The sequence below is a fragment of the Vibrio sp. EJY3 genome (assembly GCF_000241385.1).
Taxonomy (GTDB): domain Bacteria; phylum Pseudomonadota; class Gammaproteobacteria; order Enterobacterales; family Vibrionaceae; genus Vibrio; species Vibrio natriegens.
In genome coordinates this window covers 634,386-865,071 of record NC_016613.1, presented here as the reverse complement: position 1 = coordinate 865,071, position 230,686 = coordinate 634,386, and the positions used below count along the sequence as shown (strand labels likewise).

208 protein-coding genes, 18 tRNA genes and 1 other RNA gene (1 of these 227 running past the window's edge) are annotated in these 230,686 nt (G+C 45.1%); 116 read left to right on the top strand and 111 right to left on the bottom strand.

Going from position 1 to position 230,686, the window contains the following annotated elements; translation table 11 throughout:
- The 3 genes in view from sdhA to sdhC are tightly spaced (each overlapping or abutting the next) and all read right to left on the bottom strand, a layout consistent with a single transcriptional unit that may run on beyond the window.
- Positions 1–628, bottom strand: the 5' portion of a protein-coding gene (sdhA, locus tag VEJY3_RS04005; RefSeq protein ID WP_014231148.1) for a succinate dehydrogenase flavoprotein subunit. 1,139 nt of this gene lie to the left of the window's left edge; the window shows 628 of its 1,767 coding nt (coding positions 1–628); it begins with the start codon at positions 626–628; the stop codon falls past the left edge of the window.
- Positions 629–973: a succinate dehydrogenase, hydrophobic membrane anchor protein gene (gene sdhD, locus VEJY3_RS04000; protein ID WP_014231147.1), complete on the bottom strand. Its 345-nt coding sequence runs from the start codon at positions 971–973 to the stop codon at positions 629–631.
- Positions 967–1,359 (bottom strand): succinate dehydrogenase cytochrome b556 subunit, encoded by a 393-nt coding sequence (gene sdhC, locus VEJY3_RS03995; RefSeq protein ID WP_014231146.1) that lies wholly within the window; start codon positions 1,357–1,359, stop codon positions 967–969. Before sdhC ends, sdhD begins: the two co-directional genes overlap by 7 nt.
- 394 nt (positions 1,360–1,753) lie before the next feature.
- Between sdhC and VEJY3_RS03990 the strand changes: the two genes are divergently transcribed.
- Positions 1,754–3,043 (top strand): citrate synthase, encoded by a 1,290-nt coding sequence (locus VEJY3_RS03990; protein WP_014231145.1) that lies wholly within the window; start codon positions 1,754–1,756, stop codon positions 3,041–3,043.
- 75 nt (positions 3,044–3,118) lie between these two features.
- Here VEJY3_RS03990 and VEJY3_RS03985 read toward each other — a convergent pair whose 3' ends face one another.
- Positions 3,119–3,877, bottom strand: a complete 759-nt coding sequence (locus VEJY3_RS03985) for a Nif3-like dinuclear metal center hexameric protein (protein WP_014231144.1) — start codon at positions 3,875–3,877, stop codon at positions 3,119–3,121.
- A 149-nt stretch (positions 3,878–4,026) separates the two neighbouring features.
- Here VEJY3_RS03985 and VEJY3_RS03980 point away from each other — a divergent pair, with 149 nt between their 5' ends.
- On the top strand, positions 4,027–4,779 hold the full coding sequence (locus VEJY3_RS03980; RefSeq protein WP_014231143.1) for a DUF1853 family protein: 753 nt from the start codon (positions 4,027–4,029) through the stop codon (positions 4,777–4,779).
- A 107-nt stretch (positions 4,780–4,886) separates the two neighbouring features.
- On the opposite strand, the gene pgm is transcribed toward VEJY3_RS03980, so the two are convergent.
- Complete coding sequence (gene pgm, locus VEJY3_RS03975; protein WP_014231142.1) at positions 4,887–6,533, bottom strand: phosphoglucomutase (alpha-D-glucose-1,6-bisphosphate-dependent); 1,647 nt, start codon at positions 6,531–6,533, stop codon at positions 4,887–4,889.
- Positions 6,534–6,622: 89 nt separating this feature from the next.
- The gene (gene seqA / locus VEJY3_RS03970) at positions 6,623–7,165 is read right to left on the bottom strand and encodes a replication initiation negative regulator SeqA (protein ID WP_014231141.1); all 543 of its coding nucleotides are present in this window, start codon (positions 7,163–7,165) and stop codon (positions 6,623–6,625) included.
- 152 nt (positions 7,166–7,317) lie between these two features.
- Between seqA and VEJY3_RS03965 the strand changes: the two genes are divergently transcribed.
- From VEJY3_RS03965 to fldA, 3 genes are all read left to right on the top strand, one after another.
- Positions 7,318–8,085, top strand: coding sequence for an alpha/beta fold hydrolase (locus VEJY3_RS03965; protein WP_014231140.1), 768 nt, complete (start codon positions 7,318–7,320; stop codon positions 8,083–8,085).
- A 111-nt stretch (positions 8,086–8,196) separates the two neighbouring features.
- A complete protein-coding gene (locus VEJY3_RS03960; RefSeq protein ID WP_005461613.1) occupies positions 8,197–8,418 on the top strand; it encodes a DUF2788 domain-containing protein in 222 nt (73 codons plus the stop codon).
- 48 nt (positions 8,419–8,466) lie between these two features.
- On the top strand, positions 8,467–9,000 hold the full coding sequence (gene fldA, locus VEJY3_RS03955; protein WP_014231139.1) for a flavodoxin FldA: 534 nt from the start codon (positions 8,467–8,469) through the stop codon (positions 8,998–9,000).
- Positions 9,001–9,053: 53 nt separating this feature from the next.
- Here the strand turns inward: fldA and VEJY3_RS03950 are convergent, their stop codons facing one another.
- Complete coding sequence (locus VEJY3_RS03950; RefSeq protein ID WP_014231138.1) at positions 9,054–9,557, bottom strand: DUF4442 domain-containing protein; 504 nt, start codon at positions 9,555–9,557, stop codon at positions 9,054–9,056.
- Between the two features lie 202 nt (positions 9,558–9,759).
- Between VEJY3_RS03950 and fcrX the strand changes: the two genes are divergently transcribed.
- The gene (gene fcrX / locus VEJY3_RS03945) at positions 9,760–10,209 is read left to right on the top strand and encodes a ferric iron uptake transcriptional regulator FcrX (RefSeq protein WP_014231137.1); all 450 of its coding nucleotides are present in this window, start codon (positions 9,760–9,762) and stop codon (positions 10,207–10,209) included.
- A gap of 110 nt (positions 10,210–10,319) precedes the next feature.
- Here the strand turns inward: fcrX and glnS are convergent, their stop codons facing one another.
- Together glnS and nagE are read right to left on the bottom strand one after the other, a co-directional pair.
- Positions 10,320–11,990 (bottom strand): glutamine--tRNA ligase, encoded by a 1,671-nt coding sequence (gene glnS, locus VEJY3_RS03940; RefSeq protein ID WP_014231136.1) that lies wholly within the window; start codon positions 11,988–11,990, stop codon positions 10,320–10,322.
- Positions 11,991–12,225: 235 nt separating this feature from the next.
- The gene (gene nagE / locus VEJY3_RS03935; protein ID WP_014231135.1) at positions 12,226–13,797 is read right to left on the bottom strand and encodes an N-acetylglucosamine-specific PTS transporter subunit IIBC; all 1,572 of its coding nucleotides are present in this window, start codon (positions 13,795–13,797) and stop codon (positions 12,226–12,228) included.
- 492 nt (positions 13,798–14,289) lie between these two features.
- Here nagE and nagA point away from each other — a divergent pair, with 492 nt between their 5' ends.
- From nagA to asnB, 4 genes are all read left to right on the top strand, one after another.
- Positions 14,290–15,426 (top strand): N-acetylglucosamine-6-phosphate deacetylase, encoded by a 1,137-nt coding sequence (gene nagA / locus VEJY3_RS03930; RefSeq protein WP_014231134.1) that lies wholly within the window; start codon positions 14,290–14,292, stop codon positions 15,424–15,426.
- A gap of 2 nt (positions 15,427–15,428) precedes the next feature.
- Positions 15,429–16,643: an ROK family protein gene (locus tag VEJY3_RS03925; protein ID WP_014231133.1), complete on the top strand. Its 1,215-nt coding sequence runs from the start codon at positions 15,429–15,431 to the stop codon at positions 16,641–16,643.
- A 163-nt stretch (positions 16,644–16,806) separates the two neighbouring features.
- Positions 16,807–18,396, top strand: a complete 1,590-nt coding sequence (locus VEJY3_RS03920) for a cation:proton antiporter family protein (protein WP_014231132.1) — start codon at positions 16,807–16,809, stop codon at positions 18,394–18,396.
- A 229-nt stretch (positions 18,397–18,625) separates the two neighbouring features.
- Positions 18,626–20,290, top strand: coding sequence for an asparagine synthase B (asnB, locus tag VEJY3_RS03915; RefSeq protein WP_014231131.1), 1,665 nt, complete (start codon positions 18,626–18,628; stop codon positions 20,288–20,290).
- A gap of 66 nt (positions 20,291–20,356) precedes the next feature.
- On the opposite strand, the gene rfaH is transcribed toward asnB, so the two are convergent.
- Complete coding sequence (rfaH, locus tag VEJY3_RS03910; protein WP_014231130.1) at positions 20,357–20,857, bottom strand: transcription/translation regulatory transformer protein RfaH; 501 nt, start codon at positions 20,855–20,857, stop codon at positions 20,357–20,359.
- Between the two features lie 327 nt (positions 20,858–21,184).
- Here rfaH and VEJY3_RS03905 point away from each other — a divergent pair, with 327 nt between their 5' ends.
- A complete protein-coding gene (locus VEJY3_RS03905) occupies positions 21,185–22,573 on the top strand; it encodes a peptide MFS transporter (RefSeq protein ID WP_014231129.1) in 1,389 nt (462 codons plus the stop codon).
- Positions 22,574–22,640: 67 nt separating this feature from the next.
- Here VEJY3_RS03905 and hemH read toward each other — a convergent pair whose 3' ends face one another.
- The 3 genes from hemH to htpG form a co-directional block, all read right to left on the bottom strand.
- Complete coding sequence (hemH, locus tag VEJY3_RS03900) at positions 22,641–23,603, bottom strand: ferrochelatase (protein WP_014231128.1); 963 nt, start codon at positions 23,601–23,603, stop codon at positions 22,641–22,643.
- A 163-nt stretch (positions 23,604–23,766) separates the two neighbouring features.
- Positions 23,767–24,411 (bottom strand): adenylate kinase, encoded by a 645-nt coding sequence (gene adk / locus VEJY3_RS03895; protein WP_014231127.1) that lies wholly within the window; start codon positions 24,409–24,411, stop codon positions 23,767–23,769.
- A 317-nt stretch (positions 24,412–24,728) separates the two neighbouring features.
- Entirely contained in the window at positions 24,729–26,633 is a 1,905-nt protein-coding gene (gene htpG / locus VEJY3_RS03890; protein ID WP_014231126.1) for a molecular chaperone HtpG, read from the bottom strand.
- Positions 26,634–26,906: 273 nt separating this feature from the next.
- On the opposite strand from htpG, the gene VEJY3_RS03885 reads away from it, so the two are divergent.
- The 4 genes from VEJY3_RS03885 to VEJY3_RS03870 are packed head-to-tail and all read left to right on the top strand — an operon-like array spanning position 26,907 to position 29,435.
- Positions 26,907–27,782, top strand: a complete 876-nt coding sequence (locus VEJY3_RS03885) for a transcriptional regulator (protein ID WP_014231125.1) — start codon at positions 26,907–26,909, stop codon at positions 27,780–27,782.
- Between the two features lie 12 nt (positions 27,783–27,794).
- Positions 27,795–28,310, top strand: a complete 516-nt coding sequence (locus VEJY3_RS03880) for a regulatory protein ToxS (protein ID WP_014231124.1) — start codon at positions 27,795–27,797, stop codon at positions 28,308–28,310.
- 42 nt (positions 28,311–28,352) lie between these two features.
- On the top strand, positions 28,353–29,108 hold the full coding sequence (locus tag VEJY3_RS03875) for a sulfite exporter TauE/SafE family protein (protein ID WP_014231123.1): 756 nt from the start codon (positions 28,353–28,355) through the stop codon (positions 29,106–29,108).
- Between the two features lie 48 nt (positions 29,109–29,156).
- A complete protein-coding gene (locus VEJY3_RS03870; protein WP_014231122.1) occupies positions 29,157–29,435 on the top strand; it encodes a SelT/SelW/SelH family protein in 279 nt (92 codons plus the stop codon).
- A gap of 61 nt (positions 29,436–29,496) precedes the next feature.
- Here VEJY3_RS03870 and yfcE read toward each other — a convergent pair whose 3' ends face one another.
- From yfcE to VEJY3_RS03840, 6 genes are all read right to left on the bottom strand, one after another.
- Entirely contained in the window at positions 29,497–30,042 is a 546-nt protein-coding gene (yfcE, locus tag VEJY3_RS03865; RefSeq protein WP_014231121.1) for a phosphodiesterase, read from the bottom strand.
- Positions 30,043–30,100: 58 nt separating this feature from the next.
- Positions 30,101–30,310, bottom strand: a complete 210-nt coding sequence (locus tag VEJY3_RS03860; RefSeq protein ID WP_014231120.1) for a hypothetical protein — start codon at positions 30,308–30,310, stop codon at positions 30,101–30,103.
- Between the two features lie 147 nt (positions 30,311–30,457).
- Positions 30,458–30,859 carry a CBS domain-containing protein gene (locus tag VEJY3_RS03855; RefSeq protein ID WP_014231119.1) on the bottom strand — a complete coding sequence of 134 codons (402 nt, stop codon included), beginning with the start codon at positions 30,857–30,859 and terminating at the stop codon, positions 30,458–30,460.
- Positions 30,856–31,206: a P-II family nitrogen regulator gene (locus VEJY3_RS03850; protein WP_014231118.1), complete on the bottom strand. Its 351-nt coding sequence runs from the start codon at positions 31,204–31,206 to the stop codon at positions 30,856–30,858. Before VEJY3_RS03850 ends, VEJY3_RS03855 begins: the two co-directional genes overlap by 4 nt.
- Entirely contained in the window at positions 31,196–31,987 is a 792-nt protein-coding gene (locus VEJY3_RS03845) for a DUF1538 domain-containing protein (protein ID WP_014231117.1), read from the bottom strand. The genes VEJY3_RS03850 and VEJY3_RS03845 overlap by 11 nt, the downstream gene beginning before the upstream one ends.
- On the bottom strand, positions 31,984–32,718 hold the full coding sequence (locus VEJY3_RS03840; RefSeq protein ID WP_014231116.1) for a DUF1538 domain-containing protein: 735 nt from the start codon (positions 32,716–32,718) through the stop codon (positions 31,984–31,986). The genes VEJY3_RS03845 and VEJY3_RS03840 overlap by 4 nt, the downstream gene beginning before the upstream one ends.
- Positions 32,719–32,995: 277 nt before the next feature.
- Here VEJY3_RS03840 and VEJY3_RS03835 point away from each other — a divergent pair, with 277 nt between their 5' ends.
- From VEJY3_RS03835 to VEJY3_RS25765, 6 genes are all read left to right on the top strand, one after another.
- Positions 32,996–33,913: a TIGR01777 family oxidoreductase gene (locus VEJY3_RS03835; RefSeq protein ID WP_014231115.1), complete on the top strand. Its 918-nt coding sequence runs from the start codon at positions 32,996–32,998 to the stop codon at positions 33,911–33,913.
- A 39-nt stretch (positions 33,914–33,952) separates the two neighbouring features.
- Entirely contained in the window at positions 33,953–34,780 is an 828-nt protein-coding gene (locus tag VEJY3_RS03830; protein ID WP_014231114.1) for an SDR family oxidoreductase, read from the top strand.
- A gap of 488 nt (positions 34,781–35,268) precedes the next feature.
- A complete protein-coding gene (locus tag VEJY3_RS03825; RefSeq protein WP_014231113.1) occupies positions 35,269–36,123 on the top strand; it encodes a co-chaperone YbbN in 855 nt (284 codons plus the stop codon).
- Positions 36,124–36,279: 156 nt separating this feature from the next.
- Positions 36,280–37,197 carry an SPFH domain-containing protein gene (locus VEJY3_RS03820; RefSeq protein WP_014231112.1) on the top strand — a complete coding sequence of 306 codons (918 nt, stop codon included), beginning with the start codon at positions 36,280–36,282 and terminating at the stop codon, positions 37,195–37,197.
- A gap of 9 nt (positions 37,198–37,206) precedes the next feature.
- Positions 37,207–37,668 carry an NfeD family protein gene (locus tag VEJY3_RS03815; protein WP_014231111.1) on the top strand — a complete coding sequence of 154 codons (462 nt, stop codon included), beginning with the start codon at positions 37,207–37,209 and terminating at the stop codon, positions 37,666–37,668.
- Positions 37,669–38,250: 582 nt separating this feature from the next.
- A complete protein-coding gene (locus VEJY3_RS25765; RefSeq protein ID WP_014231110.1) occupies positions 38,251–38,424 on the top strand; it encodes a hypothetical protein in 174 nt (57 codons plus the stop codon).
- A gap of 101 nt (positions 38,425–38,525) precedes the next feature.
- On the opposite strand, the gene VEJY3_RS03810 is transcribed toward VEJY3_RS25765, so the two are convergent.
- The 4 genes from VEJY3_RS03810 to zipA form a co-directional block, all read right to left on the bottom strand.
- Positions 38,526–38,888 carry a DUF2799 domain-containing protein gene (locus tag VEJY3_RS03810; protein ID WP_014231109.1) on the bottom strand — a complete coding sequence of 121 codons (363 nt, stop codon included), beginning with the start codon at positions 38,886–38,888 and terminating at the stop codon, positions 38,526–38,528.
- A 98-nt stretch (positions 38,889–38,986) separates the two neighbouring features.
- Positions 38,987–40,384, bottom strand: coding sequence for a multidrug transporter (locus tag VEJY3_RS03805; RefSeq protein ID WP_014231108.1), 1,398 nt, complete (start codon positions 40,382–40,384; stop codon positions 38,987–38,989).
- Between the two features lie 507 nt (positions 40,385–40,891).
- Complete coding sequence (gene ligA / locus VEJY3_RS03800; protein ID WP_014231107.1) at positions 40,892–42,904, bottom strand: NAD-dependent DNA ligase LigA; 2,013 nt, start codon at positions 42,902–42,904, stop codon at positions 40,892–40,894.
- 89 nt (positions 42,905–42,993) lie between these two features.
- A complete protein-coding gene (gene zipA / locus VEJY3_RS03795) occupies positions 42,994–43,935 on the bottom strand; it encodes a cell division protein ZipA (RefSeq protein WP_014231106.1) in 942 nt (313 codons plus the stop codon).
- Positions 43,936–44,185: 250 nt separating this feature from the next.
- Between zipA and cysZ the strand changes: the two genes are divergently transcribed.
- From cysZ to crr, 5 genes are all read left to right on the top strand, one after another.
- Positions 44,186–44,929, top strand: a complete 744-nt coding sequence (gene cysZ / locus VEJY3_RS03790; RefSeq protein WP_014231105.1) for a sulfate transporter CysZ — start codon at positions 44,186–44,188, stop codon at positions 44,927–44,929.
- A 164-nt stretch (positions 44,930–45,093) separates the two neighbouring features.
- Positions 45,094–46,062 (top strand): cysteine synthase A, encoded by a 969-nt coding sequence (cysK, locus tag VEJY3_RS03785; RefSeq protein WP_014231104.1) that lies wholly within the window; start codon positions 45,094–45,096, stop codon positions 46,060–46,062.
- Positions 46,063–46,359: 297 nt separating this feature from the next.
- On the top strand, positions 46,360–46,617 hold the full coding sequence (locus tag VEJY3_RS03780) for an HPr family phosphocarrier protein (protein ID WP_005382043.1): 258 nt from the start codon (positions 46,360–46,362) through the stop codon (positions 46,615–46,617).
- A gap of 141 nt (positions 46,618–46,758) precedes the next feature.
- A complete protein-coding gene (gene ptsI, locus VEJY3_RS03775) occupies positions 46,759–48,483 on the top strand; it encodes a phosphoenolpyruvate-protein phosphotransferase PtsI (RefSeq protein ID WP_014231103.1) in 1,725 nt (574 codons plus the stop codon).
- A 121-nt stretch (positions 48,484–48,604) separates the two neighbouring features.
- Complete coding sequence (gene crr, locus VEJY3_RS03770) at positions 48,605–49,114, top strand: PTS glucose transporter subunit IIA (protein WP_014231102.1); 510 nt, start codon at positions 48,605–48,607, stop codon at positions 49,112–49,114.
- A gap of 483 nt (positions 49,115–49,597) precedes the next feature.
- On the opposite strand, the gene VEJY3_RS03765 is transcribed toward crr, so the two are convergent.
- The 14 genes from VEJY3_RS03765 to VEJY3_RS03700 form a co-directional block, all read right to left on the bottom strand.
- Positions 49,598–50,752, bottom strand: a complete 1,155-nt coding sequence (locus VEJY3_RS03765) for a flagellin (RefSeq protein WP_014231101.1) — start codon at positions 50,750–50,752, stop codon at positions 49,598–49,600.
- A gap of 394 nt (positions 50,753–51,146) precedes the next feature.
- Complete coding sequence (gene flgL / locus VEJY3_RS03760) at positions 51,147–52,340, bottom strand: flagellar hook-associated protein FlgL (protein WP_014231100.1); 1,194 nt, start codon at positions 52,338–52,340, stop codon at positions 51,147–51,149.
- 13 nt (positions 52,341–52,353) lie between these two features.
- Positions 52,354–54,294: a flagellar hook-associated protein FlgK gene (gene flgK, locus VEJY3_RS03755; protein WP_014231099.1), complete on the bottom strand. Its 1,941-nt coding sequence runs from the start codon at positions 54,292–54,294 to the stop codon at positions 52,354–52,356.
- A gap of 153 nt (positions 54,295–54,447) precedes the next feature.
- Complete coding sequence (gene flgJ / locus VEJY3_RS03750) at positions 54,448–55,392, bottom strand: flagellar assembly peptidoglycan hydrolase FlgJ (RefSeq protein ID WP_014231098.1); 945 nt, start codon at positions 55,390–55,392, stop codon at positions 54,448–54,450.
- Positions 55,393–55,409: 17 nt separating this feature from the next.
- The gene (locus VEJY3_RS03745; protein WP_014231097.1) at positions 55,410–56,501 is read right to left on the bottom strand and encodes a flagellar basal body P-ring protein FlgI; all 1,092 of its coding nucleotides are present in this window, start codon (positions 56,499–56,501) and stop codon (positions 55,410–55,412) included.
- A gap of 42 nt (positions 56,502–56,543) precedes the next feature.
- Positions 56,544–57,320: a flagellar basal body L-ring protein FlgH gene (gene flgH, locus VEJY3_RS03740; protein WP_014231096.1), complete on the bottom strand. Its 777-nt coding sequence runs from the start codon at positions 57,318–57,320 to the stop codon at positions 56,544–56,546.
- Positions 57,321–57,350: 30 nt separating this feature from the next.
- A complete protein-coding gene (gene flgG / locus VEJY3_RS03735; protein ID WP_005382032.1) occupies positions 57,351–58,139 on the bottom strand; it encodes a flagellar basal-body rod protein FlgG in 789 nt (262 codons plus the stop codon).
- A gap of 18 nt (positions 58,140–58,157) precedes the next feature.
- Positions 58,158–58,907 (bottom strand): flagellar basal body rod protein FlgF, encoded by a 750-nt coding sequence (locus VEJY3_RS03730; RefSeq protein WP_014231095.1) that lies wholly within the window; start codon positions 58,905–58,907, stop codon positions 58,158–58,160.
- Positions 58,908–59,217: 310 nt separating this feature from the next.
- Positions 59,218–60,549, bottom strand: a complete 1,332-nt coding sequence (gene flgE, locus VEJY3_RS03725) for a flagellar hook protein FlgE (RefSeq protein WP_014231094.1) — start codon at positions 60,547–60,549, stop codon at positions 59,218–59,220.
- Between the two features lie 31 nt (positions 60,550–60,580).
- Entirely contained in the window at positions 60,581–61,288 is a 708-nt protein-coding gene (gene flgD / locus VEJY3_RS03720; RefSeq protein ID WP_014231093.1) for a flagellar hook assembly protein FlgD, read from the bottom strand.
- 17 nt (positions 61,289–61,305) lie between these two features.
- Entirely contained in the window at positions 61,306–61,719 is a 414-nt protein-coding gene (flgC, locus tag VEJY3_RS03715) for a flagellar basal body rod protein FlgC (RefSeq protein WP_014231092.1), read from the bottom strand.
- 5 nt (positions 61,720–61,724) lie between these two features.
- Positions 61,725–62,120 (bottom strand): flagellar basal body rod protein FlgB, encoded by a 396-nt coding sequence (gene flgB, locus VEJY3_RS03710; protein WP_014231091.1) that lies wholly within the window; start codon positions 62,118–62,120, stop codon positions 61,725–61,727.
- 261 nt (positions 62,121–62,381) lie between these two features.
- Positions 62,382–63,209 carry a protein-glutamate O-methyltransferase gene (locus VEJY3_RS03705; RefSeq protein WP_014231090.1) on the bottom strand — a complete coding sequence of 276 codons (828 nt, stop codon included), beginning with the start codon at positions 63,207–63,209 and terminating at the stop codon, positions 62,382–62,384.
- 10 nt (positions 63,210–63,219) lie between these two features.
- Positions 63,220–64,146: a chemotaxis protein gene (locus VEJY3_RS03700; RefSeq protein ID WP_014231089.1), complete on the bottom strand. Its 927-nt coding sequence runs from the start codon at positions 64,144–64,146 to the stop codon at positions 63,220–63,222.
- Positions 64,147–64,222: 76 nt separating this feature from the next.
- Here VEJY3_RS03700 and flgA point away from each other — a divergent pair, with 76 nt between their 5' ends.
- The 3 genes from flgA to VEJY3_RS03685 all read left to right on the top strand — a co-directional run bounded on the left by flgA (position 64,223) and on the right by VEJY3_RS03685 (position 65,862).
- Positions 64,223–64,969, top strand: coding sequence for a flagellar basal body P-ring formation chaperone FlgA (gene flgA, locus VEJY3_RS03695; protein ID WP_041170199.1), 747 nt, complete (start codon positions 64,223–64,225; stop codon positions 64,967–64,969).
- Positions 64,970–65,092: 123 nt separating this feature from the next.
- Positions 65,093–65,410 (top strand): flagellar biosynthesis anti-sigma factor FlgM, encoded by a 318-nt coding sequence (gene flgM, locus VEJY3_RS03690; protein WP_014231087.1) that lies wholly within the window; start codon positions 65,093–65,095, stop codon positions 65,408–65,410.
- Between the two features lie 26 nt (positions 65,411–65,436).
- The gene (locus VEJY3_RS03685) at positions 65,437–65,862 is read left to right on the top strand and encodes a flagella synthesis protein FlgN (RefSeq protein WP_014231086.1); all 426 of its coding nucleotides are present in this window, start codon (positions 65,437–65,439) and stop codon (positions 65,860–65,862) included.
- Between the two features lie 112 nt (positions 65,863–65,974).
- Here the strand turns inward: VEJY3_RS03685 and flgP are convergent, their stop codons facing one another.
- Both flgP and VEJY3_RS03675 read right to left on the bottom strand, forming a co-directional pair.
- Positions 65,975–66,406: a flagellar assembly lipoprotein FlgP gene (gene flgP, locus VEJY3_RS03680; RefSeq protein ID WP_014231085.1), complete on the bottom strand. Its 432-nt coding sequence runs from the start codon at positions 66,404–66,406 to the stop codon at positions 65,975–65,977.
- 9 nt (positions 66,407–66,415) lie between these two features.
- Complete coding sequence (locus VEJY3_RS03675) at positions 66,416–67,054, bottom strand: FlgO family outer membrane protein (RefSeq protein ID WP_014231084.1); 639 nt, start codon at positions 67,052–67,054, stop codon at positions 66,416–66,418.
- Between the two features lie 169 nt (positions 67,055–67,223).
- Between VEJY3_RS03675 and VEJY3_RS03670 the strand changes: the two genes are divergently transcribed.
- The 3 genes from VEJY3_RS03670 to VEJY3_RS03660 all read left to right on the top strand — a co-directional run bounded on the left by VEJY3_RS03670 (position 67,224) and on the right by VEJY3_RS03660 (position 69,263).
- Positions 67,224–68,357: a flagellar assembly protein FlgT gene (locus tag VEJY3_RS03670; protein ID WP_014231083.1), complete on the top strand. Its 1,134-nt coding sequence runs from the start codon at positions 67,224–67,226 to the stop codon at positions 68,355–68,357.
- 92 nt (positions 68,358–68,449) lie between these two features.
- Positions 68,450–68,526 (top strand) — tRNA-Arg (locus tag VEJY3_RS03665).
- Positions 68,527–68,756: 230 nt separating this feature from the next.
- The gene (locus tag VEJY3_RS03660; RefSeq protein ID WP_014231082.1) at positions 68,757–69,263 is read left to right on the top strand and encodes a hypothetical protein; all 507 of its coding nucleotides are present in this window, start codon (positions 68,757–68,759) and stop codon (positions 69,261–69,263) included.
- A 124-nt stretch (positions 69,264–69,387) separates the two neighbouring features.
- On the opposite strand, the gene VEJY3_RS03655 is transcribed toward VEJY3_RS03660, so the two are convergent.
- Positions 69,388–70,338: an OmpA family protein gene (locus VEJY3_RS03655; protein WP_014231081.1), complete on the bottom strand. Its 951-nt coding sequence runs from the start codon at positions 70,336–70,338 to the stop codon at positions 69,388–69,390.
- 620 nt (positions 70,339–70,958) lie between these two features.
- Positions 70,959–72,386: a glutamate--tRNA ligase gene (gene gltX / locus VEJY3_RS03650; protein ID WP_014231080.1), complete on the bottom strand. Its 1,428-nt coding sequence runs from the start codon at positions 72,384–72,386 to the stop codon at positions 70,959–70,961.
- Between the two features lie 230 nt (positions 72,387–72,616).
- On the opposite strand from gltX, the gene VEJY3_RS03645 reads away from it, so the two are divergent.
- Positions 72,617–75,340 carry a heavy metal translocating P-type ATPase gene (locus VEJY3_RS03645; protein ID WP_014231079.1) on the top strand — a complete coding sequence of 908 codons (2,724 nt, stop codon included), beginning with the start codon at positions 72,617–72,619 and terminating at the stop codon, positions 75,338–75,340.
- A 21-nt stretch (positions 75,341–75,361) separates the two neighbouring features.
- The gene (locus tag VEJY3_RS03640) at positions 75,362–75,811 is read left to right on the top strand and encodes a DUF411 domain-containing protein (protein ID WP_014231078.1); all 450 of its coding nucleotides are present in this window, start codon (positions 75,362–75,364) and stop codon (positions 75,809–75,811) included.
- 72 nt (positions 75,812–75,883) lie between these two features.
- On the opposite strand, the gene VEJY3_RS03635 is transcribed toward VEJY3_RS03640, so the two are convergent.
- Positions 75,884–76,576 (bottom strand): oligogalacturonate-specific porin KdgM family protein, encoded by a 693-nt coding sequence (locus VEJY3_RS03635; RefSeq protein ID WP_014231077.1) that lies wholly within the window; start codon positions 76,574–76,576, stop codon positions 75,884–75,886.
- Between the two features lie 585 nt (positions 76,577–77,161).
- Between VEJY3_RS03635 and VEJY3_RS03630 the strand changes: the two genes are divergently transcribed.
- Positions 77,162–78,043, top strand: coding sequence for a TraB/GumN family protein (locus VEJY3_RS03630; protein WP_041170304.1), 882 nt, complete (start codon positions 77,162–77,164; stop codon positions 78,041–78,043).
- 415 nt (positions 78,044–78,458) lie between these two features.
- On the opposite strand, the gene VEJY3_RS03625 is transcribed toward VEJY3_RS03630, so the two are convergent.
- Positions 78,459–78,535, bottom strand: a tRNA-Pro gene (locus VEJY3_RS03625).
- A 354-nt stretch (positions 78,536–78,889) separates the two neighbouring features.
- On the opposite strand from VEJY3_RS03625, the gene VEJY3_RS24565 reads away from it, so the two are divergent.
- From VEJY3_RS24565 to rluF, 3 genes are all read left to right on the top strand, one after another.
- Complete coding sequence (locus VEJY3_RS24565; protein WP_014231074.1) at positions 78,890–79,030, top strand: DUF3149 domain-containing protein; 141 nt, start codon at positions 78,890–78,892, stop codon at positions 79,028–79,030.
- Positions 79,031–79,161: 131 nt separating this feature from the next.
- Positions 79,162–79,743, top strand: a complete 582-nt coding sequence (gene smrA, locus VEJY3_RS03615; protein WP_014231073.1) for a DNA endonuclease SmrA — start codon at positions 79,162–79,164, stop codon at positions 79,741–79,743.
- A gap of 100 nt (positions 79,744–79,843) precedes the next feature.
- On the top strand, positions 79,844–80,920 hold the full coding sequence (rluF, locus tag VEJY3_RS03610) for a 23S rRNA pseudouridine(2604) synthase RluF (RefSeq protein ID WP_014231072.1): 1,077 nt from the start codon (positions 79,844–79,846) through the stop codon (positions 80,918–80,920).
- 73 nt (positions 80,921–80,993) lie between these two features.
- Here rluF and ybaK read toward each other — a convergent pair whose 3' ends face one another.
- From ybaK to hemA, 8 genes are all read right to left on the bottom strand, one after another.
- Positions 80,994–81,467 (bottom strand): Cys-tRNA(Pro) deacylase, encoded by a 474-nt coding sequence (ybaK, locus tag VEJY3_RS03605; protein WP_014231071.1) that lies wholly within the window; start codon positions 81,465–81,467, stop codon positions 80,994–80,996.
- Positions 81,468–81,575: 108 nt separating this feature from the next.
- Entirely contained in the window at positions 81,576–83,258 is a 1,683-nt protein-coding gene (ushA, locus tag VEJY3_RS03600; RefSeq protein WP_014231070.1) for a bifunctional UDP-sugar hydrolase/5'-nucleotidase UshA, read from the bottom strand.
- 232 nt (positions 83,259–83,490) lie between these two features.
- On the bottom strand, positions 83,491–84,342 hold the full coding sequence (kdsA, locus tag VEJY3_RS03595; RefSeq protein WP_005384095.1) for a 3-deoxy-8-phosphooctulonate synthase: 852 nt from the start codon (positions 84,340–84,342) through the stop codon (positions 83,491–83,493).
- 52 nt (positions 84,343–84,394) lie between these two features.
- The gene (locus VEJY3_RS03590) at positions 84,395–85,204 is read right to left on the bottom strand and encodes a SirB1 family protein (RefSeq protein WP_014231069.1); all 810 of its coding nucleotides are present in this window, start codon (positions 85,202–85,204) and stop codon (positions 84,395–84,397) included.
- Between the two features lie 5 nt (positions 85,205–85,209).
- Complete coding sequence (locus VEJY3_RS03585; protein WP_014231068.1) at positions 85,210–85,593, bottom strand: SirB2 family protein; 384 nt, start codon at positions 85,591–85,593, stop codon at positions 85,210–85,212.
- A gap of 36 nt (positions 85,594–85,629) precedes the next feature.
- Positions 85,630–86,490, bottom strand: a complete 861-nt coding sequence (prmC, locus tag VEJY3_RS03580) for a peptide chain release factor N(5)-glutamine methyltransferase (protein WP_014231067.1) — start codon at positions 86,488–86,490, stop codon at positions 85,630–85,632.
- Positions 86,491–86,493: 3 nt separating this feature from the next.
- Positions 86,494–87,582, bottom strand: coding sequence for a peptide chain release factor 1 (prfA, locus tag VEJY3_RS03575; protein ID WP_014231066.1), 1,089 nt, complete (start codon positions 87,580–87,582; stop codon positions 86,494–86,496).
- Between the two features lie 29 nt (positions 87,583–87,611).
- On the bottom strand, positions 87,612–88,868 hold the full coding sequence (gene hemA, locus VEJY3_RS03570) for a glutamyl-tRNA reductase (protein ID WP_014231065.1): 1,257 nt from the start codon (positions 88,866–88,868) through the stop codon (positions 87,612–87,614).
- A 134-nt stretch (positions 88,869–89,002) separates the two neighbouring features.
- On the opposite strand from hemA, the gene lolB reads away from it, so the two are divergent.
- The 22 genes from lolB (at position 89,003) to VEJY3_RS03455 (ending at position 95,975) form a co-directional block, all read left to right on the top strand.
- Positions 89,003–89,641: a lipoprotein insertase outer membrane protein LolB gene (lolB, locus tag VEJY3_RS03565; protein ID WP_014231064.1), complete on the top strand. Its 639-nt coding sequence runs from the start codon at positions 89,003–89,005 to the stop codon at positions 89,639–89,641.
- The gene (gene ispE, locus VEJY3_RS03560) at positions 89,638–90,510 is read left to right on the top strand and encodes a 4-(cytidine 5'-diphospho)-2-C-methyl-D-erythritol kinase (protein WP_041170198.1); all 873 of its coding nucleotides are present in this window, start codon (positions 89,638–89,640) and stop codon (positions 90,508–90,510) included. The genes lolB and ispE overlap by 4 nt, the downstream gene beginning before the upstream one ends.
- Before the next feature lie 28 nt (positions 90,511–90,538).
- Positions 90,539–91,483 carry a ribose-phosphate pyrophosphokinase gene (locus VEJY3_RS03555; protein ID WP_014231062.1) on the top strand — a complete coding sequence of 315 codons (945 nt, stop codon included), beginning with the start codon at positions 90,539–90,541 and terminating at the stop codon, positions 91,481–91,483.
- Between the two features lie 180 nt (positions 91,484–91,663).
- Entirely contained in the window at positions 91,664–92,254 is a 591-nt protein-coding gene (gene pth, locus VEJY3_RS03550; RefSeq protein ID WP_014231061.1) for an aminoacyl-tRNA hydrolase, read from the top strand.
- Positions 92,255–92,264: 10 nt separating this feature from the next.
- Positions 92,265–93,356 carry a redox-regulated ATPase YchF gene (ychF, locus tag VEJY3_RS03545; protein ID WP_014231060.1) on the top strand — a complete coding sequence of 364 codons (1,092 nt, stop codon included), beginning with the start codon at positions 92,265–92,267 and terminating at the stop codon, positions 93,354–93,356.
- Positions 93,357–93,640: 284 nt separating this feature from the next.
- Positions 93,641–93,717, top strand: a tRNA-Met gene (locus VEJY3_RS03540).
- Positions 93,718–93,755: 38 nt separating this feature from the next.
- Positions 93,756–93,840: transfer RNA gene (locus VEJY3_RS03535), tRNA-Leu, on the top strand.
- A gap of 31 nt (positions 93,841–93,871) precedes the next feature.
- Positions 93,872–93,946 (top strand) — tRNA-Gln (locus VEJY3_RS03530).
- 78 nt (positions 93,947–94,024) lie between these two features.
- A tRNA-Met gene (locus VEJY3_RS03525) sits at positions 94,025–94,101 on the top strand.
- Positions 94,102–94,190: 89 nt separating this feature from the next.
- Positions 94,191–94,275: transfer RNA gene (locus VEJY3_RS03520), tRNA-Leu, on the top strand.
- A 29-nt stretch (positions 94,276–94,304) separates the two neighbouring features.
- A tRNA-Leu gene (locus VEJY3_RS03515) sits at positions 94,305–94,389 on the top strand.
- A 31-nt stretch (positions 94,390–94,420) separates the two neighbouring features.
- A tRNA-Gln gene (locus tag VEJY3_RS03510) sits at positions 94,421–94,495 on the top strand.
- A gap of 113 nt (positions 94,496–94,608) precedes the next feature.
- Positions 94,609–94,767 carry a hypothetical protein gene (locus tag VEJY3_RS25700; RefSeq protein WP_158308253.1) on the top strand — a complete coding sequence of 53 codons (159 nt, stop codon included), beginning with the start codon at positions 94,609–94,611 and terminating at the stop codon, positions 94,765–94,767.
- A 107-nt stretch (positions 94,768–94,874) separates the two neighbouring features.
- Positions 94,875–94,959 (top strand) — tRNA-Leu (locus VEJY3_RS03495).
- A gap of 23 nt (positions 94,960–94,982) precedes the next feature.
- A tRNA-Met gene (locus VEJY3_RS03490) sits at positions 94,983–95,059 on the top strand.
- A 103-nt stretch (positions 95,060–95,162) separates the two neighbouring features.
- Positions 95,163–95,237 (top strand) — tRNA-Gln (locus VEJY3_RS03485).
- Positions 95,238–95,290: 53 nt separating this feature from the next.
- Positions 95,291–95,375, top strand: a tRNA-Leu gene (locus tag VEJY3_RS03480).
- Between the two features lie 23 nt (positions 95,376–95,398).
- Positions 95,399–95,475, top strand: a tRNA-Met gene (locus tag VEJY3_RS03475).
- A gap of 46 nt (positions 95,476–95,521) precedes the next feature.
- Positions 95,522–95,606: transfer RNA gene (locus VEJY3_RS03470), tRNA-Leu, on the top strand.
- Positions 95,607–95,635: 29 nt separating this feature from the next.
- A tRNA-Leu gene (locus VEJY3_RS03465) sits at positions 95,636–95,720 on the top strand.
- A gap of 42 nt (positions 95,721–95,762) precedes the next feature.
- A tRNA-Gln gene (locus VEJY3_RS03460) sits at positions 95,763–95,837 on the top strand.
- Between the two features lie 53 nt (positions 95,838–95,890).
- Positions 95,891–95,975, top strand: a tRNA-Leu gene (locus tag VEJY3_RS03455).
- 133 nt (positions 95,976–96,108) lie between these two features.
- Here the strand turns inward: VEJY3_RS03455 and VEJY3_RS03450 are convergent.
- Complete coding sequence (locus tag VEJY3_RS03450) at positions 96,109–97,284, bottom strand: 2-octaprenyl-3-methyl-6-methoxy-1,4-benzoquinol hydroxylase (RefSeq protein ID WP_041170303.1); 1,176 nt, start codon at positions 97,282–97,284, stop codon at positions 96,109–96,111.
- Positions 97,285–97,619: 335 nt separating this feature from the next.
- Here VEJY3_RS03450 and miaB point away from each other — a divergent pair, with 335 nt between their 5' ends.
- From miaB to lnt, 5 genes are all read left to right on the top strand, one after another.
- Positions 97,620–99,044 (top strand): tRNA (N6-isopentenyl adenosine(37)-C2)-methylthiotransferase MiaB, encoded by a 1,425-nt coding sequence (miaB, locus tag VEJY3_RS03445; RefSeq protein WP_014231058.1) that lies wholly within the window; start codon positions 97,620–97,622, stop codon positions 99,042–99,044.
- A 72-nt stretch (positions 99,045–99,116) separates the two neighbouring features.
- A complete protein-coding gene (locus tag VEJY3_RS03440; RefSeq protein WP_014231057.1) occupies positions 99,117–100,214 on the top strand; it encodes a PhoH family protein in 1,098 nt (365 codons plus the stop codon).
- A gap of 2 nt (positions 100,215–100,216) precedes the next feature.
- Positions 100,217–100,681: an rRNA maturation RNase YbeY gene (ybeY, locus tag VEJY3_RS03435; RefSeq protein ID WP_014231056.1), complete on the top strand. Its 465-nt coding sequence runs from the start codon at positions 100,217–100,219 to the stop codon at positions 100,679–100,681.
- Positions 100,682–100,785: 104 nt separating this feature from the next.
- Positions 100,786–101,685 carry a CNNM family magnesium/cobalt transport protein CorC gene (gene corC / locus VEJY3_RS03430; protein ID WP_014231055.1) on the top strand — a complete coding sequence of 300 codons (900 nt, stop codon included), beginning with the start codon at positions 100,786–100,788 and terminating at the stop codon, positions 101,683–101,685.
- 35 nt (positions 101,686–101,720) lie between these two features.
- A complete protein-coding gene (gene lnt, locus VEJY3_RS03425; RefSeq protein WP_014231054.1) occupies positions 101,721–103,238 on the top strand; it encodes an apolipoprotein N-acyltransferase in 1,518 nt (505 codons plus the stop codon).
- 41 nt (positions 103,239–103,279) lie between these two features.
- Here lnt and VEJY3_RS03420 read toward each other — a convergent pair whose 3' ends face one another.
- On the bottom strand, positions 103,280–103,750 hold the full coding sequence (locus tag VEJY3_RS03420) for a zinc ribbon-containing protein (protein ID WP_014231053.1): 471 nt from the start codon (positions 103,748–103,750) through the stop codon (positions 103,280–103,282).
- Positions 103,751–103,904: 154 nt separating this feature from the next.
- Here VEJY3_RS03420 and leuS point away from each other — a divergent pair, with 154 nt between their 5' ends.
- The 12 genes from leuS (at position 103,905) to lipA (ending at position 116,462) form a co-directional block, all read left to right on the top strand.
- Complete coding sequence (gene leuS / locus VEJY3_RS03415; RefSeq protein ID WP_014231052.1) at positions 103,905–106,481, top strand: leucine--tRNA ligase; 2,577 nt, start codon at positions 103,905–103,907, stop codon at positions 106,479–106,481.
- A gap of 157 nt (positions 106,482–106,638) precedes the next feature.
- Positions 106,639–107,181: an LPS assembly lipoprotein LptE gene (gene lptE / locus VEJY3_RS03410; RefSeq protein WP_014231051.1), complete on the top strand. Its 543-nt coding sequence runs from the start codon at positions 106,639–106,641 to the stop codon at positions 107,179–107,181.
- Positions 107,182–107,186: 5 nt separating this feature from the next.
- Positions 107,187–108,206 carry a DNA polymerase III subunit delta gene (gene holA / locus VEJY3_RS03405; protein ID WP_014231050.1) on the top strand — a complete coding sequence of 340 codons (1,020 nt, stop codon included), beginning with the start codon at positions 107,187–107,189 and terminating at the stop codon, positions 108,204–108,206.
- Positions 108,207–108,293: 87 nt separating this feature from the next.
- On the top strand, positions 108,294–108,611 hold the full coding sequence (gene rsfS / locus VEJY3_RS03400; RefSeq protein ID WP_020333722.1) for a ribosome silencing factor: 318 nt from the start codon (positions 108,294–108,296) through the stop codon (positions 108,609–108,611).
- Positions 108,612–108,615: 4 nt separating this feature from the next.
- Entirely contained in the window at positions 108,616–109,086 is a 471-nt protein-coding gene (rlmH, locus tag VEJY3_RS03395) for a 23S rRNA (pseudouridine(1915)-N(3))-methyltransferase RlmH (RefSeq protein WP_010446437.1), read from the top strand.
- A 29-nt stretch (positions 109,087–109,115) separates the two neighbouring features.
- Complete coding sequence (mrdA, locus tag VEJY3_RS03390; RefSeq protein ID WP_014231048.1) at positions 109,116–111,041, top strand: penicillin-binding protein 2; 1,926 nt, start codon at positions 109,116–109,118, stop codon at positions 111,039–111,041.
- Positions 111,041–112,162: a rod shape-determining protein RodA gene (gene rodA / locus VEJY3_RS03385; RefSeq protein ID WP_014231047.1), complete on the top strand. Its 1,122-nt coding sequence runs from the start codon at positions 111,041–111,043 to the stop codon at positions 112,160–112,162. The genes mrdA and rodA overlap by 1 nt, the downstream gene beginning before the upstream one ends.
- A 2-nt stretch (positions 112,163–112,164) precedes the next feature.
- The gene (locus VEJY3_RS03380; RefSeq protein ID WP_014231046.1) at positions 112,165–112,971 is read left to right on the top strand and encodes a septal ring lytic transglycosylase RlpA family protein; all 807 of its coding nucleotides are present in this window, start codon (positions 112,165–112,167) and stop codon (positions 112,969–112,971) included.
- Between the two features lie 93 nt (positions 112,972–113,064).
- Entirely contained in the window at positions 113,065–114,243 is a 1,179-nt protein-coding gene (locus VEJY3_RS03375) for a serine hydrolase (protein ID WP_014231045.1), read from the top strand.
- Between the two features lie 139 nt (positions 114,244–114,382).
- A complete protein-coding gene (gene ybeD, locus VEJY3_RS03370) occupies positions 114,383–114,661 on the top strand; it encodes a DUF493 family protein YbeD (protein WP_014231044.1) in 279 nt (92 codons plus the stop codon).
- 176 nt (positions 114,662–114,837) lie between these two features.
- Positions 114,838–115,500: a lipoyl(octanoyl) transferase LipB gene (lipB, locus tag VEJY3_RS03365; protein ID WP_014231043.1), complete on the top strand. Its 663-nt coding sequence runs from the start codon at positions 114,838–114,840 to the stop codon at positions 115,498–115,500.
- Positions 115,497–116,462 (top strand): lipoyl synthase, encoded by a 966-nt coding sequence (gene lipA / locus VEJY3_RS03360; RefSeq protein WP_014231042.1) that lies wholly within the window; start codon positions 115,497–115,499, stop codon positions 116,460–116,462. The genes lipB and lipA overlap by 4 nt, the downstream gene beginning before the upstream one ends.
- Positions 116,463–116,696: 234 nt before the next feature.
- Here lipA and glyA read toward each other — a convergent pair whose 3' ends face one another.
- Positions 116,697–117,947 (bottom strand): serine hydroxymethyltransferase, encoded by a 1,251-nt coding sequence (gene glyA / locus VEJY3_RS03355; RefSeq protein ID WP_014231041.1) that lies wholly within the window; start codon positions 117,945–117,947, stop codon positions 116,697–116,699.
- A 345-nt stretch (positions 117,948–118,292) separates the two neighbouring features.
- Here glyA and VEJY3_RS03350 point away from each other — a divergent pair, with 345 nt between their 5' ends.
- Positions 118,293–118,898 carry a YitT family protein gene (locus tag VEJY3_RS03350; protein WP_014231040.1) on the top strand — a complete coding sequence of 202 codons (606 nt, stop codon included), beginning with the start codon at positions 118,293–118,295 and terminating at the stop codon, positions 118,896–118,898.
- Positions 118,899–118,970: 72 nt separating this feature from the next.
- Here VEJY3_RS03350 and treC read toward each other — a convergent pair whose 3' ends face one another.
- From treC to gmhB, 4 genes are all read right to left on the bottom strand, one after another.
- On the bottom strand, positions 118,971–120,656 hold the full coding sequence (gene treC / locus VEJY3_RS03345; RefSeq protein WP_014231039.1) for an alpha,alpha-phosphotrehalase: 1,686 nt from the start codon (positions 120,654–120,656) through the stop codon (positions 118,971–118,973).
- Positions 120,657–120,818: 162 nt separating this feature from the next.
- Positions 120,819–122,243: a PTS trehalose transporter subunit IIBC gene (gene treB, locus VEJY3_RS03340; RefSeq protein WP_014231038.1), complete on the bottom strand. Its 1,425-nt coding sequence runs from the start codon at positions 122,241–122,243 to the stop codon at positions 120,819–120,821.
- Between the two features lie 191 nt (positions 122,244–122,434).
- Complete coding sequence (treR, locus tag VEJY3_RS03335; protein WP_014231037.1) at positions 122,435–123,388, bottom strand: trehalose operon repressor TreR; 954 nt, start codon at positions 123,386–123,388, stop codon at positions 122,435–122,437.
- A 102-nt stretch (positions 123,389–123,490) separates the two neighbouring features.
- The gene (gene gmhB / locus VEJY3_RS03330) at positions 123,491–124,042 is read right to left on the bottom strand and encodes a D-glycero-beta-D-manno-heptose 1,7-bisphosphate 7-phosphatase (protein WP_014231036.1); all 552 of its coding nucleotides are present in this window, start codon (positions 124,040–124,042) and stop codon (positions 123,491–123,493) included.
- Positions 124,043–124,384: 342 nt separating this feature from the next.
- Between gmhB and metN the strand changes: the two genes are divergently transcribed.
- From metN to VEJY3_RS03315, 3 genes are read left to right on the top strand one after another with little or no spacing between them, the layout of a single operon-like run.
- Positions 124,385–125,419 (top strand): methionine ABC transporter ATP-binding protein MetN, encoded by a 1,035-nt coding sequence (gene metN / locus VEJY3_RS03325; protein ID WP_014231035.1) that lies wholly within the window; start codon positions 124,385–124,387, stop codon positions 125,417–125,419.
- A complete protein-coding gene (locus VEJY3_RS03320; RefSeq protein WP_014231034.1) occupies positions 125,409–126,086 on the top strand; it encodes a methionine ABC transporter permease in 678 nt (225 codons plus the stop codon). Before metN ends, VEJY3_RS03320 begins: the two co-directional genes overlap by 11 nt.
- Positions 126,087–126,119: 33 nt before the next feature.
- Positions 126,120–126,929, top strand: a complete 810-nt coding sequence (locus VEJY3_RS03315; protein ID WP_014231033.1) for a MetQ/NlpA family lipoprotein — start codon at positions 126,120–126,122, stop codon at positions 126,927–126,929.
- Between the two features lie 103 nt (positions 126,930–127,032).
- On the opposite strand, the gene VEJY3_RS03310 is transcribed toward VEJY3_RS03315, so the two are convergent.
- Positions 127,033–127,809 (bottom strand): Zn-ribbon-containing protein, encoded by a 777-nt coding sequence (locus VEJY3_RS03310; protein WP_014231032.1) that lies wholly within the window; start codon positions 127,807–127,809, stop codon positions 127,033–127,035.
- A 2-nt stretch (positions 127,810–127,811) separates the two neighbouring features.
- Positions 127,812–128,357, bottom strand: a complete 546-nt coding sequence (syd, locus tag VEJY3_RS03305; RefSeq protein ID WP_014231031.1) for a SecY-interacting protein — start codon at positions 128,355–128,357, stop codon at positions 127,812–127,814.
- A 107-nt stretch (positions 128,358–128,464) separates the two neighbouring features.
- On the opposite strand from syd, the gene queF reads away from it, so the two are divergent.
- From queF to xni, 5 genes are all read left to right on the top strand, one after another.
- Positions 128,465–129,310: an NADPH-dependent 7-cyano-7-deazaguanine reductase QueF gene (gene queF, locus VEJY3_RS03300; RefSeq protein WP_014231030.1), complete on the top strand. Its 846-nt coding sequence runs from the start codon at positions 128,465–128,467 to the stop codon at positions 129,308–129,310.
- A 108-nt stretch (positions 129,311–129,418) separates the two neighbouring features.
- Positions 129,419–131,701, top strand: a complete 2,283-nt coding sequence (locus VEJY3_RS03295) for a tetratricopeptide repeat protein (protein ID WP_014231029.1) — start codon at positions 129,419–129,421, stop codon at positions 131,699–131,701.
- Between the two features lie 97 nt (positions 131,702–131,798).
- Positions 131,799–133,364 carry a GGDEF domain-containing protein gene (locus VEJY3_RS03290; RefSeq protein WP_014231028.1) on the top strand — a complete coding sequence of 522 codons (1,566 nt, stop codon included), beginning with the start codon at positions 131,799–131,801 and terminating at the stop codon, positions 133,362–133,364.
- Between the two features lie 205 nt (positions 133,365–133,569).
- On the top strand, positions 133,570–134,946 hold the full coding sequence (ppnN, locus tag VEJY3_RS03285) for a nucleotide 5'-monophosphate nucleosidase PpnN (RefSeq protein ID WP_014231027.1): 1,377 nt from the start codon (positions 133,570–133,572) through the stop codon (positions 134,944–134,946).
- Between the two features lie 58 nt (positions 134,947–135,004).
- Positions 135,005–135,787, top strand: coding sequence for a flap endonuclease Xni (gene xni / locus VEJY3_RS03280; RefSeq protein ID WP_014231026.1), 783 nt, complete (start codon positions 135,005–135,007; stop codon positions 135,785–135,787).
- A 68-nt stretch (positions 135,788–135,855) separates the two neighbouring features.
- On the opposite strand, the gene rlmM is transcribed toward xni, so the two are convergent.
- The 7 genes from rlmM to pomA all read right to left on the bottom strand — a co-directional run bounded on the left by rlmM (position 135,856) and on the right by pomA (position 143,197).
- Positions 135,856–136,947 (bottom strand): 23S rRNA (cytidine(2498)-2'-O)-methyltransferase RlmM, encoded by a 1,092-nt coding sequence (rlmM, locus tag VEJY3_RS03275; protein WP_014231025.1) that lies wholly within the window; start codon positions 136,945–136,947, stop codon positions 135,856–135,858.
- Positions 136,944–137,342 carry a DUF423 domain-containing protein gene (locus VEJY3_RS03270; RefSeq protein ID WP_014231024.1) on the bottom strand — a complete coding sequence of 133 codons (399 nt, stop codon included), beginning with the start codon at positions 137,340–137,342 and terminating at the stop codon, positions 136,944–136,946. The genes rlmM and VEJY3_RS03270 overlap by 4 nt, the downstream gene beginning before the upstream one ends.
- Positions 137,332–137,955, bottom strand: coding sequence for an alpha/beta fold hydrolase (locus VEJY3_RS03265; RefSeq protein ID WP_014231023.1), 624 nt, complete (start codon positions 137,953–137,955; stop codon positions 137,332–137,334). Before VEJY3_RS03265 ends, VEJY3_RS03270 begins: the two co-directional genes overlap by 11 nt.
- The gene (locus VEJY3_RS03260) at positions 137,936–138,856 is read right to left on the bottom strand and encodes a transcriptional regulator GcvA (protein ID WP_014231022.1); all 921 of its coding nucleotides are present in this window, start codon (positions 138,854–138,856) and stop codon (positions 137,936–137,938) included. Before VEJY3_RS03260 ends, VEJY3_RS03265 begins: the two co-directional genes overlap by 20 nt.
- Before the next feature lie 692 nt (positions 138,857–139,548).
- A complete protein-coding gene (thiI, locus tag VEJY3_RS03255) occupies positions 139,549–140,997 on the bottom strand; it encodes a tRNA uracil 4-sulfurtransferase ThiI (protein ID WP_014231021.1) in 1,449 nt (482 codons plus the stop codon).
- Positions 140,998–141,473: 476 nt separating this feature from the next.
- Positions 141,474–142,421, bottom strand: a complete 948-nt coding sequence (locus VEJY3_RS03250; protein WP_014231020.1) for a flagellar motor protein MotB — start codon at positions 142,419–142,421, stop codon at positions 141,474–141,476.
- A gap of 14 nt (positions 142,422–142,435) precedes the next feature.
- Positions 142,436–143,197 (bottom strand): flagellar motor protein PomA, encoded by a 762-nt coding sequence (gene pomA / locus VEJY3_RS03245; RefSeq protein WP_014231019.1) that lies wholly within the window; start codon positions 143,195–143,197, stop codon positions 142,436–142,438.
- Between the two features lie 259 nt (positions 143,198–143,456).
- Here pomA and xseB point away from each other — a divergent pair, with 259 nt between their 5' ends.
- Genes xseB through dxs form a run of 3 tightly spaced genes read left to right on the top strand, consistent with a single transcriptional unit; the run spans position 143,457 to position 146,491 of the window.
- Entirely contained in the window at positions 143,457–143,699 is a 243-nt protein-coding gene (gene xseB, locus VEJY3_RS03240) for an exodeoxyribonuclease VII small subunit (RefSeq protein WP_014231018.1), read from the top strand.
- Positions 143,700–143,720: 21 nt separating this feature from the next.
- Positions 143,721–144,605, top strand: coding sequence for a (2E,6E)-farnesyl diphosphate synthase (gene ispA, locus VEJY3_RS03235; RefSeq protein WP_014231017.1), 885 nt, complete (start codon positions 143,721–143,723; stop codon positions 144,603–144,605).
- A 20-nt stretch (positions 144,606–144,625) separates the two neighbouring features.
- A complete protein-coding gene (gene dxs, locus VEJY3_RS03230) occupies positions 144,626–146,491 on the top strand; it encodes a 1-deoxy-D-xylulose-5-phosphate synthase (protein WP_014231016.1) in 1,866 nt (621 codons plus the stop codon).
- Positions 146,492–146,577: 86 nt separating this feature from the next.
- Here dxs and pgpA read toward each other — a convergent pair whose 3' ends face one another.
- The 14 genes from pgpA to VEJY3_RS03160 all read right to left on the bottom strand — a co-directional run bounded on the left by pgpA (position 146,578) and on the right by VEJY3_RS03160 (position 159,268).
- Positions 146,578–147,084 (bottom strand): phosphatidylglycerophosphatase A, encoded by a 507-nt coding sequence (gene pgpA, locus VEJY3_RS03225; RefSeq protein WP_014231015.1) that lies wholly within the window; start codon positions 147,082–147,084, stop codon positions 146,578–146,580.
- A 40-nt stretch (positions 147,085–147,124) separates the two neighbouring features.
- Positions 147,125–148,090, bottom strand: coding sequence for a thiamine-phosphate kinase (gene thiL, locus VEJY3_RS03220; protein ID WP_014231014.1), 966 nt, complete (start codon positions 148,088–148,090; stop codon positions 147,125–147,127).
- A 78-nt stretch (positions 148,091–148,168) separates the two neighbouring features.
- Positions 148,169–148,636: a transcription antitermination factor NusB gene (gene nusB, locus VEJY3_RS03215; protein WP_020333700.1), complete on the bottom strand. Its 468-nt coding sequence runs from the start codon at positions 148,634–148,636 to the stop codon at positions 148,169–148,171.
- Positions 148,636–149,106 (bottom strand): 6,7-dimethyl-8-ribityllumazine synthase, encoded by a 471-nt coding sequence (ribE, locus tag VEJY3_RS03210; RefSeq protein ID WP_014231012.1) that lies wholly within the window; start codon positions 149,104–149,106, stop codon positions 148,636–148,638. Before ribE ends, nusB begins: the two co-directional genes overlap by 1 nt.
- 168 nt (positions 149,107–149,274) lie before the next feature.
- Positions 149,275–150,384 carry a bifunctional 3,4-dihydroxy-2-butanone-4-phosphate synthase/GTP cyclohydrolase II gene (ribBA, locus tag VEJY3_RS03205; protein WP_014231011.1) on the bottom strand — a complete coding sequence of 370 codons (1,110 nt, stop codon included), beginning with the start codon at positions 150,382–150,384 and terminating at the stop codon, positions 149,275–149,277.
- 135 nt (positions 150,385–150,519) lie between these two features.
- A complete protein-coding gene (locus VEJY3_RS03200) occupies positions 150,520–151,173 on the bottom strand; it encodes a riboflavin synthase (protein WP_014231010.1) in 654 nt (217 codons plus the stop codon).
- Positions 151,174–151,190: 17 nt separating this feature from the next.
- On the bottom strand, positions 151,191–152,309 hold the full coding sequence (gene ribD / locus VEJY3_RS03195) for a bifunctional diaminohydroxyphosphoribosylaminopyrimidine deaminase/5-amino-6-(5-phosphoribosylamino)uracil reductase RibD (protein WP_014231009.1): 1,119 nt from the start codon (positions 152,307–152,309) through the stop codon (positions 151,191–151,193).
- Between the two features lie 6 nt (positions 152,310–152,315).
- Complete coding sequence (gene nrdR, locus VEJY3_RS03190; protein WP_014231008.1) at positions 152,316–152,765, bottom strand: transcriptional regulator NrdR; 450 nt, start codon at positions 152,763–152,765, stop codon at positions 152,316–152,318.
- Positions 152,766–152,881: 116 nt separating this feature from the next.
- Entirely contained in the window at positions 152,882–154,132 is a 1,251-nt protein-coding gene (locus tag VEJY3_RS03185) for a glutamate-5-semialdehyde dehydrogenase (protein ID WP_014231007.1), read from the bottom strand.
- 17 nt (positions 154,133–154,149) lie between these two features.
- Entirely contained in the window at positions 154,150–155,289 is a 1,140-nt protein-coding gene (proB, locus tag VEJY3_RS03180; RefSeq protein ID WP_014231006.1) for a glutamate 5-kinase, read from the bottom strand.
- A gap of 119 nt (positions 155,290–155,408) precedes the next feature.
- On the bottom strand, positions 155,409–155,798 hold the full coding sequence (crl, locus tag VEJY3_RS03175; RefSeq protein ID WP_014231005.1) for a sigma factor-binding protein Crl: 390 nt from the start codon (positions 155,796–155,798) through the stop codon (positions 155,409–155,411).
- A 111-nt stretch (positions 155,799–155,909) separates the two neighbouring features.
- A complete protein-coding gene (gene frsA, locus VEJY3_RS03170; RefSeq protein ID WP_014231004.1) occupies positions 155,910–157,157 on the bottom strand; it encodes an esterase FrsA in 1,248 nt (415 codons plus the stop codon).
- A 91-nt stretch (positions 157,158–157,248) separates the two neighbouring features.
- A complete protein-coding gene (gene tet(34) / locus VEJY3_RS03165) occupies positions 157,249–157,713 on the bottom strand; it encodes an oxytetracycline resistance phosphoribosyltransferase domain-containing protein Tet(34) (protein ID WP_014231003.1) in 465 nt (154 codons plus the stop codon).
- Between the two features lie 265 nt (positions 157,714–157,978).
- Positions 157,979–159,268 carry an NCS2 family permease gene (locus VEJY3_RS03160; protein ID WP_014231002.1) on the bottom strand — a complete coding sequence of 430 codons (1,290 nt, stop codon included), beginning with the start codon at positions 159,266–159,268 and terminating at the stop codon, positions 157,979–157,981.
- A 1,009-nt stretch (positions 159,269–160,277) separates the two neighbouring features.
- Between VEJY3_RS03160 and VEJY3_RS03155 the strand changes: the two genes are divergently transcribed.
- Positions 160,278–161,750: an aminoacyl-histidine dipeptidase gene (locus VEJY3_RS03155; protein WP_014231001.1), complete on the top strand. Its 1,473-nt coding sequence runs from the start codon at positions 160,278–160,280 to the stop codon at positions 161,748–161,750.
- A gap of 79 nt (positions 161,751–161,829) precedes the next feature.
- On the opposite strand, the gene VEJY3_RS03150 is transcribed toward VEJY3_RS03155, so the two are convergent.
- Positions 161,830–162,369, bottom strand: a complete 540-nt coding sequence (locus VEJY3_RS03150; RefSeq protein WP_014231000.1) for a DUF3332 domain-containing protein — start codon at positions 162,367–162,369, stop codon at positions 161,830–161,832.
- Between the two features lie 327 nt (positions 162,370–162,696).
- Between VEJY3_RS03150 and VEJY3_RS03145 the strand changes: the two genes are divergently transcribed.
- Positions 162,697–163,764, top strand: a complete 1,068-nt coding sequence (locus tag VEJY3_RS03145; protein ID WP_014230999.1) for a succinylglutamate desuccinylase/aspartoacylase family protein — start codon at positions 162,697–162,699, stop codon at positions 163,762–163,764.
- Between the two features lie 218 nt (positions 163,765–163,982).
- On the top strand, positions 163,983–164,423 hold the full coding sequence (locus VEJY3_RS03140) for a hypothetical protein (RefSeq protein WP_014230998.1): 441 nt from the start codon (positions 163,983–163,985) through the stop codon (positions 164,421–164,423).
- 82 nt (positions 164,424–164,505) lie between these two features.
- Here VEJY3_RS03140 and VEJY3_RS03135 read toward each other — a convergent pair whose 3' ends face one another.
- Positions 164,506–164,814, bottom strand: coding sequence for a DUF3622 domain-containing protein (locus tag VEJY3_RS03135; RefSeq protein ID WP_014230997.1), 309 nt, complete (start codon positions 164,812–164,814; stop codon positions 164,506–164,508).
- 498 nt (positions 164,815–165,312) lie between these two features.
- Here VEJY3_RS03135 and VEJY3_RS03130 point away from each other — a divergent pair, with 498 nt between their 5' ends.
- A complete protein-coding gene (locus VEJY3_RS03130) occupies positions 165,313–166,773 on the top strand; it encodes a regulator of chromosome condensation (protein ID WP_014230996.1) in 1,461 nt (486 codons plus the stop codon).
- The gene (locus VEJY3_RS03125) at positions 166,773–168,086 is read left to right on the top strand and encodes a di-heme oxidoredictase family protein (protein ID WP_014230995.1); all 1,314 of its coding nucleotides are present in this window, start codon (positions 166,773–166,775) and stop codon (positions 168,084–168,086) included. Before VEJY3_RS03130 ends, VEJY3_RS03125 begins: the two co-directional genes overlap by 1 nt.
- A gap of 238 nt (positions 168,087–168,324) precedes the next feature.
- Here the strand turns inward: VEJY3_RS03125 and purL are convergent, their stop codons facing one another.
- Positions 168,325–172,218 (bottom strand): phosphoribosylformylglycinamidine synthase, encoded by a 3,894-nt coding sequence (gene purL, locus VEJY3_RS03120; RefSeq protein ID WP_014230994.1) that lies wholly within the window; start codon positions 172,216–172,218, stop codon positions 168,325–168,327.
- A gap of 298 nt (positions 172,219–172,516) precedes the next feature.
- Between purL and mltF the strand changes: the two genes are divergently transcribed.
- Positions 172,517–174,160: a membrane-bound lytic murein transglycosylase MltF gene (mltF, locus tag VEJY3_RS03115; protein WP_014230993.1), complete on the top strand. Its 1,644-nt coding sequence runs from the start codon at positions 172,517–172,519 to the stop codon at positions 174,158–174,160.
- A gap of 697 nt (positions 174,161–174,857) precedes the next feature.
- On the opposite strand, the gene tadA is transcribed toward mltF, so the two are convergent.
- The 6 genes from tadA to VEJY3_RS03085 all read right to left on the bottom strand — a co-directional run bounded on the left by tadA (position 174,858) and on the right by VEJY3_RS03085 (position 180,234).
- A complete protein-coding gene (tadA, locus tag VEJY3_RS03110; protein WP_014230992.1) occupies positions 174,858–175,391 on the bottom strand; it encodes a tRNA adenosine(34) deaminase TadA in 534 nt (177 codons plus the stop codon).
- A 165-nt stretch (positions 175,392–175,556) separates the two neighbouring features.
- A complete protein-coding gene (locus VEJY3_RS03105) occupies positions 175,557–177,116 on the bottom strand; it encodes an AbgT family transporter (protein WP_014230991.1) in 1,560 nt (519 codons plus the stop codon).
- A 300-nt stretch (positions 177,117–177,416) separates the two neighbouring features.
- Complete coding sequence (locus tag VEJY3_RS03100) at positions 177,417–177,827, bottom strand: prepilin-type N-terminal cleavage/methylation domain-containing protein (RefSeq protein ID WP_014230990.1); 411 nt, start codon at positions 177,825–177,827, stop codon at positions 177,417–177,419.
- Positions 177,817–179,130, bottom strand: a complete 1,314-nt coding sequence (locus VEJY3_RS03095; protein ID WP_014230989.1) for a hypothetical protein — start codon at positions 179,128–179,130, stop codon at positions 177,817–177,819. Before VEJY3_RS03095 ends, VEJY3_RS03100 begins: the two co-directional genes overlap by 11 nt.
- Complete coding sequence (locus VEJY3_RS03090; protein WP_014230988.1) at positions 179,127–179,744, bottom strand: PilW family protein; 618 nt, start codon at positions 179,742–179,744, stop codon at positions 179,127–179,129. Before VEJY3_RS03090 ends, VEJY3_RS03095 begins: the two co-directional genes overlap by 4 nt.
- On the bottom strand, positions 179,725–180,234 hold the full coding sequence (locus tag VEJY3_RS03085) for a GspH/FimT family pseudopilin (RefSeq protein ID WP_014230987.1): 510 nt from the start codon (positions 180,232–180,234) through the stop codon (positions 179,725–179,727). Before VEJY3_RS03085 ends, VEJY3_RS03090 begins: the two co-directional genes overlap by 20 nt.
- 103 nt (positions 180,235–180,337) lie before the next feature.
- On the opposite strand from VEJY3_RS03085, the gene VEJY3_RS03080 reads away from it, so the two are divergent.
- Complete coding sequence (locus tag VEJY3_RS03080; protein ID WP_041170197.1) at positions 180,338–180,772, top strand: type IV pilin protein; 435 nt, start codon at positions 180,338–180,340, stop codon at positions 180,770–180,772.
- Positions 180,773–180,838: 66 nt separating this feature from the next.
- On the opposite strand, the gene dnaJ is transcribed toward VEJY3_RS03080, so the two are convergent.
- The 4 genes from dnaJ to grpE form a co-directional block, all read right to left on the bottom strand.
- Positions 180,839–181,990: a molecular chaperone DnaJ gene (gene dnaJ / locus VEJY3_RS03075; RefSeq protein WP_014230985.1), complete on the bottom strand. Its 1,152-nt coding sequence runs from the start codon at positions 181,988–181,990 to the stop codon at positions 180,839–180,841.
- Positions 181,991–182,208: 218 nt separating this feature from the next.
- Entirely contained in the window at positions 182,209–184,119 is a 1,911-nt protein-coding gene (dnaK, locus tag VEJY3_RS03070; protein ID WP_014230984.1) for a molecular chaperone DnaK, read from the bottom strand.
- Positions 184,120–184,454: 335 nt separating this feature from the next.
- Complete coding sequence (locus VEJY3_RS03065) at positions 184,455–185,729, bottom strand: dicarboxylate/amino acid:cation symporter (RefSeq protein WP_014230983.1); 1,275 nt, start codon at positions 185,727–185,729, stop codon at positions 184,455–184,457.
- A gap of 410 nt (positions 185,730–186,139) precedes the next feature.
- Positions 186,140–186,736 (bottom strand): nucleotide exchange factor GrpE, encoded by a 597-nt coding sequence (grpE, locus tag VEJY3_RS03060; protein ID WP_014230982.1) that lies wholly within the window; start codon positions 186,734–186,736, stop codon positions 186,140–186,142.
- 145 nt (positions 186,737–186,881) lie between these two features.
- On the opposite strand from grpE, the gene nadK reads away from it, so the two are divergent.
- The 3 genes from nadK (at position 186,882) to bamE (ending at position 190,332) form a co-directional block, all read left to right on the top strand.
- Positions 186,882–187,766, top strand: coding sequence for an NAD(+) kinase (gene nadK / locus VEJY3_RS03055; RefSeq protein ID WP_014230981.1), 885 nt, complete (start codon positions 186,882–186,884; stop codon positions 187,764–187,766).
- A 296-nt stretch (positions 187,767–188,062) separates the two neighbouring features.
- Positions 188,063–189,727, top strand: a complete 1,665-nt coding sequence (gene recN / locus VEJY3_RS03050; protein ID WP_014230980.1) for a DNA repair protein RecN — start codon at positions 188,063–188,065, stop codon at positions 189,725–189,727.
- Between the two features lie 245 nt (positions 189,728–189,972).
- Positions 189,973–190,332, top strand: coding sequence for an outer membrane protein assembly factor BamE (gene bamE / locus VEJY3_RS03045; RefSeq protein ID WP_014230979.1), 360 nt, complete (start codon positions 189,973–189,975; stop codon positions 190,330–190,332).
- A 62-nt stretch (positions 190,333–190,394) separates the two neighbouring features.
- Here bamE and VEJY3_RS03040 read toward each other — a convergent pair whose 3' ends face one another.
- Together VEJY3_RS03040 and VEJY3_RS03035 are read right to left on the bottom strand one after the other, a co-directional pair.
- The gene (locus VEJY3_RS03040) at positions 190,395–190,748 is read right to left on the bottom strand and encodes an RnfH family protein (protein WP_014230978.1); all 354 of its coding nucleotides are present in this window, start codon (positions 190,746–190,748) and stop codon (positions 190,395–190,397) included.
- Positions 190,738–191,181, bottom strand: coding sequence for an SRPBCC family protein (locus VEJY3_RS03035; protein ID WP_014230977.1), 444 nt, complete (start codon positions 191,179–191,181; stop codon positions 190,738–190,740). The genes VEJY3_RS03040 and VEJY3_RS03035 overlap by 11 nt, the downstream gene beginning before the upstream one ends.
- A gap of 118 nt (positions 191,182–191,299) precedes the next feature.
- Between VEJY3_RS03035 and smpB the strand changes: the two genes are divergently transcribed.
- Positions 191,300–191,785, top strand: coding sequence for an SsrA-binding protein SmpB (gene smpB / locus VEJY3_RS03030; RefSeq protein ID WP_014230976.1), 486 nt, complete (start codon positions 191,300–191,302; stop codon positions 191,783–191,785).
- Between the two features lie 67 nt (positions 191,786–191,852).
- Positions 191,853–192,220: a transfer-messenger RNA gene (ssrA, locus tag VEJY3_RS24555) on the top strand.
- Positions 192,221–192,441: 221 nt separating this feature from the next.
- Here the strand turns inward: ssrA and VEJY3_RS03025 are convergent.
- Both VEJY3_RS03025 and VEJY3_RS03020 read right to left on the bottom strand, forming a co-directional pair.
- Positions 192,442–193,095, bottom strand: coding sequence for a response regulator transcription factor (locus VEJY3_RS03025; protein ID WP_014230975.1), 654 nt, complete (start codon positions 193,093–193,095; stop codon positions 192,442–192,444).
- A complete protein-coding gene (locus tag VEJY3_RS03020) occupies positions 193,085–193,765 on the bottom strand; it encodes a sensor histidine kinase (RefSeq protein WP_014230974.1) in 681 nt (226 codons plus the stop codon). Before VEJY3_RS03020 ends, VEJY3_RS03025 begins: the two co-directional genes overlap by 11 nt.
- A gap of 662 nt (positions 193,766–194,427) precedes the next feature.
- Here VEJY3_RS03020 and VEJY3_RS03015 point away from each other — a divergent pair.
- The 3 genes from VEJY3_RS03015 to VEJY3_RS03005 all read left to right on the top strand — a co-directional run bounded on the left by VEJY3_RS03015 (position 194,428) and on the right by VEJY3_RS03005 (position 199,506).
- Positions 194,428–195,048, top strand: coding sequence for a hypothetical protein (locus tag VEJY3_RS03015; protein WP_014230973.1), 621 nt, complete (start codon positions 194,428–194,430; stop codon positions 195,046–195,048).
- Entirely contained in the window at positions 195,048–197,501 is a 2,454-nt protein-coding gene (locus VEJY3_RS03010; RefSeq protein ID WP_014230972.1) for a hypothetical protein, read from the top strand. The genes VEJY3_RS03015 and VEJY3_RS03010 overlap by 1 nt, the downstream gene beginning before the upstream one ends.
- Positions 197,502–197,679: 178 nt before the next feature.
- On the top strand, positions 197,680–199,506 hold the full coding sequence (locus tag VEJY3_RS03005; RefSeq protein WP_193387276.1) for a S8 family serine peptidase: 1,827 nt from the start codon (positions 197,680–197,682) through the stop codon (positions 199,504–199,506).
- Between the two features lie 191 nt (positions 199,507–199,697).
- On the opposite strand, the gene VEJY3_RS03000 is transcribed toward VEJY3_RS03005, so the two are convergent.
- Complete coding sequence (locus VEJY3_RS03000; RefSeq protein WP_049794657.1) at positions 199,698–200,492, bottom strand: helix-turn-helix domain-containing protein; 795 nt, start codon at positions 200,490–200,492, stop codon at positions 199,698–199,700.
- 355 nt (positions 200,493–200,847) lie between these two features.
- Here VEJY3_RS03000 and VEJY3_RS02995 point away from each other — a divergent pair, with 355 nt between their 5' ends.
- The 9 genes from VEJY3_RS02995 to VEJY3_RS02955 all read left to right on the top strand — a co-directional run bounded on the left by VEJY3_RS02995 (position 200,848) and on the right by VEJY3_RS02955 (position 211,876).
- Positions 200,848–202,569 carry a cytosine permease gene (locus VEJY3_RS02995; RefSeq protein WP_014230969.1) on the top strand — a complete coding sequence of 574 codons (1,722 nt, stop codon included), beginning with the start codon at positions 200,848–200,850 and terminating at the stop codon, positions 202,567–202,569.
- A 12-nt stretch (positions 202,570–202,581) separates the two neighbouring features.
- Positions 202,582–202,905, top strand: coding sequence for an L-rhamnose mutarotase (gene rhaM, locus VEJY3_RS02990; RefSeq protein ID WP_014230968.1), 324 nt, complete (start codon positions 202,582–202,584; stop codon positions 202,903–202,905).
- Positions 202,906–203,217: 312 nt separating this feature from the next.
- A complete protein-coding gene (gene rhaB / locus VEJY3_RS02985; RefSeq protein WP_014230967.1) occupies positions 203,218–204,663 on the top strand; it encodes a rhamnulokinase in 1,446 nt (481 codons plus the stop codon).
- A gap of 11 nt (positions 204,664–204,674) precedes the next feature.
- Positions 204,675–205,934 carry an L-rhamnose isomerase gene (locus tag VEJY3_RS02980; protein ID WP_014230966.1) on the top strand — a complete coding sequence of 420 codons (1,260 nt, stop codon included), beginning with the start codon at positions 204,675–204,677 and terminating at the stop codon, positions 205,932–205,934.
- Positions 205,935–206,011: 77 nt separating this feature from the next.
- Positions 206,012–206,812, top strand: coding sequence for a rhamnulose-1-phosphate aldolase (gene rhaD / locus VEJY3_RS02975; protein ID WP_014230965.1), 801 nt, complete (start codon positions 206,012–206,014; stop codon positions 206,810–206,812).
- A 221-nt stretch (positions 206,813–207,033) separates the two neighbouring features.
- Positions 207,034–207,924, top strand: coding sequence for a LysR family transcriptional regulator (locus tag VEJY3_RS02970; protein WP_014230964.1), 891 nt, complete (start codon positions 207,034–207,036; stop codon positions 207,922–207,924).
- Between the two features lie 108 nt (positions 207,925–208,032).
- The gene (locus VEJY3_RS02965) at positions 208,033–209,571 is read left to right on the top strand and encodes a bifunctional GNAT family N-acetyltransferase/carbon-nitrogen hydrolase family protein (protein WP_014230963.1); all 1,539 of its coding nucleotides are present in this window, start codon (positions 208,033–208,035) and stop codon (positions 209,569–209,571) included.
- 181 nt (positions 209,572–209,752) lie between these two features.
- Positions 209,753–210,340 (top strand): DedA family protein, encoded by a 588-nt coding sequence (locus VEJY3_RS02960; protein ID WP_031779197.1) that lies wholly within the window; start codon positions 209,753–209,755, stop codon positions 210,338–210,340.
- 168 nt (positions 210,341–210,508) lie between these two features.
- Positions 210,509–211,876: a Na+/H+ antiporter NhaC family protein gene (locus VEJY3_RS02955; RefSeq protein WP_014230961.1), complete on the top strand. Its 1,368-nt coding sequence runs from the start codon at positions 210,509–210,511 to the stop codon at positions 211,874–211,876.
- 60 nt (positions 211,877–211,936) lie between these two features.
- Here VEJY3_RS02955 and VEJY3_RS02950 read toward each other — a convergent pair whose 3' ends face one another.
- The 4 genes from VEJY3_RS02950 to VEJY3_RS02935 all read right to left on the bottom strand — a co-directional run bounded on the left by VEJY3_RS02950 (position 211,937) and on the right by VEJY3_RS02935 (position 216,632).
- The gene (locus VEJY3_RS02950) at positions 211,937–212,779 is read right to left on the bottom strand and encodes a 3-keto-5-aminohexanoate cleavage protein (protein WP_014230960.1); all 843 of its coding nucleotides are present in this window, start codon (positions 212,777–212,779) and stop codon (positions 211,937–211,939) included.
- A complete protein-coding gene (locus VEJY3_RS02945; protein WP_014230959.1) occupies positions 212,770–214,101 on the bottom strand; it encodes an aspartate aminotransferase family protein in 1,332 nt (443 codons plus the stop codon). Before VEJY3_RS02945 ends, VEJY3_RS02950 begins: the two co-directional genes overlap by 10 nt.
- A gap of 210 nt (positions 214,102–214,311) precedes the next feature.
- Complete coding sequence (locus tag VEJY3_RS02940; RefSeq protein ID WP_014230958.1) at positions 214,312–215,580, bottom strand: O-acetylhomoserine aminocarboxypropyltransferase/cysteine synthase family protein; 1,269 nt, start codon at positions 215,578–215,580, stop codon at positions 214,312–214,314.
- 134 nt (positions 215,581–215,714) lie between these two features.
- On the bottom strand, positions 215,715–216,632 hold the full coding sequence (locus VEJY3_RS02935; RefSeq protein ID WP_014230957.1) for a LysR substrate-binding domain-containing protein: 918 nt from the start codon (positions 216,630–216,632) through the stop codon (positions 215,715–215,717).
- Positions 216,633–216,740: 108 nt separating this feature from the next.
- Between VEJY3_RS02935 and VEJY3_RS02930 the strand changes: the two genes are divergently transcribed.
- Both VEJY3_RS02930 and VEJY3_RS02925 read left to right on the top strand, forming a co-directional pair.
- Positions 216,741–217,997, top strand: a complete 1,257-nt coding sequence (locus tag VEJY3_RS02930; RefSeq protein ID WP_014230956.1) for a D-amino acid dehydrogenase — start codon at positions 216,741–216,743, stop codon at positions 217,995–217,997.
- Positions 217,998–218,290: 293 nt separating this feature from the next.
- Positions 218,291–219,844, top strand: a complete 1,554-nt coding sequence (locus tag VEJY3_RS02925; RefSeq protein WP_014230955.1) for a sodium:alanine symporter family protein — start codon at positions 218,291–218,293, stop codon at positions 219,842–219,844.
- 86 nt (positions 219,845–219,930) lie between these two features.
- On the opposite strand, the gene VEJY3_RS02920 is transcribed toward VEJY3_RS02925, so the two are convergent.
- From VEJY3_RS02920 to guaB, 7 genes are all read right to left on the bottom strand, one after another.
- Entirely contained in the window at positions 219,931–220,836 is a 906-nt protein-coding gene (locus VEJY3_RS02920; RefSeq protein ID WP_014230954.1) for a LysR family transcriptional regulator, read from the bottom strand.
- Positions 220,837–220,882: 46 nt separating this feature from the next.
- Positions 220,883–222,079, bottom strand: coding sequence for a M20 aminoacylase family protein (locus VEJY3_RS02915; protein WP_014230953.1), 1,197 nt, complete (start codon positions 222,077–222,079; stop codon positions 220,883–220,885).
- 42 nt (positions 222,080–222,121) lie between these two features.
- The gene (locus tag VEJY3_RS02910; RefSeq protein WP_014230952.1) at positions 222,122–223,435 is read right to left on the bottom strand and encodes an MFS transporter; all 1,314 of its coding nucleotides are present in this window, start codon (positions 223,433–223,435) and stop codon (positions 222,122–222,124) included.
- Between the two features lie 341 nt (positions 223,436–223,776).
- Entirely contained in the window at positions 223,777–224,757 is a 981-nt protein-coding gene (locus VEJY3_RS02905) for an HAD family phosphatase (protein WP_014230951.1), read from the bottom strand.
- 172 nt (positions 224,758–224,929) lie between these two features.
- On the bottom strand, positions 224,930–225,523 hold the full coding sequence (locus VEJY3_RS02900; RefSeq protein ID WP_014230950.1) for a GPR1/FUN34/YaaH family transporter: 594 nt from the start codon (positions 225,521–225,523) through the stop codon (positions 224,930–224,932).
- Positions 225,524–225,693: 170 nt separating this feature from the next.
- Complete coding sequence (gene guaA, locus VEJY3_RS02895) at positions 225,694–227,247, bottom strand: glutamine-hydrolyzing GMP synthase (protein WP_014230949.1); 1,554 nt, start codon at positions 227,245–227,247, stop codon at positions 225,694–225,696.
- Positions 227,248–227,345: 98 nt separating this feature from the next.
- Entirely contained in the window at positions 227,346–228,812 is a 1,467-nt protein-coding gene (gene guaB, locus VEJY3_RS02890) for an IMP dehydrogenase (RefSeq protein ID WP_014230948.1), read from the bottom strand.
- A gap of 233 nt (positions 228,813–229,045) precedes the next feature.
- Here guaB and xseA point away from each other — a divergent pair, with 233 nt between their 5' ends.
- Entirely contained in the window at positions 229,046–230,377 is a 1,332-nt protein-coding gene (gene xseA / locus VEJY3_RS02885; protein WP_014230947.1) for an exodeoxyribonuclease VII large subunit, read from the top strand.
- Between the two features lie 12 nt (positions 230,378–230,389).
- On the opposite strand, the gene VEJY3_RS02880 is transcribed toward xseA, so the two are convergent.
- Positions 230,390–230,614: a zinc ribbon domain-containing protein gene (locus VEJY3_RS02880; protein WP_014230946.1), complete on the bottom strand. Its 225-nt coding sequence runs from the start codon at positions 230,612–230,614 to the stop codon at positions 230,390–230,392.
- Between the last annotated feature and the right edge of the window lie 72 nt (positions 230,615–230,686).

Genomic DNA, 230,686 nt, shown 5'->3' with positions numbered 1-230,686 from the left:
CGTAGATACGACCTGCACCACCAGTAGCAAGAATGGTTGCTTTTGATTTGAAGTAACAGATTTCGCCTGTTTCCATACAAATCGCTGTACAACCCATGATCGCGCCATCTTGGTTTTTCACCAAGTCTAGTGCATACCACTCAGAAAAAATGGTTGTCTTGTGCTTAACGTTTTGTTGGTAAAGCGTATGAAGAAGCGCGTGACCTGTACGGTCTGCCGCTGCTGCTGTACGTGCAGCCTGCTCACCACCAAACTCTTTTGACTGACCGCCAAATGGACGCTGATAGATAGAACCGTTATCAAAACGAGAGAATGGAAGACCCATTTTTTCTAGTTCGATAACAGACTCAGGACCATTCTTACACATGTATTCGATAGCGTTTTGGTCACCAATGTAGTCAGAACCTTTTACGGTATCGTACATGTGCCACTGCCAATCATCCTTGTGCGAGTTACCTAGAGCAACGGTGATACCACCCTGCGCAGATACTGTATGAGAACGAGTTGGGAATACTTTAGATAGCAAAGCACATGAAAGGCCTTGCTCTGAAATTTGTAATGCAGCGCGCATACCTGCACCACCAGCGCCGATTACTACGGCGTCAAACTCACGAACTGGAATAGACACTTACGCACCCCACAAAATAAATAGACCAGAGAAGACATAACCGAATAGAACGGCAATAACACCAAGTTGTAATGCGCCACGAAGTTTCGCGCACTTAATATAGTCGGTGAACACTTGCCACATACCAACCCAAGCGTGAATCAGTACAGAAACAAGAGCCAACATGGTGAATACTTTGGTGAAAGTGCCACCAAAGAATTGGGTCCAAGATGCGTAAGAGATATCTGAGAATGCACAGAAGCTAACCAGATAAATCGTGTATAGAGTCATAATGATGGCAGTAGCACGAATCAGTAGGAAATCGTGCACACCGTTACGACCAAATGAAGAAACGTGTTTTACCATACCATTATCCCCGCCAATAGTGACAATACTGCAGTCGCACCAAAAGCAGCTTTCGCGCTCATCGTGCCTGAATCTAGCTCTTCAAAGTAGCCTAGATCCATCATCAGGTGACGGATACCACCAGCAATGTGGTATGCAAGTGCAGTTAAAATGCCCCATAGGATGAATTTTACGAAGAAGCTATCGACGATATCGGCGGCTTCCATAAAACCCATTGGGGATGACAGAGAAATGGACAGTAACCAAAGTAGTATACCTACCGCAACAAACGTGATTACCCCGGACACACGGTGCAGGATGGATGCGATTGCTGTGATAGGAAAGCGGATGGTCTGTAAATCTAAATTAACAGGTCTTGACTTTCTTTCTTTCACGGGCTTGCTCACTCAGCTCCATTGAGCATTTATTGTTATAACCAATTTCAGCGTCCAAATGTACAAAAGTTAACATTTATTTAACAGATACGACCGATAATCACCGAGAATATTGTAAACAAGTTGTTAACACCGGGAGCCATCACCAAACCTCACACTTTGTTATAGCCCCGAATTTATAAGGATTTAACTAAAATTTTCTTTGCCAATATACGGCGAGCAACATTCTAATACAATTGGTGTAACAAATTATGCTACATAGAACAGATTTTTAACGATTTTCAAAGAAAAAATCATAACAAGTGCACACAAAGATGTAGAAAAATTGACTTTACGCCTTAACAACAGTAAAAACATGGCACACAAACATCCTGGACGGATTAAATAATAAACAAAGGAGATTGTTATGGCGGATAAGAAAGCGACCCTTCATGTTGAAGGCAAAGCGCCAATCGAACTGCCAATTATGGAAGGTACTTTAGGTACTCCTGTAATTGATGTTCGTAAACTAGGAGCTAATGGTTACTTTACTTTTGACCCTGGTTTTCTTGCCACTGCATCTTGTGAATCATCAATCACATATATCGATGGCGGCAAAGGTATTCTTTTGCACCGCGGTTACCCGATTGATCAATTAGCCAATAACGCAGATTACCTAGAAGTATGTTACATCCTTCTTTATGGTGAAGCCCCTACCCGAGACCAATACGAGCAATTTAAGAAAACCGTTACTCGTCATACTATGGTACATGAGCAAATCGCAAGCTTCTTCCACGGCTTCCGACGTGATGCTCACCCAATGGCGGTAATGTGTGGCGTAGTCGGTGCATTAGCAGCCTTCTACCACGATTCGCTCGATATTAATAACGACGAACACCGCGAAATTGCGGCCTACCGTCTAATTTCGAAAATGCCTACGCTGGCAGCGATGTGTTACAAATACTCTATCGGTCAGCCATTTATCTACCCACGCAACGATTTAAGCTACGCGGAAAACTACCTACACATGATGTTTGCAAACCCATGTGAAGAGTATGAAGTGAACCCTGTCGTTGCACGTGCTATGGATAAAATCTTTACTCTACACGCGGATCACGAACAAAACGCGTCAACATCAACAGTACGTCTTGCTGGTTCTTCTGGCGCTAACCCATTTGCATGTATTGCCGCTGGCATTGCATCTCTTTGGGGCCCAGCGCACGGTGGTGCTAACGAAGCATGTCTGAAGATGCTGGAAGAAATCGGCAGCGTCGATAACATTCCAGAGTACGTAGAACGTGCGAAAGATAAAGATGACCCATTCCGTTTGATGGGCTTCGGTCACCGTGTTTACAAGAACTACGATCCACGTGCAACCGTAATGCGTGAAACGTGTCACGAAGTTCTAAAAGAGCTAAACATCCAAGATCCTCTACTAGACGTAGCGATGGAACTTGAGCGTATCGCTCTTTCTGATGAGTACTTCGTTTCTAAGAAACTGTACCCGAACGTAGATTTCTACTCAGGTATCATTCTTAAAGCGATCGGTATTCCAGTATCAATGTTTACGGTTATCTTCGCTCTATCTCGTACCGTTGGCTGGATTGCTCACTGGAACGAAATGCACAGCGATCCGCTAAACCGCATTGGTCGTCCTCGTCAGCTATACACTGGTGAGGCACAACGTGAATTTTCTCCGCTTCATGAGCGTGAATAATCACTGAGTGAAATGCTAAAAAAGGGTTGAGATGTGAGTCTCAACCCTTTTTTATTTTTTGCTTATTGTTCTGCGCTAAACCGGATTATCAATATCCACAAACTCGACTTGTAAGCCGTATTCATCAGCCAACCACTTACCAAGCGCCTTAATACCGTAACGCTCTGTTGCATGATGCCCCGCGGCGAAATAATGAATGTCCATTTCTCTCGCAGTGTACGTTGTGCGCTCAGATATTTCACCGGAGATAAAAGCATCTAACCCGTGCTGCACGGCCAATTCAATAAAGTCTTGCCCGCCACCGGTGCACCAGCCTACGGTCTCAATCATTTTATCTGCATTTTCTGGTGCAATATGCAGGGGTTCTCTCTCAAGTACTTGATTGATCTTGCTCGCAAAATCAGCACCTGACATCGGCTTTTTCAAACGTCCATACATCGCGACTGACTGCGGATGACCTTCTAGGCCGCCTTCAACGTCAATTTCCAACAATTTTGCCAGCTCAGCGTTGTTGCCAAGTTCAGGGTGAATATCAAGAGGAAGATGATAACCGTACAAATTAATATCATTTTTAATTAAACTGCGGATTCGCTTTCCTTTCATACCGCGAATTGGTTCAGGTTCACCTTTCCAGAAGTATCCATGATGGACAAGCAATGCGTCGGCATTAAGTTCAACCGCTTTATCAATCAAAGCCTGTGAAGCCGTAACACCGGTAACTATGCGGTTTACGGTTGGAATTCCTTCGACCTGCAGCCCATTCGGGGCGTAATCTTTGATTAACTGTGGTGATAGTTTGTCGTTAAGAATCTGTTCTAGCTTTAAGTTATTCATCATCACTTCCAATTTCTAATGCATGTTTAAAGTGTATATCGAACCTAGATACTGATGCCAGACATCGTGTCCCCATCGTTGGCAAATTTCGTTACAATAATACTGCTTCGTCACTTTATTGCTAAAGCTAAGGGTTAAAAGGAAACGGGATGAATCAATTGCAACGCTTTTATGACTGGATCGCAACATCACCACCACTTTTTCAATTGCGACCACCGTTTGCAACACTTGAAGATTTATCCGTAGCGCCGTTATGCGAATCTGAACAATATAGTGGTAATCCAAGACTGGGCTTTTTATATCAGCATTTGTGCACGGCTGTGCTTTCTCATTCCGAGCGATACCAAGTTGTCGCAGAGGAGATTCAACTCAATGACCACACTGGAAGAACGATTGGTGCAGTGGATTTAGTGTTGCAAAATACGCAGTCAGGTCAGTTGGAACATTGGGAAGTTGCCATTAAGTTTTACCTGCTTCATCAAGGCGTTTGGTACGGTCCCAATGCCCATGATCAATTACATAAAAAACTGGATAGAATGCTGACTCATCAATTAAAAATGAGCGAAAGGCCTGAATTCCAGCAAATTCTCCCACTAGATACTCCACCAGAAGAGCGATTGCTGATGCAAGGCCGTCTCTATATAAACCCGTTTTCTTCGGAGACAACGCCAACGGAGTGTTTGGGTTATGAGCTTAATGCCTCTCAGATAAGCGGGTATTGGTGCTACCAAAGTCAATGGAACTTGATTCCAAAGCCACTTTATCATCTGAGCAAACCTTGCTGGGCAACGGGTACCGATGACTTTTCCCACCCTATTGAGAAACCGTCGGGTCGATTTGAGCATGCACAAACTGAAGATGGTGAGTTCTGGTTTATTGTACCGGATCAGTGGCCAAACTAGCTTTGACGCGCTGAACGTTATCTTCTTTAATCTCGGCAAAACCAAAATAAAAAGGGTTGATGCTTTCACATCAACCCTTAACGTTTCCATTAAAAAAATTGTCTCGTTTACAGACCTGCGGCTGCAAATACCTGATTAACAATTTCTTGCGCTTCGGCTTCGATTTGTTTTAGGTGCTCTTCACCCTTGAAGCTTTCGCAGTAAATTTTGTAGATGTCTTCTGTACCAGATGGGCGAGCCGCAAACCAACCGTTTTCTGTGGTGACTTTTAGACCGCCGATCGCCGCACCGTTACCAGGAGCGTGAGTGAGGCGTGCCGTAATTGCATCACCAGCCAGTGTTTCTGCAGCAACCATTTCCGGAGACAGTTTTTTCAGTACGTCTTTTTGAGGACCGTTTGCTACTGCTTGAATTCGGTTGTACTTAGATTCACCATGCTTCGCCGCCAGCTCTTCGTAGTACTCTTGAGGGTTTTTACCCGTTACTGCTGTAATTTCTGCTGCTAGTAGACAAAGCAGGATGCCATCTTTATCGGTTGACCACGGTGTGCCATCTTTGCGTAGGAAAGAAGCACCCGCACTTTCTTCACCACCGAAGCCAAACTTACCCGTGTACAGGCCATCAACAAACCATTTAAAACCAACTGGTACTTCACATAACTCGCGACCAAGATCCGCCACAACACGGTCGATCAGTGCGCTCGAAACCAGTGTCTTACCAACCGCGACGTCTTTACCCCACGCATCACGATGGCGGTATAGGTAGTCGATACATACAGCCAGATAATGGTTTGGATTCATCAAACCTTTTGGTGTCACAATACCGTGGCGGTCATAGTCTGGGTCATTACCAAACGCCAAATCGTATTCATCTTTCAGCGCCAACAGACCTGCCATTGCGTATGGTGAAGAACAGTCCATACGAACAACGCCATCTTTATCCAGTGACATAAATTGGAATGATGGGTCAATCGCTTCACTAACCAGAGTCAGATCTAAGTTGTAAGCTTTGCCAATTTGACGCCAGTAGTCGATACCACTGCCACCTAATGGATCAACACCAATCTTTAGGTTCGCTTTTTGGATAGCTTCCATATCGATCACGTTAACCAGATCATCGATATAGGGTTTGACTAAATCGACTTCCACAAACAGGTCAGAAGATTTTGCTTCTTGTAGAGGCAGACGTTTCACGCCTTTTAGATCTTCTGCAATCAGTGCATTAGCGCGGTCTTCAATCGCTTGAGTCAATTCCGCTTCCGCAGGGCCGCCATGAGTCGGATTGTATTTGATACCGCCGTCTTGAGGTGGGTTGTGCGAAGGAGTGATCACAATGCCATCTGCTTTCTCATCGTGTTTGATGTTGTAAGTCAGAATTGCGTGTGAGATACCTGGAGTTGGTGTGTAGCCATTATCTTGCTGAACGATCACTTTTACACCGTTCGCAATCAAAACTTCGATAACACTAGAAAAAGCAGGCTCTGACAATGCGTGCGTATCTTTACCGACAAACAGTGGCCCTGTCGTGCCCTGCTCTGCACGGACTTCAGCAACCGCTTGTGCAATAGCCAATATATGATTTTCGTTAAAGGTATGCTTGTCTGCAGTACCACGGTGACCTGATGTACCGAATTGAACCTTGTGGTCTGGGTTGGTCGAATCAGGTTGAAGTAAGAAATAATTCGCAACTAACGCCGGAATATTATGAAGATCTTCCTGCTGCGCTTTTTGCCCAGCACGAGGGTGCATAGCCATGTCTGACATCCTTTCTATAAAAATAACAAACTAAAAAGCCTCATAATATCCGCTAAATGCTAAACATTATGAGGCTTCTATCAGGTTTCTTAGATTGAACCTGTTACTTTTTCTATCAAGTCCGGTTGGAATCCCATGTGCGCCATCACTTGTTCAACCATTTGTCTCTTGCGGCTGGGATTATTATTTGTGATAACCCAGAACGGTGTTTCTGGAATGGCCTTAGGTTTGGTTGTATTGCCGTTAGCCAGCAGGGTTTCTTCATTATCAGCAAAGTAAACGCGCTTGCGTCCCTTCACATTTGTCGCTTGTGCGAATCCTTCTGGATTTAATTTGTGTAATGTTGATAGAACCAACATGAAGCGATCAATCGCTTTCTTAAGATCAGCAAACTCATCAGATATTAGCAGTGAACGCATTTCTTTCACTGTATCTATTTGCTCTGTTTTACCTGCATCTTTACTTACTACAATCCCTTGTGGCTTCTCTACTACAGGCGCAACTTTTGCTTCCTGCAACTCACCATCAAGGTTTAAAAGGCGTCGCAAAATATCCGAGGCACTTTCGCCGATATGCTTAGTTTGACCAGCAATGTAACGGTATAGATCCTCATCAACCTCAATTGTTTTCATTCGCTTTTCACATTCTCAATGTTTAAACTCTGTGGAATTATACCCAAATAACTTCAAGAAGCTAGGTTCAGCGAGAATGACTTGGAGTCATTTGGCTATACAATGAGATCCTTGCGGATACTCCACGTTAAACCCATCACGAATAAGATAAAATGTCAGCATTACTCAACTATAAGCAGGAAGGCCAAGGCCAAACAGTTGTTTTGATTCATGGATTGTTTGGTAGTTTAAGTAATCTGGGCCTTTTGGCTCGTGATCTTGTCCAAGATTACTCGGTGATCAGTATTGATCTACGCAACCATGGCCTCTCTTTCCACTCGGATACCCACACGTACAGCGATATGGCACAAGACGTTGCCGAGTTGCTTCACCACTTAAACATTGATCCGGCCATCATTATTGGGCATTCGATGGGTGGTAAAGTTGCGATGAAACTTGTCGACATCGCCCCACAATTTGTCAAACAACTGGTTGTATTAGACATCGCTCCGGTCGCCTATACGACGAATCGTCACGACAACGTTTTTAACGGTCTTCAAGCGGTCATAGCCCAAGAACCAACGAGCCGTCAGCAAGCGATGGATGTGCTGGCGCAACACGTTGAGATAGATGGCGTGAGACAGTTTCTTTCGAAGTCGCTATATAAAGACGGAGATAAAATGGCATGGCGCTTTAACGTAGAAGGCCTGTTGAAAAATTACGCGGAAATTATTGGCTGGCAAGAGATAACACCAACCGAGATCCCAACCCTCTTTATTAAGGGTGGAGATTCAGATTATTTAATGCCAGAGCATCAGCCTGCCGTACAAAGACAATTTAAGCGTGCCAAAGCACATATCATCGCCAACACAGGGCATTGGTTACATGCAGAAAAGCCAGCCGAAGTCATGCGAGTGATCAGGAAACACATTTCGGCTTAACAAATTCACCAACAACCATTGATTATTGGAATAACCACTCTGGTATTGCATTAACTTTACTGGTTAACAGTGGTATAGTGCGCGCAATAATTTTCGGCATGAAGGACTACAATGCTCTACGACTACATGGATATGCTCGAATCTATCGGGCTCGATCTTCTTTTTGCTGCTATCTTCTTCTTCATCGGGATGGCAATAAAAGATGTGCTAAAGCAAGGCAATGTACCTGTTTTTGGTCGTCGTATTGTATGGTTAGTCCTTTTTCTAGGCTGCGCTGGTTTTATCGCAAAAGGGATAATTCAGCTAACGTGGGAAGGCTCTGGGTTAGGCTAAACCCTTAGTACCATCGCCAACAACAAACAATGTAAAGGTATAGACTCTATGGCAAGTGTAGGTATCTTCTTCGGTAGCGACACAGGTAATACTGAAGCCGTTGCAAAGATGATTCAAAAGCAACTAGGTAAGCAACTAGTTCACGTTCAAGACATCGCGAAAAGCAGCAAAGAAGACATTGATAACTTTGATCTTCTACTTCTAGGTATCCCGACTTGGTACTATGGTGAAGCTCAGTGTGATTGGGATGACTTTTTCCCAGAGCTTGAGCAAATTGACTTCTCTACGAAGTTAGTTGCTATCTTTGGTTGTGGTGACCAAGAAGACTACGCAGAGTACTTCTGTGATGCGATGGGCACCGTGCGTGACATCGTTGAGTCAAAAGGCGGCACTATCCTTGGCCATACATCAACTGAAGGCTATGAATTCGAAGCGTCTAAAGCGCTTGTTGAAGGCGACGATAGTCAATTCGTCGGTCTGTGTATCGATGAAGACCGTCAACCAGAGCTAACCGATGAACGTGTTGAGAACTGGGTAAAACAGATTTACGAAGAGATGTGTTTAGCTGAGCTTGAAGGCTAATCGCAAAATCTTATTTAAGACCTCCGCTCTGGAGGTCTTTTTGTATGTAACATTTATGAGGATTCCGTTACGACCTCCTCCTCTCGGTACTGAGGCTTTTTACGAACATAGAGCTTGCGTTTTACCTCAGACACCACGTTCCCATCCTTATCCTTGATATGAATAATGAACTCGGGAAACCATTTGTCTCCATTACGTGTCTTTTCAAATATATCTTCAATCATCCCTTCTGAGATTTCAAAATCTGCGTACAAGTCACTGTGTCCGGGCTTAATGAAGTTAATGCTGGCTTCTTTATCCCATACATAGTACTCCTCCCGCAGAATCCCAATCAGCATCATTGAGTAAATGGGATCTGTAAGAGAAAAAATACTTCCCCCATATTGAGTCCGATTGGCGTTCTTATTCCACCAGCTCAATTTCAAACGTACTTTCACCAAACGAAAGTCTTCAGAAATATGTAAGATTTTAATTCCAGCTCCCCAGAATGGGGGCCAAAGATTGAGCCCAAATTTTATGATTCCTGGTTTATAAATTTTGGCAATCCGCTTATCCATTGCAATCCCTGCTCTCTGCGCGATTTATGTTACTAAAATGTAACTGGTAAGAGCTCTAATATAATTGACCAATTTCTAATTTACAAAGAAAGAATATATTAACCCTTTGAAGTTCGTGGTTTAATGTTTTTGGCCATTCGCCTATAATGGTAGGAATATTGAATTCTGTTAAATCGCTGCAGATGATCCAACGGGAAAGTATATGTCAGATAATAATCAGGCGCTGAAGGATGCGGGTTTAAAAGTAACCCTTCCAAGGCTAAAAATTCTAGAAGTACTTCAGCAGCCAGACTGCCAGCACATCAGTGCTGAAGATTTGTACAAAAAGTTGATTGATCTAGGTGAAGAAATCGGTCTAGCAACCGTTTATCGAGTACTCAACCAATTCGACGATGCAGGTATCGTCACTCGTCACCACTTCGAAGGTGGTAAATCAGTTTTTGAACTGTCGACTCAACACCACCATGACCACCTAGTTTGTCTAGACTGTGGTGAAGTTATTGAGTTTTCAGACGATCTTATCGAAGAGCGTCAAAAAGAAATTGCGTCTAAATACAACGTAACTCTGACTAACCATAGCCTTTACCTATACGGTAAATGTGGTGATGGTAGCTGTAAAGACGATCCAAACGCACACAAGCCAAAGAAATAATCACTAAATATAAATAAAGCGCTCAATGAGCGCTTTTATTTTAACGGTTATCTCTTCACCAAATATAAAAAATGCCAGTCTCAGGACTGGCATTTTTATTTTTAGCTCAATTATTTAGCTTCAATTTTCGCCCAAGTATCGCGAAGACCAACTGTGCGGTTGAACACTAGATTATCTGCGCTTGAATCTTTCGAATCAGCACAGAAGTAGCCCATACGCTCAAATTGGTAGCCTTCCTCTGCTTGTGCAGACGCTAGACTTGGCTCAACGAAACCATTAATCACAACAAGTGAGTCAGGGTTAATCGTCGAAGCAAAATCTTCAGCAGCAGCAGGATTCGGAACCGTGAATAGACGGTCGTATAGACGAATTTCCGCTGGTAATGCTTTATCCGCTGATACCCAGTGGATTACACCTTTTACTTTACGGCCGTCAGCAGGGTTCTTACCCAGAGTATCAGCATCGTAAGTACAGAAAATTGTAGTGATGTTGCCTTCTGCGTCTTTTTCAACACGCTCAGCTTTGATCACGTAAGCACCACGCAGACGCACTTCTTTACCTAGCACCAAGCGCTTGTACTTCTTGTTCGCTTCTTCGCGGAAGTCTTCACGCTCAATCCAAACTTCACGAGTAAACGGTACTTCGCGCTCACCCATTTCTGGTTTATTCGGATGGTTAGCAAGAGATAAGCTTTCTACCGTACCCTCTTCAAAGTTTTCAATAACCACTTTTACAGGATCAAGTACAGCCATTGCACGCGGTGCATTTTCGTTCAGGTCATCACGAATACAAGATTCTAGTGAGCCAAACTCAATCATGTTGTCTTGTTTTGTAACACCAATACGTTTACAGAACTCACGAATAGATGCTGGCGTAAAGCCACGACGACGCAAACCAGAAACAGTTGGCATACGCGGGTCATCCCAGCCGTTTACTAACTTTTCAGTCACTAGTTGATTCAGCTTACGCTTAGACATTACTGTGTATTCTAGGTTTAGGCGGCTGAACTCGTACTGATGAGGGCGACAATCAATGGTGATGTTGTCTAGTACCCAGTCGTAAAGACGACGGTTATCCATGAACTCAAGCGTACAAATTGAGTGAGTGATGCCTTCTAACGCATCTGAGATACAGTGGGTAAAGTCGTACATTGGGTAAATGCACCACTTATCACCAGTTTGATGGTGAGTAGCAAAGCGAACACGGTATAGTACCGGATCACGCATGACCATGAATGAAGAACCCATGTCGATCTTAGCGCGAAGACAAGCTTTACCTTCTTCAAACTCACCCGCGCGCATTTTTTCAAACAACGCCAGGTTTTCTTCTACAGGGCGATCACGGTACGGGCTAGGCTTACCTGGCGCTTTTAGTGTGCCGCGGTATTCGCGAATCTGCTCTGGACTTAGCTCATCTACATACGCTAAGCCTTTATTAATCAATTCAATTGCATATTCGTAAAGCTTATCGAAGTAGTTTGATGAGTAACATACTTCACCACTCCACTCGAAGCCTAACCAGTTTACATCTTTCTTGATAGACTCAACGTATTCGATGTCTTCTTTTTCAGGGTTTGTATCATCAAAACGTAAGTTACATTGACCCTGGTAGTCCTGAGCAATACCGAAGTTCAAACAGATAGACTTAGCATGACCGATATGCAGGTAGCCATTCGGCTCCGGCGGGAATCGAGTATGCACGCTAGTGTGTTTACCATCCGCTAGATCCTTATCAATGATCTGGCGAATAAAGTTTGATGGACGAGCATCAGCTTCACTCATCTATAGCACCTCAAAATATTAGTATTGTCAGAGAAAACGGCACTCTGCATCCAAGTATGGAAATGCAGAGTGAATTACTTCTAATGATCCACAATTCTAAGCAATTAGACAACAAGAACTCGTGCTAAATCGGCAATATTTATCGAGTTAGCATGAAACCGCAGCAGAATAGAAGCCACAATATAAAAAAAGACCTCCCAAGGGAGGTCTTCTTCGATTCATTCGTACAATGTGATTATGGTAATTTCACATTCGAAAGGTCTTCGTTAGCACCGATTGCTTTCATTTCGCCAGCAACGATTTCTGCTAGAGGACCAAGGATAACTTGAAGGTTGTTCTCACCTAGTTTCACAACACCTTTAGCACCAAGTTTTTTCAGTACTGCTTCATCAGCTACAGAACGGTCTTTCAGAGTCAAACGTAGACGAGTGATACAAGCATCGATTGCCGTTAGGTTCTCGTGACCACCAAGAGCTTTTAGGTATTGGCGAGCCAAGTCACCGCTCTTCGCTTCACCAGATGGTGCAGCTGCTGTCTCTTCATCACCTTCACGACCAGGCGATTTCAGGTTGAAAGCGCGGATAGCGAATGTGAAAGTGAAGAAGTATAGAGCACCAAAGCCAAGACCAACTGCACCAAGTAGTAGAGGTTTAGTTGCTAGACCGAAGTTCAACACGTAGTCAATTAGACCAGCAGAGAATGTGAAGCCGTGTAGCGTACCAAGCATGTTAGCAACAACTAGCGACAGACCAGTGAACACTGCGTGAATCGCGTAAAGTGCGGGAGCTAGGAACATGAACATGAACTCTAGTGGCTCTGTGATACCAGTTAGGAATGCACAGAATGCTACTGAGAACAGTGCACCACCAACTTGGCCACGTTTTTCAGCAGGCGCTGCAAAGTACATAGCAAGTGCCGCACCAGGAAGACCGAACATCATGATTGGGAAGAAGCCGTTCATGAATGCGCCAGCACCTTTGTCGCCACCAAAGAAGCGATGTAGGTCACCAGATTTAATTGTCTCTGTCACTTCTTTCACTGTTGCTGTGATTTCAGGTGTTACTGAGTTAGCAAATTCAAATGTGTGAGTTTGACCAACAACAAGCGTCTTAGCTAGAGCTGGGTCTACACAAAGCTGCTGTACTGTAGGCAGAGCTTGACCTGCAGCAGAAGCACCCGCAATTAGGACTTCCTGACATGAACCCATACCGAACCAGAAGAACGAGTTTAGTACGTGGTGTAGACCGACAGGAATCAGCGCACGGTTAAGCGTACCGTATACAAACTGACCGATAGCACCAGATGTAGAGATAGCGTGAGCAAGTGCGTCCAGACCACCTTGGATCGTTGGCCATACAATACCACCAACGGCACCCGCGGCTAGAGCAAAAAGGCCCGCCATAATAGGCACTAGACGTTTACCAGAGAAGAATGCCAACCACTCAGGAAGACGGGTAGCATGAAAAGCATTGTAAGAGTGACCGGCAATGATACCTGCAATGATACCGCCGAAGAATGACATGTTAACTGAAGCATCAATTGTTGACGCTGTAGCAGTGAGTACGAAGTACGCAACCGCACCAGCAAGACCTGCAGCACCTTGGCCGTCTTTTGACAAACCGATAGCGATGCCGAGACCGAACAGTAATGGAAGGTTAGAGAAGATTGAACCGCCCGCTTGCGCCATAAACGCAATATCAAGTACATCAGGTTGGCCCAAACGCAATAACAAACCTGCGATTGGCAAGGTCGCGATAGGAAGCATAAGAGCTTTACCCAACTTCTGCGCGTATCCGAGAATATTCACCTTTAGTTCCCCCTATAGGATTAGATGTTATGTTGAATAACTTATTTTAGTCGTTCAATTTAGTCCTCTTCAGTTTATGACATTAATTTTGCTCCGCAAATTAAAAGCTCACTGTTTGTGATCCTAATCACCAGAATTCACCCTAAAAGGAGGTTTTTGCTAGCGGGATCATAAAACTTATTTTATCATACAAAAAAATGGCATTTGCAAGATAACATCCTCGCACTTTATGTAAGGAAGAATCAGTGTTATTTTAGTCTACAGCGAGTAACCACGGTAACTTCGCTCTGAAAAAGAATCAGTAAAAAAGTTCATTTATCATTTTTCAGTCCGTTATAGTTAGTTACTCCACCATGGTCGAAATAAACACAACTTGCCTTATGTAACTCGTTATCTAATTTCTTGGTAAATACTAAGTAACCACATGACTCAAATCGTCATCCTTTAGATAGCATTACAGACATGAATTCTCACTATAAGGACTAGCTGACTATGTACGCGCTAACTAACTGTAAAATCTATACCGGTAGTGATGTTCTACAAGAACATGCGGTCATCATCGAAAACGACCTAATTCAATCCGTTGTACCAGTTGCCGAACTACCGAAAGGCATCGAGGTGAAAGATCTAAATGGTGCGAACCTAAGTCCAGGATTCATTGACCTTCAACTAAACGGTTGTGGCGGCGTTATGTTGAATGACGACATCACACCAAAAACAATGCAAATCATGCATGAGGCAAACCTCAAGTCTGGTTGTACTAGTTACTTGCCGACACTGATTACCTCTTCAGACGAAGACATGCGTGCCGCGATCACGGCAGCTCGCGAATACCACGATAAATACCAAAATCAATCACTAGGTCTACACTTGGAAGGACCGTATCTTAACGTCGCGAAAAAAGGCATCCACAATGTCGACTTTATTCGCACCTCAGATGAAGACATGATTGATCTGATTTGTGCTAATAGTGACATCATCGCGAAGGTGACGCTTGCACCAGAGCAGAATGACCCTGAGCATATTCGACGCTTAAAAGCAGCTGGTGTGGTTGTTTCTATCGGACATACTAACGCTACGTATAAAGAAGCTCGTCAAGGCTTTGAAGCTGGTATTTCCTTTGCGACTCACCTGTTTAACGCGATGACACCGATGGTTGGACGCGAACCTGGAGTGGTTGGTGCAATTTACGACACGCCAGAAGTTTATGCTGGAATTATCGCCGATGGTTTCCACGTAGACTACGCAAACATCAGAATTGCTCATAAAATCAAAGGTGAGAAGCTTGTTTTGGTGACGGATGCCACAGCTCCAGCAGGTGCTAACATTGATCACTTTATTTTTGTCGGTAAGAAAGTATATTACCGAGATGGTAAGTGTGTTGATGAAAATGGCACACTAGGCGGCTCAGCCCTGACTATGATTGAAGCAGTTCAGAATACGGTTGAGCACGCAGGTATCGCTTTAGACGAAGCTCTACGTATGGCCACATTGTATCCAGCAACCGCTATTGGGGTTGAAGATAAACTTGGCCGAATTCGAACAGGCATGGTAGCAAACCTGACTGTTTTCGATCGTGACTTCAATGTAAAAGCGACGGTTGTTAACGGACAATACGAGCACAATTAAGCATGAATGGCGGACAAATTGGTAATGTAGATTTAGTAAAACAGCTTAACAGCGCTGCGGTATACAGGCTGATAGATCAGCAAGGTCCTATCTCCCGTATTCAAGTCGCGGACGTTAGCCAGCTGGCTCCAGCGAGTGTTACCAAAATAACCCGCCAACTTTTAGAGCGTGGCCTAATTAAAGAGGTCGCGCAGCAAGCTTCTACCGGTGGTCGCCGAGCTATCTCACTGACCACTGAAGTAAAACCTTTTCATTCAGTCGCCGTTCGTCTGGGACGTGACTACATTCAGTTCTGCTTGTACGACTTGGGCGGTACCGCACTTGCCGAAGATCAGCATGAACTGCACTACACCAATCAGGAAGACTTGATTGCTGGTTTAATCGATTTACTGAAAAGTTTCATGAGTCGCAACCAGGATAAAATCGAGCAATTGATTGCCATTGGTATTACCCTGCCAGGCTTAGTTAACCCATCTACCGGTGTGGTTGAGTACATGCCAAATACGGATGTTGATAACCTGGCCCTTGGTGAAATTGTTAGCGAGAAGTTTAATACCGCTTGTTTCGTTGGTAACGACGTTCGCGGAATGGCTCTAGCAGAGCACTACTTTGGCGCAAGCCAAGATTGTCAGGATTCAATTCTGGTCAGTGTCCACCGCGGCACGGGGGCAGGTATCATTGTTAATGGCCAGGTGTTTCTTGGCTTTAACCGTAACGTTGGTGAAATTGGTCATATCCAAATCGATCCATTGGGTGAACAGTGTCAATGCGGTAACTTTGGCTGTTTAGAAACAGTTGCTGCAAACCCAGCAATCATACACCGTGTAAAGCAGCTAATCGCGCAAGGTTACGAATCCAGCCTAACTGAGCTGGAAAATATCACCATTCAGGATGTGTGCGAACATGCAGTTAACGGTGATGAACTCGCCAAGCAAAGCTTAGTTCGTGTTGGTAACCAGCTAGGTAAAGCGATTGCTATCACCATCAACCTATTTAACCCACAGAAAATTGTTATCGCTGGTGATATTACCGCAGCGCAAGAAATTGTATTCCCGGCAATTAAACGTAACGTTGAAAATCAATCTCTAAAAACGTTCCATAACGCTCTTCCTATTGTTGCCTCACAAATCGACAAGCAGCCAACTATGGGTGCATTCGCCATGATCAAGCGTGCAATGTTAAACGGGGTTTTGTTACAAAAGTTATTGGAAGACTAAGTATATTCCAACAGTTGAGTTACAATCTCGGGCTGTGCTTGCACAGCCCGTTTTTGCATATCAGGAAACTCAACCCAATTACTGCAAATTAGCCTTGCTCTAAGCGATTTTTCCTGCGCAATTACCTGACAATAATTTACTGGCATAGGTATTACTTATCAGTATGGAAATAATTCTAATAACAACGGCATTTTTGGCTGGCTTCCTTGCGCTAAAGTGCTCACTCCCTCCACTCGTTGGCTTCTTACTCGCAGGATTCGGATTACACGCATTTGGCTACCAAAGTAATAAGCTGATCGTTGACCTAGCCGACCTCGGCGTTACCCTTTTATTGTTTACTATCGGCCTAAAACTCGATGTAAAAACACTGCTATCAAAAGAAATCTGGGGAGGTGCGACCGCACATAACATCCTCTCCACAGCGGTGTTCACCATTACACTTGGTGGTTTAAAACTACTCGGCATTACCTCTATGGCGGGTATGGATCTTGGGCAGATTCTTTTACTGGCGTTTGCTTTGTCATTTTCGAGTACCGTTTTTGCAGTTAAAACACTGCAAGAAAAAGGTGAGATGAGTGCCACTTACGGCACCATCGCGATCGGTATTCTGGTAATGCAAGACATCTTCGCAGTTGTATTTCTGACGGCTTCTACCGGTAAAATTCCTGAATGGTACGCCATAGCACTGTTCGGTCTTCCCCTCCTTCGACCAGTTTTTTACAAATTACTAGACAAAGTAGGCCACGGTGAGATGTTGGTCCTATTCGGTATATTCTTCGCGCTTGTCGTCGGAGCAGGTCTGTTTGAGCTAGTAGGCATGAAGCCAGATCTTGGTGCACTGATTTTAGGCATGTTACTGGCTGGTCACCGAAAAGCCTCTGAGCTCTCAAAATCCCTGTTTAACATGAAAGAGCTCTTCTTAGTTTGCTTCTTCTTGAATATTGGCTTATCGGCATCGCTGAGTTTTACTGGTATCGCACTCGCCATTTTATTCATTCTACTGCTGCCGATTAAAGGCTTGCTGTACTTTTTAACCATTAACTACTTTAACTTTCGGGTCCGCACTTCATTGCTCGCGTCACTATCCCTGTTTAACTACAGCGAATTTGGCCTGATAGTTGGTGGTCTCGCATATAAAATGGGCTGGATGCCAAGTGACATGCTCGCTGCCATTGCTGTTGCTGTGTCACTCTCATTTATTATCGCTGCGCCACTCAACCGTTTGAGCAATAAAATCTATCAACACTCAGGCAAGTGGCTACAAGAGACCGCCGCGGAGAAACTGAATCAACGTGATCAGTTGATCAATCCAGGTCATGCTCAGGTACTAATCCTTGGTATGGGCCGCATTGGCACGGGGGCTTACGATGAGTTATGCGCTCGTTACGGGAAGATATCGCTTGGTGTCGAAATTCGCGAGGATGGCGCCGTTAAGCACCGTGAAGAAGGTCGTAATGTCATTTCCGGTGACGCAACTGACCCAGATTTTTGGGAACGAATTCTCGATACAGGACACGTCCAACTGGTGCTACTGGCAATGCCTCACCATCAGGGTAATCAGACCGCACTGGAACAGCTGCAACGCCGTCACTATAAAGGCCAGATAGCCGCGATTGCAGAGTACCCAGACCAACTAGATGGCCTTCTGGAAAACGGCGTACATGCTGCATTCAATATCTATAATGAGGCTGGTAGTGGTTTCGCAAGACATGTTTGTCAGCAATTGCAGCCTAAATTCACACCAATAAAGTAAGCACTCATGTGAATAAGCAATAAAGCCTTCGTTCAAAAAGAAGGCTTTTTTTGTGTTCTTTTTATACCAAACCTTAATTTCATTCATCAAAATGGACGAATAATTAGAAATTATTCACCAGCAAGGGTCTTTTATAAATTTTTTCATCACAAAGCGTTGCTTTTTTTACTCAAACTGGCAAATTGAAGCCATACCGATTAGAAATTGTTTAGTTTAAAAAGGAAGTTGTATGTGTTCAGTATTTGGCATTTTAGACATTAAAAGTGACGCAGCAGCGTTACGCCCTATCGCATTAGAAATGTCGAAAAAGCTTCGTCACCGAGGCCCAGACTGGTCTGGTATCTACTCTTCAGATAGAGCGATTCTGGCTCATGAACGCTTGGCAATTGTTGGCCTAAATAGCGGAGCTCAGCCACTGTACAGCCCTGATAATAAGCTAATCCTTGCGGTAAACGGCGAAATCTACAACCACAAAGAGATCCGCGCACGCTACGAAGGCAAATATGAATTCCAAACGGATTCAGATTGTGAAGTTATTCTAGCGCTTTACCAAGACATGGGCGCAGATCTTCTTGAAGAACTGAACGGTATCTTCGCTTTCGTTCTGTACGATGAAGAGAAGGACGAGTATCTGGTTGGCCGTGACCATATCGGTATTATTCCTCTTTACCAAGGTCACGATGAGCACGGTAACTACTACGTGGCTTCTGAGATGAAAGCGCTAGTGCCTGTATGTAAAACAGTGAGCGAATTCCCTCCAGGCAGCCACTACAGCTCTAAAGACGCAGAGCCACAACGCTACTACGTTCGTGACTGGAACGAATACGCTGCAGTTCAAGGGAACAGCACAAGTAAAGAAGAGCTAACTGAAGCGCTTGAAGCAGCAGTTAAACGCCAGCTAATGACTGATGTACCATACGGTGTACTTTTGTCAGGTGGTTTAGACTCTTCTATCACTTCTGCGGTCGCTAAACGTTTTGCGGCGATGCGTATTGAAGATGACGAACAATCAGAAGCTTGGTGGCCACAACTGCACTCTTTTGCGGTCGGCCTTGAAGGCGCACCAGATTTGAAAGCTGCGCGTGAAGTTGCAGACCAAATCGGTACTGTACACCATGAAATGACTTACACAATTCAGGAAGGTCTTGATGCGATTCGTGATGTGATTTACCACATCGAAACGTATGACGTAACCACAATCCGTGCTTCAACGCCAATGTTCCTGATGGGACGTAAAATCAAAGCGATGGGTATCAAAATGGTACTTTCAGGCGAAGGCGCAGATGAGATCTTTGGTGGTTACCTATACTTCCACAAAGCACCAAACGCGCAAGAGTTCCACGAAGAAACCGTTCGTAAACTGCTTGCTCTAAACATGTTTGACTGCGCTCGTGCAAACAAATCACTTGCAGCATGGGGTGTTGAAGGCCGTGTACCTTTCCTAGATAAAGAGTTCATTGATGTTGCAATGCGTCTGAACCCAGCCGACAAAATGTGTGGCAACGGTAAAATGGAAAAACACATCCTACGTGAGTGTTTTGAACATTACTTACCAGAATCAATCGCTTGGCGCCAAAAAGAGCAGTTCTCTGACGGTGTAGGTTACAGCTGGATTGATACATTGAAAGAAGTAGCAGAACAGAAAGTAACGGAGCAACAAATGGAAACGGCTAAATTCCGCTTCCCTTACAACACGCCAACCACTAAAGAAGGTTATGTGTACCGTGAAATCTTTGAAGAACTATTCCCACTGCCATCAGCAGCAGAATGTGTTCCAGGCGGCCCATCTGTAGCTTGTTCTTCAGCAAAAGCGATTGAATGGGATGAGTCATTCCAAAACTGTGTAGACCCATCTGGTCGAGCAGTACAGGCCGTTCACAACGACGCTTACTAATTAAAAGACACGAATGAAAAGCAAAAGGGCTGGTTTAACCAGCCCTTTTATTTATATATCAACATGTTATTTTAAGTCTAAATCATTATTGTCAATACTGACTGGAACACGTTTGGTAATCATCTGCACGAGCATAATTGAACGCTTCTCCCCATCTTGCTCCTGGAAAATAGCATCAATGCCAGCAAACTGACCACTTTTGACCCGAATCTGATCACCGCGCTTGGGCATGCCTTCACAGGCCACTTTTTCATGAACGCACTTTTCTATTTTCTTCAGTTCAAAAACCAAATCGCCCTGAATTTCTTTTGGCTGAGCGCCAAAGCGGACAAAATCAATAACCCCGCGGGTGGAACGAACTGACGTAAAGTTCGGCCCTTCCTCGTAATCAAAACGAGCAAACATGTAGGAAGGGAACAGTGGTTCTTCGACTTTCTGTCTTTTACCACGTAATATTTTTTCGACTTCGACAGTCGGATAAAAGCACTCTACCCCTTGATTTTCAAGGTGTTGCTTCGCCCTAACCTGCTCTCCTCGTTTACAATAAAGTAGATACCAACGTTTCATTTTTTACTAGCCATTTATCTTTTTCATGCATCCTAGCATTAAGCCAAAGATGAGTCATGAGCAATTCATTCATCTATATAATTATAAATAAATATCGCTCGCATAAATCAGTTTCTCTTTGATAGTTGTATAAATATGGCACACAACCAAAAATGGAAAATTAGTTTTAACTACATGTCAATCCTTCAATTATTCCATAAATAAAATTAAAAACAGAGACTTATACAGGTGTAAATGCAATTGTATAAAATTTTTTGTTTGTTAATTGTTAAATTTAAAGGTATATATTTTCTCCGGAAAATGTAACAACTATTATTAAAAGATCCTATGACAAACCAACATCAATATTTTGGCCACCCTCGTGGCTTATTTTTACTGTTCGGCACAGAATTGTGGGAGCGTTTCTCTTACTACGCAATGCGTGCCATTCTCGTACTTTATCTCACAGATACCACAATGAATGGCGGTCTGGGCTGGTCGACTAAAGACGCACTAGACCTATACGGCATTTATACTGGCCTTGTTTACATCACACCTCTGATCGGTGGCTACCTGGCAGATAACTACTTAGGCCAACGCCGCTCCATTTTACTCGGTGGTGCATTAATGGCTATTGGTCAATTTACCTTGGCATTGCCAGCCGATGCACTGGGCCTTGGCTCTCTTCACACCTTTTATTTAGGTCTTGCGCTTCTGATCTCAGGTAACGGCTTGTTTAAGCCGAATATCTCAACGATGGTGGGTGACCTATACAACGAAGGTGACAACCGTCGTGATGGCGCATTTACCATCTTCTACATGGGTATCAACCTTGGCGCTCTGCTCGCTGGTGTCGTTTCTGGCTCGGTGACCAACTCATTCGGTTGGAAAGCTGGTTTCGTTGCTGCGGGCATCGGTATGCTTATGAGCCTTGTGATGCAAATAAGCTTCGCTCAATCCTGGCTAGGTGATATCGGCCGCGAACCAGCAGCGAAGCGCGCACTAGCAAATCAGAAATCAACCAAGAAGCAGCCACTTACTAAAGAAGAAGTGGACCGCATTAAAGTCATTCTGGTCATGAGTCTTTTCACTATCGTATTCTGGGCTGGCTTTGAGCAAGCAGGTGGCCTGATGAATATCTACACCCAGCAATACACTGACCGTATGATTGGCAGTTTCGAAGTCCCTGCGGCTTGGTTCCAGTCACTTAACCCGTTCTTTATTATCACGCTTGCACCTGTGCTTGCGGTGCTGTGGGTTAAGCTAGGCAAACGTGAGCCAAACTCACCAGTGAAGTTTGCAATGGCGATGTTCTTCCTAGCTCTGGGTTTCCTATGTATGGTTGGTGCGGTACTTGAGCAAGGCGGTGATACCACAGTGAAAACATCAATGCTGTGGTTAGTGGGTGCTTTCTTCTTCCATACACTGGGTGAACTTTGCCTGTCTCCAATCGGCTTGTCTCTGGTAACCAAGCTTGCGCCTCTGCGTTTGGCTTCATTAATGATGGGTGCATGGTTCGGCTGTAATGCGATTGCAAACTACGTAGCTGGCTACGTGGGATCCCATGTTGGTGAGCTAGGTGCGATGGCAATCTTTAGCGGCATCGCAGCGAGTGCGACGGTCAGTGGCCTGATTCTGCTGTTGTTCTCTAACACGCTCGTGCGCTGGATGCACGGTGCTGAAAGTTCAGCGAGCAACGCGGAACAAGTAGAAGAGCAACAAGTACAAGTTGCTTAATACATCATTCAAACTAAAAAGGGTCGCACTTGCGACCCTTTTTGTTAAGAACATTTCATGAGTATGATTAAAGCTTATTGCGAACCAACTCCGCCATCATCTCAATATGTCGATCATCATCGTTCAGGCAAGGAATGTAATTAAACTGCTCACCGCCTGCTTCTAAGAAAATGTGTTTGTTCTCTCCCGCGATTTCTTCTAGCGTTTCCAAACAATCCGAAGAAAATGCTGGTGTCATGATATCAATCTTTTTAATACCCTTGGCAGGCAAGGTTTCCAGAGTTTTATCAGTGTATGGCTGTAACCACTCTTCACGCCCAAAACGGGACTGATAAGCCATCCCTATCTGCGTTTCATTCAATCCAAGTGCTTCTCCCAGCAAGCGAGTCGTCGTTTCACAATGTTGAGGATAAATGTCACCGTTATCTGCAAAACGTTTCGGTATGCCGTGATAGGAACATAGCAGATATTCCCCTTGTCCATGTTCAGCCCAATACGCTCTTACGGATTGAGCCAAGGCATCAATGAACATTGGATGGTCGTGATAATCACGAATTAAGCTATATGCCGGTATGACGGGTAATTTCTTAAAAGCTTTGGTTATCCCATCAGACACCGCCGCTGTTGTTGTACCTGAATACTGAGGATACAAAGGCAATACGATGACCTCATCGACCCCTTGCGACAGTAAGGCTTCAAAACCCGCGTGTAAACTTGGATTACCATAAGTCATGCCAAGCTCTACGGGGATATCTAACTGCTTAGCCAGTTTCTTCGCTTGGCGCTTTGAGTACACCATCAGAGGGGAACCCTCTTCCATCCAAACGGACTCATAAAGCTTGGCAACTTTTGGCGCACGTATTGGCAAAATAACCCCGTGCAAAATTGGACACCAAAGCCATCGTGTCATGTCGACCACACGGTGATCATGAAGAAACTGGCTCAAGAAGCGCTTTACAGCAGGAGCAGTTGGTTCGTCAGGTGTACCCAAGTTAACCAGAAGCACACCTTGTTTTTTTATTTTTTGCATAGCGTCCCTTTGTTTCCAGCGTGTACCAATGCCAGCTATTTTAACCAGCAAGAATGATAAGATATGACTGGAATTGGTATTATAAAAATGTATAAAAAAAGCGACCTTACGGTCGCTTAACTATAACAAAATTCTTAAAAATTTTGATAATAGGTATTACCTATTATGCTAATGCCTTCTCGATATCAGCACTTACTTCTGAAACTTGCTTAGTACCATCGAATTTTAGGTACGTAGTTTTACCAGCTTCTGCTTCTTTACCGTAGTAGTTGATAAGTGGCGCAGTTTGCTCATGGTAAACACCTAGACGTGCACGTACTGTTTCTTCTTTGTCGTCATCACGAACAACAAGATCTTCACCAGTTACGTCATCTTTACCTTCCACTTTAGGCGGGTTGTAAACAACGTGGTAAGTACGACCTGAAGGAAGGTGAGCACGACGACCAGCCATACGCTCAACGATCACGTCATCAGCAACGTCGAATTCAATAACGTAATCAACGTCAACACCCATTTCTTTTAGGCCATCAGCCTGAGGGATAGTGCGAGGGAAACCGTCTAGTAGGAAGCCTTTTGCGCAATCGTCTTGAGCGATACGTTCTTTGATAAGGCCAAGGATGATTTCATCAGAAACTAGCTGACCAGCGTCGATAACAGCTTTCGCTTGTTTACCAAGCTCTGTACCTGCTTTGATCGCCGCACGAAGCATATCACCAGTAGAGATTTGTGGAATACCGTATTTATCCATGATGAAGTTTGCTTGTGTGCCTTTACCTGCACCTGGAGCACCTAGAAGAATGATGCGCATGATTTATCCTCTTTAATATTTAAGATTTATACCGAAGCTCACAATAGCCTGCCTACTCAAGTTTCAAACCTAAGAAGCAATCGCAACGATAAGTTTCGGTATAACGTTAGGCGGCAAAAATACACGCCTTGTGACTGACATTCAAGTCACAGATTCTACCACAGGTTATGTGAGCAAAGAGTGAATTAAGACTAAAGAATGTTAACAACCGCATCTTTATGCCGCTATTGACTATTAACTCAACATCTATAATGCAAATTTATGCGATAACAAACAAAAAGCTCGCAATACGCGAGCTTTTTAATGTGTATTGACTATTAAACCTTAGTCAAAAGCTGGTTGATCGCACCTAAGAATTGCGCAGGGTCTTCCATTGAACCGCGTTCAGCAAGCATCGCCTGCCCTAAAAGTACCTCAACCCAGCGGCCAAACGCTTCCTCGTCAGCTTCATCAGCCATGCGTTTAACCAGTTCATGCTCCGGGTTGATTTCGAAGATGTACTTCACTTCTGGCACTGCCTGACCTGCTGCCGCAAGAAGCTTCGCCATTTGAGTCCCCATCTCGTAATCATCCGTCACCACAACCGCCGGTGTTGAAGCCAATTTGAACGTTGTGCGAACTTCTTTTACGCGATCGCCTAAGTAAGACTTAGTGCGTTCCACAACTGACTTAAACTCTTCCTCAGTCTCTTTCTGCTTTTCTTTCTCGGCTTCATCTTCGAAGTTGCTCAGATCCAGACCCGCTTTAGTGATTGACTGGAACTGCTTACCGTCGAACTCAGTCAGGTAGTTCATTAACCACTCATCAATGCGGTCGTACATCAGGATAACTTCGATGCCTTTTGCTTTGAACTGCTCTAAGTGCGGGCTGTTTTTCGCTGCGGCGTAGCTGTCTGCTGTCAGGTAGTAGATCTTGTCCTGACCTTCTTTCATGCGCTCAACGTAGTCAGCCAGTGCGACAGTTTGCTCAGCAGAGTCAACTTCAGTAGACACGAAACGTAACAGACCAGCGATCTTCTCTTTGTTTGCGAAGTCTTCAGCCGGACCCTCTTTCAGTACAAGGCCAAACTCTTTCCAGAATGACTGGTATTTTTCTGAGTCATTCTTTGCCATGCGCTCTAGCATCGTCAATACGCGCTTGGTACAAGCATTGCGCAATGACTGAGTCACTTTGTTATCTTGCAGAATCTCACGCGATACGTTCAGTGGAAGATCGTTTGAATCTATCAGACCACGCACAAAACGCAGGTAAGACGGCATAAACTGCTCTGCGTCATCCATGATGAATACACGTTGAACATAGAGTTTCAGACCAGATTTATGGTCACGGTTCATCATGTCCCATGGTGCTTTAGACGGGATGTAAAGAAGACTCGTGTAGTCGTTTTTACCTTCAACGCGGTTATGACTCCAGGTCAGTGGGTCCGCAAAGTCATGCGAAACGTGCTTGTAAAACTCTTGATACTCTTCTTCTGAGATATCAGATTTATTGCGAGTCCATAGCGCTTGAGCCTTGTTAATTTGCTCCCACTTTTTCTCGCCAGTTTCATTGCCTTCGTCATCACGTACCGCTGTTTGGATAGAAACCGGGATACCGATATGGTCAGAATACTTACTGATCACTTCGCGCAGACGCCATTCACTCAGGAATTCTTTACCTTCTTCACGCATGTGCAGAATGATGTCGGTACCGCGAGCGTCTTTTACGATGTTTTCAATCGTGTATTCACCTTCACCCGCAGAGTGCCATTGCACGGCCTCTTCTGCTGAAACACCTGCAGCACGAGTGCGTACCGTAACTGCATCTGCCACGATAAACGCAGAATAGAAGCCGACACCAAACTGACCAATCAATTGTGAGTCTTTGCTTTGATCTTCCGACAGTTTTGAGAAGAAATCTGCCGTGCCAGATTTCGCAATAGTACCCAGATGCTCGATCACATCATCACGGCTCATGCCGATACCATTGTCAGAAATCGTTAAGGTATTTGCGCTCTCATCAAATGACAGTTTTACGCCAAGGTCAGCGTTACCCTGATACAAATCTGGGTTAGATAGCGCCTGAAATCGCAATTTGTCTGATGCATCTGATGCGTTAGAAATCAGCTCACGCAAAAAGATCTCTTTGTTGGAATAAAGAGAATGGATCATTAAATGCAGTAGTTGTTTTACTTCTGATTGAAAACCACGAGTTTCTTTATTTTGAGATACAGTTTCGCTCATGTTTGCTCCATAACATCTAATCTAACAAACCATCTCAGGGAGAAAAGTAAACACCTCAACTCCAAGAAATAGCGTTTCTAATATGTCATGTAACATGTGGCTGACAAATGTAAATTCAAGGTCAATCCAACTAAAAACAGTGTTTTTTTACAAAAATTTAATTATCCTACCCGGCTAAAAGCATCTAAAACGTCGTGCATATCCTACGCGCATAGCATGAATTTGTGATATAAATCACCATAATTTCAACATCATCCATCTAAGAAGAACTAAATGACTAGCATTGGCACCAAATTTCTACTTGCTCAAAGGTTTACTTTTGACCCAAATAGTAATTCGCTTGCTGACCAACAAAACGACAACGACGTTGTACGTTTAGGAAGCAACGAAAGTCGCATTCTCCTGATGTTGGCAGAAAGACCCAACGAAGTGTTAACCCGTAACGAACTCCACGAGTTTGTCTGGCGTGAGCAAGGCTTTGAGGTGGATGACTCAAGCCTTACTCAAGCGATCTCTACCCTGCGTAAGATGTTGAAGGACTCAACAAAATCTCCAGAGTATGTAAAAACCGTACCAAAGCGTGGCTACCAGTTAATCTGTTCTGTAGAACGATTGAATCCGCTTTCCTCTGTTGTTAACTCAGACTCTGAAGAGCTAGCTTCAGACGTTGAGCCAGACAAAGCAAAAAGCACGGATATTTCTGACGAGCCACCAGCAGAGCCGATCTCCGAAACAAAAGTAGAGCACGAGTTTCGTAGTGAACAAGCTCAGGTTCAGCCGCAAAAGAAACCAAATATGTGGTTGCCACGGCTGATTTTATTGGTAGCTATATTGTTTCCAGTTGGCGTACTGCTATTCACGAATCCCGCGGAGTCCCAATTCCGTCAGGTAGATATTTATCAAAATGTACCTGTGCTAACGCCTGTGAATCACCCGCAAATTAATGACTGGTTGCCGTCTATCAAGCAATGTGTGGAACGCTACGTTGACCATCACACAAAAGATTCATTGCCTGTGCAGGTCATCGCAACCGGTGGCCAGAACAACCAACTGGTGCTGAACTATATCCATGACATCGACCACTCTTATGAGAATGTCACTTTGCGTATAGTTTCTGGTCAAAGTGACCCAGCCGATATCTGTAAATAAGGGGAGGCCATTATGAAGATAAAATTTGCATCTGCGGTTTTGGCCGTATCCATGCTTTTCAGTGGCTGGTTATACTGGGGCAGCGACCTCAAAATTGAACAGGTTCTGACCGCAAACGAGTGGCAATCTGCCATGGTGACACTCATTACTGATAAGTTGCCGAATGACACGGTAGGTCCGCTGCGTAAGGTCAATGTCGAGTCCAACGTGAAATATTTGCCTAATGGCGAATACATCCGTGTAGCGAACATTAAGCTTTTTGCCCAAGGCTCTACGGCGGAATCAACCATCAATATCTCAGAGAAAGGTCGCTGGGAAGTGAGCGATAATTACCTGCTCGTTTCACCGTCTGAATTCAAAGACATTTCATCTTCTCAGTCGAGAGACTTCTCTGAAGAACAGCTTCGCTTGATCACTCAAATATTCAGGCTGGATGCCGAGCAAAGCCGCCGTATTGATGTGGTTAACGAGAAAACTCTGTTATTAACTAGCCTGAATCACGGTTCTACGGTACTGTTTAGAAACTGATTTTCTGATTAAAGGGGGCGAAATGTCCCCTTTGTTGTGCACATGGACTGGCTAGATACCCTCACGCTCTTTTTGGGCTCTCTTATCGCAAACACGTTAGCGTCACTTTCTGGTGGCGGCGCAGGTTTGTTGCAATTCCCCCTACTGATTTTTTTAGGTTTGCCTTTTTCTGTTGCTCTTGGCACTCATAAAGTCGCGTCCGTTGCCTTAGGTTTAGGCGCAGCCAGTACACATTTAAAAGCTGGCACAATAAAACTTCCCGTAGCGCTGTATTTAATATTGGTCGGCAGTATTGGGGTCATTATTGGTGCCAATATCATCGTTCATATTCCTGATGGTATTGCTGAGAAGATGTTGGGCTCCATGATCCTTGCCCTGGGCATTTACTCACGGCTTAAAAAGCAGTTAGGACAATCTGAGGTGATGATGCATCGCGATCAAGCCGGTTGGATCGTTGGTGGTTTTGGCATCATGCTGATTGGAATCATTAATGGTTCACTCACCGCTGGTTCTGGACTGCTGGTTACTCTATTTTTGGTTCGCTGGTTTGGGTTTGATTATAAACAGGCAGTCGCTTACACCATGATTTGCGTCGGGTTGTTTTGGAATGGCATTGGAGGCGTCGCTGTCGTTCAAGCCGGTGCCCCTATTCACTGGGCATGGTTACCCGTATTGCTGTTAAGTTCCTTTTTAGGCGGAAGCTTGGGTGCTTGGGCTGCCACCCGATATAGTAACCGAGTGATAAAAATTGCGTTTGAAATTCTCACCTTTGCCGTTGGGTTTAAGCTACTGGTTTAATGCCAGGCTTAAGAATTAACGGGCTATTCTAGTTAAAAGGAAAATAAAATGGAAAAAGCTGTGATTAACATCTACTACTGTCGTCAGTGCAATTGGATGTTACGCTCAACCTGGCTTTCGCAAGAGCTGCTACATACGTTCAGCGAAGAAATCGAATCTATTACCTTACATCCTGATACCGGTGGTCGATTCGAAATCTTCTGTAATGGACAGCAAATCTGGGAGCGTAAAAAAGATGGTGGTTTTCCGGAAGCAAAGGTATTGAAACAGAAAGTCAGAGACATTATTGCACCGGACAGAGATCTAGGACATTCGGATACAAAATAAGGGAGTGCTGTACTCCCCTAATCATGTAAACAAAACCATTCTCTCAGTCGGATCTCAAACACTATATCTCTGTCTGAGCCAACACTTCGCCCTCTGGCGTCTGTACTGTCAGTGTCTTCCCATTCATCAAGCCGTAGCTTCGAGGTAAGTCATTGCGCGGAAACGTCATAGAACCAGGGTTGAAGATAGTAACGCCATCTTGTAACTCTGCGACAGGTATGTGAGTGTGACCATGGGCGATCACATCCCCTTCTTTCAGCTCTGGGCGATGGCTACTGTTGTATATATGACCATGGGTTAAAAACAGACGCTGACCGGATTCAAGCAACACCCAAGCATAATCCATCATCATCGGAAAGGTTAATAGCATCTGATCCACTTCACTATCGCAGTTACCTCGAACCGCAATAATCTGCTTACTGTACCGATTTAAAAGCTCAGCCACTTGTGCTGGGTTATAACCTTCTGGAATCGGATTTCTTGGTCCGTGGTAGAGAATGTCTCCCAACAGAACCAAATGATCCGCTCCAGATTCAACAAACAAATCGATGGTTTCTCTCGTCGCAGGTAAAGAGCCATGCAAATCTGAGGCAAAAAATAGTTTCAAAGCATTATCTCCTCATAAAAACAGAGGCTATTCTACGCCATTCTTACTACAGCTCAACTTACTGGTTACGAACAAAATCGATCAACATTGGCAGTAAATAAACCCACGCAGCATAACCAGCGCCTACAAGTACCAACAACCAAAAAACCATTGAGATAAACTTCGACTTTGCTAAGTGATTCAGCGGATCCGGCTCCCCACACCCAGGACAGGTATGAGCTCGTTTAGAAATCTGTTTCTCACAGACCGGACAAGCAACTAAAGGCATGATAAAAATCCTCGACTATAAGCGTAAGGCACAAAGGATAAGTGCCAACGGACACATATGCAACATCACAAGTAATCAATGCAATATAGATGGATAACTGTCGCCGATCTGAGAGAAGTAAAGCTGAGCCTCGATTTACCTTTCGACTTAATCTCTTACCATGCCATTGATTACGATATTGTTGTAACTGACCATACCAATCACCTCGCCGTCTTCAATAACCGGAGCGCGACTAATGCCAAACCGTTCAAACAATCTGGCGCAATATTTCACGTTCATGTCCGGCCCAACACACAGAGCTGGCTTGGTCATAATCTCATAAATATTGGTTCGTTGAGGTGCACGGTTATTCGCCAGCACTTTTTTGGCAATATCATTCATTAATACTATGCCGAATTCATCATTGTCATCGCGCTTTTTAACCACCAGCGCTTTCACTTGATATTTTTTGGCTAGTGTAATCCCTTCGTACACCGTCATCAGCCCATCTACCATAACGTAAGTTGCAGCCATGACGTCTCGAACCCGTACTATCGCCTGATTACTCATAACTCGTCCTCTACAACCTTAGCCAATGTCTCTACCTGATGGGCGACGCCGACCGCATCTTCAATATCAATTTGAATCGCAATGCCCTGTCCGGATTCCTTGTCAAATTCACCGACATCGCTGATGGTTTCTAAAATGTGTCGAGAGAGATGCTCCTCGACCACAAACAGCAGAACATCTTTTTGTACTTCCAAGGTCAATCCAAAAAAAGTTCGCTTCTGGTTTAACCCTTGCCCTCGAGCATTATTAATTACCGTAGCACCCGTTGCTCCAGCATCCCGAGCAGCATCAAGCACCTTATCTGTTCTGGCATCCTCAACAAACGCAAGTATCAATTTAAAGCGCATTTTCTTCGTCCTCCGAGGTGTCTTTATTAAGCCATTGAGTAATTTGCGCATATCCCATGACGGATATCATCGGAAACAAACTGGCAAAGGCAATCAAACCAAAGCCATCTATCATAGGGTTTCTCCCGGGCACAGTAGACGCCAGGCCTAATCCCAGAGCGGTCACGAGCGGTACAGTAACAGTCGATGTCGTCACACCGCCAGAGTCATAAGCCAAAGGGACGATCATCTGAGGGGCATAAAAGGTCTGGGCGACGACTACGATGTAACCAGCCATGATGTAATAGTGAATAGGGTCCCCGACAACAATCCGGTAACTGCCCAATGCAATACCAATCGCCACACCTAATGCAACCGCGACACGCAGACCATTCACGCTAATACTGCCACCGGAAACTTGATTCGCCTTGATTGCTACCGCAATTAATGACGGCTCTGCAATTGTTGTACTGAAACCAATAAAAAATGCGAAGGTGTACACCCAATAATAGTCGATCCACTCCAGTTGCTGCCCTACTGATACTTTGAACTCTCTGACAAAATCCGGGGTAGTAAGTTGTACCGCCATGGTTTCGCCAAGCGGAAACAATGCCATTTCCAACCCGAGCAAGAACAGGGATAAACCCAAAATGACATAGGCAAAACCAAACAGCACTTTTCTCAGGTTATTCACCGGACGGCGAAGTACCGCGAGTTGAAAACCAAAAATGATGGCAGCAATTGGGATAACATCGCGAATAGTGGATAGAAGCGTGTCAAAAAAGTGCTCGAACGAAATCATGCCACGACCATCCCATAAACCATGACAAACATCATTGGCAGCAACGAGGCAAAAGCAATCAATCCAAATCCATCGACCATGGGGTTGCGTCCTTTAATTGCTGAAGCGAGACCGACCCCGAGCGCGGTCACCAATGGAACGGTGATGGTCGATGTCGTTACTCCTCCCGAGTCGTATGCCACGCCAATAATCGACTCAGGTGCAAACCAAGTTAACACTACGACGCCCACATACCCGCCTATGATCATGTAATGGATAGGCCAGCCTTTTAGAATACGAAGTACACCAACCACAATAGCGATGCCGACAGACAACGCCACAGTTACCCGAAGCCCAGTACCATACTCCTGGATCGCCAACTCCGAGTTGTTAATCATTCCTCCCTCGGCCGCCACCCGAGCCGCTTTATCTGCAACGGCAGTCAGTGCAGGCTCGGCAATTGTGGTGCCAAACCCTAAACAAAACGCAAAAACTAAAAGCCAAAAAACGCTGCCTTTTTTCGCAAACGCCTGGGCCATGCTCTCGCCTATCGGAAAAAGGCCAAGCTCTAATCCAAAAATAAAAAACGTCAATCCTAGTACGACGAGCAGTAAACCAAAAAGAATAGAGACTAGGTTAGGCAAAGGTTCCTGTAATACCACCAGTTGAAAAAAAGTGATGACAAGAACGATGGGCATCAGATCGCGCGCACTGTTAAGGAGAGCTCGAAAAAGAGCAATAAATGCTTCCATATCTTCTCCTTATTGAATGCTTTTGAATAATCTAGTGATAATTAACTGAAATGATTTAACCGACTCATATCAGTCTGACATAAAATTCTTGATGCAAATGTGAAGGAACCAATGTCACCAATAACAACTAGTTACAATTTTTCAATATGTGAAGTTGGTGCGGAGCAAAAGCTTTCAAATCGAATGGTGATTTACGGCGAATACACGGGAGAATATGATCATGCAGCAAACAAAGTGACTATAATGTTTTCATGTTTTTGTCATTCAATGAGACGCCATGAAGATATTATTAACAGGCGGAACAGGATTTATTGGCTCTGAGTTGCTCAAGCTACTCACCACTCATCACGTGGTGCTATTAACGCGTTCACCACAAAAATCGAAACAGCATCTTCAGCATGCTGATGTCGGTAATATTGAATATATAGACTCTCTTGACCAACTTGCCGATCTTAATCACATTGACGCAATCATCAATCTCGCGGGCGAACCAATCGCAGATAAGCGTTGGACTCAAAAGCAGAAAGACAAAATTTGTAAAAGTCGCTGGAAAATAACCGAACAAATTGTCGAACTTATCCATGCGAGCACAAAACCACCATCCGTGTTCATTAGTGGATCGGCTGTGGGCTATTATGGCGACCAACAAGAGCACCCTTTTGATGAATGCCTTCATGTTAACAGTGAAGCGTTTACGCACCTTGTTTGCGAAAAATGGGAGCAGATTGCTAAACGTGCAGAATCTGAGGATACAAGAGTGTGTTTATTGCGGACTGGCGTGGTTCTCGGCCCTAACGGTGGCGCTTTGGCAAAAATGTTACTCCCTTATAAGCTAGGATTAGGCGGACCACTTGGAAACGGCAACCAATACCTGCCCTGGATTCATATCCTGGACATGGTGCGTGCCATCATGTATTTACTGAATACCCCTCATGCCCATGGCGCGTTTAACATGTGTGCTCCGCATCCAGTAAGCAATCGCATTTTCAGTGCGACATTAGCAAAAACCCTGAAACGACCGCACATACTGTTCACACCTCAGTGGCTCATGGAGTTGGTGATGGGGGAATCAGCTTGTTTGTTGTTTGACAGCATCAGAGCAAAACCGAAAAAACTGACAGAATTGGATTTCCAGTTCAGCTATTCGAGAATTGAACCCGCACTTAAGCACTTGCTTCATGAGCGAAGCTGTTGAATGATAAACGTTAATATACGTTTATTCTGAGCTTAATTTATGAACAGGTCGATTCTTATCACTGGTTGCTCAACCGGTATTGGTTATGTGTGCGCTCATGCCCTGAAAGCACAAGGCTTTAATGTTATTGCCTCGTGCAGAAACCCTGACGATGTCCAGCGACTGCAGGCCGAGGGCTTAACCTGCATACAACTCGACCTCAATGACCCCATCAGCATCACGCAAGGCGCTGAGCAGGCGATAAGTTTAGCTCAGGGGAAACTGTACGCTTTGTTTAACAACGGCGCATACGGCCAGCCAGGAGCATTAGAAGACCTTCCAACCGAAGCGCTCAAAGCTCAATTCCAAACCAACTTTTTCGGCTGGCATCAACTGGTACAAGAGGTTCTTCCACACATGCGCTCCCATGGCGAAGGCCGCATCATTCAAAACAGCTCAGTACTTGGCTTTGCCGCTATGAAATATCGCGGGGCTTATAATGCGTCAAAGTTTGCTCTGGAAGGTTGGACAGATACCTTAAGACTTGAACTGGCCGACACCAATATCAAAGTTGCGCTTATAGAGCCGGGCCCAATCGAAACTCAATTTAGACAAAATGCGCTTGCCGCCTTTGAAAAGTGGATCAACACAGAATCCAGTCCACATCGCGTCGCCTATGAAGCTCAGAAACAGCGCCTGGATAATGACAAATCAAACAATAAGTTTGTGCTACCAGCAGAAGCATGTATTGACCCGGTACTACATGCACTCACTAGCGATTCACCCAAAATCCGTTACCGTATTACCACACCAACCAAGCTGTTCGCAGTGTTGAAGCGGGTGTTACCAACTCGACTGCTCGATAAAATTTTGCGACAAGCAGCATAAAATTCTTTTGTCGTAGTGTAATTTCATCGTAACAATGTGATGTCATTATGAACATGTAGGTTAAAAAAACCTCACCTGTTCGAATCAATATCTAGGCAAACCTCACGCCACAATGAATGCGTTTTGTGTACAGGTTTGATTAGATTTGGTATCGCCACCCGATCTGTTTTGTAGCAATACTTTGTTCCAATGCGAGACAATAATGACATTAAATCAGCTTAACTGGCTTAGTGTGGGTGTAGTGGTGACCTTGTTCATCCTATTCTGATACCACACCCTGCATAATAAAAACGATAATCACAGTGCAGGAATCGCCACTTTAATACGCTATTAGGACAGCGCTGCTTGGGCAGCGTTTTTCCTTTCTACGTAATCTAAATCTCACCAATTCATACATCTCGATGTTATTTAGCGATACTGCTTGATTTTCCACTAAATCAACTCCATATCTACAAGCAACGACAAGAAACAAAAGCAAGGATACTCTGATGCAATCCCCATTTATCGTTGAGATCACAGAACAGAACTTTCGCGAAACGCTTGAAGGATCAATGAACACGCCCGTTCTGATCCACTTTTGGGCTAATGCTCAGCCAGAAAGCGCACAAATACTCCCTGAGTTACAAACGCTTGCTCAACAGTACAATGGTGCTTTTACCCTTGCTCTACTTAACTGTGAAGACCAGCCAGCCTTAGCGTCTCAATTTGGCGTTCAGGTACTTCCGACGATTGCATTGTTTATTAATGGTCAAGCTGTCGATGGATTAGGTGGCCCTCAACCGATAGACGCCATCGCAGCCATGCTTCAAAAGCACCTACCAAGCCCAGATGAGCAACTACTTAAACAAGTTACTGAACTATTGCAACAAAGTCAGCACGCAGAGGCTCTGAGTATCATTCACACGCTTCCTGCTGAGCTGCAATCTCGTGGCGATGTCAAACTTGCTACGGCAGATTGCTTATTGGAAACGAAACAGTTTGATGTTGCTCAAGAGCTATTAGGATCTATTCCACTTGAGTATCAGGATAATTACTACAAGGGCTTAATCGCCAAGCTAGAATTGCATCTTCAAGCGGCAGACAGCCCAGAACTTCAGCGCTTAGAACAAGAGTACGCAGCAAATACAGACAATCTGGAACTGGCCTGTGAGTTAGCGGTTCAGTACAACCAAGTTGGTCGTGATGAAGAAGCATTAGAACTCCTTTGGAACATTCTTAAGGTGAACTTAGGTGCTCAGGATGGCGAAGTGAAGAAAACCTTTATGGATATTCTTAGCGCGTTAGGTCAAGGAAATGCTTTAGCGGGTAAGTACCGTCGTCAACTGTACTCGATTTTATACTAAGTTCGTCAAAATATAGATTTGAGATAAAGGCCGGACTATTTCGGCCTTTATTTTGCCTCACATCAAACTACTTTACCTGTTCTCACTTCTTAAATTGTCTAATCGTGATAAATGAGTAAAAATGAATCAGACTTTATGCATTTAAGGGAATATTCCATGCCAATTGATTCGTTGATTACTATCGGTATTTTTGTTGTCCTTGCCATTATTATTCTTTCATCCGCGATAAAAACCGTTCCTCAGGGGAGCAACTGGACCGTTGAGCGATTTGGGCGTTATACCCACACTCTCAAACCCGGGTTAAATTTAATCATCCCTTTCATCGATCGTGTTGGTCATAAAATAAGTATGATGGAGCGCGTATTAGATATCCCGGCACAAGAGGTCATTAGTAAAGATAACGCCAATGTCACTATTGATGCCGTCTGTTTCGTACAAGTCGTAGATGCAGCGAAAGCTGCCTATGAAGTTAATGACCTAGAGCATGCGATTAGAAACCTCACTCTCACTAATATTCGTACTGTATTAGGCTCAATGGAACTCGATGAGATGCTCAGCCAGCGCGATATGATCAACTCAAAGCTCCTGCTCATTGTTGACCAGGCTACCAACCCTTGGGGTGTAAAAGTGACGCGTATTGAAATAAAGGATGTACAGCCACCAGCTGATCTAACCGCCGCGATGAACGCCCAAATGAAAGCCGAGCGGAACAAACGCGCAGAAATCCTTGAAGCGGAGGGTGTGCGTCAAGCCGAGATCCTAAAAGCAGAAGGCCACAAGCAATCACAAATACTGAAAGCTGAAGGCGAAAAGCAGTCTGCTATTCTTCATGCAGAAGCTCGTGAACGCGCTGCTCAGGCAGAAGCCAAAGCGACCTACATGGTTTCTGAAGCAATAGCAAAAGGTGACATGCAAGCTGTGAATTACTTTATCGCTCAGGGCTACACAGACGCAATTAAGAGCATTGGACAGGCTGAAAACGGTAAGATCATCATGCTACCTCTGGAAGCAACGGGGCTAATGGGATCCGTTGCAGGTATTGCTGAAATGTTTAAACAACAAAACAAAGAATAAGACCTGCCTATGGATTTTATAAGCTTACTTGATGGGATCACCTTTTGGCATTGGCTCGCACTGGGGTTTGGTCTACTTGCTTTAGAATTACTCGGAACCGCGGGTTATTTTCTCTGGCTTGGTCTGTCTGCCCTGTTGGTTGGTATTTTATTGTCTCTGATGCCGATTAGCTGGCAGCTACAATGGTTGTCTTTTGCCACGTTCAGTCTTGTCACCACTTGGTTGTGGTGGCGACGTCAATGGAAAAACGACGAACAAGATGATCTCTCCAGAGATCTAAATCAGAAGTACAAGCAACTGATTGGACAAACTCTCACAATAGACGAAGACTTCTCGGTTGGAGTGAATAGAATCCATGTTGCAGATACCACCTGGTCTGCCCAAAGTGACCAAGCCCTTCCTGCAGGGACCAGAGTAAAAATCGTTGCTGTAAAGGGTATTATTTTAGTCATCGAACCGGTTGATGATTAATTTATGTCAAAATAATGGAGCTTACATGGCTCCATTATTATTTCCCCTCACTACTTCTTTTATTTCATCACCTTAATTTAATTCCCAATAAAAATTAAGTTAAAGGTTACTATTATTATCCTATCTATAAATTAAAAATTAATATTAGTCTATGTTATAAAATCAAATAGATATTAAAGAGTCTCGTAACTATATTTACTCTATTTTAAAATTAAAAAATTAACTAATCATGAATAATTTTTTGATCTTTATTGGTCTACATACATACTTAATGAATAAGCATTGTCATTTAGTGCTTATATTTTAGGTAAGTAAAAGATGTACTATGAAATATGATATTGTTTTAGCTTAACGATGTGTACCACTCGTCACCATAAGCATATACCAATAGCCGTGATAGAAACATCATCACACAAGCACTAGTTCAACCCCTTAATGCAATGGCATGCTTATAGTGGAATACGAATACTTAACATCCTAACGAAGCTATATTCAAGCTTAGTCTTCTTTTAAGAATTAATCTGGTTATAAATTAATAGTATAGAGACGACTCTATACTCATTAATAAGTATGAGGTTTACCATGAAACGAATTATTACTTTAATTTTTGCTTGCTTGGTATTTTCTTCTCCTATTTCGTTAGCTCAAAATGCCGGTCATGTATTTGGTGCAGGTGTAGACTGCACTTTTAGTGACGGCACGGTTAAGCAACTTCCTCGAGAATTGTGCAAGATGTATGGTGGAGTATTTAAATAAAGATGAATGTTAATTATACGAAGTTTATCTGAGAGCAACTAAGGCACTCAGATAAACTTCATCATCCTCGCCAAAAATGCCGCTTCATTGTTAGGAGTAAACTAGAGCTTGTAAAAGTCAGAGCCGATAAAAGCTTCCCAACCTCTCTGCCACTCAGCTTTAATCATGATTTCTTGAGGTTGACCGCTACACTGTCCATCATAGCGGATGCCTTGTCTACCCCTCTCAAAAGCTTTAAACGGGTCACAATACTCCGCTTTACCCGCTTTATAGCCATTTTTATATGACTGCTCATCAAAAGCCACCGACTCTTTGAGCGTCTCTAAAATTCCGTTGTCATACGAGTATCCGTTAGCTCCGAATCGCTCGCCTTGACCATACCAGTATTCTTCGGCTGTTTTAGGATTGCTGCTGCATGCTTGTAGAGTAAGAACTAAGACTGAAACTAAAAGAACTTTCTTCATAAAACCACCTAATTACATAATGAAGAGGTACAGTGAAAAACTGATGGCTAAGAACAAAAAAAGCTGGGCGATTGCCCAGCTTCTCCTTTATTCACTAATTATTTTACGCCGAATGGCATAGTTAGAATTAGTTTAAAGTCTGTCTCATCGTTAAATGCGTTTGAGTATGGACCCCAATCTGGCGCATCTGAATCATTGTAGAAGTTAGTGTAGTAGAAGCTTATGTTAGCATCTTTAAGCGCGCCACCTTGAATAGCGTAGTTTGCGAAGAAGCTGTATGCGTACTCTACCAACTCATCGTAACCTGAAGCTTTCGCTCCAGCGCCGTATGCACCGCTTAGACCCGCGCTAAACCCGTTACCACCGATGTCAGCAAAGTCACGAGAAGCAGATAGGAAGAAGGCGTACTCACCATCGTGGTTAAAGTCAGAACGATTGTTCCACCAAACGTCGTATGAACCGTTTGAACCACCGTATTGCTCAGTCAGACGGTAAGCCATGTTACCTACTTGACCACGCTTGTCATCAGAGTCTGCTGATGTGTATGTTGCGTCAGCACGGAAGCTGTATTGACCCATTGATTTAGACGTTAAAAGCGCTACCTGGAATGCAGTGCTGTCGTATTGGTTGTCATCATCAACTACGTACAATTGCGGAGACCAGTATAGACCACCGTCTGTTGTACCTTTCACTTTGAAATGGAAGTTCTTACGGTCGCCATCAGTCAGGGCACCGTAACCTGCGTCAAAAGAGATGCCGTTGTCTAGCGCGTAACGAGCACCGAATGAGTAAGCATCGCCTACGTCTTTACCTGCCCCCCCCCAGAACGTACCTTCGTTGAACTCGTAAGTTTCTTTGAACCATGGAGCCTTGTATTCATCTGCGTAAACAAAGCCTAAAGCAAGTTTGCCAAAGTTCGCGCCAATTTGACCACCACGGTATGTACCTGGAGCAAATGACCAGTTCACACCTAGCGTGCTAGGAACAGATGGTTGGAAATAACCTAATTTAGCGTTAAAGTTTTCACCGAACTTGAATTTCAGTGCCGCTGACGCGAAAGATACACCGTTGTCAGTTTTGTATGAATCACATGAATCACCAGCACCGTAAGGAGAATCACAGTCAAAGAAGTTCATTTCGTGTTCAAATGAACCACCTGTATCTTCACCAGCCCACATGTCGAATGTAGAGTAAATTACTGTATCGAAACCGATTGTGTCAGCCACGTAGCCAGAGTGGAAGCCGAGGTTGGCAAAAATTGAGCCGTGGTCTAGGTTTGTAACTTTAGAAGTATCATTTCCGTTTGCATCCATACCCGCGCGGTCACGTGCACGCATAAAGAAGTTAACGTTACCGCTGATAGTAGATTCAGAGAAAAACTCTGAAACTGATTCCGCGTAGGCTGGGCCGACTGGATCTTCAGCCATTGCAGGAGCTGCAACTACTGCCCCCATCATTGCCGCAGTTAGGGCAGATACCTTAAAAAATTTGTCCATGGATAAACTCCTAAAAATAGATATAGCTGTTTTTTTATCTCACCTTTAGTTGGCCGCCGAAGGAGAGAAGTAATTTCGTGGTAAAGCTTCGTTATTTCTAACTGGGCTTTTTTAGTTCCTGCATACACACCGTGTATAACACGTTATTAAGACTAACTTCGCGACTAAAAACATCCAAATGGAACTTATTTTTTTTCTAAAAAAATATGAGCCACAACAAAGTTCCATATAAGTTATTGATCCAGATCTTATTTTTACAACCCTTACATCAATAAAGAAAAATAACTTTATAAATCAATAATATAAATACAATCACAAGACTCAACATGAAGTGCCTCGCAGAGTATGAAACAAAACAATTTCAATCCGCAAAGGGGAGATCTTGATCACTGAAAAGATTAAATCATTCTAATAATAGAAATATTAGAACTTAATAAGAGGCATTAAAAAGCCCCAGAAGCTTAGCTACTGGGGCTTATTAGAAAGGTATTTAGGTTTTGGCTAAACTTAATTCATTAAGTCGAGTAAGTCTTGTTCGGTTTTAATTTCAATTCCCAAGTCTTGCGCTTTTGCTAATTTAGAACCCGCATTTTCACCTGCGAATAAAATATCCGTTTTCTTCGAAACACTGCCGGTAACTTTAGCACCCAGCGCCTGTAGTGCCTCTTTTGCTTCGGATCGCCCTAGTTGAGAAAGCGTACCAGTTAGTACAACCGTTTTGCCTTCTAACGGCAGTTCAACACCTTGTTCAGGAGCACTAATTTCTGGCCAGTGAATACCTTGCTCTAGTAAGTCTTTCACTACTGCTTGGTTTTGCTCTTCACCAAAGAAGGTGGTGATATGCTTAGCAACAATGACGCCGATGTCCTGAACTTCAATCAACTGTTCTTCTGTCGCAACCTGAATCGCTTCTAGCGTTTTGAAATGCTGCGCTAAGTTAGCGGCTGTCGCTTCGCCGACTTCTCGAATGCCTAGTGAGTATAAAAAGCGAGGTAATGTGGTTAACTTCGACTTGTCTAACGCATTCACAATATTCTGCGCTGATTTTGGCCCCATACGCTCTAAAACCGTCAAAATGCCTGCAGACAACTTAAACAGATCCGCTGGAGTTTCGACCATTTCTCGATCAACAAGCTGTTCTATCACTTTATCGCCAAGACCATCGACATCTAACGCTTTACGCGACACGAAATGCTTGAGCGCTTGTTTACGCTGCGCCTGGCAAACCAAACCACCCGTACAACGGGTCACAGCCTCTCCCTCAATTCGTTCGACATGCGAATCGCAAACAGGGCAGAGCGATGGAAACACAATCTCGCGCGCGTTTTCTGGACGACGCTCGCGGATCACTGAAACAACTTGGGGAATCACGTCACCAGCACGGCGGATCACAACTTGGTCACCGATTTTTACTTGAAGACGTTCAATTTCATCAGCGTTATGCAGAGTAGCATTACTTACCGTCACACCGCCGACAAAAACAGGTTCCAGTTTAGCGACTGGCGTAATCGCACCAGTACGCCCTACCTGAAATTCCACATCATTCAATGTGGTGATTTCTTCTTGCGCCGGGAACTTATAAGCAATAGCCCAGCGAGGAGCTCTAGCAACGAAGCCCAGTCTTTCTTGGATCGCAATATCGTCGATTTTTATAACGACACCATCAATCTCATATGGCAAAGCATCACGTCGCTGTAAAATATCTTGGTAGTACGCTTTGACATCCGCCAGGCTATCTACTCGCTTAGTCTCAGGACACATTGGCAGCCCCCATGACTTAATTTGCAGAAAGCGTTCATAGTGACTAGACGCTAATTCCGCTCCCTGAACAACACCCACACTGTAGGCATAGAAACTAAGCGGACGCGAAGCGGTAACACGTGAATCTAACTGACGTAAGCTACCAGCTGCGGCATTACGAGGGTTAACAAAAACTTTGTCTCCCTTTTGACGAGCCAGTTCGTTGAGTTTTTCAAAACCCGCCTTAGGCATAAAAACTTCACCACGAACTTCAAGACGCTCAGGCCAATCATTTCCTCTTAATTTGAGAGGAATGGCGTTGATGGTACGAACGTTTTCAGTAATGTTTTCACCGGTTGTACCGTCACCACGCGTCGCGGCCTGGACAAGAACACCGTTTTCGTACAATAGGCTTACTGCTAAGCCATCCAGTTTTGGCTCACAACAGTATTGTTTAACACTTTGATTGCCAACCCTGTCTTGTGCTCGTTTGTGGAAGCTATCCAGCTCGCTGTCGTCAAAAGCATTGTCTAATGACAACATCGGAACTTCATGCTTCACTTCGCTAAATTCAGATAAAGGTTTTCCACCAACACGCTGGCTAGGCGAATCTACTGTAACTAGGTCTGGGTGTTGAGCTTCAATATCCAGCAATTCACGCATGAGTCGATCATATTCAGCATCCGGAATCTCTGGGTTATCTTCCACGTAGTAACGAACGGCGTGGTAATGCAACGACTCTTTTAATTCTTCTAGTCGTTGAAGTACTGATTCAGACATATTAAAGCCCCGTGTGTTGTCAATCGATGAGGTTGGGAATCGAAGAAAAAGGGCTCCAATCGGAGCCCTTTTAAAAATTGGTGTTAAGATTATGCGTTCGCCGTCTTAAACTCAACTATTTGACGTCGATAAGCCGCTAATCGGTCAGGAGTCATCAAGTTTCTTTGGTCATCAAGAACATTACCTCCCATGTCGTCAGCAATCTGTTGTGCTGTACGAAGCATCAGGTTGAAGTTCTGTTCCGCTTCACCAAAACAAGGTAGCGTCATAAAGAATGAGATGCCTTTAGTCGTAAACTCCGCAGGGTCTCCATGCTCTAAGGTTCCCGGCTGCATCATATTAGCAACGCTGAACAACACTTTTCCGTTACCCGACAGATCAACGTGTCGATGGAAGATATCCATCTCGCCATAAATTAGGCCATTTTGCTTCATGCTATCAAATAGCTCAGTGCCAACGAATGGTTCTTCACCCGCACAATGCACATTGAGAACAATCACCTGCATTTCTGGCTCAGGTTTAGGCTCTTCTTGCGGCTCAGAAACTGCTGCAGGTTGCTCTGCGACATGCATTTCAGCCTGCGGTTCTTCAAACGCTGAAGGTACCGTTTCCTCAACTACTGGCTGAACTGGCTCTTGCATCACAGGTTCTTGAACTACGACGTCGTCATCATGACTCTTCTGCGCAACAAATGAAGGGATCTCTTCCGGCTCTTGCTTAAATGGCTTGTCTTCCGGGACACCGCCAAGCAAAGGATCCGCCTCAAACTTCGAATCAAACGCATTGTCCATACCGAAGTCTGGTTCTTTGCGGTCTTTACGAATAATTTCAAAATCGTCTTCAGGAGCAGAGGCGAAGCTTCGCTCTTGCTCTACTGAATCTGCATCCCCTTGGTCAACCTCTAATTTACCCAGAGGTTTGTTACCAAATTTCGCTTTGCCTTCCTTCTTACTGCTCCATAAACCATGAAACAGTAATGCCGCAATGGCTAAAACGCCAACAACAATGAGTACGAATCGCAATTCCTGCATTATTTACTCTCAATATACTTGTTTGTACTACTCGCAGTTCCTTGAGCAGCAACCCAAGTGTAATTATTCTGAATGATACGTTTACTTTACCAAAACTATATGGAGGTTTAGAACAACTTAATGCAAGAAGTTCACTTTTTTGTTGTGATTCTTGCCACGATTCCACTTTACGAGAGGCCTTTTGTTAAGGCATTGAAAGAAAAGTCGCGACAGGTACAATGAGTTTTCTTTCTCTCAACACGAAATGGATATGACGCTAAATAATCAGCCAAGAACCGGATTCGGTTATTTCCTGTATGGAATAAAGCTAGCACTATCTCCAAAGATCAGACGCTTTGTTGTATTACCACTATTAGCGAACGTTCTCCTTGTCGGTGGTGCCATTTTTTATCTGTTCTCTCACCTAAATGTATGGATTGAGAACTGGATTGGTCAATTGCCAGAGTTTCTATCCTGGCTAACTTATGTGCTTTGGCCTCTGCTCGCGCTAACCATACTTGCCACGTTCTCGTATTTCTTTAGTACTTTAGCAAACTTTATCGCTGCGCCGTTCAACGGACTGCTGGCTGAGAAAGTAGAAGAATACCTGACCGGACAAAAAATCAATGATGACGGCTTCACTGCTGTGATCAAAGATGTTCCTCGAGTCTTAGCTCGAGAGTGGCGTAAACTGCTTTATGTGCTGCCTAAAGCGATTGGTTTATTTTTGCTACTGTTGATACCCGCGCTCGGTCAAACGGTTGGTCCAATACTTTGGTTTATCTTTACAGCCTGGATGTTAGCTATCCAGTACTGTGATTACCCGTTTGATAACCACAAAATTCCATTCAACGATATGCGTTACAAATTGAAACAAAAACAAGGCAAAGCTTATGGGTTTGGCGTTCTTGTTTCTGTGTTCACCACCATCCCAATTTTGAACCTTATCGTCATGCCCGTTGCGATATGCGGTGCGACTGCAATGTGGGTCGTTGAGTTCAAGCACCAAAGATAAGCTATGCTTTCCCTGAAGCACGGGAAAGGCATCTGCTTTTCCCGGTTCCCTAGCTGAAATCTGGACAACCTAATAAGATATAACTTTTTAATCCTTTTCCCTTTTTTTTAGACCGAATATTCTTCTAACTATATTCACAAAACGTGTAATGAAGGAACATAACTATGAGCAAGATCTACGAAGATAACTCTCTTACTATTGGTAACACTCCCCTAGTTCGCTTAAACAAAGTGAGCAAAGGCAACGTTCTAGCAAAAATCGAAGCGCGTAACCCAAGCTTCAGTGTTAAGTGCCGTATCGGTGCGAACATGATTTGGGATGCAGAGAAGTCAGGTAAGCTTAAGCCAGGCGTAGAGCTAGTAGAACCAACCAGTGGTAACACAGGTATCGCATTAGCGTTCGTAGCAGCGGCTCCCGGTTACAAACTGACTTTGACAATGCCTGAATCTATGAGCCTAGAGCGTCGTAAGCTACTTAAAGCACTTGGGGCAAACCTAGAGCTGACTGAAGCGGCAAAAGGCATGAAAGGTGCGATTGCTAAAGCAGAAGAAATCGTTGCTAGCAACCCAGATAAGTACCTACTTCTTCAACAGTTCAACAACCCAGCGAACCCAGAGATTCACGAGAAGACGACTGGCCCAGAAATCTGGGAAGCAACTGACGGTGAAATCGATGTGCTTGTAGCCGGTGTTGGTACTGGCGGTACGATTACAGGTACAAGCCGTTACATCAAAGGCGAAAAAGGCAAAGCGATCACTTCTGTTGCTGTAGAACCTGCAGAATCACCAGTGATTGCACAAGCGCTAGCAGGCGAAGAAATCCAACCAGCACCACATAAAATTCAAGGTATCGGCGCAGGTTTCATCCCAGGTAACCTAGATTTAGAGCTTTTAGACCGCGTTGAGCCAGTGACTTCTGAAGAAGCGATTGAGATGGCTCGCCGTCTAATGGAAGAGGAAGGTATCCTTGCTGGTATCTCTTCTGGTGCGGCAGTAGTAGCAGCGAACCGCATTGCAGAACTTCCTGAATTTGAAGGAAAAACTATCGTAACAATTCTACCAAGCTCTGGTGAACGTTACCTAAGTACAGCACTGTTTGCTGGCATCTTTACGGAAAAAGAGAACGAACAGTAATATGTGTTCAAATCAATTTTTCGTCTAAAAAAGCCCCGTTCAGGGGCTTTTTTGTTGATCCCTGCCCCACCTTTGGTAATATCAGGGCGTTTTATTTCTAGCTTCAAAATAAAGAAGCAGAACACAAAAAGGTTTCAAAGTGATTACGCACGCAAACAGTTGCGCAATCGCAAATCTTTTGACTAGTATCAGAACTAACGCGCTTTGAACTCTCCCGTGCTAGCGCACAAGGTATAAAGCAGTTAAGCTCAAACTAGTCACTACTAACAAAAAAATACATTTATTGGGGTATATCACATGTACGAGAAGCAAGTAGAAATCACAGCAGAAAACGGTCTTCACACTCGTCCAGCTGCACAGTTTGTAAAAGAAGCGAAAGCATTCGATGCAGACATCACTGTGACTTCTAACGGTAAAAGCGCTAGCGCGAAGAGCCTATTCAAACTACAAACACTAGGCCTAGTAAAAGGTACTCAAGTAACTATCTCTGCTGAAGGCCCACAAGCTCAACAAGCAGTTGATCACCTAGTTGCTCTAATGGACCAGCTACACTAATCGGTGTCACCTACTCCAAAAGCCATTTTGTGAAAACAAAATGGCTTTGTTGGAAATAGGCTCAAAACTAAGCTAAAACTATTCGTTAGCACACCCATTATTCTCCCGTTTTATAAAGTTGACCAAACTTAAGGTAAGGCTATGATTTCAGGCATCCTAGCATCTCCTGGTATTGCAATCGGTAAAGCACTACTACTTCAAGAAGATGAAATTGTCCTAAACACAAACACTATTTCTGATGATCAAGTAGAAGCTGAAGTTCAGCGTTTCTTCGACGCTCGTGAAAAATCTTCCGCTCAACTAGAAACTATCAAGCAAAAAGCGCTTGAAACGTTTGGTGAAGAAAAAGAAGCGATCTTTGAAGGTCACATCATGCTTCTTGAAGACGAAGAGCTAGAAGAAGAAATCCTAGCACTAATCAAAAACGACAAGCTGACTGCAGATAACGCTATCCACACCGTTATCGAAGAGCAAGCATGCGCTCTTGAGTCTCTAGACGACGAATACCTGAAAGAACGTGCAACTGACATCCGTGATATCGGTTCTCGTTTTGTTAAGAACGCACTAGGCATCAACATTGTTTCGCTAAGCGACATCAATGAAGAAGTTATCCTGGTTGCTTACGACCTAACTCCATCTGAAACAGCGCAAATTAACCTGGACTACGTTCTTGGTTTTGCTTGTGATATCGGTGGTCGTACTTCGCACACTTCAATCATGGCTCGCTCTCTTGAGCTACCAGCGATCGTTGGTACTAACGACATCACTAAACAAGTTAAGAACGGTGACATGCTGGTTCTTGACGCGATGAACAACAAGATTCTTGTTAACCCATCTGAAGCTGAAGTAGAAGAAGCGAAAGCAGTTAAAGCTGCGTTCCTAGCTGAGAAAGAAGAGCTAGCAAAACTGAAAGATCTGCACGCAGAAACGACTGACGGTCACCGTGTAGAAGTTTGCGGCAACATCGGTACAGTTAAAGACTGTGACGGCATCATCCGTAACGGTGGTGAAGGCGTTGGTCTGTACCGTACAGAATTCCTATTTATGGACCGTACTGCGCTACCAACTGAAGACGAACAGTACCAAGCGTACAAAGAAGTTGCGGAAGCAATGAACGGTCAAGCTGTGATCATCCGTACTATGGATATCGGCGGCGACAAAGATCTACCATACATGGATCTACCTCAAGAGATGAACCCGTTCCTAGGCTGGCGTGCAGTACGTATCAGCTTGGATCGTCGTGAAATCCTTCGTGACCAGCTACGTGGTATCCTACGTGCATCTGCACACGGCAAACTACGTATCATGTTCCCAATGATCATCTCTGTTGAAGAAATCCGTGAGCTTAAGAAAGCAATCGAAGAGTACAAAGCAGAACTACGTGCTGAAGGTCATGCTTTCGACGAAAACATCGAAATCGGTGTAATGGTTGAGACTCCAGCAGCAGCTGCAATCGCGCACCACTTAGCGAAAGAAGTGTCATTCTTCTCTATCGGTACTAACGACCTGACTCAGTACACACTAGCGGTTGACCGTGGTAACGAGATGATTTCTCACCTATACAACCCACTATCACCAGCGGTACTAACTGTGATCAAGCAAGTTATTGATGCATCTCACGCTGAAGGTAAATGGACTGGTATGTGTGGTGAGCTTGCAGGTGATGAGCGTGCAACACTGCTACTTCTAGGTATGGGTCTGGATGAGTTCTCTATGAGCGGTATCTCAATCCCTAAAGTGAAGAAAGTTATCCGTAACTCTAACTTCGCAGAAGTGAAAGCAATGGCGGAAGAAGCACTTTCTCTACCAACTGCTGCTGAGATTGAAGCAGTCGTTGAAAAGTTCATTGCTGAGAAAGTTCAGTAATACGTAGTACCAAGTAATTCAATACTTAATGGCCATTAGACGGCGAAAAAAGTCGTCTAATGAGCTATATTGGTATACTATAATTCGACAGAATAAAACTAAACCTTAGGAGCATGACACAATGGGTCTGTTTGACAAACTTAAGAAGCTTGTATCTGATGACAGCGCTGACGCTGGTGCAATCGAAATCATCGCACCACTATCTGGTGAAATCGTAAACATTGAAGATGTGCCAGATGTTGTTTTCGCTGAGAAAATCGTTGGTGACGGTATTGCTATCAAGCCAGCAGGCGACAAAATGGTAGCTCCTGTAAACGGTACTATCGGTAAAATCTTCGAAACTAACCACGCATTCTCTATCGAGTCTGACGACGGTGTTGAGCTTTTCGTTCACTTCGGTATCGATACAGTTGAACTTAAAGGCGAAGGCTTCACGCGTATCGCTGAAGAAGGTCAATCAGTTAAAGCTGGCGACACTATCATTGAATTCGATCTAGCTCTTCTTGAAGAGAAAGCGAAATCAACGCTAACTCCAGTTGTTATCTCTAACATGGACGAAATCAAAGAGCTGAACAAGCTTTCTGGTTCTGTAACTGTTGGTGAAACTCCAGTTCTACGTGTAACTAAGTAATTATTACTTAAGTTCAAACACGGATAAACGCTGCCAAATGGCAGCGTTTTTTATTGCCTGCTATTTACGTCAGGTCTGTAACTCCAGACTACTGGAACAGTAAATGGTCAGCTTCTCGCGCTGAGATCAAACTGTAGATATTCATACCCCATAGCCTCCTCCGCAACCAATCACACTACACATTGGTATCGCGACTGACAGAGATTTTAACCAGGGAATAATTCGGACTTGTTTTGATTGGACTTCGAAGAGAGGGAGAGAAAAAGCCCCTTTTCCTTTGAGAGAACTGGGGCTAGGTTGGTTGCCAGAACCTATGTGGAGATCAAGAGAAATGAACACATTTCCGGCATACCGGGTGCAACTTTACATTGAAAATGATTGGCAGGTGAGAGATGAGAGAGCCGCTCATTCTGTTATAAAGTTGCTTGCCAAAAGCCCGTACTCGTATCCACGTCTGGATATGTTGAATACAGGCTCGATAAACTACTGCAATAGTGTCATTGCAGAGTTTGGCAACTGTTTCGCTTGAGCAAGAATCGATGTACCTGCCTGTTGCAAAATTTGTGCTTTAGTCATTTGCGTGGTTTCTTTCGCAAAATCAGTATCTTTAATTCGGCTGTTTGAAGCGTCGACATTTTCCTGGATGTTCGCCAGGTTATTGATACTGTGGCTCAAACGGTTCTGTTTCGCGCCTAAATCAGCACGTTGCGAGTCGACATACTTCAGCGCAGAATCCAATACAGAAATCGCATTTTGAGAGCCCTGAACCGTCGTCATATCAATATCTTGTACCGATGTTCTCACTGGTTCGTTGTTTAAGCCTAACTCAGATGCGAGACCACCGGAGATAGAAATATCGCCTTGAACATTTGGATGAGCCACAAAAATCTGTAGCTTGCCATCTTCGCTCACTGACGCGTTAATCATATCAGACTGGCCGTTGATATACGTCGCAAGCTCTTCAATGTCATCACCCGCTTTAGCCGTAATGCTAATGTCTAGATCATCAACATTTCCGTTCTCATCCTCGCCCATACCCGGCAGGGTAATGTTGAGATCTGCTTTAGTCGGATCGACACTCCAATCTTTGCCCTTACCAGATTCAGAGAAGAAGGTTACGCCACCCATACGCGTATCGTCAGCACGGATACTGGTGAGGCCCATGATCATGGCTTCACCCGAGCTAGCACCTATCTGGAATGCCGCGTCACCAAATGAGCCGTTAAGTAGACGACGACCACCGAATGAGGTCGTTTCTGCAATTCGGTTTAACTCATCAATCAGAGCAGAAGACTCTTGGTTAATCGCTTGGCGCTCTGCCGGAGAGTTAGTCCCGTTCGATGATTGAATCGCAAGATCGCGCATACGTTGCATCACTGATGAAGCTTCATTCATCGCACCTTCAGCTGTCTGCGCAATCGAAATACCATCGTTCGCGTTACGCATAGCCACATCCAGACCACGAGATTGCGCGGTAAGACGGTTCGAGATCTGTAAACCAGCCGCATCATCTTTCGCACTGTTAATCTTGTGACCTGTAGATAAACGCTCCATCGAAGTATTTAACTCGTCAGTCGCTTTATTTAAATAACGCTGCGCGGTCATCGCGGAGACGTTAGTACTAACTGTTACAGCCATTTTGCTCTCCTTTTGAGTTCGCAAGCTTTTGCGAAGCGGCCAGCTTTACTCTCATTTGGATAAGCACTGACCGTAAAAATTACCCGCTAAATCTACCTGGATGCAGGGTTTAGAATTTATAAATCCATACTGACAATCTCAATACAATTTGTATGCCAACTTATGAATCACATAAAAATTAAGCAACAATCCAATTTGAAACAATCAGTTACATCAACAAAGTCGCCTGCTCCATCCACCCAGTAGCGAACACGAGTCACGTATGTTTGCCGCTTTCGGTAACAATATGCCGCTCAAATACCTTAACGCTGATTGGAAATTTCTCGCACTTAAGGCATGGCACATAAGGCATTAAAAACTTTCCAAACCATTCAGATAAAGCTGAGTATCGCACCTAGATATAATTAAATAGCGTTAGGTCTTTGGTTTTACCAAAAGCTTGTTGTGAGGCTTGCAAAGCACGTGAATTCTCACTGAATTCAATCACGGCTTTCGAGTAATCTAAATCTTCAAAATTGCTCTTTGCCTTGGCCAGCGACAGATTAAAGTCTTCGTGGTTTTGCTCCTGAATATCAAGAGTACTTAACCTTGCCCCGACATCGGTGCGCGCCTTGTTGAGATGAATAAACGCCGCCTGAAATTCTTCGGTCATTTGATGTAATTTCGCTGTCGAGGATGTATCCGAAACAGATTGTTCAGACCATGACATGGCTTGCTTAAAGGTGTCGAAAATATTGAAAGATTCACGCTTTTCAATACCAATGCTGTCGCCGGGCGTAATCTGCCCTTTTACCTGCATTTTTAACTCTTTGTACTCAATGCCTTTCTCAGGTGAAAATTCATCCGCTTTAACGACCGAACCATTACGCTCTAACTGGTAGCCAAACTTACCGTTATTCATGTCAACAAACGTCACCCGGTAAGAAGCCGTATCTTCTGTGTCAGCATTGGTTGCTTTGCCTAACAACAACTCTGAACCATTCTGCAACTCGTAATTCGGCTGATAATCACCAAACGGGTTAGGGATTTCCATAAACAATTTGCTGCCAGGGTCGTTCATCGGCATCTCAAGCATGTTGGATACTTTCATCTTGCGCTGATAGTCATCACCGGCGTACTGCACACTGCCGTCTTTGTCGCGATAAAAAGGCTGACTTTTCGACTTTGTACCGGCAAATACATAATTCCCCGACTCATCTTGCGCATTCACCAAGCTCAGAAAGTTATTAGCAATTTCTTCCAGTTCACGCTTCTTAGCTTGTCTGTCCTCGACAGAGAGCGCACCGTTAATCATTTCCATCGTGAGACGTTTTGATTCGTCAGCGAAACTCTCTGCGTTGGCGATGTTCACTTCGTGGTTTTCTAGCCGGTTACGTACCAAAGTTATCGAGCTTAAATACTGCTGTATTTGCTCTTGCTGCTGACCAATATTCTGAACGTAATGCGCAGCCAAAGGGTCATCACTTGGCTTAAGCAACTTCTTACCCGATGCAAGTTGTTCTTGATTGTGATGAACCTTGTTCTCCTGGCGGCGCAAGTCATTTTGTACGGACTGATAGTTATGGAAACTAGAAATTCGGGTTAACACTTATTTCTTCTCCTTACCTCAGTTGTAAAATGGTGTTGAAGGTATCATTCGCCGCCTGCATCACACGTGACGACGCCATATAAGCCTGCTGAAATTTCATCATGTTGGCGGCTTCTTCATCTAGGTTGACGCCAGAAATGGACGCTACACGTTCTTGTGCGGATTCATGTTCCAGCTGAGCAACCGATGCCAATCGGTTAGCCGTTGCCGATTTTAGCCCCACCTCGGTATTTAGATTGTGGTAAACATCAATCAGAGTGCTTGACTGGCCATCCATCATTTTGTCAGTCTGCAACTGCTGCATTTTCCTCAAGTTGCCGTTGCCACCTGGCGAAGGTACTAAGTTGGCCGTAAATTTGTCGTTCAGCAGTGCGCCTTCCGTGAGCTCAAAGATCGTTGCATCACCATTTTTATACAACGGATGGTTCTTCGGCACTGAAATTTCGATGATTGGATTGTCTTTATCCAACGGATAGTCGTACTTATCGGACAACAAATTGCCTTTGTTATCAGTAATTTTTAACCACGCTTTGTCATGTTTTTCGTCCGCAGGCTGTACCGTCACCTCAAACTCTCTAACGTCACCGGCTTCATGAATTTTGAATTTGGCGCTGCCTTGAGCAAACGTGGTAGAGGCTTCATAACTTTGCGCCGCAATGGATTTTGCGTCGTTGGTTTCCATTTTTATGATGGCGGCACCGCTGCGGGTAGGACGTAAAAGTACGCGTTCGCCAGTGGCAAGGCCTTCACCAATTTGAACGTTCATACCGTCCAACACGAAGGAAGAATCCGACTGATCGATATCAAGCTTAAGCTGCTCACCCTTAGGGGTCGTGACGCTGTACTGGTCGCCATCATAGCGCAACGTATATTCCCCGCCTTTGAGTGCAGAGATATCATCCACATAAACCGCGACTTCTGCCTGAGAGTCAGGCGCGGCGAACACTCGTGACTGAGCAACCAGATCCGAGTTAATATCGGTAAATACCTCTTTACCAATTTTGCCGTTGAGATCCAAACCTTGGGATTGCAACTGATTCACTTTATATGAAAAACCGGTAGCCAATCGGCCCATCTCATCAAGTAACTGTGGAATGTGCTGGTCACGCATATTGAGTAGAGCGCCCATTTTTCCGTCGATGTCGTCTGATTGAATCGCCTTGATGCCGCCACCTTCCACCATGGCCAAACGTCGCTGGAGAACGTCTGGATACCCATCAATCATTTTTAACTGACTGGCTTCGGTGCCTGAGACTAAAGTGTGGCCATTACCAATGTGGACGTTAAACCCTTCCGCATTTTTGCGCGGGGTAACTGTGACCTTGGTGTATTCAGACAGTTCCTTAATCAGCTTCTCATGTTGGTCCATCAAATCATTGTGCGGCCCCGGAGTACGCATCATTAGACGGTGAGTATCGCGAATCTCCAGCGCGATCTGGTTAATGCGCTCTATCCCCATATCCAACTTTTTGTTGGTTACATCAGACTGTAATCGAACCGTTTCATGGAAATCGTTCAATGTGTCAGAAAAGATCTTTGACTTCTCAAGCACCACTTTACGCGCGCCTAAATCATTTGGGGTGTCAGACATGGTTTTAACCGCATCAAACCATTCATTGAGGTTTTCAGGGATCTTCTTCGAGGCAACCGAGCTCAGCATGCCTGACAGCATGTCGAGATTATCTTGAGTATCGGTTTTGTTGGCATTGTTGGTCGATGCCATATTGAGTTCATTAACGGCAAACTGATCCCAAGAGCGGCGAACATTTTCCACATGTACGCCCATGCCATAAGTGGCTCCGCCAAACTGACGCGGATCGTTAGTGCCTTGAACCACAGACTGACGGCTATAACCCTCTGTATTAACATTAGAAATGTTATGACCAGTGGTATTCAATTGTCTCTGAGCGGTAAGCACACTTTGAGTACCTACATTCAGAAGATCTGACGCCATACATGCCCCCAAAAACGAAAAAATCGGTAAAAGTCCGACTGCCTACACAAACAAAGCAAAAGGTATGCCAAGCAAAGAAACAAGTAGGAACTATCGATAAAATAAAGGCTTGCACAATGGCAAGCCTTAAAGATGAGAAAAAACAACGAGGGACTACATGCTTTCTATTTTCTGCTGCACTTGCAGAACTTTATCCGCGTAGTCAGGGTCAGTGGCGTAACCAGCATGTTGAATGTCACGAATGAATGATTCGGAATCGCCACGTCTTTGCAGAGCGACCTCATAACGCGGATTATCGTTTAAGAATCGAACGTAATCGTTGAAGCTGTCTTGGTAGCTTGAGTACGAGCGGAACGCGGCCGTTTCTTTCACTGGCGTATTGTCATGAAACTCTAATGTCTGAGTGGTGACTTTCTCCCCCTGCCAACTGCGATCCGCTTTGATATTAAACAGATTGTTGCTGCTGCCACGTGCGTTCTTAACTACTTTTTGTCCCCAGCCTGTTTCTAACGCGGCTTGAGCAAGAAGCAGAGATGGCTCAACCCCTAACGCTTTAGCTGCCTTTTCTGCATAAGGCATCATTGAACTGACAAAAGATTCTGGAGAATCAAATCGAGTCGGTGCTTGAATGTTAGCTACAGTACGGTTTGGACGTTCTAACTCGCCAGATTCAATCAAACGTTGTTCGGTTTCACGTGCTTTTTTCGGGTCAACACGACGATACTCCACGGCATTATTTGCCGCATCACGCACAGCGGTTTCACTCTTATCGCCGCCCTGTCCTGCTGTCAGCTGAGCGACAATCATATCTGCGAGCCCCATTGAGCCCGAAGCACTCAGTTCACTTGCCATCTGCTCATCCAACATCTGACGGTAAAACTTTTCGTTCTGACTGTTCATGAAGTTCGACTCGAAACCTTCGTTTGCTTCACGCATCGACTTGAGCATCATTGAGGTAAAAATGGATTCGAACTGACGCGCTGCTGCACGCAAGGCTTCCTGCTCACCATCTTTGCCCTCTTTGACGGCTTTTTGTCTTAGAGTATCAAGTGAGCTGATGTCGTGGATAAAGCCGATATCGTTAGGATTCTTAATCATTGCCGCCTCCTAACGACTTAGATGATGATCAACTGGCCTTCAATCGCACCAGCTTGCTTTAATGCCTGCAAAATAGCCATCAAGTCTGAAGGCGCAGCGCCGACTTCATTGACTGCGCGAACCAAATCGTCCAGCGTCAGACCCGGCTCAAACTTGAACATCTTGCCCTGCTCTTCGTTCACTTCAATGTCAGAATCCGGAACAACGACCGTCTGGCCGCCCGAGAAAGCATTCGGCTGACTCACACTGAGATTTTCTTTGATGGATACCGTCATACCACCATGTGTTACTGCTGCTGGCTTAAGGCGCACATGCTTGCCGACAACGATGGTACCTGTACGGGAATTTACGATGATTTTTGCGGCACTATCCGCTGGGTCGAATTCCAGATTTTCAATCGCAGACAGAAACGCCACACGTTGGCTCACATCACGCGGCGCGCGCACACGAACAGATGTCGCATCAACCGGACTCGCCATTTGAGGACCAAGGAAATTATTAACCGCATCGGCCATGCGTTGCGCCGTGGTGAAATCAGACTCTAGCAAGTTGAAAGTGATGTAGTCGCCACGGCCAAAAGGGTTAGGAATTTCACGCTCTACCGTCGCACCACTAGAGATAAGACCGACGGTTGGGTTATTGCCCACAATCTTTGAGCCATCGGCACCTTCCGCACTGAAGCCACTAACGACCAGATTACCTTGTGCAACGGCATACACCTGGCCATCTAAACCTTTTAAGAAAGTTTGCAGTAAAGTGCCACCACGCAGGCTTTTCGCGCTACCAATAGATGACACCGTGACATCGACTTGCTGACCTGGCTTAGAAAAAGGCGGTAATGTTGCCGTTACCATCACAGCGGCAACGTTTTTGATTTTTGGCTTGGTACCCGGCGGCAGTTGAATGCCGAAGTTTTGCAGCATGGCCGCGAAGCTTTGTTCCGTAAACGGGTTAGACTCCCCAGTACCCGGCAAGCCTGAAACTAAACCATAACCTACAAGTTGGTTGCTACGTACCCCTGCCACTTGCGCGACGTCTTTGATACGTGCGGCTTGAACAGCAGTTGAAAACAGCACAGCGCTCAGTAGGAGTAAAAAGAATTTTTTCATGCTTACCTATCTCTCGCAATTAAATTGCCGCAGTACGGCACCTTAAAGCGCTACATTAAAGAATCGTGCCAAGAAGCCAGGCTCTTGCATATCTTGTTGTAACCCGGTGCCTGAATACTGAATGCGGGCATTCGATACCCGGTTGGAAGCAATCGTATTGTCAAAATTAATGTCGTCAGGGCGAATGGTGCCACTTAAGCGAATGTACTCATCGCCCGTATTCAGGGTCATCCACTTCTCGCCACGGATAACCAGATTACCGTTGGCAAGCACTTCAATCACTTCGACAGTAATGTAACCGCTGATGCTGTTACTCTGCTTCGCTGAAGAGTCACCAACAAAGCTGTTACTGCTGTTTAAGTCATAAGAAAAGTTGTAATTACCGCCGATTTGCAGCTCTTGACCACCGACTGATAACGGGTCCATGGTCGAATCATTACTTTTCGACAAATCCGCGTTAGCACTCTTAGTCGCGCTTGTGGTTTCATCTAACGTGACAGTGATGATGTCACCAATACCACGAGGTTTGGAGTCGTCGTAAAGATCGGTAATGTGCTCGGGACTGAATAATGACCCGGTTGCCGCAGCATAGTGTTCCGGTTTCTGTTTGGGATGGATTGGAGCCCACGCAGGATCGCCAGCCACCGGATCAGTTCTGCCGCGTAAAGTGTCCACAATGCCGCTGCTGTCTTCTGATTTGTCGCCTTCAACGGCATCAACCACCGTCGTTGCTTGAGAGACTTCATCGGTTTCAATTGGCTCTAGCATGGCACAACCAGACATGGTGCTGATAAGTGCAAGCAAGTAAATACGTTTCATCATAAGATCCTTACTCTCGATGCTTAAGCGTTACAACTGCTGGTTCACGAAGCTCATCATCTTATCGACGGATGAAATCACTTTAGAGTTCATTTCATACACACGCTGCGCTTCGATCATATTGACCAACTCTTCGGTCACGTTAACGTTCGATGCTTCCAGCATGGATTGGCGAATTTCACCCAAACCGTCCAGCCCTGGTACCCCTTCTTGTGGGTCACCACTCGCGCCAGTCGGCAAATAAAGGTTCTGACCAATTGGCTCTAGACCTCCCGGGTTGACGAAATCGGTAATGGTGAGCTGGCCGACGACTTGGTTGTCTTGCTGACCACGAACACGAACTGACACTTCACCGTCCGTACCCACAGTGATTGAGATTGCGTCTTCAGGAATGACGATTTCTGGCTCTACCGGGTAACCAGAGCCTGATGTCACGAGCGTACCTTCACCATTGAGCGTGAATTGACCATTACGCGTATAACCGATGTTGCCATCCGGCAAAGTCACCTGAAAGAAACCATCGCCTTCCACCATCATATCCAGCGCATTCGTGGTCGTTTGCGCATTACCGTGAGTGTGCACTTTTTGCGTGGCAACCACTTTAGAACCGGCACCCAACATCAAACCACTTGGTAATTCTGTGTTCTGAGAAGACTGACCGCCTGGCTGGTTAATGTTCTGATAAAACAAGTCTTCAAATACGGCACGGCTCTTTTTGTAGCCAACCGTTGAGGCGTTCGCCAGGTTGTTTGAAATCGTTGCGATGTTGGTTTGTTGGGCGTCTAAACCGGTTTTACTAACCCATAGTGCTGGATGCATTGTGAACCTCTAACTCTGTTAACTCATACGAAGCAGTGAATCTGAAGACTTGTCCATCTCTTCAGCGGTGCTCATCATCTTGACTTGCATTTCAAACTGACGCTGAAGGTCAATTAATGCCGTCATTTCACCCACGGCATTAACGTTACTTCCTTCAATAGCACCAGTTTGGATGCCGATGGTTGCGTCTGCTTCGTAAGGCTGGTTTGGAGTTTTATGGCGAAATAAGCCATTGGTGTCTTTAAATAAATTGCGGTCGTCAGTTTTCACAAGCTTGATACGATCAACCACTTGTAATTCTTCTGCTGGGGCACCTTGTGGAAGTACAGAGATGGTGCCATCACGACCGATTTCAATTTTAGAGAGAGGGATAGGTAAAGTAATCGGGGCGTCATTCTCACCCAATACGGCATGGCCACTCGCATTAGTCAGCAAGCCATTTTGATCGACTTTTAAGTTGCCGTTACGGGTCAACCCTTCTTTGCCCGTGTGGTCTAAAACAGACAACCAACCGCTGCCTTCGATAGTAATATCCAAATCGCGGCCAGTGGTGATCACACTGCCTTGAGCAAAGTTATGTCCCGGACGCTCAGTCATGCTAAACACTCGTGAAGGGAGTCCTTCTCCATACGCTTGCATCGAACGAGCCTGTGCCAAATCCGCACGAAAACCCGTGGTGCTCACGTTGGCCAGGTTGTTGGCACGCAATTGCAGAGCCTGCATGTTTTGCTTGGCGCCGCTCATTGCGAGAAACAGTGCGCGATCCATAAATTACTCCCTAAAGTCCTCTGTACTTGAGAGTAAAAGCAATACTTATGCCAAAATAAAATACACTTAATATTCAACGAGTTGATTTAAAATTAAACCAGATAAAGGAAAATTTTCGAGGATAAATCCGGAAAGAGGCAAGTTTTTGATCCTCTGAGCGGCAATGGCGGCAACGTAGAGATCAAATAATACCTAGCCTGAAGTGAGGTATTTTCGGGCTAGATATCTGATGAATGTCATAAAGTCATCAAGCGAGCTGCCGAGCAGCGTCACTTGATAAAGCAGATTATCGGGCTATCGGACTAGCGCTCTAGCGGATCTGCAGAATATTTTGCTGTAGTTGGTTATGCACTTCTAGCGAACGCGAGTTAGCCTGGAAGTTACGCTGAGCCGAAATCAGATCCACCAGCTCCTGAGTCATGTCAATGTTTGACTGCTCCAGTACGCCATTATTAAGGGTACCAAACGAACCTTTATTGGATTCGCCCCAGATTTTGTCACCAGAGAACTGAGTTGAATCCCACTGAGTGCCGCCTTTTTTATCCAGACCTTGCTCATTAGGAACACGAACGAGCGCAACGCGACCCAAGGTAACATTTTCACCGTTTGAATATGTGCCCAACACGCTTCCGTTTTCATCAAAGTCAACTTTGGTCAGGAAACCCGTCGTAGCACCATCTTCATCAAATTTGGTCAGTTCAAATGGCGCCGCAAACTGAGTTGATGCATCCAAACCAAAGTTCAGAGTTTGCATCGGATCAGCACCGTTAAGATTGATACCGGCATTTTCTGCCGCCGCACCACCTTCACCAACCGAAGCACCTAATGCCACTGAGCGAATAGGGTTGCCACCGTTTAGGCTCGCCAGAGTACCATCATTGTTGAATCTCATCGTGTGACCAACATGGCCAGATGCGGTTGTTGCATCACCTTGAGCAATGTTAACCGGCTTCTCACCATCTTTGTCCGTTACCGTGTAGTAGGTATTCCAGGTATTCGGCTGAGTCTGGTCTTTCAGGTAGTAAGTGGTCAACTTGTAAGACTGCCCCATTGAGTCATAAATGGTTGAAGACGTTGAACGGTTATAAGTATCTGGATCAGAAAAATCAAACCGCGTCGGATCTTTCAAATCACCATTAGCAGGTAAGTTTACGCCCACTTCAATGTTCGCCGTTTGTTTTGGCTTACCAAACTCAGCTGGAATATTGATTGGCTGTGGCTCGTAAGATGACACCTCACCAGAGTCTGGATTTACCTCATAACCAAGCAGAAACTCATCGTTCGCCGTTACCATGTAGTTGTCTCTGTTCAAATGGAACGCACCGTTACGTGTCATTTCATTTTGCTGCGGCACGAGACGATCTTTCGCCACGGCGAAGAAGCCCGTTCCTGATACACGCAAATCCATCGGGTTATTGGTGTAAACACTTGAACCTTCGTGGAATTGTTGAGCAACCTGGCCAGCCTGAACACCGCCACCCGGTGTGGTTTTGGCGTTGGTGAACAAAGAGTTTGAGTAGACATCCGCAAACTCGGCACGAGACTCTTTAAAGCCATACGTATTGGCGTTCGCAATGTTGTTACTGGTGGTGTTTAAATCCAATTGAGCGGCGGACAAACCGCTTAAAGATACATATGACATTCCAAAGTCTCCTGATCTCGCGTGTTATGCGTTACGCTTTGCCGACTTCCAATACTTCTGCAAGTCGAACTGGCGATTCAAAACCCGCCAGATTAAGTAATACGTTTCCGTCACCCTTACCGAGTAATACGCTGTTTACATTGGCATAAGTGGAAACTGGGAACTCTTGCGACGCCCCATCAACTAAGCCAGATGCTTTCACTTTGTATTTACCGGCAGGCAATGGATTCCCGCTTTCATCATTACCGTCCCAGAGTACACGGGTGTCACCAGCTGGTTTCGCCCCTACCTCAAAAGTACGAACCAGTTGGCCAGCCTCGTTTTCGACACGAACAAATAAATTGTCGATAGACTGCGAAAGCTTAACCATGGCTGCCATTGGGGCTTCGTCTTGCTTCACACCCGCAGCGCCTGGGACCAACACATCGCGCCCAACCAGAGAAGAAGCCTGTAATGCTTGGTTCGATGTCATCGACGAGTTCAGACTCTCAAATTGAGTGTTCATTTTGCCGATGCCATCAACGGTCGCAAATGACGCCATTTGCGCGATCATCTGGTCATTACTGACTGGCTTAAACGGGTCCTGCTGAGACAATTGCTTGGTGAGCAAAGATAGGAAGTCTTCCTGTTTCAGGTCCTGCTTACCTGTACTCTCTTCCGCTTTTTTGTTCTCTTGTAGGCTTTTGAGCTGGTCGATGTAGGACAAGCCGCTTTGACCAACGTTGTTAAATCCGGCCATACGCTACCTCCTTATCCTTATTGACCCATCTGCAGCGTACGCAGCAGCATTTGTTTACTTGAGTCGGCAACTTGAACATTGGTTTGATATGCGCGAGAAGCCGAAATCATGTTTGCCATTTCTTCCATTACATTAACGTTTGGCTTGTAGATGTAGCCTTGTTCGTTTGCAAGAGGATGATCAGGGTTGTACTCCGCATTTAGCGGTTTATCACTTTCTACAATTCCCAACACTTTTACTGGCACCGTATTACCGTTACGCATGGCGTTACCTAACTCGGCACCAAATACAGCATGACGCGCTTTGTAAGTGTCTTTCGCAGAGCTGCTGACACTATCCGCATTCGCCAGGTTGCTTGAGGTAGTATTCAGACGAACAGACTCAGCGCTCATTGCGGAACCTGTCACATTGAAAACGTTAAATAAGCTCATCTAAATTAATCCCCTTTGATTGCCTTGGTTAAGTTCTTAAATTTGCCACCTAGAAAGTCGAGTGATGCCTGGTGTCTGATTTGGTTCTGCATGAACAGGTTACGTTCTAAATCCAAATCTACCGTGTTGCCATCCCCCGTATCAGGTTGGGTAGGAAGACGATATAGCTTGTCCCCTGTCAACGTTGTAGTGGCAGGAATATGCCGACCATCGGTTCGATTAAGACTAATACTTGCCCCAGATGTTGCCGCTTGTAATTCCTTTGCAAAGTCTAAACCTCTTGCCTTATAACCAGGTGTGTTTGCTTGCGCGATGTTGGTGGAAATCACCTCAGCATTGCGCTCACGTACGCCCACCGTGTGTTGGTGGATGCCTAGTGCATTGTCAAAAGATATAGCCATGTTTGCCTCTACAATTAGAACTGACCGGTATAAATAACTAAATAGCAATTACTATGCCAAAAACTGGCACACGTTTACGGCTAAAAGTTATCGATGCTTTGAATTGCAATATGTAAGCCAAGGTGATTGATGGAATGTCAGTGTCAATCCACTCGGCTTAAGCGTAAAGATACCTTTGTTTGAGGGAGTAGGCAAAAATGAAGGGGAAGATCAGGTATTGGGTTAAGAGAGATCCTAGGTCTTGACCCTAGGATCTTTAAACTATTTCAATTTATAAATGATACCCGGATTACAACGCACCATTTCAAAACGATCCGTCAGCCCGGTTAACGACTCAGATGCCCCCAGCAGTAGATAACCACCCGGATTGAGCTGGTTTGCCATTTGATTGAGTACTTTCGATTTCATCTCCGGTGAGAAGTAAATCAGGACATTACGGCAAAAGATAATGTCAAACTTACCCACCAGCGCGTAGCTGTCGAGCAAGTTTTGCGGGCGAAAGTTGACCAGACGCTTTACATTGTCTTTCACTTTCATGCGTCCATCTCCGTTGTCTTCAAAAAAGACACGACGACGTTCCGGAGAGAGGCCACGCCCCAACGCTAAATTGTCATACACGCCAGCGCGACACATCTCCAGCATACTGCTCGAAATGTCGGTTGCGGTGATAGAAACGCTTGGCAATAATCCCGGTTTACGCTGCTGCGTTTCCAAAATCGTCATTGCGATGGAGTACGGTTCTTGCCCCGATGAACTGGCGGCTGACCAGATTTTAATCGGGCGTTTGTTTGCCGCGACTTCCGGCAATAATTTCTCAGCTAAAACCGTGAACGGATACGTATCTCGAAACCACAGCGTTTCGTTGGTTGTCATCGCATCCACAGCCGCAATACGTAGTTCCCGATTGCGGCCTGAGACCACATTACGCAGCAAATCAGACAACGAAGTGAGCTTAAACTTGGTCACTAACGGACTTAATCGACTGCGCACTAAGTACTGCTTACTATCGCCTAGCACAATGCCACATTGCGCTTCGAGAAAACGGCTAAAGTCACGATACTCTTGATCGCCAATTGTAATAGCAGTCATTCATGTCTCTTTATTGTATTAATGCAGTTTTAACCGCGTTACCCAGTTCGTCTGGATTAAATTTCGCAATGAAGGTGTTCGCTCCCACGCGATCAACCATAGCTTGGTTAAATACGCCACTTAAGGAAGAGTGGAGAATAACATAAAGGTCTTTCAAATCCGCATTTCTGCGAATTTCAGCCGTTAGTGTGTAGCCGTCCATCTCTGGCATTTCGATATCAGAAATCACCAGAGAAATTTGCTCGTAGATGTCACCCTCTCGAGCCATCTCAAGCAAGGTATTGTATGCCTCTTTACCATCTTTCACCGACAACACCTCGAAACCGATCGAACGGATAGCTCGCTCGAGTTGTTTACGTGCAACAGTAGAGTCATCGGCAATCATAATACGGCGTACAATTGGTTTCACCTGCTCTGCCTGAGCGATTTCTTCACCAATCGAAGCGTCCATCGTCTCATCCACTGGCGCAATTTCAGCCAAAACTTTTTCTACATCGAGAATTTCAACGAGCTCGTTATCAATGTTGGTTACCGCGGTCAGGTAATGTGCTTTACCCGCGCCTTCCGGAGGCGGCAAAATCGCTTCCCAGTGCATGTTTATAATGCGCTCAACCGACGATACTAAGAACGCCTGAATGGAGCGGTTGAACTCCGCAATCACCACAAAGCACTTGTCAATTTCCGTGGTTGGGCGGCCACCAATTGCCAGGCTTAAATCAATAACGGATACAGTATGGCCACGAATATGAGCAACACCTTTTACTAACGGATGCAGATTTGGCATTACTGTCAGCTTTGGACATTGCAGCACTTCCCGAACTTTAAATACGTTAATGCCATAACGCTGCCGCCCCATCAATCTAAAGGTCAACAATTCCAATCGGTTCTGACCGACGAGTTGCGTACGCTGATTCACTGAGTCAAGAATCCCCGTCATATGCTCATCTCCATCTCAAACTTTTTGTTTTTAAATGATACTCTACCACTGGCAAGCATTGTTCCAGGGAGACCTTATGGCGTATTTCACTATCACTTCGACTACATTGACTAAAACAATATGTAGATCGGTATTCACAAAGTACGCTAAGGCTATCGGCATTTTGCTCAGTATATTTAGCTTTTTTGTTCATTCAGCCACTGATAATCAGCTCGAGCAGATAAAAATGGCAGCAGAACAACATGTTTTAGCCACCGTCGAGCAACCTGCAGGCGGTGAGTTAACCGTCAATGCAGCAAATATCGACTCACGGATTAAAGCTACCGATTGCCCAGAGCCTCTCGACACTTCGGCTTCAACCACCAGCAGCACGCGCAGCAATATTAATGTATTGGTTGAATGTTCTACTGATGACTGGAAAGTCTACGTCCCAGTGCGTATGTCAGTTTCGGTCCCGATGCTTGTCAGTACTCGCCAGCTCGTTCGAGGGGAAATCATCAGTGCTTCAGACGTCACCACGTCAATGATTGAGTTACAACGCTTTCGCAAAGATGGCTTTACCGACCATTCTCAAGTCGTGGGCGCGAAATTAAAGCGTAGTGTTCGCCTTGGAGATGTCGTGGAGCGAAATGATGTGTGCGTGGTGTGTCGTAACGAGAGAGTGACAATTCAAGCGGTAAAAGCGGGGATGACAATCTCGACCCAAGGCACTGCATTGCAAGACGGCGCAGCAGGTGATCAAGTGAGAGTGAAAAATGATAAGTCACAACGTATAATAGAAGGCATAGTGACTGGCATTGCAGAAATCACCGTCAACTTTTGACCTTCGGCGAACAACAGCACGAGAAGAAAATCGATCAATAAAAGTGCACAAAATGATTAAAGTTATTTTGGCGTTGGTCGATAGTCTGAGTACCAGTATTACGATACAAGGCAAAGGTAAAACATGGCAGGTATAGACAATATACGTTCAGGTCAGATAATGACGACTAATAAAAGTCGCGCACCTGCACGTAATGAATCGAATGCGACCAACACAACAGATTCGCATAAAATGTCAGCGCAACAAGATGCAGTATCTTTGAGCCAACAAAGTAAAGACGTCAATAAACTCCAAAAGGATATGGCAGCTTCACCGGCTTATGACACCGCAAAAGTGGCCGCAATCAAAGAAGCAATCGCAAACGGCTCATACAAGGTTGATCCAGAAAAACTGGCCGACAACATGATAAAGCTTGAAAGCGAATTGCAAGGCAAAATCTAACTGACTTAGGCTCAAGGTAAGTATTCATGGCAGCATTAGTCGATCTCGTAAACTTCCAACTAGAAAATGCAAAAGCACTTTCTGTCGTTTTACGTCAGGAAACACAAGCCATCACTGCGCGTGTTTCTGCTGATATCGAAAGTATTGCCAAACAAAAGATGACACTCATTGATCAATTAAAGACGACTGATCAGCGAATCGCCTCTCACCCGCATGTCAATCAGCTTACCGAAGATGAACACCTAAGTCAGGTTGTAAACCAGATCCAATCTATCGTTATTGATTGCCAACAAGTTAATCAAATGAACGGTGAATCGCTCAATCGAGCGCAGCTGAGCTTCACCAAGCTCAATAACATGCTTCAACGCACCCACGGTAAAGTTGGTATGACTTACAACGCCGGTGGGCAAACTCACACTATTTCGACATTAGGCACCAACATCAAAGCCTGATTTTTCTCTTCGTGATACCCCTATCGTTTATCTACTCTAAGTTTTACGCACAAAAAAACGACCCAATGTTACCAATGAGCCGCTAAAGAGATTATCTGACGTTATTTAGATATCAGAACAGGGTCTGCTGACGCTTCTCAGGTACCTGCTGTACTTCACCATAGTCTCTTAGCTTGTCCATTTTGCGAATATCCAGACGAAGCTCTGTTACATAACTGTCTTCGACCAAGTAGCTTCTCACCACTTCCGCGCCGCGAATAACGCCGTCAACCGCACCGGTTGTGCTTTCCGTCCCTAAACGCTGATCTTGCAACTCTGCTCGGCCACTGACACGCATACCATAGACCTGCTCTGCCAGTTCACGGTAAGCATCAATTTTCGATGCGCGCATTGCTCGAACACGTTTTTCTTCTACAGTGCGACCAGTTTGTTCACTCACGCTGGCATAACCTACGGCCACTAATAGTTCATCCTGACGCATCTGCTGTAATGGTTGGCAACCCACCAGTACCAAGGTGGCGATAATAAATAATAATTTTTTCATGGCTCTGTCCTATGGGCGGAGAATCACAGTGTATGGCTGACGAATCGTCGGGTCTGAACGAATCAGGACGCCATCTTGAGTACGAATACTGTTGAGCGTATCTAAGTCGCGGCCAATACGATCCGCAGGCAAAAAGCCCTGTGCCGTTGCTACAACAATTCGGCTTTGCATCCCTACTACGCGGGCGTTTACAAGCACACCACCTTCCTGGCGTAGCATGGTACCGGTTAACACGTATTGGATTTCCTGCTCTTGAGCGAGATCGCTCCAGTCTCTGCTCAATGCAAAGTCACCTTGTTGAGTGACTTGAATCGAGCCTGTCGTTTTGAAGTCCACCACTTTAAATCCACGACGCTGGAACTGATGGATGAATCCTTCAGATACCGAGTTCCCCAACCAATTGGTTGCATCCATATTCTGTAAATCAACGAATGATGTGATCGCAATAGGCGTACGCGCAGAGACCGCGACGTTAGAAACCATCAACTCTTCCGTCATGCTTTCAATAAAAAAGTCCATCGTATGACGCGGGCTATCCATCAGCATGAACTGACTGCCTGAATAGGGTTCTTTACCATTGTAAATTGGTGAATACGCGCACGATGTCAAAAGCGTCATCATCGATGCGGCAGCAAGCCATTTTTTCATGGATTGATTCTCCAGATAATCTTGGGTGTCACTGTTCCTTATCATTCATGACAAGAAACGAAATCTTGGAACAGTCTTTGCTTTTCTTTTGCCTGTCCAAACTAGAAAGCGCTACCAAACTTCACTGATGTTTGTTTTAGCAATATTTATACCTGAACGGTTACAAGCCATGAAAAAAATATTAATCAGCGTATTATCAATCACTTTCGTTCTGCTTCTGCCTTTTCGCGCAGTCGCCGCGTGGTACGAAGTGACAGGCGTTGCCACGATCGTATCTTCGGACGATGCGGCAAGGCTACACGCCTTAGAGGATGCGCTTTTTAAAGCCGTCAACTTTTCGGGGGCAGATATTGGCAGCATCAGTAATTTAATGCCGCTATTAGAAGAAAACCGCAAAGAGTATCAGTTCACTAACCATGAAGTACGCTACATCCTGGTTGAATCAGAGCGAAAGCGAAGTGGTAAGATGGAGATAAAGCTCCGTGTCGACATCTACCCATCGGCAATGGGTTGCCACACGGCTCAATACAAAAAAACCATCCTGGTTGGGAATATTGATGTCGCCTCTCCTCAACAAGCCGTGATGGGACAAATTTATCAAGTTGGTGATGACTTTAGCCACGTTGTGAATCGTCAGCTCGATCAGACCTCGCACAGTTTCGTTTCTGTCGGCACTACCGACTACTCAATTAGCCGCAACTACCCTGCTCGCACTCAGATGATTGCCGAGGACAATGGGGCACAGTACATCATTGGTGGCATCATCACTGACTTAACCGCGACGATTGAATCTAAAGTACTCAAAGATGACATCATCAACCGGCAGTTTGCCTTAGAGATGAAAGTTTATGATGGTAAAACTGGCCATGAAGTCTTTTATAAAACCTACCGCGAAGTCGCTCGCTGGCCGTTTGCAAAAACCAGTCAGGTCGACACACGAAGCGCGCGATTCTGGGCCTCTACTTATGGTGAAATGATGCTGCGCGTAAGCCGTAACATCATGTTAGATTTGGAATCAGAACTGTCTTGTAAGGTAACCTTGCCGGAAGTAGTGGCTGTCTACGGAAACACCGTCACTATGGATTTAGGCCGTATGCACGGTGTTAAAGAAGGCGACAAATTGCAATTGTGGCACACCGCGTCTTTTATCGATCAAAGTGGTTTACCACGTAACAAAGTATCGCAAAGTGAAGTGACCTTAACCGTGTCGCGCGTTTATGAACACGAAGCAGAACTGAGCATCGATCAACCCAACCTGTCATCAAGCGTTCAAATTGGCGATGTAATGAACAAGATACTCTAAAAGACAACATTAGGCCTTGAGATATGCGTACTTTTGAATATTATAGATGACGCATCTTATTTGATTATACCAACTGCAGTAGCTGGTATTACGCCCTCATGGCACAGCTGGATAGCGCAGTCCCCTCCTAAGGGACAGGTCGTAGGTTCGAATCCTACTGGGGGCGCCACATCAAAACCTTAGTTCGCGATTGAACTAAGGTTTTTTTCTTTTCCCTTGATCTGACATCACTTGAGACGATTCATTAGAAGCTCACTCAGCGTCTTTTTCTAGAACATTCACTAACGGCACAAAACCAATTTTAAACGCAGCTATTTACAGTTTTATATTTTATGACTTTAATTATTGATGAGTTTTGCTTACCCTTTTTGGCTATTAATAAGAATATTAGTTAGCGCTATGTCTAAGAGCAATTTAATTACAAATACCGGACACCGTTTTATATCCAAAGGCAAAACAGCCTTTAAGATCCACATCCACACCCCAGAGGATACGGTACTTCACCGCTCTGTAGGGTTCGTGCGCATTGGAGAGGAGAAGGGACTAAAGAAAGCCATTAAATTGAGAAATGAATTGGGACAGCAGATGTGGGGCAAGTTTTGGCGGCGCCTTTTGAAAGATCCCTATCTGATGACAAGATTACCGCACAGTGTTGAACCGAAAATCGTTCATAAACCCAATCCAACTCTAGAGAATCCAGACAATCGAGACACTTGTTACATTGCCAAGTGGCGAGAGTTTAACGAACACGGAGAATATAAGTACAAGACGGTTGTGCGCTCAATCAGTAAATACGGCAAGCTTGCCGCATACATGCAAACCAAAAAAGCACTGCTGGAAGCTCACAAGGAAAATCTGGAAATACTTACGTTCATGGGACGCCTAAACAGTATCGATCTTAAATAACCCAATGTACTAAGTCATTTTAGGCTGTTACTAGTTTTTGCATCGACAATAGATATAAAAATGCCCCAAAGCGCTAACGCTTTGGGGCATTTAAATTCAGGACTATATTTGTTTAAATAGTATCTTATTGCTGAACTTGGTATTCAAATTCAGGAACAATCACTTCTACGCGACGGTTTTGTTGACGACCTTCACGCGTTTCGTTTGATGCGATAGGGTTGTTTTCACCTTCACCACGAGCGTGGATGCGTGATGCATCAATGCCTTTTTCTACTAGCGCGTTAGCAACAGATTCTGCGCGTTTCTCAGAAACTTTTTGGTTGTATGATGCAGCGCCAGAAGCATCTGTGTAGCCTACCACTTCAACATTCGCTTGTGGATGCTCGTTTAGGAAAGCAACCAAGTTGTCTAGTTTAGCTGCGCTTTCAGGTTTTAGTGTTGTGCTGTTTAGATCGAAGCCACCAGTACCGATAGTTTGAGTTTCAAATGTTTTCGTTACAACGACTGGCTCTTCTACAACAACCACTTCTTCAACGATTGGCGCTTCTTCAACAACTGGCTCTTCGCTGCCACCGAACTTGAATGAAACACCTAGGGTCGCTGTATTGCCTGTTGCGCGAACTACATCGTTGTTGATGTCAGTGATAGTTTGGTATTCCGCACGAGCAGTAACATTTTGGCTTAGGTTGAACTCAAGACCTGCCGCACCAAGGTAAGAGTAATCGTCTTTACCATCGAACATTACGTAAGCGCCACCCACTTTACCGTAAAGTGCGATGTCTTCAGTGATTGGTAGGCTGAATTTAGGCGCAAGGGTGATAGCTTCTACGTGACCACCGAAAGAGGTGTTATCAAAATCACCAACATTGTCAAAACCTGCTTCAACTGCAATGTAGTCATTGAATTCGTAACCAACAAAAGCACCAAGAGTCGAGTCATCTTTATCGCAAGATTGACCTGCTACACAAGCATCTTCCAACCAAGATTTACCCATTTTACCGCCAACATAAACTTCGGCTTGAGCCGCTGATGCCATAAGTAAAGATGCTGAAATTACCGCTGCTAGTTTTTTCATTATTGATTCCTATTAAGAATTACTTTTATTAGATCACGAAATGCGTCGCCGACTGACGTTGTATTCCAATTTGATTCATTCCTTGAGCGTATTACCGAAGCTAACTTTGTGCATATACATGCAAATTATTTATCAAAAGTTGCTCGGGTATCATTCCTGTTCAGTATTCGGGACCGCTATTTGGGTCCCACTGACGAGATGAACTATAACGCTAAGAAATCTCGAGAAAAATCCCAAAACTGTCAATTTAGTGTCATCAAAACCGCAAACATTATGTGACATAGAGCACCCAAAGCCTATCGCGACAACGAAGCAAACGTTTGCGTAAAAAAGCACAACAAAATAACTAATGCAGATATTTGTCTCACTATTGAGATGTTACTTGGGGAATTTTATAGATAGTAGATATTAATCAGAGGGATAGTTTGAAAATCAGCCATTGAATAAGCACTAAAAACCACGATATTTAATTACAAAAATTTATCATAAAACAAACATCAACACGCCGACATAGCATGTACATCAGTCAAATCTGTTCACTACTTTCGCTTTTATTACATTCTTTAGACACAAAAAAACCGCGGAAATTACCGCGGTTATTGAATGTTTATGCAATTAAATTATGCATTAGCTTCACGTTCAGCAATAAACGCTAAGGCCATTTTAATACGAGCAATGCAACGCTCTTGACCAATTAGAGCCATAACTGCGTCAACAGATGGGGACTGACCACCGCCTGTTACTGCGACACGTAGCGGCATACCAATTTTACCCATGCCGATTTCTAGCTCTTCGCAAACGGCTGTAATTACACCATCTTTGATGCTTTCAGTTGTCCACTCAGTTAACGATTCTGCTTTTGCAAGTGCAAGCTCTAGAGGCTCTTTTGCTACACCACGTAGGTGTTTCTTCGCAGCGCCTGCTTCAAACTCAGAGAAATCTTCGTAGAAGTAGCGAATCTGCTCAGCCAGTTCAACAAGTGTATTACAACGCTCACCAACCAATTTGATCACTTCAGTGATTGCAGGGCCGTTTGTCACGTCCAGCTTCTGTTGGTCTAGGTGCCATTGTAAGTGCTCTGCAACGTACGCTGGATCAGAGCTCTTGATGTAGTGGTTGTTTAGCCACTGCAGCTTATCTGTGTTAAATGCAGACGCTGACTTAGATACGGCGTCCAGACTAAACAGATTAATCATTTCTTCTTGAGTGAAGATTTCTTGGTCACCGTGAGACCAACCCAGACGAACAAGGTAGTTGTTTAGGGCAGCTGGTAAGTAACCCATGTCGCGGTACTGCATTACCGATACAGCGCCGTGACGTTTAGACAGTTTCGCACCGTCGTCACCCAGAATCATTGCACAGTGAGCAAATGTAGGTACTGGTGCACCTAGTGCTTCGTAAATGTTGATCTGACGAGGTGTGTTGTTGATGTGATCCTCACCACGAACAACGTGTGTGATGCCCATATCCCAGTCATCAACCACAACACAGAAGTTGTACGTTGGTGAACCATCAGTACGGCGAATGATCAAGTCATCCATCTGCTCATTACGGATTTCGATACGACCACGGATTTGGTCTTCAAATACAACGCTACCCTCTTTCGGGTTGCGGAAACGAATTACGCAAGGATCACCATCTTTCGCCGCATCGTTTGCCGCTTTGATTTTAGGATGGTTAGCATCGTAGCGAGGCATTTCTTTGTTCACTTCTTGCTCTGCACGAATCTCATCCAGTAGCTCTTTAGATGCGTAACATTTGTATGCTTTGTCTTCAGCAACCAGCTTATCAACCATTTCGTTGTAACGGTCAAAACGTTGAGTTTGGTAGTAAGGACCTTCATCCCACTCCAGACCTAGCCATTCCATACCTTCCAGAATCGCATCAACCGCTTCTTTAGAGTTACGCTCAAGGTCTGTATCTTCGATACGCAGAACGAATTCACCACCTTGGTTTTTAGCATATAGCCAAGAATACAGTGCCGTACGCGCACCACCAACGTGTAGATAGCCAGTTGGGCTAGGAGCAAAACGAGTTTTAACCGTCATTTGAGTTCCTTAGGGTTAATGTTCAACGAGAGGGTTCTCGTTGTATTGTCAAGGATAAAAGTGGCGACATTTTACCATCGTAAGTCAATACTACAATCCTTCCGTGTTCATATACCCAAATAACCTCTCGATGCGGGGTTCAACGAAATTCACTTCATTGATAACAAACCTTGACCTTACCCTTGCAGTAAGGTTTAAGCTCACTATATTACGATCAGTGAGGACAAGTTATGAATCAGTTTGTAGTACCGTTATCAGGGCTTAACTGCATGGGTTGTGCAAGGAAAGTTGAGAAAACTTTACATGCAAATCATAGTGTTGAAATCCTCAACTTGTCCCCGACCTCTGTGGAAGTCAAAACCGATGCCTCTTTAAACGAGATTGTTGAGTCTATAGAATCCTTAGGCTATCAGGCAGGTCACGTCTATGACTTTAACTTGTCCGGATTAAGCTGTGGCGGCTGCGTCAGAAAGCTCTCTGCTTTATTAGAGTCAAATGCAGACGTTATCTCATTTGAAGCTTCGACGACGCAATTAAATATCCGAACTCTTCTTTCTGAACAGCAAGTCATCGATCTTGTCGCGAGCTTAGGCTACACCGCGAGTAAAGAAGCCATCACAGGAACCGAAAGTACAGAAGTTAAAAGTGCCGAGCCTGAAGATGAAACCCAACCAGCACAAAGCGAAGCACCAGATAACCCACTGAAAGACATTCCACCAGCCAGCAGCACTCAACTGCAAATGCTAATCCAGGGAATGACCTGCGCAAGTTGCGTTTCTTCAGTCGAAAAAGCATTAACTAAGGTTGAAGGTGTAGAAAAAGCTCAGGTAAACCTTGCTGAACAAAGTGCCTTAGTGTTCGCGACTCAGGATTCTGAAGACCTACACCAAGCGATTGTAGAGTCGGTAAAACAAGCAGGATACCAAGCGGAAATCCTACAAGACGCCGCAACACAACAAGAAAAGCAAGCGCAGCAGCAATTGGCACAGCAAAAACGCTTTAAATTTGATGCCATTGCAGGCTTAGTGGTGGGTGCTCCCTTAATGCTGTGGGGTGTGGCTGGCGGTAACATGATGATTCGCCACACCAGTGACCAGTACATTTGGGGCGCAGTCGGTCTTTTATGTTTGCTGCTTCTGGCAACTGCTGGTCGCCACTTCTTCAGCAACGCTTGGTTAGCGGCGACTCACAAACGCGCAACCATGGATACACTGGTTGCATTGGGTACAGGTGCAGCTTGGTTCTACTCCATGCTCGTAGTGGTTTTCCCAAATTGGTTCCCGCTCGCATCACGTCACGTCTATTTTGAAGCAAGTGCAATGATCGTTGGTTTGATTTCTCTCGGTCACTATATAGAAGCCAAAGCCAAGGCTAACACTACTCGCTCATTACAAGCTTTAATTAACTTGCAACCACAACAAGCGACGGCTATTACAGAGAAAGGCGATCAGACCATCAGCGTTGAGCAAATAACGCTTGGTATGAAATTAAGAATTAAGCCCGGCGAGAAAGTGCCAGTAGATGGCACCGTACTCGAAGGCGAATCCTATATAGACGAGTCAATGCTAACCGGAGAGCCTGTCCCGGTACTAAAAGGGCTGGATGCAGAAGTCTCTGCTGGTACGCTAAACACCGACGGTAGCTTGGTTATCGAAGCCACTGGCATTGGTGCAAATACGATGCTCGCGCGCATCATTCGTATGGTTAGAACCGCTCAAAGCAGTAAACCTGCCATCGCCAAATTAGCCGACCAAATCTCAGCGGTATTTGTACCTGTCGTGGTTGGTATTGCCTTACTTGCTGCGTTGGTTTGGTTTGCCGTAGGTCCAGAGCCTAAAGCCAGCTACATGCTCGTGGTGACTACAACCGTACTCATCATCGCCTGCCCTTGTGCACTTGGCTTGGCTACACCTCTTTCCGTCACAGTTGGCGTAGGCAAAGCCGCCGAGTTGGGCATCTTAATTAAAGACGCTGATGCACTGCAGTTAGCCAGTAAAGTCGATACGGTCGTCTTCGATAAAACCGGTACGCTGACACAAGGAAAACCATCGGTTCAGCAAGTTTTTACTCACGCGACCAGTCAAGATGAACTGCTTACTATGGCCTATTCGGCAGAGCGTCAGTCTGAGCACCCACTTGCCAAAGCCGTGTGTGATTTTGCGAAACAACAAGACGCGAGAGAAGTCACGTTAGATAAATTCGAAAACGTCCGTGGACGCGGCATCTTAGCGACTTACCAAGGTAAACCATTGCTGATCGGTTCTTTGCAATTTATGCAAGCCGAGAATATTGACACAAGTAACCTAAAACAAGCGATAGAAGAGAGTGCAAAAAACGCGTGGACGCCTGTCGCTGTAGCTCTGGATAACGAGTTAGTCGGACTGATTGCCATTGCCGACCCAATCAAATCAGACGCTAAAGAAGCACTTTCAGCTTTGAAAGCTCAGGGAGTCAAAACCGTGATGTTGACGGGTGATAACCAGCACGTTGCTGATGCGATCGGTAAAGAGCTCGGCATTGATGAAGTGATTGCACAAGTTTTACCAGATGAAAAAGCCCAGCACATCGAGCAACTTCAATCTAAAGGCCATATTGTGGCGATGGTCGGAGACGGCATTAACGATGCGCCTGCTCTTGCACTTGCCAACCTTGGTATCGCAATGGGAAGCGGCAGTGATGTCGCGATAGAAAGTGCGCAAATGACGATTCTCAACACTTCACCAATGGCCGTGGTGCACGCAATAGAGTTGTCGCGCGCTACACTTAAAAACATGAAACAAAACTTGTTTGGTGCCTTTGTTTATAACTCGTTGGGAATACCTGTTGCGGCAGGTGTACTTTACCCAGCATTTGGCTTTTTACTCAGTCCCGTAGTTGCAGGAGCAGCGATGGCACTGTCTTCAATTACTGTCGTTAGTAATGCAAACCGACTACGACTGTTTTCAGTAAAATGACGACTTCTTTCTGAGGGTATTATGAAATTGAAACTTGTAACTTTTGCAATGCTTGCGACCGTATCCGCCAATGTATTGGCAGCCGATGTCATTAACCACAAGTCGCCATATTGTGGCTGTTGTGGTGACTGGACAAAACACATGGAAGAGAATGGCTTTACGGTCGAAGAAAAACTGCATGATGATATGAATGCCATAAAACGCGAATTAGGCATGAAAAACCAACAGCTCTACTCTTGCCATACGGCAGAAATAAACGGTTATCTGTTTGAAGGACACGTGCCAGCAGCCGATATTAAAGCCTTCTTGGAAAACCCTCCGAAGAATGCGAAAGGTCTGACGGTTCCTGGAATGCCAGTAGGCTCCCCAGGTATGGAGTATGGCGATAAAAAGGACAGTTACACCGTTTACGCTTTCAATGAACAAGGACAGGTTTCGGCCTTTAGTCACCACAAAGGTAACGACAAATAAAATAAAGCCCAGCTCTTAAAACAGATGCTGGGCTTTTTCTTAGCAACTTAATGGACAATTAAGACGAAATCGTTAGAAACCGTAAGAAGCACCAAATACAAAGGCGTTGTTCACTAGGCTGTCTCCATTCGCATTTTCTGCGCCATGAGCCTGAGAGCGAAGTTCAAAGTATGGTTGAACACCTTTACGAGTCCATGTCGCACGGAACTCGTGGTCCATTGTATCGGCATCAATCATGTATACATTGTTGTAGCTTAGCGTCACATCTTCATTCATCACGTAACCGATGCGGTTATCCATGCGGTAGTCCGTATCAGCATCTGCGTCTGTTGCATCAATGTGTGCACGCGTGCGGTTGCTTAGAGAAATGCCGTTATCGAAGTTGTAACCAATTTTCACCAGTGGACGGTATTGAATGTTTTCGCCCGCTGAGAACAAGTGTTGGTAACCTGCTGCAACCCAAAGACGATCGGTGATGTTAAATGACTGCTCACCCCCTACCGTAATGTAAGGTGTTATGTTCCCTGCGCCACCATTTTTACTTTCTAGTTTGCCAAGTTGAATACCATCAAACTCAGTGTAAACCGTAAAGCCACCAAATGAATTATCGAAAGTATGACCAGCTTCGAGTGTAGAAGTCACGTCCGAGCCGTGAATTCGGCCATCATCGTGAAATTGAACGTTACCTGTTACGTAAGAAGAACCAGCAAATGCGCTAGACGCGAAAGCGAGAGAAAGAGCACTCAGTGCAAAAATGTATTTCATAATTACTGCCTTTATTTATTCACGTTATGTGATGGTTCCAGACTCGTAGGTTCCTTTACATAACAAAATTTGGAATCTGCCTTAGTGGGCGGAGGCAATACTGAAATAATTAATTTTCGATGAAAAATAAATCCTTTAAAAAGGTGATCATGTTCAAAACGGGAAACCAGACAATAAATAAAACTCATAAAATACAGTCAATTACAACTGAACTGGAAAATCTTTCAAAAAAACCATATCCGACCTACATCACAACAAACTACATAAATCAGAACGATTTACCAATTAAGATCACATTATTAATTTAAACTTTCACCCCAATCTTTTTTATCAGAGCGAAATAATTAGATTTCGATCACACTTAATTTACGCATAAAAATAAATAGCACGTCGCAAAATGGTGAGTTTATCGTGACAATTCTATCTGCCCCCTATTAAGCGGCTCGTATACACACGAGATATTGAAAACGTGTTCTATGCTCAATATGGCATCTTGCTCCAGTTTCGGTATAAAGTGATGTGCAGATGCGCTTTCAAGATGCTGGATACAAAATGTTATCCGGGATTCAGTTCGAGGATAATAATATGTTCCGCATAATGACCTTTGTATCATCGTTTTTTGTTCTTTTTACTTCCTTTTCGTCCAGCGCTGAGCCACAACATTGGTTAGCCAAAAAAGGCGAGACAGAATATATGATTATCGGCTCAGTACATGTGGGGGATAAAACCATGTATCCCTTGCCTAAAAACCTACTGGAACACCTTAGCGAAAGTTCGGGGCTGATCATTGAAGCGGACGTAAGAAGTAATGAAGGTGCTGTTTACCCGCCAGTGTCTACGCGAACCAAAACGATACTGAACAAAACGCAGCGTCAACAACTGATCAAAATAGCAAAAGATTTGCAGTTACCAGAAACTCAGCTGCTGAATGCCCCACCATGGAATACCGCTCTCACCATCCAACTCGCTTTAGTGAACAAACTGGGGTATGTCTCAACAGAAGGCGTCGATATGCACTTAATTGGCTTGGCCGACAAAAACGGCATTCCTGTCATTTCACTCGAAACCGTACAGTTTCAAATCGATTTAATTACTGGTCAGCCTGATGAAGGTAAAGAAATGCTGCTGTCATCCATCAATGAATATGAAGCAGGAGAAGAGCTCGTCGAATGCCTGATTGAAAGCTGGAAAAGTGGCGATGGTAGCATGTTGGAAGAAGCCTCTTTAACTGACAAAGCAACAGAAGAGTTTAATGAGGCCTTTTTATATGTACGTAATAAAGACTGGGCAGAAAAGCTCGACATCGGCAACATACTCCCACAAAAGCAAGGCCGCTATACCGTTGTGGTTGGCAGCCTGCATCTCGTCGGTAAAGATAACCTAATTGATTTGCTGGCCGAGCGAGGTTTTGAAATTACACCGCTTGGTAATACACGCAAAGCGAAGTGCAATATCCAACAGATGTAGATACAGTAAGCTCAATGCAAAAAGCCGCAACATTTCTGCTGCGGCTTCTTTTAATATGGTCGCTGAAGAGCCATGTTCTAACTTAAGGCGAACCCCCGCTTTGGTGCGAATCCGTCAGTACGAATTTTATGAACTCTAAAACGACGAAAGCCTGCTTTAAAAGCAGGCTTTCTTAATGTGGTCGGTGAAGAGGAATTCGATCGGACTGGCGTTCCAGCCCACGACCCTAAGCTCCAGCACGCATTTAAAATGCAAAAAGGGCTCTGTATTTCTACAGAGCCTTTTTTAGAAAATAATCGGTGAAGAGCCATATTCTAACTTCAGGCGAACCCCCGCTTTGGTTCGAATCCGTTAGTACGAATTTTATGACCTCTAAAACGACGAAAGCCTGCTTTAAAAGCAGGCTTTCTTAATGTGGTCGGTGAAGAGGGATTCGAACCCCCGACCCTCTGGTCCCAAACCAGATGCGCTACCAAGCTGCGCTATTCACCGAGATGTTGACTTGGAATCTTGCTAAAGCTAGAGGGTGACCCTCTGGTCCGCTATTCCTAAACCCCGAGATGCGCTACTAATCACGCTAATCTTCGAGATGTTTAACTGAGGACTTGTCCCCGTCAACGAGGTGGTATATTACGGATTCTGATCCGAGACGCAAGTGCTTTTTCTAAAAAAACGTAATGTCTTAATCCGTTTGGTGAATAACTGAACACAAGCACGCAAAATGTGACTGACAACCCACAATAAAATACAGTTTATTAACCTCAGCAACATAATTGATCCAGATCAGTGTGCGAAAAAACACCAACAATTAATTTGTGTCTATCGGGAATATCTTGGAGGAAACATATGGACTTTTGGCTTGATCTCCTATTTGGTAATGCAGTAGGTCTATCATCGATGATAGTAATCTTCGGAGCGATCGGTCTAATGTTGTTTTATGGCGGTTTCTTCATGTACAAGATCATGAACGATAAATCTCCTCACTAGATCTCGCTTAGCCCTATAAACGCTTTGCACCGGAGTCGGTTACTTGCCTACTCCGGTTTTTTATTGATCTTTTCCCTCATCTCATTGATATAATCACCTGTACCTATCCTGTTCTTTATGAGATCGCCACTATGTCTCACGATGACGATTTTGAGTTGTTCCAACAAATGATGGGTGATGTAAAGCCAATCACTCAAGACACCGCAGAGCACAAGAAAGTTCACCAAGTAACCGATGCACACCTTGCTAAGCGAGAAGCGGCTATATGGTTAACAGAGGACGACCCAGAGTACCTCTCTCTCGATCATGCAGAAATGCTCAAGCCCGACGACTTTGTCGAGTTCAAACGTGATGGTGTGCAAGACGGCGTATACCGCAAACTACGCTTAGGCAAGTACCCGATTCAGGCACGTTTAGACTTGCACAGAAAAACTCTGAAAGAAGCACGTGATGAAGTCGTAAAATTCCTGAAACAATGTATATCAATGGACATTCGCACGGTTGTCATTGTTCATGGTCGAGGTGAACGGTCTAATCCACCAGCGTTAATGAAGAGCTTCGTCAGCAGTTGGCTACAGCAAATTAAAGAAGTGCAGTGTGTTCACAGTGCGCAGCGCTTTCACGGTGGTAGCGGAGCCGTCTACGTGTTGTTAAGAAAGAGTCCAGATAAGAAGCTGGAAAACCGAGAACGCCATCAAAAACGGTTAGGCTAAGTTTCTTGTCGGTGCTAGAATGCCCGACCTTATTTTCCCCTTCGCTAGCATTAGCTGGGATACTTTATTCACCGCCGTTGTGAAACGTTAGGAGTACAACATGTCACAAGATAATTCTAAACGCTTAAATAAGTTTATTAGTGAAACAGGCTTTTGTTCACGCCGAGAGGCCGACAGACTGATCGAGCAAGGTCGTGTCACGATTAATGGTAAGCAACCAGAAATGGGCACAAAAGTCTTACCAGGCGATGATGTTTGTGTCGATGGCAAACCTGTCGCTGCAAAAGAGAAACCTGTTTACATCGCGTTAAACAAACCGACCGGCATTACCTGTACTACAGAACGTGATGTACCGGGCAACATTGTCGACTTTATTGGACATAAAAAACGCATTTTCCCTATTGGTCGCCTAGATAAACCGTCTGACGGTCTGATCTTTTTGACTAACGACGGTGACATCGTTAACAAAATTCTTCGTGCCGGTAACAACCACGAAAAAGAGTACGTGGTGCGCGTCGATAAGCCAATCACTGGCGATTTTCTTAAACAGATGTCGAGCGGTGTGAAAATCCTCGATACGGTAACGCTTCCTTGTAAAGTGACCAAAGAAACCAAGTTCTCGTTCCGAATTGTGCTGACTCAGGGTTTGAACCGTCAGATCCGCCGTATGTGTGAAGCTCTGGGTTATGAGGTATACAAACTACGTCGCGTGCGTATTATGAATATCTCCCTAGATGGTATTCCGAACGGTAAATGGCGTTACCTGACAGATGCGGAAGTAGCTGAAATCATGGCGATGTGTGATGGTTCGGTTGGTACTGAAGAAGCCTCTAAAGTGGATTCTAAAGGGCGTAACATTCGAAAAGCAACAGACGCTAAACTGTTTGACAGTCGTGACGAAAACCAAGATTCAACCGCTCGTCGTAACCAAAAGCCACGTACATTCCGTGGTAATAATGCCGATGAGTTCCGTCATGCACCTAACTCTAAGAAAGGCCAACAAAGACGCCGTCCGGACAATGACAACCCTCGTCCAAACAAAGAGAGCTTTAAAGCGAAAGCGCAGGACTCCGATCGTAAACCGACGAAACAAAAAGTGCGTTACGACAATCCAAACGCGACTAAGCCATCTCAACCAGTAAAACGTAGTGGCAATACATTAAGCTTGAAAAAATAATTTATTGCAGCATGAAGAACAGAAAGGACGCCAGTGCGTCCTTTTTATTTATCTGTCACTCTTAGGTTGCCACTTATAAACACAAAGGTGCAAATTGACCACGAGTTAAGGTCAGCAAATCTTGTGGGGCCAGCTCTATTTCCAACCCACGCTTACCAGCACTCACACAAACGGTTTCTTGCTCTTTGGCGCTTTCGTGTAAAAAAGTGGGGAGCGCTTTCTTTTGTCCAAGCGGGCTAATACCGCCCACCACATAGCCCGTTGTTTTCTGAGCGATGTCTGGGTCTGCCATGTCCGCCTTCTTTCCCTTTGCCGCTTTTGCTGCCAGTTTAAGATTCAATTTCTGGTCAACGGGAATGATGGCTACTGCAAGATTTCTAGGCTCGCCGTTTAAACAAAACAGCAAGGTTTTAAATACTTTTTTTGGATCTTGTCCCAATACTTCAGCAGCTTCCAAGCCGTAGCTATCGGCTCTTGGATCATGTTCATACTGATGTATGGTATGTGGCACTTTTTTCTTTTTCGCAAGATTAATGGCCGGAGTCATCAAGATTCTCCTTATCAAAATAAAAAACGCAGCTTGCGATAAATGAAGCTGCGTTTTTAGTTAATGATATCAGCGATTTTGAGTCAATCGCTTTTTCGCTATCTGGCGTTATTGATAAATAACATTGTCAGTTGCGTATTTGATTTGCCCGGTAGGCGCGTAACGATTGACATCGATCGGACTGTGAGACTCGAGATAATCTTTTAATACTTCAGCATCGGTAAAGCCTGTATTCACGTAGCCTGCATGGTTATCAATTTTCGGATAACCATCACCACCCGCCGCGTTATAACTTGGTACGGTAAAACGATAGTTGCCATCCAAACGAAGCTGTTGGTCACCAATAAAGACGTTGGTCACCTCGCCATTTTCAATAGTTAAAGCGATACCTGCAAACTGAGCATATGCGCCCGAGTCAACAGGTTTGGTCGCGACAACATTCAGATAGTCCAGAACTTCTTGGCCCGACATGTCTACGTAAGTCACCATATTGCCGAATGGTTGAACCGTCAGGACGTCTTTATAAGTAATATCCCCTTTCTCAATCGAATCGCGAACACCACCCGAGTTCATCACCGCAAAGTCTGCTTTGGCGCGTTCCATATGAGCAGTTGCAATCAGACGGCCAAGATTGGTTTGCTTAAATCGCACCACATCACGATCACCTTCCAGCTTGCCATTTGACTCCGCAATTTTTACATTCAGCTGCCCCTGACCTTTCTCTTGATAAGGACGCAGGAATTCCAGCAGCGATTCATCCTGAGCAATTTCATCTTCAACCAGAACGCGCTCTGATTGCCCATTAATTTCCACTTTCTTCTTCAAGTTGACCGGAATAAGGTCGTAACTCACCATCGAAAGCTCACCGTTACGAAACTCGTAATCTGCACGACCGACATACTTACCCCACTCATAGGCTTGAACGATGTAAGTCCCGTTTTGTTGATCTGGCTGGCACTCATCACCCGGCTTGAAGTTTTGCTTCATGACGTTTGGGCCTTCCATACAAACAGGCTCTTGCGAGTGGCCGCCGACAATCATGTCCAAATCACCTTCACTTAAATAACGCGCTAACGCTACATCACCCGGCGCATTAATGCCACGGTTGCCGTTTTCATAGTGTCCCATATGAGTGACAGCAAAGATCAAATCAGGATATTCGGTCTTTTTCAGCTCAGCGATCAGTTTTTTCGCTTCCTCTTTTGGATCACGGAAGTCCACTTGACCTATGTATTCAGGGTTACCTAACTTCGCAGTATCTTCTGTTGTCAGGCCAATAACCGCAATCTTAATGCCTTGCTTATTGAACATCGCATAAGGCTGGAACATGCGTTTACCGGTTTCTTTCGAATAGATATTGGCGGACAACATTGGGAAAGTCGCCCATTCCTGCTGCTTAAACAAAACGTCTAACGGATTATCAAACTCATGATTGCCGAGTGCCATCGCATCATAGCCAATTTTGCTCATGCCTTTAAAGTCAGGTTCCGCATCTTGTAAATCTGACTCAGGAACACCCGTGTTGATATCACCACCAGAGAGAAGCAAAAGACTGCCCCCCTCCGCTTCTACCTCTTCACGTAAATCATCAATCAGTGTTTTACGTGCTGCCATACCGTACTCTGCATATTTGTTCTGCCAAAAACGACCATGGTGATCGTTAGTATGCAGTACCGTTAACCGGTAAGTGGTATCTGTTTTCCATTCATGGGCGGGTTGGGTTGCACATCCGGCAAGAGTAGCCAGAATGACCGCACTCAAGGCGGTTTTTACCATCAGACGCTGCTTCATTGTTTTACCTTTTCTTTTATGAATCCACTGCTGTTGTACTTTATTAAATACGTTTATCGGCCACTTCACGAAAGTACGAAACGACAAGTGGGCTATTCTAACGTATTGATTTTTAATTATGGCCAATTGTCATCTGATCTCAAATTTAACTATGACAGTTTGAGACTTCTGTTATTCCAGACAAAAAAATAGCCAACATAGAGTTGGCTATTTTCTCGTTTGGTAACATTAATTATTTAATGTCGATGTCCGCAAAGCTCTTGATAAGGTCGTCAAGTGACTTCATTTGCGCCAAGAATGGCTCTAGCTTGTCCAGTGGCAGTGCAGAAGGGCCGTCACAACGTGCTTGATCTGGGTTCGGGTGTGCTTCAATGAACAAACCAGCAATACCCGTTGCAAGGCCTGCTTTTGCCAGCTCAACCGTCTGTTCACGACGGCCACCAGATGCCGCGCCTGATGGATCACGCATTTGTAGAGAGTGCGTCACGTCAAAAATGATTGGGCTGCCTTTTGAAGCGTTTTTCATAACGCCGAAACCAAGCATGTCTACCACTAGGTTGTCGTAACCATGGCATGAACCGCGTTCACATAGAATGATTTTATCGTTACCACACTCTGCAAACTTCTCAACGATGTTACCCACCTGACCAGGGCTCATGAACTGAGGTTTTTTCACGTTGATAACCGCGCCTGTTTTTGCCATCGCTTCAACAAGGTCAGTCTGACGTGCTAGGAACGCAGGAAGCTGAATAACATCCACAACGTCTGCAACTGGCTGTGCCTGAGCTTCAGTGTGAACATCCGTGATAATTTTCACGCCAAAGGTGTCTTTAAGCTCTTGAAAGATCTTCATACCTTCTTCAAGGCCAGGGCCACGGTATGAGTGAACAGAACTGCGGTTTGCTTTGTCGAACGACGCCTTAAATACGTAAGGAATACCCAGTTTTTCAGTCACTTTTACGTAGTGCTCACAGATCTGCATAGCAAGATCACGAGACTCGAGAACGTTCATACCGGCAAATAGGGTGAATGGCTTGTCGTTAGCAACCTGAATGTCGCCAATATTAACGATTTTCTGTTCCATTTTGATTCTCTTTTTCTATTCACGATAAGCTTCAGAGCGCCTATCGGTAACATTAGTGTAGTGTGGTGTGCTTCTCAGTCATCACGTTTACTTGTGATTTTAGTAGCTCTGAAGCCGGATCATCCGGGCACTGGTCAATAAAGTACTGGAAATCAGACGCCGCGACCTGATGGCACTCTAACTGCTGAAAGATAAACCCGCGATCTCGAATCTCATATGGGTCATCTGGTACAAAGGTCAGTGCGAGGTTGGTACAACGCAGTGCCAGCGTGTAGCGCTCTTCACGCAGCATGGCACTTTTGATCAGCGCAAGCCAACGGCCAATAACGGTCGGATTGTCCGCTTCTTCGAAATGCTCTGGTTTGAGCTGCGCGAGTGGGCCGTCTTGGCCAATTAACCAAGCCTGAAGAATTCGTTCACCTACGTATTCGCCGTTAAACGGATTAATGTAATCTGGCGTCTTGTGCATCCAATCAATTTTCAGCAAAAACTGCGTTGGAAAAGTAATGCCTTTTAACGGGAAACCGAGCTTGTTACCCAGATACAATAAAATCGAGCCCAAACTGACTGGAATGCCTTTTTTACGCTCTAACACTTTATCGATAAAGCTGTTATCAGAGTTAAAATACTCTTGGTCATCGCCTTTAAAGCCCCACTCCTGGAAGAATAGGCGTAAAAACGAATCGAAGCGCTGCTCTTCATTCGTTTCATGAACCAAAGCAACTTCGGCTTCTTGGTATAGGCGTTCCAGCTCTTGTTTTGCCCAATGTACATTCGTCTCAGGATCGACAGACTTGTTAAGCTCTAACGCGCCTTCCACCAACGCCATATTGTCAAAATCTTCGTCAAAAAACTCAACCATGACTGTTACCCAAATAAAGTCGGACTCTTAGACACTGCAATATTAGCGGCCATCACTAGCCAGCCTAATGCGCCGAAGAAACCGAAAATTTGTAGTAATTTGTTTTTGGCTAACTTCAAAGCGAAGAAGCCCAGAGCAATGTACGCTAACACGCAAGTGATCTTGTTGGTTAACCAAGGCGCTGCGTCAGTAAATGGAATGAAGCCAGTGACGAAGATCAGAGCGATACCAGATACGAGTAGCGCAGTATCAACAATATGCGGGAACACTTTCAAAAAACGGTTGTTACGTTTTGGCGAGTTCATCATCATTAACACAAAGCGAATCGACAACAATGTCGCACTAAGTGCAATGGTCACGAGGTGAATATGTTTTAGAGCTACGTACATTTTTCTTCTCTTAGTTTAAATTTGCTGACTTTCTCGTTATTGTTCAGCGGCAAAACAACCAAGGGTCACCCGGTCATTGCCAGCGTAATCTTGTTCAGTAACGACGTGTTGATAGCCAAAGCTACACATGATGTCTCTCACCGCTTGCCCCTGATCGTAGCCGTGCTCGAAAACAAGCCAACCGCCCTCTTCAAGGTACTGACGAGCAGCATCAGAGATATGACGAATATCCGCCAACCCGCCTTCATCGGCCACAAGTGCAGATTTGGGTTCAAAACGCACATCACCTTGAGCTAAATGCGGATCTTTCTCATCGATGTACGGGGGATTAGAAACAATAAGAGCAAACTTTGTTTCCGGAGCAACAGGTTCGAACCAACTTCCCTGAGCAAACGTCACATTTTTGATATTGAGTTGCTCAGCATTGTACTCGGCTAACTCTTTCGCTTCTTGCTTAAGATCGACACCCATCACCTGACGATTCGGCATCTCAGAAGCCAAAGCTAAAGCGATGGCACCCGTTCCAGTACCCAAATCTAGAATAGAACCACTCTGCTCAAAGGTTTTATCTAAGGCGACTTCAACCAAGCGCTCGGTATCCGGTCTTGGAATCAAAGTAGAAGGGGAAACTTTCAGTGGCAAAGACCAGAACTCACGCTCACCAATAATATAGGCAACCGGTTCACCCGCTAAACGTCTCTCAAGCAAAGCATCAAACTGCACTTGTTGTTCAGCTTCTAGGATTCGTTCAGGCCAGGTAAGTAGATAACTTCTTGGTTTGCCAAGGACATGACAAAGCAGGACTGCCGCATCGAGAGAAGGCGACTCTTTGCCGCCCTCTGTCAGTTTTGCTGTGGCACTTTTCAGTGCTTGCTCAATAGATTGAACTTGAGTCATCGATTAAGCGTTCTCAGCTAGCGCCGCTAGTTGGTCTGCTTGGTGCTCTTGAACAACAGGGTCGATCAAGCTTTGCAGGTCACCTTCCATCACTTCATTCAAACGGTAAACCGTCAGGTTGATGCGATGGTCTGAAACGCGACCTTGAGGGTAGTTGTAAGTACGAATACGGTCACTACGGTCGCCAGAACCTAGCAAGTTACGACGTGTATCAGACACTTCAGCCGCGCGCTTCGCTTCTTCAGCCTGAATAATGCGAGCAGCAAGAACGGCCATCGCTTTCGCTTTGTTTTTGTGCTGTGAACGTTCGTCCTGACACTCTACCACGGTACCCGTTGGTAAGTGGGTAATACGAATTGCAGAATCTGTGGTGTTAACGTGCTGACCACCCGCGCCAGAAGCACGGAAAGTATCGATTTTAAGGTCTGCTGCTTTAATCTCTGGGATTTCAGCTTCAGGAATTTCAGCCATAACCGCAACGGTACAAGCAGAAGTATGCACTCGGCCTTGAGATTCAGTTGCTGGAACACGCTGTACACGGTGGCCGCCTGACTCAAATTTCAATACACCGTAAGCACCATCGCCGCTTACTTTGGCAATCATCTCTTTGTAACCGCCGTGCTCAGCTTCATTTGAAGACATCACTTCAATACGCCAGCCTTTTTTCTCCGCGTACTTGCTGTACATACGGAACAGGTCACCCGCAAAGATACCCGCTTCATCACCGCCAGCACCTGCGCGAATTTCTAGGAAACAGTTGCGATCATCGTTTGGATCTTTTGGCAGAAGGAGAATTTGCAGTTCATCAGCAAGGCGCTCGATAGTAGCTTTCGCCTCTTTGATTTCTTCTTGCGCCATTTCACGCATTTCTTCGTCGTCTTCGTTAGCCATCTCTTCAGCGGCGATAAGATCATCTTGCGCTTGTTGATAAGCCTGGAAGCACTTAGTTACTTCTTCTAGCTGAGAGTACTCTTTAGATAGAGCACGGAATTTGTCCTGATCTCCAATTACGTCAGGATCACCAAGAAGATGTTGAACTTCTTCGTAACGTTCTACTAGCGTTTCTAGCTTAGTCAGAATAGAGGCTTTCATAGTGTCGTTTTCTTAATAAAAAGCGTGAGTTATAGATCATCCAAACCGAGTGTTTGGCGGATAATCGTTAATTTTGCTGGTTCGCCTTGCTCCGCTGCACTCTGAAGTGCTCGAGTTGGGGCGTGAATCAGTTTATTGGTGAGTTTATTACTGAGCTCGCGCAGAACTTTTTCCGGGTCTGTGCCAGCCGCCAATGATTGCAGGCTTTTGCTCAATAAATCTTCACGTATATTGTTTGCTGACTCGCGATAATCGCGAATACTGTCGACCGCTTGTAGTGAACGCAACCACGTCATAAACGCAGCACTTTCCTCACTCACAATCGCTTCTGCCTGAATGGCTTCTACTTTTCTCTGCTCAATATTGCTGTCAATAATCGACTGCAGGTCATCAACAGAGTACAGGTAAGCGTCATTAAGCTCACCAACTTGAGGCTCTACGTCGCGCGGTACCGCGATATCAACCAGTAAGATAGGTTGATGACGACGTTTTTTCAGCGCCGTTTCGACCATACCTTTGCCAATAATAGGCAGCGGGCTTGCCGTAGAACTAATAACAATATCGGCTCTGGCAAGGTGATCAGGAATTTCGTTTAAGCTGATCACCTCTGCTCCAAACTGGTCCGCTAATCCTTGTGCGCGCTCTTTGGTGCGGTTAGCCACAATCATTTTAGAGCAGCCGTTAGAGGCTAAGTGCTTGGCAACCAGTTCAATGGTTTCTCCCGCACCAACCAAAAGAACCGTAGAGTCAGACAGTGATTCAAAAATATGTTTCGCCAGTGTACATGCCGCATAGGCAACCGACACGGCATTGCCGCCAATATCCGTCTCTGTACGCACACGTTTCGCAACAGAAAAGGTTTTTTGGAAAAGCTTATCAATCGACGCATCAACCGTTTGGTGTTCACGCGAGTCGGAAAAAGATTGCTTCACTTGTCCTAAAATCTGCGGCTCACCCAATACCAGAGAATCGAGACCGCATGATACGCGCATTAAGTGCTTGATAGCAGATTGCTCTTCGTGCACATACAAACTCGGCATCAGCTCTTCCCGGCTCACGTCATGAAACTCGACCAGCCAATCGATTAACTTGTTACGTGCCCCTTGCTTTACGTCGCAATACAACTCGGTTCGGTTACAGGTTGAAATAATAACACTGCCGTTTACCGCTTCGTGCTTTCTAAGTTGCTCGAGGGCCGGGCCGAGTTTATCCGGTCCAAACGCCACCTTCTCGCGCAAGTCGACAGACGCTGTATTGTGATTAATTCCAATAGCAAGCAAGGACATCTAACGTGGTATCTCTGAGATCGATTATGAAATAGGTTCAGAATTTTACTGTAAGCACGCATTTATTGAAAGGGCAAGCCGGATTTGTTTTCCTAACTGCGACTTTTCAATGCTATAGTTGTGAGCGAATACCGATGAAACTGATTAATAAGCCATCAAACATGACCTTACGTTCCTTTATAATATTTGTCTTGTCGAGTCTGATACTCGCTGGCTGTAGCTCTGTTCCGGAAAGTATCACCAGCGTGGAATGGCAAACACACGAAAAAAAACTTGAAGCGATTCATGATTTTCAAGTAACTGGCAAACTTGGCTATATTGGGCCAGACCAAAGACAAAACCTTAATTTCTTCTGGAAACACTCAACGGCACTCAGTCAACTGCGTTTGACGACGATTCTTGGTCAAACCGCATTAAACCTAACCATCACTCCAGACGGTGCTACGGTAGAGACTTACGATGACCAGGTGCTTTCTGCGCGTCATGCCAACCAACTAATATTCCAATTGACCGGATTAATGATGCCGGTAGAGCATATGCCTGACTGGCTACTCGGTTTACCAACCAACGCAGACACGTTCAAACTCTCCTCAACCAATACACTGCAAGCCTTGAATAAGCAGATTGGCTTAAACGACTGGAACATCGATTACCAACGCTACAGCGATGTAAAATGGCATGAGCAAGCACTGCCGCTACCCAACCGATTAAAGCTGACTACGTCGGACGTTAAAATAAACCTCCTGATCACCAAATGGAACATCACCCAATGATCGACATTTCAACCCGCTGGCCTTCACCGGCGAAATTGAATCTCTTTCTTTACATCAATGGCCGAACCGAAAACGGTTATCACGAACTCCAAACGCTTTTCCAATTCGTGGATCATGGTGACGAACTCACCATTCAAGCCAATAAAACAGGAAACATCACCCTATCTCCGGAAATTGAAGGTGTTCCTCTTCAAGATAATTTGATTTGGAAGGCCGCGACTGCGCTGCAAGAATACGCACAATGTCATTTAGGTGCGCACATTGATCTTAAAAAAGTTTTGCCGATGGGCGGTGGGATTGGTGGAGGTTCATCGAACGCCGCGACAACTCTGGTGGCACTTAATTACCTTTGGCAACTGAATCTCAGTGATGATGAACTTGCTCAAATTGGCTTGAAACTTGGCGCTGACGTGCCAGTATTTGTACGTGGGTTTGCTGCCTTTGCTGAAGGTGTCGGAGAAAAACTTTCTCCGGCTTATCCGGAAGAAAAGTGGTACCTCGTCGTAAGACCTAACGTCTCGATCGCGACCGTTGACGTATTTCGTCACCCAGATTTAACACGAAACACCGCAAAACGAGATCTAGCCACACTTTTGGACACACCAAACGTAAACGATTGCGAAAAAATTGTCCGAATGCTCTATCCGGAGGTTGATAAGCAACTTTCTTGGCTGCTACAATACGCGCCGTCAAGATTGACTGGGACAGGATCTTGCGTTTTTGCTGAATTTTCGAGCAAATCAGAAGCAGAAACTCTCCTTGCGCAACTCTCTGATGATGTCTCGGCATTTGTCGCTCAAGGGCGCAATATTTCGCCATTAAAAGAGACTCTGGCTGAATACCAATCAGCCACACACCGACCTAATTAAAACTGGACGCAAACCCGAGGTTTCCACCGTGCCTGATATGAAGCTATTTGCTGGTAATGCAACACCTGAACTAGCCCAACGTATTGCTGATCGTCTTTACATCTCTCTTGGTGATGCATCTGTTTCTCGCTTTTCTGATGGCGAAGTTGCAGTTCAAATCAATGAGAATGTTCGTGGTAGCGATGTTTTCATCATTCAATCCACTTGTGCACCGACTAACGACAACCTAATGGAATTGGTTGTTATGATTGATGCAATGCGCCGTGCTTCAGCAGGCCGTATCACTGCAGTTATCCCTTACTTTGGTTACGCTCGTCAAGACCGTCGTGTACGTTCTTCTCGTGTGCCAATTACTGCAAAAGTTGTTGCTGATTTCCTATCTAACGTTGGTGTTGACCGCGTTCTGACTATCGACCTACACGCAGAGCAGATTCAAGGCTTCTTCGATGTACCTGTAGACAACATCTTCGGTACTCCAGTACTACTAGAAGACATGCAAGCTCGTGGCCTGGAAAACCCTGTAGTGGTTTCTCCTGACCTTGGTGGTGTTGTCCGTGCTCGTGCAACGGCAAAAGCGCTAGGTGATATCGATATCGCTATCGTTGATAAGCGTCGTCCACGTGCAAACGTTTCTGAAGTGATGAACCTAATCGGTGATGTTGAAGGTCGCGACTGCGTGATCGTTGATGACATGATCGACACTGGCGGCACACTATGTAAAGCAGCAGAAGCGCTGAAAGAGCGCGGTGCTAAGCGTGTATTCGCTTACGCAACTCACGCTGTATTCTCAGGTAACGCGGCACAAAACATCGGCAACTCTGTACTAGACCAAGTGATCGTAACCGACTCAATCACTATGTCTAAAGAGATGGAAGCGACAGGTAAAGTAACTACACTAAGCCTATCTCGCATGCTGGCTGAAGCGATTCGTCGTATCAGCAACGAAGAGTCAATTTCTGCAATGTTCAACTAATTCGGACATTTCAGTTACACTGATTTTTAAAACACCCCTTTTGGGGTGTTTTTTATTTGTGCGCAGGACACAGCCAATGGTGGCTCATTGAGGAAATGATCAATCTCAACCGAGTTCCCCCACTGTCAGTTTTCTGTGCTATCATACTGCGCTTTTTGAGATTCCAGAGAGATCCTAACCTTGAGTCAACCAATCAAACTTCTCGTTGGTCTTGCTAATCCGGGACCAGAATACGCCAAAACTCGCCATAATGCGGGCGCTTGGGTTGTAGAAGAATTAGCACGCGTTCACAACATTACGCTGAAGAACGAACCAAAGTTCTTCGGATTGACCGGACGTATCATGGTCAACGGACAGGATCTCCGTTTGCTTATCCCAACCACTTTCATGAATCTTTCGGGAAAATCCATCGCCGCGATGGCGAAGTTTTACCAAATAAAACCAGAAGAGATCATGGTTGCTCATGACGAGCTAGACTTACCGCCAGGTGTCGCTAAGTTTAAAAAAGGTGGCGGTCACGGTGGTCACAATGGCCTGCGTGACACAATAAGCAAATTAAGCAACAACAAAGATTTTTATCGTCTTCGTATCGGCATTGGCCATCCGGGACACAAAGATAAAGTGGCAGGGTTTGTACTAGGTAAAGCTCCAGCTAAAGAACAAGAGCTTTTGGACGCCGCGACCGATGAATCGGTACGTTGTCTAGACATTCTGATCAAGGATGGCCTATCAAAAGCACAAAATCGCCTCCACACGTTCAAAGCTGAATAAGGTTACTATCATGGGTTTTAAATGTGGCATCGTTGGTCTACCTAACGTTGGTAAATCAACTCTGTTTAACGCACTAACTAAAGCAGGCATCGAAGCAGCAAACTTCCCGTTCTGTACGATCGAACCAAACACTGGTGTAGTTCCTGTGCCAGATCTACGTCTAGATGCACTAGCAAAGATCGTTAACCCACAGAAAGTGCTGCCTACTACAATGGAATTCGTCGACATCGCCGGTCTGGTAGCGGGTGCATCACGTGGTGAAGGTCTAGGTAACAAATTCCTGGCAAACATCCGTGAAACTGACGCGATCGGTCACGTTGTACGTTGTTTCGAAAACGACAACATCGTTCACGTAGCAGGTAAAGTATCTCCAATTGAAGATATTGAAGTTATCAACCTTGAGCTAGCAATGGCTGACCTTGACTCTTGTGAGCGCGCGATCCAGCGTAACGCAAAGAAAGCAAAAGGCGGTGATAAAGACGCGAAATTCGAGCTAACTGTGCTTGAAAAGCTGCTTCCAGTACTAACAGAAGGCGGTTCAGCGCGTACCGTTGAGCTTGCTAAAGAAGAGCTAGCTGCAATTGGCTACCTAAACTTCCTGACGCTAAAGCCAACCATGTACATCGCTAACGTGAACGAAGATGGTTTTGAAGACAACGCATACCTAGATGCTGTACGTGAATTTGCAGCAAAAGAAAACAACGTTGTTGTTCCTGTATGTGCGGCTATCGAGTCAGAAATGGCTGAGCTAGAAGATGACGAGCGTGAAGAGTTCCTGGCAGACCTAGGTATCGAAGAACCAGGTCTGAACCGCGTGATTCGCGCAGGTTACGAACTGCTAAACCTACAAACTTACTTTACCGCTGGCGTAAAAGAAGTTCGTGCATGGACAATCCCTGTCGGTGCAACCGCGCCAAAAGCAGCAGCGAAGATCCACACTGACTTTGAAAAAGGTTTCATCCGTGCGGAAGTTGTTGGTTACGACGACTTCATCGAATTCAACGGTGAAAGTGGTGCGAAAGACGCAGGTAAATGGCGTCTAGAAGGTAAAGAATACATCGTAAAAGACGGTGATGTTATTCACTTCCGCTTCAACGTTTAATTAAATGAATGAATTTTAAACACTTCATTTACATAAAAAGCCAGCATGATTGCTGGCTTTTTTTATCCCTTCAACAAAAGACCTGAAGTTAACTACCTAGCTGCAAGCGATTTTTTTTCCAGTTTTAGATCATAAACACGCCTCTTTGTTTAAAAAGGAAGCGAACGAGGTTTTTTCCGAGATTTATTTAAAAAAACTGTTGACGGATCTTACTCAACTTCGCATAATGCGCGCCGTTCCCGACAACAAGGCAACGAAGTGTTGAGAACGAAAAATATGGTTTTGGCTACGTAGCTCAGCTGGTTAGAGCACATCACTCATAATGATGGGGTCACAGGTTCGAATCCCGTCGTAGCCACCATTCCTAAATACTCTTTGAAAGAGTGATTAGGAATAGATGCGGAAGTGGCGGAATTGGTAGACGCACCAGATTTAGGTTCTGGCGCCGCAAGGTGTGAGAGTTCAAGTCTCTCCTTCCGCACCATATTTTAAGTAGTTGTAAGACTACTGCCTGCAGGTCTATCGCCAAGCGGTAAGGCAGCGGCTTTTGATGCCGCCATTCCCTGGTTCGAATCCAGGTAGACCTGCCACTATTCAAAGTGGAGATTCCTTGATAAAGGGGTTGTCACTTAGAGCGCGAAGGTTTATATTGTCTCGCTCAAAAAGATGGCTACGTAGCTCAGCTGGTTAGAGCACATCACTCATAATGATGGGGTCACAGGTTCGAATCCCGTCGTAGCCACCATTCTTTCTTTTTGAAAGAACTATCTTTGTGATAAAGAAAAACAACTATTAGTTTTTACCAATTAACTGATGGTTTATAGAGTTCAAGACGCGGAAGTGGCGGAATTGGTAGACGCACCAGATTTAGGTTCTGGCGCCGCAAGGTGTGAGAGTTCAAGTCTCTCCTTCCGCACCATCTTGATTTAACTCTATTGAAGAATATATGCGGAAATGGCGGAATTGGTAGACGCACCAGATTTAGGTTCTGGCGCCGCAAGGTGTGAGAGTTCAAGTCTCTCTTTCCGCACCATATTTTAAGTAGTTGTAAAACTACTGCCTGCAGGTCTATCGCCAAGCGGTAAGGCAGCGGCTTTTGATGCCGCCATTCCCTGGTTCGAATCCAGGTAGACCTGCCACTATTTAAATTATTGAGTTTTCTCAGTAATTATGCGGAAGTGGCGGAATTGGTAGACGCACCAGATTTAGGTTCTGGCGCCGCTATCGCCAAGCGGTAAGGCAGCGGCTTTTGATGCCGCCATTCCCTGGTTCGAATCCAGGTAGCCCTGCCATATACAACGACGTTGAGATTTTACCAATTATCTTGATGTCTATAGATTTAGTTGCGGAAGTGGCGGAATTGGTAGACGCACCAGATTTAGGTTCTGGCGCCGCTATCGCCAAGCGGTAAGGCAGCGGCTTTTGATGCCGCCATTCCCTGGTTCGAATCCAGGTAGCCCTGCCATACAAAACGATATTGAGATTTTACCAATTATCTGAATATCTAAAGATCAAGATGCGGAAGTGGCGGAATTGGTAGACGCACCAGATTTAGGTTCTGGCGCCGCAAGGTGTGAGAGTTCAAGTCTCTCCTTCCGCACCATTCTTGATTAAACAATTTGAGTTGGCTACGTAGCTCAGCTGGTTAGAGCACATCACTCATAATGATGGGGTCACAGGTTCGAATCCCGTCGTAGCCACCATTTATAACGTTATTTAGGTTTTACCAATTACCTTTATAACTACAGAATAAGTTGCGGAAGTGGCGGAATTGGTAGACGCACCAGATTTAGGTTCTGGCGCCGTAGGGCTATCGCCAAGCGGTAAGGCAGCGGCTTTTGATGCCGCCATTCCCTGGTTCGAATCCAGGTAGCCCTGCCATACAAAACGATATTGAGATTTTACCAATTATCTGAATATCTAAAGATCAAGATGCGGAAGTGGCGGAATTGGTAGACGCACCAGATTTAGGTTCTGGCGCCGCAAGGTGTGAGAGTTCAAGTCTCTCCTTCCGCACCATTCTTGATTAAACAATTTGAGATGGCTACGTAGCTCAGCTGGTTAGAGCACATCACTCATAATGATGGGGTCACAGGTTCGAATCCCGTCGTAGCCACCATTGATTAGATTGAAAGCCTAGGCTTACAGTCATGTAGATTTAAGATGCGGAAGTGGCGGAATTGGTAGACGCACCAGATTTAGGTTCTGGCGCCGCAAGGTGTGAGAGTTCAAGTCTCTCCTTCCGCACCATCTTAAACTCATCTACAATATCAAAATATGCGGAAGTGGCGGAATTGGTAGACGCACCAGATTTAGGTTCTGGCGCCGTAAGGTGTGAGAGTTCAAGTCTCTCCTTCCGCACCATTCTTTCTTTTTAGAAAGACATAGTCTCATGACTATACCTGTAGGGCTATCGCCAAGCGGTAAGGCAGCGGCTTTTGATGCCGCCATTCCCTGGTTCGAATCCAGGTAGCCCTGCCATACAAAATGATATTGAGATTTTACCAATTATCTTGATATCTACAGATTAAGTTGCGGAAGTGGCGGAATTGGTAGACGCACCAGATTTAGGTTCTGGCGCCGCAAGGTGTGAGAGTTCAAGTCTCTCCTTCCGCACCATTATCGGAAAACCCAGCATTAGTTTGCTGGGTTTTTTCTTTTTTCTGTTTCTGGACTCGATGAATCTCTGATTTGTCGAATTAAAAAAGCGAGCTCTTGGCTCGCTTTTTTTCTATCTGCTATTTATTTCTGATCACATACCCAACGCGTATTTCAACACTTGCGCTTTAATTGGCCCTGAATGTTCAGCCAACTTTAATGCCGCATTGCGTGCAAGCTTCAGAGGCCCTAAATCATTGCTAAAGCCTTTGTAGAAAAAGTCCATACCCGTTTGCATTAACAGATTATCAGGACGACGTGCTCGCTCATATTTGGCCAAAAGCGGCTCAGTGAGTTCTTCCTGACCTTGTGTAACCGACAGCAACACATCAACATCTTTAAAGCCTAGGTTCACACCCTGCCCAGCTAACGGGTTAATGGTATGAGCGGAATCTCCGACGAGTACGCAGCCTCTATTCGAATATGACTGAGCATGACGGCGAGTTAAAGGGAACGAACCAAACTGCAGAACCTCTATATCCCCTAACTCTTTCGGGAAGTAACTTATAATTTCGTTTTTTAATTGTGGCTTGGTCATGGCACCAAGTTGCTTGATGCGTTTTGGCGAATCATACCAAACCAGAGATCCTTGGCCTACTTCCTGACCATCTTCAGTAAGTGAACATAAAGGTAAGAAAGAGCGGGGACCACTTGGCGTAAACTGTTGCCAGGTAATATCTTGTTGAGGCAACTCGGTCTTTACGTTGATCAGCATACAGTGTTGGCGATAATCCCAAGCCGTGATCCCGATTCCGGCAAGCTGACGCACTTTTGAGTTAGCACCATCGGCGCCAATCACCCATTGGGCCTCAAATTGCTTACCACTCTCTAAAGTCACTCGATTAACGTCACCAAATTCGATTGTTTTTAGGCGTTCAGGACACTCTACAGTGAGGTTGTTATGGTTATCGAAGGCTTGCCATAAACCTAACTGAATCAGGCGGTTTTCAACAATATAACCAAGTTGCTCTAGAGACAGTTCATCGGAATGGAATCGCGTGCGACACTCTGGATGCTCCCATGTTTCCAAACGACGGTAAGGACAGACACGCATCGCTTGGATCGATGCCCATGCACCTAGTGATTCAAGCAACTTAACGGATTGGTGTGAGATGGCGGATACACGAATGTCCATCGCTTGTGACGGTTCAAACGCCTTTGGCTCTGTGCCTTCGACGACAACAACACTTCTGCCCTGCTGTGCGAACCCTATCGCGATTGCCGCTCCAACCATGCCTCCACCGATTACGGCGATGTCATATCTGTTCATTTTTTGTTCTTCATTATCTTGATTAAATTGCCTTTTCAATTGTACTTTCAGCCAATCCATTTACAAAACGGTTTATTTTCCCTCTTCCTAAAGATGCGGGCTCTGCGTAAATTTACCCATTTGTAAACCGAGTGTTTCTGCCTGATTTGCGAGCTAAAAAACCTTGTTCAATATAAGGCAAAAGCCTAGATTTCATCAGGCTTTGCAGAGAATTAGCCAGATCACTAGTCAGGTGCTTTTTAAAGCAGTACAATACGCCGCTTACCGCCGTGATGGCGGCTATAATTTGAGCAATAGCTCTCCGATTTAAGTACAACTGAACGAGCGAAAGTGAGATGAGTAAGAAACTGCTAATTAAAACCTGGGGCTGCCAGATGAACGAATACGATTCATCAAAAATGGCCGACCTGCTTAATGCTGCAAACGGCTATGAGCTGACGGAAGAGCCAGAGGAAGCAGACGTACTTCTACTTAACACCTGTTCGATCCGTGAAAAAGCGCAAGAAAAAGTTTTCCACCAGCTTGGCCGTTGGAAAACACTAAAAGATAAAAAACCTGGCGTAGTCATCGGCGTGGGTGGTTGTGTAGCAACACAAGAAGGCGACCACATTCGTGAACGTGCACCGTACGTTGACGTTATTTTTGGTCCACAAACTCTGCACCGCCTGCCAGAGATGATCAAACAGTCTCAATCTGACGATGCTCCAGTCATGGACATTTCTTTCCCAGAAATTGAGAAGTTCGACCGCCTGCCTGAGCCACGCGCGGAAGGTGCAACGGCATTCGTTTCAATTATGGAAGGCTGTTCTAAGTACTGTACTTACTGCGTAGTACCATACACACGTGGTGAAGAAGTTAGCCGTCCGATGGATGACGTATTGTTCGAGATCGCTCAGTTAGCGGAACAAGGCGTACGTGAAGTTAACCTACTAGGTCAAAACGTAAACGCATACCGCGGCCCAATGCACGACGGTGAGATTTGTTCATTCGCTGAACTGCTTCGTCTGGTTGCATCTATCGATGGTATCGACCGTATTCGTTTCACGACTAGCCACCCGCTAGAGTTTACAGACGACATCATTGCTGTTTATGAAGATACACCAGAGCTAGTAAGCTTCCTGCACTTGCCAGTACAAAGTGGTAGTGACCGTATCCTAACCATGATGAAACGTCCGCATACAGGCATCGAGTACAAGTCTATCATCCGTAAATTGCGTAAAGCGCGTCCTGATATTCAGATCAGTTCTGACTTTATCGTTGGTTTCCCTGGTGAAACAGACAAAGACTTCCAAGACACAATGAAGCTGATCAAAGACGTAGACTTTGACATGAGCTTCAGCTTTATCTTCTCTCCACGTCCTGGTACACCAGCAGCGGATTACCCATGTGATGTATCTGAACAAGAGAAGAAAGAGCGTCTATACGAACTTCAACAAACGATTAACCAACAAGCTATGCGTTACTCTCGCTTAATGCTTGGTACAGAGCAGCGTGTACTGGTTGAAGGCCCTTCTAAGAAAAACCTAATGGAACTGCGCGCTCGTACAGAAAACAACCGTGTAGTAAACTTTGAAGGTAGCGCCGACCTAATTGGTCAGTTCGTAGACGTGAAAATTGTAGACGTATTTGCAAACTCATTGCGTGGTGAGCTAGTACGTACTGAAAAAGACATGGACCTTCGTAGTGTGATTTCACCAACGCAAATGATGGCGAAAACACGTCGCGAAGATGAGCTGGGTGTAGCTACTTTTACGCCTTAAGCTCGTACAAATAGCCATGGAGAGCCTGGTCGTTATCAGGCTCTCAGTAAATGGCAAAAATGAGAGGCAACATTGAGCAATAAAATAGTAACTCTAGAAATCAACCTAGAACCTTCAGACAACCGCCGACTAGCTAGCCTGTGCGGTCCTTTCGATGACAACATCAAGCATTTAGAACGCCGTCTGGGCGTTGAAATCAACCACCGTAGTGACCACTTTACCATTGTTGGTAAACCACACACTTCTGCCGCTGCTCTGGATATCCTGAAATCACTTTATGTCGATACCGCACCTGTGCGTGGCGAGATCCCAGACATCGAACCTGAGCAGATCCATTTATCGATTAAAGAATCAGGCGTTTTAGAACAAAACACTGAATCAAACATTGAACACGGTAAAGAAGTGTTCGTGAGAACCAAAAAAGGCGTGATCAAACCACGTACTCCTAACCAGGCTCAATACTTGGTTAACATGGTGACTCACGATATCTCGTTTGGTATTGGCCCGGCAGGTACAGGTAAGACTTACCTTGCAGTAGCGGCAGCGGTTGATGCTTTAGAGCGTCAAGAAATCCGTCGTATTCTTTTGACTCGTCCAGCTGTTGAAGCGGGTGAAAAACTGGGCTTCCTGCCTGGTGATCTCAGCCAGAAGGTTGACCCATACCTTCGTCCACTGTACGACGCACTGTTCGAGATGCTAGGCTTTGAGCGCGTGGAAAAACTGATTGAGCGTAACGTGATTGAAGTTGCACCACTGGCTTACATGCGTGGTCGTACCCTGAATGATGCCTTTATCATTCTGGATGAGAGTCAGAACACGACGGTTGAACAGATGAAAATGTTCCTGACGCGTATTGGTTTTAACTCACGTGCAGTCATCACTGGTGACGTGACTCAGATTGACTTGCCACGCGGCGCAAAATCAGGCCTTCGTCACGCCATTGAGGTACTGAGCGAAGTCGACGACATCAGCTTTAACTTCTTCCAGGCAGATGACGTTGTGCGCCATCCTGTTGTGGCTCGTATTGTTAACGCGTACGAGAAATGGGAAGCGCAAGACCAGAAAGAGCGTAAAGAGTTTGAAAAGCGTCGTCGTGAAGAGCGTGATGCCAAACTGCTTGAAGCGGCAAAAGCTGAGCTAAGCGCTCAAGTTACTGCGACTAAGGAATAAAGATGGCGATTGAACTTGATCTTCAACTGGCAGTCGAAAACGAAGAAGGCTTGCCTTCTCAGGAAGACTTTCAACTGTGGCTAGATAAGACTATTCCTCTGTTTCAGCCGCAGGCAGAAGTCACCATTCGTATTGTCGATGAGCAAGAGAGTCACACTTTAAATCACGACTATCGTGGTAAAGATAAACCGACTAATGTGCTATCTTTCCCATTTGAAGTACCTCCGGGTATGGAAATGGATCTGCTTGGTGACTTGATTATTTGTCGTCAAGTAGTTGAAAAAGAGGCGATAGAACAGAATAAACCTCTGTTAGCACATTGGGCGCATATGGTTGTACATGGCAGCTTGCATCTGCTAGGTTATGATCATATCGAGGATGACGAAGCCGAAGAGATGGAGTCCCTCGAAACAGAAATCATGCAGGGTATGGGTTATGAAGACCCTTACATTGCTGAAAAAGAGTAACCTCGGTTGCTCAACAGGGAAAGGCGAATCACCTACATTACCCTCGTGTTCGTCTTTCTACGTGAGCTATCACACTTCTGATAGCGTTACTTAATTGAGAAACAATGAACGAAGATAATTCTCCCTCTTCTAGCGAAGGTAAGAAAGAAAAGGCAGAAGGTCCGAGTAGAAAGTCCTTCTTTGAACGTCTAGGTCAACTTTTCCAGGGCGATCCTAAAGACCGCCAAGAGCTTGTGGATGTTATCCGCGACTCAGAAGAAAATGACCTGATTGACCACGACACCCGCGACATGCTCGAAGGTGTTATGGAAATCTCCGAAATGCGCGTGCGTGACATTATGATCCCGCGTTCGCAAATGGTTACTGTTGAGCGCACTTACGATTTAGACACGCTAATCGCGCTAATCACGGATGCTCAACACTCGCGTTACCCTGTTATCAGCGAGGATAAAGACCATGTGGAAGGCATTCTACTTGCGAAGGACTTACTCAAATACTTAGGCTCAGGCAGCAACCCATTTGATATTGAAGAAGTAATTCGACCTGCAGTCGTGGTTCCGGAAAGCAAACGGGTCGACCGCCTGCTAAAAGAGTTCCGCGAAGAACGCTATCATATGGCGATTGTTGTCGATGAATTCGGCGGCGTTTCAGGCCTCGTAACCATTGAAGATATCCTTGAAGAAATTGTTGGTGATATCGAAGATGAGTTTGACGAGTCGGAAGAGACTGACATTCGTAAGCTAAGCAAACATACGTTTGCTGTCAGAGCTCTGACAACGATTGAAGAGTTTAATGAGACATTCGGCACCAACTTCAGCGATGAAGAGGTGGATACCGTTGGTGGTATGGTAATGACTGCCTTTGGTCACCTGCCTTCTCGTGGTGAACTGGTTGAAATTGAAGGCTATAACTTCAAAGTCACCGCTGCCGATAACCGTCGTGTCATTCAACTCCAAGTGACTATTCCAGACGAAGAAACACTGGTTGAAGCCACTCAAGAGTAACGCGATACCCTACCGGGAATATCAGAAAAATATAAATGATGAATGTACTCTTTCATCGCCTCAAGCGGCCTTTAGTGGCCGCTTTTGTTGGCGCTTCCACAACACTGGCTTTTGCTCCTTACCAACTATGGCCTATCGCTATTCTTAGCCCTGCGATACTGCTTATCCTTCTTGCCAACCAAACGCCCAAACGCGCACTTTGGATTGGTTATTCATGGGGCCTTGGCCAATTTGCTACCGGCGTCAGCTGGGTATACGTCAGTATTGCTGGCTTTGGCGGTATGCCGCTGATTGCCAATCTATTCTTAATGGGTCTGTTAGTTGCCTATCTGGCGATCTACTCGGGTCTGTTTGCCTGGCTGAAAAACAAGTTCTTTCCTCAATTCACCTTAACTAACGCACTGCTTGCCGCGCCTGCTCTTTGGTTGATTACCGATTGGCTTCGTGGCTGGGTAATGACAGGTTTCCCATGGCTATGGCTCGGATACAGCCAGATTGACGCCCCGCTGGCGAGCTTTGCTCCAATTGGCGGTGTAGAGCTTCTGACTCTGTTTATTATCATCTCTGCTGGCGCATTGGCATACGCTTGGTTACATAAACAGTGGCTAGTGGTGGTAATACCGGCTGTACTTTTGAGCACAGGTTTTGGTATCCGTCAGTATGATTGGGTGACGCCTCGTTCTCAGGACGTCACCAAAGTCGCGCTGATCCAAGGCAATGTCGACCAAAAACTGAAATGGCTGCCAACACAGCGCTGGCCAACCATTATGAAGTACACCGATCTGACTCGCGAAAACTGGGATGCGGACATCATTGTCTGGCCAGAAGCCGCGATTCCGGCGTTTGAGATTGAAGTGCCTTCATTCCTACAGAACTTAGACAGTGCTGCAAAAATGAATCACAGCGCCATTATCACTGGTGTAGTGAATCAGGACGAAGACCGACAGTTTTACAATAGCATTCTTTCTCTCGGAGCGACGCCATATGGCGATTACAGCTTTGACTTAACAGAACGTTACCATAAGCATCATTTGCTGCCATTTGGTGAGTTTGTGCCGTTTGAGGACATCTTACGCCCACTTGCGCCTTTCTTTAATTTGCCGATGTCTTCATTCAGTCGTGGGGATTTTGTGCAGCCAAACATCGTCGCTAATGGCATGCATATGGCACCTGCGCTGTGTTATGAAATCATTTTTAACGAGCAGGTTCGTCAAAACGTCAACGACGAAACAGATTTCATCCTCACGCTTTCTAACGATGCGTGGTTTGGGCATTCGATTGGTCCACTTCAGCATATGGAAATCGCCCGTATGCGTGCACTGGAGCTAGGCAAGCCTCTGATCCGCTCAACGAATAACGGATTAACTGCCGTCACCGACCACAAAGGTAAGATTATCGAGCAGGTACCGCAGTTTAAAACGGCAGTGCTGCGTGCAGAACTGACTCCAACCGATGGGAAAACGCCCTATCGACTCGTTGGCACCTGGCCATTGTATATTTGGGTAGCATTAAGTTTGATGCTCGCTTGGTGGATACCAAGAAAGAAAAACTAATCAACTAAAAAGAGGCCAAACGGCCTCTTTTTTCATACTTGTTAAGGTTTTAAAGACTGACGACTAAAGCCAGTATGACCACATTTGATACACGGAATAATAACGGTTGGATGGTTATACGTGGTTTTATGACCACATTCATCACACACTAAAGTACCCAAACCAATCACATCACCAGCTTCATACAGGCCTTGATGCTCGAGGTCATCAAATAACTCAACCCATTCAACCTTGGTCCGGTCAGTAATTTCTAACAATCCTTGCCAGATTGAATCTGCAATCGTTAGGTAAAAAGGGCCACTTTTACTGTCTTCGTAATTTTCTGAAAACTCTTTTAAGTCAGATTTGACGTACGCTTTAATCAAAGCCAACTCATCTTTGGTCAGGTCATTCGCGGCTTCCACCACTTTGCCTGACGTCTCTATCGCTTTGTTAACTTCTTCAGGACTGTGCTTCAAGGTTTCGATCACATCCTCGAGCATTTCCTCATAACCTGTTTTACGTTTAGGCATAACTGACCTCCATCTTTCTCCTACCTGCGTGACTTGAGTACGCAAGGGTACAGATTGGCTATTGTTGTGATCCCTAGCTTTAGGTATTCTATGACGATCTATTTAAGTCTGTTCTAACCGAACTCACAAATTCCAAGATAACCGGATATCATCGATGCAAGAGCAATACAACCCACAAGACATTGAACAGAAAGTTCAAAAGCACTGGGATGACAACAAGACCTTTGTTGTAAGTGAAGACCCAAATAAAGAAAAATTCTACTGTCTATCTATGTTCCCATACCCAAGTGGTCGACTGCACATGGGTCACGTGCGTAACTACACCATCGGTGACGTAGTATCTCGTTTCCAACGCCTACAAGGCAAAAACGTGATGCAACCTATCGGTTGGGATGCATTCGGTCTGCCTGCAGAAAACGCAGCAGTAAAAAACAAGACAGCACCAGCGCCATGGACTTACGAAAACATTGAGTACATGAAGAACCAGCTTAAGCTTCTAGGCTTTGGTTACGACTGGAACCGTGAATTCGCGACCTGTACGCCAGAATACTACCGTTGGGAACAAGAGTTCTTCACTAAGCTTTACGAAAAAGGCCTGGTTTACAAGAAGACTTCATCAGTGAACTGGTGTCCAAACGACCAAACCGTTCTAGCGAACGAACAGGTTGAAGATGGCTGCTGTTGGCGTTGTGACACGCCTGTAGAGCAAAAAGAGATTCCTCAGTGGTTCATTAAGATCACTGAATACGCACAAGAACTACTGGACGATCTAGACAACCTAGACGGCTGGCCTGAAATGGTGAAAACCATGCAGCGCAACTGGATTGGCCGCTCTGAAGGTGTTGAGCTTAAGTTCCAAGTGAAAGACCAAGCTCAAGATCTAGAAGTTTACACAACTCGTCCTGACACGCTTATGGGTGTGACTTACGTGGGTATCGCAGCAGGCCATCCTCTTGCAGCATTAGCAGCAGAGAACAACCCAGAGCTTGCAGCATTTATCGACGAATGTAAGAACAACAAAGTTGCTGAAGCTGAGCTAGCGACAATGGAGAAGAAAGGTATGGCGACTGGCCTTACTGCGATTCATCCATTGAACGGCCGTGAAGTACCAGTATACGTAGCAAACTTCGTACTGATGGACTACGGCACAGGCGCGGTTATGGCTGTACCTGCTCACGACCAACGTGACTACGAATTTGCAACCAAATACGGCCTAGACATCGTTCCTGTCATCAAACCAGTTGACGGTAGCGAGCTAGATGTTTCTGAAGCAGCATACACAGAGAAAGGCGTTCTGTTCGATTCTGGTGAGTTCGACGGTCTTGAATTCCAAGCGGCATTCGATGCAATCGCAGCGAAACTAGAAGCAGAAGGTAAAGGCACTAAGACTGTTAACTTCCGTCTACGTGACTGGGGTGTATCTCGTCAACGCTACTGGGGTGCACCAATCCCAATGGTAACGACTGAAGACGGTGAAGTTCACCCAGTACCAGCTGACCAACTACCAGTGATTCTTCCAGAAGACGTGGTGATGGACGGCGTAACGAGCCCAATCAAAGCAGACAAAGAATGGGCGAAGACTACATTCAACAGCGAACCAGCTCTACGTGAGACTGACACGTTCGATACGTTCATGGAATCTTCTTGGTACTACGCGCGTTACTGTTCACCACAAGCAGACGACATCCTGGATCCAGAAAAAGCAAACTACTGGCTACCAGTAGACCAGTACATCGGTGGTATCGAGCACGCTTGTATGCACCTATTGTACTCACGCTTCTTCCACAAGCTTCTGCGTGATGCGGGCTACGTAACGTCTGACGAACCGTTCAAGCAACTACTATGTCAAGGCATGGTACTGGCAGACGCGTTCTACTTCGAAAACGAGAAAGGCGGCAAAGAGTGGGTTGCACCAACTGACGTGAAAGTTGAGCGTGACGGTAAAGGCCGTATCACCTCAGCTACCGATAACGAAGGTCGCAACGTTGAGCACTCAGGCATGATCAAAATGTCTAAGTCGAAGAACAACGGTATCGACCCTCAAGAGATGGTAGACAAGTACGGTGCTGACACAGTACGTCTGTTCATGATGTTCGCTTCTCCAGCAGACATGACGCTTGAGTGGCAAGAGTCTGGCGTAGAAGGTGCAAACCGCTTCCTGAAACGTGTTTGGAAACTAGTGAAAGAGCACACAGCAAAAGGTGCAGCAGAAGCGGTTAACGCAGATGCACTTTCTGGTGATCAAAAAGCACTACGTCGTGACGTTCACAAGACCATTGCGAAAGTAACCGATGATGTTGCTCGTCGCCAGACATTCAACACGGCTATCGCAGCAATCATGGAACTGATGAACAAGCTAGCGAAAGCGCCTCAAGAATCAGCACAAGACCGTGCTATCCTTGATGAAGCTCTTAAAGCAGTAGTTGCAATGCTTTACCCTATCACTCCGCACATTTCATACGAGCTATGGACTGCACTGGGTGAGACTGACATCGACAACGCGGCTTGGCCAACTTTCGATGAGAAAGCACTGGTTGAAGACGAAAAAACGATCGTTGTTCAAGTTAACGGTAAGCTACGTGCGAAGCTGACTGTTGCAGCAGACGCAACTAAAGAGCAAGTTGAAGAGCTTGGCCTGAACGATGAGAACGTAACTAAGTTCACCGAAGACAAAACCATCCGTAAAGTCATTTACGTTCCGGGTAAACTTCTGAACATCGTTGCAAACTAATCATAGTCTGCAATTTCTCTCAGCTTAGCGAACTTATTCGCTAACCAAGAGTCATTAAACAGGGTAGTCCTCTACCCTGTTTATTTACCTCAAACCATTCCCACTGAGTGGTTTAAGGTAAATATCCCCCTTATGCAATTTAGGATGAATACAATCAATGCGCTTTTTCTCTTTGATTAAACTACCTGTGGTATTGGTATTAGCCGGACTTCTCTCTGCCTGTGGTTTTCACCTTCGCGGCGAATACTCTGTACCGGAAGAGCTGCACACCATGTCATTCACCAGTTACGATGAATACAACCAGCTAACCCGCTACGTGAAATCTCAGCTCACGCTGAATAAAGTAGAATTGGTTCAACCATCGTCAAGCGTACCAAACTTACATCTGATTGAGACAAGCCTTGAAGAGCGTACGCTATCGCTTTACCAAAACAGCCGTGCAGCAGAGAAAGAACTGACTTACGTTGTACAATACCGTGTCACGATCCCGGGTTATGGCACGAAGAACTACACCACTACAGTCAATCGCAACTATTTGGATAACCCACTGACAGCCTTGGCTAAGTCGGTTGAACGCGACGTGATTAAAGATGAAATGCACTTACAAGCTGCCAAGCAAATGATGCGTCAGTTAGGACGAGTGCGTGCAGAATACGAGTCTGGCGAAATTAATCAGCCAACTGCGAACACGAATTCTTAAGTAACATGCGAGTATATGCTGACAAGCTGGCAGATCATTTAGCCAAGCACATCAAGCCGATTTACCTGATCTTTGGTAATGAACCACTATTAATTCAAGAAAGCCGTCAAGCAATCCAAAAAACCGCATTCCAACACGGTTTTGAAGAAAAGCATCGCTTTGCGGTTGATGCGAGCTTAGATTGGAACCAGGTTTATGACTGCTTTCAGGCGCTCAGCCTGTTCTCCAGCCGCCAACTCATTGAGCTCGAAATACCAGAAAGTGGCATCAACACCGCAATAAGCAAAGAACTGCAGGCACTGTCAGACATGATGCATGATGACATCATGCTGGTCATCATCGGCAGTAAGCTGACTAAGGCGCAGGAAAACAGTAAATGGTTTAAATCGCTCAGCGCGAAAGGTGACTGGGTAAGTTGCCTGACACCAGACCTCCAGCGCCTGCCAATGTTCATTCAGGCTCGTTGTCGCAAACTTGGATTAAAACCGGACCAGCAATCGCTGCAAATGCTCGCTCAGTGGCATGAGGGCAACCTGTTTGCACTGTCGCAAAGCTTAGAGAAACTCGCTCTACTTTACCCTGATGGCGAACTCACCATCGTGCGTTTAGAGGAAGCGTTAAGTCGGCACAACCATTTTACAACCTTCAACTGGATTGATGCTTTGCTGGCAGGAAAAGCTAACCGTGCCCAACGTATCTTACGTCAGCTTGAAGCTGAAGGCGTGGAGGCGGTGATTCTTATTCGTAGCGTGCAAAAAGAGTTCAACCAACTGCTGAGCATGCATCAGGATTTGGCCAAGATGAACACAAACCAAGTGTTTGAAAAATACCGTGTGTGGCAAAATAAACGCCCTTTGTATAACGCAGCCTTGACTCGTCTTTCAGCCAGAAAAATCTTTAAGCTTGTGTCTCTTCTTACTCAGACAGAGATAAAAGCGAAAACCCAATATGACGAATCCGTCTGGCCAACTATGCATCAATTGAGCCTGGAAACCTGCTCTCCTGATATTAAGCTGGCAATTTAAAAACCAAAGCGTGATATAGTGCGCGACCCGTTTTGCCAGATTAGCGCAAAACTATTTAGAGATAAGAGACAAACCGAGGAAAACCGAGTGCTTCGCGAAGAACTGAAAGACTTTCTAGCTGATAAAGCCGACGATATGAAAGCGGAAGATATCATCATCCTGAATGTGGAAGGCAAATCAAGCGTGACAGATTACATGATCATCTGCACGGGCACATCTAAACGCCACGTTTCATCCATCGCTGATCACGTTGCGACTGAAGTAAAAAAAGCAGGTCTTGAACCTTTAGGCATGGAAGGTGAGAACGAAGGTGAATGGGTAGTTCTGGATATGGGCGATGCCATGCTGCACGTGATGCAAGAAGAACACCGCGAGCTGTACCAACTAGAAAAACTCTGGGGTTAATCTTTTGAAAATTCAACTCATTGCTGTTGGTACAAAAATGCCAAAGTGGGTAGAGGAAGGCTTTCAAGAGTATCGCCGTCGTTTCCCGCACGATATGCCACTTGAACTCGTGGAGATTCCTGCCGGAAAACGTGGCAAGAACGCCGACATAGCGCGCATTCTGCAAAAAGAAGGCGAAGCGATGCTGGCCGCAGTGCCAAAAGGGAGCCGTATTGTTACCTTGGATATCCCTGGCAAAAAGTGGGATACCCCACAACTGGCTGAACAACTAGAAGCCTGGAAACTGGATGGACGTGACGTATCGATTTTAATCGGCGGCCCTGAAGGTCTGGCTCCAGCATGTAAAGCAGCCGCAGACCAAAGCTGGTCATTATCAGCCTTAACGTTACCACACCCTCTGGTACGTATTGTTATGGCTGAAAGCTTATACCGAGCGTGGAGCATTACCGCTAACCACCCTTACCATCGCGAATAATCGCTGTTTAACTTTAGAGCCAAGCGTTAATGATTCATAGACGCCGCAGTCAAATTCGAGATTATCAAGCCGAAGCGCGCCTGTTTGCCAGCCGCGCTATCGTTGCATTTATCGGTATCGTCATTTTGATGGGAGCCCTGGTCGCCAACATGTACAACATTCAGGTGAACCAGTTCCAAGATTACCAAACTCGCTCTAACGACAACCGTATTAAAATCGTACCAATTGCGCCCAACCGCGGGCTTATTTACGATCGCAACGGTGTGTTACTGGCGGAAAACCGCCCTGTCTTTAACCTGGAACTGACTCCAGAAAAAGTGAAAGACATTGATGAGACCATCAAAGAGCTGCAAACCATTCTGGAAATCACACCAGAGCAAATTGAACGCTTTCATCGCGAGCGAAAACGCACCCGTCGCTTTAAATCTGTTCCTCTTCTCACTCAACTGGATGAAAAGCAGGTTGCCGTATTTTCAGTCAACCAATATCGCTTTCCCGGCGTAGAAATCAGTGCGACCCTAAAACGTTACTACCCATTTAGTGAAGTGCTTACCCACGTGATTGGCTATGTTTCTCGCATCAACGATCGAGACATACAACGCCTGATTCGTGAAGAAAAAGCCTCGAACTATCAAGCGACCCGTGACATCGGTAAGCTCGGCATTGAGAAATATTACGAAGATATTCTCCATGGAACTGCTGGCTACCAAGAGGTCGAGGTGAACAGTCGTGGTCGAGTGATCCGCACACTGAAATATGTCCCACCCGTTCCTGGCAAAGATATTGTATTGAACCTGGACATTAATCTGCAGCTTTATGTGCACCAGTTGCTTGATGGTCGTCGCGGCAGTGCCGTGGTTATCGACCCAAGAGATAACGGTGTGCTAGCGATGGTATCTAGCCCGAGCTACGATCCCAATGCCTTCGTTCATGGTATTTCTGGTAAGGCTTACCGTGCGCTACTTAACGATAAAAACCGACCTCTGGTGAACCGAACGACATTAGGTATTTATCCACCAGCGTCAACCATCAAACCATTTATGGCCGTTGCCGCGCTGCAAGAAGGCGTTGTGACTCCACAAACAACCCGTAATGATCCTGGCTACTGGCGTATTCCAAATTCCGACACTCGCCCTTTCCGCGACTGGCTGCGTTGGGGACATGGCCGTGTTGATATCATCAAATCAATTGAAGAATCGGTGGATACCTTCTTCTACCAGGTGGCTTACGATATGGGCATCGATCGCATTTCCAGCTGGATGATGATGTTCGGCTTTGGTGATTACACCGGAATTGATATTTACGAAGAAAGTAAAGCCAACATGCCAACCCGTGAGTGGAAAATGTCTCGCCACAGAACACCTTGGTATAAAGGCGATACGATCCCGGTAGGTATTGGTCAGGGTTACTGGACTGCAACGCCGATGCAAATCGCTAAAGCGACGTCAGTGCTGGTCAACGACGGAGCCGTTACCGCCCCACACTTACTTAAAGCTTCCATCAACAATGGTGGCGATTTCGATGAGCAGCACTCAGAGGAATACCTGAGTTATCCGCCGATTAAAGACGTTCCGAAAAAGTACTGGGATATGGCGAAAGAAGGCATGCGCCGTGTAAACCATGGGGTTCGAGGTACAGCTCGTCGTTCGTTTTACGACATGAGCTACGAAACCGCCGGTAAATCCGGTACCGCTCAGGTATTCGGACTGGCTGAAGACGAAGAGTACAAGGCAGATGAAGTCGCCGAACATTTGCGTGACCACGCCTTATTTACTGGTTTTGCACCGTTTGATGATCCAAAAGTAGTCGTGACTGTGGTACTCGAAAATGCGGGTGGCGGCTCAAGTAATGGCGCGCCTGTAGCAAGAAAAATCTTTGACCGTGTCGTACTCGGCCCGGAAAAAATCGAGCCTGAAGAAGATGAAAACAACGTTAAGCAAGAGGCAACGCAATAATGAAAATGGATCCCTCTACAGGTAAAAACCGAGCCCTGTTTGAACGCTTCCATATTGACTTGCCACTCTTACTTGGCATTTTAGCGTTGATGGCATTTGGCTTGGTGATCATGTACAGCGCGAGCGGCCAAAGCCTGGCGATGATGGATCGTCAGGCCATGCGTATGGTGCTCTCTCTTGTGGTGATGGTAGTGCTTGCACAACTTTCTCCACGCACCTACGAGAGTCTCGCGCCCTTGATGTTTGCGTCAGGAGTCATCCTGCTTTTTGGCGTGCTGTTTTTTGGTGAAGCGTCCAAAGGGGCCCAACGTTGGCTAAACCTTGGTTTCGTCCGATTCCAGCCATCTGAATTACTCAAGCTGGCCGTGCCGCTAATGGTGGCTCGTTATATTGGTCGTCAGCCACTTCCGCCAACCTTCAAAACCTTGATGGTTGCCTTAGTCATGGTGTGTGTACCGACCATTTTGATTGCGAAACAGCCTGATTTAGGCACTTCGATCCTGATCGCGGCATCCGGTATTTTCGTTATCTTCCTTGCGGGCATCAGTTGGAGAATCATTGCAGCTGCGGCTGTTGCTCTGGGTGGCTTTATTCCAATTCTGTGGTTCTTCCTGATGCGTGAGTATCAGAAAACGCGTGTACGAACCTTGTTTAACCCAGAATCTGCCCCCTTAGGTGCGGGCTACCATATCATCCAGAGCAAAATTGCGATTGGATCCGGTGGTATTTCAGGTAAGGGCTGGTTACACGGGACACAATCTCAGCTGGAATTTTTGCCAGAGCGACACACTGACTTTATCTTTGCAGTAATTGCTGAAGAATGGGGTATGATTGGTTTTCTTTGCTTATTAGCCATCTATCTCTTCATTATTGGTCGAGGCCTGTACCTTGCTAGCCAAGCACAGACCGCATTTGGACGAATGATGGCAGGCAGTATTGTACTTAGCTTTTTTGTGTATATTTTCGTAAATATCGGCATGGTAAGTGGCATCCTGCCCGTCGTAGGCGTACCGTTACCTCTCATCAGTTACGGTGGCACTTCAATGGTGACCTTGATGGCTGGCTTTGGTATTTTAATGTCAATTCATACGCACAGAAAAGCATTCTCTAAGGCGACCTAGACATGCAAAAACGCGCTTTATATTCCTTAGTTTTTTCTGCAGTTATTTTGGCTGGATGCTCATCAACCAGCCAGAAAACTCAGCAAGATGGCCGCTACGAACTTGAGTCTGATGTCGCGCCAGACACACCACTTTCAGTGGATCATATTGAAGACGCCTACCCTAAGTACGAACCATACAGCTTAGGCGGCAACAGAGACTACCATCTCCTCGGTAAGAACTACCAAATTGTTCGCGACGCGAAAGGCTTTACCGAACAAGGACGAGCGTCCTGGTATGGTAAGAAGTTTCAGGGGCATTTGACGTCCAACGGTGAGATCTACGACATGTACTCAATGACAGCGGCACACAAAACACTGCCTCTGCCTAGTTACGTCAAAGTGACCAACACCGATAACGGCAAAACAACGGTAGTACGCGTGAATGACCGAGGTCCATTCCATGATGGCCGAATTATTGATTTAAGCTACGCGGCGGCACATAAGTTAGATGTACTTAAAACTGGCACCGCGAATGTCAAAATTGAAGTCATCAGCGTAGATAAACCGACTGACAAAAAGTCTTTGGACGAACATCCTAAATACGTAATTCAGGTCGCATCTTCAAAAAATGAAAATCGCGCCCGAACTTTAGGCTCAGAACTCGGTCAAAAGCTGGATACGGATACTTTCCTTGAAAATGCGAAAGAGTCGTATCGCTTGTTATTAGGCCCGTTTAGTGACTATTCCCTGACGCAAGCCACACTGGATAAAGTAAAATTGCTCGGCTATTCGTCTGCATTTATTAAAAAACACAACACTGTAAAATGACGTAGGTTCATGGATTTCTAGTTGAATCCCCTCTGATTATCGTTGGGGATTCTGATAAGATGTCCGCAGTTAAACCCAAAAATTTGAATTACCATGAATAAAAATAAGTTTGTGAAATCTATTCTCGTCTCATCCGTTGTTCTTTCAGCAACCTTTGCTCAATCAGCTCTTGCCGCACCGATCGTGGTACCAGACTCTCCTCAAATCGCAGCGAAAGGCTACGTACTGATGGATTACCATTCAGGTAAAGTACTGGCAGAGAAAGAGATGAACACAAAGTTGTCTCCTGCTAGTCTGACCAAAATGATGACCAGCTACGTTATTGGCCAAGAGCTAGCGCGTGGTAATATTTCAGAAGATGATGATGTAACCATCAGTAAAAACGCATGGGCGAAAAACTTCCCGGACTCTTCAAAGATGTTCGTCGAAGTTGGCACCACTGTAAAAGTAAAAGACCTGAACCGTGGCATTATCATCCAATCAGGTAACGATGCATGTGTGGCAATGGCAGAACACATCGCCGGTTCGGAAGATGCTTTCGTTGATCTAATGAACGCATGGGCAAACACGCTGGGTATGAGTAACTCTCATTTTGCCAACGTGCACGGTTTAGATAACCCAGAACTATACTCAACGCCATACGACATGGCACTGCTAGGTAAAGCGCTTATCCGTGATGTACCAAACGAGTACCGCGTTTACGCTGAGAAGAAGTTCACCTACAACGGCATTACCCAATACAACCGTAACGGTTTGCTTTGGGATAAGAGTATGAACGTTGACGGTATCAAGACTGGCCACACAAGTAACGCTGGTTACAGCTTGGTAAGCTCTGCAACTGAAGGCCAAATGCGTCTGGTTGCGGTAGTGATGGGCACTAAAGATGCTAACGCTCGTAAATCAGAGAGTAAAAAGCTGCTAAGTTACGGCTTCCGCTTCTTCGAAACTGTTGCGCCACACAAAGCGGGCGAAACGTTCGTAGAAGAAAAAGTATGGATGGGTAACAAAGACACGGTTGCACTTGGCCTGGATAAAGATACTTACGTAACCCTTCCACGTGGTGAAGCTAAGAATCTAAAAGCAAGCTTCGTACTTGAAAAAGAGCTAGAAGCCCCAATTAATAAAGGTGATGTAGTTGGTAAGCTATACTATCAGATCGATGGTGAAGATATTGCCGAATACCCGCTAATGGCACTGGAAACCGTAGAACAAGGCAGCCTATTCAGCCGTATGTGGGATTACATCGTATTGTTAGTTAAGAGCTTCTTCTAAAGACAGCTACAGATTAACAAACCGATTCATTAAGCCGCCGACTATGGCGGCTTTTTAAGTCAATGATCCTTGCCTTGAGTTCACCTTAAATTGACTGTACTATTTCGCACCGCAACGAATACCAACTGGAGTTACCGATATGCTAACCATCAACTCTGATGCTAAATTAAAAGACCTGCTTGAGTTCCCTTGTTCTTTTACTTACAAGGTAATGGGTCATGCAAAGCCTGAGCTTCCAGAACTTGTTCTTGAAGTGATTCAGCGCCACGCACCTGGTGACTACAGCCCAACAGTAAAACCTAGTGCGAAGGGCAACTACCACTCGGTGTCTATCAATATCACAGCGACCTCAATCGAGCAGGTTGAAGTCCTATATAAAGAACTGGGCGAAATCGACATCGTTCGTATGGTTCTATAAAAATTTGATAAATTAAATTTTTTTTGAAAGCAGCTTCGGCTGCTTTCTTTTTACATATCAACAAGATAGTAGAAAAACACTTACCTTTGAGTTAAAAAACTGTTACTCAATGGTAGAGTAGAAGGATTATCCAGTTTATAATCCAAACACTTTATATAATCGCGACAGGAAATGCCATGCAACACCAACTTGTTGTAAAACGACTTGGCCGCCAGGACTATGAGCCCGTATGGAAGGCAATGCATGAGTTCACAGACCAACGTACAGAAGAAACACCTGATGAAGTTTGGTTGGTGGAACATAACCCAGTATTTACTCAAGGTCAGGCAGGTAAAGCCGAGCATCTGATCAACACTGGTGATATTCCTGTCGTGCAAAGCGACCGCGGCGGTCAAGTGACTTACCATGGTCCGGGCCAGTTAGTCGCATACTTCCTGATTAACCTGCGTCGCAAAAAATTAGGAGTACGAGATCTCGTTACCAACATAGAGAACCTCGTGATCAACACGCTAAAAGCATACAATATCGACTCTGCAGCAAGACCAGACGCTCCTGGTGTCTACGTCGATAGTAAAAAAATATGCTCTCTCGGCTTACGTATTCGTAAAGGCTGTTCCTTTCATGGCCTCGCCTTAAACGTCAATATGGATTTAACACCATTCCTGCGCATTAACCCTTGCGGGTATCAAGGCATGGAAATGGTTCAGGTAAGCCAATTTGGTGGACCGGACGATGTGGAAGCTGTAGAAAAGCAACTAATAGAAGAACTCGTTACTTTGCTCGACTACGAGCAAGTGGAATTCAGCACAGAAGCACCTTCTCAAGGTAATAAAGCATGAGCAAACCAATCCAGATGGAAAAAGGCGTTAAATATCGTGACGCCGACAAAATGGCATTGATTCCAGTAAAGAACATGCCTACAGAGCAGAAACAAGTGCTGCGTAAGCCTGATTGGATGAAGATCAAGCTACCAGCCGATAGCCAACGAATCCAAGACATTAAAGCAGCAATGCGTAAGAACAAGCTTCACTCTGTATGTGAAGAAGCATCTTGCCCGAACCTGGCTGAATGTTTTAACCACGGTACTGCGACCTTTATGATTCTGGGCGCAATCTGTACTCGTCGTTGTCCTTTCTGTGATGTTGCTCATGGCCGTCCATTACCACCAGAAGCGGAAGAGCCACAAAAGCTGGCGAAAACCATCGCTGATATGAAGCTGAAGTATGTAGTAATCACTTCTGTAGACCGTGATGATCTGCGTGACGGTGGTGCACAACACTTCGCTGACTGTAACCGCGAGATCCGTGCGTTGAACCCTAACATCAAGATTGAAACTTTGGTTCCTGACTTCCGTGGCCGTATGGACGTCGCTCTTGATCTGATGAAAGATAACCCGCCAGATGTTTTCAACCACAACTTGGAAACTGCGCCACGTCTTTACCGCAAAGCTCGTCCGGGTGCAAACTACAAGTGGTCTCTACAACTGTTGAAGAAATTCAAAGAACAGCACCCAGATGTACCGACTAAGTCAGGTCTGATGATGGGTCTTGGCGAGACTAAAGAAGAGATCGTCGAAGTACTGAAAGATCTGCGCGAACACGGCGTAACGATGCTAACGCTTGGTCAGTACCTGGCGCCAAGCCGTCACCACCTGCCAGTAGAACGTTACGTTCCACCATCAGAGTTTGATGAGCTTAAAGAGATCGCACTGGAACTTGGTTTTACACACGCAGCGTGTGGTCCATTTGTTCGCTCTTCATACCATGCCGATATGCAGGCTCAAGGTATCGAAATCAAGTAATCAATTGATTATTAAAGCTAAAAAGGTTGGCACTTCGCCAACCTTTTTTTGTGTCTGGCAAATGATGATAAAAAGTCATTCCAAACGCCAGACAAACAAAAAGGCCCTCAAATTGAGGACCTTTAATATATCAATGTTCAAAGTAGATGAGTCGAGTTCTAGGAGAACACACGGAGTTTGCGCGAGCAAATGAGTATGTTCGACACCGAAATCGGCTCACTCTATGAAGAACAATTATGCGTAAACTGGTAGACGCTTACAGATATCAAGCACTTTCTGTTTTGTCGCTTCGATAACTTCTTCGTTGTCGATGCTATCAAGAACGTCACACATCCAGTTCGCTAGCTCTTTTGCGTCTTCTACTGTGAAGCCACGGCGAGTGATTGCTGGCGTACCTACACGGATACCAGACGTTACGAATGGGCTACGTGGGTCATTTGGTACTGAGTTTTTGTTTACTGTGATGTTCGCTGCACCTAGTGCTGCGTCAGCTTCTTTACCAGTAATGTTCTTGTCGATTAGATCAACTAGGAACAGGTGGTTTTCTGTACCGTTAGAAACGATTTTGTAACCGCGCTCTTGGAACTGAGCAACCATTGCTTTCGCGTTTTCAACAACGCGAGCTTGGTATGCTTTAAATTCAGGTTCCATAGCTTCTTTGAACGCTACAGCTTTACCAGCGATAACGTGCATTAGAGGACCACCTTGACCACCAGGGAAAACAGCTGAGTTCAGCTTTTTGTACATGTCTTCGCCAGCATTAGACAGGATAAGACCACCACGTGGACCTGCTAGTGTTTTGTGCGTCGTTGTTGTTACAACGTGTGCGTATGGTACTGGTGTTGGGTAAACGCCTGCTGCGATAAGACCAGCAACGTGAGCCATATCTACGAATAGGTAAGCATCAACTTTGTCTGCAATTTCACGCATGCGTTTCCAATCAACGATTTGAGAGTAAGCTGAGAAACCACCGATGATCATCTTAGGCTTGTGCTCAATCGCAAGCGCTTCCATCTCGTCGTAGTTGATTTGACCAGCTTCGTCGATACCGTAAGGGATAACGTTGTAGTGCTTACCAGAGAAGTTTACTGGTGAACCGTGAGTCAGGTGACCACCGTGTGCCAGGCTCATGCCTAATACTGTATCGCCTGGGTTCAGAAGCGCCATGTATACTGCGCTGTTTGCTTGAGAACCAGAGTGAGGCTGTACGTTTGCGTATTCACAACCGAATAGTTCACATGCACGATCGATTGCTAATTGTTCCGCTTTATCTACGTACTCACAACCGCCGTAGTAACGCTTGCCTGGGTAGCCTTCAGCGTATTTGTTCGTTAGCTGAGAACCTTGAGCTTCCATTACACGTGGGCTTGTGTAGTTTTCAGAAGCGATAAGTTCAATGTGTTCTTCCTGGCGAAGAGTTTCTTCCTGGATAGCTGCGAACAGTTCCGCATCGTAATCTGCGATGTTCATATCACGCTTAAGCATCTGTATCTCCTGACTCAGATTAGTACTGAAATTGGCAAAAAAACTGTTTAATGACCGAGCGCAAACGTTTCCGTCACCCTAATGGCGCGCATTCTACATAATTTGATCTGGGTCATAAAGAGAAAATTTAAATTTTTCTCATGCAGTTTCTTCATGATGACAAGTAATAAATATCATGTCGATGTTGCAATCATTTAAACAACAGCCATTACTGTCAATTTTGTGCTTTACACCCTGTAAAACAGCAATTACATAGGTTTACCGTAAATTTTAGCCTCTAGCTACCGAAAAGATCATCTTTTTACTATGATGCCAGCCTTATTTCTCACCTATGACTGTAAATTGATGGAAAAACACTCGTTAAAAGAAGACTGGATAGCAATTCTCACAGGTACCTTTTTGGTTGCTCAAGGCGTTTTCTTTCTCCAATCCGCGCAACTCCTTACTGGAGGAACCACCGGGTTGGCTTTGCTCATTAGCCAATTTACACCTTTTACCTTTGGTGTGCTGTACTTTTTAACTAACTGCCCTTTTTATCTGTTAGCTTGGAAACGCTTTGGACGTCACTTTGCCATCAATAGTGTTATTTCTGGTGCTTTAGTTTCAATTTTTGCCGATCATCTTTATTTACTGATTTCATTAGAGTCAGTCAATGAAATCTATTGTGCTGTCGCGGGCGGGCTACTGATGGGGTTAGGCATGCTAATCTTGTTTCGTCATCGCTCTAGCCTGGGCGGCTTTAATGTTTTGTGTTTGTTTATCCAAGATAAATTTGGCATTTCTGTCGGCAAGAGTCAGATGGCGATTGATGTGTGTATTGTATTGGCGTCGATGTTCTTCGTCTCACCTTGGGTAATCGCTTTGTCAGCCTTAGGAGCGTTTGCGCTCAATCTGGTACTCGCCATGAACCACAAACCACATCGATACTCTGTTACTTACGGCTCTCAGTAACCTCTACGAAAAAAGGCTTTGGGGAGCATTCCAAAGCCTTTAGTGGGGGAGATAATCTCAGGAAAATTTAAGTTACTCTTCAATCAATAAAATTCGTGTTTCATACGGACGCAGTGTCTGATGTCGAGAGGCAACCGAACTTACCGAATTATGGTAGTTGGACAACAAACACTTCGCTTTCGCCATCTCAAAACGCTCTGGCAAGACACATTCCACCTCTTCCCCATAGTAATTATTGATACACAACAACGTCTGGGATTCATTCTGGCGAGCGTAAGCAAAAATACGCAAATGCTCTGGCAGCAAATCTTCATAGCTGCCGTCCGTGATGACCGGGATCTGTTTGCGCAGTTCAATCAAGCGCTTGTAGAAATAAAATACGGAGTTTAAATCTGCTACAGCAGACTCGGCATTGATTTGCGGATAATTCTGCGCGACCTCGAGCCAAGGCGTTCCTTTGGTGAAACCAGCATGCGGTTGGCCATTCCATTGCATAGGCGTTCGCGAGTTATCACGGGACTTCTGAGCCAGAATAGTCATCATTTCTTGGTGTGAAACACCATCACGATTGACCATGATGTCGTACATGTTGGTACTTTCAACATCGCGATATTGACTGATCTCGGTATAACCCGGATTGGTCATGCCAATCTCTTCACCCTGATAAACATAAGGGGTGCCCTGCATCATGTGAACAGACGCTGCCAGCATCTTCGCCGATTCAACACGGTAGTGCTGATCATCACCAAGTCGGCTGACCACACGCGGTTGATCGTGGTTACACCAGAACAGCGCTCCCCAGCCTTTACCGTTTAACCCTGTCTGCCAGTGATTAAAGATTTGTTTGAGCTGAAGAAAGTCAAACGGTGCTTTGGTCCACTTTTCACCATTAGGATAATCTACTTTCAAATGATGGAAATTGAACACCATAGAAAGCTCTTTGCCGTCTAAAGAGGAGTATTGCTGACAGTGCTCAAGGGTTGTCGAAGACATTTCTCCAACCGTTATACTGCCGTACTTTTGAAATACCGCTTGGCTGATTTCCTGTAAATACTCATGCACTCGTGGACCATCGGTATAAAAACGACGTCCATCGCCACGCTCATCATTCGGGAAGTCTTGCTGTTTAGATATCAGGTTAATGACATCAAGACGGAAACCATCCACGCCCTTCTCTGCCCAAAAGCTGATCACGTCTTTGACTTCTTCACGCACTACTGGGTTTTCCCAGTTTAAATCCGCTTGCTCCTTGGCAAACAGGTGCAAGTAGTACTGACCAGTTGCTTCATCCAGCTCCCATGCGTTACCACCAAACTTGGATTGCCAATTGTTGGGCTCTGCCCCCTCTACCGGATCTTTCCAGATGTAATAATCACGATATGGGCTGTTTTTATCACCCAGCGCAGACTGGAACCATTTGTGCTCAGTCGAGGTATGATTGACGACAATATCCATGATAATTCGGATACCCAGCTGGTGCGCTTCCACCAGTAACTCATCAAAGTCAGCCATTGTGCCGAAGTCAGGATTGATCGAGTAGTAATCGGATATATCGTAGCCGTTGTCGATCATTGGCGATGCATACACAGGCGTTAGCCAAATCGCATCCACACCAAGGTGTTTTAAATAATCCAGTTTAGAAATGATCCCTTTGATATCACCCGTGCCTTTGCTGTCACTATCGCAAAAACTCTTCGGGTAAATTTGGTAGATTGTTGCGGTTTTCCACCAGCTGTTATCTTGCTTGGTCATTGCCATTTCTAACACCCACTTACCATTAAATTAAAAAGTCACCATGACAGTCATGGTTAAAGATCAAGCACTCCTGAGCTCAAAAGGACGTAGTCAGGAATGGCTGTTTTAAATTGGGAAAAAAGCGATGGCATGACATTCTCCATTGCCATCGCTGATTTAAGTTTGTTATGCGTTTGCCGTTTCAAGTTCACCTTTCGCTTTTGCGCGCTTATAAAGAATCAGCGTCAAGCCAGCTGGGACCACTATCGCCACCAACATTGCTAATGCGAACACACCCCAGAACTGAGGCTGAATAGATAAGATGCCCGGCAAACCACCCACACCGATACCGTTCGCCATTACGCCGGCGCTACCACAAACTGCCGCCGCACAAGCACTACCAATCATTGCGCTTAGCATTGGGAATTTGTATTTCAGGTTGATGCCGTACATTGCAGGCTCAGTCACACCCAGATAAGCGGAGATTGCCGCCGGAACGGAGATTTCACGCTCATCTTGTTTTTTACTGATGATAATGATGCCAACCACTGCTGATGCCTGAGCAATGTTTGAAAGTGCAATCAAAGGCCAGATTGGGGTGCCGCCAAGCTCTTGCATTAACTGTAAATCCACGGCGTTGGTGGTGTGGTGAATACCGGTGATAACCAATGGCGCGTACAAGAAACCGAAGACTGTCGAGCCAATGATGGCAAAGTCTCCCGTCATGGCAGCCTTGGCAGCGAATGCCACACCGTTACCTAACATGCGGCCAAATGGACCGATGATAGAGTGTGCAAGAATCACCGAAATAATGATGGAAACAAATGGCACCACAACCAGATACAAGTAAGACGGAGTGATACGTTTAAGGTATTTTTCGATATACGCCAGTGCGATACCCGCGAGCATGGCAGGAATAACCTGTGCCTGATAACCCACTTTTTCAATCACAAACCAACCGAAATCCCACACTTCCGGTACTTGTTTACCAATCAAATAGGCGTTCATTAACTGCGGAGAGACCAGAGTCACACCGAGCGTGATCCCCAGAATCGGCGTACCACCGAGCTTTCTCACCGTTGACCAACAGACGCCAACAGGCAGGAAGAAGAAGATCGCTTCACCAATCAGCCATAGGAATGAATGGACCGTCGCCCAGAACTGACTGATTTCGGTCAGCGTTTGGCCATCAAACATCTTGATGTCGCCAATCACATTACGGAAACCAAGAATCAGACCACCAGTGATAATCGCCGGTAGCAGAGGCACGAAGATTTCAGCAAGGTGAGAGATGCCACGCTCAACGATGTTCATGTTCTGACGCGCGGCATTTTTTGATTCATCTTTGCTGGCTTCGCTTTTACCCGTCATCTCGATCAGTACCTTGTACACTTCATCGACTTCAGTACCGATAACGACCTGGAATTGACCTGCGTTGGTAAAACAGCCTTTTACTATAGACAGAGCTTCTAACTGCTTGATGTCAGCTTGCTCAGTATTATTAAGTACAAAACGTAAACGAGTTAAGCAGTGACTCACACTTGCAATATTGTCTGGCCCACCGACCAGCTCAATAAGACGCTGTACATCTTGACGCGCAATCTTACTCATAACTTTGCCCACCCTGTATTGGATATGTTTAACTTTTCTTTGTATTTATTATTAGTGGGAACATTCCCACAAAGTGGTTTTATATTGCCACCTGAAGATAAAAAACAAAATGGGAACAGTCCCATTAATTGAAAAGGATCACAAACTAAGTCTAGAGCAGTACACTCATTATGCGACTATGGCATATATATCTAACCGTGGTGGCTGACAGGTTTCTGGGTGAAGTGGAGTAAAGAGTCATTGCCGCTCAACTGATTAATCAGCATGTTAGCGGCTTTTTTGCCTGCATGCGTATAACCAGGATCGACACTGAAGATATTCGGGAAAAGAAAAGAAAGGAGTTCATTGCCGCCCACGCCAGTGACGACAACATCTTCGCGCCCTAACTCTTGTAGACGTTTAATAACCCCAAGTGCAAGCGTATCACTGGCACAAACAATGGCTTGGGTGTCTTGTTGTAATACGTGATCGACCAACTGATAAGCACTCTCATGGCTAAGTGCTCCGGTCTTAAAGCAAGGCTGGATATTTCTGCTCTGGCACCACAACTGGTAAGCATTCAAACGGGCAAACCCCGTGGTTCTGTCATCAGAATCCACACCGATATAGGCAATACGAGAAAGCGATTGCTGTTCTAAGTGAGAAAGCGCCATATCGATAATGCCTTGGTTATCATAATTAATAGAGGAAACCTCATTCGTATCCATGGCAATCACCACAATACGACTGCCCCACTCAGCGAGGGCCTTCTCATCGCAACCTGTAAAACCAAATACAATCACGCCATCTACATTGCGACGTCTAAGAACCTCAAGATGCTCAATAGTTTTTTGGCGATCAAACTGGCTTTCCATGATCACCACATCATAACCAGCAGAATATAACTCACGAAGCATAGTGCCTACGGCTTGGTTTTCTGATGGTGAATCTAAACGAGAAATGATCACGCCCACCACCTTTTGACTTCCTCCACGCATCGACTGAGCGGATTTGGAAGGAACATAACCTGAATCACGAATGATTTTTTCAACCTTCTCACGCGTTTCTGGCTTTACCTTGGGATCGTTCGTGAGCACACGACTTACCGTCGACTTACCAACGCCAGCCAGTTTTGCGATATCAAGAATGGTGAGTTTTTTGTTCATAGGTGATCAAACTAAAGTGGGTAGAAACTTAGGTAAATGAACTTTAACAACAAATAGAGAAAAGGGAAGCCAGTGCTTCCCTTTAAAAATATAGCGATGATGTTATTTGTTTAAATATGCAGGAACGTCAGCAATGCTATCCAATACTACAGTCGCTAGCGCTTCACCCTGCTCAGTAATTGGTTTGCCGGTACGTACAAGAATCTTGGTCCCTACGCCAGCTGCTTCTGCTGCCATCATGTCTTCCGCTTTATCGCCAATCATGACCGACTTTTCCATGTCGATCTTCAGGAAGTCACGTGCAGAAATGAACATACCCGGCTTTGGCTTACGGCAGTCACAATCTTGCTTGTATTCGCCAATCCCCTCTTCAGGGTGATGCGGGCAGTAATAGAAGCCGTCAAACTCAACGCCGTGATCAACAAAGTTCCAATCCATCCATTGAGTCAGAGATAAAAATCGGTCTTCACTGAATTTACCGCGTGCGATACCAGATTGATTCGTCACAAGAACCAACATGTAACCTTGGTCTTTCAGCGCTTTCGTCGCTTCAAACACACCGTCAATGTACTCAAAATCATGTTCGTCATGAACGTAACCATGATCGACGTTAATCACGCCATCACGGTCGATAAAAACAGCAGGTTTTGCCAAAACGTATTTCTCTATTAGCTCGGTTTAAGCAGATTATTACATACCTTATAAGCTTCAACACTATCTATTTAGATTGACATTGAGACAAATCAGCACGCTACGTCTCAAGAATCGTTGAATCTCGGGGGCTTTCATCTTATGTTCGAAAATACACCTCTGACAGAACCAAGTTCCGATATCAGAACGTTTGCACATTTAGACGTCTAGACGTAAAAATATCTATTGACTTAAATCATCTTAACCCATAGCATCAACTGAAAATTGAGATAGAGCTCAAAATTAAGTTCTGTCAAAAGCCGTTTTTGACAACGAAGTTCCCCATATCTCTATGCAGGTTGAAACATGATAGAAATAGAAAACGTCAATAAAGTGTTCTACCAGGGCAGCAAAGAAATTCTGGCTCTGAAAGACATTAACCTACATATCGCCAAGGGCACCATCTTTGGGGTGATCGGCTCGTCAGGTGCTGGTAAAAGTACTCTGATTCGCTGTGTGAACATGTTAGAGGCTCCGACCTCTGGCTCCATCATCGTAGATGGCGTTGACCTGACCAAACTAAGCAAAACACAACTAGTAGAAACACGTCGTAACATCGGCATGATTTTCCAGCACTTTAACCTGCTGTCGTCTCGTACCGTTTTCGATAACGTTGCACTACCTCTTGAACTCGCAGGTAAAGATAAATCGCATATCAATGCGAAAGTCACTGAACTACTGAAACTAGTAGGATTAGAAGACAAACATGAAAGCTACCCAGCGAACTTAAGTGGCGGCCAAAAGCAGCGTGTAGCCATTGCTCGTGCATTAGCCTCTGATCCAAGCGTTCTACTTTGTGACGAAGCCACCAGCGCATTGGATCCGGCAACGACTCAATCAATCCTAGAGTTATTAAAGAAGATTAACCGTAAACTCAACATCACTATTTTGCTGATCACTCATGAAATGGAAGTGGTTAAAAGCATCTGTCACGAAGTGGCGATCATCGGTGGTGGCGAACTGGTAGAGAAAGGCACCGTGGGTGAAATTTTTGCTCACCCGAAAACAGAACTGGCACACGAGTTCATTCGCTCGACTCTGGATCTGTCTATTCCTGAAGATTACCAGGCTCGACTTCAATCAAGCCGTGTTGAGGGCAGCTACCCGCTAGTCCGTATGGAGTTCACTGGCGCAACGGTTGACGCTCCATTGATGTCTCAGATTTCACGCAAATACAATATTGATGTAAGTATCCTAAGTTCAGATCTAGATTACGCCGGTGGCGTGAAATTCGGCATGATGGTCGCTGAACTGTTTGGTAATGAACAAGATGACAACGCAGCAATCGAATACCTGCGTGAGCACAACGTGAAAGTAGAGGTACTTGGTTATGTCCTTTAATACAGCTTCTGAATGGCTGAGCCTAAATAGCAATCTACTTCTTGGGGCAACCTGGGAAACGGTATACATGGTTGCAGTTGCGGGTATTGTCGGCTTTGCTATTGGTATTCCTTTAGGCGTTATTTTGCACATCACTAAAAAAGGTGGTCTGCTAGAGAATACTAAGCTTAATAGCATTCTAGGCGCGATTGTTAACGTGGGCCGTTCTGTACCATTCCTTGTACTGATGGTTGCAATTATCCCAGTGACTAAAATGCTGGTCGGCACCTTTATTGGTACAACCGCAGCAATCGTACCGCTCACCATTGGTGCCATTCCGTTTGTTGCGCGCCTTATCGAAGGTGCCCTACTTGAGGTACCAACTGGCTTAGTTGAAGCGGCACAATCTATGGGCGCAACACCTGTACAAATCATTACAAAAGTTCTGCTACCTGAAGCAATGCCGACTATTGTTAACTCAGTGACAATTACACTCGTAACCTTGGTCAGCTACTCTGCAATGGCAGGTACCGTTGGCGGCGGTGGTCTGGGAGACGTTGCAATCCGTTACGGTTTCCACCGTTACGATGTGACAATCATGGCTGTTACCGTCGTCATGCTCATTGTTCTAGTACAAATTATTCAGTCTATCGGCGACGCAGTGGTACGCCGCGTGGATCACAGATAAGCATCAAATTACATAAATTATAAGGAGATACCGATGAAATTTAGCCTTAAAGGTCTTTTGACTGTCGTAACAGCCGCTTCTGCTCTAGCACTTACTGGTTGTGGTGATAAAGAAGTTGATGTGAACAAAGTAAAAGTGGGTGTTATTGCTGGCGCTGAAGCACAGGTTGCGGAAGTTGCAGCTAAAATCGCAAAAGAGAAGTACAACCTAGACGTTGAGTTGGTGACTTTTACTGATTACGTTACACCAAACGCAGCGCTAGACGACGGTTCAGTTGACGCTAACGCATTCCAACACAAGCCATACCTTGATCAACAGATTAAAGACCGTGGCTACAAACTGGCTATCGCCGGTAACACATTCGTTTACCCAATCGCTGGTTACTCAAAGCAAGTTAAATCTGTTGATGAAATCCAAGATGGCGCGCGTATCGCAGTACCAAACGACCCAACTAACCTAGGTCGCGCACTGATCCTTCTACAACAACAAGGTTTGATTGAACTACGTGACGGCGTTGGTCTGCTTGCAACGGTACGTGACATCGTTGGCAACCCTAAAAACATCGAAATCATCGAACTTGAAGCGCCACAACTTCCACGTTCACTAGACGATGTAACGCTATCTATCATCAACACAACATACGCAAGCTCTATCGATCTGTCTCCAGAGCGTGACGGTGTGTTCGTTGAAGACAAAGAATCTCCATACGTAAACCTAGTTGTAGCGCGTGAAGAGAACGTTAACGCTGAGAACGTACAAAACTTCGTGAAAGCTTACCAAACTGAAGAAGTTTACGAAGCAGCGAAAGAGCTATTCAAAGGCGGCGTTGTAAAAGGCTGGTAATATAACCCGTCTTAGCAAACATCTCTGCTGACCATTGCAAAAAGGGCTGATGTGAAAACATCAGCCCTTTTTCTTTTCGATTCAGCAGGAGATACAAAAACCGTTACTTGAGATGGTCCCAAGAGATATTCGAGACAATTCTGCAGTCATCGCACTTAAAGTAGAAGATGTCATGCAAGGGCTCGTCTAATAGCCAGTCACCACCACACTTAGGACACTTACGTGCTTTTTCACTTTCAAGTGACTGGCCACCAACGCGGTATTGATAGTAGTACGTCGGAATTTTAGTGATGTATTCAATACGGCCACGTAAATCCCAACCACGGCGAAACAGGACACTGTCAGAATCACATATCTCGTGCAGCGCGGCATGCTCAGCACGGCATCCGCCCGCCATTTGAATTTCATCACACGCCTGCCATTCCGTTTGCCACTTAATGACCGCTTTATGGTCGCCGTTGAGTGTTGGATCATTGCGGTACAAAGGGATTGGTAATAAGGTTTCACCGCTTCGCAGTGGCGAACAAGTATGTACGTAAGTGGTATAAAGCACCTGCCAGCTTGGTGTCTCTTCTTCTGCTGCTTGTTCAGAGTTCAGATCACGACCAAGCAAGCGCATTTTCGGCGCGAGCAAAGAGGCTTCCGACAAACGATTCATACACACTTTGACAAAGTCTGAATGGTAACGCGGGTGTAGGCTGTCCTGCTCCGGGCAAACCACACGCACAAAAAACTCGCCATCGCCCATCACAATAGGAAACTCACGACCAAGTACCTGGCCGTTATAACGCAATGCGTCCATTAACCCATTAATCGCCTTATCAACCGCGCTTACGGTAGTGTTATCAAAACACTCAAACTGCAATTCAACAACGTACATGTTTACACCGCAGCTTCTAAATTGGTCAGGAACTCACTGACATTATCGGCAAGAACATCACGCTGAGAAGTACCCAGACGCTCAAGAATGACATTGCCCGTCAAGTTACAGATAGAAATAACATCCAGCTCTGCGTCTGTTGCAGCAATAAAAACGGTTGGTTTAAGCTTCAGGCGACGCTGTGTCACCAGATGACCAAGAATATTTTCTTGCAGACGATCAAAATCATCATCGCTCCACACCTGCAACAACGTTAGTTCGTTACCCTTCCAGGTCGCTTCCATGTCTGCGCTGTATTGCGAACCATAAAAAGTTTTAATGTCATCATGCAGTGTCAGCTCAATCGCATTTTCAACGTTGGTGAAATCAGCTTGCTCTTCACGCAGACACGCTTTCCATAAGACCGCCCCATCTCGTTTCTCTTCAACACATGGAGATACAAGATCAGCAAGCTCTTCACTGCGTGGCAATTCATTGTGCTTATTTTGCCAAGCTTGTTGATAGCGTAGGCTAAAATCTTGTAGCGCCTGAGTAACGGTTTGGGTCATGAAGGTCTCCTATTCCTTGTTTATCTGCCTGCAATATTTGCCAGATAGCAATTAATCAGCGGATTCAGTAAAATTCTCTCCATTCTAATCGAAAACGACCACAAAGTATGAGCAAATATTCCAACGCTAAAGAGCTTGCAGGGCTGACTCTGGGTAAAAAGACCGAGTACGCGAACCAATATGATGCGAGCTTGCTGCAACCTGTACCGCGTAGCCTTAACCGCGATGATCTTGAATTAGGTGAAGCGCTGCCGTTTATGGGTCATGACATCTGGACCTTGTATGAACTGTCATGGCTCAATAGCAAAGGCCTGCCACAAGTGGCCGTTGCAGAAGTGTACATTCCTGCGACCAGCGCTAACTTAATTGAGTCCAAGTCATTTAAGCTGTACCTGAACAGTTACAACCAAACCCGTTTTGCAAGTTGGCAAGACGTGACCGAGCGTTTAGTACAGGATCTTTCGGCTTGCGCTGGTGAGCAAGTCATTGTTGAAGTAAATCCGGTCACTCATTACACCAATCAGCCTATCGTCACGATGGACGGTGAATGTATTGATGATCAAGACATCGAAATCAACAGCTACGATTTTGATGCATCCTTGCTGGAAGGCGCTGCTGGTGAAGAGCAAGTCGAAGAGACGCTACATAGCCACTTGCTGAAATCAAACTGCCTGATCACCAACCAGCCAGACTGGGGCAGCGTTGAAATTCGCTATCAGGGCGCGAAGCTAGACCGTGAGAAGCTGCTGCGCTACCTCGTTTCTTTCCGTGAGCACAATGAGTTTCATGAGCAATGTGTCGAGCGTATTTTCACTGACCTGATGAAATATTGTCACCCAAGTAAACTGACCGTGTTTGCTCGCTATACTCGCCGTGGTGGTTTGGATATCAACCCTTACCGCTCCACCGAGAACGCCAAGCCAGAGCACAACCACCGCATGGCTCGTCAGTAATTATTCAGTAGCAGAAACAAGTTCGGCAATCTATTGGATTGCCGAACGTTTTTAATACCTAAGCATGGTATTATCAAAAAATCTAAACCAGTTCGAGGGAACGAAAGGATGTTTTGGGACAGATCGCGTCTATTCAAATTGATTGGCTTTTTCTGCTTACTGCTAGCACAGCCGCTTCACGCGACCATTTTATCTTCCACTTTACTTAATGAAGCCCAACAACTGGCGGAGATCGATCCCTCACAAGCAAGACAAGCTGCAACCAACTACCTTTTACAGCGAGAGTTGATAGAACGCAGTGAAAGTGATGGTCCTTCTGCCATGTCTCGTGAAGAAACCGACCGTAGCATCCGAACCCCGAACAGCACCATCGAAGCACATAAAATTATTGCCCAAGCAAACTTCGCTTTGGGGGATGTCAGTGCAGCAATCAAAAGCCTCAATGAAGCGCAAACTCTGGCACAAAAATACGAGCTTCCATACCTGTATCTGGATGTGCAACTGATCCGAAACCAGATGATCTGGACTGGAAATAAAAATTACGCAGCTGCGGAAGAAGCTCTGGACCAAATAGAGAATACGCTTAATCAAGAAGATGCCGTTTTACAGCGAGCTGATAGCATTCGTTATCGCTTGGTCATGCAACGTGCGCTTTTAGCGTCCTATCGTGGTGATAGTGTCAAAGCAGAAAGTTATTATGCCGAAGCAAAAGAGATGCTGGAACAAACTCGCTCCAGCTTGGCACTCATCGATTACTACACCACGGTTGGCGAGTTTTACCTCAACGAGAAAAAATACAATCTTGCGCTTTCTGAGCTTTTATACGGTTACTGGCAATCGATTGAAAGCGATAGTGGGGCCAGGCTGGCCAAAGTAAACCGATTACTGGCAAGACTATTCCAAGAGCGACGCGTATACGATAAAGCGGTCGAGTACTTATCTCAGGCTGCAGACTTTTACGACTCTTACCCAAACTCACCTATCCTGGCGGATGTGCTTGAGCAGATGGGTGACATTTACTTTTATCAGGGTAAATTTAACTTGGCACTGGTCCACTACTTCAATGTATTGGATCACGAGAGTACGAGTAAAAGTATCAACCGCATGATCAATATTCGTCTGAGCCTTGCCGCGACTTACCTTCAACTCTATAACTACGCTCTGGCAGGGCAATATCTGGATAGCTCGACTGAACTGCTCGAGTATGCCGACATTCCAGCGCTAAAGGCCAAAGCTGCCCTACTTCACTCTGGCCTTGCTTATCATCAGAATGACAGTAAAAGTGTAATTGAAAACGCGCAAAAAGCGCTCATGTTCATTGACGCGACGGCTACAGGAAATAACTTTATCAAGCAGCAGTCTTACCGTTATCTTGGACTCGGTTATGAACAGGCAAGTGAATACCAGCTTTCGCTACAGGCGTATAAAAAATACACCAACTTAGTAAAACTGGAGCAGGTGCAGTTAAACCAGATCAGCGAAGATGCATTCCGTCAGCAAAAAGAGTTCGCAGAGCAGACTATTCACTATGTAGGACTAACCGAACGCTTGGCTCAAGTCGAAGGAGAACACCGTAAATTCCAAAAAATCTCTTTCGCTCTGTTTATTACCGTCTTAGTGATGTTTTTGTTCATCATGCGCCGTGGCGTCATCATTCAGCGCCAGTCAGGTCAGATAGATAAACTACGTAATGACCTGTTCACCCACTCACGCTCTCGCCTGAATAACTTGCGCATGCTGAATGTAAAACTGTCGCGCTCTTTGAAGAAATCGAGTGACACCTTCGAACAGTGGCAGCTTGGTGAGTTAATCCACGAGCCTCTCAATGACCGTCTGCGCTTTGTAATGATCGACCTGCCGTTCTTACGCAGTATGTACGTTCAAAATGGTTACAAAGCAGGGCTGGAGTTAGAGCGAGCGTTTGGTGAGTTCCTGGCAGAAAAGATCAAAAAGCCCGCTCGTTTGTATCACTTCTCAGATGCGAACTTACTTTATATCGAACCAAACGCTGATAGAGACGCGTCAGCAGAAATGATGTTTGATAAGTTTCAGGCTTGGGTGGATGACTTTGCTAATCAGCATAATGTTAATCGTACTATTCGCATGGGAATCAGTGACTACCCGTTCCTGCCACGAGCCTACACGGCAATTAATGATGCAGAGCTGCTGGATTTACTCCTACTGGCAACGCATATTGCGCGAGAAATCAGCCTGCAAGATAAACAAAGCCATTGGGTATTCCTCAAAGCCATTGATAACGCGCCAGCAGCGAGCTTTGCAACCGGCGACATAAGAAAAGCGTGTCAGCACGCTATCAATCAAGGGTTAATCAAGATTCACTCTTCATACAAGAATGAGGATGACATCAAGAAAATATTAAAAAATGGATAATTAAGCGCCACTTAGGATTAATAACTGATGACGCTATAAGGTTTTTTGTTATTATCAAGTGACCGTCATCTCACATGGATTTAAACGTAGTCGTTTCATGGGAATCTTGGAATCCGATATTCAGGCACAACTGCATCAGTTAAGTTGTCAACTTGATCAACTTAAACTGACTCATCGCGACAGTTCGCTGAAGTTTAAACGTGAGCAACAAATCCTTAAACGCGTTCTGGCGTCTTTATCGTCTGCATGTCCCGGTTCTGATGCGCAACTATCCAGCTACTTGTCAGAAATTCAGCAAGAGCTACAGCATAAAACGGATATCAGTGCGTTAATCCCTCGTTTGGCGATATTAGAGAGAAAGCTTAAACAGCAATCCAGAACCATGGAAAAACAGAGCGACCATCTCGACGAGCAAATCAAACGCAGTGGTGAAACGCTGCAACGAGTGACCGGTTTACCCGCCCAACTAAAGCGCGAACTGCGTAATCTGATGAGCTTTTCTGAAGCGAACTCTGTGACTAATGTCGATCAAGCGACCAAACTGCTCAGTATTTATGAACGTGCGCTGAAAATCATCGCTTCGAACTCACGTTTGCATTTAACCGAATTTGAGAATACTCCAGAGAAGTCTCAGCTTGAGTCTCTTGCGAGCGATCTGCAGCACACCATTACGGAACTGGATTTTGAGGGTGAGTGTGGCGAAAAACTACTCGATATCCGCGCTAAGCTCCTGATGGGAGTGAATGCAGAGTCTTTAGTGGAACTAACTCTGGTAACCTTAAAGTTAGTGGTAGAAGCCACTAAATTTGAACGAGAAACCTCCAGTCAATTTCTCGACCAACTCAATACAGCCCTTGCAAGTAACCTGAAAACTATCCATCAAAACGCCGATCAGCATCAAACCTATTTTGAGCACCGCCACGAGCTAAACTCGGAAATGAATAGTTTGGTTGAGCGCAGTCAACGCTCGTTGAATCAAGCTCAGGATTTATCAGAGCTCAAGAAAGAGATGGCACCACTGCTGGCTAAAATGGCGTCACTATCGGAACGTTTGGAAATGACGGAAGCTCGTGAACAAGCATTGCAAGAGCGAATGACTTACAGCAAAAACCAGCTGGAAGCCGTCTTTGAAACCACACAAGACTACCGACGCCGCTTGGATGACCAGACTCAGCGCCTGCTGCTTGATCCATTGACCAAGGTATACAACCGCACCGCATTTAACGATCGCCTCGAACTGGAATATCGACGCTGGGTACGTTCTCAAAGAAACTTACGTCTGGTCATGTTTGATGTCGACAACTTTAAAGCCGTAAATGATAGCTATGGCTATACCGCCGGAGACAAAGCACTCAAAATCATTGCCCGTACCATCAGTAAACGAGTCTCCGAATTAGAGACGGTTGCTCGCTTCGGCGGAGAAGAGTTTATCTTGCTTATTCCGGAGCAGTCGGAAGAGTACACATTAGAATTAATGAAAAGTATCCAGCGTGAAATCGGCCAGCTGCCGTTTAAGTTCCGAGAGCAAAGCATCATGATCACCCTAACCGCAGTTTCAACTTCATTTCGAGAGTCTGACTCTCCGGAGCAGGTACTCGGTCGTCTCGGAAAAATGGTACGCGAAACTAAAAAGCTTGGAAAAAACCAACTCAACTGGAGCTGAATCGTTCAAAATATAAGCAAACAAACAGATTTCATCCCTTAAGTTTACTTATATCCACCATTTTTCAACGAGTTATCACATTTCTTCCATTCCAGTCTGCTAAGCTTCAATTATCCAGCCTTCCAATCACCACTCACAAACGACACGTATAAACCAAAGGTGATGGAGTACTTTACCTCAAATATAATCACAACAAGGAGGCGCTATGATTACCCATATCAGCCCCGCAGGTAGCATGGATTTGCTATCCCAACTGGAAGTTGAGCGTTTAAAAAAGACCGCATCGAGTGATCTTTACCAACTTTACCGAAACTGTACATTAGCGGTCTTGAACTCAGGCAGCCATACCGATAATTCAAAAGAGCTGTTAGACCGATACCAATCCTTTGATGTTGATGTGCTTCGCCGTGAACGTGGCATCAAATTAGAGTTGACCGATCCACCAGAGCACGCTTTTGTCGATGGAGAGATGATTAAGGGGATACAGGAGCATCTGTTTTCAGTCTTACGCGATATCGTGTATGTGAATATGCACTTGGCTGACAGTCAACGTTTAAACCTGACCAATCCTGTTCATATTACTAACCTGGTATTTGGTATCTTACGCAATGCCCGAGCACTTACGCCCGGCATCGCCCCTAATCTAGTGGTTTGCTGGGGTGGACACTCTATCAACGCAGTAGAATATCAATACACCCGAGAAGTGGGTAACGAGTTAGGCCTACGAGAACTGAATATTTGTACCGGTTGTGGACCTGGTGCGATGGAAGGGCCAATGAAAGGGGCAGCCATCGGCCATGCTAAACAGCGTTATACCGAGCAGCGCTACTTAGGCCTGACCGAGCCGTCTATCATCGCGGCTGAACCGCCAAATCCGATCGTGAATGAGTTGGTGATCATGCCAGATATTGAAAAACGTCTGGAAGCCTTTGTCCGTATGGCGCATGGCATTGTGATATTTCCGGGTGGTCCGGGAACGGCAGAGGAGCTGCTCTACATTCTGGGTATTATGATGCACCCAGAAAATGCCGATCAACCAATGCCAATCGTACTGACTGGGCCTAAGGAAAGTGAGGACTACTTCCTTGCGATCGATGAATTTATTCGTGACACGCTTGGAGAAGAAGGTCGTAAACATTACCAGATCGTGATTGATAATCCGTCAGAAGTCGCCCGGATTATGAAGCGCGGCATGGACGATGTTCGCACACATAGAAAAGAAAAAGGCGATGCCTACAGTTTCAACTGGTCACTAAAAATCGAGCCGCACTTCCAGTTACCATTTGAGCCAAATCATGACGCAATGGAGCAATTGGATCTTCATATGGATCAGGAACCTCAAGTTCTCGCAGCAAACTTACGTCAGGCGTTTTCAGGCATTGTTGCAGGTAACGTAAAAGCGGAAGGCATTAAAGAAATCGAAGCGAAAGGTCCGTTCACCATCCATGGCGAACCAATACTGATGAAGAAGCTCGACAAATTACTGCAAGACTTCGTCGATCAACATCGGATGAAATTACCCGGTGGCACCGATTATGAACCTTGCTACCGAATCGCTCATCCTGAAAATGATGGTCGATAGTCAGGCTAGCATTCGTTACACTAGGGGCATTACGCCCCTTTTTTATTGCTAAGTCATTATGTCTATTCATCTTGTTATTATTGATGCCCTAAATCTGATCCGTCGAGTGCACTCCGCTCAACCCGATCCCACTGACATAGCAAGAACCATTACCACTACCCAAAGAACGCTGACTCGGATCCTGTCTGAGGCGCAGCCAACCCATATCATTGCGGTATTTGATCATCATGAGCAAGACCGAGGTTGGCGTGCCGAGATACTGCCGGACTACAAACAAAACCGAAAGCCAATGCCGGAGCCGTTAATGCAGGGCCTCGATGCGATTCAGCAAGCTTGGTGGGAACAAGGTATTGACTCATTGCTGTCTGACGGCGATGAAGCCGATGACTTAGTAGCAACACTAGCAACCAAAGTCGCTGGGCATGGAGAAAAGGTCACCATTGTTTCGACCGACAAAGGCTACTGCCAACTGCTTTCTCCGACATTACAAATCCGAGATTACTTCCAGCACCGTTGGTTAGATGAGCCATTCATTGAAAAAGAGTTTGGGGTTAAACCAAGTCAGTTGGCTGATTACTGGGGGCTGGCTGGCATCAGCTCTAGTCAGGTTCCGGGCGTTCCGGGGATCGGACCTAAAGCCGCAAAAGAAATTCTGACCCAATTCGACGATATTGAAGCGGCTTACGCCAGTGACGAATTAGTACCAAAGTATCGAAAAAAACTGGACGAGCATATCGAGTCGGCCCGCCTAAGTAAGAAGGTCGCAGCACTAAAATGCGATATTGAGCTTGGCTTCAATCTGCAAGATATTCGCTTTACCGGGCCAAACAAAGCCGAATAAAATTGTTCCAGCCAATAAAAAAGCTCCTGAAAATAGGAGCTTTTTTAATATCTGTTCAACTCGCTTAATTAGTATGGCGAGATGTTCGATAAGCACTGGATGTGAATAGTGATCTCTTCACGGTCATGGTACAGGTGCTTAGCTTGTAACTTGAACTTCACCTTGTTCTCAATCAGGAACATTTTCAGGTTTTCAAGATCTTGCAAAACCTCGTCATAACGACCTTTCATTGGCAGCTTGAGGTTAAAGATGGCTTCTTTTGCCCAACCTTTTAGTAACCACTGTCCCATAAGATGTGCCACGCGCGCAGGTTTCTCAACCATGTCACACACAATCCAGGTGACATTCTTGCGGTCTGGTTCAAACTTAAAGCCATCCACCATGTGGTGTTTGATCTGGCCAGTTTCCATCAGACTGTCTGCCATCATGCCATTATCAACACAGTGCACAAACATCGAACGCTTGACCAGTTGGTAAGTCCAGCCACCCGGACACGCACCTAAATCTACACCCCACATACCCGGAGCCAAACGCTCATCCCACTCTTCACGTGGAATAAATACATGGAAGGCTTCTTCAAGCTTCAATGTTGAACGGCTTGGTGCATCTGCCGGGAACTTCAGACGAGGAATCCCCATGAAGAATTGTGAGTTATTACCCGGGAATGAGTACCCTACATAACAATGACCCGGTGCAACAAAGCAGATGTGTAATACTGGCTTCTTAGCGTTGTCTTTATCCCACATCAGGCCTTTTCCACGCATAGCCTGACGCATCGGCACAGTAAACTTACGGCAGAATTTCAGTAGCTCTTTCGCTTCATTGGTGTCCGGCGTTTCAATACGCAGATCACCACAACGAGGGAAGCTTTCGACTTCAGACAACGCCTCAAGAATTGGGCTGATGCGGTCATCGCTTGGCAAAGATTCACATTCGGCTGCAACAGCAAACATTTGGCGAGCAAAGATCAACGAGCTAAAGTCGAGACCTTTTGCCAGTTTGTCTGCGTCTCCATCCTGGTAACACTCGAAGACAACATAACCTGAGTTTTTCTTCACACGAGGGAAGCCGTACACTTCCAACTGTGTCGCTTTGTCCTGAATTTCACCAGCACACTCTTTCTCAAAGCCTGAACGGCAATAGAGCATTAGTTGTTTCACTTGGAGACCTCTTTGATATTAAACGCAGCAAAAAAGAACAAACACCAGCCGATCATGAACATCAATCCTCCCAATGGAGTAATCGGTCCAAACCATTTAATGCCTGTCAGCGCCAGCGCGTATAGACTGCCGCTAAAACAAAAGATGCCGATGATAAAGCAAATTGCAGCGATGAAAAAATACTTTTGCGCTTTTTGTTCTAAATTCACCAACAGTAGAATGGCACAAAATGCGATCGCTAAAGTGTGGATGAACTGATACAGCACACCCGTTTGAAATACATCAAGAAGATACGGCGCAAGTGTCGCTTTTAAACCGTGGGCAGCAAATGCCCCTAGCGCAACAGAAACTAATCCAGACAAACCTGTAAAGGAGAGTAACCACTTACTTTTCACTGTACACCTCGTTAATAAAACGCGCTAAGTGTTCAACCGCTAAAGCAATATTGCCCTCTTCGGTATACCCCGAGCGCTTGCGTGGTTTAAAACTGTGGTCACCATCTGGTACAAAAGTGACTGAGACCTGATCAGATAACGTGAAGTTTTCAAACTCTTCACGCTTTCCAAAGGTATCCCGCTCACCTTGCAGAATCAGCGTTGGTTTCTCAAGCGTTGCCAGATGTTCACCTTTGTAGTTTTCTGGCTTGCCCGGTGGGTGAAAAGGAAAACCTAAACAGGCAATACCCGCCACCAGCGTATTTTCAGCCAACAAACTCGACATACGCCCGCCCATAGATTTACCGCCAATAACAACTGGTGTACTAGCAAAGTGAGTGATCACTTCTTCGTAGGCTTCGAGCAGCTTTGGCGCACGATCTGGCGGACGCTTTTTGCCAGCTTCGGCACGTTTCATCATGTAAGGGAAATTAAACCGGACGACACGAATGCCCTGTTCGACTAATCCTTTAGCAACTGCGGCCATGAAGTCGTGCTCCATCCCTGCCCCAGCGCCATGGGCAAAAATAAATAACGGTCCACTTTCCGGCCCCTCAACTATCCACTGGCTCATCCAATACTTCCTCTTGTTCTTTTCTCGCTGTTGCAAGCATCCAGTCACGGAACGTTGCGATACGCCCCATGTCCGCTTGCTGCTCATGACAAACCACGTAGAACGCATTCTTCGATATCAACACCTCATCAAATGGTGCGATAAGTCGTCCTGCTTCCATTTCTGGCTGAGCTAACACGTTATTTCCTAGCGCAACACCTTGTCCATGCACAGCCGCCTGTAACACCATTGTTGAATGGCTAAAAATAGGGCCATGATTTACATTGATGCCTTCGATGTTGTAGTGGCGAGTAAACTGCTTCCAATCTTTACGCGAAGTATCATGTAACAAAGTGTGTAATCTAAGGTCATTGAGAGATTCTAACGGCTTCGTCCCCAATAGTAATGAAGGCGAACAAAGCGGAATCAAAAATTCTTGATACAACTTGTCTGCACGTAAACCAGGCCAGTTACCACGTCCGTAATAGATAGCGACATCGACGTCGTCAGTCAGTGAGCCTTCATCCATGTCTACCGCTTTAATCCTGACATCAATGTCTGGCTCCTGAGCGTTAAAGTCGGCCAACCGTGGCACGAGCCACTGAATAGCAAAACTTGGCGGCAAACTGATCGTCAAAGCACCTTTTTCACTACGTTCCAGTACTTTATCGGTCGCTTCTGCAATAGAAGTAAAAATATCCTTGATGTCTAAAAAGTAACTTTGACCTTCTTCCGTGAGTAGCAAAGAGCGGTTTCTGCGGCGAAATAGCTTGAGTGATAGAAACTCTTCCAGCGCTTTGATCTGGTGACTCACTGCAGCTTGGGTGACGAAAAGCTCTTCGGCCGCACGAGTAAAACTAAGATGACGTGCTGCTGCTTCAAATACTCGAAGAGAATTCAAAGGAGGCAATCTGCGAGACATAAGGAACCTCAAATAGGATTAGTTTTTTTTATCTGAAACATTATAAAATCTCCGTTGCCGAACAGCCAGATAAATTCTATATTTCACCCCGCAACACGGGCCTGAACGGCTTGATTTCTCTATAAATCAATTGGCTTCGTTGTTGCGATGTTGTGTTTGCAAACTCGTTTTTCGAGTTAGGTAGATTTCTACCAAAATGTTTTGTCTACTATCCCTGGGACAAAACAATACTTCCTGTATTTATTTTTGACCTGTCTGTCAAATTTCTTACACCGCCTGTTTAGGCGGTGTTTTTTTATCTGAATTATCTAAGTTTAACAAAATAACAAACTAATCCATAAAATAATGTCAGTTTGATTCACTGCTTGGTCAACTCAACCTTGCAAGGCTGCCTTAGTGACACTTCAACTATCCCCACAGCGTCATTACACTAACTAGCATTGTGATAGATACTGAACAACCTAGCATCTCTCCTACCTAGATAAAAATCTCTCGACTTCATCCTTGGAATAGAGCTCATCGTTTTTCGCTCTGTTCGGATTAATTAACGTTATATCAGTAGTCATGATAAAGATTGCGAGTCACTTCAATTTAACGACTCGGAAACCTTTCCAAAGACTGAATAAAAGACATAAAAAAACGCAAACTGATCACTCAGTTTGCGTTTAGAAAGTCTTCTTGTTTTCGCCTTACTATGGGCGGTAAACCTTCACGTTGTTAAAGCCCTGCTCTTGCAAGTAAAGCGCTTGCAGTCGGCTCATCACACCACGGTCACAGTACAACAGGTAAGTCTTGTCTTGGTCCAAGTCACCAAACTGAGTACCCAGTTTGTAGAACGGGATGTGTTTGATATCAACACCGTCGATTTCGAGAGGGTTGTCGTCTTCCTCTTCAGGACTACGGATATCAAGAACAATCGCATGCTCTTCAACAGCCTGAACCTGTTCGACTTCTGGTGCCGCTTTTTCAGATTCTTTCGCGATATCACGAATATCCATAACACGCGCTTCTTTCACCACATTTTCCAAAATGGTGAAATCAAAATTCGCTTCTTCCGCTTCCAGCTTCGCTTTGACAGCTTTAACTGTCGGCTTCTTAGAAATGACACCACAGTATTCAGGCATCGTCTTCGCGAAGTCTTCAGTACCAATTTCACGCGCAAGGTTGATGATGTCTTCTTTGTCCCAGTTAATCAGAGGACGCAGAATCAGAGTGTCTGTCACGTTATCAATGTGGCGAAGGTTAGTTAGCGTTTGGCTAGAAACCTGACCCAATGCTTCACCTGTTACCAGAGCTTCAATCTTGAATTTCTGAGCAACCATACCTGCGGCACGCATGAACATACGCTTCAGAATGACGCCCATCTGGCCATCATCTACTTTCTCAAGAATCTCAGCCACAACAGGTTCGAAATCAATCGAGATAAAGCGAACTTTTGCTGAAGAACCGTACTTATTCCATAGATAGTGAGAAACCTGTTTAACACCGATTTCGTGCGCAGGACCACCTAAGTTAAAGAAGCAGTAATGTACTTTTGAGCCACGCTTAATGTGCAGGTAGCTTGATACGCCTGAGTCAAAACCACCCGAGATCAGGCTTAACACATCTTCTTGTGTACCTAGCGGGAAGCCACCAAGGCCTTTATGACGCGCAAGAACCTGGTTCAGTTTGTCACCCGACACTTCAACCTTCACGGTTACGTCTGGGTTGCGCAGTTTCACGCTCGCGCTTTCGACAGCTTGGTTCAAACCACCACCAACGTAACGTTCCAGCTCAATCGAGGTAAAGTCATGCTTACCACGACGCTTGGCGCGAACCACGAAGGTTTTGTTTTCAATCAGAGGACGGCTTAGCTCAAGCACTTGCTCAAAGATATCGTGCAGATCTTTAAACTCAGACTGCTTTACTTCCAGTACATGATGAATGCCAGGAGTGTGAGTCAGAATTTCTAGCACTTCCGCGTAGTATTCGTTGCTCTCAGAGGTCACTTCAATGTGATCGCGACGGTTAAATACTGCGACAGATTCCGTACGGCTCTTGACGATATTACGAATGTTACACTCTAAAATCTTTGTGAAGCGCTTACGCACAGATTCACTTTTTACAAAAATTTCTGGATGGGGCTTTACAATAAATTTCATAGTCTTGTTCGCAGGTTAGTTTCGCAATCAACAAAGAGTGATACTCAACTTCGATACTTCATACGCAGCAAAACCACGTCTTGGTCACAAAAGATTGTCTGAGCTCACTTCAAAGGCGCAAGATTATATACCCAAATAGCCTCAAGATGCTAGGTTCAGCGAGATTGACTTGGTTCTCAGGCGCGGCAACGATTTGAAGATCTAGTGGTTCTAAATCAAAAAGCGTTAACAAAGTCTGTGGACCTAGTCAGCTCGCCCTTCGGGAGCGCGTCACGGACACAATTTCTGTGTCAAATAACTAGGAAAGAGCTCGCTATTCCACTGCGTTATTTTCCTTGAACTTGAGTCAGTGACAACGCTCTGAAACCTGTATCTTGAAGCCATTTGGGTATACATCCAAGCGGATTGGAAAGACAAAAAAAGCGAGCAATCTGCTCGCTTTCTTATCTCTTTACTGACTTTAAACCCAAGCCGAGTTATTGAATAACTGGCACTTCATCGCTGTAGAGTGGTTCACCCTGCATAATACTGATTTCCACACGACGGTTAAGGGCACGATTGTCATCGGAGTCATTTGGAACCAGTGGTTCAGTGTCAGCCATTCCTCGCACTCGTAAACGTTGATGAGAAAACCCTCTCACCTTCTCCATCTCCTGCGCGACAGAGACTGCACGTTGAGAGGAGAGATCCCAGTTAGAGCGATACAGCTCAGAATCCAACACCTGGTTATCAGTGTGGCCAGAGATTCTCACTATGCCAGGCACGTCTTTAACCAGTTCAGCAATCTGGCGTACCAAAGGACGGAATTTAGGCTGTAAGAACGCGGAACCTTCTGGGAAAGCGCCCTTTTCACGCATACGAATAACGATCTGTTGACCTAAGTTTTCGACTTCGATAGCACCCTGATCGATCTCTCGCTCTAGCGCTTTCTTGATGCTCTCCATCAAGGTTTCCATCTCTTGCGACATCATTTGCGACTGCTGCTGTTGCACGTCAGATTCTGCCGCCTGGTTGTCTCTTGTCGATGTCTCCGGTGACTGGCCACCGGTTAATTTTCCTTGGTCACGCTTACTTCCACCTGAACGATCCGATTCACCTTCATGGAATTCCAATGTTTGCTGCGTGATGTCCATGGTTTGCTGCATAATAACGTCGATCGGCGTTGGTTCTGGACGTCCCGGTCTGAACTCCTGAGCAATAATGCTGGTTCCTTTTGGGATATCTTTTACTTCGAGCTGACTTTGTACACCAAAGGCGAATTTCATTGAGCCTGCAATCTGCTTAAATTTGAGCACATCCATCTCTGAGAACGAGAGTAGCAGTACAAAGAAGCACATCAATAGTGACATTAAGTCAGCAAATGTCCCCATCCACAAAGGAAGCCCGGGTGGCGGACAATCACATTTATTATCTTCATCATCCATCACAACGCTCCTGATTACTCACCTATCTCTAGGGCACGCTTGCCTTCATTGAGATAGTTCTTCAGGTAACTGTCGATGACTCGCGGGTTCTGACCGTCCTGTATGGCGAGAACACCATCCATAATAAGACGACGATTCAACGTTTCTTGATCACGTCGTAAAGAGAGTTTGTCAGCTATCGGGAAAAACACCATGTTAGATAAGATAGCGCCATAAAGCGTGGTCAAAAGCGCAACGGCCATCGCGGGTCCAATGGATTTAGGGTCATCCATATTCGAAAGCATTGCTACCAGACCCACTAACGTACCAATCATTCCCATCGCTGGCGTAACATCACCAAATGCACGGAATACGCCAGTACCTTGTGTGTGTCGCTCACCAGTCAACGTAATATCTTTTTTTAAAGCAGCACGAACCACATCAGCATCGTGACCATCCACCAACAGGTCGATGCCTTTTTGCATAAAGCTGTTATTTATTTCCATCTCTTCTAATGCGAGAAAGCCACCTTTACGTGCCGCATCTGCCATCTCTACAATTTTCGCGATCAAGTCTTCTGGCTCGTCCGCCTTGAAAAGAAATGCTTTACCCGCAATTTTTGCCGCCCCAAAGAACTGCCCGATGGTGAACTTCATCAGCACGACAAAGGTAGAGCCGCCAACAACGATAAGGATTGATGTTACATCGACGAACATACCGATGCTGCCACCGAGCACCATCGCCATCACAACGAATGCAATACCACCTATCAAACCTATTAGGGTTGCTAAATCCACAAAGCACTCCTCTCGCTCTTTTTATCTATTGCTAACGAATTACTCCTTGTATCGACAACTTGCGGAGAACTTTTAGAAAAATCTTAGCTAGCAGATCACAAATTGATACCAGTAATCTTTAGTAAAATGGGTACTTTCGTCGCTTAGACACATTTAGAGCCAATTTTGTGACAATTATGTAAGGTTAAATTTGACCAAGTTACTAGGCTAAGGTAACTTTCGTGCATCTTATGAGAGGCTGAATTAAGGCAGAGAAGAGATGGCGGTTAAGAAACCAGAAAACATGACCTTCGAAGCAACCATTGAAGAGCTTGATAGCTTGGTTGATCAATTAGAAAATGGCGATCTTGCTCTAGATGATGCCTTACGTAAATTTGAACGAGGTATTGCCTTAGCTCGTGCTGGCCAAACAAAGCTAAGCGACGCTGAACAACGCGTAAGTATTCTTCTCAGCGAAGATGATGAAGCACCACTGAGTGACTTCAATCCAGATTCAGAATAATTATTAGTAGTGAGCGATGTGATGCAACAGACATTGACTTCTTTCCAACAAAGAAACAATCAGCAATTAAATTTGTGGCTAGAACAGCTTCCTTATCAAGAACTTCCATTGATTGATGCAATGAAATATGGCCTTTTGCTAGGCGGGAAACGCGTTCGCCCTTTTCTTGTTTACATCACAGGCCAAATGTTCGGTTGTAAACCTGAAGATCTGGACACACCAGCCGCAGCAATTGAATGCATTCACGCTTACTCACTTATTCATGATGACCTGCCAGCGATGGATGACGATGAGTTACGCCGTGGTCAACCGACTTGCCATATTAAGTTCGATGAAGCGACCGCAATACTGACTGGTGACGCTCTACAAACGCTCGCCTTTACTATCTTGGCAGATGGTCCTTTAAATCCAGAAGCTGAAAGCCAGCGTATCAATATGATAAAAGCTCTGGCTCATTCGTCTGGCTCCAACGGCATGTGTGTCGGACAAGCACTGGATTTAAGTGCAGAGAATCGTCAAATTTCTCTCGAAGAAATGGAAGAAATCCATCGTAAAAAGACCGGAGCCCTAATTGACTGTGCAGTTAAATTAGGCGCTTTGGCCGCTGGTGATAAGGGTATCGCAGTTTTACCTCATTTAGAGCGCTATTCGAAAGCAATTGGTTTGGCGTTTCAGGTTCAAGACGATATTCTTGATATCATTAGTGACACAGAAACATTGGGTAAGCCTCAGGGTTCTGATCAAGAACTCAATAAGAGCACTTACCCTTCCCTGCTGGGTTTAGAGGGAGCGATAGAGAAAGCTCACTCTCTGTTACAGGAAGCACTTCAAGCATTGGAAGCTATCCCATACAATACTCAGTTACTTGAAGAGTTCGCCCGATATGTCATCGAGCGCAAAAATTAACACTATAAGCGCGCATTTATATGACTCTTGATATTTCAAAGTACCCAACACTGGCGTTAGCAAATACACCGGAAGAGTTGCGTCTTCTTCCTAAAGAAACATTACCTGCTCTGTGTGATGAGCTTCGAACGTATCTGCTAAATTCAGTGAGCCAATCAAGCGGACACTTAGCGTCTGGCTTAGGCACAGTAGAGCTCACAGTTGCCCTGCATTATGTATATAACACACCAGTAGACCAGTTAATCTGGGATGTTGGTCATCAGGCTTACCCACATAAAATCCTGACCGGACGTCGTGACAAAATGCCGACCATCCGTCAGAAAGGTGGGCTTCACCCATTCCCTTGGCGCTCAGAGAGCGAATACGACACGCTGTCGGTAGGCCACTCTTCGACGTCAATCAGTGCTGGACTTGGCATGGCCATCAGTGCACAGAAAGAAGGTAAAGGGCGTAAGGTCGTGAGTGTTATTGGTGACGGCGCCATTACCGCGGGTATGGCTTTCGAAGCAATGAACCACGCTGGCGATGTTCATCCGGATATGCTGGTGATTCTGAACGATAACGAAATGTCGATTTCAGAAAACGTTGGTGCGCTGAACAACCACTTAGCGAAATTACTGTCTGGTAGCCTGTATACGTCGATTCGCGAAGGCGGTAAAAAAGTACTGTCTGGCGTTCCGCCAATCAAAGAGCTGGTTCGTCGTACAGAAGAACACCTCAAAGGCATGGTTGTCCCTGGCACGCTATTCGAAGAGTTCGGATTTAACTACATCGGCCCAATTGATGGGCATGATGTCAATGAACTGGTTCAGACTCTGAAGAACATGCGTGAGTTGAAAGGCCCTCAATTCCTGCACATCATGACCAAAAAAGGCAAAGGTTATGAGCCAGCAGAGAAAGACCCTATCGGTTACCATGCTGTACCAAAGTTCGCACCATCAAATAACAGCTTGCCAAAGAGCAGCGGTGGTAAACCAACGTTCTCAAAAATCTTTGGTGACTTCCTATGCGATATGGCCGCGCAAGATCCTAAGCTGATGGCGATTACGCCAGCAATGCGTGAAGGTTCTGGCATGGTGCGTTTCTCTAAAGAGTTCCCAGAACAATATTTCGATGTTGCTATCGCTGAGCAGCATGCAGTGACGCTCGCTACAGGTATGGCGATTGCTGGCAATAACCCAATCGTTGCCATTTACTCGACCTTCTTACAACGCGGTTATGATCAGCTCATCCACGACATCGCAATTATGGATTTGCCAGTCATGTTCGCTATCGACCGAGCAGGTTTGGTTGGTGCTGATGGTCAGACTCACCAAGGTGCGTTTGACTTGAGCTTTATGCGCTGTATTCCAAACATGGTGATCATGGCACCAAGCGACGAGAATGAATGTCGTCAAATGCTATACACTGGTCACAAGCACACGGGTCCGAGCGCAGTTCGTTACCCTCGTGGAAACGGCATGGGAACCGACATCGAAAGTGAATTTACCGCACTTGAGATCGGTAAAGGCCGAATCGTGCGTCAAGGTGAGAAAGTCGCGATCCTGAGCTTTGGTACCTTCCTTGGGAATGCGTTAGAAGCCGCTGAAAACCTTAATGCAACGGTTGCTGACATGCGTTTTGTTAAGCCGTTAGATGAAGAACTGATTCGTCAGCTAGCGAGCGAACACGATGTACTCGTGACACTGGAAGAGAACGCGATTGCTGGCGGTGCCGGTGCAGGTGTTCTTGAATTCATGATGAAAGAAAAAATCATCAAGCCAGTTCTCAACCTTGGCTTACCTGATAAGTTTGTTCATCAAGGCACTCAGGATGAGCTGCATGAAGAGCTTGGTCTGGATGCGAAAGGGATTGAACAATCCATCAACGATTATCTGGCGAAGTAGTCTTCACTAACGTTAACTTACTGATACTAAAAAGGGATGCATGATGGCATCCCTTTTTATTTTGCTCAGATGTAGTTTAAAGCCTATTAGTTCATCCAGCCTGCGTAGTGGGCAACTAAAAACAGTACAATACCCGCCATAATGCCCGCGACAATGTCATCGATCATGATGCCTAATCCACCATGCACTCGCTTATCAAGCCAACCGATAGGCCAAGGCTTAACCATGTCGAAGAAACGGAACAAGATGAAACCAGTGAGTAGCCACTTCCATTCGGTTACCGGAATGTTTAGCGCAGGCATAATACTCATCGTAATCCAAAAGCCAGCGAATTCATCCCAGACGATCGAACCATGATCGTGAACTTTCATGTCATCAGACGTCACCTGACAGATTTTCACGCCAATTACGCATGATATGAGTACCACGACGACATAAGCAGAAAACGGCAACTGAGCTAACAACAAAAAGAAAGGTACCGCAGCTAATGTCCCCATCGTTCCCGGAACAACAGGCGATAAACCGCTACCAAACCCTGTTGCCAATAAATGCCACGGATTCTTTAACGAAATAAGAGAAAGAGGGTTGGTCATATCCTTAAACCTATAACTGCTAGTTTGGTTTCAATCGTGGTTACTTAAAGTGGTCGAAACCGCTTAAGTCCCAGTCAAGAGGTTGATTGTTGTCGTGAAGCTCAAAAGTACCATTCGGTCGAATCTGACCAATGCATGTCACCTTACAGCCAATATGGGACAGAGTACTTTGCAACGAGCCATGGTTTTGCTCTGAGACGGTAAAACACAACTCGTATTCTTCACCACTCGATAAAGCATACTGCTGTGCGCTGACCTTATCATCTAAAAACTGCGCCAGATCCGAAGATATAGGCAATTGAGAGACATCGATACTGACACCGACCTGTGACCGCTTCAGTATGTGCTTGATATCGGATATCAAGCCATCAGAGATATCGATAGCAGAAGATGCAAGACCAACTAGTGCTTGTCCCGCTAAAACACGTGGCGTACTCAAGTAATGCGCTTTTTCCAAACTCTCCGCACCTACGCGAGTACGAAGAGAGCTGTCTAAGATAACATCCAGTCCAGCTTTCGCATCGCCAAGACAGCCTGTTACATAAACCCAGTCACCTACTTTCGCCCCAGAACGAGTTAACGCTTTTCCTTGCGGGACAAATCCCTGCACAGTCAATGTTAAACTCAAAGGCCCTTTGGTGGTATCCCCGCCGATAAGTTGAATACCAAAATAATCCGCAAGTTCAAAGAAGGCATCACAGAAAGGCGCAAGCCACTCTTCATCAGGCTCCGGCATCGTTAACGCAAAACTCACCCACGCAGGCGTCGCGCCCATCGCGGCTAAGTCGCTGATGTTTGAAGCGAGTGCTTTGTGCGCGACCCAAGCAGGATTCGCGTCAGGAAGAAAGTGTGTCCCCGCAACTAAGGTATCGGTGCTGATCGCAATATGCACATTATCTGGTGCTTTGACCAGTGCACAATCATCCCCTGCAGCAAGGTGAACATCTTTTCGTTGGTTTTGACGACCAACAAAGTACTTGTCTATTAAGCTAAATTCACCAGACATAATTTGTTTTTCTTTTTATATAAACGCTTTTGATATAAAAAAGGTCAGCATATGCTGACCTTTTTACTGAAGAAATCGTTATTTCTTACGTACGTGAGGTGCTGCTTTATCCAGCACACCATTCACAAACTTGTGACTGTCTTCCGCAGCGAACACTTTTGCAAGTTCAATCGCTTCGTTGATCACGACTTTGTAAGGCACATCTTCGCGACGAGTCATCTCGTACATAGCAAGGCGAAGAAGAGCAAGTTCCATCATATCCAGATCCTGCATTGGACGTGAAATGTATGGACGAATTTTACTATCTAGTTCAGCGTGGCTAAGTACAACACCGCCTAGTAGTTCACGAAAGTACTCTACGTCAGTTTCTGGCGCTGCTAGAGCTGGCTCTGATGCGTGAAGTTCTTCTTCATCGTATTTGTCACCAGACAAAAACTGTTCTTCAATCTTGGCAACATTCTCTTTAGTAATTTGCCATGAGTAGATCGCTTGTAGAGCGAATTGACGTGCATTACGACGTGCGGCTGGTTTCACACTGGCCCCCATTAGGAATCAATTTCAGATAGTACATTAATCATTTCAAGTGCGCTTAGTGCAGCCTCTGCACCTTTATTACCAGCCTTGGTTCCTGCGCGTTCAATCGCTTGATCGATAGTATCAACAGTCAAAACACCAAATGCGACTGGAATGCTGTATTCCATAGACACTTGTGCCAGACCTTTGTTCATTTCACTACAAACATAGTCAAAGTGAGGCGTTCCACCGCGAATAACTGACCCTAAAGATACGATAGCGTCGAATTTACCGGTTTTAGCAACACGTTGAGCTACTAGAGGTAGTTCTACGGCACCTGGACAACGAACAACGGTAATGTTGTCATCGCTTACTTGCCCGTGACGCTTTAGTGTATCGATCGCACCAGAAAGTAGGCTTTCGTTAATAAAACTGTTGAAACGAGAAATAACGATAGCAATTTTTGCATTTGGCGCTGGGAAGCCACCCTCGATCACTTTCATAAGCTTTCCTTTAACTCTATTTTTAAGTGAAATATGTTCATCAAGTGAGAATCGCCGGATTCTAGCACAATTGTGTGAGCAATATCTAATGGAAATTGGCGGGAGCAACGAGTTACTGGCCTAGGACAGCATAAGACTATTCAAGACCAGTTACTTATCGTTCAGTCGTTACTCACAGACGTATTCAACGACGTTTAGGCCAAAACCGCCTAACGCGTGGTATTTTTTATTACTTGACGATAACAGACGCATGTCATTCACGCCAAGGTCAGCAAGAATTTGAGACCCTACCCCTACTCGACGAGAAGTACCTTGTTTCTTCGCGAGCGTCGGAGCTTCACCTTTATCTTGCGCTTCAAACATCTTCACGCGATGGATAAGAAGCTCACTGGAGTCTTCATGACCAAGAACAACTAAAACACCGCCTTCTTCGCCGATGCGCTTCATCGCTTTATCTAGTGTCCAGCTGCGCTCAGCATTGCGGTCACTGCGAAGTAAGTCGGTAAACACATCTTGAAGATGTACGCGAACTAATGGTGTGTTTGCTTTCAAATCACCTTTACACATCGCGTAATGGACTTGGTTATCAATCGTGTCTTTGTAAGTCACCAGATTAAACTCACCAAATTCGGTCGGCAGCTTACATTCAGCAACTCGCTCAATGGTTGTCTCGGTATTGTTGCGGTATTCGATTAAATCAGCGATCGTACCCAGCTTGATACCGTGTTTTTCACAGAAGATCTCAAGATCTGGTCGGCGAGCCATCGTGCCGTCATCATTTAGAATCTCAACAATAACCGACGCAGGTTCCAGACCAGCAAGACGAGCTAAATCACAGCCGGCCTCTGTGTGGCCAGCGCGCGTTAACACACCACCATCTTGAGCCGCTAGTGGGAAGATATGGCCTGGTTGAACTAAATCCGCTGCTTTTGCATTTGGCGCTACAGCCGCTTGAACAGTGCGTGCTCGATCCGCAGCTGAGATACCCGTTGTTACCCCTTCTGCTGCTTCAATAGAAACCGTAAAGTTTGTCGTATATTGCGCATTATTGTCTTGCACCATTGGCGGCAAACCAAGACTTGAGCAACGCTCCTTAGTCATTGTAAGACAAATCAAGCCACGTCCATGGGTAGCCATAAAATTGATCGCTTCCGGCGTGATATGCTCGGCAGCCATGATCAAATCACCCTCATTCTCGCGGTCTTCGTCATCCATCAAGACGACCATTTTACCTGCACGAATGTCATCAATAATTTCTTGTGGTGTACTGATTGGCATATTCTGTTTCCCGTTATTCTAAATTTATTTTCGGCAACAATTTGTTGGGGCTTGATTACAAGCAGACTTACGGCAACAGTTTGAGCTTTACAAACGGTAAGTCAATTGCCCCACGGATGTTCTGTGAATACTGTCTTAGGCGAATCCGTTCTGCTGCAAGAAATCCATAGTAATACGCGACTCTTGCTTCTCTTCTTGCTGCCCCTGAAGTAATCGCTCCATATAACGAGCTAATACATCCACTTCTAAGTTAACTTTGCGACCGACCTGAAATTGATCAATCGTGGTTTCTTCGCTCGTGTGAGGAACAATCGTTAACTTGAATGCATTTTTACGTAAGTCATTTACCGTAAGACTAATGCCGTCTACGGTGATCGAGCCTTTTCCTGCGACATATTTGCTGATTTCGGCAGGCATCGCCACCCAAAACTCGATTGCTCGACCCACTTGATTACGTTCTACAATTTCGCCAACACCGTCAACATGACCAGACACGATATGTCCACCAAAGCGCGAGGTGGGCAGCATGGCTTTTTCTAGATTAACCTTGTCACCGACTTGATATTGTGCAAAACCCGTCATTTTCAGTGTCTCTAACGACAGATCCGCACTGTAATAATTGCTGCCAAAATCAATAACCGTCAAGCAAACGCCATTAGTCGCGATACTGTCGCCTAACTTAACGTCAGACATATCTAAATTGCCCGTTTCGACGGTTACGGTGATGTCTTCGCCTTTCGGCGTAATCGCAGTAAGTTTACCTACTGCTTCTACAATGCCTGTAAACATAATTGCTTCTTTTCTATCTATTTTCGTATAAGCGTTGCGGTAATTCGAATATCTACCCCAACCATACGAGCATCGGTAATGTTCAGATCGATAACGTGATCCATTGACGTTAAACCAAGCGCCCCAATCAGCCCGCGACCATCACTGCCCATCAACTTTGGAGCAAGATAAACGATCAGTTCATCTACAAGATTAGCCTGTATGAGTGCACTCGCGAGCGTCGCTCCCGCTTCCACCCATAAATGATTGACTTGATGCTGATTGGCAACGGCTTTCAACGTCGTCGCGAGGTCAATCTGGCCATCTTCATTTAATTGAGGGGCGATATCACCGTCTTGACTGACAATGATGCGCTCACCATCGGTATTAAACAACTTGAGTTCATCTGTCAGCTGGCATTGGCGATCTAAAATGATGCGCACTGGCTGACGTACTGCTTCGGGTTGATACTGCTCTCGTATCGTTTGAGGCAAATCGTCCCAGCGAACATTCAATGAGGCATTATCGTCAATCACCGTTTTGCTGGTCGATAAAATCCCACCACTCATAGCACGATAACGCTGAACATCCTGACGAGCCCGTGGGGAGGTAATCCACTGGCTCTGTCCATTACTGAGTGCGGTTTGACCATCGAGACTGGCCGCCATCTTTAATTGGATGAAAGGCATACCCGTCTGCATAAATTTGATGAATCCTCGATTCAACTCGAGAGCGTCGCTTTCCAGTAAGCCAACCTGAACCTCGATTCCTGCATCGCGAAGCATTTGAATGCCTCGCCCTGCGACTTTAGGGTTCGGGTCTTGCATCGCGCAAACAACTCTCGCCACCTTCGCTTTAATCAGCCCTTCGGCACAAGGAGGCGTTCGCCCATGGTGAGAACAAGGCTCGAGAGTAACGTAGGCAGTCGCGCCTTCGGCTTTACCTTCAGCCATTCGCAGGGCATGAACTTCGGCATGTGGTTCTCCGGCTCGGAGATGATAACCTTCCCCGACTATCTGTCCATCACGAACGATGACGCAACCAACATTTGGATTAGGAGCCGTGGTATAGATGCCGCGCTTAGCAAGCCTGATGGCGCGCGACATCATTGAGAAATCTTGAGGGGAGAAGGTAATTTGAGGCGTGTTTTGTTCCATGTTTAATCAGTCTTCCAGGCGGGCAATCTCTTCGCCAAATTCGCGGATATCTTCGAAACTGCGATAAACAGACGCAAAACGGATGTAAGCCACTTTGTCCAGTTCTTTCAGCTGATCCATCACCAAGTTGCCAATCATCTCACTTGGTACTTCACGCTCACCCGTAGCGCGTAGCTGGGATTTAATCATACTGATCGCCAGCTCAATTGCATCAGCGCTGACCGGACGTTTTTCTAATGCACGCTGAATGCCACCGACCATTTTGTCTTCGTCAAACGGTTCGCGGTTGCCATTGGATTTAATCACCTTAGGCATCACCAGCTCAGCGGTTTCAAACGTCGTAAAGCGTTCACTACAAGTCAGACACTGGCGGCGACGACGAACCTGATGGCCATCTGCAACCAAGCGAGAATCAATAACTTTTGTTTCGTTTTCCGAACAAAAAGGACAATGCATATCACCTCCAATCAATGCGCTCTTAAAAGCCAAACTAGTGTAGCGGAATTGGTATGCGAGAGAAAACAAAAAGGGGCTTTATCGCCCCTTTTTCAATCAATATCGAGTGGAATATGTTAACTACGTACTAAGTAGTTGGCTTTACCTACCCATTTGTAGCTGGTCAGCTCTTCTAAGCCCATTGGACCACGCGCATGAAGCTTCTGAGTAGAAACGGCAACTTCAGCGCCGAGACCAAATTGTGCACCATCGGTAAAGCGTGTTGCCGCGTTAACGTATACTGCTGCAGAACCCACAGAGTTGATGAACAATTCTGCATTTTCTAAGCTGTTAGTCATGATCGCATCTGAGTGGCTGGCGTTATGTACTCGCATGTGGTCAATAGCGTCTTTTACATCATCAACGACTTTCACACCAAGGGTGTAGCTCAACCATTCTGTATCAAAATCACCTTCGCCCGCATCGCGAATTTGCTGCGCGTTTGCCATCAGCGCTTTGGCTTTTGGTTCAGCAACAAAAGTAACCTTCTCGTTCATGCGCTCAACCAGCAAGGCTAAGAATTCAGCCGCCACGTTTTTGTGCACTAATAAGGTATCAAGTGAGTTACATGCCGATGGACGCTGTACCTTTGAGTTTTCAACCACGTTAAGTGACTTCTCAAGATCCGCCGATTCATCAACAAAAATATGGCTGATGCCAAAACCACCAATAATAACGGGAATGGTACTGTTTTCTTTACACATTTTGTGTAGGCCAGCACCACCACGTGGAATGATCATATCCACGTAGTCGTCCAATTTTAGCAATTGAGAAACAAGCTCTCGGTCTGGCTTTTCAATGTATTGAACGGAAGCCGCAGGCAGGTTCGCTTTAGCTAATGCAGACTGGATAACTTTGACCAGCTCCATGTTAGAGAAGAAGGTCTCTTTACCACCACGTAAAATGCTGGCGTTTCCGGTTTTCAGACACAAGGCTGCGATATCAATCGTTACGTTCGGACGTGCTTCGTAAATCACACCAACAACACCAAGGGGAACGCGGCGACGAGCCAAAGACATGCCATTTTCTAGCACTTTACTGTCGATTTCGCTACCAACAGGATCATTAAGGCTGATCACGTTACGTACGTCATTCGCGATACCCGTTAAGCGATCTTCATTCAGCAGCAGACGGTCCAGTAATGCATCCGTCAGACCTGCTTCGCGGCCAAGTTCGATGTCTTTTGCATTCGCAGCCAGAATAGCCGCTGAGTTTGCTTCCAGCTCATCGGCAATGATAGCCAGAGCTTGGTTTTTCTGTGATGTTGACGCTGTCGCCAATTCAAAAGCTGCATCTTTAGCAGCTTTACCCATGTTCGTTAAATCCACTGTGCTTCCCTTAATTTCTATTCCTGAATGACGACAAGATCATCGCGGTGAATGACTTCTGAGCCGTAATCGTGACCCAAGACAGTGATGATATCTTTGCTGTGCTTACCAGAGATTTTAGTTAAATCCTCGCTTGAGTAAGCACTAATACCACGAGCCACTAACTTACCATGAGTATTGGTAACACGTACCACCTCACCACGGGCAAAATCGCCACTGACCTTAGTCACCCCTTTGGCTAACAAGCTGCTGCCTGTGCCAATCACTGCGTTTACTGCACCATCATCGATAATAATATCGCCTGATGCAGCAGGACCAGCCAAGATCCAACGCTTACGGTTTTCCAGAGCTTCAGAACAAGGTAAGAAACGTGTGCCATGTGGCTGTGGGCTCAATGAATCAAAAATCACGTTAACGGCACTACCCGCAGCAATGATAACTTCAATCCCTGCGCGACGAGCGATGTCTGCCGCTTGAAGCTTAGTAGCCATACCACCAGTACCCAGCGTCGTGCCGCTGCCACCTGCAATTTTTCGTAGCGTGTCATCAATCGTCTTAACTTCTTTGATCAGCTCGGCATTTGGGTCTTTACGTGGATCGGCAGTAAACAGTCCTTTTTGGTCTGTAAGGAGCAGTAATTTATCTGCACCACATAAAATTCCCACTAGAGCCGACAAGTTGTCGTTATCTCCGACTTTAATTTCGCTTGTCGCTACGGCGTCATTTTCATTAACGATCGGAACGATATCGTTTGCGACTAAAGCGTTAATCGTATCGCGCGCGTTTAGAAAACGCTCACGATCTTCCAGATCTGCACGAGTCAGTAGCATTTGGCCGATCTTGATATCGTAAATACTAAACAGAGACTCCCACGTTTGAATCAAACGAGTTTGCCCTACTGCAGCAAGTAATTGTTTACTCGCCATTTCGTTGGGCAATGCGGGGTATCCAAGATGCTCACGGCCTGCTGCAATTGCACCAGACGAAACCATTACCACTGAATGGCCTTGTTTCTTAAGTTCAGCACACTGGCGCGCCAGCTCAACCATATGAGCACGGTCTAGCGCGAGTGTCCCGCCTGTAAGCACACTTGTACCCAGTTTCACAACGACGGTTTTTGGATGTGAAACGACTGCATTTTGTTGATTCGTTGTCATGATGTCTTCTGAAGTGAAAAACAAATTAAAGGAGAGTTTTAACAATCAAATTGGGATTTAACAAGAGAAAAGGTGCGAAAACGCACCTTTTTGTTTTTCAGCGAAGAAAAAGGGCTGAATCAAGCAAAGTCAAACGACTCTGTATGGTATTCAACCTCTAATTTGAAATGCTCTTCGAGGGTATCGACCAGTTTCTGATGGAAGGTACTTTGTGTTAAGTAAACTTCCTCTACCGATTTTTTAGGCAACGCTTCCGAGTCCCATTGCCCTTCTTTATTGTATTTGCCAATGTGGTATTTGGCAGTAAAGCCCCCTTCGATGGCCTCTAAGTCCATCCACCAGCCCCAAAACTCTCGTTTTTCTGGTGATTTCTTATCGTCGACGCACACCGACAAACAATCAAAATAGTAACGACCTTCTTCTGATTGCGGTTCTCGTAGATAAGGCCCTATCGCCTTTAACTTAGACATCAAGCGAAAGTGAGTTGGCCCCTGAGTCGTCTCTGGCATATGAATCTCCGTTTCCATAATAAAAAGTGAATACTCAAGAATGATTATTATTTGATTATCATGAGCTTAATTTTTGCTCAGGTATTCACTTTAACTCAATGGGAAGGTTTGTCATCTTAATAATTCATCTTCCAACCACTTTATGGCCAAATCGAGGGATTGCTCATAACCTTTTGAAATAGACTTGGCGCTGATTTTTTTCGCCTGTCCATACTGACTAAACAATGCAACTAACTGGTTATCACTATGTGGTGAGACCGGATCGCCTTCCAAGCCCAATGCCAGAATTGGCACCTTCGTTCTACGGTTGGTTAGAAAGCCTTGAACTTTCAACGACCAGGCTTTCATTTGCCCTGCCATGCTGTTGATGTCTACCGCACTCTTGCCTAATCGTGATGCCAATAAATCCAGGTACATTTTCGGCATCTGCTGTAATTTTTGAGACGAGGTAAAAAGATCGTGTACAGGCGCGCCCATCGCAACGCAGGCTTTGATCTTTTCCTGCTCAAGAAATGAGAGACGAACCATTGCATTGCCGCCAAAGCGAAATCCAACTAAACCCACTTTATGGTGATCAACGTAAGGAATCGAATAGAGCTCATTCAAGACTGCCTGATGGATACAGCTTGTGTCTTCAGTTAGAGGCCAGTGTGAACTGTGTCCAATCGAAGGCATATCAACCGTTAGCATCGCAATATCTTTCGGCGCAAAATGATGACGGAACAGTTGCCACATGTCAGTTTGCAGACTATCCAACCCCGCACTAACCATCACCACAGGCAATTGTTTATCCGTTCTAGGCAGATGTAAATTCGCAATAATTTTGCGATTCTGGTACGGCACTTCAATTTGTTTGATCGTGTATTGGGTTTTCTCTGCCCCTTCCGAATACGCTTTGTTGGCCAGTACTTGAGCCTGCAACGCTAAATTATCGTTCTTTAAATGCGGGTAGCCAGCGATACTGAAACACAAAGAGGCAGTAAAAAGCTCATCAGCAGCTGCTTCTCCTTGCAAATTTTCAGAGCGCTTTTGATGCTCCATGCCCAACTTGATCCACTCGAACGTCCAGTTTCCACTGTGGTAACCCATAACGGTATCTAACCATTCATCTTTAGTACGAGAGTGCTTTGATGACGCTATTTTAGATAATACCGATTCTATATCGATAGGAGGTACACCTTGCCATGCCCATTGCAGACGGAGTAAATGACGATACCAGGCACTATCTCCCTGCTCTTCTCTTTCATCAAGGATTTTCTGGCTAGTTGGCATGTACTGAGTCAATGCCGAGGTTTCTTTGGCTTGCTTGTGTTTGACAAACAAAGTTTCGGATAGGTTTTTACTGATATCTTCCGGCATACGAAGCGCTCTAGACTATTTGCAATATTTACAATGATAATAAAAAAAATGCCCCTAAACAGGGGCATTTCTCAATATTCTTTGACTGCAATTATTTTTGCTTGCGGTTTACCGGCTCAACGTACTGGATAGACATATCCCACGGCTGCTCGATCCAAGTATCTTGCTCAATATCAACAACGTAGTCATCAAGAAGCTCTTTACCTGATGGCTTAGCGCATACTGCAATCATTTTTGCTTTAGGGTACATTTCACGCAATTGACGTGCTGTATCACCGCTATCTACTAGGTCTTCAACGATTAGGTAACCTTCACCGTCACCTTCTGGTGCTTTTAGCACAGACATATCACGCTGATGGTCATGGTCGTAGCTTGAAATACAGATAGTATCAACGTAACGAATGCCCAGTTCGCGAGCCAGAATTGCACCAGGAACCAGACCGCCACGGCTTACTGCCCAGATACCTTTCCACTGCTCAGCTGGCATTTGCTTTTCAGCCAGTTCACGACAGTAAGTCTGCATCGCATCCCAAGTGATAATGAATTTTTTACTCATTGTAATAACCTAATAATTTAAAAATATGTATCCCCAATATTCAGTGAAAAAGGCGGATAAACGACATATTCACTAAGCTCTCAAACTAAATTTGAGGCGGGGCTTAAAGCAGCGCAAACGATTATTCTACCGAAAGCTAATATTAATACCAATGGTGATATCAAATTTCTCCACATAGAGCGCAGAAACATCGATTTCGGTGAACAAAATCAAAATAAAAAGCCAGTAAGAACAGATGTCCTCACTGGCTTGGAACCAAATAGAATTAACCTACAAGGTATTTCACGATAAAGATGGCTGACATCACCCAAACACTGAGCGATACATCACGACCTTTACCACTAAATAGCTTGATAGCAGAGTAAGCGATAAAACCTAGAGTGATACCTTCAGCAATTGAGAAAGTCAGTGGCATAACCAGACAAGTAACAACCACTGGTGACGCTTCAGTCAGGTCACGCCAATCGATACTTACTAAGCCAGACAGCATTAGGATCGCTACGTAAAATAGAGCGCCTGATGTTGCGTATGCTGGAATCATACCTGCAAGAGGTGAAAAGAATAGAGCCAGTAGGAATAGTACGCCAACAACCACAGCCGTCAGACCAGTACGACCACCAGCAGCTACACCCGCAACACTCTCAATGTAAGAAGTGGTGTTTGATGTACCCAGTAGAGCACCTACCGAAGTTGCAGTTGAATCAGCAAGCAAAGCTTTATTCAGGCGAGGAATGTTACCGTTTTCGTCGGTTAGACCTGCTTTTTGAGAAACGCCAACCAGCGTACCTGCAGTGTCGAACAAGTCAACGAATAGGAAAGCAAACACAACGGAGATCATGCCAACTTCAAACAAGCCAGAGAAGTCTAGTTGTAAAAACGTAGGAGCAATACTTGGTGGTGTCGACATCACACCGCCCCACTGAACGTCACCGAAAAGTAGGCCTAGTGCAGTCACACCAAGAATGGCAATCATTACCGCACCTTTCACACCACGGTGAACAAGCGAAATCGTCAGGAAGAAGCCGATTGCAGCAAGTACTGATGGTAACGACGTAATATTACCCATCGAAACCAGTGTCGCTGGGTTATCAACTACGATACCTGCATTTTTTAGTGCAATAAACGCAAGGAACAGACCGATACCCGCTGAAATACCAGTACGTAGAGAGTGAGGAATTGAGTTGATGATCCATTCGCGGATCTTGAACACACTTAATAGAATGAACAAAACACCAGAGACAAATACGGCAGCCAGTGCCACTTGCCATGTGTAACCCATTCCCAATACTACAGAGTAGGTAAAGAACGCGTTAAGCCCCATACCCGGAGCCTGTGCGATTGGGTAGTTTGCTACCAAACCCATAATGAAACAGCCAATGGCCGCAGCAAGACAGGTTGCTACAAAAATAGCGCCACGATCCATGCCTGTGTCAGATAGGATAGCTGGGTTTACAAAGATGATGTAAGCCATGGTCAGGAAGGTAGTAACACCTGCGATGATCTCAGTGCGCACATTTGTGCCATTTTCACTGAGCTTAAAGAGCCTTTCGAGCATGATCGAATCCTGTTAAAGGTAAAAAGTAAACGGTTGCGTAATCGATTGTGTGAATTATAAAGTTATCAAATAGCAAATTCTAGATAGAATCTTCACTCTAAATGGATTTTTTTGCAGGATATGAAACCCATTCGCTAGGATTCTTCACACGAAAAAAAATTAAGACTTAATAAACAATGACTAGCGAGTTAGGACACAAAACGTACAAAGAATACAAACTGAACAATGTTCTAAACTTTCAAAAGGAAAGCTCGATTTCTAGTTAGCTTTTAGAGCGTATTGCGTGAAGATATCGCATTAGACAGGACAAGCGATAAGGGAATTGGCACTTAGTGATGAATTTTTAGACAAGCCACGAAAAAGAACATAAAAAAACGCCACTCAAAATGAGTGGCGGCGAATCATGTCAGAACTATTACTGAAAAAAAATTCCAAATTATAGGGGTGAACAAACTGTTCAAGTCACATGCGTTGACAACTTACTTAGTAGCCAAAGCTTGTTGGGTATACAAAGTTACCGGTATATACAGATTTGCTATTCCAGAACATTGTACTTGGTAAACCTTTCATAACTATCACCTTCTTAATCAATTAATGCAGTCGTTGATTCTCAGTTCCTTGGAGGCGATTAACGGACTCATCCTTTGAGCATTTTATTCTTCTCTCTGAAGATGGTTATAAATATACCACCAAGAAATTTTATTACAAGATCTTTAGTGACTCAAATCACAAAAATTAGTCCAACACACAGATAAATTGCGATTAATGTAACTAAATTACACTTTTATAAATAAACGTGTGAGGAAATATGACAAAAATCTCATTGTGTCGTGATTCTCATTCATAAACTGTGACAATACTGAAAGAAATCGTGCGGTCACCGACTACTAGTCGCGTTCTTCAGGTGGTATCCTTGGGCTATTCAAGCCAGATGGCACTAGCAGTTTATGCTAACCATATGTAATTTTCACAATGCATATCTGGAAATATAGATAAAAAGGAGCTTTCCGTGTCTGAATTCCATTCTGAAATCAGTACCTTGTCACCCACTCCACTTTGGCGCTTTTTCGATAAGATTTGTTCTATCCCTCATCCATCGAAGCATGAGGAAGCACTGGCACAATACATTATCGGTTGGGCAACAGAGCAAGGATTTGACGTACGCCGTGATCCTACTGGTAACGTCTTCATCAAAAAGCCAGCCACTCCAGGTATGGAAAACAAAAAAGGTGTGGTTCTTCAAGCACACATCGACATGGTGCCGCAAAAGAACGAAGACACTGACCACGACTTTACTCAAGATCCAATTCAACCATACATCGATGGTGAATGGGTAACCGCAAAAGGCACTACTCTCGGAGCTGACAACGGCATCGGTATGGCATCTTGTCTTACGGTTCTTGCTTCTACCGACATTAAGCATGGCCCGATTGAAGTGCTGCTGACCATTGATGAAGAAGCAGGCATGACAGGCGCATTCGGGCTTGAGTCTGGCTGGTTAGAAGGTGAAATCCTGCTAAACACCGACTCTGAGCAAGAAGGTGAAGTCTACATGGGTTGTGCTGGCGGTATCGACGGTGCAATGACATTCGATATTACTCGTGATGCGATCCCAGCAGGCTTTGTCACTCGCCAACTAACACTAAAAGGCTTAAAAGGCGGCCACTCTGGTTGTGATATTCACACGGGTCGCGGCAATGCCAACAAATTACTGGGTCGCTTCCTGGCAGGTCACGCTCGTGAATTAGACCTTCGCTTGGTTGAATTCCGCGGTGGTAGCTTGCGTAATGCGATTCCTCGTGAAGCATTCGTTACTGTTGCACTTCCAGCAGAAAACCAAGACAAGCTTGCAGAGTTATTCAACTACTACACTGAGCTACTGAAAGCAGAGCTAGGTAAAGTAGAAACCGGTATTGTTACTTTCAACGAAGAGATTGCAACCGACGCTCAAGCGTTTGCTTCTGCAGACCAACAGCGCTTCATCGCGGCGCTTAATGCATGTCCAAACGGCGTTATTCGTATGAGTGACGAGATTGAAGGTGTCGTAGAAACCTCTTTGAACGTGGGTGTCATCACCACCGAAGAGAACAAAGTAACCGTACTGTGTCTAATCCGTTCTTTGATTGATTCTGGTCGTAGCCAAGTGGTTGGTATGCTGCATTCTGTTGCGGAACTGGCTGGCGCTCAAATCGAGTTCTCAGGTGCCTACCCTGGCTGGAAACCAGATGCAGATTCAGAGATCATGGCAATCTTCCGCGACATGTACGAAGGTATCTACGGTCACAAACCAAACATCATGGTGATCCATGCAGGTCTGGAGTGTGGCCTATTTAAAGAGCCTTACCCTAATATGGACATGGTATCTTTTGGTCCTACGATCAAATTCCCTCACTCTCCTGACGAAAAAGTGAAGATCGATACCGTTCAACTATTTTGGGATCAAATGGTCACTCTTTTGGAAGCGATTCCTGAAAAAGCATAATCACTTATTGCGTGAAAATAAGATAAAGTCAAAAAAGGGTGCAATCGCACCCTTTTTTATTGCAGATGATGCTAGCTGATTACACACGCGTTTGTGCGTAGGCTGCCAACTCATCCATTGAAGTCTTAGCTACCACTTCACCATCAATGTAGTAAGTGACAAAGTCGCCTTCACGTACGCCAGTCAACAATGCTTTGTCACCATTACTGTAAGTAATGTCCATTTGAATGGTGTTTTCGTCGATTTGTTCCATTTGGCCTTGCTCAATCACGCGATTATTCGCAAGAGGGCTAATTGGAGCAGTAGTCAGAGACTTATCTAATTGGTGGTTTACATCAATGTAAGTGTCCACCTTAGAATCAAAAATATGCGGCTTACCGTTTAACGGGTTTTTACCTGTCCAAAATTCCAATGAGTTAAATACGATATAATCAGCTGCGATCGCTACACCATAAACGGGTGCCATAAGCATGTTCAGACCACCACGAGCATAACGGTTATCGACAGCTTTTAAGTTAAAGCCCATAACATAACCAGTCACTGCATTACTGCCCACACAACCTGAAAGCGCAACTGCCACAGCAGTCATTACGCCAATTTTAGCTATTGCCTTTTTCATCAAAACCTCAGAGTAGAGTTTATTCGGTCAAAATCCGGCGCGGATATTAGCTAAATAAAAATGAGGAAAAAAGCCATATTTTGTCACTAAAAGTTTTATTATTACTTTTAAGACTCAATTAGTTAGAGGCTAAATAGTTACCTGCCAATATATAGAAATAACAAGATAAAACCGTTATAACTGGCGTCATATTTACAACATAAATCTCACACAAGACTGATTACTCGCGTTAATTAAAATAATTTGTCGTATCCTTAATCAAAATGATTAGTTTGATTATGACGCGATTGTTACATTGTTGAAAAACTATTGGAAAGAGATGGTTTTATGGTTAGAAGTAAAAGAAGCAAAACCTTTGAGCTCCTCGGATATCAAGTACAACCAGGTCAGCGATTAGAGATCGAATTCGAAGCCGCACAGCTTTATACGCACTCTCCTTTGTCGATTCCCGTAGAAATCATCCACGGAAAACAAGACGGCCCAGTACTGATGGTTAACGCTGCCATTCATGGGGATGAGCTCAACGGCGTTGAAATAGTACGTCAGATGATTAACCAATTAGATCCACAGAAGCTGAAAGGCACAGTTATTGCTGTTCCAATAGTGAACGTATTCGGATTTATCCATAAGTCTCGTTACTTACCAGACCGACGCGATCTCAACCGTTGCTTTCCGGGTAGTGAGAAAGGCGCGCTCGCATCGAGAATGGCATATGGCTTCTTTAATAACATCGCGAAACGTTGCAACTATATTATTGATTTACACACTGGTGCTATCCATCGTACCAACCTGCCACAAGTACGGGCGAATCTTAGTAACCCGGAAACATTACGAATAGCGAAAGCCTTTTCCACCCCAGTCATCATCGACTCAGCATTGCGCGACGGATCTTTGCGCAGTGAAGCGGAAAAATGTGATATTCCGGTGCTCACCTACGAAGCCGGCGAAGCGTTACGCTTTGATCCTCTCTCAATCAGTGCAGGTGTGTTGGGTATTCGCCGTGTTATGCAGGCAATAGGTATGCTGCGTGCAAGCCGTAAAAAATTCCCAGAGCCAGTGATCGCGAAATCCACCAGTTGGGTTCGTTCACCAGGAAATGGCATTTTGCGTACTGTGGTGAATTTGGGAGATAAAGTTGAACAAGGTGAAACTCTCGCCTATATCAGTTCTCCCCTCGGGCATATTGAGCTTGAACTCACCGCGCCTAAAAGCGGTCTGGTCATTGGCCAACACACACTACCTTTAGTAAATGAAGGTGATGCTATTTTCCACCTGTCTTACTTCAAACATGGTGACGATGAAGTTGGTCAAGCCGTGGAAAACTATATTGAAGAGCTGAACGAGTATGATGTTGAACAAGTCACGACTGGTCAAATCCCACTCGACGTTCAGTAAAGTACAAAGTTAGAAAATCGAAGCCTAGTTGTGTTAACGCTGGGCTTTTCCCTCCCAAAAGTAAAACTATGCTTCCTCATCAGATTGCCAAGCTATTAAAACAAAAGTTAGCCTCTGACTAGCTCTCAACTCCCAACAGAGATACCTCGTGCAAAGAAACACAATTGCACAGTGTTTTATTTATTTGTATGATACCTGTATTTGCTTGCATTCATACTATGTACAAAACCTTTTCTATTACTCTGATGAGTTTCGTATTCTCTACGTACAGTTTTGCCCAGTCATCAGACCTTATCGCCCAATACTTACAAGAACAAAACCAGCAGTCATCTTATGACGATCACTACGCCCATCCCGTTGCAGCGCAGTTAGATACAGAGGCTAAATCCACAGGGGTAATCTGGCGCGAAGATGGCAAACCAGATCACTGTCAATATGTTAAAAACCGATCTGCAGCTATAGATAATTTTGACTACGGTGAAGCGACCGATCTGTCCGATGGCTTACATCATTTCGATTTACCGCCAGTACATTCACCCAAGGTAAAAGTATCGCATCGCGTTTATGCCAATTCGCCAAATTTATTGCCAGGCAACCAGCAGTTCTCAACACCATCAGAAGGTTCAATCAGCCTTTCAATCTCATCGGACTGTTTTTGACTAACATAACACCTATAAAAAAGCCCTGAACAATACGTCAGGGCTTTTTAACATCACAAGTTAACTTGTCTAAATCGAAGTCTTATTCTTCGTCAGCTTCTGCTTCAGCATCACGCGCTTTACGAGCTTCTTCTTTACGAACTTTAGCTGCAAGTTGCTCAGCTTCACGCTCTTGACGTTGCGCTGCTTTACGTTCGTTGCGAACTACTTGGTTTTGAACAAAACCAGCCAGCTCTTGTTCAGCCCAAGCTTGAGCTTTCTCTTCACTTTCAAAACCAGTTTCACGCTTTGATACTACAGTTTTACGAGAAGTTACTTGGCGAGTGATCTCTGCGCTCCAGCCGTTACGTTTTTCAGTTACGCGGATAGCAAATTTTTGATTTTTTGACATTTAATTCATTTCCTAAGGGATTAATCAGGGATTCGGTCAACTTGATAACTCCATCTAAGCTGAGCTGTTTAACACCATCCCTTGGTAAGCGCGGTATTAGAGCATAAATCACCGTTGTTGGCTGCAAATTTTTTCCTTACTTTTTTAACTTCAGCGATTCATGGGGAATAGCCATGATAACAACGCGACTCAAGCTCATTTGATTTTTTCAAAGAAATACGCCACTCCGCAATTCCGTATACGCCCCGCTTAAAACCCACAAAGTAATTTCACTTTGACCACTTTAAATTCTCAGTGTCCATACAAGTGCAGTGATGCAATCAAGGGAATATATGCAGAAACTAGTAAGACTGACACGGTTAAATTTAACCCAACCGAGTTAAGAGCAGGTTAAAAATGTGAAGAGAAACACAATAAACCATCATCCATATGGATTAATTACTCTAAAAAACATATATAACCAGCCGTAATAAAAACAATTCTCAGTTAGATTATCAAATGAAATTAACAAAGACACTTTTGGCAGTACTCGTTACTGCCCTTGCAGGTTGCGATTCTAATGACGAAGCGACCACTGCTAACTCTGGACCAGATACTCAACTAACCAAATCGTGGGATGCCCATAGTACCTATGCTTCGGAAACAACCGTTTCTGGGACCAGTAGCGACACTGACGGCGTAGAGTCAGTGACCGTTTCAATCAATGGTACTGTTCATTATGCTGACTTCGATGGCCAAAACTTTTCACTAAAGATCAACTTGGTACCGGGCTTAAATAACTACACCGTGACGGCAACGGATTCACTAGGCAATCAAACATCATTGGAAGATCAAGTCTATTTCGGTCATCAAGTATCTGCTGGCGGCGCTCATAGTGGCGCTATCTTAGACGGAAAACTATGGACTTGGGGTCGTAATAACAAAGGACAAACTGGCCACGGGTATGTCAGTACTCTTGATGAAGAAAACCACCCAACCACTCCAACGGAACTGACCGTTATTAGCGAGGAACAAGCCATCTCATTTGTATCATTGGCATTCAACCAAAATGCCTCTATTGCACTTGATAGCACAGGTCAGGTTTGGGCTTGGGGTGACGGCGACGGAGGCCAACTTGGTTTGGGTGAAGACGATGACATATTGAGCGAAGAAGATGTATTAAGTCCGCAAAAAATATCCTCTTTGGAGAATATTATTTCTGTCGCTCGTGGATATGACCACACTGTAGTTCTCGACGAACTAGGCCAAGTGTATACCTTTGGTGAAAACGACAAAGGACAATTAGGTAACAACTCGCTAGAGGACTCCGACTTCCCGCTACAAGTTGAGATATCAGATATTATTCAAATTGAAGCTGGATCAGACAGTACTTACGCACTGGATATTAACGGCAACCTATACGGATGGGGGCAAAACAACAATGGTCAGATCGCACAAGGACAAGACTATATTGAAGATATCCTTATCCCTACTCTGATTAACTTACCTGAGAAAATCACCTCATTTTCAGCGGGTAAAGCACATGTCATTGCAATTGGGGCAAGTGGTCAGCTTTATGGTTGGGGTCTGAACGCAAGCAATCAATTAGGTAATGATGAGGACGAATCATGGCCAAGAGAGCTTTATGAAGCAACAGTATTACCTTGGGTTGAAGATGGCGTCATGGTTTGGGCAAACGGCAACCAAAGCTTTGTTGAAAGATCAGATGGCCAAATATACCCGTGGGGTAACAATGGTATGGGTACATTAGGACTAGAAACTGATGAGAGCCCTATCGCTCCGACGGTTGCAATTACAGACCTATCTTCGGTATTAGACATCGGTGCTGGCGCATTACACACCGTGGCTCTAAGATTCGACAGCGTATTGTTCACTTGGGGCTGGAGCTTTGAAGGGTCATTAGGGATCCCTAATCCAATTAATGCTTGGGGCTACTCTCTGCCACAGAAAGTGAAATGATGAAAAAGTCTTTATTATTTCTGTGCAGTATTTGGCTTTTTGGTTGTGACGGTTCATCGTCACAATCAGAAGATCAGCCAGCATACGTTGAACTTGGGCCAGCAGGTGGCGTAGCCACTGTTAGCTATGATGCAAACAACGGCTTTTTGCAATTTATTCCTGAATTGGACATCCAAGACTATCACGGAGCCTCTCAAGGCAGGGAGCTGTTCATCGCTACATGGCTTCCTGCTCCCGGAAGCCGTGAACTGCTCGATGGTTTCGGCCCTTTAGCAATAACGGATTCATGTACAGGTTGTCATGAAACATCAGCCAGAGCTGAATCACTGAAAAGTGATGGCAGTACAGGAGACGGCATTTTATTCCGCTTGGCAGATAAAAACGGTGCCGTCGACCCATTCCTTGGTGGACAGTTGCAAACTTTTTCTGCCGATGGGTCTCCAGAAGGCTCCGTGACTTGGACTAAAGGCAGCAGTGACGAAATTCTCTTTCATCTAAATGATGCAATGAATCCTCTCGCGGAAGGGGTGTCTTTAGGGCCTCGCCTCTCACCACAGCTGATTGGCATGGGGTTGCTGGATTTGGTTCCAGAATCAGTCATTCTTGACTATCAAGATATCGAAGACAGTAACTCTGATGGTATTTCAGGACGGGCACATCAGCTAGAAACATGTATCGGACGTTTCGGCTGGAAAGGCGTTCACTGTACTTTAGAAAGCCAAGTAGCAGGTGCTTTCCATCAGGATATGGGACTCACATCCAGCTACAACCCTGCAGAGCCTTGTACTGAACAACAAGAGGTTTGCGAATTGATGCCATCTGGCGGTTCGCCGGAAGTATCCGATGCTTCACTCGAAGCAATTAATGACTTCTTGACCATTCTTGCAGTGCCTGAACGACGCAACGGAAGCAGCATTGCTTTCCAGCAAGGTCGAAAGCTGTTTATGGATGTAGGCTGCAACGCTTGCCATCGAGAGTCACTGACGACAGGTGAAGTCTCTCGTTTCCCTATTTTAAGCAATCAAACCTTCTATCCATATACAGATTTGTTATTGCACGATATGGGAGCTGACTTAAGCGATGGTGTGAAAGAAGGCAGTGCAGAACCAGCAGAATGGAAAACCCCACCCTTATGGGGACTTGGTCTTATCGAAGGTGATGGTCAGAGCCGATTTTTACATGATGGTCGCGCTGAAGATCTGCAAAGTGCTATTTTGTGGCATGGCGGAGAAGCGCAATCCGCTAAACAAGCGTTTGTAGAGCTAACTAAAGAAGACAAACAGTTACTCTTAGATTTCCTTCGCTCCATTTAGCTAACAGCCGCGTTTAAATGCCAGTAAGCAATTGCTTACTGGCATTTTTTATTGCGTAACAACCAGAAAATACGCTGTAAACCAGTCACTCATACCCAGAAGCAGAAGTCATCACCATCAAAATTTCAAAGACACTATCGAGCATACTCTTGGTGAGAGTTTGGTTGGTAAAAACAAAAAGCGCAGACCTTTCGATCTGCGCTTTACGGTTTGTTAGCTGTTTATATAAAAAACAGAATTAACCGATGTTCTTACGTGCGTTTTGGAACATACGCATCCAAGCGCCGTTTTCACCCCAGCCTTCTGGAGACCAAGAGTTTGCAACCGTACGGAATACACGCTCTGGGTGAGGCATCATAATGGTTACACGGCCATCTGCTGTAGTCAGACCGGTAATCGCATTTGGCGAACCATTCGGGTTGTTCGGGTATTGTTGCGTTGGGTTACCGTTATTATCAACGTAACGCAGTGCTACAGTACCTGACGCTTCAATTGCGTTTAGGTGCTCACCGTCACGTACTTCTACACGACCTTCACCGTGAGAAACCGCGATAGGCATACGTGAGCCAGCCATGCCGTCGAAGAACACAGAATCAGACTTCTGTACTTCAACCAGACTAAAGCGTGCTTCAAAACGCTCAGATTCGTTGCGAACAAAACGTGGCCACAAGTCTGCACCCGGGATAAGTTCTTTCAGGTTAGAAAGCATCTGACAACCGTTACACACACCTAGAGAGAATGTCTCTTCACGGTTGAAGAACGCTTGGAACTGCTCACGAGCTTGTGCGTTAAACAGGATAGACTTCGCCCAACCTTCACCCGCACCTAGTACGTCACCGTAAGAGAAACCACCACACGCTACCAGACCTTGGTATTCATCAAGTACCGCTTGGCCTGTCAGAATATCGCTCATGTGGATGTCGGTTGCTTCAAAGCCAGCACGGTCAAATGCCGCTGCCATTTCAACGTGAGAGTTAACACCTTGCTCACGAAGAATCGCCATCTTAGGTTTCGCGCCTTTCGCAATGTAAGGTGCTGCGATATCTTCATTCACATCAAAGCTTAGAGATACGTTCAGACCTGGGTCCGTGTTGTCTTTCTTCGCTTCAAATTCTTGGTCTGCACATGCTGGGTTATCACGTAGAGCCTGCATTTTGTGCGTTGTTTCTGCCCAGATAACACGTAGTTCAGTACGTGAACGCTCAAGTACAACTGCATCACCAGACGTGATAACAAAGTTGTCTGAAGCTTCAACAGAACCAATCACATGTGAACATGCTTCTAAGCCATTCGCTGCTAGCGTAGACAGAACTGAATCCAGCTCTTCGTTCTTAACCTGAACAACTGCACCTAGCTCTTCGTTAAATAGAACTGCCAGCGCATCTTCGCCCAGACCTTCGATGTTCGCTTTCACACCACAGTGACCAGCGAATGCCATCTCAGCAAGTGTTACAAACAGACCGCCGTCACCTTTATCGTGGTAAGCAACAAGCTTGTCATCACGAACCAGTGTTTGCATTGCATCGAAGAAGCCTTTTAGCTGTTCTGCGTTGTCTACGTCTGCAGGCTTGTCACCAAGTTGCTTGTAAACCTGTGCCAGTGCTGTTGCACCCAGACGGTTTTTGCCGTTACCCAGGTCAACAAGAACAAGTGAAGAATCACCTTTGTCAGTGCGTAGCTGAGGCGTTACTGTCTTACGTACGTCTTCAACACGGCCAAACGCAGTGATTACTAGCGATAGTGGCGAAGTAACTTCTTTGCTTTCACCATTTTCTTCCCACTTGGTCTTCATCGACATTGAGTCTTTACCAACAGGGATAGTCAAACCTAGCGCCGGACATAGCTCTTCGCCCACAGCTTTCACTGCTTCGTAAAGACCTGCATCTTCACCTGGGTGACCCGCTGGAGACATCCAGTTCGCAGAGAGTTTAATGCGCTTGATATCACCGATGTCAGTCGCCGCGATGTTAGTTAGTGACTCACCAACCGCCAGACGAGCAGACGCGCCGAAGTCTAGTAGAGCAACCGGAGTACGCTCACCCATCGACATCGCTTCACCGTGGTATGTGTCGTAACTTGCCGCCGTAACTGCACAGTTCGCTACAGGAACCTGCCAAGGACCAACCATCTGGTCACGAGCAACCAAACCTGTAACAGAGCGGTCACCGATAGTAATCAGGAACGTTTTCTCTGCAACCGTTGGTAGACGAAGAACGCGATCTGCCGCTTCGTTGATTTCAATACCGTCACGTGCAATCGCTGGGCTATCTACTTTCAATGTCGTTGCTTCACGGTGCATCTTCGGTGTTTTACCAAGCAAGATATCCATTGGCATATCAATTGGCGTGTTGTCGAAGTGAGAGTCTTCTAGTGTCAGATGACGTTCTTCTGTTGCCACACCAACCACTGCGTAAGGTGCACGCTCACGCTTACAGATTGCATCGAATGCTTCCATATGTTCTGGCGCAACTGCAAGAACGTAACGTTCCTGAGATTCGTTACACCAGATTTCCAGCGGGCTCATGCTCAATTCATCATTTGGTACATCACGTAGCTGGAACTTACCGCCACGCTCGCCATCGTCACAAAGCTCAGGAAGTGCGTTAGAGATACCGCCCGCGCCCACATCGTGGATAAATGCGATTGGGTTCTCTTCACCTAGCTGCCAACAACGGTCGATAACTTCCTGACAACGACGTTCCATCTCTGGGTTTTCACGCTGTACTGAAGCAAAGTCCAGATCTTCTGCTGACTGACCAGACGCCATTGAAGACGCAGCGCCACCACCAAGACCGATGTTCATTGCAGGACCACCAAGTACGATTAGGCTCGCACCTACTGGGATCTCTTTCTTCTGTACGTGTTCGTCACGGATATTACCCATACCACCAGCAATCATGATTGGCTTGTGGTAACCACGAATTTCTTCACCTGCGTGAGAAGTCACTTTCTCTTCGTAGGTACGGAAGTAGCCTAATAGGTTTGGACGACCAAATTCGTTGTTGAATGCTGCGCCACCCAGAGGGCCTTCAAGCATGATATCTAATGCGTTTACGATTCGACCTGGCTTGCCAAAGTCGGTTTCCCAAGGCTGTTCAAAGCCAGGGATACGTAAGTTAGATGTTGTGAAACCAACCAGACCCGCTTTTGGTTTACCACCGATACCGGTCGCGCCTTCGTCACGGATTTCACCACCAGAACCTGTTGAAGCACCTGGCCATGGAGAGATTGCTGTTGGGTGGTTGTGCGTCTCTACCTTCATCAAGATGTGCGCATCTTCATGGTGGTAAGTGTATTGACGTGATTTAGGATCTGGGAAGAAACGACCAACTTTAGAACCTGTCATTACCGCTGCGTTATCTTTGTAAGCAGACAGAACGTGGTCTGGCGTCGTTTCAAATGTGTTTTTGATCATCTTAAACAGAGACTTCTCTTGGTCTACGCCATCGATAGTCCAGTCTGCATTAAAGATCTTATGACGACAGTGCTCCGAGTTCGCCTGAGCAAACATCATCAACTCGATGTCGTTTGGATTACGACCTAACTTAGTGAAGTTCTCTACTAAGTAATCAATTTCATCTTCTGCTAGCGCCAAGCCAAGTGAAACGTTTGCTTCTTCAAGCGCAAGACGACCACCAGCTAAGATATCAACGTGCGCCACTGGAGCTGGCTCTGCCACAGTAAATAGTGCAGAAGCGGCTTCAAGCTCGGTAAACACCGTTTCCATCATGCGGTCGTGGATTAGGGCTTTAACTGTGTCGATTTGAGCATCAGAAAGTGTCGCAGACGTTTCTACGTAGTACGCTGTACCACGCTCCAGACGCTTAACATTGTCCAGACCACAGTTGATAGCAATATCGGTAGATTTAGAAGACCAAGGCGAAATAGTGCCAGGACGAGGCGTAACAAGAAGTAGAAGACCTTCAGGCTCGTGCTCTTCGATCGTTGGACCGTAAGTCAGCAACTTTTCAAGCTTTTCTAACTCTTGGTCATCAAGGTCAGATTTTAGATCCGCAAAGTGCATAAACTCGGCGTAAATGCCGGTTACAGGCAGATCTTGTTCACGACAAAGTTCCAATAGTTTGTTAACACGGAACTCAGAAAGAGCTGGGGAGCCACGCAAAATTCTCATGTGCTTAGGTCTCTTATGCAATTGATTAAGGTGATATTGGAATAAATTCAGCCACTTAGGCGTAAAAAGCCGAACTTATACCGATTCCACCTCTCCTTTGCGAGCGCATTATATAGCAATTGTTTTTGTGATGTAACACCAAAAGCAACCGTTTGCGTCAATTTTTTTATCAAATTTGAATTATAACCAAAATGTCGATAAAACACGCAATGTCGCACTCTATGTGTGCGATTCCCTTTGCCCCACCACTTCCCTTTGATATAAAGGTAGTTAGAAATTTCTCGAGAAGTACCAATTAATGCAAATTAGCCAGCTCAACCGACTTAAGCGCAGCGTCCTACTTTTCGCTTCTGTGCTACTACTTTCTGCCTGCCAAATTGAGTCGACCCCAAAAAGTGAATTCCAAAAAATCCAGGAACGTGGCGTTCTTCGAGTTGGCACACTGAATAACCAGCTCTCTTATTACATAGGTCCCGATGGCCCTGCCGGCCTGGATTATGAGCTTGCACGTCAGTTCGCAGAAGAACTCGGGGTGAAGCTAGAAATTAAACCCGCTTTTCGCCAAGCCGATCTTTTTCCGGCACTCAAGAAAGGCGACATTGATATTATTGCCACAGGTTTGAACCAGACTTCTCAAGCGGTAAAGCGTTTTCGACCTGGCCCTGCCTACTACTATGTCAGCCAGCAAGTCGTGTATAAAAAGGGGCAGCTGAGGCCTCGTAGTATTGAGCGATTGATAAAATATCAAGCGACTCAGGCTGACGAAGCCGATGCCGATAGCAACGCGGCAGCTAATACACTGCAAATCGTCGAGCAATCACAATATGTTCCGACACTAACGGCATTAAAAAAGCAGTATCCTGAGCTACAGTTTGAAATCGTTGGCAATGCAGATACCAGAGATTTGCTGAAACGCGTATCCACAGGCGAATTGCGCTTCACGGTGACGGACTCAGTTGAGCTTTCACTGGCCCAGCGCCTTTACCCAGATTTAGCTTTAGCATTTGAGTTAACGGAAGACCAACCGGTGTCTTGGTTTACCCGCCGTTCCGAAGATGAAAGCTTATACGCGATGCTGATAGAGTTTTTCGGCAACATCAAGCAATCGGGTGAACTCGCCTCCTTGGAAGAAAAATACATTGGCCATATTGAAGCCTTTGATTATGTGGATACTCGGGCTTTCATTCGTGCACTGGATGACAAACTCCCTAAATGGTCTCCCCTATTCCAAAAGTACAGCGAAGAGTTTGATTGGCGCTTAATCGCAGCGTTGGCTTATCAAGAATCTCATTGGAAACCAAAAGCGAAGTCTCCAACTGGCGTGCGCGGCATGATGATGCTCACCTTACCTACGGCGAAAAGCGTCGGCGTGACCAACCGTCTCGATCCTGAGCAATCTATTCGTGGTGGTGTCGAGTACCTGCGCCGGATTGTCGCTCGCGTACCCGAAACGATTAGCGATCATGAAAAGATTTGGTTCGCACTGGCGTCTTATAACATTGGCTATGGTCATATGCTGGACGCTCGACGCCTGACAAAAGCTCAGGGCGGCGATCCCAATGCGTGGGCGGACGTAAAAGACAGGCTACCATTACTGCGTCAAAAGCGTTTCTACAGCCAAACGCGTTACGGTTATGCCCGAGGAGATGAGGCGCGTAATTACGTTGAAAATATTCGTCGTTACTATCAGTCAATTATCGGCCACGTCAGTCAGAAGCCAGCTACCGATGAAAGCACTGAAGATCTGCAAGTCATCCCACCGCTTAATCCCGACACCCTCACGTCAGGTGCAGTAGAAAGTATCGCTGAGACAGTATCGGGCGCAGTAGAGAGTGTATCGGAACCAACAACAGAACAGATAGAGGATGAAAAGCCGGAGGTTTCAGGCGCTTCTGGTACGACAGAAGAAAACCAAACAACGTCAGAAGTCGAACCCGAATAAGGCTCAAACATCGAATTAAAAATGGCGAGTGAATAGCTCGTCATTTTTTGTTGAGTCTTTGAACAAACTTATCTAGAATCGATCTTTCCGAGTTCGGTCAGCATCATAAAGTAAGTGCAAACAAACTTAATGACCAATATTGTAACCACTTAATATTTAAACGTTATTTAGATATTTTGAGCGCAATATACTCGGCTGGCTACCCTCTCCCGATTAAACATGACGCTGATTATTAGAATGTCATCTAATGGTTGTCCACTAATCTGAGGTCGGGATATGAACGTCATTGCGATTGAAAATTACATCGATGACGCTCGGCCCATTATCAGTGTTGCAATTTCCCATGCCTAACTGGACGCCAACTACACTCCACGTTTGTGTAAGTGGGGTTGAATACGTTGTGTATGAACAAGTGAATTGTTTAACGTGATAACGATGAGTTTAGGTTAGTTAGACACAATCAGTGTCTACTTGAGGGTGTTCGTAGTCTTGTCTGCTAGAGGTTTAGAATATGAGAAGACGTAAGGTTCAGTCAAAGCGTTTGCATAATACAGTGGCGGCAATTCGTCGTAAGCGCAAACTGACGAGCATGAAAAAGAAAATCAGTGAACGCCATCGTGTTTTCATTCACTTAGTGAATCACTGATCAAGAAGCAAACATCTACCCGAACGTAGATGTTTGCTGAATCTCTCTTCCTTAATTCCCATTTTTTGTCTGATCACTCTGTAACGCTTTTTCAGCCTGCTTCTTTGCCTTAATCTCTTTACGGCGGCGTTTAAAAAAAGCTTGGAGCTGATCTCGGCACTCGGCTTCTAAGAGCCCTTTTTCAACCATTGCATAATGGTATGCTGCCTGACTTTCGAACAGGTTTAACACTGTCCCTGCTGCCCCGGCTTTCAGGTCCGGCGCACCGAATACCACTCGCTTAACACGGCTGTGTAACAGCGCTCCAGCACACATCGGGCAAGGTTCTAATGTCACATAAAGCGTAGTATCCAATAAACGATAGTTCTCTAATACTTGTCCCGCTTTGCGCAGAGTCTGAATTTCTGCATGGGCAGTCGCGTCATGAGTACAAATAGAGCGGTTCCAGCCCTCTGCAATAACCTCTCCATCTTTTACTAAGACGGCTCCAACAGGCACCTCTCCTTCCGCTTCAGCCAGCTCAGCCAATTCGATGGCTCTACGCATAAATTGTTCGTCTTGAGGAGTAAATTGAAGGTCTGACAAAGGGACTCCAGATTAGTGAATGTGCGACAGGCCAATATTACCACTAACTTTCGACACGCTACAGTCACGTTAGAGATTACCTGTTCCTCTTTCCCCATCAAAAAAGAAAGAATAAAAAAAGCGCAGACCTTGCGATCTGCGCTTTCAGATTTAAGCTGTTACGACTTACATGGTGTAAGTGTACGGCGCTTGAATACCCAGAGGAATACCAATCATCCAGTAAACAATCAGGAAGATTGACCAGCCGATCAGCATAGCGATCGAGAATGGCATCATTAGTGATGCAAGCGTACCAATACCGGTCGACTTCACGTAACGCTGACAGTACACCACCACTAGTGGGAAGAATACCATCAGAGGTGAAATGATGTTCGATACAGAGTCACCAACACGGTATGCCGCCTGAGACAACTCAGGAGAGATACCAACCGCCATCAGCATAGGAACCAGAATTGGACCAATTAGTGCCCATTTCGCGGACGCAGAACCAATAAGCAGGTTTACCGAAGCCGTTAGCAGAATCATACCAATGATCGTAGCTTCACCCGGAAGGTTCATTGCTTTCAGACCTTCAGCGCCGTATAGCGCCAGCATCGTACCAATGTTTGACTGAGCAAATGCTGATAGGAACTGAGCACAGAAGAAAGACATAACGATGTAAGCACCCATCGTCGACATGGTGTCTGCCATCGCCTTAATGATGTCGTTGCTGGATTTGAATGTACCAGAAACTTTACCGTATACGTAACCAGGGATGATAAACAGAATGAAGATCAGTGGAACGATCGACTTCATGATTGGTGCTGAGAATGCTGTAATCTCGCCTTCAGGTGAGCGTAATGCTGAAGTTTCAGGAATTAACGCCACAACAAGAAGAGCAATACCAGCCAGCATCGACCAACCCGCGTAGCGGAATGCTTTTGATTCAATTTCAGAGAATGAACCTAGGTCAGGAGCGGCTTCTGCATCTTCATCTACTGGGGTTTTCGCTAAACGAGGCTCAATAATTTTCTCAGTAACGTACCAACCGATAGCCACAATGATTACTGATGAGATACCAGTAAAGAAGATGTTTGCTAGAGGGTTAACAACGTATTCAGGATCGAGAACTTGTGCTGCTGTTTGCGTGAAACCAGCCAACAGTGGGTCGATACCAGAAGGAATAAAGTTTGCAGAGAAACCACCTGATACACCCGCGAACGCTGCCGCAATACCCGCTAGAGGATGACGGCCTGCTGCATGGAAAATAATACCACCCAGAGGGATAACCAGAACGTAGCCAGCGTCTGCTGCAGTATGCGATACAATAGCAACCAGAATAAGCATTGGAGTAAGAAGCTTCGCAGGTGTAAAGCTCAGCATCTTCTTAAGGCCCGTGGTGATAAAGCCTGAAGAGTCAGCAACACCCACACCCAACATAGCGACCAATACGATACCTAGTGGTGCAAAGCCAGTGAATGTCGTCACCATATTTGCAAGGAAGCTAGCCAACGCTTCCCCTGTCAACAAGTTAGTGATGATTAAAGTTTCACCAGTTCTAGGGTTTACAAGGTCGAAAGAGACATTCGATAAAAGTGCGGATGCCGCCCAGGTAATGACTAGTGCCCAAAAAAACAAAATCGCAGGATCAGGAATTTTGTTACCTGCACGCTCAATAAAGTTTAGAAAGCGATCCATCCCACTCGGCTTAGAAGATGGCGCCTTATTAATTGCTTGGTTACTCATGGTAACTCCATAATGAATGATGTTGGTGCTATGGCCTTTTGGAATAATTTATTGCGGCCTGTTTTCAGCCAAGTATTCTAGTTAAAACCAAGATAAAAAGTATAAGATGCTAGTATTTTTTCATATTTGGAGACACATTTTGCAAAAATGGCAACCGGATGAAACATAATAAAAACAGCAGCACATCATTCACGTTAACAGTTCTAAAACCCTCCATTAACTGATGGAAATAAACCTGAAAAGGACGTAGGAAAAAAGCGACGATGCTTTTTAAAGCGATGATGACGCACTGGAGAAGCGTTATTTATCAAATTCACTATAACGAGAGATCATCGTTTTCAACTGAACAGACTGGGTCTGCCCCATCCTGTCTTCCCAGCTTGAAGTAACAGTAATCGTTTTAAGCGACCCAGAGATTGTTGCGGGAGGCACCTGCCATTGAAGATTGTAAGCGCCTGAAATTGAAGAGCCAGTCGCGATAGAATCGAAATCGGCGATGGATATTACAGAAACGGCAGAAGATGCACCTCGGGTGCGGAACCATTCGAGTTTGTTTTCGGCCAAACGAAGAGCCTCGATACTTTGAATCGCATAGTCCGATTCACGCTCTAAGTACACATTTAGCTTTGTTAAACCTAATGCTCCTACTCCGAGAAGCAGAAAAGCAATCAAGACTTCGAGTAAACTAAATCCTTGCTGTTTAGATATCATTCCAGGAGCCTTTTTTCCAATATACTTTTTTGATCTTTTTCAATGGTTCATCAATCACATCACGATTGTACTGAAAATCTAATGCGGCGTTGAAAAGAGCGAAAGTGCCAGGTGCATCCATTACAAAACCTCCTAGAGGGTTAAAAGAGCCATGTTGGAAGTAGCCGACTCTTTCTTTTGTCATTGGTACGGTAGCAGCAAGTGCAGAAATCACCCCTTTTAAATCTTTATGGTTCTCAAGTTTATCCCAACCAACAAAGTCCGGAACAACCCCCTTCGGATCAGCATATAGGGGGGAAATAAAGTGATAGAGCATGCCAGTAAAGTCCTGAGTTCCTCTCGTAGATAAAATCCCGTCTTGAACGACTAAAATAATGCCACTACCACTTAAGTGTTTATCAATAGCAGATTTGATGCTGGAAAATCCCGCCGTATCTATTTCACATCCACCGTAGACCCAAACCAGATCTTTTCCGGTTTTAATGTTGTCTACGATATTTTCCGCACACTTATCGTTGAAACTAGGCTTAGGTAAATCTTTCTCAGAGTCCAAAGAGGCAGGGTTTAATGAGAGTGGCACATAACCAAACAGCGAGTTGTCAGACATCACATCAAACCATTCGCTTCGTGGCACATCAAATACGTCCTTAAAAGGATCCATGCTTGAAGATTGTCGATAGTCATCTTCAGAGTTAGCAACACTCTTTGCCCAACTGTAATGAGTTGTTGCACATTCTTGCAATTGTCCAGGATTGCTATCTGGAAATTTTGCGTAAGGTTTTTGCGATATTTGATGGGGATGACGTGTGCTCACGCTTGTAGCATAGAAATAATTGGAGTAGAGAACCGACGTGCATTCCCATAAATTATTTCCGAGACTTTTTCCGGGATCAGCAGAACTCGTATAGGCACCATTAATAACAAGATCAGAAGTAGATTTTATAGCCCCAGCCCCGCCAACAGCTGGAAACTTGATGGTTTTCCGAAGCCTTGCGTTTTCTAATTCAGAAGTAACGACACTAAATTCTCCAGCAGAAAAAGTTAATCCATTGAGTTCCATTGCAGTTTTACAATCATCTACCGTGGCGGGTATCTTTTTCTCTAGTTTAGCTTTAGAAAATGCACATTCCAGCCCACCCTCAGCTTTCCAATGTGCCTGTCGAGCTCTTAACTCATTCTGAGCAACTTTGATTTGAAAAAAGATACCTTTTGATGAAGCAAGAACCACAATCAAAGCAAGCAGCAAAAGAATGGAAGTCACCAGCAGTGCGACATAGCCTGATTGATTAGACTTAAATTTCATTGCCAGTTCCTTTGCTTAATTGAGACTGTTTCCACTTTGCTAAAAGAGCCATCAACCGTTTGTAAACCTAATTGGATGTCGGTTAATGCACTTGTCGTTTTTCCATTCGTAACGGTTCCTGAACTCACTGAAAATTGAGTGACGTGCAAAATATCTTCATCAAATAAAGATCGACAAAAATCTATACCATCAAAAGTTAATATTTGAGCTTGTGAAACCACACCTTTTTCGCATATTAAAAGTCGAGTATCGCGCTTCTCATACTTAACATTTCGATAGTCTTTGTTATCCGGAGAGCCTTGTTTGAAATAAACAAAACCAACAGAAGAAGCGCCGCTCAACGTTATTGTATTTATAGAGCCAGATACCTTGAGCGAATTGCCGTTTCCGCCATCGTAACCCGCTCGTTGAATATCTTCTTTCATCATTGCAAAAGTAAGGTTAATCCCCTGTAGGAGATGCAATTCCAAACTTTTATCTCTTGCTGTTTTTTGCAAGCTAAGAAAGACCGAGCCAATCACACCTAATAGAATTAAACCAATTAAAGAACTGATCATTATTTCGATCAAAGAACTACCACCTTGATAGCGCTTACTAACATTTTGGGTAGTCATATAATTTTGCTCCAGAATGACTGCAAATTTTGATACGCCCAGGAGGGTTAGAGAGTTTGATTTTCAGTTTGGAATTCTGATTGTTAGTCGAAAAGAACTCTATATTCCCAGAGTTCGGCCGTCCTCTTACTTCTTCAAAGCTTATATATTTCGCGTCATAGTTATGATTTATCGATAGCTCTGAATAAGGTGAACCGGATAAATGTAAAATGCTCGTTCCGCCAGCAACGGAGGAATCCGTCAAGTTAAGTGACCAATTTCCTTTATTAATGGTGTTACCTTTATCCATCGAAAAATGTACATACAACTTTTTATTTCTCATTACCGCTTCTGACCTACTTTGATTCAGAAAACCAAAGAGTTCTGTTGCAAGGCCTTGCATCTGTACTGTTTGTGAAACACGACTAAATCTTGGTGCCGCAACTGCCAATAAAATACTCAGCACCGATACCGTAATAAGTAGCTCCAATAACGTAAACCCGCGAGGCATTTCCCAAATTCCTATGCAAACATCTAGTCAACTGTAATTCATCTTGCACAGATGCTATCACCTGCGAAAAATAGCCGTAAAAGTGAAAAGGGAACTACTCGTAATGATTCGAATATATTGTTGTAACAGAAACAAAATAAGATTAAGCGGGATGACATTGATCGAATTACTGATAGCCGTCGTGATTGTCGGGATCATTTCTGCTATCGCTTATCCCTCGTACACAAATCATGTCATTAAGTCGCACCGAACGGTGGCACTGAGCGATATCAGCCGTATCCAACTGGCTTTGGAAACCTCTTACGATGGAGGGTATGACTGGAGCTCTATTATTTCGGGAGGCAATTGCTCCATCTGTGATTCTGCAAACGATCGCTTTACTTTTTCTATCGTGAGTTCCGCAACCACGGCTTATACCATCACGGCAACAGCGAAATCCGATCTTGGCCAAGATAAGGACAGTTGCTTCCCCTCAGGAGTCAATGCACTCAAACTTACTGCAACCAATGTTGAGTCACCAAGTACATGCTGGAACTGAGCGTCGTCTAAAAACAAAAAGGCCTGCATCTCTGCAGGCCTTTGTGATTTTGAATTGTGTGTCGCTTTAGCTCGTCAGGTCATCGAAGAACTTTTTAACGCCATTGAAGAAACCTTCTGACTTAGGCTTGTGTTTTGTCGCCGCTTCGCCACCACAAGATTCTTCAAACTCTTTTAGCAACTCTTTCTGACGTGAACTTAGGTTCACCGGAGTTTCTACAACCAACTTAACGATGAGATCACCGATACCGCCGCCACGAACACCTTTCACACCTTTACCGCGCATACGGAACATACGGCCAGTTTGCGTTTCTGATGGTACTTTCAGGCTAACTCGGCCATCCAATGTTGGTACTTCTACTTCACCACCTAGTGCTGCCATGGCAAAACTTACTGGTACTTCACAGTATAGATTGTTGCCGTCGCGCTCAAAAATATGGTGGTCTTTTACGTGTACCTGAACATATAGGTCACCTGCTGGTGCGCCCATTTCTCCCGCTTCACCTTCGCCAGACAGACGAATGCGATCGCCTGTATCCACACCGGCAGGGATCTTAACGTTAAGAGTTTTGGTTTTCTGTTTGCGGCCCTGACCATGACACTCGTTACAAGGGTCTTTGATGATCTTACCTTTACCATGACAGGTTGGACAGGTTTGCTGAACCGCGAAGAAACCTTGACGCATTTGTACTTGGCCGTGGCCATGACAAGTACCACAGGTTTCAGCTGACGTACCTTTTTTCGCGCCGCTACCATCACAAGTATCACAGTGAACCAGTGTTGGAACTTCGATTTCTTTTGTTACACCGCGAACGGCTTCTTCTAGAGTCAGTTCCATGTTGTAACGAAGGTCAGCACCACGTTGTGCACGATGACCACCGCCACCACCACGGCGACCGCCACCAAAGATATCACCGAATACATCGCCAAAGATGTCGCCGAAATCAGCACCGCCGCCACCAAAGCCGCCACCACCGAAACCGCCGCCGCCTTGTTCAAAAGCAGCATGGCCGTACTGGTCGTAAGCCGCTTTCTTCTGAGGATCAGTGAGAATTTCGTACGCTTCTTTTACTTCTTTAAACTTATCCGCAGCAGAATCATCACCCTGGTTACGGTCTGGGTGGAATTTCATTGCAAGACGCTTATACGCCTTTTTGATATCACGTTCTGATGCATCACGGCTTACGCCTAATACTTCGTAAAAATCACGTTTTGACATGTTCTTCGTCACCAATGTAGTACTGCAAACGGCCGCTGCCGCTTGGTGTTAATATCGTTTTAGATAAAAGCTTTCTCTGAAAAGCGCTTAGCTAGAAAGACTGGGCTATTTACAAACATGCGGGCGTTAGAGTCACCTCAAACGCCCGCAAAGATTCCAATAAGTGTTTCCAACAGGGGTAATTTTCTACCAAAGTATCAAATTACCCTAATGTTGAATTACTTCTTATCGTCTTTAACTTCTTCGAACTCTGCATCTACAACATCGTCATCTGCAGACTTTTGAGCGCCAGCTTCAGCACCTTGTTGTGCTTGAGCTTGTTGCTGAGCGATTTCCATCAGTTTTTGAGCAGCAGTCATTAGCGCTTGAACTTTAGCGTCGATAGCTTCTTTATCTTCGCCTTTACGCGCTTCTTCTAGCTCAGAAATTGCAGCTTCAATCTTCTCTTTCTCTTCAGCTGGAAGTGCTTCACCCGCTTCTTCCACTTGCTTACGAGTACCGTGAATCATTTGGTCTGCTTGGTTACGTGCAGTTGCTAGCTCTTCGAACTTTTTGTCCGCTTCTTTGTTAGCTTCTGCTTCTTGTACCATTTTCTCGATGTCTTCGTCGCTTAGACCGCCAGAAGCCTGGATAGTGATCTTCTGCTCTTTACCAGTCTGCTTGTCTTTCGCTGATACGTGTAGGATACCGTCCGCATCAAGGTCGAAAGTTACTTCGATTTGTGGCATGCCACGTGGTGCAGGCTGGATGCCTTCTAGGTTGAATTGACCTAGAGACTTGTTGTACATCGCTTGCTTACGCTCACCTTGTAGAACGTGGATAGTTACCGCGCTCTGGTTGTCTTCTGCTGTAGAGAAAACTTGGTTCGCTTTAGTTGGGATAGTTGTGTTCTTCTCAACTAGCTTAGTCATTACGCCACCCATTGTCTCGATACCTAGAGACAGTGGAGTTACGTCTAGAAGCAGTACGTCTTTAACGTCACCTGCAAGTACACCACCTTGAACTGCAGCACCCATCGCTACTGCTTCATCAGGGTTCACGTCACGGCGAGCTTCTTTACCAAAGAACTCAGCCACTTTCGCTTGAACCATAGGCATACGAGTCTGACCACCAACTAGGATTACATCAGTGATTTCGCTTACTGATAGGTCAGCGTCAGCTAGAGCTACTTTTAGAGGCTCAAGAGAACGTTGTACTAGGTCTTCAACTAGAGATTCTAGTTTCGCACGAGTTACTTTGATGTTCATGTGCTTAGGACCAGTCGCATCTGCAGTAACGTAAGGTAGGTTTACGTCAGTTTGAGTAGTAGAAGAAAGCTCGATTTTCGCTTTTTCTGCTGCTTCTTTAACACGCTGCATTGCTAGTGGATCGTTCTTAAGGTTGATACCTTGCTCTTTGTTGAACTCGTCAACCAAGTAGTTGATCAGACGGTTATCAAAGTCTTCACCACCTAGGTGAGTGTCACCGTTAGTTGCTAGAACTTCGAAAGTTTTCTCGCCTTCAACTTCATCGATTTCGATGATTGAGATATCGAATGTACCACCACCAAGGTCGTAAACAGCGATAGTGCGGTCACCGCCTTTCTTGTCTAGACCGTAAGCTAGCGCTGCTGCAGTTGGTTCGTTGATGATACGTTTAACTTCTAGACCTGCGATACGGCCAGCATCTTTTGTTGCTTGACGCTGAGCATCGTTGAAGTAAGCAGGTACTGTGATAACTGCGCCAGTTACTTCCTCACCTAGGAAGTCTTCAGCAGTTTTCTTCATTTTCTTAAGAACTTCAGCAGAAACCTGAGGAGCAGCCATTTTTTGGCCTTTCGCTTCTACCCAAGCGTCACCGTTGTCAGCCTTAACGATTTTGTAAGGCATGATTTCGATGTCACGCTGAACTTCTTCGTCTTCAAAACGACGACCGATTAGACGCTTAATTGCAAATAGCGTGTTTTCAGGGTTAGTTACTGCTTGACGTTTTGCTGGCTGACCTACTAGTGTCTCACCATCAGTGTAAGCAATAACCGATGCAGTAGTACGTTCACCCTCTGCGTTTTCAATTACACGAGGTTTGTCGCCGTCTAATACAGCAACACATGAGTTAGTAGTACCTAAGTCAATACCAATGATTTTACCCATCTGGCTATCTCCGAATAAATTCTATTTTCGTTTGGTTATAACCCCAATGTGGGGGGAGGAGAATCGGGTTTCAACCCTTGCTCACAAACAAAAATAATCAATGTTTGCTTCTCTATGCCACATAGATAAGGGCGGTAAAATGCTTTTCAAGGGCAGAATTAAAAAAAAGCGTTTTTTTTCTGATTTAATCGCTTTCTTTCTGATTAGTTAGGATTAGGTCACATCACTGTCGTTCAATAAAGCAACACTAACCAAGAGAAAATGGGCATTCATGGCCCAGAAAACAAGAAAGCGAGCCCTAATAGCTCGCTTTCTTTTTTTATTGGGTAACGTTGCTATGCATTTGCCTGTACTGGCTCAGCATCAACGCTCTCCTCTTTACCAATCTCACCTTCTGTTTTTGCAACAATAGTGTTGACTGCGGTATCACCCACCACGTTTGATGAGGTACAGAACATGTCATTGATACGGTCAACTGCGGCAATAATTGCCAGACCTTCTGGTGGTAAACCGAGTTGGTGAAGCAGAACACCAACCATCACAACACCACCTCCAGGAACACCACCCGCACCAATCGATAACAGAAGAATCGTCAAGCCTAAGGTGAAAATGTCCGAAGTATTAATTGGCTGGCCAAAAGCGTTCGCGACAAACAATGTAGCCAGAGCAATATAAATAGACACACCAGACATGTTCATGGTCGCGCCTAGTGGCACACCAAAACCAGCAACAGATTTAGACACCTGTAGCTTGTCTGTCAGAGTACGCATCGTTACAGGAATGGTCGCGTTTGAGCTTGCCGTGGATAGAGAAAATAGAATCTGCTCGCGAGTCGCACGAAGAAATGTCTTCGGAGACGTGCCTGTAGCAAGACCTACCGCCATTGGATAGAAAACGAAAATCCAGAACACAAGCATAGTCACAACCAAAGCAACATAACCTGCAACGGACATTAGCGTGTTTGCATCCAGAGTCGCACCTAATTGAATCATCAGCGCGAATACACCGTAAGGCGCAAGGCTCATCACCAACCCAACCAGCTTCATCATGATCTCATTAGCCATCTTAAAGGTACGGATAGCAGGACCACCACGAGAATCCAAAGCTTGAATCGCCAAACCAGTCAGAATTGCCATAAAAATGATTTGTAGCATGTCGCCATTAGCAAATGCCTGAACTGGATTGCTAGGAACAATGTTAACTACTAGAGAAAAGATATCTGGCGTTTCAGTTGTGGTCAGTTTAACGGTTTCAGCAACGGTACCGGCTAAATTAGCACCTGCACCTGGTTGGAAAATAAGGCCGACTGTCAAAGCAGCTGTAATTGCAATAATTGTGTTAACGATATAAAGCGCAAAGGTTTTACCACCAAGGCGACCAAACGCGCTGATATCTTTAAGATCAACAATGCCACATACGATTGAGACATAAACCAAAGGAACAACTAACAATTTAATCAGCGAGACGAACATGCCGCCCACACCTTCTGCCGTACCAAGTAAGTAAGTGTCAAAAATCGCAACACCGTTAAATAAGTATTGGATTGCAGTTCCCAAAATGAGGCCGGCAAACAAGCCGACAAAAATCTTACTAGAAAGCGATTTATCCATCGTAAATCTCCGATATGTTGTGTTTGCTATTAACGCTTTTGTAGTTATATATGCTTACTTTTAAAGCATTCGTCGCAAATCATACACAGAGAAGTTACAAAATAAAGAGAAAGTTTACAAATTTGTTAACACTGAATATCAGCAAAATTCACTAGTTATCTCCCCAACATCCAGCACAAGCTTTCACAAAGTAAGTAATTACAGGAAGTTATGAAGCTTGAGTTCGAAACATAGAATAAAAACTGAACAAATTTTTACTATAAGAAAAATAATCCCCAATAAGAGAATATTTGAAGAAGATCAACTTTCAATTTCTAGGGGGAAAAATAAAACAGTGCAATTGATGGAATAAAAAATGCCCATCACCAATGTGATGGGCATTTTCAAATTGTTTTCAGCGGTAGTAAAGCTTACTTAGCAACCATAACCATTGCTGGACGAACAACACGGCCGTTTAGTTCGTAGCCTTTTTGCATAACGAACATAACCGTGTTTGATTCGTGATCCGGGCTCTCTTGGATAGACATAGCCTGATGGAATTCAGGGTTGAATGCCTCGCCTTCTGGATTAATTTCCTTCAGGCCAAATTTAGAAACCACATCAACGAAGGTTTTGTGAGTCAGTTCCACACCTTCAAGGATCGGCTTAATGACTTCATTTTCTGTATCTGCCGCCTGAATTGCACGCTCTAAGTTGTCAATAACAGGAAGCAGTTCCTCTGCGAACTTGTTCAGAGCGTATTTACGCGCTTTATCGATCTCTTGCTCAGTACGACGACGCATGTTCTCGACATCAGCTTTTGCACGCAGAACCGCGTCTTGCTGATCTTTCACTTTTGTCTCGCTAGACAGTAGTGCTGCTTCTAGTTGAGCAATTTTAGCGTCTTTCTCGTCACCAACTTCTTCCAGATCCGCTTCAGCTTCCTGAGCTGCTGCTTCCACTTTCTCAGCCTCTTCGATGATTTGATCAAGCTCTTCTTCTGTAACTTTGTTTTCTTCGTTGCTCATGATATCTCCAGAATTCAACGTAATGCCCTTCAAGCCATGCGTTTTTTGCGGGCTTTAAACACATAAAAATTCGCATATTTAGGTAACTTGCCATTATTATGGGGATGAAGATTCCTGATTCAAGCCTCTTTAATGCGGAAATGCTATGAAAAATCCATGTAACGTGATCGCGATTATCGGTAAACCTAGAGATCAACAAGCTATTCAGACTCATAGTGAGCTGTACCAATGGCTGACATCAGAAGGTTACCAAGTATTTATTGACGATCGTCTTACTGCAATTTTAGACGAGATCCCGCCAAAGCAGTTTGCGAGCTTAGTTGAGCTAGGACAAAACGCAGATCTGGCGATTGTGGTCGGTGGTGACGGTAATATGCTCGGAGCCGCACGAATTTTATCTCGTTTTGACGTTCCCGTAATTGGAGTCAACAGAGGTAACTTAGGCTTTCTGACGGATTTAAACCCAGACGATTTCCAAGCCGCTCTTAAAGCTGTACTGGACGGTGAGTATATTGAAGAAGAGCGCTTTCTACTTGAAGCTGAAGTGCATCGACATGGCCAAATTAAAAGTCACAACGCCGCTTTAAACGAAGCTGTACTCCACCCTGGCCAAATCGCACATATGATTGAGTTTGAAGTTTATATCGATGAAAGCTTCGCTTTTTCATTGCGTGCAGATGGTTTGATCGTATCGACTCCGACAGGTTCTACCGCCTACTCGCTTTCTGGTGGAGGTCCAATTCTTTCACCAAGCTTGAACGCGATTTCTTTGGTACCGATGTTCCCTCACACACTTTCCAGCCGACCTTTAGTCGTCGATGGTAACCGCCGTATCAAATTGCTGGTATCTCCAGAAAACCGTGGCACGCAAGAAGTCAGTTGTGATGGCCAGGTATCTTTGCCTGTTTCTCCGGGCGACGAGATCCACATTTACCAGAGCCCGAATGTGCTCAAACTTGTTCATCCAAAAGACTACAGTTACTACCACGTTCTGAGAAACAAACTAGGCTGGTCGAGCAAGCTCTTTTAACCCCTGTTATTCTATTTACCAACGCAGGTATCCACATACCTGCGTTTTAATCTCTGTAGTTAGAAAGCTTTAAAACCTCCTAATTACCGTCGCCTATCTTCCTAAGTCCTTTTATTCAATATCCCCCTAACTCTTTCAATTTAAATAAGTCGTTGCCTCTCATAGACTCGTTTTTCCTAATCCATCACAAAAATCCATTTCACCAACAAAAAATTTAAAGACCACCTTTACTGTATGAACAAACAGTATATACTGTTTTCTTATACAGTATTGTTCAGTTATACAGGTAAATAAAAATGCTGGCTCATCTAAGTGTTAATAATTTTGCGATTGTTAAGTCTTTACAACTCGAGCTGTCTAAGGGCATGACCACCATTACGGGTGAGACAGGTGCGGGTAAATCTATTGCTATTGATGCGCTCGGTCTCTGCTTAGGTGGGCGTGCTGATGCAGGCATGGTTCGACAAGGTGAAGAAAAAACCGAAGTGAGTGCCGCTTTTTTACTGGATAACAACTTACATGCAACGCGTTGGCTAGAAGATAATGATCTGCTCGATGGCAGTGAGTGTATTTTACGTCGCATCATTACAAAAGAAGGCCGTTCAAGAGCCTTCATTAATGGCAGTCCGGTACCACTTTCACAACTCAAATCTCTCGGACAGCTTCTGATCAATATTCATGGTCAACATGCCCATCACCAGTTGATGAAAAGTGATCATCAAATGGCCATGCTGGATCAATATGCGGGTCACCTTAATCTACTAAAAAGTACTCGCAGTGCCTATCAGCACTGGCGTCAGGCAGACAACAACCTCAAGCAACTAAAGGAAAACAGCCAACAGAATCAGGCACAAAAGCAGTTGCTTGAATACCAAATCAAAGAACTGAATGAGTTATCGCTAGGTGAAGAAGAATTTGCAGAACTCGAACAAGAGCACAAACGACTGTCCAATAGCGGTGAACTCGCTGCTACCTGTCAGCAAGCCATCGAACTTATTTACGAAGGTGAAGAAGTCAATGCGCTTGGTATTTTGCAATCGGCCAATCACTCCCTGATTCAATTAGCTGAGTTAGATGAAAAATTAGCAGAACTGCCAAATATGCTGGCAGAAGCCATGATTCAGTTGGAGGAAACCAAAAACGAACTCCGCAGCTACCTTGACGGCATTGATGTCGATCCGGGTCGCATGGCTTATGTGGAAGAACGTTTCTCCAAAGTCATGTCTATGGCACGTAAACATCATGTTATGCCAGAGGAACTTTACCAGCATCATCAAGACCTTCTGGCCCAAATAGAAGCCTTAGATTGTTCTGATGAAAGATTGGATGAACTCGCACAGGAAGTGGAACAAAAGTATCAAAGCTTCTTAACTGCAGCGGAAAAGTTACATAAATCACGCAGTCGTTACGCCAAAGAACTGAATAAACTAATTAGCCAAAGCATGCACGAACTAAGCATGGAAAAAGCCGTGTTCAGCATTGCAGTCAATAACGATAATGCCCATCCTTCTCCATTGGGTATGGACAGCGTTTGTTTCCTAGTTTCAACAAACCCGGGCCAGCCACTGCAACCTATTGCTAAAGTCGCGTCCGGTGGTGAGCTATCGCGCATATCGTTAGCGATTCAGGTTATCACCGCTCAGAAAGTCGATACTCCAAGCCTCATCTTCGATGAAGTCGATGTAGGTATCAGTGGCCCGACCGCCGCCGTAGTAGGTAAAATGCTACGTAAGTTGGGAGAGTCAACTCAGGTACTGTGTGTCACTCACCTTCCTCAAGTGGCAGGCTGTGGACATCAGCAAATGTTTGTAGCAAAGCAGACTAAAAAAGGTCAGACGGAAACCCAGATGCACGCTCTGGATGAGCAACAACGCGTGGCAGAATTAGCCCGTCTGCTAGGTGGCAGCCAGATCACCGACTCGACCCTTGCAAATGCTAAAGAGCTACTTATCGCCGCTTAAAAAACATTCCCTGGAGCCATGGAGAAAACATCCATGGCTTTTTGTTTTCTACTCACTTTGAACGACGTTTTGGTCTTGCATTCAAATTATCTGTCAGAATAGACACAAATGAATATCTGCCAATAAATGCAACTCAACTCAAAATTCGTTGTCAGATTCCCTACCATACGACGCATAGCTTTTTACATCTGCGTCGAGCTTGTTTATTATCAGCGCAGTATTTTAAAGGTTAGTAAGAAATTATTATGCAATTAAAGAAGTGGTTAGTTGCCGTACCATTAGCAATGACATTGCTTACAGGATGTTCGGTAGTAGAAAAACTGGTTTATCGCATTGATATCAACCAAGGCAACTATGTAGAACAAAGTGCGGTAGATAAATTAAAGTTTGGGATGACTAAAGCACAAGTTCGCTTCGTACTTGGCTCACCAATGCTTATCGAAAACGGCTATCCAAACACATGGTATTACATATACCACCATACTCCGGGCCATGGCGATCCAGTGCAAAAAGACCTTGTTGTTAATTTTGATGATCAAGGCACACTTGCTGATATTGCTGGCGACTTCCCGAAAAGTGACGCGTTTTACGAGCAAATTCAATAACAAAACCTTTATACAAAAAAACCTCCCATCTGGGAGGTTTTTTAATGTTTGGCATTTACAAGTTAATCGCTTTTACGCATAGCGTTAGGCTTGCCACCTGTAACGGGATCAGCATTACCTGCGGCTTTAGCTTGTTCAGCACGTTTACGGCGAATCTCTTTGGGATCGGCGAGAAGCGGACGATAAATCTCTATACGGTCTCTGTCGCGTACAGTGGCATCCAATTTTACATTGCGGCTAAAGACACCAACTTTATTCTTCGATAAATCAATCTCGGGGTACAACTCAAGTACGCCAGATTGACTAATAATCTCTTCCACCGTTTCGTGTTTGTTCACAACTAAATTGAACACACGTTGCTCATGCGGTAAGGCGTAAACGACCTCAACATGAATCATGTCTGATTCAATACTCATAACACTCGTATACCTGTTTCGCGCGTTTTGTAAAAGCATTGACCATGTTACTGGTTAACTCATTAAAAATCTTACCAAAGGCCATTTCAATCATTTTACTAGAGAATTCAAATTCAAGCTTAAGTTCAACCTTACATGCTTGCTCATCTAGTGCAGTAAAAAACCAGCCACCACGTAGCGTCTTAAAAGGACCATCGACCAGATTCATCATAATGGACTGACCAGGAATAAGTTCATTAGACGTGGTAAAGGTTTTACTGATCCCAGCTTTCGCGACATCCACAGAAGCCACCATACCATCGCCAGAAGCGTCAATGATTCTGGAACCTGAACAACCAGGCAGAAACTCTGGGTACTTAGCAACATCATTGACCAGATCAAACATCTGCTCTGCACTAAACGACACCAACGCAGAACGGCTGATTTGCTTCATACTTACTCCTATCGATACATGTCCAGATGAAAAGCGAGCCCCAATTTTACTTTTATTCCGCGATTGCGCAAATAAAAGGATTTCCTAACCGATATCCAAGCCGTATAATGACGCCATTATGGCAAAGAAAAAATCAAAACAAAAAGCGGGTAGTAACACTATCGCGCTGAACAAAAAAGCTCGCCACGAATATTTTATCGAAGATGAAATCGAAGCTGGCATGGAGCTCCAAGGTTGGGAAGTGAAAGCCCTTCGCCAAGGTAAAGCCAATATTTCTGAAAGTTACGTATTTATGCGTGACGGTGAAGCCTTTGTGAGTGGCATGACAATCACTCCTTTGAATCAGGCATCGACACACGTAGTGGCGAACCCTACTCGTGTGCGTAAACTACTCATGAGTCGTCGCGAACTTGATAACCTACTCGGACGTGTTAACCGTGAAGGTATGACGTTAACGGCACTCTCTCTGTACTGGTCTCGCTCTTGGGTGAAACTAAAAATCGGCGTAGCAAAAGGTAAAAAGCTGCACGATAAACGTACGGATTTAAAAGAAAAAGATTGGGCAAGAGAAAAAGCGCGCGTAATGAAGAGTTCACTGCGTTAATCTTGACCACTTAAACGCATAGTGCTGGACAGCTAATACTTTTCTGTTACTATGCGAACAATACCTTGGGGCTGATTTAGGATTCGACGGGAATTCAGAAGTCTGAGGTGCATGCCGAGGTGCGGTAGGCCTCGTTAACAAACCGCAAAAAAATAGTCGCAAACGACGAAAACTACGCACTAGCAGCTTAATACCCTGCTCAGAGCCTCTTTGCCCTAGCTTCCGCTTGTAAGACGGGGAATTACAAAGAGTCAAACCCAAACTAGCTAGCCCGGATTCTCCCGCCTGAGAGATGAACGGCGAATTATAATTCAGGATAGTCATTCATTAGCGTGTCGGTTCGCAGGTGGGTGGTGAATTTAAAGATCGACTAAGCATGTAGTACCAATGATGAAAGGTTTTCGGACGGGGGTTCAACTCCCCCCAGCTCCACCAAACGTTTGGAAAGGGCGATAACTCATAGAGTTATCGCCCTTTTTGTTTTTTTATTATTGTTTTGTGCCAACTGAACTAAAAGGGTTACCGAAATACTCTGCATCCACTGGGTGGCAGCGTTGCTCTCAGTAGCGCCCTTTTCGTTGTTGTTCTTAACATTCCCCCTATTACCAAAAGCATCATACTCTTTGCATTAGGAGGAATGATTCACAGCCTGGTACTCACGTTGTTGGAACCAAGAGTTTGTTCTCAATGGCAAAGCGAACAAGATTCGGAATATCTTTAATATTCAACTTCTTCATGATGTTGGATCTGTGTGTTTCAACGGTTTTGATACTAATGCATGTATCGTCAGCTATTTTGTTTGTGGAATACCCTTCGACGATTAGCTGAAGTATTTGCCGCTGTCTGCTTGTCAGTAAATCCAAAGGTACTGCATCTTGCGTTTTTCCTAGCAAGTCCTTCAGCATAGGCTTGTCGATTTTTTGGCTGATATAGCTTCCACCACTCATAACGGATCCAACCGCTAGCTCCAGCTCTTCCACTGCAGAATCTTTAAGTAAATAACCTTGAGCACCATTTCTTAAGCATCTTGCAACATACTCAATATTTTTATGCATCGATAGCATAAGGATGTTAATTGGTATCTTGTGCTTTCGGATCATGCTAACCAGCTCTATTCCATTGATCCCTTTAATTGAGACGTCCAGAATAAGTAGGTCTGGTTTAGACTTTTTCAGATTTGGGATCAAGTTGAGCCCCGTTCCACTTTCACCAACCACTTCAACACTTGATAAGGTGTTTAAAATACTGCATATACCCGCTCTGACGATATCATGGTCATCAACAATAAATACTCTACTCTTATAGATCATATTTAAATTCCGCCAATATTCTTGTTCCAGTATTTAACTCTGATTGGATATGGATTTTTCCGTTATGACGCCCAGCCCTTTCCTCCATACCCAGCAATCCTAGGTGTAGGTTGGTGTTTACTTTGCGTTTTATTTTGGTTATTTCAAAACCATTACCATTATCCGAGATAGATACTGTTACTTTTTCTCTGTCAAAGTCTAAATTAACGAAGATGTTGGTCGCTTTAGCGTGGCGGATTGCATTATTTACGGCTTCTTGGATTATTCTGAACACGTCAACCTTTAATTGTTGACTGACATCAGGGAAGTTATTTCTATATTTAAAATCTATTTTATTCTCTTGAGATATAGACATTTTTTCAAGAAGACGTTTAATTGCATCAATAAAACATAGCTCACTAATAACACCGGGTCTTAACTCGGCAGATTTATGGCGAACTTTCTCTATAATGTCTTCAATTAACTCTATTGAGTCATTGACGCGGTCACTACGATTACAACACTCCTTCCGGTGCAATTGTAAGTTGATTTGAATAGCGGTTAATATCTGCCCGAGATCGTCATGCAGTTCCCTAGATATACTTGCTCTTTCTTCCTCCTTACTGTTTTGTAATTTTTGATTAAGAAAACGTATCCATCTATCTGGATCTTCAAAACTTACACAATCCATGTGGCTCTTACCCCGATTCATAGAACCATTTTACTAGCAAAAAACTTAACACTCTACTAAACTAGTGCGCTAGTACACTTACAAATTATATGTATCTATAGAGTGATGCATTAATCCTTTAATGCATTGATTAACATTTGAATAACACCATTATTTTTTTACATCAACTTAAATAAATAGAAGAAGAACCATTATTGTCACAGCAATAAGTAGTGATAAATCTATTTTTATCGAACTACTATTCCCTGAAATAAATAATTTTTGATAATTCCAACTAATTATAGGGAGAAAAATAGATATTTATAACACTCAAATTTCAATTGGTAATCGCTATTTTATGGAAGCAAGGTCAACACTTGCGTAGATTAAAATCTGAGCAAGAGCTCTAGCCTTAAAAAGCAGATAAAAAGAGGGGAAAATTCACCATAACGGTTATCCCTTTCAAAAACAAGCATATATCTAATAACAGTGCATATGTAGCCCGTAATATTCCCATCCCCCCTTCAAACAATCCCTTTGTAAATAAAGCCATCATGGTTTTGTAGTTTTTAAAAAATCAGGGAATCCCTGATATCGCAATTTAATACCATTCGCTATTTTGATTCGATGGTAGAGGATCTACCTGAATAAATTGCTAAAAAATATATAGTCAAGGATAACTAATGAAACTCAGATCAAAGATGGCTGTGCTGCTATCAGCGTTTACGCTGTTTGCACCTATCGCACAAGCAGCCCAACTCCAATCGCAAAACCTTAAGCAACTCATTGCCGAATCTGAAAGCATTATTTCAGGTCAGGTTCAAACCGTCACTGATGGCATTTCTGAGCAGGGCTTACCGTACACAGAAGTTACTATCAAAGTTAGCGACGCGGCATTAGGTAAACACGCCGAAGGTTCTGAATACACGTTTCGTCAATTTGGCTTACTAAAGCCTCGTACTCTGCCAAATGGCAACCAAATGCTAGCGGTAGCGCCAGAAGGCTTCCCTCGCTGGAACCAAGATGAAGTCGTTGTCGTATTTATGCATAAACCAGCATCACTGACTGGTCTTCAAACAACGGCAGGCATGGCTAACGGTAAATTCGTCATCCAAGGTGGCAAAGTATCAAACGAGTTTGATAACCAAGGCATTTTCGAAAACCTAGAGTTTGCTGAAGGCGCGCTTGCTCCATCTGAGCAACAAATGGTGAATACAGAAGGTGCTTACAACGCAGTGGCTTTCATGAGCCTACTAGGTAAAGCAGTGTCAGAGCAATGGATCAGCAATGGGAAGATGAAATAATGAAACACAGTACATTAACAGTTGCGATTGCCGCTCTACTCTCTGCAGGTGCCGTTCAAGCAGGTGGTCCACTATATACGACCGAGGATGGTAACCCGACACCTTTCCTATGGGACACGTCTAATGGCTCTATTCCAGTCTATGTTGACGGCGGCGACGCTTTTACTTACGACTACGACGGTTCAGTATTCTTATCGATTGAGCGAGCACAGCAAATAACTCAATTTGCTTTCAGTCAATGGAATAATGTTAAAACTTCTACATTCCAAGCAGATGTAGCTGGCACCATTGAAGAACAAACGGGTATCGCTGACGTAGATGGATCTAACGCCCTTCAGTTTTATACTCAGCAGAATGGATACGGCTTCTGGATGCTTTACGATACAGATGGCAGCATCCTAGAAAACGTGTTCGGTGTTCCTAAAACTGCAGTACTGGGTATCGCCTTCCCTGAGATTGCGGACGGAAACAACGTGATTATCGAAGCAACAGCGGTAATCAATGGCTGGAACGTGTACGCCAATGATAATGCAGGCCTTCAAATTGCTGGTGTGTTTACTCATGAAATCGGGCACGCAATTAACTTATCTCACTCTCAAACGAATGGCCATATTGGTTACAGAAGTAACCCTTCTACACCATTATTCCCAGGTGTGAAAGGCTGTAACGTAGAAGCAGTTCATGCGCATGATACGGGTAACTGGTATTTAGGTGAGATTAACCGCGCCGACCCAGAAGTGATTGAGACTATGTACCCGTTCATCGGTCACCACGGTGCAGGAGCGGTAGCACAAAGTACGGTTAACATCACTGATGACCGCGTGGCCATCTCTAACCTTTACCCTACTCAAGAGTACTTGAGCCAATTTGGCTCTATTGAAGGTACGCTTCGCTTAAAAGACGGCTCTACTGAATACAGCGGTGTAAATATCATCGCTCGTAACATCGATGATCCTTTATTTGATGCGGTATCAGCACAGTCAGGTAACTTGACACAAGGTAAAGTCGGTCCTGATGGCTACTTTAAAATTAACGGTCTGACTCCTGGCCAAAGCTATGTGCTTTACACCGAAGAAATCAACAGCGGTGCTTATCCTACCGCTACATCTGAGATCCTATCGGTAGCAGAATACTGGAACGACAACGAAAGCAGCAACCCAGCGTCTGATGATCCATGTGACGTAACACCAATCGTTGCGGAAGCAGGCCAAACCAAAACAGCGGACTTAGTGTTTAACGGCTATCAAGATGGTGTTGACTTCAAACAAGTGGTTTATGCACACCTAAGTGACTTAGCAAAAAATGGTAAGTCTTCAATAGGTATGGCAGGCAGCACTCCATTTATTTGGGATGAAAGTAAAGGCTTTAAGCTTCTTCCTGATTATCTAAGCACTGGCTCAGCCAAAATGAGCGCGAATGGTAACAAACTTCTGGTCAACTCTGATCACGACAGAAACGGGATTAACGCACCAGTTATCTGGACGGATGCAAATGGTGTAATGCCATTAGGTGACCTTACGGGCAATGCGTGTGGTGGTTCAAGTGAGCAAGGTAAATCAGCAGCAACAGGTTGGGATATTGATGCATCAGGAAATACGGTAGTTGGTACCGCTTATAAAGATGCTGATGGTAATGGAACCTGTACTACTTACTTTACCGGTGATGTTGTGCCGTTCATCTGGACACCTAAAGAAGGTATGCGCGAACTAGATACCAGAAATGTTGACTGGTCAAATGCAGCTTGGGCTCGTGCACATGCTGTTTCAGGTAACGGTGAAGTGGTAATGGGCGCTCTTGGCGGCTACAAAGCGGTAGCATGGGTCAATGAAGGTGAAATGATCAACCTTTATGACGCTGTTGGTGCAATGGGCGCGTACACCTCTTCTCACGATGGCAAGCAAGTAGCACTTCAAACGAGAACAGGTAACGTTCTGTTGTGGGATCACACTAAAGAAGGCGATGCAGCATTTACTGATATTGGCGGCTTAGAATGGTGTAAAGATGTACCGCTAGTCATGCTAGGCAGTGACTTCTGTGAAACGCGAGGTATTGATTGGGTTCATGCTGCGATTGGTAAATACACTGGATTAATGCCTGCTGACATGAGCGACAACGGCGACGTAATCATCGGCCGTGCTGGTGATATCCGTACTGGATTCACAGGTGCAATCTATATCAAAGGCCTAGGCTGGATGAAACTGGATGAGTTCTACGCAAAACAAGGTGTATTAGAAGCTCAAGACGCCTACATGGATAACCCTATGTCACTTTCTGGCTCTGGCGCAAAAATGACAGGTGGTGTAACTGGTTATTCTGTCGCTTTCCATGTCGATATGTCTCACGTATACGTTTGTGAAAACGGTGCTTCTGTCAAAACAGGCTTCCCGAACGGATTAATTAACAAGATGAACTCTGGCGCGGAATTTGGCCGCTGTGAGCATCTAAACGATTAATTTTACGATGAAATAGCAAGGTGGCTAACAGATTGATAGCCACCTTTTTCAAAAGAAATAATTTCGACGGACACCTTATTACTCCTTAGAAAAGGAGTAATGAATAGAAGAAACACACCAAACCGCTTTGATTAAAGATCAAGTGGATAACTGGACGTTACAATCTTTAGGGATGATTATGAAAATATTAAATAAGTCGCTAATTGCAATGGGTATTTGTTTATCTTTTAGCGCGCATGCAGCCGATGACCGTTATATCATTCAAGTTGATAGCGCAAATAAAGGCGTTGTTAAAAACCTGGCCAAAAAACTGGGTGCAGATATCAATGTCGAAGGTGAAGAGTTTTTTGCCGCGACCTTCACTGGCAAAGACTTAGAAACCGTTAAAGGGCTTCTTAACAACCCACATATCCAACTTATCGAAGAAGACGCAAAGCGTAAACTGCTTAGCTACAGCGATGACATCGGTGACGCACGTGAAACTCAGTTAACTCCATATGCTGTATATCAGTCTCAAGCTGATCAACTCACTTTACAGCCTAATGACTTCATTAAAGTTTGTGTTATTGACTCTGGCTTAGACCGTTCAAACAATGACTTTGAGTGGACAAATATTACTGGTGACAACGACTCTGGCACTGGTAACTGGGATGAAAACGGCGGTCCACACGGCACGCACGTAGCTGGTACTATTGGTGCGGCAGACAACGGCTTTGGTATTATTGGTATGGCACCAGGCGTACCAATGCATATCGTTAAAGTCTTTAACTCTGATGGTTGGGGATACTCTTCAGATCTGGCGTACGCCGCAGAAAAATGTGCGGATGCTGGTTCGAATATCATCAACATGAGTTTGGGTGGCGGTGCGCCAACAACGGCAGAAGAGAATGCGTTCAAAGCCTTCACTAACGACGGCGGTTTAGTCCTCGCAGCAGCAGGTAACTCTGGTAATGATGTTCTTTCATTCCCGGCAGGATACCAGTCAGTCATGATGGTCGGTGCAAACGACAATAACGATCAAATCGCGGCATTTTCTCAGTTCCCTGAATGTACCATCGTGTACAACGGCAAGAAAGGCAAAAACAGCCAGGAAATCATTGATTCTACCTGTGTTGAAGTCACAGCAGGCGGCGTGAACACACTTTCAACTTACCCGGCAAACATGGCCTCTACGTCAGTCTTAGCGGCGGGTGAGCAAATCATTGCTTCCTCTAGTTTTACCTTTTCAGGTCAGGGTGATGTTTCAGGTGAAGTTCACTACATGGGGTTAGGCAACGCGGTTGATACCAACGCTAACGGCAAGATTTGTTTGATGGACCGTGGTGAAATCACCTTTGATGAAAAAGTACTTAACTGTGAAAACTCAGGTGGTATTGGTGCCGTTGTCGTAAACAATGTTGATGGCATGCTTAATGGTACATTGGGTGAGGCAACCACGACCTCTATTCCAGCTGTGGGTACCGACCTAAAAGATCGCGCTCTATTGCATGCATCTTCGACTATTGGTGTTGAGGTTAGCACTTCTGATTACGGCTTTATGAGCGGTACGTCAATGGCGACACCTGGCGTAGCGGGTATGGCTGCGTTACTATGGTCAAATCATCAGGAATGTACTGGTACTCAAATCCGTGATGCACTAAAACAAACTGCATTTGATGCAGGTGCGTCAGGCCGAGATAACTACTTCGGTTATGGCATTGTGAAAGTTGCTGATGCTAACGAATACTTGTTAGCGAATGGCTGTGATCAACAGGCAGCAGCGTACATTGAACTGGCTACGTCAACTTACACTGCAAAACAGGGTCAGAAAGTTAACCTAGAATGGTCAAACGCTACAGCACGTAAAGTAGACGTTTACCGCAACGGTGTGATTGTATCTACAACTGGTAATGATGGTTCATTTACAGATACATTAACAAGTGACGCCTTCGGCATGTACACATATAAAGTATGTGACCAATCAAGCGGTAACTGTTCAAATCCGTCAAGTGTCTCATTTGAGTAAAGATACCTGAGCGTCAGGCAATGACGCTCACTTCTATTTTCATTTGATAGTTACCCCGGCTATCACAATCCGCTCCAATTATTTAGCCCACATAAACTAAAGACCACCCTAGGGTGGTCTTTTTATTTGTTCATTGTCTTACATCCGGATTTTATAATTAAGCCCAGACAATTAGAGGCTAGGATAAAAGATTAATTACCAGAATGGCGCATTCGTGCTTCTCGTGGAGTCTGATTAAAGACTTGCTTGAATTTAGTCGAGAAGTAATTACTGTCCTGATACCCAACCCCAAAAGCAATATCTGTAATAGATTGATCAGTGTATAGAATATCTGAAAACGCCTTGCTGGTTCGCGTATAATGTAAGTACTGATTAAAGTTCATCCCAGTCAGTTTTTTTATACTATTTGTTAATTGACGCGATGAAAGCTTAACGGCATCCGCTACTTCTTCTATTTCATTCACTCCAGCGTAATGCTGTTGAATATGGGACAAAGCATAAATCACTTTATCATTGTTATTTAACAGATCGACGTCTTTTATTTTTCCTCGCCAAAGCTCAACAATAATCTGCTGGAAAATGAATTGAGCAATCATTCTCGACTCTTCACTATTAATATGAGACTCAATATGCAAGCGGTCTATTAACTGACTTACTTGTTGTGCCGTCTTTTGATTAATAAACCAGCCCGTTTCTTTATCTGATTCGCTAGGCATAAATCGCTTAAGCTCCGAGCATACTTGAAGTTTTTCCTTTTCAAACAGGATATTACTCAAATAAAGATCATCGACTGAATCAAATAAGTGACGGTCTTCTTTCTTAACAAAGCAGACGTAATTTTTGCTCAGATTCATAGGCACATCATTCATGACATGTGTACCACAACCCTCTGAAACAATAATGATTTCTTCAAAGGAGTGCGCATGCTCAGGATAAGGTTCCTGAGGAGCTCTAAGCTCGGTAGTGACCGGACTATTTGAGTTCATAAAGAACTCTCTCGATTTAAGATAGATCATTTTACACCTCTTTATTCTACGGGCTAAATGTAGAGGCTTAGACTTCTGTTTACCTAGTCGAATATCTCACTTTTGCTCACTCTTTTATTGATATTTTCAAAAGTGTGAAGGCAAAGTTGCTCACCTTAAAAAACTCACCAAAATACCCTCTTATCTATGTTAATTCTCCAAGGTTAAAATTTGCCAGGTTTGTAAGCTGACCTTAATCCTTCTGATGACAAACATTACGAACGTCAGCATTTCAGAGGGAAACGTAAAATAAAAGTTTAAACAATAAATATAAAGACATAAGAAACAAAAGCTTACGAATAGCAAGGAGACAATCATGTCTGAAACTATTACCTCTACACAAACACAAGAAACAGAAGCTGCCTTAAATGAATATGAACAAGAGCGAGTGCCCAAACATAAACTGCTTGGTTGGCGGCACTTTCTCGGCTCTTATTCCGGCGAACACGTAGCGGGTACCGAATTTGTTATCGGTGCCGCTTTTGTCGCATGGGGAGCAAGTACCTTTGATATCCTGATGGGCCTGCTGGTTGGTAACCTAATGGCAGTACTTACCTGGGCATTGATCACCGCGCCTATAGCAACCCAATCTCGATTAACAGTTTACGAATATCTGCGCAGAGTGGCTGGCCCTGGATTTAACAAAGTCTACAACGTGGTCAACGCCGTGTTGTTCTGTGCATTAGGCGGTGCAATGATTACCGTATCAGCTTCTGCAGTACGTATTTTATTTGATATTCCAGCGCAAACTCACTGGTATCCAAATAGTGCTGCGTTTATTGCAGTTGCACTCGCTGTGGGTGCCATCGTTGTCGCCATTGCGGTACTGGGTTTTCAAAAATGTGCTCAGTTCGCAACGGTTTGTTCACCTTGGCTGCTGATTATCTTTGTGACTGGTGGCATGGTCGCCCTTCCAGCACTGAGCAACGTTGGCAATGGTGAAACCTTTACTGGGTTTGGTCAGTTCCTTTCTCTGGCGGATCAATACATCTGGACAGGACAAACACCAGATGGCTCACCATCAATGACGTTCTGGCAGATCGCAGCTTTCGCTTGGGTATGTAACCTAGCAATGCACGGTTCTCTGGGTGATATGGCGCTGCTACGTTTTGCGAAAAGCGCAAAATACGGTTACTTCTCAGCATTTGGTATGTTCTTCGGCCACTACATTGCATGGATTTGTGCTGGTGTAATGGGCGCAGGTGCCATGCTACTAATGCAAACCAGCATGTCTAACCTAGACGCAGGCGGTATCGCGTACGCTGTGCTTGGTTCAACGGGTATTATTGCTGTAATCATCGCAGGCTGGACAACCTCAAACCCAACTATCTATCGCGCAGGTTTGGCGATCCAAAGTATCTTCCCAAATAAATCACGTGCATACATCACGACTATCGTTGGTGTGGTTACTGCGGTTATTGCTTGTTTCCCATTTGTATTTACTCGCCTATTAGACTTTGTAGGTTACATGGGCCTATTGCTTGCACCAGTTGGCGCGATCATCGTTTCGGAGCATTGGGTATTTAAGAAAATTGGTCTGACGCCACTATGGTCAAAATACCAAGGTAACGACCTAAACAAAGCCGCTCTTATCACTTGGGCAATTGGCGTCGTCTTCGCCGTGACTTGTGAACAGTTAGGCTTCTTGCACCTGTTCTTCCTATTCGTCCCAACTTACCTGCTATCTATGGCGATCTACATCATGCTAGCAAAATCAATGGGCGCAGGCGATGACTACACTCAGCAGGAAGCGGAGTACCAAGAAGAGCTAAAACAGCGTGAAACGTACCATGCGGAGCTAGCGAAACGCGAAGAAGCACAGCAAACAGAAGCGAAACCAGCCAGTATGCTGGAGAAGGTATCTGGCGCAGTTGCCCTGGCTTCCTTGGCTGCCATCGTGATTTCGGCACTGAACGTGTGGGGAGCTGGCGCTGACTATCAAGTCGCCTTCGAATCCTTTAAATCTTTCGCGATTTATCCGACCATCATTTACTTTATCACCGCAACCACCTGGATCACGCTACGTGATAAAGCATAGGAGACTCAGCTAGTGGAAAATCTGATTCGAAAAGCCTTTGTCATGCAGTTAAATGAAGGCTGTAAGGCGGAATACAAAAAGAGACATGACGAGATCTGGCCAGAGTTGGTGGATGTATTAAAAAGTCACGGTGGCCACAATTACTCCATCTTTCTTCATGAAGACACCAACCAGCTGTTTGGCTATGTCGAAATCGAGAACGAGGAACGCTGGCAGCAAGTTGCCGAAACGGAAGCCTGTCAGAAATGGTGGTCCTTCATGCAGGACATTATGGCAACCAACCCGGACAACTCTCCTCAATCGATTGAGTTAGATTCCGTTTTCTATCTTGCTTGAGACACACTCTAATAACCAAGCCCCGCAATTCGCGGGGCTTATTATTTTTAGCCAGCCAAATGTTACGCCCTCCCCGTTATTTCAAACAGTAAATAGCTTGAATAAATAAGAAAAACCACACCTTTTACACGCCTACTCCACTTCACTTAAACCCAGGTTTTATCTGGCCTCACGCACGAGTTGTCAAAAGTTTGAATTACCGCAAGAGCTTCTTGAGAAAAACGCATCGAATACGTTTTTTCAGGGGGATTTTTGAAGTTATTTAGTGCGGAAAAACGGTGTAATACCTCTAAAGAACAAGAGGTGTTAATCATGATGAAGGCTGTGATTGCAATAGACCTTGGGGCGTCAAGTGGACGTGTCATGGTCGGTTATCTGAACAACGGAAAAATCGAACTCGAAGAGTTTCACCGTTTTCAAAACCAGCAAGTGATGCATGGTAATGAGTCGTGCTGGGATCTCTACTCAATCTTGGAAGAGATTAAAGTAGGCATCAATAAAGTACTCGCGACGGGTGTAGAAATAACTTCTCTGGGCATTGATACCTGGGGCGTAGATTTTGTCTTGCTGGACAAGTTTGGCCGCCACCTTGGCGAGTTCGTCAGCTACCGTGATGCACGAACTGAAGGTACGTTAGAGAAACTACTTGAAGACAGTCAACTTACCCGTGAGCAAATCTATCAGCAAACTGGGATTCAGTTTTTACCGTTCAACACACTTTACCAGTTAAAAGCGATTGCTGACCAGCAACCGGAATGGTTCTCAGAAATCGATACGTTGCTATTTATTCCAGATTACCTGAACTACAAGCTCAGTGGCGTTAAGCATTGTGAGTATACCAATGCGTCCACCAGCCAATTGCTGGAATGCAAAGATAAGATCTGGAACAAGCCATTACTGGATGCTTGTGGCGCGAAGATGGAATGGTTCCTGCCACCTAAAATGCCTAACCGCATTATTGGCCAATACCATGTAGGCGACGTACAAATCCCTGTGTGTTCTGTAGCAAGTCACGACACTGCTTCAGCGGTGGCAGCGACGCCAATCGCACATGAAACCATGGCTTACCTGAGCTCAGGTACTTGGTCACTGGTGGGTATTGAAAGCTTCGAACCGTACACAGGTGAGCTTGCTTATCAATACAACCTGACTAATGAAGGTGGTGTCGACGGTCGTTATCGCGTGCTGAAAAACATCATGGGTTTATGGCTGATTCAGCGTATTAAAGCAGAAAACCCATCACTGACTTTCCCTGATATTGCCAGTCTTGCACGTCAAGCCGAGCCCTTTAAGTACATCGTGAACCCAAATGACAACGATTTCTTAAACCCGTCATCCATGACGCAAGCGATTAAAAACTGGTTTAAAAAACGTGACCTTGAAGCGCCAGAAACGTTATCCGAAGTCATTCGCTGTATCTACGACAGCTTAGTACTGGCGTACGACAGGGTACTGACTGAGCTATCAGAAGTCACCGGCAAACCAATTACTGAATTACGCATCGTCGGTGGCGGTACACAAGACCAGTTCCTTAACCAACTTTGTGCGGATGTGTGTCAAATCAAGGTTTCGACCGAACCGACAGAAGCCTCCGCACTGGGCAACGTGATTAACCAATTTATCGCGTCCGACATTATTACCTCACTGGAAGAAGGCCGCCAAATTATCGATGCCTCTTCTGATGTGAAGAACTTTACTGCAAACCCTATTGAGGGATTGGAACAAATCAAATCCCAATTCCAACAAATTACTAAATAAGGTACCTGACCATGAGCAAAGAGCAGATCATTTCAGCTTACGAGCAAGCAAAAGCGGTTTTCGAAAAGTACGGTGTGGATACAGACAAAGCACTAGAACTCCTTAACCAAACGCCAATCTCTATGCACTGCTGGCAAGGCGACGATGTACGTGGTTTTGAATCTCCAGATACGGCATTAAGTGGCGGTATCCAAGCAACAGGTAACTACCCTGGCGCGGCAAAAACGCCTGCACAACTGCGTGCAGATATGGAAAAAGCCTTCTCGCTAATTCCAGGCAAAAAACGTGTCAACCTGCACGCTATCTACATCGACGCTGATGAATACGTAGAACGTGATCAAATCAAACCTGAACACTTTGCACGTTGGGTTGAGTGGGCAAAAGAGAAAGATCTGGGCCTGGACTTTAACCCGACTTTGTTCTCTCACCCGAAAGCAGATGATGGCCTGACGCTGTCTCACCCAGATGAAGAGATCCGTCAGTTCTGGATCGACCACGTAAAGGCGAGCCGCAAAATTTCTGAATACTTCGGTCGTGAGCTTGGCTCGGCTTCATTCATGAACATCTGGATCCCAGACGGCATGAAAGATCAGCCAGTTGACCGCCTGTCTCCACGTGCTCGTCTACAAGACTCTCTGGATAAAGCACTGGCTGAGAAAATCGACACGGCATTCCACAAAGACGCGGTAGAAAGCAAACTGTTCGGCATAGGCGCAGAAGCGTATACGGTTGGTAGCAACGAGTTCTACTTAGCATACGCAGCAACTCGCGGTACGGCTCTATGTCTGGATGCGGGCCACTTCCACCCAACAGAAGTCATCAGTGACAAAATCAGCGCATGTTCACTGTATGTAAACGACCTGCAACTGCACGTAACGCGTCCGGTACGCTGGGACTCAGACCACGTAGTTTCTTTCGACGACGAAACTCAGGCAATCATGCGTGAAATCGTACGTAACAACCTGCTCGACCGCGTCGCTATCGGCCTGGACTTCTTTGATGCATCAATCAACCGCGTCGCTGCTTGGGTTATCGGCACCCGTAACGCGCAAAAAGCTTTGCTAAAAGCCCTGCTAGAACCAGTAGCGCAATTAAAAGCGGCAGAAGAGTCATTCGACTACACCACTCGTTTGGGTCTAATCGAAGAAACACACTCTCTACCATGGGCAGCAGTATGGAACTACCACTGCCTACAAAACGAAGTCCCTGTTGGCTTTGATTGGATCAACGACGTGAAAGACTACGAAACAACCATTCTGGAAACACGTTAATTCAAATCGCTCAACAACAAACAAGTCAGATTCACTATCTGGCTTGTTTGGTTAACTAGATATAAAAGGCTAATACTATGATTCAATTAAACGATGCAGTAATGCTCGAAATCGAGAAAGTCAGCGAAGTTTCTCAATACCTTTGGCAACGTGAATGGGCAGAGCGCAACGGTGGTAATATCTCTGTTGATGTGACTGATCTGTTCGATGAAATTCCACAAGTTGACGTGCAAGAAAAAGCACTGCCACTGCAATTGCCAATCGAAAGTGCGAACCGCATTTACTACGTAAAAGGTACCGGTCAGCGTATTCGTGAATTACGTGATCCTGCCTACGCGGGTTGTGTGCTTAAAATCAACTCAGCAGCTAACGGCTACCAAATTCTTTGGGGTGGTAAAGCGAGTGAGGATTTCGCACCGACCTCTGAGTTCATCAGCCACATCAAGATTTTGGTTGATAAAATCAAAGCAGGCTCTGACCACAGATCGGTGGTTCACACTCACCCACTAGAGCTGATCGCTTTATCTCATCACCCAGATATCTCTAAAAGCAGCGAACTGTTCACGCATACCTGCTGGAAAATGCTGCCTGAAGTACGCGCATTCGTACCTCGTGGTATTGGTATGATTCCGTACTGCCTGCCTTCTTCAGAAGAGATGGCAGATGGCACAACCGCGTCACTGCAAGAACATGATGTCGCTATCTGGGAAAAACACGGTGCGACCGCTTCTGGAGCAGATGTACTGCAAGCATTTGATTACATTGATGTAGCAAACAAAGGTGCCAAGCTGTACCTGATGTGTACCTCAGCAGGTTATGAGCCAGAAGGTGTCACTAAAGAAAACATGGAAATCCTGAAGCAAGAATTCAACCTATAAGGTGTAAAGGTTGGCTCTTGGTGATGTAAGGGGCACAGAGAGCAAACCATCAACATCCGTTGAAGCGTAGGGGGCAAGGTCTGGTATTTATCCAGACCTTTGCTTTTTTAGCCTCCCCATTATTTACCTCTACTGCCACTCCAATGTCTGATTCAGTTACTTTGCTTCAACTGACAAATCCTCTACTCTGTGAATAGTCACCTCTCAATGGACCTGAAGGCATGTTAAAAGGCAGTGAGTACCCTTCCATCCGAGCATTAAGAGCTTTTATTGCCGTCGCTAACCACCTGAGCTTTTCCAAAGCCGCAGATGAACTGTGTTTGACGCAAGGTGCGGTAAGCAAACAAATCGCCTCGTTAGAGCAGCTGGTGGGATTACCATTGATTAAACGTGGTCTGAGTGGCGTGGAGCTCACCGCTGAAGGTAAACGGTACTTACCACAGATAACGGAAGCGCTGGAGATCATTCAGCATGCCACTGCGAGCCTTATTCAGTTCAATACGGAACAGGAGCTGTTGACGGTTGATGTTACGCCTTCTTTTGCCAGTTTGTGGCTCGTGCCCAACATTGACGACTTCCACCAGCAACATCCGAATATAAGAGTCAAAATTCGCACGGGTGACGGTGCTATCGCGAACATCAATAATGACAGCGATCTCAACGTAAGGTGCCTACCGCTTTCAACACACTATGACTACAGCTACTTATTGTGTGAAGAAACCTTACTGCTGGTTGGCAGTACCAACATGCCACCGTTGCCAAGCCAACAAGCGGTAAGTGATTATCCGTTTATCCCCCAAACCACTCGCCCTCAGCTTTGGGAACAGTTCAAGATTGAACACGCACTAGAAAACCCGATTACCTATCACTCGGTCGGATTTGAGCATTTCTATTTAGCTTGTGAAGCCGTAAGGATGGAAAAAGGTCTGGCACTGTTGCCTGATTTTATGGCGCAATTTTCTATTCAGCGCGGCGACATTCAGCATATCCAGAACATGACCCTGCAAAGCGGGTACGGCTATTATGTGGTCATTCCAAGTTACCGCTTAAACACCAAAAAAGTGTCGTTATTCTACGAATGGCTAAAAAGTAAATTGATGCACAACGCCTAAAAGCGAAGGCAACGATTACATAACCTTAACCGTGGTCGGGTGTATGTATGGTTAAAAATATGGCATTCTCATCCATACTGTTTGAAAAGGATAAATGGAAAGTAGTATATGGACAGCAACACGCCGAAACTCTCTTTACGCACCATTGAGCCTACGGACTACCCAGAGCTCGCAGAATTGATGGATCTGGTATTTCCGGATGTTGGAGGCTCATGGCCGCGCCTGACCATCATGGATCTTATTCATCAGTTCCCTGACGGGCAAATTTGTATTGAAGATAACGGTAAGATTGTCGGTGCTGCGCTGACGATGAAAGTCGATTACAATCGAATCTCACTCCCTCACCTTTACAGTGACATCATCACTGAAAACAACGTCATTCAAAACAAAGTCACTGGCGATGCCATGTACGGGCTTGATGTATTTGTCCATCCAGATTATCGCGGATTGCGCTTAGGTCGTCGTCTGTATGATGCGCGTAAAGAGTTATGTCGCAGTAAAAACTTTAAAGCGATATTAGCCGGTGGGCGTATCCCCAATTACCATAAATACGCGGATGAACTCAGCGTTGCCGAGTACATCGATAAAGTTAAGCGACGTGAACTTCACGACCCGATTCTGTCATTCCAACTGGCCAACGATTTTGATGTAAAGCGTATTATGCGTGGTTATCTGCCTGAGGACGATGCGTCCATGGGCTACGCAACGCTACTTGAATGGGACAACTTTTTCTACGAAGAGGATATTCAGTCTGTCCACGATGTCGAAAAAACACTGATTCGTATTGGTGTGGTCCAATGGCAAATGCGCGCAATGAACGATTTGGAAGATTTGTTGGATCAAGCGGAATTCTTCATCTCTTCTTTGGCGAATTACAAAGCTGACTTTGCGCTCTTCCCGGAGTTCTTTAACGCTCCACTGATGGGACTACAAAAAGATCAAAACTCCGTCGAGGCAATCCGTTTTCTCGCCAGCTTCACAGAAGAAATTAAAAATCGCTTCTCACAAATGGCGGTCACCTACAACATCAACATCATTGCGGGAAGCATGCCGGTAATTGAAGAGGACGGAAAACTCTACAATGTCGCCTACCTGCTCCAGCGCGACGGCGAGATCAACGCCCAGTACAAAATTCACATCACACCCCACGAGCAAAAAGACTGGGTCATCGACGGTGGTGACAATGTTCAGGTATTTGAAACCGATGCAGGTAAAGTCGGCATTCTGATTTGCTACGACAGCGAGTTCCCTGAATTAGGTCGAATGCTGGCCGAGCAAGGCGCTCAAATCGTATTTGTTCCATTTTGGACGGATACCAAAAACGGCTATCAGCGCGTACGAATTTGTTCTCAGTCTCGTGCGATCGAAAACGAGTGTTATGTGGCGATTGGCGGCAGTGTAGGTAATTTGCCTCGCGTCGACAACGTGGATATTCAATACGCCCAGTCAGCCGTATTTTCACCTTCTGACATTTACTTCCCACACGATGCAACGTTGACAGAAGCAAGCGCGAATACCGAAATGATCATTTTCGCGGATGTAGACTTAACTAAGCTGAAGCAACTCAATACGGAAGGCTCGGTGACGAACTTACGTCATCGCCGACTGGATTTGTACGGTGGTTTTACCAAAGCAAAAGATCAATAACAAACTTACGCCAGCTTCTTTTATTTAAAGCGGCTGGCGAATATTCTGTGCAAACTTTATCGGCCTGTCTTCGAGACGCGATGCCAACACACTATGACAACCAGACGCTAAGGCTTCGCGGCCTTTGTCTTTATTCCGAGACAGTACGGGAAAGCTTTTGGAACAGATTAACGAACTACTCATCTCTATGAAGCCCCTGCTTGAGCAGTATGGTTACTTAGCGCTTTCTGTCAGTATTTTCCTTGAAGGTATCGGAATTCCTATGCCCGGTCAGTCGCTCATGGTCGCGGCTTCTATTCTCTCTTCAGAACAAGTGATGAACCTCACTTTAGTGATGGCGGTATCCTGGCTGAGCTGCTTTATCGGTAATACCTGCGGTTACTTAATTGGCTACTACTTTGAAGGCTGGTTAGATGAAAAAGGTTATATCTCTGGACCAAAAATGCAGAAACTTCAGGGAGCGATACTAAAATACGGGCCTGCTTGCCTGGTCGTCAGCCGATTTATTGAAGGTATGAAGCAGTTTATGCCGTTGGCTTGTGGTATCGCCAAAATGCCCCGTAAAGAGTTCTTGCTTGGCAATGCCCTCGCAGCCACCATTTGGGTCATGGTATTTAGCTTGCTTGCGCACTTTGCGTTTGAGCACATGAGTTCACTCAGCCATCTTTACACTCAATACAAGTACTTTGTCTGGGTAATTACCGCCGCCTTATTTGTATGGATGGTACTCTGGATTATCAAACGAAAAAAATCAAAAACTGCTGAATAATTAGACTTAAAATTAAAACGAATAGTATCAATAAGATAAAATCAAAATCTTTATGTTCTATTCTCTCTGAGCACACATTTACCCAGCCATTTAGACGTCTAGACGTTGACTTCTCTTGTATGTGAGATTAGTCTTCACGCCTTTCTCGTTTTAAGATTTGTCGTTTACATGTCCGGTTCTCAGCACACTACTAAAGCAGTTGCACCTTCTGCGGTCGCACTCATTCCACTTCTTGTCTTTCTTGCTCTATTTATTGGTGTAGGTACCTACCTATCGCTACAAGGCGTAGAATTTGCGTTCTACCAACTACCAGCGCCAATCGCTGTGTTGCCAGCGATCATCATCGCCTTTTTGTTGAGTAAAGATAAGCTCAATCGCTCTATCGAACACTTTATGCGTGGCGTAGGTCACCAAGACATCATTGCTATGTGCATGATCTACCTGCTTGCGGGCGCATTTGCGGCGGTAGCTAAAGCTTCTGGTGGTGTTGATGCAACAGTGAACCTGGGCTTGTCAGCGATTCCGACCAGCATGATCTTGCCGGGTCTGTTCCTAATCTCGGCATTCATTGCGACGTCAATGGGTACTTCGATGGGTACCATTGCGGCAGTGGCTCCGGTTGCGTTAGGTATTGCGGAATCGGCGGGAATGAGCTTGCCATTAACGGCAGGTGTCGTACTCAGTGGCGCCATGTTTGGTGACAACTTGTCGATCATCTCTGATACCACCATTGCAGCAACGCGCTCTCAAGGCTGTGAAATGAAAGACAAGTTCAGAGAGAACATCCGTATTGCCCTGCCTGCGGCACTGGTTGCGATTGCGATTTTTGCTTACAACAGCACAGCAACACAAGTACCAGAAGCGGGACCAGTTGAGTGGCTGAAAGTGCTGCCATACGTCACTATTTTGGTGCTAGCGGTTTCCGGTCTGAATGTATTTGTGGTTCTGACTATCGGCATTTTACTGGCGGGGGGTGTTGGTCTTATCTCTATCGATGGTTATGGCCTGACGAATATGGCGCAAGATGTATACACTGGCTTCGGCAATATGCAGGAGATCTTCCTGTTGTCGATGCTTATTGGTGGCCTGAGTGAACTGATGCGTCGCCAAGGCGGTCTTGCATTCTTGACTAACTTAGTAAGCGGCATGATCAAGACTTTTGGTTCAAGCCACTCTAAGCATGCAAACAGCCGTGCAAGTGAACTGGGTATCGCCGGGCTGGTTTCTCTGGTTAACGGTTGTACTGCGAACAACACGGTTGCGATTATTGTATCGGGTAGCGTTGCGCGTCAGTTAGCCGAAGAGAACAATGTCTCTCCTCGCCGCTCAGCAAGCTTGTTGGATATTTTCTCGTGTGTTGTGCAAGGTGTCTTACCTTACGGTGCGCAGGTGCTGCTGCTAGGCTCAGTATTTAATTTGTCACCGCTGGAAGTGGTAGCGAATTCTTACTACTGTTTTGCACTGGCCATTGCCGCTATTGCTGCAGTATTTGTTAAGCACAAAGCTCGACAGCCAGAAGCGCAAACCGAACAATAACGACAAATTCAGAAGAGGCTCCAACAGGAGCCTTTTTTCATTCTGATAGAATATCTTTGCCTAACTGCAGATAGAAGATCTCAAACTAAAGGCATCTTCCAAAGGAATATTCAAGTGTTGGCTTAGTTCGCTGAGCAGGCTGACTTGAGCCGCATTACTCTCGGCCAATCTTCCATTAGCGTCGAGATGGTTATTCTCAAAACCAACCCGAACATCGAGACCAAGCAGCATCGCAGACGTCAAACAATCCAACTCTTTTGCCCCAAAAGCACAAACGGCGCAGCGAATGCTCTCTTGTTTAAATCGCTCTAAATTCAGTCCTCGTAAATCCCACGGTGAAGACTGTTGCTGTTTATGGTACCGACCCAGTACAACAAGCGCATGTTGATTAAAATTAGGCAATGCGCCCAATTTACGTAGGTGAAAGTAACGTTCAATATCCGCCTCATCGTAGAGAATGATTTGGCCGAGTATATTTTGCTCAGCAACCCAGTGGAAAAAGGCACTTCCTTCTCTTTCACTCTGCTTGTCAGGAAACAACTCTCTTAATGCAAATGAAGCTGCTTCCGGCTGCACCGCTTTAATCAACGCTATCTGCTGCTTTGGGGAATACTGACCGACCGCTTCTGTGGTTAACTGAACCAGCATTTTCTCACCAACCGCTTCTTTCACAGCATGATAAAGCGGCTCATTATCCCCAACCTCCAAAGAGTGTTTACCGAGACCATCACGCGCATGCAAATGGATCATCGCAGCTCCTGCCGACTGACAGGCTCGCGCTTCAGTAATCAACTCCTCAGTGGTCATCGGCAAACTGGCATGATCTTGCTTGGTCTTTCTCGCGCCATTAGGTGCAACTATTATTGCGACGGCCTCTCGATGAGGTGCTGAATCTATTGCCATGTACTTGATACCTCATTCAACGTGCGGGTCAGTTTTTCTATCAGTTCATCGACGTGAGCTGGCTGAAAAATGAAAGCCGGAGCGAGCAAAATATGGTGTCCGTTTACGCCGTCAATAGTGCCGCCCATGGGATAGCACATTAAGCCATTTTCCATCGCTCGCTGTTTAATACGCTTATCTGCCATCGTGGCTTTGTTTAAAGGTGCTTTGCTCTCTTTATCCGCCACCAGCTCAATCCCTAAGAATAGACCTTTGCCTCGAATATCACCGATAAAAGGCAACTCAGAAAGCGCTAAGCTGAGCTCATTTCGCAATAACGCACCTTGTCGATTCACGGCAGTTAATAGATCTTCCTCAAAGATTGTTTTGACGGTCGCAACTGCTGCGGCACAAGCAACGGGATGAGCCATAAAAGTATGACCGTGCTGGAAAAAACCACTCCCCGATTCAATCGCCCGGTACACTCTGTCATTAGCCACAACAGCTCCAATTGGTTGATAGCCCGCACCTAACCCTTTTGCCATACAGACTAGATCTGGCTCGGCTTGCTCTTGTTCAAAAGCGAAGAAGCTACCGCTGCGACCAACGCCACACATCACTTCATCCAAGATCAGAAGCACATCATATTGGTCGCAGATTTCTCGAATACGTTTGAAGTAACCGTCGGTTGCAGGTACCGCTCCGGCAGTCGCCCCCACGATTGGCTCAGCGATAAACGCCATCACATTTTCCGCACCCAGTTGAAGAATTTTGGCTTCTAACTCGTTCGCAGCGCGCAGTGAATATTCCAGCTCTGACTCATCCTCTCTCTGATAGCGGTAAGCGTAACAAGGCGCAATATGTTGACCAGAGTGAAGAATTGGCCTGAATGGTTCACGTCGCCACTCATTCCCTCCTACCGACAATGCCCCGAGGGTATTGCCGTGGTAACTCTGTTGGCGGGCAATGAAATATTTTTTCTCTGGCTTGCCGGATTCAACAAAGTACTGGCGCGCCATTTTTAGCGCCGATTCCACCGCTTCAGAACCACCACTAACAAGGTAAACATGGTTGAATTGTTCTGGCATGTGCTGGCAAATTAACTCAGCAAGCTGCTCTCCGCTTTCGCTGGTAAAAAAGCCCGTATGAGCAAAAGGAACTCGCTCTATCTGCGCTAGCATCGCTTGTTTAACCGCTTGATGGCTGTGACCGAGGTTCGATACCGCAGCGCCGCCACAAGCATCTAAATATTGTTTACCTTGTTTATCAAACAGGTACACCCCTTCTCCGCGGTCGATTACTGGCAACGTATTGTGACAATGACGATGAAAAACATAAGACATGTGAGTTCCTTCAAGTGAATGCCGTCTCGTCACATCATCTTGAACAAACGAGATTCTCACAAGGGAATAAAATTCGACTGGTATGAGCTTTTGGAATACAGAAAACCAAAAGCCATTAATTCATTGAAAATAAAAAATAAAAATAAAAAAAAGGCCAGCTTTACTAAAGGCTGGCCTATGGGTGACTAAAAGCTCTGTTCAGGTACGATATTAGGCGTTTAGTGCCTGCTCTAAATCGGCCAAGATATCATCAATATGCTCAATACCCACTGACAGGCGAATCATCTCTGGCGACACGCCGGCTTGCTTTTGTTCTGCTTCGCTTAATTGGCGGTGAGTCGTAGATGCCGGATGACAAGCCAGTGATTTGGCATCACCGATATTGACCAAGCGCTTAAAGATTTTTAGTGCATCATAAAAACGAACGCCCGCTTCGTAACCGTCTTTGAGCCCGAACGACAAAATCGCTGAAGGCTTGCCTTTCATATATTTCTGCGCTAATTCATGGTGCTCTGATTCTGGCAAACCTGCGTAGCTGACCCAACTGACTTTCTCATGCTGGTTGAGATATTCCGCCACTTTCAGCGCGTTTTCGGTGTGGCGCTCCATACGTAAAGATAAGGTTTCTAATCCCTGCATTAACATAAACGCATTCATTGGCGAAAGCGCCGACCCCGTATTTCGTAACGGAACGGTTCGCGCTCGACCAATAAAGGCCGCATCACCAAATGCTTCGGTATACACCACACCATGATAGGACGGTTCAGGTTGATTAAACACTGGGAAGCGGTTGCTGTGCAGTGCCCAAGGGAATCTACCCGAATCGACAATCACTCCACCTAATGTCGTACCATGACCACCGACATATTTGGTCAGAGAGTGCACCACAATATCGGCTCCAAATTCGATTGGCTTACACAGAACCGGCGTTGCAACGGTGTTGTCCACTATCACAGGCACACCCTGTGCGTGAGCAAGATCGGCAACACGCTCTAAATCAATGATGTTACCGGCAGGATTACCAATACTTTCGCAGTACACAGCTTTGGTATTTTCATCGATAAGTTCAGCCAGACTTTCCGGTTTATCGTCTTTGGCAAACTTCACTTGGATGCCCTGATTAGGCAACATGTGAGCGAACAAGGTGTAAGTGCCACCGTAAAGTTGCGGAGTCGATACGATGTTATCGCCCGCCTGTGCCAAGGTCAGAATCGCATAGTTAATCGCTGCACTGCCTGCGCTCACAACCAAACCTGCAATACCACCTTCCAAGGCGGCCATACGCTTTTCCAGAACATCATTGGTTGGGTTCATAATACGCGTGTAAATATTGCCCGGTACTTCCAGATTAAAAAGATCCGCACCATGCTGAGCGTTATCAAATTCATAAGCGACGGTCTGGTAAATTGGGGTCGCCACGGACTTAGTGGTAGGATCCGTTTCATAACCAAAATGGATCGATAGCGTTTCGTCTTTCATGTTCTTCCTTGTGCGTTATCTCTAAAAATAGCCGTATTCATCATGCCTATTTTTCGTTCAAAGAACCTCGCTATTGGTCACAATGCATATCATTAACCCTGTCACTGTCATGGTAATGGGCGGCAGAAAATCACTTACCCAGTTGCCACTTGCTGTAGTAGCCAATGACGAAACTTTTCTGTCGAGTCATTTTTGGTATTGGTGATCAAATAGTAACCGGCGTTGGCAGGTATTGGGTCAAAAGGCGATACCAAGCGTCGAGTGTCCAGTTCATCTTCGATTAGCGCCATCCTTGCCATTGCGATTCCCACCCCCGCTTCAGCCGCAGACATGGCCATGTCAGTACGGTTAAAAAAGTGTCCGACATCGGTTTTAAAATCGAGCCCCATTGCCGAAGCCCAATAAAGCCACTCATAATCACGGGTCGCCTTGTCCCACGGCAGAGCATCATGCAATAACGTCGCCTCTTTCCACTGAGCACTTGAAGCTAAAGCATTATTTTTATCTGACGTAGCTTTCAGCCATGCATGATCCTCAAGGTATTTAGGGCTCATCACTGGCAATAACTGTTCGTCTAACAGCAATTCAGCGTCTTTATGTCGGTAAGGGTGTAACCCGTAATCGATAGCGACGTCGTAATCTTTCAAATCGCTGTTAACCAATGCCACTTCTGCAAAGATCTGCACTTGGATATCTGGGTGTTCCAGATGGAAACTCTCTAGCTTTGGCACCAGCCATTTGAAGGCAAACGACGGCGTCAGCTTGAGTTTAATTTCATTGTTTTGCTTGTCGACTTTCAACTCATCAAGCAGTTTTCCCAGTTCATTAAAGTGAAACTGAGCCGCTTGTTGCAACTGAACTCCCTTTGCCGTTAAGCGGATACCACGAGAGTGGCGTTCAAATAGATTAAAACCTAATGTCTCTTCTAAGTGAATAATTTGTTGACTAATTGCCCCCGTCGTCAGGTGCAAAGACTTTGCAGCACCAGTAAAACTGCTATGTTCAGCAACTTGACTAAATAACCACAAACCGCTTACTAGATTACCTCTCATACACAACCCTATAGTTTTTCTAAACTCTATATGTAATTTATATCGATTGTTAACAAAAGGTAAGCAAAAGAAACTAGCGACAAATAATTATTGTGTGTGGAGTGCAAAATGGAAGTCATCGTATTAGGCAGCGGCGTTATCGGTTTAACATCGGCTTGGTATTTATCTCAGGCAGGTTACCAAGTAACTGTCATTGACCGTCAAGCAAGCAGTGCTATGGAAACCAGCTTTGCCAACGCTGGGCAAATTTCTTATGGCTACTCTTCGCCTTGGGCTGCGCCGGGTATTCCGCTTAAAGCGATCAAATGGCTAATGGAAGAGCATGCTCCGCTGAAAATAAAGCCAACGCTAAACTCGGACATGATCAGCTGGGCATCAAAAATGGTCGCTAACTGCACTTTGCCACGTTATCAAGTTAACAAAGCGCGTATGCTTTCTATCGCGAATCACAGCCGCGCTTGTCTTGAGCAGCTACGTAAAGACCATGCAATTGAATACCAAGGTCGCCAGTTCGGTACTCTACAAGTATTCCGTACAGAGCAGCAGCTAAAAGCTATTGAAAAAGACCTCAAACTACTTGAGCAAAGCGGCACACGTTTCCAGTTGATGGACGTTGAACAGTGCATTAAACAAGAGCCTGGGCTTGCTCTAGTGCAAGAGAAGATCGTGGGTGGTTTGTACCTTCCAGATGATGAGACAGGTGACTGCTTCCAGTTCTGCCAACAGCTTACTGAGCTGGCAAAAGCACATGGTGTTAGATTTGAATTCAATACTGAAGTGAGCAATTGGGTTACTGAAGGCAAAAAGATCACAGGTGTCCAAACGAACCGTGGCCTGTTCAAAGCGGACCAATTTGTCGTGGCTTCAGGAAGCTATTCAACAGCGTTGCTTAAACAGCTAGATGTGAATATTCCGGTTTACCCAGTCAAAGGTTATTCACTGACGGTTCCAATCGAAAACGAGCAATACGCACCTCGATCTACGGTAATGGATGAGACGTACAAAGTCGCCATGACGCGTTTTGACGACAGAATTCGTGTTGCAGGCACTGCAGAACTTGCTGGTTTTGATGGCTCTATCCCACAGAAAAGAAAGAACACGATTGAAATGGTCATTCGTGATCTATTCCCTCGTAGCGGAGACTTTAGCCAAGCTGAATTCTGGACAGGTTTCAGACCGATGACACCAGATGGCACGCCAATCATTGGAGCAACGCCGTACGAGAACCTGTTTACGAATACCGGACATGGTACGTTAGGCTGGACAATGGCATGTGGTTCAGGCCAGCTTTTAGCAAGCATAATGACGAAAGAAAACTCCAAGGTTATTGAACAATCAGAGCTTAACTTATTCCGTTACGACTGATTAATAAATAGCCTATTAAACCACAATATGCATTTACGTTAGCATAATTAACTTTTGCATTTTTGAGTAAATTTTAATAAAGATATACTGCATACTTAGTCAAACAAGGAATCTTAGCTAGGAAATACATTGAATAAGCAATGGTAACCAGATATGAATGGTAGTCTATCATTCTGTGTTCACCGTCACGCTATCAAGGATTTTAAGCTAAAAAGGTTAACAATTACGTTACAAAAAAAGGTAATGTGTTGTTGGGAAAATAACCGCAAACACAACTAACAGGGAAAATACTCATGCAGTCATTAGTTGATTTTCTGAATGGAATTATCTGGAGCCCAGTACTTATCTACTTGTGCCTTGGTGCTGGTTTATTCTATTCAATCATGACTCGTTTCGTTCAAGTTCGTCATTTCTTCGAAATGTGGCGTTTATTGCTATCAGGAAAGAGTTCAACAAAGGGGATTTCATCATTTCAGGCACTTGCCGTATCGCTATCTGGCCGTGTAGGTACAGGTAACATTGCCGGTGTTGCAGCCGCTATCGGTTTTGGTGGCCCGGGTGCCGTATTCTGGATGTGGGTAGTTGCGTTCTTCGGTGCTGCAACTGCTTACGCAGAATCAACACTAGCTCAAATTTATAAAGAAGAAGACGAAGGCGAATTCCGTGGTGGCCCTGCTTACTACATTGAAAAAGCAATGGGACAAAAATGGTACGCTTGGATCTTCGCAATCTCGACTATCTTTGCGTGTGGTGTTCTACTTCCAGGCGTTCAATCGAACAGCATTGGTAACGCAGTAGAAGCAGCATTCGGCACTGGTGACATGATCGAAACCGCTATCGGTACCATCAGTTTTGCTAAAATTTTAACTGGTACGGTTGTCTGTGTCATTCTTGCTTTCATCATCTTTGGTGGTGTAAAACGTATTGCAAACTTTACTCAAATCGTTGTTCCGTTTATGGCACTGGCTTACATCGTTACTGCCTTTGTTATTATTCTTCTGAACATCGGTGAGGTTCCACGCATCTTCGGTATGATCATTGGTGACGCGTTCACACCAATGGCGGGTATCGGTGCAGCTATCGGTTGGGGTGTAAAACGTGGTGTTTACTCTAACGAAGCTGGTCAAGGTACTGGTCCTCATGCAGCGGCAGCAGCAAGCGTAGACCACCCAGCTCAACAAGGTCTTGTTCAGTCGTTCTCTATCTACATCGATACACTGCTTGTTTGTTCGGCAACAGCATTCATGATTCTTATCACTGGTGCTTACAACGTTCACGGTGCAGTGGAAGGTGCCTTCCTGGTACAAAACCTACCAGCAGATATTGGCGCTAACGGTCCTGTATTTACTCAGATGGCGATTGAAAGTGCGCTTCCGGGCGTGGGCAAATCATTTATTGCTGTTGCTCTGTTCTTCTTCGCATTTACAACGATTCTGGCGTACTACTACATCGCAGAAACAAACATCGCTTACATTCGCCGCACGTTTAAAGTGGATGGTCTAATGTTTGTTCTGAAGCTAATCCTTCTGTCAGCGGTATTCTACGGAACAGTGAAAACCGCAAACCTGGCATGGGCGATGGGTGACGTAGGCGTAGGCTTGATGGCATGGTTAAACATCGTCGGTATTCTGATTATCTTCTTCATGTCTAAGCCAGCACTTAAAGCGCTGACCGATTACGAAAGACAACAGAAAGAAGGCGTGACTGAATACACGTTCAACCCAGTAGCACTTGGTATCAAAGGTGCTGATTACTGGGAAGAGAAATACAAACGTAAGACAGGTAAATCTGCTCACACTGCCGCTGTTGAAGCAACACAAAAAACAGCAGAAGAAACGTCTCTATAAATTTACAAAAATAAATACAGCATTACACAACAACAAGGGCCAGCAATTCGCTGGCCCTTTTATTTTCTTCATCAGAAACCGGCAGACTAGAAGTCGGGGTAGATATCTCGCATATCCTGCAAAATGCCATCAAACAGTGCTGTCGCGCTCTGCGTCATAATATCCCTCTTCGGACGTACGACTGAAATGACGCTATCTGGGATATTGTCCAGCAGTGGCACTACCGCAAATTCATTTTTGATGTAATCCAAATCAAGCGATTCCGTAGAAAACAGGGCGGCAAAATCGGCGTTTTGAATCAGTGAACGGGCTAACGTCATCGAAGTACATTCACGAATACGCGATGGCAATGGTAGGCCATTAACGGAAAACAACTGGTAAAAATAGGTACTCGGATCATCGGGAGAGTCCAGCGTCAGCCAATCACTCTGATGTAATGTCCTCAACGACCGAGTATTACACAGCGGATGGGACTTACGGGTCACCACGACATTAGGGATACGACAAACCGCTTGCCACTCCAGCGCACTATCAATCACCGGTATTTGCGATGTGATAGCAAAATCCACTTCTCCCTGACGCAACTGTGTCAGTAGAGGAGCAGGACGCAACTCTACGATACGCAGAGAAACTTCCGGATAACGCTGCATGAACGTGTTCAGACTGGAAGCCAATGATTTAAGTAGTGAAGCAACGGGTGTCACTCCTATAGTCACGCTGCCGTTGGGAACCCCTCGCATGGTGTCAATCTCTTGCTTGGCGCGTCGGGCGGTTTCGTTCATTAAACGTGCGTATCCCATCAAGCGCTCACCATATGGCGTGAGAGTTAACCCTCCAGCAGAACGCTCGAATAGAGCGACACCATATTGCTGTTCCAGTTCTTTAATGGCTTTGCTTAGGGCGGGCTGCGTCAGATGCAGTTGTTCTGCTGCTGCTTTCAGGCTCCCTGCCTGACTCACAGCCAGAAATGCTCTAACTTGATGTAACTTCATCTGTTATATACCCTCATTGTCCTTAATCAAAGCCATTCTACACCACTTATTCGGTGCTCAGGTATTCACTCACCAGCTCAACCCAGCAAGCCGCACCAATCGTAACTAGCTGATCATTAAAATCATAGCCAGGATTGTGTACAGAACAGCCATGCCAGTCGCCTACCCCATTAGCGAGGAAGAAATAACATCCCGGACGCTCTTTCAGCATCCAGGCAAAATCTTCACTGCCCGGAACAACTGGTGCTTCATCGCCAGCAACATTGTCTTCACCAAGCACAGCCTTGACCACTTTGCGAGCTCGCAGAGTTTCCTCTGATGAATTGAACACTGACGGCACCTGACGCAGGTATTCAACTTCTCCCTGGATACCAAACGCCTGACACTGTCCAGCCACTACCTCACGAATTCGCTGCTCAATCAAATCCTGATTCGCTTCACTAAAATTACGTACTGAAAGCTTCATTAACGCATCATTTGGAATCACATTCGCTGTTTTTCCTGCCTCAATCTGACCAATACTGATAATACTTTGGTCAGCTGGGTTTATATTGCGCGACACAATACTTTGCAGCCCAAGAATGATATGACCAATGGCAATGGTGACATCATTTGATAGATGAGGCATTGCTGCATGACCCCCCTTCCCTGTGAGACGAATAGTCACCTTATCTGACGATGCTAACGATGCTCCACTGCGTACGGTTGCCTGCCCGACCTCATTGCCCGGCATATTGTGCAAAGCGAAGACCGCATCACAAGGGAAGCGATCAAACAAACCATCGTCAATCATCGCTTTTGCTCCCGATAACCCTTCTTCATCAGGCTGGAAGATGAGGTTAATTGTGCCGTCAAAAGAGACATGCTTCGCGATGTAATGGGCAGCTGCCAGCAAGATTGCGGTATGACCATCATGACCACAAGCGTGCATGTGTCCATCTATCTTACTGGCGTAAGGTAACCCTGTTTCTTCCTGAATAGGCAGAGCATCCATATCTGCACGGATACCAATACAGCGTTGCGAAGTGCCCTGCTTTAGCACACCGACCACACCATATCCTCCAATACCAGTATGAGTTTCATAGCCCCACTCTGTTAACAGTTCAGCCACTAAGCTAGCCGTGTTCGGCACTTCTGCTCCCAGCTCTGGATGGGCATGAATGGCATGGCGAGTCTGAATAAATGGCTCACAACTGGCAACAAAATCGGCGTTTTTGAGTAGCGATAATTCAGGTAATGTCATCATCAATTCCTTTTATTTATTCGGTTCTTTTAGCGGAGAGGATTATTGAGGCGCTTTCGCAGGGAAACGCCACATGGCCAGAGAGCTCACCACAATCGCAGTCATCAGATAAAACGCAGGGGCCATTTTATTGCCGCTAAACTCGATCAAAGTAGCGACTAACAGTGGAGTGAAGCCACCAAAAACGGTCACGCCAAAGCCATAAATCATTGAGATGCCACTCGCGCGGTACTGCTGAGTAAAGGCTTCCATAATCAGCACCAGTAACGATGCATTAGCCAGAGCAAATAACGTGATTAAACCACCGATGATCAGTAATGCTTTAGGTAGAGAGGCTTCACCACCAAGCAACGCGAACGCAGGATAAATGCAGACAAAAGCACCGAACATACCAACCAGCGGTAAGGTTTTACGACTTTGCAAACGATCCGCCCATTTGCCAAATAAAGGCATCAACATCATCAACATAAAACCCGCCATCACCGCGACCGCAAAAGCCGTCGTCGGCGCGTAGCCCAACTCTTTAATCAGGTAAGTTGGCATGTAGAACACTTCAATATACATACATGCAGTACCACCCCAAATCATTAACATGCCAGTTAAAATCGTGCGGCCTTGTTTACGCAGAACGGTTTTAAATGGAGTATCTTTCGCGTGGGAATCTGCCTGATGTGACTCTTTTAGATGACGACGGATGTACCAACCTACAGGACCGATCAATAAACCAAGGATAAATGGAATACGCCAGCCCCAGCTATGCACGTCTTCGGGTGTGAGCAGACCATTTACCGCGAAAGCAACGAGTGCACCAAACAGCGCAGCTGCACCTTGGCTTGCAAGCTGCCAACTCACCATGTAACAACGACGCTTGTAGTTGTTTGACTCCATCAATGCCGCAGAGGCAGCGCCAATTTCACCACCAGCAGACAAGCCCTGTAACAGACGTCCAACCACCAAAATAATGGTTGCGGCTATACCGATACTTTCATAGGTAGGCGTCAGTGCAATCATGCCAGTACCGATCGTCATTAAAGCAATCGTGAGGGTCAGAGCGGCTTTACGTCCATGTTTATCCGCATAGTTACCAATCAGTACCGCACCGAGTGGACGCATAACAAACCCAACACCAAACGTAGCCAGTGATAACAATAACCCGGCCGCTGCACCACCGACGTTAAAAAATAACTCGCCAATAATAACGGCAAAAAAGCTGTATACCGTAAAGTCATACATCTCTAATCCATTGCCAAGTGAGATGGCAAAGATCGCTTTACGAGGTTCTGAAGAAGACTTATCGGCTTGACCAGCCACGGTGGTCAATTCTGGTTCTAGTGAACTTGATAGTGTGCTACTCATGGTTTCCCTTCCTTGTACTAATGGCGACTCATTCGACATTGACTGTCTAGATAATAGCCAAGACAAGAAGCCTCACCACAAACCAAAAGTTATCCTCATAACCAAATATAAAAAAACAAATACTCTTCTAAATGATCGCTCAGTGATCACGCGCTCTTGAACGGTGCAACCCCAATAGAGCAACAGAAGAAAAATCTGTGTAAGCAAAATAAAAACAGCAAAATAAACAAAAACACAAAATAAAAACTAAAGCGCAGTAGATTAACTAAAACTCATACTGATAAAAAAAAGAAAGGGGTTACCCTATGGATAACCCCTTTCTTATACAGAGATAGCACAAGCTATTTCGACGGATATATTTGTACCCAATCATTTTTCATATCCGCAACTAACCAGCCTTTCTCTTTTGCTTCGTCGAGACCCTTATCGAGTTTGCCTACGCTGGACTCACGATCGTACTTCCACTCTCGTTTCTCATCAGTATGGTGAACATACATTGCAAGACGCGGTCCCGGACCAGAGGTGGTCCACTGCAGCATTTGCAGGTCACCATCCGAGTTGCCAAATGAAGCAATTGGACGCTTACCGATGTGTTGATAAATCTGCAGTGGTTTTTCTACTTTGTCATTATTCACCACAACGCCCGGCATTCGCTTAACTTGATAGCTTCCGTCCACATTCACAAACTCAGTTGCAAGTTGGGTCCCAATAATTCGCTCCGACGGAATGTTATAGACATCGGAAGCCCAAGCGCGCATAAAAGCATTTCCTCCGCCGGAAACGATAAAGTTTTTGAATCCATTATCTTCCAAGAAATCTAAAAGCTCTAACATCGGCTGGAAAACCATGTCGGTGTATGGCGCGCCTGTTACTGGGTGTTTTGCCGTATTGATCCAGTTTTTAACCACAGCGGTAAATTCATCACTGATTACACCTGTATGAGTTTGTAGCACTAATTGTATGAGATCGTCTGCCGTCAATTTATCCAACTGGTCGTTCAATACGAGGGAGTAAGGCTTAGTGGTTTTCCACTCTGGATGGTCCGCAGCTTGTGCTTTAATTTGGTCCAGAGCAAACAGTATCTGGAAGTACATCGGCTTTTCGGACCATAGCGTTCCATCGTTATCAAACGTAGCAATGCGATCCGCTGGAGCAACAAAATTAGCGGAATCTGAGTCGGTAACTTCGCTAACAAATTGGATGATAGCTTGTTTTGTCGAACCTTCATTCCAAGAAGGTAATGGATCGCTACTCTGAGCTAAGAGTGGAGATGAGATCACCGCAAAGGCGAATGTGAGAATAACTGACAAATGCTTTTTCATAGAATGTAACTCGTTGTATATGGATACGTAAATAATGAATTATTCTTTGAGAAAAAGCTCGCGTAATGTCACAACAATATATAAATCAGATAATTCCCACTTTGTGCAGTTAAGTTCAGACAATAAAAAAGCGGACCTGAGGTCCGCTTTTGAAATCTGCAAAATGTAGCGTTTAAGCCATTGCAACCGCTTCAACTTTACGAGCGATTTTAGCTTTGCCAACAGGTAGAACTTCACGACCAAACTCATTGTTTAGTACTTGAGCCATTGCGAAGTAAACCGCACTAGCACCACAGAAAATACCTTCAAAGCCAGCAATTGTACCGATCAGCTCGCTACCAGTGAAATCGCGCGCGGCAAGCAAGAAGAACAGAATAGTCAGAGAACCAAACACAACCTGTTTTGCTGTTGGGTAGCAAAGAGAGCCAATGAACATAAAGCCAGTAAAGATACCCCATAGCGCTAGGTACCAACCCATGAAGCTCGCTGGGCTTGCTGGTAGTCCCATGTGAGGCATAACAATCAGACCTACTAGAGTCAGCCAGAATAGGCCGTAAGATGTAAATGCAGTTGTACCGAACGTGTCACCGCGCTTAAAGCACATGATGCCAACGATAACTTGACTAAGGCCACCATAAAAGATGCCCATCGCTAGAATCATTGAGTCCAGTGGGAAAAATCCTGCATTATGAATGTTTAGCAGAATCGTGGTCATACCGAAACCCATTAGACCTAGCGGTGCTGGGTTAGCCAGTTTTGTCGACATGTACAAATACCTTTAAAAAAAGTTGATAAAAAATGCGCGCAAATTTTAATGGAGGCAGTCACAAAAGAGAAAAGCCGTTACTGGAAACTTAGATTGCATAAATACCTAGACAGGTTAAGTACAAAAAAACCAGCCCGAAGGCTGGTTCTATCAAACAAAATCGTTGGGGATTATTCCCACTCGATTGTCGCTGGTGGCTTACCAGAAATGTCGTAAACAACACGTGAAATGCCATCAACTTCATTGATAATACGGTTAGAAACCTTACCTAGGAAGTCGTATGGTAGGTGCGCCCAATGCGCTGTCATAAAGTCGATGGTTTCTACTGCACGTAGAGATACAACCCAATCGTACTTACGGCCATCGCCCATTACGCCAACTGAACGTACAGGTAGGAATACCGTGAACGCTTGAGACACTTTGTTGTATAGGTCTGCTGCATGAAGCTCTTCAATAAAGATAGCGTCAGCGCGACGTAGCAAATCACAGTACTCTTTCTTGATCTCGCCAAGAACACGAACACCTAGACCAGGACCCGGGAATGGGTGGCGGTAAAGCATGTTGTAAGGAAGACCTAACTCAAGGCCAATCTTACGAACTTCATCTTTAAATAGCTCACGTAGAGGCTCAACAAGACCCATTTCCATATCTTCAGGTAGGCCGCCCACGTTGTGGTGTGATTTAATCACGTGCGCTTTACCAGTTTTAGAAGCTGCTGATTCGATTACGTCTGGGTAGATAGTACCCTGCGCTAGCCATTTTGCGTTAGCCAGTTTCTTAGACTCTTCATCGAATACGTCTACGAATACGTGACCGATTGTCTTACGCTTATCTTCTGGGTCAGACTTGCCTTTTAGCGCGTCAAGGAAACGATCTTCAGCGTCAACTTTGATGATGTTTAAACCGAACTTGTCGCCAAACATATCCATTACTTGCTGACCTTCGTTTAGACGAAGCAGACCGTTGTCAACGAATACACACGTTAGCTTGTCGCCAATCGCGCGGTGAACCAACATAGCAACAACCGATGAATCCACACCACCAGACAGACCCAGGATAACTTCGTCGTCACCTACTTGCTCTTTAATGCGAGCGACTGCGTCTTCGATGATAGATTCAGAAGTCCAAAGACGCTCACAACCACATACACCAAGAACAAAGTTCTCTAGAATTTGTAGGCCTTGTTTTGTGTGCGTTACTTCTGGGTGGAACTGAACGCCGTAGTATTTCTTCTCTTCATTCGCCATCGCAGCGTAAGGACATGTATCTGTCTCACCTACTTTTACGAAGTCTGCTGGGATTTCTACTACTTTGTCACCGTGGCTCATCCATACGTCTTGAGTTGCTTCGAGATCTTTGAATAGTGCAGATTCGCCAGAAACTTTAACTTGTGCGTAGCCAAACTCACGCTCGTTTGAGCCTGCAACTTTACCACCTAGCTGCTCTGCCATGGTCTGCATGCCGTAACATACACCAAGTACAGGAACACCTGAGTCAAATACATATTGAGGAGCGCGCGGAGAGTTCTCTTCCGTAACACTTTCAGGACCGCCAGATAGGATGATGCCATCTGGGTTGAATTCGCGAATATCCGCTTCTTCTACGTCCCAGCTCCATAGTTCACAGTAAACGCCGATTTCACGTACGCGACGAGCAACTAATTGAGTGTACTGAGAACCGAAGTCCAAGATCAGAATACGTTGGTCATGGATATTTTTAGTCATTTTGAGCAGTCTTTTTAGGCTAAGTGATTAAAACCGAGGCGAGTGTACTCGCCTCTTCTTAATGCTTCAAGGAAAAAGCAAACGTTTACTCTAGGCAATTAGTTACCTAGGCGGTAGTTTGGCGCTTCCTTAGTAATCTGAACGTCATGTACATGAGACTCTTGCATACCTGCACCAGAGATACGTACAAATTCAGCTTTAGTACGCATATCTTCGATAGTTGCAGAACCCGTTAGACCCATGCTTGAACGTAGACCACCCATTTGCTGGTGTACGATCTCTTTCAGACGACCTTTGTATGCGATACGACCTTCGATACCTTCAGGTACAAGCTTGTCTGCAGCGTTGTCAGACTGGAAGTAACGGTCAGAAGAACCTTGAGACATTGCGCCCAAAGAACCCATGCCGCGGTAAGCTTTGTAAGAACGGCCGTTGTAAAGAATCACTTCGCCCGGTGCTTCTTCTGTACCTGCAAACATAGAACCAACCATCACACATGATGCGCCAGCTACGATTGCTTTACAGATGTCACCTGAGAAACGGATACCGCCATCTGCGATAACAGGAACACCGTATTCATTCGCTACTTCAGCCGCATCTGCGATTGCTGTAATTTGAGGAACACCAACACCAGTTACGATACGAGTCGTACAGATAGAACCAGGGCCGATACCAACTTTTACAGCGCTTACGCCAGCTTCGATAAGAGCTTTCGCGCCAGCACCTGTTGCAACGTTACCGCCGATGATATCTAGATCTGGGTAAGCAGCACGAGTATCACGAATACGTTGTAGAACGCCTTCAGAGTGACCGTGAGAAGAGTCGATTAGCAGTACGTCAACGCCAGCTTCAACTAGTGCAGCAACACGTTCTTCGTTACCTGCACCAGCACCAACTGCTGCACCAACACGTAGACGACCACGTCCATCTTTACATGCGTTTGGTTTACGCTCTGCTTTGTGGAAGTCTTTCGCTGTGATCATACCAGTCAGTTTGAAATCATCATTTACAACCAGTACTTTCTCTACACGTGCTTCGTGCATTTTTTCCTGCACTTCTTCACGAGTCGCACCTTCTTCTACAGCCGCCAATTTTTCTTTTGGCGTCATAACAGAAGATACTTTCTTAGAAAGGTCAGTAACAAAGCGAACGTCACGGCCAGTGATGATACCAACAAGTTCATTGTGCTCAGTGACAACAGGGAAGCCAGCAAAACCGTGTTTTTCAGTCAGTGCGACTACGTCAGCGATGGTTGCCTCAGGGTTTACTGTCACAGGGTCCGTAACAACACCTGATTCGAATTTTTTAACTTTACGAACTTCAGCTGCCTGCTGCTCAATAGACATGTTTTTGTGGATAAAGCCAATGCCACCTTCCTGCGCAAGTGCAATAGCGAGACGAGCTTCCGTCACGGTATCCATAGACGCAGAAATCATTGGAATATTCAGAGCAATATTTTTCGTTAGCTGAGTGCGAAGATCAGCTGTGTTTGGGAGAACGGTGGAGTGTGCTGGCACTAGCAGTACGTCGTCGAATGTCAGCGCTTCTTTGGCAATTCTTAGCATTTGCAATATCTCACAATTAGAGGAGTAAAAAAAACAATCCAAAGTCTCATCGTTTCGCATAATGAGGGTAACCGTTTTGGTCAACGAGTTACATTTGGATTAGATATTGCGGAGGGATTATACGTTCAAGACAATCGATTGACTACAAGTTTTTTAATTTTTTTCTTGCAATTACCCCCTTGCTATGTATTATATTGCCGCTAATTTCCATACTCACGTCTACGAGATTAGCTGTGCTCTCCCAGACCAATCAAAACATTTTCACCGTTTCTCGTCTTAATGCAGAAGTCCGCCTCCTGTTGGAAAATGAAATGGGGATCGTCTGGCTTGTCGGAGAGATTTCAAACTTCTCAGCCCCTGTCTCTGGTCATTGGTACCTCACGCTAAAAGACTCTCGCGCTCAAGTTAAATGCGCCATGTTTCGTGGCAACAATCGTCGTGTGACTTTCAAGCCTGCAAACGGTAACCAAGTATTAGTAAAAGCACGCCTGTCTCTGTATGAGCCTCGTGGCGACTACCAACTTATCATCGAAAGTATGCAGCCAGAAGGCGATGGCCGTCTGCAGCAAGAGTTTGAAGAACTCAAGATGAAACTGGCAGCAGAAGGTCTGTTTGCCCAAACGAACAAACAGATTTTGCCAGAGCACCCAAAACGCGTGGGCGTAATCACCTCTAAAACCGGTGCGGCACTTTACGATATCCTCGATGTGTTAAAACGCCGTGACCCTTCTCTTCCCGTTGTAATTTATCCGGCCATGGTTCAGGGAGAAGATGCCGCTATTCAAATCGCACAAGCAATCGGTCGTGCAAACAGCCGTAATGAATGTGACGTGCTTATTGTTGGCCGTGGTGGTGGTTCATTAGAAGATTTATGGTGCTTTAACAACGAGATCCTTGCACGTACGATCTCGGCCAGCCAAATCCCAATCATTAGTGCCGTAGGCCACGAAGTCGATGTAACGATTGCTGACTTTGTTGCCGACGTTCGAGCACCAACGCCTTCGGCAGCTGCGGAGCTGGTGAGCCGCGATAATAGTCATAAAGATCAAGCCCTCGTCACTCGTCAACATAAATTAGCGAGCGCAATGCGTTACTATTTGGCGGAACAAAAGCAGCAAGCAGCGCAACTTCTCCACGGTTTAGAGCGTCAACATCCCAGCTATCAGTTGCAGCGTCAATCGCAGCAATTAGATGAACTGGATGTACGACTGCGCAGAGCAATGCAACGCTTCATCGATACTCGTCAGCAAGCGATTGAGCGTAAACACCATCGTCTGCAATTGAACTCTCCTGTCAGACACTTAGCTCAGCAGAAATCGAGACTAGACCGTGTAGAGCAAAAGCTGTTGGATGCCATGGATCGCAAATTACTGACTGTGCGCCATCAATTGGCAATGGCTGCAGAAAAGCTGGAGGCAGTGAGCCCACTTGCAACCCTCAAACGTGGCTATTCCATCACGCAAACAGAGCAAGGCAAGGTGATTACACAAGCTGAAGATGTGAAAACGGGCGACCGTCTGGTCACCCGTTTAGCAAATGGCGAGATTCGCTCGACCGTCAACTAACCCAGTTTAGGGTTAGTCAATCTTTTGAAACTCAAATCGAACTCGAGATTTTGATTTGAGTTCATTACAAGTATTACAGAAGTAATTCGCCGCCCCACAAGCCTGAAGCTTTTCCAGTTCAGCGTCACAATCGGGACAAAACCCTACCTTTTTGAAATCGGACTCACACTGGTTACAGTGATACTGACCCGTCCACTCTAATTCAACGTCACAAGTCGGACAAATATTCTGCTGCATACGCCTTTACCTTACTCATTTCTTAATCTCATTATTCAAAATTTGCCACACTAAACAATGATCGCCGTCACT

What these genes read in the sequence shown, in the direction of transcription:
- sdhD (WP_014231147.1), bottom strand. Translation starts at nt 973, where the DNA reads ATGGTAAAACACGTTTCTTCATTTGGTCGTAACGGTGTGCACGATTTC.
- VEJY3_RS03990 (WP_014231145.1), top strand. Translation starts at nt 1,754, where the DNA reads ATGGCGGATAAGAAAGCGACCCTTCATGTTGAAGGCAAAGCGCCAATC.
- VEJY3_RS03985 (WP_014231144.1), bottom strand. Translation starts at nt 3,877, where the DNA reads ATGAATAACTTAAAGCTAGAACAGATTCTTAACGACAAACTATCACCA.
- VEJY3_RS03980 (WP_014231143.1), top strand. Translation starts at nt 4,027, where the DNA reads ATGAATCAATTGCAACGCTTTTATGACTGGATCGCAACATCACCACCA.
- pgm (WP_014231142.1), bottom strand. Translation starts at nt 6,533, where the DNA reads ATGGCTATGCACCCTCGTGCTGGGCAAAAAGCGCAGCAGGAAGATCTT.
- seqA (WP_014231141.1), bottom strand. Translation starts at nt 7,165, where the DNA reads ATGAAAACAATTGAGGTTGATGAGGATCTATACCGTTACATTGCTGGT.
- VEJY3_RS03965 (WP_014231140.1), top strand. Translation starts at nt 7,318, where the DNA reads ATGTCAGCATTACTCAACTATAAGCAGGAAGGCCAAGGCCAAACAGTT.
- VEJY3_RS03960 (WP_005461613.1), top strand. Translation starts at nt 8,197, where the DNA reads ATGCTCTACGACTACATGGATATGCTCGAATCTATCGGGCTCGATCTT.
- fldA (WP_014231139.1), top strand. Translation starts at nt 8,467, where the DNA reads ATGGCAAGTGTAGGTATCTTCTTCGGTAGCGACACAGGTAATACTGAA.
- VEJY3_RS03950 (WP_014231138.1), bottom strand. Translation starts at nt 9,557, where the DNA reads ATGGATAAGCGGATTGCCAAAATTTATAAACCAGGAATCATAAAATTT.
- fcrX (WP_014231137.1), top strand. Translation starts at nt 9,760, where the DNA reads ATGTCAGATAATAATCAGGCGCTGAAGGATGCGGGTTTAAAAGTAACC.
- glnS (WP_014231136.1), bottom strand. Translation starts at nt 11,990, where the DNA reads ATGAGTGAAGCTGATGCTCGTCCATCAAACTTTATTCGCCAGATCATT.
- nagA (WP_014231134.1), top strand. Translation starts at nt 14,290, where the DNA reads ATGTACGCGCTAACTAACTGTAAAATCTATACCGGTAGTGATGTTCTA.
- VEJY3_RS03925 (WP_014231133.1), top strand. Translation starts at nt 15,429, where the DNA reads ATGAATGGCGGACAAATTGGTAATGTAGATTTAGTAAAACAGCTTAAC.
- VEJY3_RS03920 (WP_014231132.1), top strand. Translation starts at nt 16,807, where the DNA reads ATGGAAATAATTCTAATAACAACGGCATTTTTGGCTGGCTTCCTTGCG.
- asnB (WP_014231131.1), top strand. Translation starts at nt 18,626, where the DNA reads ATGTGTTCAGTATTTGGCATTTTAGACATTAAAAGTGACGCAGCAGCG.
- rfaH (WP_014231130.1), bottom strand. Translation starts at nt 20,857, where the DNA reads ATGAAACGTTGGTATCTACTTTATTGTAAACGAGGAGAGCAGGTTAGG.
- VEJY3_RS03905 (WP_014231129.1), top strand. Translation starts at nt 21,185, where the DNA reads ATGACAAACCAACATCAATATTTTGGCCACCCTCGTGGCTTATTTTTA.
- hemH (WP_014231128.1), bottom strand. Translation starts at nt 23,603, where the DNA reads ATGCAAAAAATAAAAAAACAAGGTGTGCTTCTGGTTAACTTGGGTACA.
- adk (WP_014231127.1), bottom strand. Translation starts at nt 24,411, where the DNA reads ATGCGCATCATTCTTCTAGGTGCTCCAGGTGCAGGTAAAGGCACACAA.
- htpG (WP_014231126.1), bottom strand. Translation starts at nt 26,633, where the DNA reads ATGAGCGAAACTGTATCTCAAAATAAAGAAACTCGTGGTTTTCAATCA.
- VEJY3_RS03885 (WP_014231125.1), top strand. Translation starts at nt 26,907, where the DNA reads ATGACTAGCATTGGCACCAAATTTCTACTTGCTCAAAGGTTTACTTTT.
- VEJY3_RS03880 (WP_014231124.1), top strand. Translation starts at nt 27,795, where the DNA reads ATGAAGATAAAATTTGCATCTGCGGTTTTGGCCGTATCCATGCTTTTC.
- VEJY3_RS03875 (WP_014231123.1), top strand. Translation starts at nt 28,353, where the DNA reads ATGGACTGGCTAGATACCCTCACGCTCTTTTTGGGCTCTCTTATCGCA.
- VEJY3_RS03870 (WP_014231122.1), top strand. Translation starts at nt 29,157, where the DNA reads ATGGAAAAAGCTGTGATTAACATCTACTACTGTCGTCAGTGCAATTGG.
- VEJY3_RS03860 (WP_014231120.1), bottom strand. Translation starts at nt 30,310, where the DNA reads ATGCCTTTAGTTGCTTGTCCGGTCTGTGAGAAACAGATTTCTAAACGA.
- VEJY3_RS03855 (WP_014231119.1), bottom strand. Translation starts at nt 30,859, where the DNA reads ATGAGTAATCAGGCGATAGTACGGGTTCGAGACGTCATGGCTGCAACT.
- VEJY3_RS03850 (WP_014231118.1), bottom strand. Translation starts at nt 31,206, where the DNA reads ATGCGCTTTAAATTGATACTTGCGTTTGTTGAGGATGCCAGAACAGAT.
- VEJY3_RS03845 (WP_014231117.1), bottom strand. Translation starts at nt 31,987, where the DNA reads ATGATTTCGTTCGAGCACTTTTTTGACACGCTTCTATCCACTATTCGC.
- VEJY3_RS03840 (WP_014231116.1), bottom strand. Translation starts at nt 32,718, where the DNA reads ATGGAAGCATTTATTGCTCTTTTTCGAGCTCTCCTTAACAGTGCGCGC.
- VEJY3_RS03835 (WP_014231115.1), top strand. Translation starts at nt 32,996, where the DNA reads ATGAAGATATTATTAACAGGCGGAACAGGATTTATTGGCTCTGAGTTG.
- VEJY3_RS03830 (WP_014231114.1), top strand. Translation starts at nt 33,953, where the DNA reads ATGAACAGGTCGATTCTTATCACTGGTTGCTCAACCGGTATTGGTTAT.
- VEJY3_RS03825 (WP_014231113.1), top strand. Translation starts at nt 35,269, where the DNA reads ATGCAATCCCCATTTATCGTTGAGATCACAGAACAGAACTTTCGCGAA.
- VEJY3_RS03820 (WP_014231112.1), top strand. Translation starts at nt 36,280, where the DNA reads ATGCCAATTGATTCGTTGATTACTATCGGTATTTTTGTTGTCCTTGCC.
- VEJY3_RS03815 (WP_014231111.1), top strand. Translation starts at nt 37,207, where the DNA reads ATGGATTTTATAAGCTTACTTGATGGGATCACCTTTTGGCATTGGCTC.
- VEJY3_RS25765 (WP_014231110.1), top strand. Translation starts at nt 38,251, where the DNA reads ATGAAACGAATTATTACTTTAATTTTTGCTTGCTTGGTATTTTCTTCT.
- VEJY3_RS03810 (WP_014231109.1), bottom strand. Translation starts at nt 38,888, where the DNA reads ATGAAGAAAGTTCTTTTAGTTTCAGTCTTAGTTCTTACTCTACAAGCA.
- VEJY3_RS03805 (WP_014231108.1), bottom strand. Translation starts at nt 40,384, where the DNA reads ATGGACAAATTTTTTAAGGTATCTGCCCTAACTGCGGCAATGATGGGG.
- ligA (WP_014231107.1), bottom strand. Translation starts at nt 42,904, where the DNA reads ATGTCTGAATCAGTACTTCAACGACTAGAAGAATTAAAAGAGTCGTTG.
- zipA (WP_014231106.1), bottom strand. Translation starts at nt 43,935, where the DNA reads ATGCAGGAATTGCGATTCGTACTCATTGTTGTTGGCGTTTTAGCCATT.
- cysZ (WP_014231105.1), top strand. Translation starts at nt 44,186, where the DNA reads ATGACGCTAAATAATCAGCCAAGAACCGGATTCGGTTATTTCCTGTAT.
- cysK (WP_014231104.1), top strand. Translation starts at nt 45,094, where the DNA reads ATGAGCAAGATCTACGAAGATAACTCTCTTACTATTGGTAACACTCCC.
- VEJY3_RS03780 (WP_005382043.1), top strand. Translation starts at nt 46,360, where the DNA reads ATGTACGAGAAGCAAGTAGAAATCACAGCAGAAAACGGTCTTCACACT.
- ptsI (WP_014231103.1), top strand. Translation starts at nt 46,759, where the DNA reads ATGATTTCAGGCATCCTAGCATCTCCTGGTATTGCAATCGGTAAAGCA.
- crr (WP_014231102.1), top strand. Translation starts at nt 48,605, where the DNA reads ATGGGTCTGTTTGACAAACTTAAGAAGCTTGTATCTGATGACAGCGCT.
- VEJY3_RS03765 (WP_014231101.1), bottom strand. Translation starts at nt 50,752, where the DNA reads ATGGCTGTAACAGTTAGTACTAACGTCTCCGCGATGACCGCGCAGCGT.
- flgK (WP_014231099.1), bottom strand. Translation starts at nt 54,294, where the DNA reads ATGGCGTCAGATCTTCTGAATGTAGGTACTCAAAGTGTGCTTACCGCT.
- flgJ (WP_014231098.1), bottom strand. Translation starts at nt 55,392, where the DNA reads ATGATTAAGAATCCTAACGATATCGGCTTTATCCACGACATCAGCTCA.
- VEJY3_RS03745 (WP_014231097.1), bottom strand. Translation starts at nt 56,501, where the DNA reads ATGAAAAAATTCTTTTTACTCCTACTGAGCGCTGTGCTGTTTTCAACT.
- flgH (WP_014231096.1), bottom strand. Translation starts at nt 57,320, where the DNA reads ATGAAACGTATTTACTTGCTTGCACTTATCAGCACCATGTCTGGTTGT.
- flgG (WP_005382032.1), bottom strand. Translation starts at nt 58,139, where the DNA reads ATGCATCCAGCACTATGGGTTAGTAAAACCGGTTTAGACGCCCAACAA.
- VEJY3_RS03730 (WP_014231095.1), bottom strand. Translation starts at nt 58,907, where the DNA reads ATGGATCGCGCACTGTTTCTCGCAATGAGCGGCGCCAAGCAAAACATG.
- flgE (WP_014231094.1), bottom strand. Translation starts at nt 60,549, where the DNA reads ATGTCATATGTATCTTTAAGCGGTTTGTCCGCCGCTCAATTGGATTTA.
- flgD (WP_014231093.1), bottom strand. Translation starts at nt 61,288, where the DNA reads ATGGCCGGATTTAACAACGTTGGTCAAAGCGGCTTGTCCTACATCGAC.
- flgC (WP_014231092.1), bottom strand. Translation starts at nt 61,719, where the DNA reads ATGAGCTTATTTAACGTTTTCAATGTGACAGGTTCCGCAATGAGCGCT.
- flgB (WP_014231091.1), bottom strand. Translation starts at nt 62,120, where the DNA reads ATGGCTATATCTTTTGACAATGCACTAGGCATCCACCAACACACGGTG.
- VEJY3_RS03705 (WP_014231090.1), bottom strand. Translation starts at nt 63,209, where the DNA reads ATGACTGCTATTACAATTGGCGATCAAGAGTATCGTGACTTTAGCCGT.
- VEJY3_RS03700 (WP_014231089.1), bottom strand. Translation starts at nt 64,146, where the DNA reads ATGACGGGGATTCTTGACTCAGTGAATCAGCGTACGCAACTCGTCGGT.
- flgA (WP_041170199.1), top strand. Translation starts at nt 64,223, where the DNA reads ATGGCGTATTTCACTATCACTTCGACTACATTGACTAAAACAATATGT.
- flgM (WP_014231087.1), top strand. Translation starts at nt 65,093, where the DNA reads ATGGCAGGTATAGACAATATACGTTCAGGTCAGATAATGACGACTAAT.
- VEJY3_RS03685 (WP_014231086.1), top strand. Translation starts at nt 65,437, where the DNA reads ATGGCAGCATTAGTCGATCTCGTAAACTTCCAACTAGAAAATGCAAAA.
- flgP (WP_014231085.1), bottom strand. Translation starts at nt 66,406, where the DNA reads ATGAAAAAATTATTATTTATTATCGCCACCTTGGTACTGGTGGGTTGC.
- VEJY3_RS03675 (WP_014231084.1), bottom strand. Translation starts at nt 67,054, where the DNA reads ATGAAAAAATGGCTTGCTGCCGCATCGATGATGACGCTTTTGACATCG.
- VEJY3_RS03670 (WP_014231083.1), top strand. Translation starts at nt 67,224, where the DNA reads ATGAAAAAAATATTAATCAGCGTATTATCAATCACTTTCGTTCTGCTT.
- VEJY3_RS03660 (WP_014231082.1), top strand. Translation starts at nt 68,757, where the DNA reads ATGTCTAAGAGCAATTTAATTACAAATACCGGACACCGTTTTATATCC.
- VEJY3_RS03655 (WP_014231081.1), bottom strand. Translation starts at nt 70,338, where the DNA reads ATGAAAAAACTAGCAGCGGTAATTTCAGCATCTTTACTTATGGCATCA.
- gltX (WP_014231080.1), bottom strand. Translation starts at nt 72,386, where the DNA reads ATGACGGTTAAAACTCGTTTTGCTCCTAGCCCAACTGGCTATCTACAC.
- VEJY3_RS03645 (WP_014231079.1), top strand. Translation starts at nt 72,617, where the DNA reads ATGAATCAGTTTGTAGTACCGTTATCAGGGCTTAACTGCATGGGTTGT.
- VEJY3_RS03640 (WP_014231078.1), top strand. Translation starts at nt 75,362, where the DNA reads ATGAAATTGAAACTTGTAACTTTTGCAATGCTTGCGACCGTATCCGCC.
- VEJY3_RS03635 (WP_014231077.1), bottom strand. Translation starts at nt 76,576, where the DNA reads ATGAAATACATTTTTGCACTGAGTGCTCTTTCTCTCGCTTTCGCGTCT.
- VEJY3_RS03630 (WP_041170304.1), top strand. Translation starts at nt 77,162, where the DNA reads ATGTTCCGCATAATGACCTTTGTATCATCGTTTTTTGTTCTTTTTACT.
- VEJY3_RS24565 (WP_014231074.1), top strand. Translation starts at nt 78,890, where the DNA reads ATGGACTTTTGGCTTGATCTCCTATTTGGTAATGCAGTAGGTCTATCA.
- smrA (WP_014231073.1), top strand. Translation starts at nt 79,162, where the DNA reads ATGTCTCACGATGACGATTTTGAGTTGTTCCAACAAATGATGGGTGAT.
- rluF (WP_014231072.1), top strand. Translation starts at nt 79,844, where the DNA reads ATGTCACAAGATAATTCTAAACGCTTAAATAAGTTTATTAGTGAAACA.
- ybaK (WP_014231071.1), bottom strand. Translation starts at nt 81,467, where the DNA reads ATGACTCCGGCCATTAATCTTGCGAAAAAGAAAAAAGTGCCACATACC.
- ushA (WP_014231070.1), bottom strand. Translation starts at nt 83,258, where the DNA reads ATGAAGCAGCGTCTGATGGTAAAAACCGCCTTGAGTGCGGTCATTCTG.
- kdsA (WP_005384095.1), bottom strand. Translation starts at nt 84,342, where the DNA reads ATGGAACAGAAAATCGTTAATATTGGCGACATTCAGGTTGCTAACGAC.
- VEJY3_RS03590 (WP_014231069.1), bottom strand. Translation starts at nt 85,204, where the DNA reads ATGGTTGAGTTTTTTGACGAAGATTTTGACAATATGGCGTTGGTGGAA.
- VEJY3_RS03585 (WP_014231068.1), bottom strand. Translation starts at nt 85,593, where the DNA reads ATGTACGTAGCTCTAAAACATATTCACCTCGTGACCATTGCACTTAGT.
- prmC (WP_014231067.1), bottom strand. Translation starts at nt 86,490, where the DNA reads ATGACTCAAGTTCAATCTATTGAGCAAGCACTGAAAAGTGCCACAGCA.
- prfA (WP_014231066.1), bottom strand. Translation starts at nt 87,582, where the DNA reads ATGAAAGCCTCTATTCTGACTAAGCTAGAAACGCTAGTAGAACGTTAC.
- hemA (WP_014231065.1), bottom strand. Translation starts at nt 88,868, where the DNA reads ATGTCCTTGCTTGCTATTGGAATTAATCACAATACAGCGTCTGTCGAC.
- lolB (WP_014231064.1), top strand. Translation starts at nt 89,003, where the DNA reads ATGAAACTGATTAATAAGCCATCAAACATGACCTTACGTTCCTTTATA.
- ispE (WP_041170198.1), top strand. Translation starts at nt 89,638, where the DNA reads ATGATCGACATTTCAACCCGCTGGCCTTCACCGGCGAAATTGAATCTC.
- ychF (WP_014231060.1), top strand. Translation starts at nt 92,265, where the DNA reads ATGGGTTTTAAATGTGGCATCGTTGGTCTACCTAACGTTGGTAAATCA.
- VEJY3_RS25700 (WP_158308253.1), top strand. Translation starts at nt 94,609, where the DNA reads ATGCCGCCATTCCCTGGTTCGAATCCAGGTAGCCCTGCCATATACAAC.
- VEJY3_RS03450 (WP_041170303.1), bottom strand. Translation starts at nt 97,284, where the DNA reads ATGAACAGATATGACATCGCCGTAATCGGTGGAGGCATGGTTGGAGCG.
- miaB (WP_014231058.1), top strand. Translation starts at nt 97,620, where the DNA reads ATGAGTAAGAAACTGCTAATTAAAACCTGGGGCTGCCAGATGAACGAA.
- ybeY (WP_014231056.1), top strand. Translation starts at nt 100,217, where the DNA reads ATGGCGATTGAACTTGATCTTCAACTGGCAGTCGAAAACGAAGAAGGC.
- corC (WP_014231055.1), top strand. Translation starts at nt 100,786, where the DNA reads ATGAACGAAGATAATTCTCCCTCTTCTAGCGAAGGTAAGAAAGAAAAG.
- lnt (WP_014231054.1), top strand. Translation starts at nt 101,721, where the DNA reads ATGATGAATGTACTCTTTCATCGCCTCAAGCGGCCTTTAGTGGCCGCT.
- VEJY3_RS03420 (WP_014231053.1), bottom strand. Translation starts at nt 103,750, where the DNA reads ATGCCTAAACGTAAAACAGGTTATGAGGAAATGCTCGAGGATGTGATC.
- leuS (WP_014231052.1), top strand. Translation starts at nt 103,905, where the DNA reads ATGCAAGAGCAATACAACCCACAAGACATTGAACAGAAAGTTCAAAAG.
- lptE (WP_014231051.1), top strand. Translation starts at nt 106,639, where the DNA reads ATGCGCTTTTTCTCTTTGATTAAACTACCTGTGGTATTGGTATTAGCC.
- holA (WP_014231050.1), top strand. Translation starts at nt 107,187, where the DNA reads ATGCGAGTATATGCTGACAAGCTGGCAGATCATTTAGCCAAGCACATC.
- mrdA (WP_014231048.1), top strand. Translation starts at nt 109,116, where the DNA reads ATGATTCATAGACGCCGCAGTCAAATTCGAGATTATCAAGCCGAAGCG.
- rodA (WP_014231047.1), top strand. Translation starts at nt 111,041, where the DNA reads ATGAAAATGGATCCCTCTACAGGTAAAAACCGAGCCCTGTTTGAACGC.
- VEJY3_RS03380 (WP_014231046.1), top strand. Translation starts at nt 112,165, where the DNA reads ATGCAAAAACGCGCTTTATATTCCTTAGTTTTTTCTGCAGTTATTTTG.
- VEJY3_RS03375 (WP_014231045.1), top strand. Translation starts at nt 113,065, where the DNA reads ATGAATAAAAATAAGTTTGTGAAATCTATTCTCGTCTCATCCGTTGTT.
- ybeD (WP_014231044.1), top strand. Translation starts at nt 114,383, where the DNA reads ATGCTAACCATCAACTCTGATGCTAAATTAAAAGACCTGCTTGAGTTC.
- lipB (WP_014231043.1), top strand. Translation starts at nt 114,838, where the DNA reads ATGCAACACCAACTTGTTGTAAAACGACTTGGCCGCCAGGACTATGAG.
- lipA (WP_014231042.1), top strand. Translation starts at nt 115,497, where the DNA reads ATGAGCAAACCAATCCAGATGGAAAAAGGCGTTAAATATCGTGACGCC.
- glyA (WP_014231041.1), bottom strand. Translation starts at nt 117,947, where the DNA reads ATGCTTAAGCGTGATATGAACATCGCAGATTACGATGCGGAACTGTTC.
- VEJY3_RS03350 (WP_014231040.1), top strand. Translation starts at nt 118,293, where the DNA reads ATGGAAAAACACTCGTTAAAAGAAGACTGGATAGCAATTCTCACAGGT.
- treC (WP_014231039.1), bottom strand. Translation starts at nt 120,656, where the DNA reads ATGGCAATGACCAAGCAAGATAACAGCTGGTGGAAAACCGCAACAATC.
- treB (WP_014231038.1), bottom strand. Translation starts at nt 122,243, where the DNA reads ATGAGTAAGATTGCGCGTCAAGATGTACAGCGTCTTATTGAGCTGGTC.
- treR (WP_014231037.1), bottom strand. Translation starts at nt 123,388, where the DNA reads ATGAACAAAAAACTCACCATTCTTGATATCGCAAAACTGGCTGGCGTT.
- metN (WP_014231035.1), top strand. Translation starts at nt 124,385, where the DNA reads ATGATAGAAATAGAAAACGTCAATAAAGTGTTCTACCAGGGCAGCAAA.
- VEJY3_RS03320 (WP_014231034.1), top strand. Translation starts at nt 125,409, where the DNA reads ATGTCCTTTAATACAGCTTCTGAATGGCTGAGCCTAAATAGCAATCTA.
- VEJY3_RS03315 (WP_014231033.1), top strand. Translation starts at nt 126,120, where the DNA reads ATGAAATTTAGCCTTAAAGGTCTTTTGACTGTCGTAACAGCCGCTTCT.
- VEJY3_RS03310 (WP_014231032.1), bottom strand. Translation starts at nt 127,809, where the DNA reads ATGTACGTTGTTGAATTGCAGTTTGAGTGTTTTGATAACACTACCGTA.
- syd (WP_014231031.1), bottom strand. Translation starts at nt 128,357, where the DNA reads ATGACCCAAACCGTTACTCAGGCGCTACAAGATTTTAGCCTACGCTAT.
- queF (WP_014231030.1), top strand. Translation starts at nt 128,465, where the DNA reads ATGAGCAAATATTCCAACGCTAAAGAGCTTGCAGGGCTGACTCTGGGT.
- VEJY3_RS03295 (WP_014231029.1), top strand. Translation starts at nt 129,419, where the DNA reads ATGTTTTGGGACAGATCGCGTCTATTCAAATTGATTGGCTTTTTCTGC.
- VEJY3_RS03290 (WP_014231028.1), top strand. Translation starts at nt 131,799, where the DNA reads ATGGGAATCTTGGAATCCGATATTCAGGCACAACTGCATCAGTTAAGT.
- ppnN (WP_014231027.1), top strand. Translation starts at nt 133,570, where the DNA reads ATGATTACCCATATCAGCCCCGCAGGTAGCATGGATTTGCTATCCCAA.
- xni (WP_014231026.1), top strand. Translation starts at nt 135,005, where the DNA reads ATGTCTATTCATCTTGTTATTATTGATGCCCTAAATCTGATCCGTCGA.
- VEJY3_RS03265 (WP_014231023.1), bottom strand. Translation starts at nt 137,955, where the DNA reads ATGAGCCAGTGGATAGTTGAGGGGCCGGAAAGTGGACCGTTATTTATT.
- VEJY3_RS03260 (WP_014231022.1), bottom strand. Translation starts at nt 138,856, where the DNA reads ATGTCTCGCAGATTGCCTCCTTTGAATTCTCTTCGAGTATTTGAAGCA.
- thiI (WP_014231021.1), bottom strand. Translation starts at nt 140,997, where the DNA reads ATGAAATTTATTGTAAAGCCCCATCCAGAAATTTTTGTAAAAAGTGAA.
- VEJY3_RS03250 (WP_014231020.1), bottom strand. Translation starts at nt 142,421, where the DNA reads ATGGATGATGAAGATAATAAATGTGATTGTCCGCCACCCGGGCTTCCT.
- xseB (WP_014231018.1), top strand. Translation starts at nt 143,457, where the DNA reads ATGGCGGTTAAGAAACCAGAAAACATGACCTTCGAAGCAACCATTGAA.
- ispA (WP_014231017.1), top strand. Translation starts at nt 143,721, where the DNA reads ATGCAACAGACATTGACTTCTTTCCAACAAAGAAACAATCAGCAATTA.
- dxs (WP_014231016.1), top strand. Translation starts at nt 144,626, where the DNA reads ATGACTCTTGATATTTCAAAGTACCCAACACTGGCGTTAGCAAATACA.
- pgpA (WP_014231015.1), bottom strand. Translation starts at nt 147,084, where the DNA reads ATGACCAACCCTCTTTCTCTTATTTCGTTAAAGAATCCGTGGCATTTA.
- thiL (WP_014231014.1), bottom strand. Translation starts at nt 148,090, where the DNA reads ATGTCTGGTGAATTTAGCTTAATAGACAAGTACTTTGTTGGTCGTCAA.
- nusB (WP_020333700.1), bottom strand. Translation starts at nt 148,636, where the DNA reads ATGGGGGCCAGTGTGAAACCAGCCGCACGTCGTAATGCACGTCAATTC.
- ribE (WP_014231012.1), bottom strand. Translation starts at nt 149,106, where the DNA reads ATGAAAGTGATCGAGGGTGGCTTCCCAGCGCCAAATGCAAAAATTGCT.
- ribBA (WP_014231011.1), bottom strand. Translation starts at nt 150,384, where the DNA reads ATGCCAATCAGTACACCACAAGAAATTATTGATGACATTCGTGCAGGT.
- VEJY3_RS03200 (WP_014231010.1), bottom strand. Translation starts at nt 151,173, where the DNA reads ATGTTTACAGGCATTGTAGAAGCAGTAGGTAAACTTACTGCGATTACG.
- ribD (WP_014231009.1), bottom strand. Translation starts at nt 152,309, where the DNA reads ATGGAACAAAACACGCCTCAAATTACCTTCTCCCCTCAAGATTTCTCA.
- nrdR (WP_014231008.1), bottom strand. Translation starts at nt 152,765, where the DNA reads ATGCATTGTCCTTTTTGTTCGGAAAACGAAACAAAAGTTATTGATTCT.
- proB (WP_014231006.1), bottom strand. Translation starts at nt 155,289, where the DNA reads ATGACAACGAATCAACAAAATGCAGTCGTTTCACATCCAAAAACCGTC.
- crl (WP_014231005.1), bottom strand. Translation starts at nt 155,798, where the DNA reads ATGCCAGAGACGACTCAGGGGCCAACTCACTTTCGCTTGATGTCTAAG.
- frsA (WP_014231004.1), bottom strand. Translation starts at nt 157,157, where the DNA reads ATGCCGGAAGATATCAGTAAAAACCTATCCGAAACTTTGTTTGTCAAA.
- VEJY3_RS03160 (WP_014231002.1), bottom strand. Translation starts at nt 159,268, where the DNA reads ATGCTCGAAAGGCTCTTTAAGCTCAGTGAAAATGGCACAAATGTGCGC.
- VEJY3_RS03150 (WP_014231000.1), bottom strand. Translation starts at nt 162,369, where the DNA reads ATGAAAAAGGCAATAGCTAAAATTGGCGTAATGACTGCTGTGGCAGTT.
- VEJY3_RS03145 (WP_014230999.1), top strand. Translation starts at nt 162,697, where the DNA reads ATGGTTAGAAGTAAAAGAAGCAAAACCTTTGAGCTCCTCGGATATCAA.
- VEJY3_RS03140 (WP_014230998.1), top strand. Translation starts at nt 163,983, where the DNA reads ATGTACAAAACCTTTTCTATTACTCTGATGAGTTTCGTATTCTCTACG.
- VEJY3_RS03135 (WP_014230997.1), bottom strand. Translation starts at nt 164,814, where the DNA reads ATGTCAAAAAATCAAAAATTTGCTATCCGCGTAACTGAAAAACGTAAC.
- VEJY3_RS03130 (WP_014230996.1), top strand. Translation starts at nt 165,313, where the DNA reads ATGAAATTAACAAAGACACTTTTGGCAGTACTCGTTACTGCCCTTGCA.
- VEJY3_RS03125 (WP_014230995.1), top strand. Translation starts at nt 166,773, where the DNA reads ATGAAAAAGTCTTTATTATTTCTGTGCAGTATTTGGCTTTTTGGTTGT.
- purL (WP_014230994.1), bottom strand. Translation starts at nt 172,218, where the DNA reads ATGAGAATTTTGCGTGGCTCCCCAGCTCTTTCTGAGTTCCGTGTTAAC.
- mltF (WP_014230993.1), top strand. Translation starts at nt 172,517, where the DNA reads ATGCAAATTAGCCAGCTCAACCGACTTAAGCGCAGCGTCCTACTTTTC.
- VEJY3_RS03105 (WP_014230991.1), bottom strand. Translation starts at nt 177,116, where the DNA reads ATGAGTAACCAAGCAATTAATAAGGCGCCATCTTCTAAGCCGAGTGGG.
- VEJY3_RS03100 (WP_014230990.1), bottom strand. Translation starts at nt 177,827, where the DNA reads ATGATATCTAAACAGCAAGGATTTAGTTTACTCGAAGTCTTGATTGCT.
- VEJY3_RS03095 (WP_014230989.1), bottom strand. Translation starts at nt 179,130, where the DNA reads ATGAAATTTAAGTCTAATCAATCAGGCTATGTCGCACTGCTGGTGACT.
- VEJY3_RS03090 (WP_014230988.1), bottom strand. Translation starts at nt 179,744, where the DNA reads ATGACTACCCAAAATGTTAGTAAGCGCTATCAAGGTGGTAGTTCTTTG.
- VEJY3_RS03085 (WP_014230987.1), bottom strand. Translation starts at nt 180,234, where the DNA reads ATGCCTCGCGGGTTTACGTTATTGGAGCTACTTATTACGGTATCGGTG.
- VEJY3_RS03080 (WP_041170197.1), top strand. Translation starts at nt 180,338, where the DNA reads ATGATTCGAATATATTGTTGTAACAGAAACAAAATAAGATTAAGCGGG.
- dnaJ (WP_014230985.1), bottom strand. Translation starts at nt 181,990, where the DNA reads ATGTCAAAACGTGATTTTTACGAAGTATTAGGCGTAAGCCGTGATGCA.
- dnaK (WP_014230984.1), bottom strand. Translation starts at nt 184,119, where the DNA reads ATGGGTAAAATCATTGGTATTGACTTAGGTACTACTAACTCATGTGTT.
- VEJY3_RS03065 (WP_014230983.1), bottom strand. Translation starts at nt 185,729, where the DNA reads ATGGATAAATCGCTTTCTAGTAAGATTTTTGTCGGCTTGTTTGCCGGC.
- grpE (WP_014230982.1), bottom strand. Translation starts at nt 186,736, where the DNA reads ATGAGCAACGAAGAAAACAAAGTTACAGAAGAAGAGCTTGATCAAATC.
- nadK (WP_014230981.1), top strand. Translation starts at nt 186,882, where the DNA reads ATGAAAAATCCATGTAACGTGATCGCGATTATCGGTAAACCTAGAGAT.
- recN (WP_014230980.1), top strand. Translation starts at nt 188,063, where the DNA reads ATGCTGGCTCATCTAAGTGTTAATAATTTTGCGATTGTTAAGTCTTTA.
- bamE (WP_014230979.1), top strand. Translation starts at nt 189,973, where the DNA reads ATGCAATTAAAGAAGTGGTTAGTTGCCGTACCATTAGCAATGACATTG.
- VEJY3_RS03040 (WP_014230978.1), bottom strand. Translation starts at nt 190,748, where the DNA reads ATGAGTATTGAATCAGACATGATTCATGTTGAGGTCGTTTACGCCTTA.
- VEJY3_RS03035 (WP_014230977.1), bottom strand. Translation starts at nt 191,181, where the DNA reads ATGAAGCAAATCAGCCGTTCTGCGTTGGTGTCGTTTAGTGCAGAGCAG.
- smpB (WP_014230976.1), top strand. Translation starts at nt 191,300, where the DNA reads ATGGCAAAGAAAAAATCAAAACAAAAAGCGGGTAGTAACACTATCGCG.
- VEJY3_RS03025 (WP_014230975.1), bottom strand. Translation starts at nt 193,095, where the DNA reads ATGATCTATAAGAGTAGAGTATTTATTGTTGATGACCATGATATCGTC.
- VEJY3_RS03020 (WP_014230974.1), bottom strand. Translation starts at nt 193,765, where the DNA reads ATGGATTGTGTAAGTTTTGAAGATCCAGATAGATGGATACGTTTTCTT.
- VEJY3_RS03015 (WP_014230973.1), top strand. Translation starts at nt 194,428, where the DNA reads ATGAAACTCAGATCAAAGATGGCTGTGCTGCTATCAGCGTTTACGCTG.
- VEJY3_RS03010 (WP_014230972.1), top strand. Translation starts at nt 195,048, where the DNA reads ATGAAACACAGTACATTAACAGTTGCGATTGCCGCTCTACTCTCTGCA.
- VEJY3_RS03005 (WP_193387276.1), top strand. Translation starts at nt 197,680, where the DNA reads ATGAAAATATTAAATAAGTCGCTAATTGCAATGGGTATTTGTTTATCT.
- VEJY3_RS03000 (WP_049794657.1), bottom strand. Translation starts at nt 200,492, where the DNA reads ATGAACTCAAATAGTCCGGTCACTACCGAGCTTAGAGCTCCTCAGGAA.
- VEJY3_RS02995 (WP_014230969.1), top strand. Translation starts at nt 200,848, where the DNA reads ATGTCTGAAACTATTACCTCTACACAAACACAAGAAACAGAAGCTGCC.
- rhaB (WP_014230967.1), top strand. Translation starts at nt 203,218, where the DNA reads ATGATGAAGGCTGTGATTGCAATAGACCTTGGGGCGTCAAGTGGACGT.
- VEJY3_RS02980 (WP_014230966.1), top strand. Translation starts at nt 204,675, where the DNA reads ATGAGCAAAGAGCAGATCATTTCAGCTTACGAGCAAGCAAAAGCGGTT.
- rhaD (WP_014230965.1), top strand. Translation starts at nt 206,012, where the DNA reads ATGATTCAATTAAACGATGCAGTAATGCTCGAAATCGAGAAAGTCAGC.
- VEJY3_RS02970 (WP_014230964.1), top strand. Translation starts at nt 207,034, where the DNA reads ATGTTAAAAGGCAGTGAGTACCCTTCCATCCGAGCATTAAGAGCTTTT.
- VEJY3_RS02965 (WP_014230963.1), top strand. Translation starts at nt 208,033, where the DNA reads ATGGACAGCAACACGCCGAAACTCTCTTTACGCACCATTGAGCCTACG.
- VEJY3_RS02955 (WP_014230961.1), top strand. Translation starts at nt 210,509, where the DNA reads ATGTCCGGTTCTCAGCACACTACTAAAGCAGTTGCACCTTCTGCGGTC.
- VEJY3_RS02950 (WP_014230960.1), bottom strand. Translation starts at nt 212,779, where the DNA reads ATGGCAATAGATTCAGCACCTCATCGAGAGGCCGTCGCAATAATAGTT.
- VEJY3_RS02945 (WP_014230959.1), bottom strand. Translation starts at nt 214,101, where the DNA reads ATGTCTTATGTTTTTCATCGTCATTGTCACAATACGTTGCCAGTAATC.
- VEJY3_RS02940 (WP_014230958.1), bottom strand. Translation starts at nt 215,580, where the DNA reads ATGAAAGACGAAACGCTATCGATCCATTTTGGTTATGAAACGGATCCT.
- VEJY3_RS02935 (WP_014230957.1), bottom strand. Translation starts at nt 216,632, where the DNA reads ATGAGAGGTAATCTAGTAAGCGGTTTGTGGTTATTTAGTCAAGTTGCT.
- VEJY3_RS02930 (WP_014230956.1), top strand. Translation starts at nt 216,741, where the DNA reads ATGGAAGTCATCGTATTAGGCAGCGGCGTTATCGGTTTAACATCGGCT.
- VEJY3_RS02925 (WP_014230955.1), top strand. Translation starts at nt 218,291, where the DNA reads ATGCAGTCATTAGTTGATTTTCTGAATGGAATTATCTGGAGCCCAGTA.
- VEJY3_RS02920 (WP_014230954.1), bottom strand. Translation starts at nt 220,836, where the DNA reads ATGAAGTTACATCAAGTTAGAGCATTTCTGGCTGTGAGTCAGGCAGGG.
- VEJY3_RS02915 (WP_014230953.1), bottom strand. Translation starts at nt 222,079, where the DNA reads ATGACATTACCTGAATTATCGCTACTCAAAAACGCCGATTTTGTTGCC.
- VEJY3_RS02910 (WP_014230952.1), bottom strand. Translation starts at nt 223,435, where the DNA reads ATGAGTAGCACACTATCAAGTTCACTAGAACCAGAATTGACCACCGTG.
- VEJY3_RS02905 (WP_014230951.1), bottom strand. Translation starts at nt 224,757, where the DNA reads ATGAAAAAGCATTTGTCAGTTATTCTCACATTCGCCTTTGCGGTGATC.
- VEJY3_RS02900 (WP_014230950.1), bottom strand. Translation starts at nt 225,523, where the DNA reads ATGTCGACAAAACTGGCTAACCCAGCACCGCTAGGTCTAATGGGTTTC.
- guaA (WP_014230949.1), bottom strand. Translation starts at nt 227,247, where the DNA reads ATGACTAAAAATATCCATGACCAACGTATTCTGATCTTGGACTTCGGT.
- guaB (WP_014230948.1), bottom strand. Translation starts at nt 228,812, where the DNA reads ATGCTAAGAATTGCCAAAGAAGCGCTGACATTCGACGACGTACTGCTA.
- VEJY3_RS02880 (WP_014230946.1), bottom strand. Translation starts at nt 230,614, where the DNA reads ATGCAGCAGAATATTTGTCCGACTTGTGACGTTGAATTAGAGTGGACG.